Annotated in this window: 189 protein-coding genes, 1 tRNA gene, 3 pseudogenes and 1 riboswitch (2 of these 194 cut by a window edge); of the genes and pseudogenes, 104 read left to right on the top strand and 89 right to left on the bottom strand. The window is 59.7% G+C overall.

The annotated features are described in order from the left end of the window. On the bottom strand, window positions 1–1,075 hold the 5' portion of the coding sequence (locus tag CKW16_RS05675; RefSeq protein ID WP_095127569.1) for a YhcG family protein. Its footprint begins 5 nt before the window's first position; 1,075 of the gene's 1,080 nt are visible here — the first part of the coding sequence; its start codon is at window positions 1,073–1,075; its stop codon lies beyond the left edge, outside the window. Between the two features lie 261 nt (window positions 1,076–1,336). Between CKW16_RS05675 and CKW16_RS05670 the strand changes: the two genes are divergently transcribed. After that, window positions 1,337–1,789: a hypothetical protein gene (locus tag CKW16_RS05670; protein WP_095127568.1), complete on the top strand. Its 453-nt coding sequence runs from the start codon at window positions 1,337–1,339 to the stop codon at window positions 1,787–1,789. Window positions 1,790–1,867: 78 nt separating this feature from the next. On the opposite strand, the gene CKW16_RS05665 is transcribed toward CKW16_RS05670, so the two are convergent. The 5 genes from CKW16_RS05665 to CKW16_RS05645 form a co-directional block, all read right to left on the bottom strand. Beyond that, window positions 1,868–1,943, bottom strand: a tRNA-Phe gene (locus CKW16_RS05665). Between the two features lie 103 nt (window positions 1,944–2,046). Continuing rightward, on the bottom strand, window positions 2,047–2,319 hold the full coding sequence (locus tag CKW16_RS05660) for an oxidative damage protection protein (RefSeq protein WP_008149405.1): 273 nt from the start codon (window positions 2,317–2,319) through the stop codon (window positions 2,047–2,049). Further along, entirely contained in the window at window positions 2,316–3,383 is a 1,068-nt protein-coding gene (gene mutY, locus CKW16_RS05655; RefSeq protein WP_095127567.1) for an A/G-specific adenine glycosylase, read from the bottom strand. Before mutY ends, CKW16_RS05660 begins: the two co-directional genes overlap by 4 nt. After that, window positions 3,380–5,605, bottom strand: coding sequence for an AsmA family protein (locus CKW16_RS05650; protein WP_095127566.1), 2,226 nt, complete (start codon window positions 5,603–5,605; stop codon window positions 3,380–3,382). Before CKW16_RS05650 ends, mutY begins: the two co-directional genes overlap by 4 nt. A 78-nt stretch (window positions 5,606–5,683) precedes the next feature. After that, window positions 5,684–6,088: an acetyl-CoA sensor PanZ family protein gene (locus CKW16_RS05645; protein WP_095127565.1), complete on the bottom strand. Its 405-nt coding sequence runs from the start codon at window positions 6,086–6,088 to the stop codon at window positions 5,684–5,686. Between the two features lie 220 nt (window positions 6,089–6,308). Between CKW16_RS05645 and CKW16_RS05640 the strand changes: the two genes are divergently transcribed. From CKW16_RS05640 to CKW16_RS05610, 7 genes are all read left to right on the top strand, one after another. Then, complete coding sequence (locus CKW16_RS05640) at window positions 6,309–7,973, top strand: OFA family MFS transporter (protein ID WP_095127564.1); 1,665 nt, start codon at window positions 6,309–6,311, stop codon at window positions 7,971–7,973. Window positions 7,974–8,241: 268 nt separating this feature from the next. Continuing rightward, window positions 8,242–8,835 carry an imidazoleglycerol-phosphate dehydratase HisB gene (hisB, locus tag CKW16_RS05635; RefSeq protein WP_003218037.1) on the top strand — a complete coding sequence of 198 codons (594 nt, stop codon included), beginning with the start codon at window positions 8,242–8,244 and terminating at the stop codon, window positions 8,833–8,835. Continuing rightward, window positions 8,835–9,473, top strand: coding sequence for an imidazole glycerol phosphate synthase subunit HisH (gene hisH, locus CKW16_RS05630; RefSeq protein WP_095127563.1), 639 nt, complete (start codon window positions 8,835–8,837; stop codon window positions 9,471–9,473). The genes hisB and hisH overlap by 1 nt, the downstream gene beginning before the upstream one ends. Beyond that, the gene (locus CKW16_RS05625; RefSeq protein WP_008024930.1) at window positions 9,474–9,731 is read left to right on the top strand and encodes a DUF2164 domain-containing protein; all 258 of its coding nucleotides are present in this window, start codon (window positions 9,474–9,476) and stop codon (window positions 9,729–9,731) included. A gap of 42 nt (window positions 9,732–9,773) precedes the next feature. Continuing rightward, complete coding sequence (gene hisA / locus CKW16_RS05620) at window positions 9,774–10,511, top strand: 1-(5-phosphoribosyl)-5-[(5-phosphoribosylamino)methylideneamino]imidazole-4-carboxamide isomerase (RefSeq protein ID WP_033058290.1); 738 nt, start codon at window positions 9,774–9,776, stop codon at window positions 10,509–10,511. Between the two features lie 9 nt (window positions 10,512–10,520). Next, the gene (gene hisF / locus CKW16_RS05615) at window positions 10,521–11,291 is read left to right on the top strand and encodes an imidazole glycerol phosphate synthase subunit HisF (RefSeq protein WP_095127562.1); all 771 of its coding nucleotides are present in this window, start codon (window positions 10,521–10,523) and stop codon (window positions 11,289–11,291) included. Window positions 11,292–11,369: 78 nt separating this feature from the next. Further along, window positions 11,370–12,125: an ABC transporter substrate-binding protein gene (locus CKW16_RS05610; protein WP_095127561.1), complete on the top strand. Its 756-nt coding sequence runs from the start codon at window positions 11,370–11,372 to the stop codon at window positions 12,123–12,125. On the opposite strand, the gene CKW16_RS05605 is transcribed toward CKW16_RS05610, so the two are convergent. From CKW16_RS05605 to gpmI, 6 genes are all read right to left on the bottom strand, one after another. Further along, on the bottom strand, window positions 12,122–13,582 hold the full coding sequence (locus tag CKW16_RS05605; protein ID WP_095127560.1) for a serine protease: 1,461 nt from the start codon (window positions 13,580–13,582) through the stop codon (window positions 12,122–12,124). The two genes, CKW16_RS05610 and CKW16_RS05605, sit on opposite strands and share 4 nt — an antisense overlap. Window positions 13,583–13,743: 161 nt before the next feature. Continuing rightward, entirely contained in the window at window positions 13,744–15,255 is a 1,512-nt protein-coding gene (locus tag CKW16_RS05600; protein ID WP_095127559.1) for a serine protease, read from the bottom strand. Window positions 15,256–15,450: 195 nt separating this feature from the next. Beyond that, window positions 15,451–16,224 (bottom strand): divergent polysaccharide deacetylase family protein, encoded by a 774-nt coding sequence (locus CKW16_RS05595; protein ID WP_095127558.1) that lies wholly within the window; start codon window positions 16,222–16,224, stop codon window positions 15,451–15,453. A 1-nt stretch (window position 16,225) separates the two neighbouring features. Then, window positions 16,226–17,545 (bottom strand): S41 family peptidase, encoded by a 1,320-nt coding sequence (locus CKW16_RS05590; RefSeq protein ID WP_095127557.1) that lies wholly within the window; start codon window positions 17,543–17,545, stop codon window positions 16,226–16,228. 31 nt (window positions 17,546–17,576) lie between these two features. After that, window positions 17,577–18,875, bottom strand: a complete 1,299-nt coding sequence (locus CKW16_RS05585) for a murein hydrolase activator EnvC (RefSeq protein ID WP_095127556.1) — start codon at window positions 18,873–18,875, stop codon at window positions 17,577–17,579. A gap of 230 nt (window positions 18,876–19,105) precedes the next feature. Further along, window positions 19,106–20,635 (bottom strand): 2,3-bisphosphoglycerate-independent phosphoglycerate mutase, encoded by a 1,530-nt coding sequence (gpmI, locus tag CKW16_RS05575; RefSeq protein WP_095127555.1) that lies wholly within the window; start codon window positions 20,633–20,635, stop codon window positions 19,106–19,108. A 153-nt stretch (window positions 20,636–20,788) separates the two neighbouring features. On the opposite strand from gpmI, the gene CKW16_RS05570 reads away from it, so the two are divergent. The 3 genes from CKW16_RS05570 to secB are packed head-to-tail and all read left to right on the top strand — an operon-like array spanning window position 20,789 to window position 21,985. Next, window positions 20,789–21,202, top strand: coding sequence for a rhodanese-like domain-containing protein (locus tag CKW16_RS05570; RefSeq protein WP_008149429.1), 414 nt, complete (start codon window positions 20,789–20,791; stop codon window positions 21,200–21,202). A gap of 1 nt (window position 21,203) precedes the next feature. After that, on the top strand, window positions 21,204–21,458 hold the full coding sequence (gene grxC, locus CKW16_RS05565) for a glutaredoxin 3 (protein ID WP_008149430.1): 255 nt from the start codon (window positions 21,204–21,206) through the stop codon (window positions 21,456–21,458). A gap of 41 nt (window positions 21,459–21,499) precedes the next feature. Further along, window positions 21,500–21,985 carry a protein-export chaperone SecB gene (gene secB / locus CKW16_RS05560; protein ID WP_007897410.1) on the top strand — a complete coding sequence of 162 codons (486 nt, stop codon included), beginning with the start codon at window positions 21,500–21,502 and terminating at the stop codon, window positions 21,983–21,985. Between the two features lie 132 nt (window positions 21,986–22,117). Here secB and CKW16_RS05555 read toward each other — a convergent pair whose 3' ends face one another. Continuing rightward, window positions 22,118–22,573, bottom strand: coding sequence for a tRNA (cytidine(34)-2'-O)-methyltransferase (locus CKW16_RS05555; protein ID WP_007949025.1), 456 nt, complete (start codon window positions 22,571–22,573; stop codon window positions 22,118–22,120). Between CKW16_RS05555 and CKW16_RS05550 the strand changes: the two genes are divergently transcribed. Beyond that, window positions 22,572–23,012, top strand: coding sequence for a hypothetical protein (locus CKW16_RS05550; protein ID WP_095127554.1), 441 nt, complete (start codon window positions 22,572–22,574; stop codon window positions 23,010–23,012). The genes CKW16_RS05555 and CKW16_RS05550 overlap by 2 nt on opposite strands. Before the next feature lie 542 nt (window positions 23,013–23,554). On the opposite strand, the gene ntrC is transcribed toward CKW16_RS05550, so the two are convergent. From ntrC to glnA, 5 genes are all read right to left on the bottom strand, one after another. After that, a complete protein-coding gene (ntrC, locus tag CKW16_RS05545; RefSeq protein WP_046052178.1) occupies window positions 23,555–24,991 on the bottom strand; it encodes a nitrogen regulation protein NR(I) in 1,437 nt (478 codons plus the stop codon). Further along, window positions 24,988–26,073, bottom strand: a complete 1,086-nt coding sequence (glnL, locus tag CKW16_RS05540; protein WP_008149435.1) for a nitrogen regulation protein NR(II) — start codon at window positions 26,071–26,073, stop codon at window positions 24,988–24,990. The genes ntrC and glnL overlap by 4 nt, the downstream gene beginning before the upstream one ends. A 230-nt stretch (window positions 26,074–26,303) precedes the next feature. Continuing rightward, entirely contained in the window at window positions 26,304–26,924 is a 621-nt protein-coding gene (locus CKW16_RS05535) for a DUF4124 domain-containing protein (protein WP_095127553.1), read from the bottom strand. After that, on the bottom strand, window positions 26,921–27,430 hold the full coding sequence (locus CKW16_RS05530) for a DUF4124 domain-containing protein (protein ID WP_095127552.1): 510 nt from the start codon (window positions 27,428–27,430) through the stop codon (window positions 26,921–26,923). The genes CKW16_RS05535 and CKW16_RS05530 overlap by 4 nt, the downstream gene beginning before the upstream one ends. Window positions 27,431–27,727: 297 nt before the next feature. Then, window positions 27,728–29,134: a glutamate--ammonia ligase gene (glnA, locus tag CKW16_RS05525; RefSeq protein WP_046045568.1), complete on the bottom strand. Its 1,407-nt coding sequence runs from the start codon at window positions 29,132–29,134 to the stop codon at window positions 27,728–27,730. Between the two features lie 330 nt (window positions 29,135–29,464). On the opposite strand from glnA, the gene thiI reads away from it, so the two are divergent. Together thiI and typA are read left to right on the top strand one after the other, a co-directional pair. Beyond that, the gene (gene thiI, locus CKW16_RS05515; RefSeq protein WP_095127550.1) at window positions 29,465–30,919 is read left to right on the top strand and encodes a tRNA uracil 4-sulfurtransferase ThiI; all 1,455 of its coding nucleotides are present in this window, start codon (window positions 29,465–29,467) and stop codon (window positions 30,917–30,919) included. 139 nt (window positions 30,920–31,058) lie between these two features. After that, window positions 31,059–32,879 (top strand): translational GTPase TypA, encoded by a 1,821-nt coding sequence (typA, locus tag CKW16_RS05510; protein WP_095127549.1) that lies wholly within the window; start codon window positions 31,059–31,061, stop codon window positions 32,877–32,879. 235 nt (window positions 32,880–33,114) lie between these two features. Here typA and CKW16_RS05505 read toward each other — a convergent pair whose 3' ends face one another. Beyond that, on the bottom strand, window positions 33,115–33,558 hold the full coding sequence (locus CKW16_RS05505; RefSeq protein ID WP_008149447.1) for a YkgJ family cysteine cluster protein: 444 nt from the start codon (window positions 33,556–33,558) through the stop codon (window positions 33,115–33,117). A gap of 254 nt (window positions 33,559–33,812) precedes the next feature. Between CKW16_RS05505 and CKW16_RS05500 the strand changes: the two genes are divergently transcribed. From CKW16_RS05500 to CKW16_RS05480, 5 genes are all read left to right on the top strand, one after another. Then, window positions 33,813–36,263, top strand: a complete 2,451-nt coding sequence (locus CKW16_RS05500; RefSeq protein ID WP_095127548.1) for a glycogen/starch/alpha-glucan phosphorylase — start codon at window positions 33,813–33,815, stop codon at window positions 36,261–36,263. A gap of 214 nt (window positions 36,264–36,477) precedes the next feature. Beyond that, on the top strand, window positions 36,478–40,050 hold the full coding sequence (locus CKW16_RS05495; protein ID WP_095127547.1) for a DUF2339 domain-containing protein: 3,573 nt from the start codon (window positions 36,478–36,480) through the stop codon (window positions 40,048–40,050). Then, window positions 40,047–41,420 (top strand): DUF3999 domain-containing protein, encoded by a 1,374-nt coding sequence (locus CKW16_RS05490; RefSeq protein WP_095127546.1) that lies wholly within the window; start codon window positions 40,047–40,049, stop codon window positions 41,418–41,420. Before CKW16_RS05495 ends, CKW16_RS05490 begins: the two co-directional genes overlap by 4 nt. A gap of 300 nt (window positions 41,421–41,720) precedes the next feature. Further along, window positions 41,721–42,731: a class 1 fructose-bisphosphatase gene (locus tag CKW16_RS05485; RefSeq protein ID WP_056741101.1), complete on the top strand. Its 1,011-nt coding sequence runs from the start codon at window positions 41,721–41,723 to the stop codon at window positions 42,729–42,731. Between the two features lie 3 nt (window positions 42,732–42,734). Continuing rightward, entirely contained in the window at window positions 42,735–43,337 is a 603-nt protein-coding gene (locus CKW16_RS05480) for a DUF924 family protein (RefSeq protein WP_095127545.1), read from the top strand. Between the two features lie 13 nt (window positions 43,338–43,350). Here CKW16_RS05480 and CKW16_RS05475 read toward each other — a convergent pair whose 3' ends face one another. From CKW16_RS05475 to CKW16_RS32255, 4 genes are all read right to left on the bottom strand, one after another. Next, entirely contained in the window at window positions 43,351–43,683 is a 333-nt protein-coding gene (locus tag CKW16_RS05475; protein WP_095127544.1) for a type II toxin-antitoxin system RelE/ParE family toxin, read from the bottom strand. After that, a complete protein-coding gene (locus tag CKW16_RS05470; protein WP_095127543.1) occupies window positions 43,680–43,952 on the bottom strand; it encodes a type II toxin-antitoxin system Phd/YefM family antitoxin in 273 nt (90 codons plus the stop codon). The genes CKW16_RS05475 and CKW16_RS05470 overlap by 4 nt, the downstream gene beginning before the upstream one ends. Window positions 43,953–44,161: 209 nt before the next feature. After that, on the bottom strand, window positions 44,162–46,054 hold the full coding sequence (locus CKW16_RS05465; RefSeq protein ID WP_218244036.1) for a methyl-accepting chemotaxis protein: 1,893 nt from the start codon (window positions 46,052–46,054) through the stop codon (window positions 44,162–44,164). Window positions 46,055–46,154: 100 nt separating this feature from the next. Further along, window positions 46,155–46,307 carry a hypothetical protein gene (locus CKW16_RS32255; protein WP_176471518.1) on the bottom strand — a complete coding sequence of 51 codons (153 nt, stop codon included), beginning with the start codon at window positions 46,305–46,307 and terminating at the stop codon, window positions 46,155–46,157. 30 nt (window positions 46,308–46,337) lie between these two features. Here CKW16_RS32255 and CKW16_RS05460 point away from each other — a divergent pair, with 30 nt between their 5' ends. Both CKW16_RS05460 and CKW16_RS05455 read left to right on the top strand, forming a co-directional pair. After that, entirely contained in the window at window positions 46,338–46,592 is a 255-nt protein-coding gene (locus CKW16_RS05460) for a lipoprotein (protein ID WP_046052167.1), read from the top strand. Window positions 46,593–46,623: 31 nt separating this feature from the next. Next, window positions 46,624–47,193, top strand: coding sequence for a lipocalin family protein (locus CKW16_RS05455; RefSeq protein WP_095127541.1), 570 nt, complete (start codon window positions 46,624–46,626; stop codon window positions 47,191–47,193). A gap of 129 nt (window positions 47,194–47,322) precedes the next feature. Here CKW16_RS05455 and CKW16_RS05450 read toward each other — a convergent pair whose 3' ends face one another. Continuing rightward, window positions 47,323–48,687: a formimidoylglutamate deiminase gene (locus CKW16_RS05450; protein WP_095127540.1), complete on the bottom strand. Its 1,365-nt coding sequence runs from the start codon at window positions 48,685–48,687 to the stop codon at window positions 47,323–47,325. 200 nt (window positions 48,688–48,887) lie between these two features. On the opposite strand from CKW16_RS05450, the gene hutC reads away from it, so the two are divergent. The 21 genes from hutC to CKW16_RS05335 all read left to right on the top strand — a co-directional run bounded on the left by hutC (window position 48,888) and on the right by CKW16_RS05335 (window position 74,766). Beyond that, the gene (gene hutC, locus CKW16_RS05445) at window positions 48,888–49,556 is read left to right on the top strand and encodes a histidine utilization repressor (protein ID WP_236713266.1); all 669 of its coding nucleotides are present in this window, start codon (window positions 48,888–48,890) and stop codon (window positions 49,554–49,556) included. Window positions 49,557–49,565: 9 nt separating this feature from the next. Beyond that, window positions 49,566–50,135 (top strand): HutD family protein, encoded by a 570-nt coding sequence (locus CKW16_RS05440; RefSeq protein WP_095127539.1) that lies wholly within the window; start codon window positions 49,566–49,568, stop codon window positions 50,133–50,135. A 447-nt stretch (window positions 50,136–50,582) separates the two neighbouring features. After that, window positions 50,583–52,250 carry a urocanate hydratase gene (gene hutU / locus CKW16_RS05435; RefSeq protein ID WP_176471524.1) on the top strand — a complete coding sequence of 556 codons (1,668 nt, stop codon included), beginning with the start codon at window positions 50,583–50,585 and terminating at the stop codon, window positions 52,248–52,250. Window positions 52,251–52,382: 132 nt separating this feature from the next. Next, entirely contained in the window at window positions 52,383–53,855 is a 1,473-nt protein-coding gene (locus CKW16_RS05430) for a cytosine permease (protein WP_095127537.1), read from the top strand. 69 nt (window positions 53,856–53,924) lie between these two features. Further along, window positions 53,925–54,893 (top strand): ABC transporter substrate-binding protein, encoded by a 969-nt coding sequence (locus tag CKW16_RS05425; RefSeq protein WP_095127536.1) that lies wholly within the window; start codon window positions 53,925–53,927, stop codon window positions 54,891–54,893. Window positions 54,894–54,963: 70 nt separating this feature from the next. Then, a complete protein-coding gene (locus tag CKW16_RS05420) occupies window positions 54,964–55,815 on the top strand; it encodes a proline/glycine betaine ABC transporter permease (RefSeq protein WP_095127535.1) in 852 nt (283 codons plus the stop codon). Beyond that, on the top strand, window positions 55,812–56,642 hold the full coding sequence (locus CKW16_RS05415; protein WP_008149478.1) for a glycine betaine/L-proline ABC transporter ATP-binding protein: 831 nt from the start codon (window positions 55,812–55,814) through the stop codon (window positions 56,640–56,642). Before CKW16_RS05420 ends, CKW16_RS05415 begins: the two co-directional genes overlap by 4 nt. Before the next feature lie 142 nt (window positions 56,643–56,784). After that, a complete protein-coding gene (gene hutH / locus CKW16_RS05410) occupies window positions 56,785–58,308 on the top strand; it encodes a histidine ammonia-lyase (protein ID WP_095127534.1) in 1,524 nt (507 codons plus the stop codon). 115 nt (window positions 58,309–58,423) lie between these two features. Further along, the gene (gene hutH, locus CKW16_RS05405) at window positions 58,424–59,956 is read left to right on the top strand and encodes a histidine ammonia-lyase (RefSeq protein ID WP_095127533.1); all 1,533 of its coding nucleotides are present in this window, start codon (window positions 58,424–58,426) and stop codon (window positions 59,954–59,956) included. A 141-nt stretch (window positions 59,957–60,097) separates the two neighbouring features. Beyond that, window positions 60,098–61,507 (top strand): amino acid permease, encoded by a 1,410-nt coding sequence (locus tag CKW16_RS05400; RefSeq protein WP_095127532.1) that lies wholly within the window; start codon window positions 60,098–60,100, stop codon window positions 61,505–61,507. 17 nt (window positions 61,508–61,524) lie between these two features. Next, the gene (hutI, locus tag CKW16_RS05395) at window positions 61,525–62,730 is read left to right on the top strand and encodes an imidazolonepropionase (protein WP_095127531.1); all 1,206 of its coding nucleotides are present in this window, start codon (window positions 61,525–61,527) and stop codon (window positions 62,728–62,730) included. Between the two features lie 10 nt (window positions 62,731–62,740). Continuing rightward, window positions 62,741–63,544: an N-formylglutamate deformylase gene (gene hutG / locus CKW16_RS05390; RefSeq protein WP_095127530.1), complete on the top strand. Its 804-nt coding sequence runs from the start codon at window positions 62,741–62,743 to the stop codon at window positions 63,542–63,544. Window positions 63,545–63,811: 267 nt separating this feature from the next. Next, on the top strand, window positions 63,812–64,762 hold the full coding sequence (locus CKW16_RS05380) for a choline ABC transporter substrate-binding protein (protein ID WP_095127529.1): 951 nt from the start codon (window positions 63,812–63,814) through the stop codon (window positions 64,760–64,762). After that, the gene (locus tag CKW16_RS05375) at window positions 64,759–65,679 is read left to right on the top strand and encodes an alpha/beta hydrolase (RefSeq protein WP_095127528.1); all 921 of its coding nucleotides are present in this window, start codon (window positions 64,759–64,761) and stop codon (window positions 65,677–65,679) included. The genes CKW16_RS05380 and CKW16_RS05375 overlap by 4 nt, the downstream gene beginning before the upstream one ends. A gap of 113 nt (window positions 65,680–65,792) precedes the next feature. Beyond that, a complete protein-coding gene (gene pip / locus CKW16_RS05370; RefSeq protein ID WP_095127527.1) occupies window positions 65,793–66,764 on the top strand; it encodes a prolyl aminopeptidase in 972 nt (323 codons plus the stop codon). Next, window positions 66,761–67,198 (top strand): D-aminoacyl-tRNA deacylase, encoded by a 438-nt coding sequence (gene dtd, locus CKW16_RS05365; RefSeq protein WP_008149496.1) that lies wholly within the window; start codon window positions 66,761–66,763, stop codon window positions 67,196–67,198. Before pip ends, dtd begins: the two co-directional genes overlap by 4 nt. A gap of 321 nt (window positions 67,199–67,519) precedes the next feature. After that, a complete protein-coding gene (locus CKW16_RS05360; protein ID WP_095127526.1) occupies window positions 67,520–69,358 on the top strand; it encodes a glucan biosynthesis protein G in 1,839 nt (612 codons plus the stop codon). After that, window positions 69,351–71,921: a glucans biosynthesis glucosyltransferase MdoH gene (gene mdoH, locus CKW16_RS05355; protein WP_095127525.1), complete on the top strand. Its 2,571-nt coding sequence runs from the start codon at window positions 69,351–69,353 to the stop codon at window positions 71,919–71,921. Before CKW16_RS05360 ends, mdoH begins: the two co-directional genes overlap by 8 nt. Before the next feature lie 302 nt (window positions 71,922–72,223). After that, window positions 72,224–73,021, top strand: a complete 798-nt coding sequence (locus CKW16_RS05345) for a transporter substrate-binding domain-containing protein (RefSeq protein WP_095127523.1) — start codon at window positions 72,224–72,226, stop codon at window positions 73,019–73,021. 58 nt (window positions 73,022–73,079) lie between these two features. Beyond that, window positions 73,080–74,039 carry an amino acid ABC transporter permease gene (locus CKW16_RS05340; RefSeq protein ID WP_095127522.1) on the top strand — a complete coding sequence of 320 codons (960 nt, stop codon included), beginning with the start codon at window positions 73,080–73,082 and terminating at the stop codon, window positions 74,037–74,039. After that, window positions 74,032–74,766, top strand: coding sequence for an amino acid ABC transporter ATP-binding protein (locus CKW16_RS05335; RefSeq protein ID WP_095127521.1), 735 nt, complete (start codon window positions 74,032–74,034; stop codon window positions 74,764–74,766). Before CKW16_RS05340 ends, CKW16_RS05335 begins: the two co-directional genes overlap by 8 nt. A 153-nt stretch (window positions 74,767–74,919) precedes the next feature. Here CKW16_RS05335 and CKW16_RS32825 read toward each other — a convergent pair whose 3' ends face one another. The 11 genes and pseudogenes from CKW16_RS32825 to ubiE form a co-directional block, all read right to left on the bottom strand. After that, window positions 74,920–75,633, bottom strand: coding sequence for a methyl-accepting chemotaxis protein (locus CKW16_RS32825; RefSeq protein WP_371918013.1), 714 nt, complete (start codon window positions 75,631–75,633; stop codon window positions 74,920–74,922). A gap of 144 nt (window positions 75,634–75,777) precedes the next feature. Beyond that, window positions 75,778–76,836: pseudogene (locus tag CKW16_RS32820) on the bottom strand (methyl-accepting chemotaxis protein); the annotation flags it as partial. Window positions 76,837–76,908: 72 nt separating this feature from the next. Next, a complete protein-coding gene (locus CKW16_RS05325; protein WP_095127519.1) occupies window positions 76,909–77,616 on the bottom strand; it encodes a 16S rRNA (uracil(1498)-N(3))-methyltransferase in 708 nt (235 codons plus the stop codon). After that, window positions 77,613–78,407, bottom strand: a complete 795-nt coding sequence (tatC, locus tag CKW16_RS05320; RefSeq protein ID WP_095127518.1) for a twin-arginine translocase subunit TatC — start codon at window positions 78,405–78,407, stop codon at window positions 77,613–77,615. Before tatC ends, CKW16_RS05325 begins: the two co-directional genes overlap by 4 nt. Next, window positions 78,404–78,865, bottom strand: a complete 462-nt coding sequence (gene tatB, locus CKW16_RS05315) for a Sec-independent protein translocase protein TatB (RefSeq protein WP_095127517.1) — start codon at window positions 78,863–78,865, stop codon at window positions 78,404–78,406. Before tatB ends, tatC begins: the two co-directional genes overlap by 4 nt. A gap of 10 nt (window positions 78,866–78,875) precedes the next feature. Next, window positions 78,876–79,148, bottom strand: coding sequence for a twin-arginine translocase TatA/TatE family subunit (locus CKW16_RS05310; protein ID WP_008005062.1), 273 nt, complete (start codon window positions 79,146–79,148; stop codon window positions 78,876–78,878). Window positions 79,149–79,173: 25 nt separating this feature from the next. Then, complete coding sequence (locus CKW16_RS05305) at window positions 79,174–79,506, bottom strand: phosphoribosyl-ATP diphosphatase (RefSeq protein WP_095127516.1); 333 nt, start codon at window positions 79,504–79,506, stop codon at window positions 79,174–79,176. Then, window positions 79,499–79,900 carry a phosphoribosyl-AMP cyclohydrolase gene (gene hisI, locus CKW16_RS05300; RefSeq protein ID WP_008149521.1) on the bottom strand — a complete coding sequence of 134 codons (402 nt, stop codon included), beginning with the start codon at window positions 79,898–79,900 and terminating at the stop codon, window positions 79,499–79,501. Before hisI ends, CKW16_RS05305 begins: the two co-directional genes overlap by 8 nt. Before the next feature lie 81 nt (window positions 79,901–79,981). Next, on the bottom strand, window positions 79,982–81,586 hold the full coding sequence (ubiB, locus tag CKW16_RS05295) for a ubiquinone biosynthesis regulatory protein kinase UbiB (RefSeq protein WP_095127515.1): 1,605 nt from the start codon (window positions 81,584–81,586) through the stop codon (window positions 79,982–79,984). Continuing rightward, the gene (locus tag CKW16_RS05290) at window positions 81,583–82,206 is read right to left on the bottom strand and encodes an SCP2 domain-containing protein (protein ID WP_095127514.1); all 624 of its coding nucleotides are present in this window, start codon (window positions 82,204–82,206) and stop codon (window positions 81,583–81,585) included. Before CKW16_RS05290 ends, ubiB begins: the two co-directional genes overlap by 4 nt. Continuing rightward, entirely contained in the window at window positions 82,206–82,976 is a 771-nt protein-coding gene (gene ubiE, locus CKW16_RS05285; RefSeq protein ID WP_007948968.1) for a bifunctional demethylmenaquinone methyltransferase/2-methoxy-6-polyprenyl-1,4-benzoquinol methylase UbiE, read from the bottom strand. The genes CKW16_RS05290 and ubiE overlap by 1 nt, the downstream gene beginning before the upstream one ends. A gap of 155 nt (window positions 82,977–83,131) precedes the next feature. Between ubiE and CKW16_RS05280 the strand changes: the two genes are divergently transcribed. The 3 genes from CKW16_RS05280 (at window position 83,132) to CKW16_RS05270 (ending at window position 84,878) form a co-directional block, all read left to right on the top strand. Further along, entirely contained in the window at window positions 83,132–83,407 is a 276-nt protein-coding gene (locus CKW16_RS05280) for a polyhydroxyalkanoic acid system family protein (RefSeq protein ID WP_095127513.1), read from the top strand. A 231-nt stretch (window positions 83,408–83,638) separates the two neighbouring features. Further along, window positions 83,639–84,061, top strand: a complete 423-nt coding sequence (locus CKW16_RS05275) for a phasin family protein (RefSeq protein WP_095127512.1) — start codon at window positions 83,639–83,641, stop codon at window positions 84,059–84,061. A gap of 10 nt (window positions 84,062–84,071) precedes the next feature. Next, window positions 84,072–84,878 (top strand): phasin family protein, encoded by an 807-nt coding sequence (locus tag CKW16_RS05270; RefSeq protein ID WP_095127511.1) that lies wholly within the window; start codon window positions 84,072–84,074, stop codon window positions 84,876–84,878. Window positions 84,879–85,055: 177 nt separating this feature from the next. On the opposite strand, the gene CKW16_RS05265 is transcribed toward CKW16_RS05270, so the two are convergent. From CKW16_RS05265 to CKW16_RS05220, 10 genes are all read right to left on the bottom strand, one after another. After that, complete coding sequence (locus CKW16_RS05265; RefSeq protein ID WP_095127510.1) at window positions 85,056–85,676, bottom strand: TetR/AcrR family transcriptional regulator; 621 nt, start codon at window positions 85,674–85,676, stop codon at window positions 85,056–85,058. A gap of 59 nt (window positions 85,677–85,735) precedes the next feature. Next, on the bottom strand, window positions 85,736–87,418 hold the full coding sequence (gene phaC, locus CKW16_RS05260) for a class II poly(R)-hydroxyalkanoic acid synthase (RefSeq protein WP_095127509.1): 1,683 nt from the start codon (window positions 87,416–87,418) through the stop codon (window positions 85,736–85,738). A gap of 114 nt (window positions 87,419–87,532) precedes the next feature. Next, a complete protein-coding gene (phaZ, locus tag CKW16_RS05255) occupies window positions 87,533–88,387 on the bottom strand; it encodes a poly(3-hydroxyalkanoate) depolymerase (protein ID WP_095127508.1) in 855 nt (284 codons plus the stop codon). A 156-nt stretch (window positions 88,388–88,543) separates the two neighbouring features. Next, a complete protein-coding gene (gene phaC / locus CKW16_RS05250) occupies window positions 88,544–90,223 on the bottom strand; it encodes a class II poly(R)-hydroxyalkanoic acid synthase (protein ID WP_095127507.1) in 1,680 nt (559 codons plus the stop codon). 257 nt (window positions 90,224–90,480) lie between these two features. Beyond that, entirely contained in the window at window positions 90,481–90,858 is a 378-nt protein-coding gene (locus CKW16_RS05245) for a gamma-butyrobetaine hydroxylase-like domain-containing protein (RefSeq protein ID WP_008149540.1), read from the bottom strand. A 119-nt stretch (window positions 90,859–90,977) separates the two neighbouring features. Further along, entirely contained in the window at window positions 90,978–92,318 is a 1,341-nt protein-coding gene (gene hslU, locus CKW16_RS05240; protein ID WP_095127506.1) for an ATP-dependent protease ATPase subunit HslU, read from the bottom strand. 55 nt (window positions 92,319–92,373) lie between these two features. Continuing rightward, window positions 92,374–92,904 (bottom strand): ATP-dependent protease subunit HslV, encoded by a 531-nt coding sequence (gene hslV, locus CKW16_RS05235; protein ID WP_007899242.1) that lies wholly within the window; start codon window positions 92,902–92,904, stop codon window positions 92,374–92,376. A gap of 231 nt (window positions 92,905–93,135) precedes the next feature. After that, window positions 93,136–93,843, bottom strand: coding sequence for an SPOR domain-containing protein (locus tag CKW16_RS05230; protein WP_095127505.1), 708 nt, complete (start codon window positions 93,841–93,843; stop codon window positions 93,136–93,138). A 1-nt stretch (window position 93,844) separates the two neighbouring features. Further along, window positions 93,845–95,581, bottom strand: a complete 1,737-nt coding sequence (gene argS, locus CKW16_RS05225) for an arginine--tRNA ligase (RefSeq protein ID WP_095127504.1) — start codon at window positions 95,579–95,581, stop codon at window positions 93,845–93,847. Between the two features lie 226 nt (window positions 95,582–95,807). Next, window positions 95,808–98,027 (bottom strand): primosomal protein N', encoded by a 2,220-nt coding sequence (locus CKW16_RS05220; RefSeq protein WP_095127503.1) that lies wholly within the window; start codon window positions 98,025–98,027, stop codon window positions 95,808–95,810. A 290-nt stretch (window positions 98,028–98,317) separates the two neighbouring features. On the opposite strand from CKW16_RS05220, the gene rpmE reads away from it, so the two are divergent. The 3 genes from rpmE (at window position 98,318) to CKW16_RS05205 (ending at window position 100,815) form a co-directional block, all read left to right on the top strand. Beyond that, window positions 98,318–98,548: a 50S ribosomal protein L31 gene (rpmE, locus tag CKW16_RS05215; RefSeq protein WP_008080648.1), complete on the top strand. Its 231-nt coding sequence runs from the start codon at window positions 98,318–98,320 to the stop codon at window positions 98,546–98,548. Window positions 98,549–98,562: 14 nt separating this feature from the next. After that, window positions 98,563–99,363, top strand: coding sequence for a thermonuclease family protein (locus tag CKW16_RS05210; RefSeq protein ID WP_095127502.1), 801 nt, complete (start codon window positions 98,563–98,565; stop codon window positions 99,361–99,363). Window positions 99,364–99,546: 183 nt separating this feature from the next. Next, complete coding sequence (locus tag CKW16_RS05205) at window positions 99,547–100,815, top strand: malic enzyme-like NAD(P)-binding protein (RefSeq protein WP_046052135.1); 1,269 nt, start codon at window positions 99,547–99,549, stop codon at window positions 100,813–100,815. Window positions 100,816–101,051: 236 nt separating this feature from the next. Here the strand turns inward: CKW16_RS05205 and CKW16_RS05200 are convergent, their stop codons facing one another. Next, a complete protein-coding gene (locus CKW16_RS05200; protein ID WP_371918012.1) occupies window positions 101,052–103,499 on the bottom strand; it encodes a penicillin-binding protein 1A in 2,448 nt (815 codons plus the stop codon). A 218-nt stretch (window positions 103,500–103,717) separates the two neighbouring features. On the opposite strand from CKW16_RS05200, the gene CKW16_RS05195 reads away from it, so the two are divergent. The 10 genes from CKW16_RS05195 to CKW16_RS05145 all read left to right on the top strand — a co-directional run bounded on the left by CKW16_RS05195 (window position 103,718) and on the right by CKW16_RS05145 (window position 118,228). After that, window positions 103,718–104,782: a pilus assembly protein PilM gene (locus CKW16_RS05195; protein WP_095127500.1), complete on the top strand. Its 1,065-nt coding sequence runs from the start codon at window positions 103,718–103,720 to the stop codon at window positions 104,780–104,782. Further along, entirely contained in the window at window positions 104,782–105,348 is a 567-nt protein-coding gene (locus CKW16_RS05190) for a PilN domain-containing protein (RefSeq protein WP_095127499.1), read from the top strand. The genes CKW16_RS05195 and CKW16_RS05190 overlap by 1 nt, the downstream gene beginning before the upstream one ends. Beyond that, window positions 105,345–105,968 carry a type 4a pilus biogenesis protein PilO gene (gene pilO, locus CKW16_RS05185; protein ID WP_095127498.1) on the top strand — a complete coding sequence of 208 codons (624 nt, stop codon included), beginning with the start codon at window positions 105,345–105,347 and terminating at the stop codon, window positions 105,966–105,968. Before CKW16_RS05190 ends, pilO begins: the two co-directional genes overlap by 4 nt. Continuing rightward, complete coding sequence (locus CKW16_RS05180) at window positions 105,965–106,492, top strand: pilus assembly protein PilP (RefSeq protein ID WP_095127497.1); 528 nt, start codon at window positions 105,965–105,967, stop codon at window positions 106,490–106,492. The genes pilO and CKW16_RS05180 overlap by 4 nt, the downstream gene beginning before the upstream one ends. A gap of 13 nt (window positions 106,493–106,505) precedes the next feature. Continuing rightward, window positions 106,506–108,596 (top strand): type IV pilus secretin PilQ, encoded by a 2,091-nt coding sequence (pilQ, locus tag CKW16_RS05175; RefSeq protein ID WP_095127496.1) that lies wholly within the window; start codon window positions 106,506–106,508, stop codon window positions 108,594–108,596. A gap of 4 nt (window positions 108,597–108,600) precedes the next feature. Then, complete coding sequence (aroK, locus tag CKW16_RS05170) at window positions 108,601–109,119, top strand: shikimate kinase AroK (RefSeq protein ID WP_010464421.1); 519 nt, start codon at window positions 108,601–108,603, stop codon at window positions 109,117–109,119. Between the two features lie 151 nt (window positions 109,120–109,270). Beyond that, window positions 109,271–110,371, top strand: coding sequence for a 3-dehydroquinate synthase (aroB, locus tag CKW16_RS05165; protein WP_095127495.1), 1,101 nt, complete (start codon window positions 109,271–109,273; stop codon window positions 110,369–110,371). A 10-nt stretch (window positions 110,372–110,381) separates the two neighbouring features. After that, complete coding sequence (locus CKW16_RS05160) at window positions 110,382–111,980, top strand: SPOR domain-containing protein (protein ID WP_095127494.1); 1,599 nt, start codon at window positions 110,382–110,384, stop codon at window positions 111,978–111,980. 350 nt (window positions 111,981–112,330) lie between these two features. Continuing rightward, complete coding sequence (gltB, locus tag CKW16_RS05150) at window positions 112,331–116,776, top strand: glutamate synthase large subunit (protein ID WP_095127493.1); 4,446 nt, start codon at window positions 112,331–112,333, stop codon at window positions 116,774–116,776. Window positions 116,777–116,809: 33 nt separating this feature from the next. Further along, window positions 116,810–118,228, top strand: coding sequence for an FAD-dependent oxidoreductase (locus CKW16_RS05145; protein WP_008149580.1), 1,419 nt, complete (start codon window positions 116,810–116,812; stop codon window positions 118,226–118,228). Between the two features lie 82 nt (window positions 118,229–118,310). On the opposite strand, the gene CKW16_RS05140 is transcribed toward CKW16_RS05145, so the two are convergent. Further along, entirely contained in the window at window positions 118,311–121,400 is a 3,090-nt protein-coding gene (locus tag CKW16_RS05140; protein ID WP_095127492.1) for an efflux RND transporter permease subunit, read from the bottom strand. Between the two features lie 15 nt (window positions 121,401–121,415). Further along, window positions 121,416–122,570, bottom strand: a complete 1,155-nt coding sequence (locus CKW16_RS05135) for an efflux RND transporter periplasmic adaptor subunit (protein ID WP_095127491.1) — start codon at window positions 122,568–122,570, stop codon at window positions 121,416–121,418. Window positions 122,571–122,828: 258 nt separating this feature from the next. Here CKW16_RS05135 and hemE point away from each other — a divergent pair, with 258 nt between their 5' ends. Continuing rightward, window positions 122,829–123,896 carry a uroporphyrinogen decarboxylase gene (hemE, locus tag CKW16_RS05130; protein ID WP_056741195.1) on the top strand — a complete coding sequence of 356 codons (1,068 nt, stop codon included), beginning with the start codon at window positions 122,829–122,831 and terminating at the stop codon, window positions 123,894–123,896. 148 nt (window positions 123,897–124,044) lie between these two features. Here hemE and CKW16_RS05125 read toward each other — a convergent pair whose 3' ends face one another. Further along, a complete protein-coding gene (locus CKW16_RS05125) occupies window positions 124,045–125,319 on the bottom strand; it encodes an MFS transporter (RefSeq protein ID WP_095127490.1) in 1,275 nt (424 codons plus the stop codon). 118 nt (window positions 125,320–125,437) lie between these two features. Here CKW16_RS05125 and CKW16_RS05120 point away from each other — a divergent pair, with 118 nt between their 5' ends. Together CKW16_RS05120 and CKW16_RS05115 are read left to right on the top strand one after the other, a co-directional pair. After that, entirely contained in the window at window positions 125,438–126,334 is an 897-nt protein-coding gene (locus CKW16_RS05120) for a LysR family transcriptional regulator (RefSeq protein WP_095127489.1), read from the top strand. A gap of 97 nt (window positions 126,335–126,431) precedes the next feature. Then, window positions 126,432–126,815 (top strand): type II toxin-antitoxin system PemK/MazF family toxin, encoded by a 384-nt coding sequence (locus CKW16_RS05115; protein ID WP_095127488.1) that lies wholly within the window; start codon window positions 126,432–126,434, stop codon window positions 126,813–126,815. A 208-nt stretch (window positions 126,816–127,023) separates the two neighbouring features. Here CKW16_RS05115 and CKW16_RS05110 read toward each other — a convergent pair whose 3' ends face one another. The 20 genes from CKW16_RS05110 to CKW16_RS05015 form a co-directional block, all read right to left on the bottom strand. Further along, on the bottom strand, window positions 127,024–128,250 hold the full coding sequence (locus CKW16_RS05110) for a beta-ketoacyl-ACP synthase (RefSeq protein WP_095127487.1): 1,227 nt from the start codon (window positions 128,248–128,250) through the stop codon (window positions 127,024–127,026). After that, window positions 128,250–128,978 carry a 3-oxoacyl-ACP reductase FabG gene (gene fabG, locus CKW16_RS05105; protein WP_095127486.1) on the bottom strand — a complete coding sequence of 243 codons (729 nt, stop codon included), beginning with the start codon at window positions 128,976–128,978 and terminating at the stop codon, window positions 128,250–128,252. The genes CKW16_RS05110 and fabG overlap by 1 nt, the downstream gene beginning before the upstream one ends. Continuing rightward, the gene (locus CKW16_RS05100; protein ID WP_095127485.1) at window positions 128,975–129,436 is read right to left on the bottom strand and encodes a hotdog family protein; all 462 of its coding nucleotides are present in this window, start codon (window positions 129,434–129,436) and stop codon (window positions 128,975–128,977) included. The genes fabG and CKW16_RS05100 overlap by 4 nt, the downstream gene beginning before the upstream one ends. Next, entirely contained in the window at window positions 129,433–130,629 is a 1,197-nt protein-coding gene (locus tag CKW16_RS05095; RefSeq protein ID WP_095127484.1) for a beta-ketoacyl-[acyl-carrier-protein] synthase family protein, read from the bottom strand. Before CKW16_RS05095 ends, CKW16_RS05100 begins: the two co-directional genes overlap by 4 nt. Continuing rightward, a complete protein-coding gene (locus CKW16_RS05090; RefSeq protein ID WP_256580446.1) occupies window positions 130,626–131,246 on the bottom strand; it encodes a hypothetical protein in 621 nt (206 codons plus the stop codon). Before CKW16_RS05090 ends, CKW16_RS05095 begins: the two co-directional genes overlap by 4 nt. Further along, window positions 131,246–131,971: a class I SAM-dependent methyltransferase gene (locus tag CKW16_RS05085; RefSeq protein ID WP_095127483.1), complete on the bottom strand. Its 726-nt coding sequence runs from the start codon at window positions 131,969–131,971 to the stop codon at window positions 131,246–131,248. The genes CKW16_RS05090 and CKW16_RS05085 overlap by 1 nt, the downstream gene beginning before the upstream one ends. Next, window positions 131,968–133,215 (bottom strand): NAD(P)/FAD-dependent oxidoreductase, encoded by a 1,248-nt coding sequence (locus CKW16_RS05080; protein ID WP_095127482.1) that lies wholly within the window; start codon window positions 133,213–133,215, stop codon window positions 131,968–131,970. Before CKW16_RS05080 ends, CKW16_RS05085 begins: the two co-directional genes overlap by 4 nt. Beyond that, complete coding sequence (locus CKW16_RS05075) at window positions 133,202–134,362, bottom strand: sodium:proton antiporter (RefSeq protein ID WP_095127481.1); 1,161 nt, start codon at window positions 134,360–134,362, stop codon at window positions 133,202–133,204. Before CKW16_RS05075 ends, CKW16_RS05080 begins: the two co-directional genes overlap by 14 nt. After that, window positions 134,359–136,704: an MMPL family transporter gene (locus tag CKW16_RS05070; protein ID WP_095127480.1), complete on the bottom strand. Its 2,346-nt coding sequence runs from the start codon at window positions 136,702–136,704 to the stop codon at window positions 134,359–134,361. The genes CKW16_RS05075 and CKW16_RS05070 overlap by 4 nt, the downstream gene beginning before the upstream one ends. After that, on the bottom strand, window positions 136,688–137,440 hold the full coding sequence (locus CKW16_RS05065) for an outer membrane lipoprotein carrier protein LolA (RefSeq protein ID WP_256580445.1): 753 nt from the start codon (window positions 137,438–137,440) through the stop codon (window positions 136,688–136,690). The genes CKW16_RS05070 and CKW16_RS05065 overlap by 17 nt, the downstream gene beginning before the upstream one ends. Further along, a complete protein-coding gene (locus CKW16_RS05060; protein WP_033055401.1) occupies window positions 137,437–137,862 on the bottom strand; it encodes a thioesterase family protein in 426 nt (141 codons plus the stop codon). The genes CKW16_RS05065 and CKW16_RS05060 overlap by 4 nt, the downstream gene beginning before the upstream one ends. Beyond that, the gene (gene hutH / locus CKW16_RS05055) at window positions 137,855–139,399 is read right to left on the bottom strand and encodes a histidine ammonia-lyase (RefSeq protein WP_095127479.1); all 1,545 of its coding nucleotides are present in this window, start codon (window positions 139,397–139,399) and stop codon (window positions 137,855–137,857) included. The genes CKW16_RS05060 and hutH (CKW16_RS05055) overlap by 8 nt, the downstream gene beginning before the upstream one ends. Next, the gene (locus CKW16_RS05050; protein WP_095127478.1) at window positions 139,380–140,321 is read right to left on the bottom strand and encodes a glycosyl transferase; all 942 of its coding nucleotides are present in this window, start codon (window positions 140,319–140,321) and stop codon (window positions 139,380–139,382) included. The genes hutH (CKW16_RS05055) and CKW16_RS05050 overlap by 20 nt, the downstream gene beginning before the upstream one ends. Beyond that, on the bottom strand, window positions 140,318–141,052 hold the full coding sequence (locus CKW16_RS05045; RefSeq protein WP_095127477.1) for a glycosyltransferase family 2 protein: 735 nt from the start codon (window positions 141,050–141,052) through the stop codon (window positions 140,318–140,320). The genes CKW16_RS05050 and CKW16_RS05045 overlap by 4 nt, the downstream gene beginning before the upstream one ends. A 131-nt stretch (window positions 141,053–141,183) precedes the next feature. Further along, complete coding sequence (locus tag CKW16_RS05040) at window positions 141,184–142,866, bottom strand: acyl-CoA synthetase family protein (protein WP_095127476.1); 1,683 nt, start codon at window positions 142,864–142,866, stop codon at window positions 141,184–141,186. After that, entirely contained in the window at window positions 142,863–143,408 is a 546-nt protein-coding gene (locus tag CKW16_RS05035) for a hypothetical protein (RefSeq protein ID WP_095127475.1), read from the bottom strand. The genes CKW16_RS05040 and CKW16_RS05035 overlap by 4 nt, the downstream gene beginning before the upstream one ends. After that, the gene (locus CKW16_RS05030; RefSeq protein WP_007992314.1) at window positions 143,405–143,659 is read right to left on the bottom strand and encodes an acyl carrier protein; all 255 of its coding nucleotides are present in this window, start codon (window positions 143,657–143,659) and stop codon (window positions 143,405–143,407) included. The genes CKW16_RS05035 and CKW16_RS05030 overlap by 4 nt, the downstream gene beginning before the upstream one ends. Window positions 143,660–143,668: 9 nt before the next feature. After that, on the bottom strand, window positions 143,669–143,929 hold the full coding sequence (locus tag CKW16_RS05025) for a phosphopantetheine-binding protein (protein ID WP_008149626.1): 261 nt from the start codon (window positions 143,927–143,929) through the stop codon (window positions 143,669–143,671). Continuing rightward, entirely contained in the window at window positions 143,910–144,719 is an 810-nt protein-coding gene (locus CKW16_RS05020) for a 1-acyl-sn-glycerol-3-phosphate acyltransferase (protein ID WP_095127474.1), read from the bottom strand. The genes CKW16_RS05025 and CKW16_RS05020 overlap by 20 nt, the downstream gene beginning before the upstream one ends. Next, window positions 144,695–145,420 carry a beta-ketoacyl synthase chain length factor gene (locus tag CKW16_RS05015; protein WP_095127473.1) on the bottom strand — a complete coding sequence of 242 codons (726 nt, stop codon included), beginning with the start codon at window positions 145,418–145,420 and terminating at the stop codon, window positions 144,695–144,697. Before CKW16_RS05015 ends, CKW16_RS05020 begins: the two co-directional genes overlap by 25 nt. A 354-nt stretch (window positions 145,421–145,774) precedes the next feature. Between CKW16_RS05015 and CKW16_RS05010 the strand changes: the two genes are divergently transcribed. Next, window positions 145,775–146,545: a ParA family protein gene (locus tag CKW16_RS05010; protein ID WP_008149632.1), complete on the top strand. Its 771-nt coding sequence runs from the start codon at window positions 145,775–145,777 to the stop codon at window positions 146,543–146,545. A 10-nt stretch (window positions 146,546–146,555) separates the two neighbouring features. Here the strand turns inward: CKW16_RS05010 and trxC are convergent, their stop codons facing one another. After that, complete coding sequence (gene trxC / locus CKW16_RS05005; protein WP_095127472.1) at window positions 146,556–146,990, bottom strand: thioredoxin TrxC; 435 nt, start codon at window positions 146,988–146,990, stop codon at window positions 146,556–146,558. Between the two features lie 271 nt (window positions 146,991–147,261). Between trxC and CKW16_RS05000 the strand changes: the two genes are divergently transcribed. Further along, a complete protein-coding gene (locus CKW16_RS05000; protein WP_095127471.1) occupies window positions 147,262–147,531 on the top strand; it encodes an AbrB/MazE/SpoVT family DNA-binding domain-containing protein in 270 nt (89 codons plus the stop codon). Beyond that, complete coding sequence (locus CKW16_RS04995) at window positions 147,531–147,893, top strand: type II toxin-antitoxin system PemK/MazF family toxin (RefSeq protein ID WP_095127470.1); 363 nt, start codon at window positions 147,531–147,533, stop codon at window positions 147,891–147,893. Before CKW16_RS05000 ends, CKW16_RS04995 begins: the two co-directional genes overlap by 1 nt. A 6-nt stretch (window positions 147,894–147,899) precedes the next feature. On the opposite strand, the gene selO is transcribed toward CKW16_RS04995, so the two are convergent. The 5 genes and pseudogenes from selO to CKW16_RS32810 all read right to left on the bottom strand — a co-directional run. Beyond that, window positions 147,900–149,363: a protein adenylyltransferase SelO gene (gene selO, locus CKW16_RS04990; RefSeq protein WP_095127469.1), complete on the bottom strand. Its 1,464-nt coding sequence runs from the start codon at window positions 149,361–149,363 to the stop codon at window positions 147,900–147,902. A gap of 48 nt (window positions 149,364–149,411) precedes the next feature. Beyond that, entirely contained in the window at window positions 149,412–152,762 is a 3,351-nt protein-coding gene (mscK, locus tag CKW16_RS04985) for a mechanosensitive channel MscK (protein ID WP_095127468.1), read from the bottom strand. A gap of 298 nt (window positions 152,763–153,060) precedes the next feature. Further along, a complete protein-coding gene (locus CKW16_RS04980) occupies window positions 153,061–154,803 on the bottom strand; it encodes a potassium/proton antiporter (RefSeq protein WP_095127467.1) in 1,743 nt (580 codons plus the stop codon). Window positions 154,804–155,028: 225 nt separating this feature from the next. Next, complete coding sequence (locus CKW16_RS32815; protein WP_371918011.1) at window positions 155,029–155,892, bottom strand: methyl-accepting chemotaxis protein; 864 nt, start codon at window positions 155,890–155,892, stop codon at window positions 155,029–155,031. After that, a pseudogene (locus CKW16_RS32810) lies at window positions 155,884–156,639 on the bottom strand (MCP four helix bundle domain-containing protein); the annotation flags it as partial. The pseudogene CKW16_RS32810 and the gene CKW16_RS32815, both read right to left, overlap by 9 nt. Before the next feature lie 290 nt (window positions 156,640–156,929). On the opposite strand from CKW16_RS32810, the gene CKW16_RS04970 reads away from it, so the two are divergent. From CKW16_RS04970 to CKW16_RS32800, 4 genes and pseudogenes are all read left to right on the top strand, one after another. Next, window positions 156,930–157,160, top strand: a complete 231-nt coding sequence (locus tag CKW16_RS04970) for a hypothetical protein (RefSeq protein ID WP_095127466.1) — start codon at window positions 156,930–156,932, stop codon at window positions 157,158–157,160. Further along, window positions 157,157–157,459: a cell division protein ZapA gene (locus CKW16_RS04965; protein ID WP_008149648.1), complete on the top strand. Its 303-nt coding sequence runs from the start codon at window positions 157,157–157,159 to the stop codon at window positions 157,457–157,459. Before CKW16_RS04970 ends, CKW16_RS04965 begins: the two co-directional genes overlap by 4 nt. Before the next feature lie 100 nt (window positions 157,460–157,559). Continuing rightward, a pseudogene (locus tag CKW16_RS32805) lies at window positions 157,560–158,627 on the top strand (cache domain-containing protein); the annotation flags it as partial. A gap of 21 nt (window positions 158,628–158,648) precedes the next feature. Beyond that, window positions 158,649–159,494, top strand: coding sequence for a methyl-accepting chemotaxis protein (locus CKW16_RS32800; RefSeq protein WP_371918010.1), 846 nt, complete (start codon window positions 158,649–158,651; stop codon window positions 159,492–159,494). 118 nt (window positions 159,495–159,612) lie between these two features. Here the strand turns inward: CKW16_RS32800 and CKW16_RS04955 are convergent, their stop codons facing one another. Further along, window positions 159,613–161,415 (bottom strand): acyl-CoA dehydrogenase, encoded by a 1,803-nt coding sequence (locus CKW16_RS04955; protein ID WP_095127464.1) that lies wholly within the window; start codon window positions 161,413–161,415, stop codon window positions 159,613–159,615. A 261-nt stretch (window positions 161,416–161,676) separates the two neighbouring features. Further along, a complete protein-coding gene (gene putA / locus CKW16_RS04950; protein ID WP_095127463.1) occupies window positions 161,677–165,630 on the bottom strand; it encodes a trifunctional transcriptional regulator/proline dehydrogenase/L-glutamate gamma-semialdehyde dehydrogenase in 3,954 nt (1,317 codons plus the stop codon). Window positions 165,631–166,091: 461 nt separating this feature from the next. Here putA and putP point away from each other — a divergent pair, with 461 nt between their 5' ends. The 7 genes from putP to CKW16_RS04910 all read left to right on the top strand — a co-directional run bounded on the left by putP (window position 166,092) and on the right by CKW16_RS04910 (window position 177,823). Continuing rightward, window positions 166,092–167,576: a sodium/proline symporter PutP gene (gene putP / locus CKW16_RS04945; RefSeq protein ID WP_095127462.1), complete on the top strand. Its 1,485-nt coding sequence runs from the start codon at window positions 166,092–166,094 to the stop codon at window positions 167,574–167,576. 364 nt (window positions 167,577–167,940) lie between these two features. After that, entirely contained in the window at window positions 167,941–169,959 is a 2,019-nt protein-coding gene (locus CKW16_RS04940; protein WP_095127461.1) for a type VI secretion system tip protein VgrG, read from the top strand. Continuing rightward, window positions 169,949–170,686: a DUF4123 domain-containing protein gene (locus CKW16_RS04935; protein WP_095127460.1), complete on the top strand. Its 738-nt coding sequence runs from the start codon at window positions 169,949–169,951 to the stop codon at window positions 170,684–170,686. The genes CKW16_RS04940 and CKW16_RS04935 overlap by 11 nt, the downstream gene beginning before the upstream one ends. Continuing rightward, window positions 170,686–175,470, top strand: coding sequence for an RHS repeat-associated core domain-containing protein (locus CKW16_RS04930; RefSeq protein WP_095127459.1), 4,785 nt, complete (start codon window positions 170,686–170,688; stop codon window positions 175,468–175,470). The genes CKW16_RS04935 and CKW16_RS04930 overlap by 1 nt, the downstream gene beginning before the upstream one ends. A 10-nt stretch (window positions 175,471–175,480) precedes the next feature. Then, on the top strand, window positions 175,481–175,897 hold the full coding sequence (locus tag CKW16_RS04925; protein WP_095127458.1) for a hypothetical protein: 417 nt from the start codon (window positions 175,481–175,483) through the stop codon (window positions 175,895–175,897). A 453-nt stretch (window positions 175,898–176,350) separates the two neighbouring features. Further along, on the top strand, window positions 176,351–176,674 hold the full coding sequence (locus CKW16_RS04915; RefSeq protein WP_095127456.1) for a hypothetical protein: 324 nt from the start codon (window positions 176,351–176,353) through the stop codon (window positions 176,672–176,674). Between the two features lie 309 nt (window positions 176,675–176,983). Beyond that, window positions 176,984–177,823 carry a 23S rRNA (adenine(2030)-N(6))-methyltransferase RlmJ gene (locus tag CKW16_RS04910; RefSeq protein WP_095127455.1) on the top strand — a complete coding sequence of 280 codons (840 nt, stop codon included), beginning with the start codon at window positions 176,984–176,986 and terminating at the stop codon, window positions 177,821–177,823. Window positions 177,824–177,944: 121 nt separating this feature from the next. Here CKW16_RS04910 and msrA read toward each other — a convergent pair whose 3' ends face one another. From msrA to aceE, 5 genes are all read right to left on the bottom strand, one after another. Beyond that, the gene (gene msrA / locus CKW16_RS04905; protein WP_095127454.1) at window positions 177,945–178,592 is read right to left on the bottom strand and encodes a peptide-methionine (S)-S-oxide reductase MsrA; all 648 of its coding nucleotides are present in this window, start codon (window positions 178,590–178,592) and stop codon (window positions 177,945–177,947) included. A 210-nt stretch (window positions 178,593–178,802) separates the two neighbouring features. Continuing rightward, on the bottom strand, window positions 178,803–181,496 hold the full coding sequence (locus tag CKW16_RS04900) for a bifunctional diguanylate cyclase/phosphodiesterase (RefSeq protein WP_095127453.1): 2,694 nt from the start codon (window positions 181,494–181,496) through the stop codon (window positions 178,803–178,805). A 194-nt stretch (window positions 181,497–181,690) separates the two neighbouring features. Then, entirely contained in the window at window positions 181,691–183,085 is a 1,395-nt protein-coding gene (locus CKW16_RS04895; protein WP_095127452.1) for an alkaline phosphatase D family protein, read from the bottom strand. Between the two features lie 487 nt (window positions 183,086–183,572). Then, entirely contained in the window at window positions 183,573–185,537 is a 1,965-nt protein-coding gene (aceF, locus tag CKW16_RS04890) for a dihydrolipoyllysine-residue acetyltransferase (RefSeq protein ID WP_095127451.1), read from the bottom strand. A gap of 11 nt (window positions 185,538–185,548) precedes the next feature. Next, window positions 185,549–188,194 (bottom strand): pyruvate dehydrogenase (acetyl-transferring), homodimeric type, encoded by a 2,646-nt coding sequence (gene aceE, locus CKW16_RS04885; RefSeq protein WP_095127450.1) that lies wholly within the window; start codon window positions 188,192–188,194, stop codon window positions 185,549–185,551. 383 nt (window positions 188,195–188,577) lie between these two features. On the opposite strand from aceE, the gene glnE reads away from it, so the two are divergent. From glnE to CKW16_RS04800, 16 genes are all read left to right on the top strand, one after another. Continuing rightward, window positions 188,578–191,517 carry a bifunctional [glutamate--ammonia ligase]-adenylyl-L-tyrosine phosphorylase/[glutamate--ammonia-ligase] adenylyltransferase gene (gene glnE / locus CKW16_RS04875; protein ID WP_095127449.1) on the top strand — a complete coding sequence of 980 codons (2,940 nt, stop codon included), beginning with the start codon at window positions 188,578–188,580 and terminating at the stop codon, window positions 191,515–191,517. 296 nt (window positions 191,518–191,813) lie between these two features. Continuing rightward, the gene (gene waaF, locus CKW16_RS04870; protein WP_095127448.1) at window positions 191,814–192,848 is read left to right on the top strand and encodes a lipopolysaccharide heptosyltransferase II; all 1,035 of its coding nucleotides are present in this window, start codon (window positions 191,814–191,816) and stop codon (window positions 192,846–192,848) included. 1 nt (window position 192,849) lies between these two features. Further along, entirely contained in the window at window positions 192,850–193,911 is a 1,062-nt protein-coding gene (gene rfaC / locus CKW16_RS04865; protein WP_095127447.1) for a lipopolysaccharide heptosyltransferase RfaC, read from the top strand. Then, on the top strand, window positions 193,911–195,032 hold the full coding sequence (locus CKW16_RS04860; RefSeq protein WP_095127446.1) for a glycosyltransferase family 4 protein: 1,122 nt from the start codon (window positions 193,911–193,913) through the stop codon (window positions 195,030–195,032). Before rfaC ends, CKW16_RS04860 begins: the two co-directional genes overlap by 1 nt. Beyond that, the gene (gene rfaP / locus CKW16_RS04855; protein ID WP_095127445.1) at window positions 195,032–195,838 is read left to right on the top strand and encodes a lipopolysaccharide core heptose(I) kinase RfaP; all 807 of its coding nucleotides are present in this window, start codon (window positions 195,032–195,034) and stop codon (window positions 195,836–195,838) included. Before CKW16_RS04860 ends, rfaP begins: the two co-directional genes overlap by 1 nt. Then, the gene (locus CKW16_RS04850; protein WP_095127444.1) at window positions 195,838–196,572 is read left to right on the top strand and encodes a lipopolysaccharide kinase InaA family protein; all 735 of its coding nucleotides are present in this window, start codon (window positions 195,838–195,840) and stop codon (window positions 196,570–196,572) included. Before rfaP ends, CKW16_RS04850 begins: the two co-directional genes overlap by 1 nt. Then, entirely contained in the window at window positions 196,569–197,321 is a 753-nt protein-coding gene (locus tag CKW16_RS04845; RefSeq protein WP_095127443.1) for a lipopolysaccharide kinase InaA family protein, read from the top strand. The genes CKW16_RS04850 and CKW16_RS04845 overlap by 4 nt, the downstream gene beginning before the upstream one ends. Continuing rightward, window positions 197,321–198,772, top strand: a complete 1,452-nt coding sequence (locus tag CKW16_RS04840; protein ID WP_095127442.1) for a lipopolysaccharide kinase InaA family protein — start codon at window positions 197,321–197,323, stop codon at window positions 198,770–198,772. Before CKW16_RS04845 ends, CKW16_RS04840 begins: the two co-directional genes overlap by 1 nt. A 236-nt stretch (window positions 198,773–199,008) precedes the next feature. After that, window positions 199,009–199,344: a YceK/YidQ family lipoprotein gene (locus tag CKW16_RS04835; protein WP_095127720.1), complete on the top strand. Its 336-nt coding sequence runs from the start codon at window positions 199,009–199,011 to the stop codon at window positions 199,342–199,344. A gap of 71 nt (window positions 199,345–199,415) precedes the next feature. Further along, window positions 199,416–200,294 (top strand): DUF3800 domain-containing protein, encoded by an 879-nt coding sequence (locus CKW16_RS04830; protein ID WP_095127441.1) that lies wholly within the window; start codon window positions 199,416–199,418, stop codon window positions 200,292–200,294. 227 nt (window positions 200,295–200,521) lie between these two features. Further along, window positions 200,522–202,279 (top strand): carbamoyltransferase, encoded by a 1,758-nt coding sequence (locus tag CKW16_RS04825; protein ID WP_008146248.1) that lies wholly within the window; start codon window positions 200,522–200,524, stop codon window positions 202,277–202,279. After that, a complete protein-coding gene (locus tag CKW16_RS04820; protein WP_095127440.1) occupies window positions 202,263–203,393 on the top strand; it encodes a glycosyltransferase in 1,131 nt (376 codons plus the stop codon). The genes CKW16_RS04825 and CKW16_RS04820 overlap by 17 nt, the downstream gene beginning before the upstream one ends. Beyond that, window positions 203,393–204,289, top strand: coding sequence for an antimicrobial resistance protein Mig-14 (locus CKW16_RS04815; RefSeq protein ID WP_095127439.1), 897 nt, complete (start codon window positions 203,393–203,395; stop codon window positions 204,287–204,289). The genes CKW16_RS04820 and CKW16_RS04815 overlap by 1 nt, the downstream gene beginning before the upstream one ends. Before the next feature lie 8 nt (window positions 204,290–204,297). Further along, window positions 204,298–205,728 (top strand): PIG-L family deacetylase, encoded by a 1,431-nt coding sequence (locus CKW16_RS04810; protein WP_095127438.1) that lies wholly within the window; start codon window positions 204,298–204,300, stop codon window positions 205,726–205,728. Continuing rightward, window positions 205,725–206,681, top strand: a complete 957-nt coding sequence (locus CKW16_RS04805) for a glycosyltransferase (RefSeq protein WP_095127437.1) — start codon at window positions 205,725–205,727, stop codon at window positions 206,679–206,681. Before CKW16_RS04810 ends, CKW16_RS04805 begins: the two co-directional genes overlap by 4 nt. A 214-nt stretch (window positions 206,682–206,895) precedes the next feature. Next, on the top strand, window positions 206,896–207,990 hold the full coding sequence (locus CKW16_RS04800) for a glycosyltransferase (RefSeq protein WP_095127436.1): 1,095 nt from the start codon (window positions 206,896–206,898) through the stop codon (window positions 207,988–207,990). Here CKW16_RS04800 and CKW16_RS04795 read toward each other — a convergent pair. Then, window positions 207,985–208,551 carry a toluene tolerance protein gene (locus CKW16_RS04795; protein WP_256580444.1) on the bottom strand — a complete coding sequence of 189 codons (567 nt, stop codon included), beginning with the start codon at window positions 208,549–208,551 and terminating at the stop codon, window positions 207,985–207,987. The two genes, CKW16_RS04800 and CKW16_RS04795, sit on opposite strands and share 6 nt — an antisense overlap. Window positions 208,552–208,693: 142 nt before the next feature. Here CKW16_RS04795 and CKW16_RS04790 point away from each other — a divergent pair, with 142 nt between their 5' ends. The 3 genes from CKW16_RS04790 (at window position 208,694) to hldE (ending at window position 213,359) form a co-directional block, all read left to right on the top strand. Beyond that, on the top strand, window positions 208,694–209,866 hold the full coding sequence (locus CKW16_RS04790) for an O-antigen ligase (protein ID WP_095127434.1): 1,173 nt from the start codon (window positions 208,694–208,696) through the stop codon (window positions 209,864–209,866). 15 nt (window positions 209,867–209,881) lie between these two features. Then, the gene (msbA, locus tag CKW16_RS04785) at window positions 209,882–211,687 is read left to right on the top strand and encodes a lipid A export permease/ATP-binding protein MsbA (protein WP_095127433.1); all 1,806 of its coding nucleotides are present in this window, start codon (window positions 209,882–209,884) and stop codon (window positions 211,685–211,687) included. A gap of 247 nt (window positions 211,688–211,934) precedes the next feature. Beyond that, entirely contained in the window at window positions 211,935–213,359 is a 1,425-nt protein-coding gene (gene hldE / locus CKW16_RS04780; RefSeq protein ID WP_095127432.1) for a bifunctional D-glycero-beta-D-manno-heptose-7-phosphate kinase/D-glycero-beta-D-manno-heptose 1-phosphate adenylyltransferase HldE, read from the top strand. Between the two features lie 114 nt (window positions 213,360–213,473). Here hldE and CKW16_RS04775 read toward each other — a convergent pair whose 3' ends face one another. From CKW16_RS04775 to CKW16_RS04760, 4 genes are all read right to left on the bottom strand, one after another. Further along, complete coding sequence (locus CKW16_RS04775) at window positions 213,474–214,442, bottom strand: metal ABC transporter ATPase (protein ID WP_095127431.1); 969 nt, start codon at window positions 214,440–214,442, stop codon at window positions 213,474–213,476. 32 nt (window positions 214,443–214,474) lie between these two features. After that, on the bottom strand, window positions 214,475–215,287 hold the full coding sequence (locus tag CKW16_RS04770; RefSeq protein WP_046056445.1) for an aldo/keto reductase: 813 nt from the start codon (window positions 215,285–215,287) through the stop codon (window positions 214,475–214,477). Next, window positions 215,284–216,459, bottom strand: a complete 1,176-nt coding sequence (locus tag CKW16_RS04765) for an FAD-binding oxidoreductase (RefSeq protein WP_095127430.1) — start codon at window positions 216,457–216,459, stop codon at window positions 215,284–215,286. The genes CKW16_RS04770 and CKW16_RS04765 overlap by 4 nt, the downstream gene beginning before the upstream one ends. Before the next feature lie 200 nt (window positions 216,460–216,659). After that, window positions 216,660–216,992 carry a multidrug efflux SMR transporter gene (locus CKW16_RS04760; protein ID WP_008027887.1) on the bottom strand — a complete coding sequence of 111 codons (333 nt, stop codon included), beginning with the start codon at window positions 216,990–216,992 and terminating at the stop codon, window positions 216,660–216,662. A 103-nt stretch (window positions 216,993–217,095) separates the two neighbouring features. Between CKW16_RS04760 and CKW16_RS04755 the strand changes: the two genes are divergently transcribed. Together CKW16_RS04755 and waaA are read left to right on the top strand one after the other, a co-directional pair. Further along, a complete protein-coding gene (locus CKW16_RS04755) occupies window positions 217,096–217,998 on the top strand; it encodes a LysR family transcriptional regulator (RefSeq protein WP_095127429.1) in 903 nt (300 codons plus the stop codon). An 11-nt stretch (window positions 217,999–218,009) separates the two neighbouring features. Beyond that, window positions 218,010–219,287 (top strand): lipid IV(A) 3-deoxy-D-manno-octulosonic acid transferase, encoded by a 1,278-nt coding sequence (waaA, locus tag CKW16_RS04750; RefSeq protein WP_095127428.1) that lies wholly within the window; start codon window positions 218,010–218,012, stop codon window positions 219,285–219,287. A gap of 78 nt (window positions 219,288–219,365) precedes the next feature. Here waaA and CKW16_RS04745 read toward each other — a convergent pair whose 3' ends face one another. After that, the gene (locus CKW16_RS04745; RefSeq protein ID WP_095127427.1) at window positions 219,366–220,805 is read right to left on the bottom strand and encodes a TolC family outer membrane protein; all 1,440 of its coding nucleotides are present in this window, start codon (window positions 220,803–220,805) and stop codon (window positions 219,366–219,368) included. A gap of 192 nt (window positions 220,806–220,997) precedes the next feature. Continuing rightward, a riboswitch (TPP riboswitch) is annotated at window positions 220,998–221,103 on the top strand. A gap of 165 nt (window positions 221,104–221,268) precedes the next feature. On the opposite strand from CKW16_RS04745, the gene thiC reads away from it, so the two are divergent. Both thiC and cytX read left to right on the top strand, forming a co-directional pair. Next, a complete protein-coding gene (gene thiC, locus CKW16_RS04740) occupies window positions 221,269–223,158 on the top strand; it encodes a phosphomethylpyrimidine synthase ThiC (protein ID WP_046056450.1) in 1,890 nt (629 codons plus the stop codon). 157 nt (window positions 223,159–223,315) lie between these two features. Continuing rightward, the gene (cytX, locus tag CKW16_RS04735) at window positions 223,316–224,608 is read left to right on the top strand and encodes a putative hydroxymethylpyrimidine transporter CytX (protein ID WP_095127426.1); all 1,293 of its coding nucleotides are present in this window, start codon (window positions 223,316–223,318) and stop codon (window positions 224,606–224,608) included. On the opposite strand, the gene CKW16_RS04730 is transcribed toward cytX, so the two are convergent. Further along, the gene (locus CKW16_RS04730) at window positions 224,577–225,323 is read right to left on the bottom strand and encodes an RsiV family protein (RefSeq protein WP_095127425.1); all 747 of its coding nucleotides are present in this window, start codon (window positions 225,321–225,323) and stop codon (window positions 224,577–224,579) included. The two genes, cytX and CKW16_RS04730, sit on opposite strands and share 32 nt — an antisense overlap. A gap of 228 nt (window positions 225,324–225,551) precedes the next feature. On the opposite strand from CKW16_RS04730, the gene CKW16_RS04725 reads away from it, so the two are divergent. From CKW16_RS04725 to CKW16_RS04700, 6 genes are all read left to right on the top strand, one after another. Beyond that, window positions 225,552–226,169 carry an NUDIX domain-containing protein gene (locus tag CKW16_RS04725; RefSeq protein WP_095127424.1) on the top strand — a complete coding sequence of 206 codons (618 nt, stop codon included), beginning with the start codon at window positions 225,552–225,554 and terminating at the stop codon, window positions 226,167–226,169. After that, window positions 226,160–226,612, top strand: coding sequence for a DUF1249 domain-containing protein (locus CKW16_RS04720; protein WP_095127423.1), 453 nt, complete (start codon window positions 226,160–226,162; stop codon window positions 226,610–226,612). Before CKW16_RS04725 ends, CKW16_RS04720 begins: the two co-directional genes overlap by 10 nt. A gap of 98 nt (window positions 226,613–226,710) precedes the next feature. Then, entirely contained in the window at window positions 226,711–227,526 is an 816-nt protein-coding gene (gene cpdA, locus CKW16_RS04715; RefSeq protein WP_095127422.1) for a 3',5'-cyclic-AMP phosphodiesterase, read from the top strand. Between the two features lie 216 nt (window positions 227,527–227,742). Further along, window positions 227,743–228,351: a YqiA/YcfP family alpha/beta fold hydrolase gene (locus tag CKW16_RS04710; RefSeq protein ID WP_008153348.1), complete on the top strand. Its 609-nt coding sequence runs from the start codon at window positions 227,743–227,745 to the stop codon at window positions 228,349–228,351. Between the two features lie 54 nt (window positions 228,352–228,405). Beyond that, window positions 228,406–230,310: a DNA topoisomerase IV subunit B gene (gene parE / locus CKW16_RS04705; protein WP_046045699.1), complete on the top strand. Its 1,905-nt coding sequence runs from the start codon at window positions 228,406–228,408 to the stop codon at window positions 230,308–230,310. Beyond that, a protein-coding gene (locus CKW16_RS04700; protein ID WP_095127421.1) for an esterase-like activity of phytase family protein crosses the window boundary here: on the top strand, window positions 230,310–230,686 show its 5' portion. Its footprint extends 613 nt past the window's final position; only the first 377 of its 990 coding nucleotides appear in the window; the start codon lies at window positions 230,310–230,312; the stop codon falls past the right edge of the window. Before parE ends, CKW16_RS04700 begins: the two co-directional genes overlap by 1 nt.

The following is a 230,686-nucleotide window of genomic DNA, read 5'->3' as shown; positions in this document are numbered from 1 at the left end:
AACAATCCACCCGTGCTTGTCGGGGCCTTTGCTTGAGTAACCGCTCCTCAAGCACCGCCCATTCCCGATCCAGTTCTGTGCGAAGTTCCTCCTCGCTCGGCAGTACCAGTCTGTAGGTGCTGGCGAACAGTTGTTCGTTACCTTGCAGCACTGAATAGCGCACCACCGATTCATCTTTTTGCGCGCAGAGAATAAGGCCGACAGTGGGGCCATCCTCCGGTCCACGCTTGAGGTCGTCGTACATGCGCACGTACATGTCCATCTGGCCGACATCCTGGTGGGTCAGTACGCCGCGCTTGAGGTCGAAGATGACGAAGCACTTGAGCAGGTAGTTGTAGAACACCAGATCGATGTAGAAATCTTTGCTCTCGGTACTGATGCGTTGCTGGCGAGCGATGAAGGCGAAGCCTTTGCCCAATTCGAGCAGGAAGCCCTGGAGTTGATTGATCAATGCTTGTTCAAGTTCACTTTCCTGGATCAAGCCCGCATTGGGCAGGCCGAGAAACTCCAGTAGCACTGGGTCCCGGATGAAATCCCGAGGGCTGGCGTTCATTTGCTGGATGTTGGTGGCGGCTTCCTGTTTGACGGCAGCCCGGTCGCGGCTCGCCAGCAAGCGTTCGTAATAGAGGGTATTGATCTGGCGCTCGAGGGCGCGACTTGACCAGTTCTGCAGGGCTGATTCGTTCATGTACCAGTGGCGAGCGTTGTCGTTGTCGACTCGTAGCAGTCTGCGGTAGTGGGTCCAGCTCAATTCGTGACGCAGTGCGTCACACATTGGGAATGCTTGGTAAAACAGGCGCATATAGCGAAGGTTGGAAGCGTCGAAACCTTTCCCAAACTGCTCCGTCAGTACTTTCGCCAGCGTCAACAGCAACTGCTTGCCATAACCCGCCCGGCGAGCCCCCTCCTGCTCGAACTCCACTATATGCCGTCCGATCTGCCAGCAGGTTTGCACCTGGACGGTATCGACCGCACGTAGCACCTTCTGCCGCGCCTGACGGATCAATTCGCCAAGATTGCCAAGCAGTGAGGTGAGTTGCGGGTCTTGGGTGTTATCGGGTTTGAGTGCGCTCATGAAGTCTTCCGCGGCTGGATGAACAGGCAGAAGAGGATTGCAGGTGTGGGTCAGTCAGCGATGCCGGGCGCGGCTGGTAAACCGGAAGGAAAGTCCGACTGGTTTTGCGGGATCACGCCGACGGCAATCCATGCTTTAGGAATACAACGTGTAGTCCGATTCGCAGTGAGCCCAAGTACTAATCAATCTAAAACTTGAGCATTCAGCGAGAAATCTAAAAGGAGTAACGATTGGGTTCTATAGAACCCGGGAGTCGCCATCATGAGATGCATCCATTCACTCGTATTGCCACTTGCTGCCATCGGTGCGTTGATGTTCCCGGCCGTCCTGCCGCATGGCGCCAGCCTCGATCCTATCGACAGCACAGGTGTGCAAGTTCAGCCGCAGCAACAAAACGGGATTTCTTACCTGTCCGGTGGTATCGGCGAGGATGAGGCAAAAGCCATTCAGCAGGCCAAGGGCTACAACTTGCACATGACTTTCTCTATCGGGGTTGAAAACAAATACATTCCCGATGTGGATGTAGTCATTCAGAAGGCCGAAGGGCAGACGGTACTGACGCTGAGTCAGGCTGGCCCCTTGGTATATGTTCAGCTACCTCCCGGCAAGTACACCGTGGTGGCGACGCGTAATGGCGAGGCGAAGCATGACACTGCGGATGTGGGCAGCGGCACCGCTCGCAACCTGGTCTTCCACTGGGGTGGTGAGAACTAGCGACGACTGCGTAACGTCATCAACTAAATCGCAGGCATAAAAAAACCCTGAATCTTGCGATTCAGGGTTTTCGGTATTTGGTGCCCAGAGACGGAATCGAACCGCCGACACGGGGATTTTCAATCCCCTGCTCTACCGACTGAGCTATCTGGGCAACGGGGCGCATTAAACTGGTTTTTCAGGGGGTCGTCAAGAAAGTTTTCAAAAAAATTTTAATTATTACCGTCGCTTACGTTCCGACCCTCGAAAAAGCGGGATTATTCAGCCGGCGGAACGTAGCCGTCAGCCTTGGCGTATTCCTCGCCGGAAAAGAACTTGTCCATCTCGCCCTGAAGATATTTGCGGTCTTCGGCGTTCATCATGTTCAGGCGTTTTTCGTTGATCAGCAGGGTCTGGTGCTTTTGCCAGTCTGCCCAGGCTTTGGCCGAGACGTGGTCAAAAATGTCCTGACCTTTTGCGCCAGGGAATGGAGCGCGCTCCAGGGCGGGCAATTCTTCTTTGTACTTGCGGCACATGATGGTGCGGGTCATGACGACTCTCCTGCGTTCAATACGGCGGCCGCGCGTTCGAGCAAGGTTTTGACCGGGGCGGCAAGGCCCAGGCGCGGCGGGGTGGCGAGGTTATACCAGAGCCAGTCGGCCTCGGCCACGTGATGGCCGGCCTCCTGGACCTGAACCAGCCAGGGTTCGATGGACAACTGAAAATGACTGAAGGTGTGTACCAGGCTCGGCAGCGCCTGTTGGCTGCCCAGCTCCAGCGAATGCTGCGAAGCCAGATGTTGCAGGTCGTCGAGGTCGTCGAGTTCCGGCAGGCTCCATAAACCGCCCCACAAGCCCGTGGAAGGGCGACGGTAAAGCAGAATCGCGCCGTCACCGTTGGCGAGCATCGGCATCAGCGTACGCTTCTGCGGCACTGCTTTACGCGGTTTGGGGATCGGGTAGCGCGTCTCCAGGCCGAGCATGTGCGCTTCGCAGCCCTTTTCGAGCGGGCAGAGCAGGCAACTCGGCTTGCTACGGGTGCAAAGCGTGGCGCCCAGATCCATCATCGCCTGGGTGTAGGCGTTGACCCGATCATGCGGCGTGAAGCGCTCAGCGTTCGCCCACAGCTGTTTGGCGACCTTTGGCTCGCCCGGATAGCCCTCTTGCGCGGTAAAGCGCGCCAGCACCCGTTTGACGTTGCCGTCGAGGATCGGCGCCCGCAGGCCCATGCTCAGGCTGGCGATGGCGCCTGCCGTGGACAGGCCGATGCCCGGCAGATCAACCAGCTTTTCCACATCGCGGGGAAACTCGCCACCGTACTGCTCGACGACGATCTTCGCGGTCTTCTGCAGATTGCGTGCGCGGGTGTAATAACCGAGACCGGTCCACAGGTGCAGGACTTCGTCTTCCGGCGCGGCGGCCAGGGCCTCGACCGTCGGCAACGAGGCCATGAAGCGATCGAAGTAGTTCAGCACGGTGCTGACCTGGGTCTGCTGCAACATGATTTCCGAGACCCACACCCGATACGGGGTGATGCCTTGTTGCCAAGGCAAGTCGTGGCGGCCGTGGCGGTCGTACCAGTCCAGCACCGCCGTTGAAAACTGCTCGGCTCTCATCGCTTGAACAGCCCCTTCAACGCGTCTTTCAGTTCAGGGCTGACTTTGTCGCCAAGCTTCTCGTCGATTTTTTCGCCGATCCGTTCGCCGGCCAGTTTGCTCGCGACCTGGCCCATGCGTTCGTTATCGAGGCGGCAAGCCTTGGCGCCCAGTTCCAGCGGGCCACGGCAGCGCAGCGGCCACTCGATGCCGACGAACTTCTCGCCGACCTGGCACGCCGGGTCCGGCATGTCGCTCTTGTCGCCTTCGACGATAACGCCCACGCGGTAATCCATGCCCAGCACCCGCAGATCGACATCGCCGTCGCCGTTGACGGTCATGCCCGGGATGCGCACTTTCAGGTCCGGGTTGCTGGCCACGCCGTTACGGAAGGTCAGATTGCCCTTGAGCTCCTGGAACGGTGTGTCCTTGCCCCGTGGCTCGCCGTTGAGGGATTTACGGTTCAGGGTGGCGATGCCTTTGCACAGCTGTTGTTCGAGGTTGGCATTGAGCAGCACGCCGTTGTTGATGACGAAACTGGCGTTGCCGTTGAGGGTTTCGATCAGCGCTTTCTGGCTGTTGCCGCTGCCGGTCAGGTTGCTGTTGAGCGTCACCAGACCTTTGACCGGCGGATTTTTACCCTGGCTCTCGAGGATTTTTTCCACCGGTACTTTGCTGATGCTCGTCTGCATGTTCAGCGCTGGCACTTGTTGGCGCACGTCGAGCGTACCTTTGGCGTCGAAGTTGCCGTCGTACAGGTTGCCGCGAAGGCTTTCCAGAGTCAGCAGACCGCCCTGGCCTGTGGCCTTGAGCGCAGCGTTCTGGATCGGCAATTTATCGAGGGTCAACTGACCGAAGCTGAGGTCGGCGTCTACGTCGAGTTTAGCCAGGCGCTCCACCGGCAACAGGCGCTCGGTACTCCACGCGTCTTTGGTCGGTGCTTGCGGCAGCGGTGTGCTGCCCGCGCCAGCCATGGCCTCGGCCTCGGTGTTGGCCACTTCGGCCTTACGCACTTGCGTCGCGCTACTGGCTTCGGCGGATTTTGGTGGCAGATAACGGTCGACGTTGAAGGTGTCGGCCTTGAGGTTCGCCCGCAGCGATTGTTTGGCGAAGTCCTCGACGGCGATGCGGCCGCTGAAGGTGCTGTCGTCGACTTTCAGGTTGATGTTGTCGAGCACCACGCTGGTCGGCGTGCCGGCAAGGCGGCTGGCCAGTTCGACTTTGCTCAGGCTGCCTTCAGCCATCGCCGGAAGCTTCTGACCGATGCTGTCGACGAATTTCGCCAGATCGAACTGGGCGATCGACAGGCCGCCGCTGATTTGCGGGGTTTTGTCGAGGTCGTTGACCTTCAGTTCACCCAATGCGCGCAGTTGGTTGGCGGAAATCTTGATGCCAGTCCATTCGGCGACGTTCGCGGCTTTATCGAGCAGTAACTGGCCCTGGGCGGCGAAGGTCATGGTTTTGCCTTGCAGCGGATCGCCAGCCACTTCGCCAGAGAGTTTCATGTCTTCGAATTTGTAGCGCTGCAGTGCGCGCTCGAAACGCAGCTCGCCATTGAGCTCGGTACGGACACGCAAAACCGGTTGGTTGGTGCCCAGGAACGCGGTGAGTTTGACCGGGATGTTCGTGGAGTCATGCACCGGCCCGGTACTCAGCTGGATGCTTTCTGCGCTGAATTGCTTGCCGGTTTTTTCGTCGCTGTACTCAACGCGGGCGTTGTTGACGGTCAGGCTGTCGATGTCCAGGCGGATCGGCTGGGCCGGTTTTTCCGCTTGGGCGGTGGTCTCGGTCGCGGGTTCGCCAGTGGTCGCGGGCGGCGTGGTTGAGGTGGCCGGCGTCGGTGCCTTGCCGATGTCTTGCCAGTTGCCGTGGCCGTCCTTGTCGCGGGTCAGGCGCAGTTTCAGGCCTTCGACGCGTACATCGCTCATCTGCACTTCACGGCGCAGCAGCGGCAGCACGCGGACCGACAGGCCGAGCATCTGCAAATCTGCGAACGGCTCGGTGGGCTTGGCCAGGGTCGCGACGCTGGCTTCGTGAAATTCCAGGCCCAGCCACGGGAACAGGCTCCAACCGATATCGCCATTGAGCGTCAGCTCGATGTGGGCCTTGTCGCGGGCTATCTGGCGAATCTCGTCTTTATAGTCGTTGGGATCAAAGAGGTGGGTCAGGGCAAAGCCCAGCGCCACAATGATCAGCAACAGCCCGAGAAGTACCAGACCCAGGATTTTGCCGAACGCTTTCATGGGCGAGTCCTTGTAGTTAATCGAATTCGAAATTTAGCCGGGGAGTATAGCGCTCCGTAGCGGACGACCGGTCAGCGATCACGTCGGCAACTCATCCAGCGGTATTTTCAGTTTGGCCGCCAGCGCTTGTGCCTCCAGATGCCCGGCAGGCGCCAGCAAGCGCAATGTCGCGCCCGCTTGCGACGCCATTTTCTGCGCTTCGTTCACCAAGCGCTCGGCCACGCCACGACGACGGGTGATTTTTCGTACGCATAGTTGGGACAAATGCCAGACATCCGAGTGCCGTTGCAGACGTGCCGCGCCCAAAAGCCGATAGTTGAAGCGGCCAGCGATCAGCGAGCCGTCCAGCAGGCAGGCTTCGATCAGCTGCAAATCTCCGGCAAACGGGGCAAACAGCCAGTCCGGAGCATCGCGGTAGATCTTCTGCAGATCTTGCTGATCCTGATAAGTGGCTTCGTTCAGCGGCTCGACAATGATCGGCATGAGGGATCCTTCAGTGGTACGAGAACTGTTGACGTACAAAAGGTGATGTCACTTTGGTTTTTCTGTCACGTACAGATGGTAACCTCTGCCGGTTCGTCCGTCCTTCTGCGACGTGATGTCGCACCAAAATGGAGCTTCACCTCAAAAACAGTCATGCGTGCGCATAAAGGCTGGGGGTGAGGAGCGCTGACGAACCATTCTAATAATTGGGGGATACACAATGACCACGAGCATCACGGCGGACGGCCTCAAAGCCGACCAGCCCGCGTTCCTGTCCAAGGAACGCATCATCGCCAAGCCCGGTTTCAACCGTTGGCTGGTACCACCGGCCGCCCTGGCCATTCACCTCTGCATCGGCATGGCCTACGGCTTTTCGGTGTTCTGGTTGCCACTGTCCAAAGCCTTGGGCGTGGCCAAGGCAGCGGCCTGCGCGCCGGACATGAGCTTCATCTCGCAAGTCTTCTCGTCCCAATGTGACTGGCCGATCTCGATGCTCGGCTGGATCTACACCCTGTTCTTCATCTTCCTCGGTTGCTCGGCCGCCATTTGGGGCGGCTGGCTGGAACACGCCGGGCCACGCAAGGCTGGCGTTGTATCGGCGCTGTGCTGGTGTGGCGGTCTGCTGATTTCAGCACTGGGGGTCTATACCCACCAGATATGGCTGATGTGGATCGGCTCCGGGGTCATTGGCGGCATCGGCCTGGGCCTGGGTTACATCTCGCCGGTCTCGACCCTGATCAAGTGGTTCCCGGACAAGCGTGGCATGGCGACCGGCATGGCGATCATGGGTTTCGGTGGTGGCGCGATGGTTGGTGCTCCGCTGGCCGCAGCCTTGATGGGCCACTTCGCTTCGCCAACCAGCGTCGGCGTATGGCAGAGCTTCCTGGTGATGGCTGCGATCTACTTCGTGTTCATGATCGGTGGCGCACTGTCCTACCGCGTTCCGCCAACCGGCTGGAAGCCTGAAGGCTGGACCGCTCCGGCGAAAAAAGCTTCCAACGCGATGATCACCCATCGTCACGTCCACGTGAACGTGGCGTGGAAAACCCCGCAATTCCGTCTGGTGTGGCTGGTGCTGTGCCTGAACGTTTCGGCGGGTATCGGCATCCTCGGCATGGCTTCGCCGCTGTTGCAGGAAGTGTTCGCTGGTACGTTGTTGGGTAACGGCCTGACATTTGGTCAGCTGGACGCCTCGCAGTTGGCCTCGATTGCTGCGATTGCTGCCGGTTTCACCGGTTTGCTGAGCCTGTTCAACATTGGTGGCCGGTTCTTCTGGGCCTCGTTCTCGGATTACCTGGGTCGCAAAAACACTTATTTCGTGTTCTTCGCTCTTGGTTTTGCCCTGTACGCGTTGATCCCGAACCTCGGTCACCTGGGCAACGTTGCGCTGTTCGTGGCGGCCTTCTGCATCATCCTGTCGATGTACGGCGGTGGTTTTGCGACTGTCCCTGCGTATCTCGCGGACCTGTTCGGTACGCAAATGGTCGGCGCGATCCACGGTCGTCTGCTGACGGCGTGGGCGGCGGCGGGCGTGTTGGGTCCGGTGTTGGTGAACTACCTGCGTGAGTATCAGCTGAGCATCGGCGTTGAACGCGCCGCGGCTTATGACATCACCCTGTACATCCTCGCAGGCCTGCTGGTGCTGGGTTTCATCTGCAACCTGCTGGTGCGTCCGGTGGCTGACAAGTACTTCATGACCGACGCTGAACTGGCCGCCGAACAGGCGCTGGGCCACGACAAAGGTGCTGACAGCAGCACCGTATTGGAGTGGAAAGCGGATGCGGGCACCAAGCCTTTGGCAGTGGCTGCATGGCTGGTGGTGGGTATTCCGTTGGCATGGGGTGTTTGGGTGACCCTGCAGAAAACCGCGGTCCTCTTCCACTAAGTTCAGTAAACGCGTCATCCCTGTGGGAGCGGGCTTGCTCGCGAAGGCGGTGTGTCAGGCGGCGTTAATGTCGACTGACACTCCCTCTTCGCGAGCAAGCCCGCTCCCACATTTGTTTTGTGTTCCATCCGAATGGCTTGTATGGACATGTCTATCCCCGACAAGACGGAATTCACTCCGTCAGTCATATCACCTCTCGTGTTTCTGTTTCCGGCCCGCGCCCCTATAATGGTTGCCTTTTTCGCCCAATGATTTTGCGGAGCTGGTGATGGCCGAACGTAAGGCGTCAGTCGAGCGCGACACTCTGGAAACCCAGATCAAAGCCTCGATCAACCTGGATGGCACCGGAAAGGCCCGATTTGATATCGGTGTTCCTTTTCTTGAGCACATGCTGGACCAGATCGCCCGTCACGGGCTGATCGACCTGGATATTGTCAGCAAGGGCGACCTGCATATCGACGACCACCACACGGTGGAAGACGTCGGTATCACTTTGGGTCAGGCCTTCGCCAAAGCCATCGGCGACAAGAAAGGCATCCGTCGCTACGGCCACGCCTACGTGCCGCTCGATGAAGCGCTGTCGCGCGTGGTGATCGACTTCTCCGGCCGCCCTGGCCTGCAGATGCACGTTCCCTACACCCGTGCCACCGTTGGCGGCTTCGACGTTGACCTGTTCCAGGAATTCTTCCAGGGCTTCGTCAACCACGCGCTCGTCAGCCTGCACATCGACAACCTGCGCGGCACCAACACTCACCACCAGATCGAAACCGTGTTCAAGGCTTTCGGCCGCGCCCTGCGCATGGCGGTAGAGCTGGATGACCGCATGGCCGGTCAGATGCCATCGACCAAAGGCGTTCTGTAATGCAGACGGTCGCGGTTATCGATTACGGCATGGGCAACCTGCACTCGGTGGCCAAGGCCCTCGAGCACGTTGGTGCCGGCAAGGTCTTGATCACCAGCGATGCCGATGTGATTCGCGAAGCCGACCGGGTGGTTTTCCCCGGCGTCGGCGCGATTCGCGATTGCATGGCGGAGATCCGTCGCCTGGGCTTCGATTCGCTGGTGCGTGAAGTCAGCCAGGACCGCCCGTTCCTCGGGATTTGCGTCGGCATGCAAGCCTTGCTCGACACCAGTGAAGAGAACGACGGCGTTGACTGCATCGGCCTGTTCCCGGGCGCGGTGAAGTTCTTCGGCAAAGACCTGCACGAAGACGGCGAACACCTGAAAGTCCCGCACATGGGCTGGAACGAAGTGAAGCAGAAGGTGAGTCACCCGCTGTGGCACGACATTCCGGACCTGGCGCGTTTCTACTTCGTGCACAGCTACTACATCGCTGCCGGCAATGCGCGGCAAGTGGTGGGCGGCGGTCACTACGGTGTCGATTTCGCTGCGGCGCTGGCCGATGGCTCGCGTTTCGCCGTGCAGTTCCACCCGGAGAAGAGCCATACCCATGGCCTGCAATTGCTGCAGAACTTCGCCGCGTGGGATGGTCGCTGGTAAATGGCCGTCAAGAAGAAGCCGCCGATCCTGACCCTCACTCCCGAACAGGAGAACGAGGCCAATCACAAGATCAAGCGCTTTATGGAAGATCGCTTCGAACTGGACCTGGGTTCGTTCGAAGCGGCCGAAATCCTTGAGCTGTTTACCCGTGAAATTGCGCCGCACTATTACAACAGGGCGATTTTCGATGTGCAGACGCACCTCAAAGAGAGGTTCGAAAGCATCGAAAGCGACTTGTGGGCGCTCGAGAAAAACTGATTTTCGAGCGAAGCTGAACAATCGAATTTGAAGGTTTGCCAGATGCTGATTATTCCCGCTATCGATCTTAAAGACGGTGCCTGTGTTCGTCTGCGCCAGGGCCGCATGGAAGATTCCACGGTGTTCTCCGATGACCCGGTGAGCATGGCTGCCAAGTGGGTGGAGGGCGGTTGCCGTCGTCTGCATCTGGTCGACCTGAACGGCGCCTTCGAAGGCCAGCCGGTCAACGGCGAAGTGGTCACCGCCATCGCCAAGCGCTACCCGAACCTGCCGATCCAGATCGGCGGCGGTATCCGTTCCCTGGAAACCATCGAACACTACGTGAAAGCCGGCGTGAGCTACGTGATCATCGGCACCAAAGCCGTGAAAGATCCGGCCTTTGTCGCCGAAGCCTGCCGCGCGTTTCCGGGCAAGGTGATCGTGGGTCTGGATGCCAAAGACGGTTTTGTCGCCACTGACGGCTGGGCTGAAATCAGCACCATTCAGGTGATCGACCTGGCCAAGCAGTTCGAAGCCGACGGCGTGTCTGCGATCGTTTATACCGACATCGCCAAAGACGGCATGATGCAGGGCTGCAACGTACCGTTCACCGCTGCGCTGGCCGCTGCAACGAAGATCCCGGTCATCGCTTCCGGTGGCATCCACAACCTCGGTGACATCAAGTCGCTGCTCGACGCGAAAGCGCCAGGCATCATCGGCGCGATCACCGGTCGGGCGATCTACGAAGGCACTCTCGATGTCGCTGAAGCGCAAGCTTTCTGCGATTCGTACAAAGGCTGAGGACTGACCATGGCGCTGGCCAAACGCATCATCCCTTGCCTGGACGTGGATAACGGCCGGGTGGTCAAGGGCGTCAAGTTCGAGAACATCCGTGATGCCGGCGACCCGGTGGAAATCGCCCGTCGTTACGACGAGCAGGGTGCCGACGAGATTACCTTTCTCGACATCACCGCCAGCGTCGATGGTCGCGACACCACACTGCATACCGTTGAGCGCATGGCCAGCCAGGTGTTCATCCCGCTGACCGTGGGCGGCGGTGTGCGTACCGTGCAGGACATTCGCAATCTGCTGAATGCTGGCGCGGACAAGGTTTCGATCAACACTGCTGCGGTGTTCAACCCGGAATTCGTCGGTGAAGCGGCTCAGCATTTCGGTTCGCAGTGCATCGTCGTTGCCATCGACGCGAAGAAGGTCTCCGGCCCGGGCGAAGCCCCGCGCTGGGAAATCTTCACCCACGGCGGTCGCAAGCCTACCGGTCTTGACGCTGTTGAATGGGCGAAAAAAATGGAAGGCCTGGGCGCCGGCGAAATCCTGCTGACCAGCATGGACCAGGACGGCATGAAAAACGGCTTCGACCTGGGCGTTACCCGCGCCATAAGTGACGCGCTGGGTATCCCGGTGATCGCCTCCGGCGGCGTCGGTAACCTGCAGCATTTGGCCGACGGCATTATCGAAGGCCACGCCAGTGCAGTGTTGGCGGCGAGTATTTTCCACTTTGGCGAATACACCGTGCAGGAAGCCAAGGCCTACATGGCTCATCGCGGCATCGTGATGCGCTAAACAAACCGATACAGGCCAGTGGACAGCATGGCGGGCTCAAGGCACTCTTGGGTACGCCATGGATCTCGGTAGCCAGACATGCTTAAACGCCTTCTTCTTGTCCTCGCCAGCGCTTCTCTATTGCTCGTCAATGGAGCGCATGCCGCAGAAAATCCCGACACCGGTCTGGTGTTGCTGACTGAAAATTTCCCCCCCTACAACATGGCGAAGAACGGCAAGAACTTCGCTCAAGACGAGAACATCAATGGCATCGCCGTGGACATCGTCCGCGAGATGTTTAAACGCGCCGAAGTCACCTACAGCCTGACGTTGCGTTTTCCTTGGGAGCGAATCTACAAGCTCGCCCTGGAGAAGCCCGGTTACGGCGTATTTGTGATGGCGCGGTTGCCGGATCGCGAGAACCTGTTCAAGTGGGTAGGCCCGATCGGGCCGGATGACTGGATCATGCTGGCCAAGGCCGATAGCAAGATCAGCCTTGAGTCGCTGGAGCAGGCGCGCAAATACAAGATCGGCGCCTACAAGGGCGATGCGATTGCCGAGACGCTGGCCAAGCAAGGACTGAAACCGATCGTTGTGCTGCGGGATCAGGACAACGCGAAGAAACTGGTCAATGGCCAGATCGACCTTTGGGCGACGGGTGATCCTGCCGGCCGTTACCTAGCTCGGCAGGATGGTGTGACTGGTCTCAAGACCGTACTGCGTTTCAACAGTGCCCAACTTTATCTGGCGCTGAACAAAGACGTGTCCGACGAAATCGTCGCCAAGCTTCAGGCCGCGCTGGATCAGCTACGCAAGGAAGGCGTGGTGGACGACATCATGGCGCGGTATCTCTAGGGCTGTCCAATCAGGTCGGTGCGTATCGATGACGGTTGTCCGGAACGATTGCGAACGTAACTGCACAGCATGACCGGCAATTGTTCTTCGGCGAAGGTAATGCTCTCGGGAACAGGCTTGTAACGAGGGTCATCAATGTCGCCACAGTGCTGACCGTCAGCGGGGACTGAGTAGAAGAAATTGTGGATGAATTCCGCATGCAAGAGTTCCCAGGTGACACGGTAATCAGGGCTGATGCTGGGCATCAGCTCGGCGGAGGTCAAATACACCGCGTGGGTAAAAGCATTTTTCAACGATGACTGGGTGAGTGGTTGCTCTTGCGAGGCGGCACCGATGATGCATAGCGCATGTGTACCGGGTTGAGGGCCTATTTCGTTGTTGATGTAGGCATCTTCGGAGTGAATGGCGTCGCTGTAGTTGCGACGTGTTTGACAGTCTCTGGCGTTGCGCACGGCTTTATAGCGATAGAACGGATCGTCAAGCGAAAACCTGAAATTCCACGTTGGTAACGTAATTTGCCCAGCAGTGTTTTTTTGCGTGTGCACATAAGGCTTGATGTCCCAAGGCTGCGTAACCGTAAGATTCACAGGCTTGAGTGAACAGTCCGGCGCATTGACATCGAAAACACCCGCGATAAAGCACTGATGCAGGAAGTTGGCCGGGTAGCTGTAATTAAAGGTGGCCGCCTGGCAGGCTGCCGTTGTGCAATCAGGCGATGCCTCCTTTTTTAACCTGGCTGCAACTTTGCTGACGATGCCGGTGATTTCATTGGTCTGGCGATCAAGCATCGGGCTTCCAGAGCTACCACCACGCAAATCGCAGAGGTTTTTCATGGCCTGCGAAAATACGCCTGGATGATCAATGAAGGTTCCGGCCGTCTCTTCTGAGCAGGCGCTCAAGCGTACCCCTTTCTCTAGATAGCCCGCGGGTGCGCCAAGGTTGAGTACGTTATGGGCTTCGAAGCTTTGATGGCTGGCGAGATTGAGCGGGTTGATACCCTTCTTTATAAGGGTTGCCAGTGAAGTCCCAACCTCGAGTATCGCCAGGTCGGTGCCCACCATGCTGGTCCAGCGAGCAATTCGAACCGGGTAAGTAATGTGGTGCGTGGGCGTGTCATGGAAGTAGTTGAAGGTGATGTTCGCTTCGATGGGTTCGTCCGTGCGGGCGGTGCCATACGCAAAGACAACGCAATGGCCGGCGGTAATCAGGTAGGCCGGCCCCACCGCTTTGCCTTGCCTGTTTCTGGTATCAAGAAGAGCGGCGGTGCAGGACGCGCCGGAGCGGTGAGCAAGGCGTCCGATGCCGCTCCAGATTGCGTATTGGTTGTTAATGTTTTGAAGGGCTTTTGAACCTGAGTTGTTGACAGCGCCTTCTCCCAGGTCTCGTGCGTGTGCAGAGGGGCTCGCGGCCAAGAGACAGGCAAGTCCCCAGGCGGACAGATGACTAATGCATTTCATGGCCATTCCTTGGTGATGAAATTCAGAGTGAGTCCTATCCTGGCACGCATCATTGTGCCCAGAGATATAGATAGTTATTGCCTCGAGTGCGCAGCCTGAAGCTAGTCGCCAAGCTTCAGGCTGCGTGGATCAGTTGCGCAGGGAAGGCGTGGTAGACGACTTCATGGCGCGGTATCTGTGACCGTTGTCGGGGCTTGCACCAGGACGGTGTGTACCTCGGAAGTATTAAAATTCCTGTCCTCGATGTAACTGCAAAATGACACAGGAAGAAATTCCAGTGGAATAAGAAGACTATTATCTGTTTGTTCATACTCCCTGCGATCTATATCAGCGCAATTATGTTCGCCAAGGTTATTATCGTAGAATCGAGTCCAAATGGAACGAGAAGATTTTTCGAACCAGTCGACAGAAACATATTTCTCTGAGTAACTAAAGGTGACAGTTGGTTCAGGTAGTGTGGCGGCAGTCGGTTCGGTTAGTCGGGCAGACAGTATTTGGGTGTTTCTGCGTAATCCGACGCTAGGTCGTTGCTCGGCTGACTCGACACCCACCAGGCAAAGATAATACAAACCTTTCTCTCGACCGATCTCTGCATCAATTTTCGCATTGGCTGTGCTGATCGGGCGGCTATAGTGATCAGGCAAATAACAAGCGTGTGCGTCGCGTACTGTTTTAAAGCGATAGAAAGCGGTGCTCATCGAAAAGTCGACATCCCAGACAGGTGCTGGATCATTGTGGTCGACGGGTTTTCTATGAAGTGTGATGTCAGCGTTTCTTTTGGATTTGAAGTTGAAGTTCGGGTTTGTTGTGCAAGATTGGGCGTCCATATTAAAACGTCCATTGGTGAAGCAGTCAGAAAGATAGTCAACAGGAAAGCTATGGCTTGCCTGATCAGGCAAGATGGATTTTTTTTGATTATTTCCACAAAGTGCATGCCAGAAACATAACTCATCCGTTGAGATACCATAAGTCGTTCCGGACATTACACCGATCACTTCTCCTGTCGCCGCATCAAGAACGGGAGACCCTGAAGAGCCTGGTGCAATACCCTTGCAGTCGTGCTTCTGGTAATCGGTGTGGACGGCCAAGTGCTTGATCAATGTGGTGTTAGTTGGCTCCAGGGTACAGGTTGACAGCCTGAGGCCGGGGGCGATTCCAGGGGCGCCAGGGACTTGAATCGGGCGCGGTTCTACAGGCGCTGTAGACGCTAGCTTGAGTGGCGTAATTCCGTCCTTCAGCAATGTATCCAGCGAGTCGGTTAGTTCCAGGATAGCGACATCAGAACTGGCGAGGCTGGCCCAGTTTACCCTGTTGATGTCGTAACGCTTGGCGCCTTCCATCGTATCGTGGAAAAAGTTGAACTGTACCTGGCCGTTAAATGGAGTATCGGCTGCTGTGCCGGAGATGATTGAAGCACAGTGCCCATTGGTCAATAGGTAAGCAGGGCCTGTAGAGGTACCCATTGCGTCGCGAGTATCAAGCAAACTTGCCGTACAATTGCGGTTGCCACCTTTGAATGTACCTCCAATGCCGTTCCAGTGGGTGTATCGTCCGTCAGCATTACTGAGCAGTACGGGCTCCGCTGGCTCGGGAACAGTGTAGGCGCAAGAGGCCAGGGAGAAGGTGAGTGCTATTAGGGGGATAGTTGTACGTATAACAGATGTGTAATTCATAACCGATCCTTGGTTGTGAACGTGGATGTTAATAAAGTTGGATGTTGCTGTGGTGCGAAAGAAGTGTAATTGAAGTGGAGGGGTGTTAGTTGTTGATGTGTATCCGACTGTGAGGCGGTAGCGAGTGGATGTGGTGATTTATCGGCGCTGATAAAGTTTGAAATCAACTAACTAATTGCAGTGGAATTACTGGGTTTACGGCAGTCGGTAATTACCGTCCTTCCCATGCGCGGCAGTTGCACGATTGCCGCGCACGCTGATCATCTGTTTGATGTCGATCCAGTCAATGCCCTGAGCCTTGAGCTTGGGCAATTCACGTTCAAGCACCGCTAATGTCTGCGGATACGGATGCCCGATCATCACCGCAGAACCCTGCTTGCGCGCCAGGCTGATAGCCGTCTGTAGCTGAGTAAAAATCGCGGCTTCAGTGGGCTCGTCATCCAGGAATACATCCCGCGAAACGCTCGCCAGACCAATCTTCTGCGCCTCGGCGGCCGCCACGGTTTGCGCACTGGTGCGGCTGTCGACGAACAACTTGTGCCTACGCTGCAAGTCCGCCATCAGCCAAGCCATGGCCGGTCGCTGAGAGGTCATGCGACTGCCCATGTGGTTGTTGATCCCGGCGGTGTAGGGCACGACCTTAAACGCTGCGTTCAGGCGTTTCTCGAGTTCGTCGATGGGCAAGTCTGGGTGCCAGGCAAACGGACCGGTGGCCGGGTCCATGGGCATGTGCAGGATGACGATCTTGCCGGCGCGATGGGCTTCGCGGGCGAATTCGGTGGCGTGGGGCGTGTCGGGCATGATCGCTGTGGTGACCGGGCCGGGCAGGGCCAGCACGCGACGATCCCGGGGCAGGTTCTGCCCCAGGTCATCGATGATCAGAGTGATGTAGGCCTTTTGAGGGGCGGGCGCTGCGTGAGCAACACCCGCCAGACAACACAGTAGACCGAGGAATAACCGCAGGCGCATCTCAGCGGCCGGAGGTGATGCTCAACCCTTTGAGCAGGCTCAGGGCCTGGGCCAATTGGTAGTCATCATCCTGCGGCATGGCCTTGGCTTTGCCGCTGGAGCTGGTCGGTTTGTCGGCGCCGCCGTTGCCATTGCCCAGGTGACCTTGCAGATCGGCTTCCTTGAAGTACTCGCCGTCCTGCTCGTTGGTGATCTTGGCCCTGCGCACTTCGATGTCCGGGACGATGCCCTGAGCCTGAATCGAGCGGCCGTTCGGCGTGTAATACAGCGCCGTGGTGATCTTCAGTGCGCGTTCGTTGTTCAGCGGCAGGACGGTTTGTACCGAGCCTTTGCCGAAACTGGTGGTACCCATGACCACCGCGCGTTTCTGATCCTGCAAGGCACCGGCGACAATTTCCGAGGCCGAGGCGCTACCGCCGTTGATCAGTGCGACCATTGGCACGGCTTCGCTTTCGTCCTTGCCGGTGGCGGAGAAGCGCAGCTCGGAGTTGGCGATACGGCCCTTGGTGTAAACGATCAGGCCCTTGGTGATGAAGTGGTCGACCACTTCCACCGCCGCTTGCAGCACGCCGCCCGGGTTGTTACGCAGGTCGAGGATGATGCCTTTGAGCTTCTTGCCATTGTCCTTGCGCAGCTTGGCCAGGGCCTTGGAGACTTCGTCGCCGGTCTTGACCTGGAACTGGGTGATGCGGATGTAGCCGTAGCCGGACTCCAGCAGCTGGCTCTTCACACTCTTCACTTGAATGATGGCGCGGGTCAGGGTCACGTCGAACGGTGCACCGCCGTCGCGCACCAGGGTCAGGGTGATTTTCTGGCCGATCTTGCCGCGCATCTTGTCCACGGCTTCGGTCATGCTCTGGCCGCGGGTCGGCTGGCCGTTGATCTTGACGATGAAGTCGCCGGCCTGAATGCCAGCCTTGGAAGCCGGGGTGTCATCGATCGGCGAAACCACCTTGATGAAACCGTCTTCGGCGCCCACTTCGATGCCCAGGCCGCCGAATTCGCCGCTGGTGCTTTCCTGCAATTCAGCGAAGTCTTCCGGGCCCAGGTAGGCGGAGTGCGGGTCGAGGTTGCTGAGCATGCCCTTGATGGCGTTTTCCAGCAGGGTCTTGTCGTCCACCGGTTCGACATAGGCAGCCTTGATCCGATCCATGACCTCGGCAAAAGTGCGCAACTCTTCCAGAGGCAACGGCGCCTTGGTGGTCGCAGCAGTGCCCGCAGGCGCGACTGCCGGAGCCGGTTGAGCGGCGAACGCCAGAGGCGCGCCGATCACCAGGGCGATCGTCAGGGCCAGCGAGGTAAGGCGGGACAAATGCAGCATGTCGAACGAACTCCTGAATTAGGTCGCGTGCTTATCCTTGCGCGCGACACCATTGCGCTGGATCACTCGGGTGACCCTGCTGACGAATAGCGAAATACAGCGCTGGCGTGTCCTGCCCGCCACTGTTACCGACAGTGGAGATGGATTCACCGGCTTTTACCACGTCACCCGCAGACTTGAGCAGCGTCTGGTTGTGACCATAAAGACTCAAAAAACCGTTGCCGTGGTCGAGAATCACCAGCAGCCCGGCGCCTCGCAACCAGTCGGCAAACACCACGCGACCGCCATGCACGGCATGCACCTGGCTGCCGGCGGAAGCGCTGATCATCACGCCGTCCCACTTGGTGCGGGCGTCGTCGCCACGGGTTTCGCCAAAGCGTGCCAGCAGTCGACCATCGACTGGCCACGGAAGTTTTCCCCGGCTTGAAACAAAGGGGCCGCCAAAGGTCTCGCCTGAACTTGAAACCAATGCGCCGGGTGTCGATTTAACGGGTTTGCGTGGGGCGTCAGTGGCGTCTGCATCTGCTGCAGCCTGAGCCTCACGTAAACGCTTTTTTTCGGCTTCCTGCTGGGCGATCAGCGCTTTTTGCCGCGCTTCTTCTGCCTCTCGGGCCTGACGGGCCAGGGTTTCTTCAATGGTTTTAAGGACTTTAGACAGGTCTGCCTGATCCTGCTCGCGGGCTGCCAGCTTCTGATCGCGAGCCTTCACGTCGTCGCTAAGCTTGGCCAGGACTTGCTGGCGCTCCTTGCGGACTTTATCGAGTTCGTCACGCTGGCTGTCGAGGCTGCTTTTCTGCACCAGCAATTGCGCCTGTTGCATGGCGATGTCTTTTTCGACATTGGCCAGTTGGCGCAGGGTTTCGTTGAAATTCTTCAGCTGCTCCAGGCGGGCCTGGCTCAGGTAGTCGTAATAGGTGAGGGTGCGGGCGAATTTTTCTGGATTCTGCTGGTTGAGCAGCAGCTTCAAGTACTCCTGACGGCCGTTCTGATAGGCCGCGCGGGCCTGAATGGCGATCAGTCGCTGCTGTTCAATGCGCGCGCTCTGGAGTTTTTTTTTCTCGGCATCGAGTCGCTGCAGCTCGGATTCGCTTTTCTTCAGCTCTTTTTGCAGGGCATCGACCTGCTTCTCGAGCTTGCCCATCTCGGTCTCGGTGCCTTTGAGGTCTTTCTGCACACCGGATTTTTCTTCCTGGAGCTTGCCCAGCAGCTTTTTCAGCTCGGCAATGTCCTGACGCGTGGCGTCCAACTGTTGTTGGGTTTGCGCGCGCTCGTCAGCAAAGGCCGGTTGGAGCAGGCATGTCAGAGCAAGGGCTATCAGGACGCGAAGCATAGAGGCGGGTGACACCAGGGAAAGGGACAGCCTAGTATGCCCGCCAAGCGTGGCAAAAAAAATGCCCAATTGGGGCTGTGTGATGACTGGACCCCAAAACACCCACAAACCAGTGTGGGAGCGGGCTTGCTCGCGAATGCGGTGTGTCAGGCAACGTTGATGTCGACTGACCCACCGCATTCGCGAGCAAGCCCGCTCCCACAGGGTATGGCGGTGTTTGAAGGGGCGGGTTACACCAGAATCGAGGTCCCGGTCATTTCCGCCGGTTTTTCCAGGCCCATCAGCATCAGCATGGTCGGTGCCACATCCGCCAGCACGCCGCCGTCGCGAACCTTTAAGTCACGTTTGCCGACATAGATGAACGGCACCGGTTCGGTAGTGTGCGCGGTATGCGCTTGGCCAGTAGTCTCGTCGGACATCTGCTCGACATTGCCGTGATCGGCAGTGATCAGCGCTTCGCCGCCGACTTTTTCCAGCGCATCGACGATGCGGCCGACGCACAGGTCCAGGCATTCCACGGCTTTCACCGCTGCATCAAACACACCGCTGTGGCCGACCATGTCGCCGTTGGCGTAGTTGACCACGATCACGTCGTAACGCTGGTTTTCGATGGCATCGACGATGCGGTCGGTGACTTCCGGGGCGCTCATCTCTGGCTGCAAGTCATAAGTGGCGACTTTTGGCGACGGGATCAGGATGCGTTCTTCGCCCGGGAACGGTTCTTCACGGCCGCCGGAGAAGAAGAAGGTTACGTGGGCATACTTCTCGGTTTCGGCGATGCGCAGCTGGGTCTTGCCGTTTTTCGCCAGGTAGTCGCCCAGCACGTTGTCCAGGCTGCCCGCAGCGAAGGCCGATGGCGCAGGAATGCTGGCGGCGTACTGAGTCAGCATGACGAAGCCGGCCAGTTTTGGCTGGCGGGCACGTTCGAATTCCTTGAAATCGTCTTCGACGAACACGCGGGTCAGTTCGCGGGCGCGGTCAGCGCGGAAGTTCATGAACACCACGGCATCGCCGTCTTCGACTTTCACCGGCTCACCGATGGAGGTGGCTTTGACGAATTCGTCGCTTTCGCCACGTTCGTACGCCGCTTGCAGACCTTCCTGAGCGGTGGCGGCGTTGAATTCGCCGTTGCCGTCGACAATCAGGTTGTAAGCCTGGGACACGCGGTCCCAACGGTTGTCGCGGTCCATGGCGAAGTAGCGGCCGACAATGCTGGCGATCCGGCCTTTGCCGAGGGCCTGGAAGGCCGCATCCAGCAGTTCGATGGACGACTGAGCGCTTTTCGGCGGCGTGTCGCGGCCGTCGAGGAAGGCGTGCAGATAGATTTTTTCAGCGCCACGTTTGTAGGCCAGTTCAGCCATGGCAACCAGGTGATCCTGGTGGCTGTGAACGCCGCCATCGGACAGCAGGCCCATGAAGTGCACGGCTTTGCCGGCAGCAACGGCTTTATCGACAGCGGCGCAGATGGTCGGGTTCTCGAAGAACTCGCCGTCGCGGATCGATTTGGTCACGCGGGTGAAGTCCTGATACACCACGCGGCCGGCGCCGAGGTTCATGTGGCCGACTTCGGAGTTGCCCATCTGGCCATCCGGCAGGCCAACGTCCATGCCGCTGCCCGAGATCAGGCCGTTTGGCACGGTGGCCCACAGACGGTCCAGCACGGGCTTCTTCGCCGCAAAGATGGCGTTGGATTCAGGGCTCTCACTGTGACCGAAGCCGTCGAGAATAATCAGGACCAAAGGTTTAGGCGTGGTAGTCATGGATTCCACTCGTGGCTGAGTTAAAAGAGGGCGATGGAAAAGGGAGTGGCAGTTTAAAGCTAAGTTCCGACGGCGTCACCGCCGGACGGGGTTTGGCCCACCATAGTGGCTGTGTATACTGGCCGACATTTTAACGCCCTGGAACCTCCTTCGATGGTTGCTCACCTGATTGAATTTGCCACTAACCACTATCTGCTCGTCGGTATCTTCGTCGTACTGCTGGCGTTGCTGATCGCTTATCAGATGCAAGGCGGCGGCCGCAGCCTGAGCACCGGTGAACTGACCGGGCTGGTCAACAAGGACGCGGGCGTTGTGATCGACATTCGTTCGACCAAGGACTTCGCCGCCGGTCACATTGTTGGCGCGGTGAACATTCCTCACGACAAACTGACCGCTCGCGTCGGCGAACTGGAAAAGCACAAGGCCAAGACCATCATTCTGGTCGACGCCATGGGCCAGACTGCTGGCACTCATGCCCGCGAACTGATGAAGTCCGGCTTCACCGCCGCCAAGCTCTCCGGCGGTATTTCCAGCTGGAAAGGCGACAACCTGCCGCTGGTGAAGTGATATGAGCAACGTCGTCGTCTATTCCAGCGATTACTGCCCTTACTGTTCGCGAGCCAAGTACCTGCTCGAGAACAAAGGCGTGGCCTTCGAAGAGATCAAGGTCGATGGCAAGCCGCAGGTGCGTGCCGCCATGGCTCAGAAGGCCGGACGTACGTCCGTGCCGCAGATCTGGATCGGCAGCACCCACGTGGGTGGTTGTGATGATTTGTTTGCCCTTGAGCGCGCCGGCAAGCTCGACGCCATGCTCAAGGCCTGAATGCCTTCCCTACAAGACCCCAAGATCAGAAAGGATCTGAGATGACTGACCAACAGAACACTGCAGCTAGCGAAGAAGAAACCGCACCGCAATTCTCCTTGCAGCGCATCTACGTACGTGACTTGTCCTTCGAAGCCCCGAAAAGCCCGGCCATCTTCCGCCAGCAGTGGGAACCAAGCGTCGGTCTGGATCTGAACACCCGTCAAAAGGCCCTGGAAGGTGACTTCCACGAAGTCGTGCTGACCTTGTCCGTTACCGTGAAAAACGGTGAAGAAGTGGCGTTCATTGCTGAAGTGCAACAGGCCGGGATCTTCCTGATCAAGAACCTCGACGACGCTTCGATGAGCCACACCCTCGGCGCGTTCTGCCCGAACATCCTGTTCCCGTACGCTCGCGAAACCCTGGACAGCCTGGTCACCCGCGGTTCGTTCCCGGCGCTGATGCTGGCCCCGGTGAACTTCGACGCGCTGTACGCACAAGAGCTGCAACGCATGCAGGCCGCGGGCGAAACCCCGACTGTTCAGTAAGCGGTTTTAAGCACCAAAGCAATTTCAATGTGGGAGCGGGCTTGCTCGCGAAAGCGGTGTAACAGACAACGATGATGTTGAATGTTATGACCCCTTCGCGAGCAAGCCCGCTCCCACATTTGTTATGTGCTGTTACTTGAAACCGAGCTGGCGCCAGCCTTCGTACACGGCGACCGCTACGGTGTTCGACAGGTTCAGGCTGCGGCAACCTTCACGCATCGGCAGGCGCAGGCGCTGTTCGCCGGGCAGGGCATCGAGTACTTCCGCCGGCAAGCCACGGCTTTCCGGGCCGAACAGGAACGCATCTCCCTCGGCGAAGCTGGCATCGTGGAACGGTCGCGAGCCCTTGGTGGTGAAGGCGAACAGCCGAGGATGACCGAGGCTTTCCAGACAGCTGGCGAGGTCTGCGTGGCGCTGTAGGGTGGCATACTCGTGGTAATCGAGGCCGGCCCGGCGCAGACGCTTGTCGTCCATCTCGAAGCCCAGCGGTTCGATCAAATGCAGGTGGCAGCCACTGTTGGCGCACAGCCTGATAACGTTGCCGGTATTCGGCGGAATTTCTGGTTGGAAAAGGATGACGTGAAACATGCACGGCTCCGAAGGTAAAGATGAGCGGCATTCTACGCCGCCCGTGGACAACCGTTCGAAACTATTCCCGCGAGTGATGGCTTCGCTGGCGATTGTAGGGGTGATGGTGGGGTTGATGATCGGTCGCCTGACCACCCCCGACCCCAGCGAATTGCAGCAGGTCGAGGTCACGAACGATGGGTTGGTGGTGTGGTTCAACAACGAACCCAAGGCTCACGGCGAGTTCGTCGACGGTAGCCTCGCGCTGCTGTTCGAGGCTGAAGGCAAGGCACAGAAAGGTCAGCTCAAGCTCAACGACAAGAACGTGAACTGGCGCGTGCGTTTGAGTGATGGGGGGTTGTTGCTGACGGTGGTGGCGGCCCGGCCACTGCAGGGCGAGTGGGCCGGTAGCGAGGTCGATGACCGCTGGCGGCTGGAGATCCATCTCCGAGAGCAATAAAAGAGGGAATCCCCGGCCTGCCTGTACCAAGGTTCCCAAAACGGCAGGGCTCACGCATTACGTCGTGAGCCCGGTGTAAAGAAGGAACCCCTGACCTGCCTGTATCAAGGGCCCCAAAACTGCTTGGGCTCGTCGCTTGTGCGGTGTGAGCCCGATGTAAAGAGGGGAATCCCCGGCCTGCCTGTACCAAGGTCCCCGAAACCGGGTAGTGAACTGAATCACTGAATGGACTATTGCAGGGGGCGTGCCAGGTTTTAACAAGTTGAAACAGAATGTCGCGCTGAAACGTCGAAAGCCCCGTATTCCGGGGCTTTGGTGTTTTTTTGATAGGGGGTCGATTGCGGACGGAAGCGGGATTTCGGATCTGTTGCCGTGCGCGATTGCGGTTCACGGTGCATTGCGGCGGTGCACAGAGGGTCGATGATCGTTCCCACGCTCTGCGTGGGAATGCCTCAATGGACGCTCTGCGTCCGCTTCGGCAGGGACGCGGAGCGTCCCGGGCTGCATTCCCACGCAGAGCGTGGGAACGATCGGCTTAAGGATTAACCCTCTTCCCCTTCATCATCATCCCCACCATCAACCTTCATCCCCAATTCCTTGATCTTGCGCGTCAGGGTATTACGCCCCCAACCCAACAAAACCGCGGCATCGCGGCGGCGGCCGGCGGTGTGTTTGAGGGCGGTTTCGATCATGATCCGCTCGAAGGCCGGCACGGCGCTGTCGAGCAGGCTCGACTGGCCGCGAGCCAGCGCCTGATCAGCCCACTGGCGCAGCGCTTGCTCCCAGTTGGTCACTGGCGCCGAATCCTGCGGCAGGTTCAGCAGCTCCGGCGGCAGGTCGCTGATGTGCACTTCGCGACCCGAAGCCATCACTGTGATCCAGCGGCAGGTGTTCTCCAGCTGACGCACGTTGCCGCCCCACGGCAGGTTCTTCAGGTATTCCTCGGTTTCGCTTTTCAGCAGCTTCGGCTCCACCGCCAGTTCTTGCGCGGCGCGGCTGAGGAAGTGCTTGGCCAGGGTCGGGATGTCTTCGCGACGGTCCGACAGCCGTGGAATGTGGATGCGGATCACGTTGAGGCGGTGGAACAAGTCCTCACGGAATTTCCCGGCGTGCACCAGGGTTTCCAGATTCTGGTGAGTCGCGGCGATGATTCGCACATCGACCTTCACCGGCACATGGCCGCCGACGCGATAGAACTCGCCGTCCGCCAACACCCGCAGCAAACGAGTCTGGGTGTCTGCCGGCATGTCGCCGATTTCATCGAGGAACAGCGTGCCGCCGTCAGCCTGTTCAAAGCGACCACGACGCAGGTTGGCCGCGCCGGTGAACGCGCCTTTCTCATGGCCGAACAGCTCGGATTCCATCAGGTCTTTCGGGATCGCCGCCATGTTCAGCGCAATGAACGGCGAAGCCGCCCGTGGGCTGTGACGGTGCAGGGCGTGGGCCACCAGCTCTTTACCGGTACCGGATTCACCGTTGATCAGCACAGTGATGTTGGAGTGGCTCAAGCGCCCGATGGCGCGAAACACTTCCTGCATCGCCGGCGCTTCACCGATGATTTCCGGGGTGCGGGTCAAGGCGACCGGGACTTCCAGGCCTTGCTGTTCCTGGGCGTGCTGGTTCGCGCGTTTGACCAGCGACACCGCTTCGTCAACGTCGAACGGCTTGGGCAGGTATTCAAATGCGCCGCCCTGATAGGACGCGACAGCGCTGTCCAGATCGGAGTGAGCGGTCATGATGATGACCGGCAGCCGTGGGTGTTGTTCGCGAATCCGCGCCAGAAGGTCCAGACCACTGGCACCCGGCATGCGAATGTCGGAGATGATCACGTCGGGCTGCTGGCGCGCCAGGCGGCTCATCACGCCATCGGCGCTGTCGAAGCTTTGCGTGGTCATGCCTTCTTGCTGCAAGGCTTTTTCCAGGACCCAACGGATAGAACGGTCGTCATCGACGATCCACACGGTTTCACTACGGCTCATGTCGATGTGGCTCCTTGTTCCAGTGGCAGAAAGATCGAGAAGGTGGTGTGGCCTGGATGGCTGTCACATTCGATCAGGCCCTGGTGCTGGCTGATGATGTTCTGGGTTATGGCCAGGCCCAGCCCGGTACCGTCCGGACGGCCGCTGACCATGGGGAAGAAGATGGTTTCCTGCAACTCCGCGGGAATGCCCGGGCCGTTGTCGATGATTTCGATCTTGGTCACCAGGCGATGGCGCACGTGGCCGATGGTGAACTGGCGCATGGCGCGGGTGCGCAGGCTGATGCGGCCCAGGCGCAGCTCGTTCTGGCTGCTGATGGCCTGCATCGCATTGCGCACGATGTTCAGCACGGCCTGAATCATCTGTTCGCGGTCGATCAACACGTCGGGAATGCTTGGGTCGTAGTCGCGCACCAAAGTGATGCAGCCCTGGCTTTCGGCCTCCACCAGATGACAAACGCGTTCCAGAACTTCGTGGACGTTGCACATCGCCAGTGACGGCAGCTTATTGGAACCGAGCATGCGATCGACCAGATTGCGCAGGCGGTCGGCTTCTTCAATGATCACGTTGGTGTAGTCGCGCAGGCTTTCTTCCGGCAGTTCGCGGGCCAGCAATTGCGCCGCGCCGCGTATCCCGCCGAGAGGATTCTTGATTTCGTGAGCGAGGCCGCGCACCAGCATCTTGCTGGTTTCCTGCTTCGACAGCTGCGCCTCTTCCTTGGTGATCCGCAGCAAGCGGTCACGGGGGTGGACTTCCAGCAGCAGCATCGTGGCGCCGTTGGCCAGGATCGGCGTTACCGCGTAGTCGACGGTCAGCGTCTGGCCGGTGAGGGCGGTAAGCATCGCTTCGCGCTTGGTGAACGGGTGCGCCTGCTGGACCGCTTGGCGCAGGGAGTTCAGCGCCTCGGTGGATTCGGTGAACAACTCGCTGATGAACTGCCCATGGCTACGCTGACCGCTGATGGCCAGGAGCATCTCCGCTGCCGGGTTCATGTACTCGAGGCGCAGTTCGGCGTCGAGCAGAATGGTGGCGGTGGTCAGGTTGTCGAGTAGCAATCGATGCAGTGCGTCGCTAATGGTCATCAGGACCTCTTTTGGAGCAGGGCATGCGCGTGAATAACGCGCCGATACAAGGAAAATGCAAAAACCAAACCAAGGCTCCGAAAAGAAGCGTTAAAGGCCTGAAACGGGCGTTTGACGCTCGTTTGCGTGGCGTTCTGCCAGCTTTGACGGGTACTTTCGAACCAAAATGGGTTGGGATGTGAGTACGGTGCAACCAATTGCACCAATATAGTGCGCAAACCTGAACGGCGTTAGAAGAAGCGCAGGAAGGGATTTTTTTCTTCTACGGGTTTGTCTTTGAGCGGACATTCCGGCCGTTGGCCGTAGTCGGCGAGGGCGCAGGGTTTGACCTGGCGCTTCTGCGCGAGAGAGATGCGCAGCATATGGAACGGCTGGTTGGCGGTGCGCTCGACCGTGCGGCCCTGCTCGTCGAGGATTTCCACGGAGAGGTTATGGCTGCCGCGATCAATGTTGCTCAGGGCGAATACTGGGCTCAGGCCGGGCGCTGCGGTGGGTTGGCCGTCGAGTAGCAATCGGTAGTGGTGGCCGCGTTGCAGGCCGGGTTCGCTGGTGACGCTGACGATAATCTCGCCGGCACTGCTGCGCACCGTGGCGTCTGGCTCCGGCACCAATACTCTCAGCATGTCGTAGTGGAACAGTGGTTTTGTTTCGGTCTTCTTTCCAGCATTCACCGGTGCTGCGCCGCCAGGGTTGGCGGACATGCGGTTACTCGTCGCCAGCGGCACGCGCTTGGCGTTGCCGGAACCTGGCTGGTCGGTGTAGACCCGATTGCCCTGGGCGTCGACGTAGGTGAACACCTCGGCGGCCACCGGCAGGGCGATCAAGCAGGTGATCAGCAGCCACAGCCTCACGGCTTATGCACCCGTTGCACGGTGAATGTCACGGTGGGGCTTTGCTGGACGATGTTTTCTCCATCGATCACCTGTACTGCGAGGCTGTGTGTGCCGCGATCAATATTGACCAGTTGCAGGATCGGCACGTTGCTCGGCTGGCCGTAAGGTTGATCGTCCAGCAACAGCCTGAACAGATGAGGGCCTTGCAGGCGGGGTTTGATCAGCACGTTGACGGTGAAGGTGCCGTTGTTGGCACGCAGAGCTTCGGTGGTTGGTAAGTTTGTCAGCTCCAGCACCTCGTAAGCGCTGCGCGGCTGTTCACGGCTGGTGGCTTCGACAGGTGGCGCAGAAGGGGCTTGAGGCTCAACCCTGTTAAGCGGTGGCAACTCGACCGGCTGAGCCTTCACGCCATCGGGCGGTTGATTGCTATAGGCGGTGTTGCCGTCGGCGTCGGTGTATTTATAGATCTGCGCTGCGGCAGGCAGGGCGATCAGCAGCAGGATGAATAGAAAACCACGACCCATAAAATCGACCGGAAGCGAAGGCGTTGAGGTGCAGCATAGGTCAGGGGTGACGATTGACCCAGCTCGTTAACATTTGGGCATGATTTCCGAGATTCCCCAAGCACCACAGATGCGATCGTTCCCATGCTCCGCGTGGGAATGCCTCTAGGGACGCTCCGCGTCCAGTGACGCGGAGCGTCACGGGCTGCATTCCCACGCAGAGCGTGGGAACGATCAGGGCATAAAACGTAGCCCACAAAAAAGGCCTCCCGAAGGAGGCCTCTTTTTTGTCACGCCGCTTGCGCAGGCGCTACTGGATTAGCAGCTGTAGTACAGCTCGTATTCCAGTGGGTGTACGAAGGTACGTACTTTGATTTCTTCTTCGCTTTTCAGAGCGATGTAAGCGTCGATGAAGTCGTCGCTGAAAACGCCGCCTTTGGTCAGGAACGCACGACCTTTGTCCAGCTCTTCCAGGGCTTCTTTCAGGCTGCCGCAAACTTGTGGGATCTCTTTCGCCTCTTCAGGCGGCAGGTCATACAGGTTTTTGTCAGCGGCGTCGCCAGGGTGGATCTTGTTCTGGATACCGTCCAGGCCGGCCATTACCAGGGCAGCAAAGGCCAGGTACGGGTTAGCTGCCGGATCCGGGAAGCGAGCTTCGATACGGCGAGCGCGAGGGCTGGACACGTAAGGAATACGGATCGAAGCGGAACGGTTGCGAGCCGAGTAGGCCAGCATTACTGGAGCTTCGAAACCTGGGACCAGACGCTTGTAGGAGTTGGTCGACGGGTTGGTGAAGCCGTTCAGTGCTTTACCGTGCTTGATGATGCCGCCGATGAAGTACAGAGCGGTGTCGGACAGGCCGGCATAGCCTTCGCCAGCGAAGGTGTTCTTGCCATCTTTGGCGATGGACAGGTGAACGTGCATACCCGAACCGTTGTCGCCGTACAGAGGCTTAGGCATGAAGGTCGCGGTGCGGCCGTATGCATCAGCAACGTTGTGTACGCAGTACTTCAGGGTTTGAACTTCGTCAGCCTTGGCAACCAGGGTGTTGAACTTCACGCCGATTTCGTTTTGGCCAGCAGTTGCCACTTCGTGGTGGTGAACTTCGATGACCAGGCCCATTTCTTCCATGGCGTTGCACATGGAGGTACGGATTTCGTGGTCGTGGTCGAACGGCGGAACCGGGAAGTAGCCGCCTTTGACGCCTGGACGGTGGCCTTTGTTGCCGCCTTCCACGTCCTGGTCGGACATCCACGAACCTTGTTCGGAGTAGATCTTGAACATGGAGCCGGAGATGTCAGACTTGAACTTCACTTCGTCGAAGATGAAGAATTCAGGCTCTGGACCAACAAATACGGTGTCGCCGATACCGGTCGACTTCAGGTATTCCTCGGCACGCTTGGCGATCGCACGTGGGTCACGGTCGTAGCCTTGCATGGTCGAAGGCTCGATCACGTCGCAAACCAGGATCAGGGTTGGCTCTTCGGTGAACGGGTCGAGAACGGCAGTGCTGTCGTCCGGCATCAGGATCATGTCGGAGGCTTCGATGCCTTTCCAGCCAGCGATGGAGGAACCGTCGAACATTTTGCCTTCTTCGAAGAAAGCTTCATCCAGCGCGTCGCGAGCCGGCATGGTCACGTGGTGCTGAGTGCCTTTGGTGTCAGTGAAGCGCAGATCAATCCACTTGACGTCATGATCTTTGATGAGTTGAACCGACTTCGACATAGTGTCCTCCGGGTGGCTTCGGGCTTAGTAGTGGATGCCCTTAGAATGTGGGTGATGCCGGCGCGAATACTCTGCCAAGGCAACCTGCCTCACAAGGGAGCAAATTGCATGCCAGTGCCCCACCATGGGTTTTTTGCCCCAATTTCACGCTTATAAAGGTGCAAAGCGGAGCAAAGCAGGAAATAGCGCCCTGTAATGTGGCGTCAAATTCAACAAATGACCTGTTTTGGTGCGTGCAAAACCTTCTGCACATTAACTGGTTAAACCTTGAGCAATTTCCGCTATAATCCGCGCCCCCCTTTTTCGGCTGGCCCAGCGCGCGCTGTTTTCATGAAACTAATCGTAAAAGTCTTTCCCGAGATCACCATCAAGAGCCGCCCGGTACGGATGCGTTTCATCCGCCAGTTGGCCAAAAATATCCGTACCGTGCTCCGCGACCTGGACCCGGCTGTGGTGGTGAACGGTGTGTGGGACAATCTCGAGCTGGAAACCCGCGTCAGCGAGCCCAAAGCCCTCAAGGAGATGACCGAGCGCCTGAGCTGCATGCCGGGCATCGCGCATTTCCTGCAGGTCGATGAATACCCGTTGGGCGACTTCGACGACATCGTCGCCAAGTGCAAGCAGCACTTCGGTGATGCGTTGGCCGGGAAGATCTTTTCGGTGCGCTGCAAGCGTGCCGGCAAGCATGAATTCAGTTCGATGGACGTCGAGAAATACGTCGGCAGCCAACTGCGTCGTCAGTGCGGCGCCGCCGGAATCTCGCTGAAAGAGCCGGAAATCGAAGTTCGCCTCGAAATTCGCGACAAACGGTTGTTCGTGATCCACAACCAGCACAACAGCATCGGCGGTTATCCGCTGGGTGCCCTGGAACAGACGCTTGTGCTGATGTCCGGCGGCTTCGATTCCACCGTCGCTGCCTACCAGATCATGCGCCGCGGGCTGATGAGCCATTTCTGCTTCTTCAATCTGGGCGGACGAGCCCATGAACTGGGCGTCATGGAAGTCGCGCACTTCATCTGGAAGAAGTACGGCAGCTCCCAACGCGTGTTATTTGTGAGTGTGCCTTTCGAGGAAGTACTGGGAGAAATTCTCGGGAAAGTCGATAACAGTCATATGGGCGTAGTTTTGAAGCGTATGATGTTGCGCGCTGCTTCCCGTATTGCCGATCGGCTGGAGATCGAAGCGCTGGTCACCGGCGAAGCGATTTCCCAGGTGTCGAGCCAGACGCTGCCGAACCTGTCCGTGATCGACTGCGTGACCGACAAGCTGGTCTTGCGTCCGCTGATCGCCAGTCACAAGCAGGACATCATCGACCTGGCTAACGAAATCGGTACTGCCGACTTCGCCAAGCACATGCCGGAATACTGCGGGGTCATCTCGGTGAACCCCAAGACCCACGCCAAGCGTCCACGCGTGGAGTACGAAGAACAACAGTTCGACATGGCAGTACTTGAGCGTGCGCTCGAGAACGCCAAACTGGTGCCGATCGATCGCGTGATCGACGAATTGGGCCAGGACTTGCAGATCGAAGAAGTCAGCGAAGCGCTGGCTGGTCAGATCGTCATCGATATCCGTCATCCGGATGCCGCTGAAGATGACCCGCTGGGCCTCGTTGGCATTGAGGTACAAACGATGCCGTTTTATGCATTGAACGCTCGTTTCAAGGAACTGGACCCTACTCGCCAGTACCTGCTGTATTGCGACAAAGGCGTGATGAGTCGCCTGCATGCCCACCATTTGCTCAGTGAGGGGCATGCCAATGTGCGCGTTTATCGACCGAGCTAAGAGCCCGGGGCTGTATGCCTGTGGCCTGCGTCACCGGCCCCCCGACTCTGCCGTCAAGCTGTAACGGCAAGGCCTGACTCTACTGTAAATCGCTGCCAAGACTTGTCAGCACACCGAATCCTCTGATCGAGATACACAAGTGATCGAAAATCTACGCAACATCGCCATCATTGCTCACGTTGACCATGGTAAGACCACCCTGGTAGACAAACTCTTGCGTCAATCCGGCACCCTGGAGCGCAACGAGCTCAACGACGAGCGCGTGATGGACTCCAACGACCAGGAGAAAGAACGCGGTATTACCATTCTGGCGAAAAACACCGCCATCAACTGGAACGGCCACCACATCAACATCGTGGACACCCCGGGCCACGCCGACTTCGGCGGCGAAGTTGAACGCGTAATGTCGATGGTTGACTCCGTTCTGCTGCTGGTTGACGCTCAAGACGGCCCTATGCCGCAAACCCGTTTCGTGACCAAGAAGGCTTTCGAAGCCGGCCTGCGTCCAATCGTGGTCATCAACAAGGTTGACCGTCCAGGCGCGCGTCCGGACTGGGTTCTGGATCAGATCTTCGACCTGTTCGACAACCTGGGTGCTACCGAAGAACAGCTGGACTTCAAAGTCGTCTACGCCTCGGCCCTGAACGGCATTGCCGGTCTGGAACACACCGATATGGCTGAAGACATGACCCCGCTGTACCAGGCGATCATTGACCACGTACCGGCTCCAAAAGTTGACCGTGACGGTCCGTTCCAGATGCAAATCTCGGCACTGGACTACAACAGCTTCCTGGGTGTTATCGGCGTTGGCCGTATCGCCCGTGGTCGCGTCAAGCCGAACACTCAAGTTGTGGCTATCGACGCTGACGGCAAGCGCCGTAACGGTCGTATCCTGAAGCTGATGGGTCACCACGGTCTGCACCGTATCGACGTTGACGAAGCAGCTGCCGGCGACATCGTCTGCATCAGCGGCTTCGACCAGCTGTTCATCTCCGACACTCTGTGCGACCCACTGAACGTCGAAGCGATGAAGCCGCTGACCGTTGACGAGCCAACCGTTTCCATGACCTTCCAGGTTAACGACTCGCCGTTCTGCGGTCGTGAAGGCAAGTTCGTCACCAGCCGTAACATCAAAGAGCGTCTGGACAAAGAACTGCTCTACAACGTTGCTCTGCGCGTTGAAGAAGGCGACTCCGCCGACAAGTTCAAAGTCTCCGGCCGTGGTGAGCTGCACCTCTCGGTACTGATCGAAACCATGCGTCGCGAAGGCTTCGAAATGGGTGTTGGTCGTCCGGAAGTGATTATCCGCCTGGTTGACGGCGTCAAGCACGAACCGTACGAAAACGTGACCATCGACCTGCCAGAAGAATCGCAAGGTTCGATCATGGAACAGATCGGTATCCGTAAAGGCGACCTGACCAACATGGTTCCGGATGGCAAGGGCCGTGTGCGCCTTGAGTACAACATCCCGGCTCGTGGCTTGATCGGTTTCCGTAACGAGTTCCTGACCCTGACCTCCGGTGCAGGCATCCTGACCTCGATCTTCGACCGTTACGACGTGATGAAGTCCGGCGACATGTCCGGCCGTCAGAACGGCGTGCTGGTTTCGGTTGCTACCGGTAAGGCTCTGACTTACTCGCTGGAAACCCTGCAAGCTCGCGGCAAACTGTTCCTGGGTCACGGTGAAGACGTGTACGAAGGTCAAATCGTCGGCATCAACAGCCGCGACAACGACCTGGGCGTTAACCCAACCAAAGGCAAGAAGCTCGACAACATGCGTGCTTCGGGTAAAGACGAAACCATCGCTCTGGTTCCGCCTATCCGTTTCACCCTGGAACAAGCTCTGGAATTCGTTCAAGAAGACGAATTGTGCGAAGTTACTCCTAAGTCCATCCGTCTTCGTAAGAAGATCCTGGGCGAAAGCGAGCGTACCCGCGCTGCCAAGAAAGCCGGTAACTGAGTTTCGACTTAGTTAGCTGCTAAAAAAAACGCCCCCGACCGCAAGGTCGGGGGCGTTTTTGTTTGTCTGGCTGTAGCAGCTGTCGAGCCTGCGAGGCTGCGTTCGGCTGCGCAGCAGTCGTGAAATCAAACGCTGCGGTGCATCATATAAATCGTATTTTCCGGCCTGCGACTGCTCCGCAGCCGAACGCAGCCTCGCTGGGGCTCGACAGCTGCTACGGGGAATCGAGGCGGCTTTAAAACTTCTCGAGGGTCCGACGGCTCTCGCTGGTCTCGCGCGCCACTTCTTTCGGCTTATACGCGCAATACCCCGGCCGCGGCCCGATTTTCGGGTGGTTGCGGCAAGTATCCGGGCGCTTTTCATAAATAGTGCACAGACGGCTCTTACGATCCAGGTACAGGCAATCGTTGTTGCTCATGCGCTGAAGGGTGAAGATCTCGGACTTCTGGTTGTAACGCTCGACGATCCCTTCCTTTTGCAAACGCTTGGCGATGTTCTTCGGCGGCTCGCCGCGCTCGAATTCATCGACGATGCCGATACGGATCAGATCCTTGATCTTGACCTCGACCGGCAGGGTGCAGCAGCTGGAAACGCACGAACCACACATCGGGGCGGAGTACTTGGCCCAGGTATCGAGGCGATCGATCTCCGCGGCGGCGATCAGGTTGGACTTCATCATCGGTTGTTACCAGCGTGCATCAGGGCGCGCGATCATACCGGGACTGGTGGATTTTTGAACAACCTTTCGCCAGAATTTTTCGTATTCCGCCCAATAACACCTGTAACCCGGCACGGCCCCTGCATTCTTTCCGGTGCGCGGCAAGGTAATGTCGATCTAACTCACACTAACGGGAAAAACTGCCGAACCAGAGTTCCAACGGCCTGTCAGACCGTCTAGGCTCAACTACTCCACGCTCGCTCGAGGTCCTATCAATGACTCAAGAACCACTTGTTCGCGAAGCAGAGGTGGCCGCATTCCGCGACGCCGTCTTGACCAAACTCACCTACGCGGTGGGCAAAGACCCGGATCACGCCTTCGACCACGACTGGTTCGAAGCCATTGCCCTGGCGGCGCGCGATCACATGGTCGAGCACTGGATGGATCACACCCGGCAGATCTACCGCAAAGGTCAGAAGCGGGTTTATTACCTCTCCCTCGAATTCCTGATCGGCCGTCTGCTCTACGACAGCCTGAGCAACCTAGGCCTGCTCGACGTCGCCCGCGAAGCCATGACAGAACTCGGCGTCGATATTGAACGCATCCGCCTGCTGGAGCCCGATGCGGCCCTGGGCAACGGCGGCCTCGGTCGTCTGGCCGCGTGCTTCATGGAAAGCATGTCGACCCTCGGCATTGCCGGGCACGGTTACGGCATTCGTTATGAACACGGCTTGTTCCGCCAGGCCATCGTCGACGGCTGGCAGCAGGAACAGACCGAACACTGGCTGGATTTCGGTAACCCTTGGGAGTTCGAACGACCAGAGGTCGTTTACCCGATCGGCTTCGGCGGCAGCGTCGAAACCGTCACCGACGAAACCGGCAAGTCCAAGCAAGTCTGGACGCCAGCGGAAACTGTTCGCGCAATTGCGTATGACACACCGGTCGTCGGCTGGCGCGGGGCGAGCGTCAATACACTGCGCCTGTGGCGCGCCCGGGCCATGGAAGATTTGCACCTGGAACGCTTCAACGCCGGCGACCACTTGGGCGCCGTAGCGGAAGTCGCCCGGGCCGAAAGTATTTCCCGGGTGCTTTACCCGGCGGACAGCACCGAAGCCGGCCAGGAACTGCGCCTGCGACAGGAGTATTTCTTCGTCGCCGCGTCCTTGCAGGACTTGCTGCGTCGTCATCGCAACATGCACACCTCGGTCCTGACCCTGGGCGATCATGCCGCGATCCAGCTCAACGACACCCACCCTTCGATTGCCGTGGCCGAATTGATGCGGCAACTGGTCGATGTCTATGACGTCGCGTGGGATGCGGCATGGCAAGTCACCGTCGACACGCTGTCCTACACCAACCACACGTTGCTGCCGGAAGCGCTGGAAACCTGGCCGGTCGGTTTGATGGAGCGGATGTTGCCGCGGCACATGCAGATCATTTATTTGATCAACGCCCAGCACATCGATTCGCTGCGGGCCAAGGGTATCCATGACTTCGAGGTGCTGCGCGCGGTATCGCTGATCGAGGAAGACAACGGTCGCCGCGTGCGCATGGGCAATCTCGCGTTCCTTGGCTCCCACAGCGTCAACGGCGTGTCCGGCCTGCACACGCAACTGATGCGCAAAACGGTGTTCTCCGAACTGCACAAACTCTATCCGGACCGGATCAACAACAAGACCAACGGCATCACGTTCCGCCGCTGGCTCTACCAGGCCAACCCGGAGCTGACCTCGATGATGGTCGACGCCCTCGGCCCGGATCTGCTGGACAACCCCGAAGAGCGTTTGCTCGGCCTGGAACCGTTCGCCGAGAAAGCCGCGTTCCGCAAGGCGTTTGCCGAGCAGCGGCTGCACAGCAAGAAAGCCCTGGCGTACATCATTCACGAGCGACTTGGCGTTGCGGTCAACCCGGCGGCGATGTTCGACGTGCAGGTCAAGCGGATCCACGAATACAAACGTCAGTTGCTTAACCTGTTGCACACCGTTGCGCTGTATCAGGCGATTCGCGCCGAGCCGGAAATCGATTGGGTGCCGCGGGTGAAGATCTTCGCCGGCAAGGCGGCGGCCAGTTATCACCAGGCCAAGCTGATCATCAAACTGACCAACGACATCGCCCGGGTGGTGAACAACGACCCGACGGTGCGCGGTTTGCTGAAAGTGGTGTTCTTGCCCAACTACAACGTCAGTCTGGCGGAAAGCATCATCCCGGCAGCGGATTTGTCGGAGCAGATCTCCACCGCAGGCTTCGAAGCCTCGGGCACCAGCAACATGAAGTTCGGCCTCAACGGTGCGCTGACCATCGGCACCCTCGATGGCGCCAACGTCGAAATGTGCGAACGCATCGGCGTCGAACACATGTTCATCTTCGGCCTCAGCGCTCAGCAGGTTGAAGCGCGCAAACAGAACCATGAGTTCAATGCGACGCCGGATATTGCGGCATCCCACCGGCTGAATGACGTGCTGCAAGCGATTCGCGGCGGGGTGTTCTCGCCGGATGATCCTTCCCGTTACACAGGGTTGATTGATTCGCTGATCGACTACGATCGCTTCCTGGTCTGCGCCGATTTCGACTCTTACTGGGACGCGCAGATGCGCGTTGAAGCCCATTGGCACGATTCGAAGGAATGGTGGCGTTCGGCGGTGTTGAGCACCTCCCGGATGGGTTGGTTCTCGTCCGACCGGACCATTCGCGAGTACGCCACGGATATCTGGAAAGCTTTGGAGTAACTTTTAGCAATAATTGCGAGCAAGGCCCGACGGTTGTTGGGCCTGGCCGATATACTGAGCGTCAGTTTGCCGAATATTTCAGTGACCGCTGCGCGGTCAATCGCGGGCAAGCCTCGCTCCTACTGGGATCGCGTTCTTCTGTAGGAGCGAGGCTTGCCCGCGAAAGCGTCAGCGCAGACGCCACAAGGCAATGGGCCGCTTAGGGATATCGACCATGCAATGGATGTTCATGCTGATTGGGCTGGTGCTGGGCTGGGTACTCGACGAGTCGTTCAGCGATGCGCTGTTGGGCGCGCTGCTCGGGTTGGGTATTGGTCAGGCTATTCGCATTGGCCGATTGGGATCACAGGCCGCCGAGCAACGTAAGTTACTTGATCAGGCTCAGATCGCGCTGAATGCGGTGCAGCAACGGCTGTCATTGCTGGAAGTGTCAGGCGTCAAGACGCCGGAAACCCACGAACCCGCGCCGTCTCCTGAATTCACGCTCGACGAAATCCCTGCCGAGTCCCCGGAGCTGATCTGGGAACTCCCTCCCGAACTGGAACCGATCACCGCGGCCGCCGCCGAAGCGAGCCGTCCAGTGCCCGTCGATGCCTGGAAACCCGAACCGGTCGCCCGCGAACCGCAACAACCCGCCATCCCGCGAGGCCCGAACTTCATCGACCGCGCCATCAGCGGCGCCCGCAATTGGCTGTTCGGCGGCAACACCGTGCTGCGGGTCGGTGTGGTGCTGTTGTTTCTCGGCTTGGCCTTCCTGCTGCGTTACGCCACCGAAGGCATGGTGGTGCCGATCGAGTTGCGTTACGCCGGTGTTGCGGCGGCGGCATTGGGGCTTCTGGGGCTGGGTTGGTGGCTTAGAACACGCAACAGCCATTACGCGTTGATGCTGCAAGGCACCGGGATCGCGGTGTTGTACCTGACTGTGTTTGCTGCGATGCGCCTGCATCCGCTGCTCGATCCTACGGCGGCGTTAGGTCTGCTGGTCGCGGTGACGGTGTTCTCGGCGATCCTCGCCATCACCCAGGATGCCTTGGGCCTGGCTGCCGCTGCGGCACTCGGTGGTTTTGCCGCGCCGATCCTGACCTCCACCGGTGCCGGCAACCATGTCGCGCTGTTCAGTTACTTCGCCTTGCTTAACGCCGGCATCCTCGCCATCGCCTGGTTCAAGGCCTGGCGGCTGCTTAACCTGATCGGTTTCGTCGGCACTTTCGGCATCGGTTTCGCCTGGGGCCTGCGTTCCTATACCCCGGAACTGCTGTGGAGCACCGAGCCGTTCCTGATTGTGTTTTTCCTGATGTACCTGGCAATCGGTCTGCTGTTCGCCCGGCGCAAGTTGCTGGAAATGAGCGACGCACCCGAGGACGACAGTCGTGAAGCGCTGCTGCACTGGTCGGCGCGCAAGGGCGATTACGTCGACGGCACAATGCTGTTCGGTCCTCCGTTGGTGGGCTTCGGCTTGCAGTTCGCATTGGTCCAGCACCTGGAATTCGCCGCAGCCTTCAGCGCGTTGGCGTTGGGCATGATTTACATGGGCCTGGCGCGGTTGTTGATGGGCGGACGAGCGTTGCTGCTGGCGGAAACCTGTCTGGCGTTGGGTGTGATCTTCGCCAGCCTGGCGATTCCGTTGGGGCTCGATGCGCGCTGGACCGCCGCCGCTTGGGCCGTCGAAGGCGCCGGCATCTTCTGGCTTGGCCTGCGTCAGCAACGACCGCTGGCCCGAGCCTTTGCCTTGCTGCTGCAACTGGGCTCGGCGTTGGCCTTCCTCAGTGAACTGCGAATCGGCGAAAGCAGCCTGCTGGAAGGGGCACCGTTGGGCGCGCTGATGCTTGGCGTGGCATTGCTGTTCAGTTTCTACCAATTGCGCAAAGCCTTGCCCGAGCAGACGTCGGAATGGGAGCGCAAAGGACTGCCGGTGTTGGCCTGCCTCGGTCTGACCTTCCTCTATCTGCTGGCGCCGTTGTTCTTCTTCACTCACGGCACGGCGATCAGTTGGGCGCTGGCGGGGTTGGCGACCTTGTTTGTTGGCTTGCGTCTGCAATCGCGCACGTTCCTGTTCACCGCGTTCGCCGTGCAGTTGCTCGGCGGTGCGTTGTTCCTGCTGCGGCTGCAAGGTTCGAGCGGTGAGTCTGGCGCCGTGTTCAGTGCGGGTTGGAGCGGCCTGCTGAGCGCGTCGCTGATCGGTCTGGCGCTGATCGCTGGCATGTTGCTGGCGGCGCGCGATGAGATGGTCCGAAGCGACGTGCGATTGCTGCGCGGCTTGTCGGTGGTACTGCTGGCCGGTCTGGTGTTGATCAATCTGGCGGTGCTGTTCGTCCTGCCTTGGCAAACGGCGAGTGCGGTATGGGCGGCCAGCGGTTTGTTCATTATCTGGCTGAGTCTGTACCTGAAGCAGCGCGTGAGTTTTGTCTTCGGTCTGCTGTTGCAGGTGATTGGCGGCGCGGCGTTCCTGATGGCCGGGCCTGATTTGCTCGGACCGCTTGCGAGCGAAGGATTGAGGCCTCTGGCTCATAGCGGTTTCTGGACGCCGCTGGTGTTGGGTTTGGCCGCGATGGTTGGCGCCTGGCGTTTGCAGCTCGGCAATCATGCCTCGGCCTTCGATGTGCTGAGCTTGCAGCGTTTGTCCGAAGTTTTGCTGGTGTGGGGCGCGGCTTGGTGGGCGCTGGCGTGGGTTAGCGAAGTCCTGCGTTTTGCACCCTCGAATCTGCAAGCGACGTTGTTGCTGGCGGTCGCGGCTGTGAGCGTGGCGCTGTGGACAGTCTTGGCGCTGCGCCTGAAATGGTCCTCGCTGGGCTTGCTCTGCACCTTGCTGATGCCTGCGGCCGGTTTGGTGTTGCTGGCTGCGTGGCACTCGCGTTATCACCCGGCGGCCAATTTTGGTTGGCTGGTATGGGCGGCGGTGTTCGTTGTGCATTTCCTCTCTCTGCGGCGTCTGGCGCCGATGTTGCCGGCGCGCGCCCTCAGTACCGCGCACGTGCTCGGCTGCTGGCTATTGATCGGTGTGTTGGCCCTGGAGCTGCGTTACGGCCTGTTGCTGTTGTCCGAGCAGTACAACGCCTGGCGCTGGTTGGGTTGGGCGATTCTGCCGAGCCTGTATCTGGTGCTGATGGCGGCACCCCGTGTCTGGCCATGGCCGGTGTCGGCTTATTCGCGCGAATACCGCCTGTACGCGGCGGCACCGCTGGCGTTGCTGATGCTCGGCTGGTTCTGGCTGGCGAACGTCGTCAGCGACGGCACCGCCGAGCCGTTGCCTTACGTGCCGCTGATCAACCCGCTGGAGTTGGGTCTGCTGTTTGCGCTGTTCGGCGTCTACGTGTGGTCCCGCAGCGCCGTGACGCAACTGTCGATCCGCAAGGACTACCTGGATCACGCCACGCAACTAATCGCTGGCGCCTCGCTGTTTGTGTTCTTCACGGCCCTGGTGATGCGCGCTGCCCATCATTGGGGCGGTGTGCCGTTCGAACTGGATGCGTTGCTTGAATCCATGCTGGTGCAGGCCGGTCTGTCCATCGTCTGGACCTTGATGGCCCTGAGTCTGATGATCGGCGGCCATCTGCGTCATCGCCGCGAAGTCTGGCTGATCGGTGCGGCGCTGATCGGTGTGGTGGTGGCCAAACTGTTCTTTGTCGAATTGAGCAACCGCGGCGGACTCGCCCGGATCGTCTCGTTTATCGGCGTTGGTGTGTTGCTGTTGGTGGTGGGCTATTTCGCCCCGTTGCCGCCCAAGCGCGCCGAGGCTGTGCCGGAGGCTGAAAAACCGGCCCCGCAAACCGAAGGAGTGTCGTCTTGAGTCAGAAGCTGAACCTTGTCTGGTTGGGCGCTGTTGCGCTGGGTGTGGCGCTGTCGGCCAGTGCTCAGGAAAAATTGGCGGACTTCGCCACGCAGGTGCCGTTGTCGGTCAGCGGCGAAGGTCCGTGGTATCGCCTCGAATTGCCGTTGAGCGTGCAATTGAATGCGCGGCAAACCGATCTCAGCGATGTGCGCGTGTTCAACGCCGCCGGTGAGGCTCAGGCGTATTCCTTGGCGCGCGCGCCGGCGCAGACCAGCGACAACCGCACCCTGACCGACGTGAAGTGGTTCCCGCTGTACAACTCGGCGGAGTCCACCGAGCACGCACCGAGCGTGCGGGTGCAATCGAGCGCCAACGGCACGCTGGTCGAAGTGCAGCCGTCCAGTCAGCTGGAGGTGGGCGAAGAAATGCTGCGCGGCTGGTTGCTTGATGCCAGCAGCATCAAAGCACCCTTGCAGCAGTTGATCCTCGACTGGACCAGTGAGCGCGACGGTTTCCAGCGTTTCACCATCGAAGCCAGCGACGACTTGCAGCATTGGCAGTCGTGGGGCGAAGGGCAGGTGGCGCGCCTGACGTTTGCCGACGAGCGGGTCGAACAACATGAAGTCGCCTTGCCGGGTCAGTCGGCCCGTTATCTGCGCTTGCTGTGGAACACGCCGCAATCGGCACCGACATTGACCTCGGCGCAACTGCAAAGCGCCAAGACCCGCAGCCTGCCGCTACCGCTTGTCTGGTCGCAACCGCTGGCCGGCAGCAGCGTAAAGGCCGGTGAATACACCTGGCAATTACCCATGGGGCTGAATGTCGAGCGCTTGCAGGTCGAGTTGAGTCAGCCCAACAGTTTGGCGCCCGTGACCTTGTCCGGTCGTCGGGAAAGTAGTCTGCCGTGGCAGCCGCTGGGCAGCGGTTTGCTCTACCGCCTGACCCAGAGTGGCCAGGATGTGGTGCAGAACGAATTGCAGCTGTCGGGGCAAACCGTTCAGCAGTTGAAGCTGACGGTGGACGAGCGCGGCGGCGGTCTGGGGGCCGAGGCCCCGACTGTGCGGTTCGCCGTGCGCTCCATTCAATTGGTGTTCCTGGCGCGCGGAGCGGGGCCTTATACGCTCGCGCTGGGAAGTGCCACGGTGAAGGCGGCGAACCTGCCGCTGTCGACGTTGATTCCGGATTACAACGCTGCAAAGTTGGCGGCATTGGGCAAGGCAACGGTGGAGGGCGGTGCGGTGGCCACGCCAGCGTCGGCCGTGACAACGGCTGCACCGATGGACACCAACTGGAAGAAGTTCGGGTTGTGGGCGGTGTTGCTGCTCAGTGTTTTGTTTCTGGCCGCGATGGCGTTCAGTCTGTTGCGCAAGCCTGCTGCCAAATCCTGAAATGGCTGGCGCTGCGCGCCATTCGCGAGCAAGTCGGATCGCCGCACCGCCGCTCCCACACTTGATCTGTGTCGTTCAGAGATCAAATGTGGGAGCGGGCTTGCTCGCGAAGACGGAATATCAGGCAAGGAAAGTCTCGAAACTGCCACTCATCCTCCGCTCACATCTCCTGCGTTTCGAACTACGCTCAACCGGGCGCATGAACTCTATTGGGTGTAACACGTCTGATAGGAGGAAATGCGCCCCGACTCGCGTTAAACTGCGCGGGTTTTTAGCCCCCCCATTCCACCGGAGCCTTCCATGTCCCGCGTTACCCTGAGTCGCTATTTGATTGAGCAGACCCGTAGCAATAACACCCCTGCCGATCTGCGTTTCCTGATCGAAGTGGTGGCGCGTGCTTGCAAAGAGATCAACCACGCCGTGTCCAAAGGCGCCCTCGGTGGTGTTCTGGGCAGCATGGGCACTGAAAACGTCCAAGGTGAAGTGCAGAAGAAACTCGACGTGATCTCCAACGAGATCCTGCTCGAAGCCAACGAATGGGGCGGTCACCTGGCCGGCATGGCGTCCGAAGAAATGGACAACGCCTACCAGATCCCGGGCAAATACCCGAAAGGCGCGTACCTGCTGGTTTTCGACCCACTGGACGGCTCGTCGAACATCGATATCAACGCGCCGGTCGGTACTATCTTCTCGGTGCTGCGTTGCCCGAACGAATACCTGAGCCAAAACGAGCCCTTGAACGAAAAGGCTTTCCTGCAGCCAGGCACCGAGCAAGTGGCTGCCGGTTACGCGATCTACGGTCCACAGACCATGTTGATCCTGACCTTGGGCGACGGCGTAAAAGGCTTCACCCTGGACCGCGAAATGGGCAGCTTCGTCCTGACCCATGAAGACATCAAGATTCCGGAGTCCACTCAGGAATTCGCGATCAATGCGTCCAACCAGCGTCACTGGGAAGCTCCGGTACAACGCTACGTCGGCGAATTGCTGGCTGGCGAAGAAGGCCCGCTGAAAAAGAACTACAACATGCGCTGGGTCGCCGCGATGGTCGCGGACGTGCACCGCATCCTGACCCGTGGTGGTCTGTTCATGTACCCACGCGACAGCCGCGAGCCGTCCAAGCCGGGCAAACTGCGCCTGATGTACGAAGCCAACCCGATGTCGTTCCTGGTTGAACAGGCCGGCGGCGCTTCCACCGATGGCCATCAGCGCATCCTCGACATCAAGCCTGACGGCTTGCACCAGCGTGTCGCGGTGTTCCTCGGTTCGAAAGAAGAAGTTGAACGCGTCACGGCTTACCACAAGGAATAAACCATGACCTCGCCCTGGCAGCCGTTGCTCGAATGGTGGTTCGGAACGCTCGAATCCCCCAACGAAATAGCGGCTGACAAGGGCAAGTTATGGTTCGGCAAGCGCGACAGCCAGGACCTCGAAGCGCGCACGCGTTTCGGGGACTGGGTCGAGCAGGCACTGGCCGGCGGATTGACCGAGTGGGCGCAACGCCCCGAAGGTTGGCTTGCTCTGGTGCTGCTGCTCGACCAACTCCCGCGAATGATCTATCGCGACACTCCCAAATCCTTTTCAGGCGATCTCAGGGCTCAGGCACTGGTGGCGCAAGGCATTGCTGCGGATTTCGATCGGCAGTTGCGGCCGATCCAGCGAGTGTTCATCTACCTGGTGTTCGAGCACTGCGAGAATCTGGCGGTGCAGAACGAAGCGGTTTCGCGATTTATCGATCTGGTGGCGCAGCAACCTGAGGCTGATCGGGCGGTGTTTGCCGATAACCTGGATTATGCCGAGCGGCATCAGAAAGTGATTGCGCGGTTTGGACGGTTTCCGCATCGCAATGCGGTGTTGGGAAGGGAATCTACGGCTGAAGAGCTGGAGTTTCTGAACGGGCCAGGGTCGCGCTTCTAAGCACGCCCTGAACTTAGGGATTGCCTTGCAACAGTCGCTTCATCAGCAGTGTTGGCAAATTTTTCCGCGTATCGGCAACGATGTGGATGTAGACCGTTTGCTCTCGCACTTCATAAATGACGCGGTTCATTCCTGAGAGAATTTGTCGATACTGGCTGAGATTGAGCTTCTCGATTTCTTCCGGGATTGCCCCTGCATAGGGCAAGGACTCCAAATGGCGAATGGCAACCTTCAGGCTGGCATAGGTGCTTTGCCAGGTCTGGGCAGAGAAATGCTTGGTGAGATAGGTACGGAGTTCTTTTAGATCTGTTTCAGCTGACTGAAGAATGACGACCTTAAAACTCATTGATGGTCGACCCTGTCCAGCTCTGCAAAGACATCTTCGGCATCCCGAAATTTACCTTCTTCAATCTCACGATTACCCATCGCCAAGAGCTTTAACAGGGCCATGGTGTCTTCTTGTTCTTCAAAACTTTTCACATCCATGACCACGAGCTTGGCTTCACCATTTTGGGTGATGACCAAAGGCTCTCTGCTTTCTGTGATCGTTTTGACGATTTCGGCCGCGTGGCTTTTCAGGTAGCTGATCGGCTTGATTTGAGATGAAAGCTTCATGGAATGAGCCCCGCCAGATTAAGTAGGACCGAGTTTAGTCTTAATTCAGTCTTGCGTCAGGTTGTGCCGACCGGCGTTTGATCGTTCCCACGCGCAGCAAAGGAATGCAGCCCGGGACGCTCCGCGTCCCTTCCAGAGCCGAACGCGGAGCGTCCGTTGAGGCATTCCCACGCAGAGCGTGGGAACGATCAGTGATCAGCGCTCGGTAGTTAAATCCGGAAGCTTCCCACCAACTGCTTCAACCGCGCCGCCTGCTGCTCAAGGTCTGAACACGCACGCAACGTCGCCTGCAAGTTCTCCACACCTTCCTGATTCAGCGTGTTGATCTCGGTAATGTCGACGTTGATCGACTCCACCACAGCCGTCTGCTCTTCAGTCGCCGTGGCCACCGACTGGTTCATCCCGTCGATCTCACCAATACGCTGAGTCACGCTGCCCAGACGTTCGCCAGCCTGGTTGGCGATGCCGACGCTGCTTTCGCTCTGGCGCTGGCTGTCGGTCATGGTGATCACGGCTTCCCGGGCGCCGACTTGCAGTTCCTCGATCATCTTCTGCACTTGCTGCGCCGAATCCTGAGTACGGTGCGCGAGGTTGCGCACTTCGTCCGCTACCACGGCAAAACCACGACCGGCTTCACCGGCACGGGCCGCTTCGATGGCTGCGTTGAGTGCCAGCAGGTTGGTCTGCTGGGAGATGCTGGTGATCACTTCCAGAATCTGCCCGATGTTCACGGTGTTGCTGTTGAGCGTTTCGATATTGCCGCACGAATCGCTGATCTTCGCCGAGAGCTGCTGCATCGCCGCGATGGTTTTGTCCACGACTTGCTGGCCGTCTTCGGCCAATGCGCGAGCATCGCTCGAATGCTGAGAGGCGAGGGCGGCGTTCTGGGCGATTTCCTGGGCGGCGGCGCCCAGCTCGTTGATGGCGGCGGCGACGCTGCTGGTGCGCGAGGCTTGCTGGTCGGAGTTGAACATCGACGAGTTCGACGCGGCAACCACACGCAAGGCGACTTCGTTGACCTGGCCGGTGGCCGAGGACACTTCGCGAATCGAGGTGTGAATACGCTCCACAAAACGATTGAATGAGGTGCCCAGGGCACCGAATTCGTCCTGGCCGTGAATGGTCAGGCGTTTGGTCAGGTCACCTTCGCCTTCGGCGATGTCATGCATCGCGCGGCCCATGGTCAACAGCGGCTGCATCAGGAAGCTGATCAACATGCCCAGAAACGCGATGATGATCACCACGGCAATGACCATGGCGATGATCGCCGAGGTGCGGAACTCGCTGAGCATCGAGAACGCGGTGTCCTGATCCAGCACCAGCGCCACGTACCAGTCTGCCGAGGGCACACCGTTGACGTGGGTAAAGGAGATGAATTGAGTCTTGCCGCCGATCTCGACTTCTTTCATGCCCGGGCTGACTTTCGGCGCGCCGTTCGGGTAGGCGTCGGTCAGGCTCTTGAGTACCAGTTTGCTGTCCGGGTGAATCAGGATCTTGCCGTCGGCGCTGACGATAAACGCATGGCCGTGGCCGCCGAAGTTCAGCGAGTTGATGATCGCGCTGACGCTGGACAGGTCAATGTCTGCCCCGGCGACGCCGATCATTTGATTCTGATGTTTCACCGGCGTGGCGACAGTGATCACCAGTTTGCCGGATGAGGCGGCAATGTACGGTTCGGTGACGATGGTCTGCTGCGCGCCGTTGGCCGCCTTGTACCAGCCACGGGCGCGGGGGTCGTAATCCGCCGCACGATTGCCGGCCGGGACCGAGAACATCACGCCATCGGTGCCACCGAAGTAGCTCAGCTGAAAATTACTGGTGTAGGCGGGCAGGTCGATGGCGCGCTTGAGGTTGGCCTGGGCGCTGCCGTCCACCGCGATCTGCTGGGACAGCGATTGCAGCAACTGGATGCGGCTTTCCAGCCAGGTCTGAATGTTGCTGGTGGTCAGGCTGCCGAGTTCCTGCATCGAGGATTCGGTACTGCTGCGCAGGGTTTGCCGCTGGCGATAGTCGTTGAAGAGGATGAAACAAGCGAATGCAACGGCCACCACGAGGGCGGCAGCCAACAAGATCTTGTGGCTGAACTTCATGTTTCTGGTCATTAAATGAGCTACCGCGGAGAGGCTGGTCAACAAGGGGGCGTCAATTTGCCACAGTCGTGGGCATTGCGCTGCTTTTATGTCGACTGGCCGGCGTCAAAGATTAGGCGGATTTTGCGAAAACCGACGAAATACTCAATAGCGAAAGAAAGTTGCTGATTTTTCGCAACAAGGCAGACGAGCGGCCTGATAAATAGCCGGCCAGCCAGGGAACCAGACAGGGGTTTTCTCTTCTAAGCTTCAGCTTGGCAGCCATGCCATTCCCCTTCGTCCCAGGAGCTACACCATGTCGCTGCGTTCTATTGCCCTGCTTTCGTTCTGCGTGTTGTTGGCCGCGTGCAGCAAGGTTAATCAGGAAAACTACTCGAAGCTGTCGTCAGGCATGCCCAAGGCCGAAGTAGAAACCTTGTTGGGCAAACCCGCCGATTGCTCGGGCGCACTCGGCATGTCCAGTTGCACCTGGGGCGATAAGAACAGCTTTATCAGCGTGCAGTACGCCGGTGACAAAGTGCTGATGTTTTCCGGCCAAGGCCTGAAGTAATCCGGGGCTATGCGCCCACGGGAGAAAAACAATGAAACGGTTACTGATAGTCCTTTTAGCCGGCCTGGTATTGGCCGGCTGCGCCACGTCTGGCGTAGATCCGTTGGCACCGAAAACCGCCAATAGCGTCAATCTCAAGAAGTACCAAGGGACCTGGTACGAGTTGGCTCGTCTGCCGATGTATTTCCAGCGCAACTGCGCGCAATCCGAAGCCCATTACACGCTCAAGCCTGACGGCAAGGTGTTGGTGCTCAATCGCTGCTTGACGGCAGACTGGCAATGGGAAGAGGCCAAAGGCGTGGCCTGGCCACAGGATCCGGGCAAAACCGACAAGCTGTGGGTCGAGTTCGATACCTGGTTTTCGCGGCTGATTCCGGGTGTGGCGAAGGGAGAGTACTGGGTGTTGTACGTCAGCGATGACTACAAGACCGCCATTGTTGGCGATCCGAGCCGCAAGTATCTATGGCTGCTGTCACGGACCCCGACGGTCAATGGCGTAGTGCGTGAAGAACTGCTGAGCAAGGCACGTCAGCAGGGTTACGACACTACGCGGCTGATCTGGCGCGCGACCGATACGCAGATGGCCAAGACTTCGAACTGATTACTCCGCTAGTGATCGTTCCCACGCTCTGCGTGGGAATGCAGCCCGGGACGCTCCGCGTCCCAAAGCGGACGCAGAGCGTCCATTGAGGCATTCCCACGCAGAGCGTGGGAACGATCAGTGGGGGAGTTAGCCCAACAGATCGCGCAGGACTTGGGTGAAGGCGCGGTTACTTTCTTCTTCGCCCGCATGACGCCCGTCGCGCACAACCCACTGGCCATTGACCAGCACATCCCGCACCTGACGATCGCCACCGGCAAACAACCAACGATTGAGAATCCCGTCGCCACTGGCTGTCGCCAGGTACGGATCGTTGCCATCCAGCACCAGCCAATCCGCACGTTTGCCAACTTCCAGCGCACCAATTGGCTGACCCAGCGCTTGAGCCCCGCCATCCAGCGCCGCGTCGTACAGCGTGCGGCCAACCATCGGCTGATCCGCGCCATACAAACGATTACGCCGTTGGTCGCGCAGACGCTGGCCATATTCCAGCCAACGCAATTCTTCCACCACGCTCAAAGACACATGGCTGTCGGAACCGATGCCCATGCGCCCGCCCTGAGCGAGGAAATCCACCGCCGGGAAGATCCCGTCGCCGAGGTTGGCTTCGGTCGTCAGGCACAAGCCGGCGATGGCGCGACTCTTGGCCATCAGCGTGACTTCTTCCGGGTTGGCATGGGTCGCGTGAACCAGGCACCAGCGCTGATCGACCTCGGTGTTCTCGTACAGCCATTGCAGCGGACGGCGGCCGCTCCAGCTCAGGCAGTCGTCGACTTCCTTCTGCTGTTCAGCGATGTGAATGTGCACCGGGCACTGCTTGTCGCTGGCCGCCAGCACTTCGCTGATTTGCTGCGGTGTTACCGCGCGCAACGAGTGGAAACACAAACCCAGCGACTGCGCCGGTTGCTGCGCCAGGATCGGCTGCAAGCGCGATTGAAGCTTGAGGTAGTTTTCGGTGCTGTTGATAAAGCGGCGCTGGCCTTCGTTCGGGGCCTGGCCGCCGAAACCGGAATGGCTGTAGAGCACCGGCAGCAGGGTCAGGCCGATACCGGCGGAGCTGGCGGCCTGACTGATGCGTAGCGCCAGTTCGGCCGGGTCCGCGTAAGGCTGGCCGTTGGTGTCGTGGTGTACGTAATGAAATTCCGCGACCGAGGTGTAACCGGCCTTGAGCATTTCGATGTACAGCTGACGGGCGATGACGCCGAGTTGGTCCGGGCTGATTTTTCCGACGAGGCGATACATCAAATCGCGCCAGGTCCAGAAACTGTCATTCGGATTACCCGCCACTTCCGCCAGCCCGGCCATGGCCCGCTGGAAGGCGTGGGAGTGTAAATTCGGCATACCCGGCAGCAGCGGACCGCTTAGCCGTTCGGCGCCATCTGCGTTGGAATCGGCCTGGATATGGGTCAACACGCCATCGGCGCTGACCTCAAGACGTACATTGTTGGCCCATCCACTAGGCAGCAGTGCGCGTTCGGCAAAGAAGGCGGACATGGTTCAGCACCCCATCGTGTGTTATTTGTATATACATATACAGACGTTTGCCTGCTCGGTAAACTCCGGCAAGCTAGTAGCCCTCAACAAATGAACAAGGATTAACCGTGCCAACTCCGTCTGCCACATTGCCGCCGAATGCCAATCTGAGCGCCAATCTGGGCGACAGTCCGGCGCCCTTGTACGCCCGCGTCAAACAGATGATCACCCAGCAAATCGACAGTGGAAACTGGCCGCCGCACTACCGCGTTCCGTCGGAAAGCGAGCTGGTCAACCAGTTGGGTTTCAGCCGTATGACCATCAACCGAGCCCTGCGCGAGATGACCGCCGACGGTCTGCTGGTGCGCATGCAGGGTGTCGGCACTTTTGTCGCCGAGCCGAAAAGTCAGTCCGCGCTGTTTGAAGTGCACAACATCGCCGACGAAATCGCCTCCCGTGGCCATCGCCATACCTGCAAGGTCATCACCCTCGAAGAAGAGGCCGCCGGTTCCGAGCGCGCACTTGCCCTGGACATGCGCGAAGGCCAGAAAGTCTTTCACTCGCTGATCGTGCATTTCGAAAACGATATCCCGGTGCAAATCGAAGACCGGTTCGTCAACGCACTGGTGGCGCCGGACTACCTCAAGCAGGACTTCACCTTGCAAACGCCATACGCCTATCTGAACCAGGTCGCTCCGCTGACCGAAGGCGAGCACGTGGTCGAGGCAATTCTGGCCGAGGCCAGCGAATGCAAGTTGCTGCAGATTGAAAAGGGCGAGCCGTGCCTGCTGATTCGTCGCCGCACCTGGTCCGGTCGTCAGCCAGTGACTGCCGCCCGTTTGATCCACCCCGGTTCCCGTCATCGTCTGGAAGGTCGGTTCCATAAATAGAGAGCATAAATGAGTCAGTTCAAGGTTCTACGTGCAATAGATTACCCACGCATGCCATGGAAAAACGGCGGCGGCAGCACTGAAGAAATCACCCGTGATGGCGGTGCCGGTCTTGAGGGTTTCGGCTGGCGTCTGTCGATTGCCGATATCGGCGAGTCGGGTGGTTTCTCGACATTCGCCGGCTATGAGCGAGTGATCACTGTGCTGCAAGGTGACGGCATGACCTTGCGGGTAGATGGCCAGGACACGCAGCCACTGTTACCGCTGGACCCATTTGCCTTCAGCGGCGAGAGCCAGGTTTCCTGCACATTGCTCGGTGGGCCGATTCGCGACTTCAACCTGATTTATGCGCCGCAGCGTTATAGCGCGCGATTGCAGTGGCTGGACGGCGAGCAGCGGTTTTTCAGCTCGGCGGGTACCGTGCTTGTGTTCAGTGTCACCGACGAGCTTGAAGTGAAGGTCGGTAACAGCGCCTCACAACTTGGTCGCCATGATTGCCTGCAACTCGACGGTAATGCCGGCCTGCTGGAAGTCTCCAGCAATGGCGCCTGCTGTGTGATCGAATTGACTGCACGCTGATCCAACACCTCCACTGATCGTTCCCACGCTCCAGCGTGGGAATGCATCCTGTGACGCTCCGCGTCACCGTCGCAACAGCGGACGCGGAGCGTCCCCGGCGGCGTTACCACGCAGAGCGTGGGAACGATCATCTGATTCGAAACTGCGCACCAACTTGTTACCGAACGCCCCAGCGTGGCGCAAAACCACGCTCAAGTAACAGCTGTAACCCTCCTCGCAAAATCCCCTCGAAAAATTTCATCTTTGCCAGAACCCTTGATCCAGGCGCTTTCCAGCCCATTCAAAATTTTTCTTGAACACTCATCCAGCAAGTTGGCCGCTTGATTGCATATGCTTGTATGTACAAGTAAAGACGTATGCGTATGAGTCGATCGAGACTCCTCGCAACGTCCACTGATTCAGGTTTGGATTGATCGCTGAGGAGTCTCTTTCGTGACTGACAATAAAATGACCAAGTTTCGTGACGTTGAAATCCGCGCTGCTCGCGGTAACAAGCTGACCGCCAAGAGCTGGCTGACCGAAGCGCCGCTGCGCATGTTGATGAACAACCTCGACCCGGAAGTCGCCGAGAACCCTAAAGAATTGGTGGTTTACGGTGGTATCGGTCGTGCGGCACGTAACTGGGAATGCTACGACAAGATCGTCGAAAGCCTGACCAACCTGAACGACGACGAGACCCTGCTGGTGCAATCCGGCAAGCCGGTCGGCGTGTTCAAGACCCACAGCAACGCTCCGCGCGTACTTATCGCCAACTCCAACCTGGTGCCACACTGGGCGAGCTGGGAACACTTCAACGAACTGGACGCCAAAGGCCTGGCCATGTACGGCCAGATGACCGCCGGCAGCTGGATCTACATCGGCAGCCAGGGCATCGTTCAAGGCACCTACGAAACCTTCGTCGAAGCCGGTCGCCAACATTACAACGATAACCTGAAGGGTCGTTGGGTCCTGACCGCAGGCCTCGGCGGCATGGGCGGCGCTCAACCTCTGGCCGCGACCCTAGCCGGCGCTTGCTCGCTGAACATCGAATGCCAACAAGTCAGTATCGACTTCCGTTTGAACAGCCGTTACGTCGATGAGCAAGCCACCGACCTCGACGACGCTCTGGCGCGTATCGCCAAATACACCAAAGAAGGCAAAGCGATTTCCATCGCCCTGCTGGGCAACGCGGCTGAAATCCTGCCGGAACTGGTCAAGCGCGGCGTGCGCCCGGACATGGTCACGGACCAGACCAGCGCCCACGACCCGCTCAACGGTTACCTGCCAGCCGGCTGGACCTGGGACGAATACCGCGCTCGCGCCAAGACCGAGCCTGCCGCCGTGGTCAAAGCCGCCAAGCAATCCATGGCCGTGCACGTTAAAGCGATGCTCGAATTCCAGAAGATGGGCATTCCGACCTTCGACTACGGCAACAACATCCGTCAGATGGCCCAAGAAGAAGGCGTCGAGAACGCATTCGACTTCCCAGGCTTCGTACCCGCTTACATCCGTCCGCTGTTCTGCCGTGGTATCGGCCCGTTCCGTTGGGCTGCACTGTCGGGCAACGCCGAAGACATCTACAAAACCGACGCCAAGGTCAAAGAACTGATCCCGGACGACGCGCATCTGCACAACTGGCTGGACATGGCGCGCGAGCGCATCAGCTTCCAGGGTCTGCCGGCACGTATCTGCTGGGTTGGCCTGGGCCTGCGCGCCAAGCTCGGTCTGGCATTCAACGAAATGGTTCGCAGCGGTGAATTGTCCGCGCCAATCGTGATCGGTCGCGACCACCTGGACTCCGGTTCGGTAGCCAGCCCGAACCGCGAAACCGAATCGATGCAGGATGGTTCCGATGCCGTGTCCGACTGGCCACTGCTCAACGCTCTGCTCAACACCGCGAGCGGCGCGACCTGGGTTTCCCTGCACCACGGTGGCGGCGTCGGCATGGGTTTCTCCCAGCACTCGGGCATGGTGATTGTCTGCGACGGTACTGACGAAGCGGCCGAGCGTATCGCTCGCGTCCTGCACAACGACCCGGCTACCGGTGTCATGCGTCACGCCGATGCGGGTTATCAGATCGCGATCGACTGCGCCAAGGAACAGGGTCTGAACCTGCCGATGATTACCGGCAAGTAATGCTTGCCCGTAGGAGCAAAGCTTGCTCGCGATGAACGATAACGCTGTGCATCAGATACACCGCTATCGCGAGCAAGCTCAGCTCCTACAGGGACCGAGTGAATTCCAATAACAATCCACAGAGGTTGAATCATGGCTGTTAACAGCGATCGTGCAGGCAGTAAACCGTTGATCGAGAAACGTTCGATCGACTACATCCCGGAAGCGGAGAGACACGGTCGTCTGTTGAGCCAGTTCACCCTGTGGATGGGTGCCAACCTGCAAATCACTGCGATTGTCACCGGGGCCCTGGCCGTGGTGCTGGGCGGTGACGTGTTCTGGTCGTTGATCGGTCTGTTGATCGGCCAACTGCTTGGCGGTGGCGTAATGGCGCTGCATGCGGCACAAGGGCCCAAGCTTGGCCTGCCGCAGATGATCTCCAGCCGGGTACAGTTCGGCGTGTATGGCGCGGCCATCCCGATCGTGCTGGTCTGTCTGATGTACCTCGGTTTCACCGCGACGGGCACCGTGCTTTCCGGCCAGGCGCTGGGCCAGTTGTTTGGCGTCAGCGACACCGTCGGTATCTTCCTTTTCGCCAGTGTCATCGTGCTGGTTACGGTGCTCGGTTATCGGGTGATCCATTGGATCGGCCGTGTTGCCAGTGTCATTGGCGTGATTGCCTTTGTTTATCTGTTCAGCCGCCTGATGAGCCAGGTTGACGTTGGCGCCCTGTTGCAAATCCGCCACTTCAGCTGGAGCAGTTTCCTGCTCGCGGTGTCGCTCGCGGCGTCCTGGCAGATCGCCTTCGGCCCGTATGTGGCTGACTATTCCCGTTACCTGCCGAGCAAGATTTCCTCGGTGAAAACCTTTTTTGCCGCCGGCGCAGGTTCGGTCATTGGTGCACAGGTGGCGATGGTCTTGGGCGTGTTTGCTGCAGCTTCTGCCAATGGGCAATTCGCCGGGCACGAAGTGGCCTACATCGTTGGTTTGGGCGGTACCGGTGCGACCGCAGCATTGCTGTACTTCAGCATCGCGTTCGGCAAGGTCACCATCTCCACGCTGAACTCGTACGGCAGCTTCATGTGCATTGCGACCATCATCAGTGGTTTCCGAGGCAACCTGCAGGTAACGCGCTTGCAGCGTCTGGTCTTCGTGCTGTTCATCGTCGGTGCTGCGACCCTGATCGCGCTGCTCGGTCAGCACTCGTTCCTCGGTGCGTTCAAGTCTTTCATCCTGTTCTTGCTGGCGTTCTTCACGCCATGGAGCGCGATCAACCTGGTGGACTACTACTGCATCACTCGCGAGCGCTATGACGTGCCGGCGCTGGCCGATCCGAACGGTCGCTACGGCCGCTGGAACCCCCTCGGTATCAGCGTCTATGTCTTCGGTGTGCTGGTGCAACTGCCGTTCATCTCCACCAAGTTCTATACCGGTCCGCTGGTGGATGCTCTGGGTGGCGTGGATATTTCCTGGATCATCGGTCTGGTGCTTCCCGCAGGCCTGTATTACGTGTGCGCGAAAAAATGGCACAGCGCAGTACCCGATCACCTGATTCTGCCAGTCGAGCAGGACAGCGATGCAGCACCTATAACAAGCGGGGCCGGTCGCGCTTCGGCGCAGGCCTGATTGGACGTGGACAGGGCTGGATGCCTCTTGACTGCCGTAAGCCAACTCATGATTAGGAGCGTCACTACAATGAAATCGAACAAGACCCTGCTGACCACATTGCTTTCCATGGGCCTGCTGGCCAGCGCCGGCGCCACTCAGGCGGCGGGTTGGTGCGAGTCGGGCAAACCGGTGAAATTCGCCGGCCTGAACTGGGAAAGCGCCATGCTGCTGACCGACGTGATGCAAGTCGTGTTGGAGAAAGGCTACGACTGCAAGACCGACAGCCTGCCGGGCAACTCCATCACCATGGAAAACGCCCTGAGCAGCAACGATATTCAAGTGTTTGCCGAAGAGTGGGTTGGTCGTAGCGAAGTCTGGAACAAGGCCGAGAAGGCCGGCAAAGTTGTCGGTGTCGGCGCGCCTGTCGTGGGTGCTGTCGAAGGTTGGTACGTGCCGCGTTACGTGATCGAAGGCGACGCCAAGCGCAAGCTGGAGCCTAAAGCTCCGGACCTGAAAGCGATCGCCGATCTGGGTAAATACGCTGCAGTGTTCAAGGATCAGGAAGAGCCATCCAAGGGCCGTTTCTATAACTGCCCGGCCGGCTGGACCTGTGAGCTGGACAACAGCGAAATGCTGAAAAGCTACGGCCTGGAAAGCACCTACACCAACTTCCGTCCGGGCACCGGCCCGGCGCTGGATGCCGCGGTGCTGTCGAGCTACAAGCGTGGCGAGCCGATCCTGTTCTACTACTGGTCGCCAACCCCGCTGATGGGCCAGGTTGACCTGGTGAAACTCGATGAGAAACCAGGTGTGAACAAGCAAGTGACCATCAAGGTCGGCCTGTCCAAGACTTTCCACGAACAAGCCCCGGAACTGGTGGCTGTGCTGGAGAAGGTCAACCTGCCAATCGACCTGCTCAACCAGAACCTCGGGCGCATGGCCAAAGAGCGGATCGAGTCACCAAAACTGGCGAAAATCTTCCTCAAGGAACATCCTGAAGTCTGGCACGCATGGGTGAGCGAAGACGCAGCCAAAAAGATCGACGCGGCCTTGTAGGTTGAGCCTCTCCGACTGCCCTGAGCGGCAGTCGGATGCTTGATCGCAACCCCTTGATTGAGAGTCTCTTATGTTTCCCGAAAGCTTTACCTTTTCCATCGCCGACTGGGTCAACAGTTGGGTCGATACGCTGGTCACCAACTACGGCGACGTGTTCCGGCAAATCTCGGACACGCTGCTGTGGGCCATCGTCAATCTTGAAGGGCTGCTGCGCGCGGCGCCTTGGTGGCTGATGCTGGCCATCGTCGCGGGCGTTGCCTGGCACGCGACCCGCAAAGTCGTGACCACCGCCGTGATCGTTGGCTTGTTGTTCCTGGTGGGTGCGGTCGGCCTCTGGGACAAGCTGATGCAGACCCTGGCGCTGATGATGGTGGCGACGATCATTTCGGTACTGATCGGCATTCCGCTGGGCATTCTTTCGGCGCGCAGCAATCGCTTGCGTTCGATCTTGATGCCGTTGCTGGACATCATGCAGACCATGCCGAGTTTCGTGTACCTGATCCCGGTGCTGATGCTGTTCGGCCTGGGCAAGGTCCCGGCGATTTTCGCCACCGTGATCTACGCGGCACCACCGCTGATCCGCCTGACTGATCTGGGTATTCGCCAGGTCGACGGCGAAGTGATGGAAGCGATCAACGCCTTCGGTGCCAACCGCTGGCAGCAACTGTTTGGCGTGCAACTTCCGCTGGCCCTGCCGAGCATCATGGCCGGGATTAACCAGACCACCATGATGGCCCTGTCGATGGTAGTGATTGCCTCGATGATCGGTGCCCGTGGTTTGGGCGAAGACGTGTTGGTGGGGATTCAGACCCTCAACGTCGGACGTGGTCTTGAGGCCGGTCTGGCGATCGTGATTCTGGCAGTGGTTATCGACCGTATTACGCAGGCGTACGGTCGGGCACGGCATGAGGTGAGCAAATGAACAACGAAGCCATCAGCAAGATCGAAGTCAAAAACGTCTTCAAGATTTTCGGCAACCGTTCCAAGGATGCGCTGGCCATGATCGGCCAGGGCAAAACCAAGGATCAGGTGCTGTCCGAAACCGGCTGTGTGGTCGGCGTGAACGACTTGTCCCTGAGCATCGGCACCGGTGAGATCTTCGTGATCATGGGCCTGTCGGGTTCCGGCAAATCGACCCTGGTGCGCCACTTCAATCGCCTGATCGACCCGACCAGCGGCGCGATCCTGGTGGACGGCGTGGACATCCTGCAATACGACATGGAAGCCCTGCGCGAATTTCGCCGGCACAAGATCAGCATGGTGTTCCAGAGCTTCGGCCTGCTGCCGCACAAGACCGTGGTGGATAACGTCGCCTACGGCTTGAAAGTGCGTGGCGAGACCAAGCAAATGTGCTCCGAGCGTGCGCTGCACTGGATCAACACCGTGGGCCTCAAGGGCTACGAAAACAAATACCCGCATCAGCTCTCGGGCGGTATGCGTCAGCGTGTTGGCCTGGCCCGCGCGTTGGCGGCGGACACCGACATCATCCTGATGGACGAAGCCTTCAGTGCCCTCGACCCGCTGATTCGCGCCGAGATGCAGGACCAGTTGCTGGAACTGCAAAAGACCCTGCACAAGACCATCGTCTTCATCACCCACGACCTCGACGAGGCCGTGCGTATCGGCAACCGCATTGCGATTCTCAAGGATGGCCGCCTGATTCAGGTCGGCACGCCAAGAGAGATCCTGCATTCGCCAGCGGATGAGTATGTCGACCGGTTCGTTCAGCGTCGGGCTGCGGTGGTTTAAAGGTTTGCGGTGTTTGTGCTGGCCTCATCGCGGGCAAGCCTTGCTCCTACAGGTCCGTGGTGAAACCCGTAGGAGCAAAGCTCGCTCGCGATAGCGTCGGCAAAGCTGCATCAATATTCAAGTTGTACGCACGAGGTTGAAGATGTCCCAGGCTGAAAAAATCGTTATCGCCGACGCCCCGTTGCGTTGGCAGGATGTGGTCGCCGTCGCCCGTCATGGCGCACAGCTTGAGCTGTCACCACAGGTCTGGGCGCGGATCGAGAATGCCCAGGCGATCGTCCAGCGCATCGTCGTCAGCGGTGAGCGCGCCTATGGCGTCAACACCGGCCTCGGCGCGCTGTGCAATGTCTCGCTCAAAGACGAGCAACTCAGCCAACTGTCGCGCAACACCCTGCTCAGTCACGCCTGTGGCGTTGGCGCACCATTGGCCGACGAACAGACTCGCGCAATCATCTGCGCCGCTGTTCGCAACTACAGCCACGGCAAATCCGGCATTCATCGCCGGGTGGTCGAAGCGCTGTTGGCGCTGCTCAATCGCGGTATCACCCCGCAAGTGCCGTCCCAGGGATCGGTGGGTTATCTGACCCACATGGCCCACATCAGCATTGCGCTGCTGGGTGTCGGCAATGTCAGCTATCGCGGGCAGATCGTTTCCGCGCAGCAAGCCCTGGCCGAAGAAGGTCTGCAACCGGTTCAACTGGGCGCCAAAGATGGCCTGTGCCTGGTCAACGGCACGCCGTGCATGTCCGGTCTTAGCTGCCTGGCAATCGCGGACGCCACGCGTCTGGTGCAATGGGCCGACGTGATCGGCGCCATGAGCTTCGAAGCCCAGCGCGGTCAGATTGCTGCGTTCGATGCCGAGATCATCGCGCTCAAGCCTCACCCGGGTATGCAGCAAGTCGGCATCAACCTGCGTGCGTTGCTCGATGGCAGTGAAGTGATTGCCGGCAGTAAAGGCATTCGTACGCAGGATGCGTTGAGCATCCGCTCGATTCCACAAGTTCACGGCGCTGCTCGCGATCAGCTTGAACACGCGAAAAAGCAGATTGAAACCGAACTCAACTCGGTCACCGACAACCCGATGCTGCTGGGCACGCCGGACGACTTCCGGGTGGTGTCCCAGGCTAACCCACACGGTCAATCCGTGGCATTGGCGGCGGATTTGCTGGCCATCGCCATGGCGGAAATCGGCTCCATCGCCGAACGTCGCCTGGATCGCTTGATCAACCCGCATGTCAGCGGTTTGCCGGCATTCCTGGTGGCCAATCCGGGGGTGAACTCCGGGATGATGATCGTCCAGTACGTCGCCGCATCCCTGTGTGCGGAAAACCGCCAGTTGGCGCAACCGGCGGTACTCGACAACTACGTCACCTCGGGCCTGCAGGAAGACCATTTGAGCATGGGCACCAACGCCGCGCTGAAGCTGCATCGCGCTCTGGAAAACTGCACGCAGATCCTTGCCATCGAGTACTTGCTGGCGGCTCAGGCGTTTGAATTCTTGAAAGAGCAACGCTTCGGCGCCGGTACCGATGCCGCCTGGCGTCTGCTGCGCGAGCGAGTTCCGGCCTACGACCAGGACCGCTGGCTGGCACCGGACATCGCCAGTGCCGCCGCCGTTTTGAAAGACCCGATTTTGCTGCACAAAGTGTTACCGAACCTGAACTGATTTCCACCACACCAGCGTGCCAAGGCGCGGCTCCCCAGAAGGCGAGACGCGACGGACAACGGACATCTCCGGAGCGTCTGGTGAGTTAATAAAATCTCTCAAAAGGAGCATAGAAATGACTGCGTTAAACCTGATCCCCGGCCAACTGAGCCTTGCCCAACTGCGTGATGTCTATCAGCAGCCGGTCAAAATCACCCTCGATGAAAGCGCTGCGCCCCAGATTGAAGCCAGCGTTGCCTGCGTGGAACAGATCCTCGCCGAGAACCGCACCGCCTATGGCATCAACACCGGTTTCGGCCTGCTGGCTTCGACCCGTATCGCCAGCGAAGACCTGGAAAACCTGCAGCGCTCGCTCGTGCTGTCCCACGCCGCCGGTGTTGGCGAGCCGATCAGCGACGCACTGGTTCGCTTGGTCATGGTGCTCAAGGTCAACAGCCTGAGCCGTGGTTTCTCCGGCATTCGTCGTAAGGTCATCGACGCGCTGATCGCCCTGATCAACGCCGAGGTATACCCGCACATTCCATTGAAAGGTTCGGTCGGTGCATCCGGCGACCTGGCGCCTTTGGCCCACATGTCGCTGGTGCTGCTGGGCGAAGGCAAGGCGCGCTACAAAGGCGAATGGCTGGAAGCGACCAAAGCACTGAAAGTGGCCGGTCTGACCCCGCTGACCCTGGCTGCGAAAGAAGGTCTGGCGCTGCTCAACGGTACTCAAGTTTCCACCGCTTACGCGCTGCGTGGTCTGTTCGAAGGTGAAGACCTGTTCGCTGGCGCTGTGGCGCTGGGCGCACTGACCGTTGAAGCCGTGCTGGGCTCGCGCTCGCCGTTCGACGCACGGATTCACGCCGCTCGTGGCCAGAAAGGCCAGATCGATGCCGCTGCCGCTTACCGCGATCTGCTGGGCGAGCGCAGTGAAGTGTCCGACTCGCACCAGAACTGCGAAAAGGTCCAGGACCCGTACTCCCTGCGCTGCCAGCCGCAAGTCATGGGCGCCTGCCTGACCCAGTTCCGTCAGGCCGCCGAAGTGCTCGCCATCGAAGCCAACGCCGTTTCGGACAACCCGCTGGTATTCGCCGCTGAAGGTGACGTGATCTCCGGCGGTAACTTCCACGCCGAACCGGTTGCCATGGCCGCCGACAACATGGCCTTGGCCATCGCTGAAATCGGTTCCCTGAGCGAGCGTCGTATTTCGCTGATGATGGACAAGCACATGTCGCAACTGCCGCCGTTCCTGGTGGCCAATGGCGGCGTGAACTCCGGCTTCATGATTGCCCAGGTGACCGCTGCGGCTCTGGCCAGCGAGAACAAGGCGTTGTCCCATCCGCACTCGGTGGACAGCCTGCCGACGTCGGCGAACCAGGAAGACCACGTTTCCATGGCCCCTGCTGCCGGCAAGCGTCTATGGGAAATGGCCGAAAACACTCGTGGCGTTCTCGCGGTGGAATGGTTGGCTGCGGTCCAGGGTCTGGATCTGCGCGATGGTCTGAAGACTTCTTCGAAGCTGGAAGAGGCCCGCGGGATTCTGCGTGCGAAAGTGCCTTTCTACGAGAAGGATCGCTTCTTTGCGCCGGACATCAACGCGGCGAGCGAGTTGTTGGCGTCCCGTTGCCTGAACGCGCTGGTACCGGCGAAGTTGCTGCCTAGCCTGTAAGTCTGATGATCGTTCCCACGCTCCGCGTGGGAATGCAGCCCGTGACGCTCCGCGTCACTGGACGCGGAGCGTCCCCAGAGGCATTCCCACGCAGAGCGTGGGAACGATCATGTCGCCAATAAGAATAATTAAGGACGAGCAATGCAACAGTCAGAAAAGGGTTTGAAACGCGGGCTCTCTGCCCGACATATTCGCTTCATGGCGCTGGGGTCGGCAATCGGCACCGGGCTGTTTTACGGTTCTGCCTCGGCCATTCAAATGGCCGGGCCCGCGGTCCTGCTCGCTTACCTGATCGGTGGCGCGGCGGTGTTCATGGTCATGCGCGCCCTCGGTGAGATGGCGGTGCACAACCCGGTGGCCGGTTCTTTCGGTCACTACGCCAGCACTTACCTGGGGCCGATGGCGGGCTTCATCCTCGGTTGGACCTACGCGTTTGAAATGGTCATCGTCGGCATGGCCGACGTCACCGCGTTCGGTATTTACATGGGCTTCTGGTTTCCGGAAGTCGACCGCTGGATCTGGGTACTGGGCATCGTTTCGGTGGTCGGCGGCTTGAACCTGTGCAACGTCAAAGTCTTCGGCGAAATGGAGTTCTGGCTGTCGCTGCTCAAGGTCGCGGCCATCGTCGCGATGATCCTCGGTGGCTTCGGCATCATGTTGTTCGGCATCAGCACCGCGCCCGGTGCCCAGGCGACCGACATCAGCAATCTCTGGAGCCATGGCGGCTTCATGCCCAATGGCGTGGGCGGCCTGATCGCTTCGTTTGCGGTGGTGATGTTTGCGTTCGGCGGCATTGAAATCATCGGCGTAACCGCCGGCGAAGCCAAAGATCCGCAGCGCGTGCTGCCCAGGGCGATCAATGCCGTACCGTTGCGTATCCTGCTGTTCTACGTGCTGACGATGTTCGTACTGATGTCGATCTTTCCATGGCAGCAGATCGGCAGCCAAGGCAGTCCATTCGTGCAGATTTTCGACAACCTGGGGATCAGCTCGGCGGCGACCATTCTCAATATCGTGGTGATCTCGGCGGCGGTGTCGGCCATTAACAGTGACATCTTCGGCGCTGGCCGCATGATGTACGGTCTGGCCCAGCAAGGGCATGCGCCCAAGGGCTTCGCCCGCTTGTCGCGCAATGGCGTGCCATGGATGACCGTGGTGGTAATGAGTGCCGCGCTGCTGCTGGGCGTGCTGCTGAACTACCTGATTCCGGAAAACGTATTTCTGTTGATCGCGTCTATCGCAACCTTTGCGACGGTGTGGGTCTGGTTGATGATTCTGTTCACCCAAGTGGCCATGCGTCGCTCCATGAGTGCCGAGCAGGTCGCCCAACTGAAATTCCCGGTGCCGTTCTGGCCCTATGCGCCAATGGCGGCGATTGCCTTCATGCTGTTCATCTTTGGCGTGCTGGGCTATTTCCCGGACACCCAGGCGGCTCTGATCGTCGGCGTGGTCTGGATTGTATTGCTGGTGCTGGCTTACCTGACGTGGGTGAAACCGGCGGCAGGCAAGGCAGTACCGGTGGAGCGGGAACCTTCTTTTTCTCATCGATAACCTAACGGAGGCCACGGATGAAAACTCTCTGGCAACACTGCCACGTCGCAACCATGGCGCAAGGCGCCTACTCGATCATCGAGGATGCGGCCATCGTGACGTCAGGAGCGCACATTGAGTGGATCGGCCCACGCGCTGAACTGCCGTCGGGTGAGTACCCGGCAGTCAATGATCTTAAAGGGGCCTGGGTGACGCCAGGCCTGATCGACTGCCACACCCACACGGTGTTCGGCGGTAACCGCAGCGGTGAATTCGAACAGCGTCTGCAAGGCGTCAGCTATGCAGAAATTGCAGCGGCCGGTGGTGGCATCGCCAGCACCGTGCGCGCCACTCGCGCGGCCTCTGAAGACGAGCTGTTCGCCAGCGCCGCCAAACGTCTGAAAAGCCTGATGCGCGACGGCGTGACCACGGTCGAAATGAAATCCGGCTACGGCCTGGACCTGGCCAGCGAACGCAAGATCCTGCGGGTCATCCGCCGTCTCGGCGCCGAGCTCCCGGTCAGCGTGCGCAGCACCTGCCTGGCCGCTCACGCGTTGCCGCCGGAATACGCGGATCGTGCCGACGACTACATCGATCACATCTGCGCCGAGATGCTCCCTGCTCTGGCCGCCGAAGGGCTGGTGGATGCGGTTGACGCGTTCTGTGAGTACCTGGCGTTTTCGCCGGCGCAAGTCGAGCGGGTGTTCATCACCGCGCAGAAACTCGGCTTGCCGGTGAAGCTGCACGCCGAACAGTTGTCGTCGTTGCACGGTTCGAGTCTGGCGGCGCGTTACCACGCACTGTCGGCCGATCACCTGGAATTCATGACCGAAGACGACGCCATCGCCATGGCCAAGTCCGGTACCGTCGCGGTGTTGCTGCCCGGCGCCTTTTATTTCCTGCGGGAAACCCAGTTGCCGCCGATGGAGGCCCTGCGCAAACACGGCGTGAAAATCGCCATCGCCAGCGACCTCAACCCAGGCACCTCACCGGCGCTGTCGTTGCGTTTGATGCTGAACATGGCGTGCACCTGTTTCCGCATGACCCCGGAAGAAGCCTTGGCGGGTGCAACGATTCATGCTGCCACCGCGCTGGGCATGGCTGAAACTCACGGTTCTCTGGAAGTCGGCAAGTGTGCAGACTTCGTCGCCTGGCAAATCGATCGTCCGGCTGACCTGTCGTACTGGCTGGGCGGTGACCTGGAAAAACGCGTCGTGCGTCACGGCGTTGAAGTGAGCATTTAGGAGAACAGTTGTGGATAAGGTTCTGAACTTCAAACAAGGCCGCGTGCCGCTGCTGATCAGCATGCCCCACGCCGGCCTGCGCCTGACCCCGACGGTCGAAGCCGGGTTGATCCCCGACGCGAAAAGCCTGCCCGACACTGACTGGCACATTCCGCAGCTTTACGAATTTGCTGCCGAGCTGGGCGCCAGCACCTTGGCCGCCGAGTACTCGCGTTTTGTCATCGACCTGAATCGACCGTCTGACGACAAGCCTTTGTATGCCGGTGCGACCACCGGTCTGTACCCGGCGACGCTGTTCGACGGCATTCCGTTGTTCCGTGAAGGGCATGAGCCATCGGCCGCAGAACGCGCGACCTATCTGGAGCAGATCTGGACGCCGTACCACAGCACGTTGCAGAACGAGCTGGCGCGACTGAAAGCCGAGTTCGGCTACGCATTGCTGTTCGATGCGCACTCGATCCGCTCGATCATCCCGCACCTGTTCGACGGCAAGCTGCCGGACTTCAACCTCGGCACCTTCAACGGCGCTAGTTGCGATCCACAGTTGGCCACTCAGCTGGAAGCCATCTGCGCGCGCCACGGCGATTACAGCCATGTGCTGAACGGTCGCTTCAAGGGCGGCCACATCACCCGGCACTACGGCAATCCGGCCGAGAACATCCATGCCGTGCAACTGGAGTTGGGCCAGTGCACGTACATGGAAGAGTTCGAGCCGTTCCGTTATCGCCCGGACCTGGCAGCGCCGACGCAGGTGGTGCTCAAGGAATTGCTGCAAGGGCTGCTGGCTTGGGGCGAGAAGCACTACAAGCGCTAAACCCTGACGCATAACCCTGTGGGAGCGGGCTTGCTCGCGAAAGCGGTGGGTCAGTCAACATTGTTGTTGCCTGACACGCCCTCTTCGCGAGCAAGCCCGCTCCCACAGGGTATGGGTTCGACTTGATAACGGATGACGACAGTCGCCACCGTGCAAAACACGGTCGCCACAGTTCGCTTTTACCCTCTCGGCGCTGCGTAATGTTCTGGGCACGGTGCATGAAGACACCGGCCCACAATAATCCGCTGCCGCACGAGAACCTTCCCAATGAAAAGACCGTTTATCCGCTGTCTCTCAATCCTCTGCGGCACTGCTCTCCTGAGCACCAGCGTCCTGGCCAGCGACGACGCTTCCTGCAAGGCCGTGCGCATGGGCGTGGTCAACTGGACCGATGTGATCGCCACCAGTGGCATGGCCGATGTGCTGCTCAACGGCCTCGGTTACGAAAGCAAGCAAACCAGCGCCGTGCAGCAAATCATCTTCGCCGGCATCCGCGACAAGCGCCTCGACATCTTCCTCGGTTACTGGAAACCGGCGATGGACAAAAACATCGCGCCGTTCCTGGCTGCCAATCAAGTGAAGGTCATGGACAAACCGAGCCTGGCCGATGCTCAGGCAACGCTCGCCGTACCTGAGTACGTCGCCGAAGCGGGGCTGAAAACTTTCGCCGATATCGCCAAATTCAAGGATCAACTCGGCGGCAAGATCTACGGCATCGAGCCGGGCAGCGGCGCCAACACCACCATCAAAACCATGATCGAGACCAATCAATTTGGCTTGAAGGATTTCAAACTGATCGAGTCGGGTGAGGCCGGCATGCTTGCCGCCGTTCAGCGGGCGGTGAATCGCAAGGAATTCGTGGTGTTCGTCGGCTGGACCCCGCACCCGATGAACATCAACATGAAAATCGCCTACCTGACCGGCAGCGAAGACGTTTACGGCCCGAACGAGGGCGCCGCCACCGTCTCCACCGTGACCGCCCCGGACTACGCCCAGCGCTGCCCGAATGTGAATCGCCTGCTGGAAAACCTGACCTTCACCGCGGCCCAGGAAAGCCAGTTGATGGTGCCGATCATGGAGCGCAAGACACCGCAGGATGTTGCCAAACAATGGCTGCGTGATCATCCAGAGGATCTGCAGCGCTGGCTCGCCGGTGTCACCAGTTTTGATGGAAAGGATGGCGTGGCGACCGTTCAGGCCAGTTTGAAGCCTTTATGAGTTCCTATCTGTTATCCGAGCAGATGACGGCTTTCGTCGAGAAAACCGTCAGCTTCAACAACACCGACAGCAGTCTCGGTGGTTTGCGTCAGGCCTATAGCGACATGTGTCTGGCGTTCACTCCGACACGTCCCGCCGGGCTTTATGTGGTGGATTTCGAATTGGCCGGCGTACCGCTGCGGTCTTATCAACCGCCGGTTTCGCCGCTGACCAGCGGTTGCCCGTGCATCGTGTATCTGCACGGCGGCGGGTGGGTAGTGGGGGATCTGGATTCCCACGACTTCATCTGCACCGAACTGGCGTCGACGCTCGGCGTGCTGGTGATCGCCGTCGATTATCGGTTGGCGCCGGAGCATCCGTTTCCGGCGGCGTTCGAGGACTGCCTGGGTGTCTGGCGCGCGCTACGGACCGGGCCATTCCGGCTCGATCCTGAACGAACGCTGGTGGCCGGGGACAGCGCCGGTGGCAATCTTGCGGCTGCGTTGTGTCTGGCCTTGCGCGATGCGGGCGAGCCATTGCCGGCGGCGCAGGTGCTGATTTATCCGGGGCTGGGCGGTGACCACCGATTACCGTCGCGCAGTGAATGCGTCGACGCCCCCTTGCTCAGCAGCAGCGACCTGGATTGTTATCACGCCCTGTACTTGCGCGGTACCGGACAGCCATGTGCCTACGCGATGCCGTTGCTCGCCGAGGATTTCAGTGGGTTGCCGCCGGCCTTGATCGCCGTGGCGCAATTCGACCCGCTGCGCGATGACGGCGTGCTGTACGCCGAGCGACTGAGCGCAGCAGGCGTGGCTGCGACGCTTTATTACGGGGAGGGGTTGGTTCACGGCTGTTTGCGGGCTCGGGGGCAGGTCGCCGAGGTCGACGCACTCTATGAAACGCTGCTCGGCTATTTGTCTGAAAAAACCGGCTGAAAAACTCTGACTCTGCAAGGCATGCTCATTGGCGTAATTCGGGTTTATGATGCCGGACGGCAGAATAATAGAAGTCCCCCCAGGGATGACCTCGACCCCTTACGGAGCGCGCAATGCAGACTTTGTACCCGCAGATCAAACCCCACGCCCGGCACGATCTGGCCGTCGACGAAACCCACACGCTGTATGTCGACGAAAGCGGTTCACCGGAAGGTTTGCCGGTTGTATTCATCCACGGCGGCCCCGGCGCCGGGTGTGATGCCCAGAGCCGTCGGTATTTCGATCCGAACCTGTATCGCATTGTGACCTTCGACCAGCGCGGTTGCGGTCGTTCCACGCCTCACGCCAGCCTGGAAAACAACACCACCTGGGATCTGGTCGCCGACCTTGAGCGGATTCGCCAGCACCTTGGCATCGATAAGTGGGTGTTGTTCGGCGGTTCGTGGGGTTCGACCCTGGCGCTGGCCTACGCGCAAACCCACCCGGAGCGTGTGCACGGCCTGATTCTGCGTGGGATTTTTCTCTGCCGTCCGCAGGAAATCGAGTGGTTCTACCAGTGTGGCGCCAGTCGTCTGTTCCCCGATTACTGGCAGGACTACATCGCGCCGATCCCACTGGACGAGCGCGAAGACTTGCTCTCGGCTTTCCACAAGCGCCTGATCGGCAACGATCAGATTGCCCAGATGCACGCGGCCAAGGCCTGGTCCACCTGGGAAGGCCGGACTGCCACTCTGCGCCCGAACCCGGTGGTGGTCGATCGTTTCTCCGAGCCACAGCGCGCGTTGTCGATTGCCCGAATCGAATGTCACTACTTCACCAATAATGCGTTCCTTGAGCCCAACCAGCTGATCCGCGACATGGGCAAGATCGCCCATTTGCCTGGCGTGATCGTCCACGGTCGCTACGACGTGATCTGCCCGCTGGATAACGCCTGGGAACTGCATCAGAACTGGCCGAACAGTGAATTGCAGGTAATCCGTGACGCCGGCCATGCCGCCTCCGAACCTGGCATTACTGACGCACTGGTTCGCGCCGCCAATCAGATGGCCCATCGTCTGCTCGACCTGGCCCCTGAAGAAGCATGAAGGGCCTGCTGCAACGCGTGCGTGGTGCGCGAGTCGAGGTAGCGGGGGAGGTGGTTGGCGCCGTTGATCAGGGTTTGCTGGTGCTGGTGGCGGTCGAGCCCGAGGATACTCGGGCCAGCGCCGACAAACTTCTGCAGAAACTGCTTAACTATCGTGTGTTCAGTGACGCCGAGGGCAAGATGAATCTGTCCCTGGCGGATGTAGGCGGTGGGTTGCTGCTGGTCTCACAGTTCACCCTGGCCGCCGACACCAAGAGCGGGTTGCGCCCGAGTTTTTCGACCGCGGCCCCTCCGGCCCTGGGCGAGGAACTTTTCGACTATCTATTAGGCAAAGCGAAACAGGTGCATGGCACTGTGGCATCAGGTAGATTCGGCGCGGATATGCAGGTGCACCTGGTCAACGACGGCCCGGTAACCTTCCTGTTACAGACCTGAAAGCGCTTGAAACATGTTTTTAAGGGCTTTTCGACTGAAAACAGGCGTTTTTCGCGATAAATACTTTGCTACCCCTGATGCGTTGTAACGCGGCCTACTAGATAATCGCGCGCTACGGGGATCAGCGTTCGTTGGTCCATTTTGACTTAGGTAGAGACTTGTCCTGGACCTCTTGGGGAATCATTTAGCCCCACAGGAGTCGGAACAATGCTCGCCAACTTGGCAAGAGTGGTCTGTAGGGTCGGTTTTTTCATGCCGCACACCTCATAGGCACTTTAACTGGCCGTTGGTTTTTTGATCTGTTTTCGGCGAGGGTTGCTCGTGATTGTTAGTCCCTGTAATGCACCAAAATTGTCTGCCAAACGGTTACGAAGCGCTCTGGTAGCGGGCTCTGCACTGCTCTGCCTGCTCAGCGCCGGTCAGCTTTGGGCATTCAATCTGGATGATGTATCGGTCAAGGCAAAAGAGCTGGCCGGGCAGAAGTACGAGGCTCCGCGCAGTAACCTGCCGAACGAGTTCCGCGAAATGAAATTCGCGGACTATCAAAAAATTCGTTTCCTGACCGAAAAAGCCGAGTGGGCCGATCAGAAAACCCCGTTCAAGCTGTCGTTCTATCACCAGGGTATGCATTTCGATACACCGGTGAAAATCAACGAAATCACAGCTAACACCGTCGAAGAGATCAAATACGACCCAAGTCGTTTCGATTTCGGCGACGTGAAGTTCGATCCTAAAGCCACTGAACAACTGGGTTATGCCGGTTTCCGTGTGCTGTACCCGATCAACAAGGCTGACAAGCAAGACGAAATCATGACCATGCTCGGCGCGAGTTACTTCCGCGTTGTCGGCAAGGGTCACACCTATGGCTTGTCCGCTCGCGGCATGGCCATCGATACCGCATTGCCGTCCGGCGAAGAATTCCCGCGTTTCACCGAGTTCTGGATTCAACAGCCGAAACCGGGTGACAAGCACCTGGTGATCTTTGCGCTGCTGGATTCGCCACGTGCCACCGGTGCCTATCGCCTGACCGTGCGTCCGGGCAGCGACACCGTTGTCGACGTCAAGGCCAGGATGTTCCTGCGTGACAAGGTCACCAAGCTTGGCGTTGCGCCGCTGACCAGCATGTTCCTGTTCGGCGCCAATCAGCCGTCGAAAGTGCTGAACTACCGTCGCGAACTGCATGACTCCAGCGGTCTGTCGATCCATGCCGGTAACGGCGAGTGGATCTGGCGCCCACTGAACAATCCGAAACACTTGTCGGTGAGCAACTTCTCGATCGAGAACCCGCGCGGTTTCGGCCTGCTGCAACGTGGCCGGGACTTCAGCCACTACGAAGATCTCGACGACCGCTATGACAAGCGCCCAAGTGCCTGGATCGAACCAAAAGGCGATTGGGGCAAGGGCTCCGTCGATCTGGTAGAGATTCCGACTGCCGACGAAACCAACGACAATATCGTTGCGTTCTGGAGTCCGGAAAAACTGCCTGAGCCTGGCCAACCGCTGGACGTCGCTTATCGCATGCACTGGACCATCGACGAAGCCGCGCTTCACGCACCGGACAGCGCCTGGGTTCAACAGACCCTGCGCTCCACGGGTGACGTGAAACAGTCCAACCTGATTCGTCAGCCGGACGGTAGCGTTGCTTATCTGGTGGACTTCGAAGGCCCGTCCCTTGCGGCATTGCCGGAAGCTACGGAGGTTCGTAGCCAGGTCAGCGTTGGCGAGAATGCCGAGCTGGTCGAGAACAGCGTACGTTACAACCCTGAAACCAAGGGCTGGCGCCTGACGCTGCGGATGAAAATCAAGGATCCGGGCAAGCCTACCGAGATGCGTGCTGCGCTGGTCAAGAACATCGTGACTGCCGACCTGGCCAAAACATCGTTGCCGGCATCCAATTCTTCCGTCGCCAAGGCTGACAAGATTGCCGCTCGGCAGCAGGAGAAGCTGGACAAGGAAGCCAAGGAAACCAAGCCAGCTGAGGCCAAGCAGGTTGAAACCAAGCAGGTCGAAGCCAAGCCAGCCGCAGTTTCCAAGGACAAGGACAACAAAGACGCCAAGCAGCCAGTCGCTGCCGAAGCGGCCCCAGCCACACCGGAATCGGTACCGACTGAAGAAGTCCTGACCGAGACCTGGAGCTACCAGTTGCCTGCCGATGAGTAATTCTCAAGTACAGCCAGAGACTCTTGCCGAGTATCTGGCGCATCTGCCGATGACCGACCAGCAGCGCGCGGAACTCGCGGGCTGCAAGTCTTTCAGCGAATTGCATGAGCGCCTTTCGTCCTCGACGTTCGACGCGCCGACCGAGGCTGCTCAAGCTTCAGTCGGTCGTCGCCTGACCCTGAACACCGCCGAAGAACTGGCCGACGCTGAAATGCTGGTGCTCGACGCCAGCGGCCGGGTTTGCCTGCGGGCAACCCCGCCGATTCGTCGGACCAAAGTCGTGCCGGAGCCGTGGCGCACCAACATTCTGGTGCGTGGCTGGCGTCGTCTGACCGGTCGCACCAATCCGCCGGCCCCGCCGAAGGATGAGCGTGTGCTGCCAGCCGCTCGCTGGCGCACCGTCGGTTCGATCCGCCGCTACATTCTGCTGGTGCTGATGCTGGGCCAGACCATCGTTGCCGGCTGGTACATGAAAGGCATCATGCCGTACCAGGGCTGGTCGTTCGTCGACCTGAACGAAGTGCTGCATCAACCGCTGTCGCAGACCGCCACGCAAGTGCTGCCGTATGCACTGCAAACCAGCATCCTGATCTTGTTCGGGATTCTGTTCTGCTGGGTGTCGGCCGGTTTCTGGACCGCGTTGATGGGCTTCCTCGAGTTGCTCACCGGTCACGACAAATACCGCATTTCCGGTAAAAGCGCCGGTAACGAGCCGATTCCTACGGACGCGCGCACCGCACTGGTGATGCCGATCTGCAACGAAGACGTGCCACGGGTGTTTGCCGGTTTGCGGGCGACCTTCGAGTCGGTTGCGGCCACGGGCAACCTGGATCGCTTCGACTTCTTTGTCCTCAGCGACAGTAACGACGCCGATATCTGCGTCGCCGAGCAACAAGCCTGGCTGGACGTCTGCCGTGAAGCCAAGGGCTTCGGCAAGATCTTCTATCGCCGCCGTCGCCGTCGCGTTAAGCGTAAAAGCGGTAACCTCGACGACTTCTGCCGTCGTTGGGGCGGTGATTACAAGTACATGGTCGTGCTCGACGCGGACTCCGTGATGAGCGGCGATTGCCTGACCAGTCTGGTGCGCTTGATGGAAGCCACCCCGGACGCCGGGATCATCCAGACCGCACCGCGCGCGTCTGGTATGGACACGCTGTATGCACGCATGCAGCAGTTCGCCACCCGCGTGTACGGTCCACTGTTTACCGCCGGTCTGCACTTCTGGCAGTTGGGCGAATCCCACTACTGGGGCCACAACGCGATCATCCGCATGAAGCCGTTCATCGAGCACTGCGCCCTGGCGCCGTTGCCCGGTAAAGGCGCGTTTGCCGGTGCAATTCTGTCCCACGACTTCGTTGAAGCGGCGCTGATGCGCCGTGCCGGCTGGGGTGTGTGGATTGCCTACGACTTGCCGGGCAGCTACGAAGAATTGCCGCCGAACCTGCTGGACGAACTCAAGCGTGACCGTCGCTGGTGTCACGGCAACCTGATGAACTTCCGGCTGTTCCTGGTAAAAGGCATGCACCCGGTGCACCGTGCGGTGTTCCTGACGGGCGTGATGTCTTACTTGTCGGCGCCGTTGTGGTTCTTCTTCCTCGTGCTGTCCACGGCGCTGCTGGCGGTCAACACGCTGATGGAACCGCAGTACTTCCTTGAGCCACGTCAGCTGTATCCGTTGTGGCCACAATGGCACCCGGACAAGGCGATTGCGCTGTTCTCGACCACCGTCGTGCTGCTGTTCCTGCCGAAGTTGTTGAGCATCATCCTGATCTGGGCCAAGGGCGCGAAAGAGTTCGGTGGCAAGTTCAAGGTGACGATGTCGATGCTGCTGGAGATGCTGTTCTCCATGCTGCTGGCGCCGGTACGGATGATTTTCCACACCCGCTTCGTGCTCGCCGCGTTCCTCGGCTGGGCCGCGACCTGGAACTCGCCGCAACGTGACGACGACTCCACGCCATGGAGCGAAGCGGTAAAACGCCACGGTCCGCAAACCTTGCTGGGCTTCTTCTGGGCCCTGTTGGTGATCTGGCTGAACCCGAGCTTCCTCTGGTGGCTGGTGCCGATCGTCGGTTCGTTGATGCTGTCGATTCCGGTGTCGGTGATCTCCAGTCGAGTCGGTCTGGGCCTCAAGTCCCGTGACGAAAGCCTGTTCCTGATCCCTGAGGAATACAATCCGCCACAGGCGTTGGTGGCAACCGACCAGTACACCCACGAAAACCGTTGGCATGCGCTGAACGACGGCTTCATCCGGGCAGTGGTCGATCCACAGCAGAACGCCTTGGCGTGCTCGCTGGCGACGTCCCGCCACCGTGAGGCCGAGCCGATCGAATGGCTGCGGATCGAACGGGTGCGTCATGCGCTGAAAGCCGGGCCTGAGGGGCTGAACAACGATGAGCGCGTGCAACTGCTCAGTGACCCGGTAGCACTGGGTCGTCTGCATGAGCAGATCTGGAACGAAGCTCACCCCGAGTGGCTTGAGGCGTGGCGTAAATCGGTGAAAGCCGATCCCCATGCGCCGCTGTTGCCGCTCAAGCCGTTGAGTGTGCAGCCTCAGTTGGCCTGACAAAAAACCCCGCGAAAGCGGGGTTTTTTTTGCGCTGCTGATCGTTCCCACGCTCTGCGTGGGAATGCCTCAACGGACGCTCTGCGTCCGCTCTTGGGACGCGGAGCGTCCCGGGCTGCATTCCCACGCGGAGCGTGGGAACGATCAAAATCCCAACCAAACCCTTGTGCAAACGAACGAGTGCGTTAGCATCCGTCCCCGAATTGGTGCGCCCGGACAATTTTCTGTTCGTATCTGCCGGTTTTCCAAGGGAAACCCGCAGTTTGCGCGCCTCACAACGCGATGGTTTTGGGGACTTGATGATGAAGAAGTATCTCTCGATGCTGCTGGTCGGCGTCACGGCATTGGTTGCAGTCAACGCGGCGCAGGCCGGTGCCATCGATGACGCGGTCAAGCGCGGCACGCTGAAAGTCGGTATGGACCCGACCTACATGCCGTTCGAAATGACCAATAAGCGCGGCGAGATCATCGGCTTCGAAGTCGACCTCCTCAAAGCCATGACCAAGGCCATGGGCGTCAAGCTGGAGATGGTTTCCACCGGCTACGACGGCATCATCCCGGCCCTGCTCACCGACAAGTTCGACATGATCGGCAGCGGCATGACCCTGACCCAGGAACGCAACCTGCGCCTGAACTTCAGCGAACCGTTCATCGTGGTGGGCCAGACCCTGCTGATCCGCAAGGAACTGGAAGGCACCATCAAGTCCTATAAAGACCTGAACACCGCCGACTACCGCATCACTTCCAAGCTCGGCACCACCGGCGAAATGGTGGCCAAAAAACTCATCTCCAAAGCCAACTACCACGGCTACGACAACGAGCAGGAAGCCGTGCTCGACGTGGTCAACGGCAAGGCCGACGCCTTCATCTACGACGCGCCTTACAACGTCGTGGCCGTGAACAAGGTCGGTGCCGGCAAACTGGTATTCCTCGACAAGCCGTTCACCTACGAGCCGCTGGCCTTCGGTCTGAAGAAGGGTGACTACGACAGCATCAACTTCATCAACAACTTCCTGCGCCAGATCCACGAAGACGGCACCTACGATCGCATCCATGACAAGTGGTTCAAAGACACCGCTTGGCTCAAGGACATGGAATAAGCCCCACCGCTGATCGTTCCCACGCAGAGCGTGGGAACGATCATCTGAGAGTCCCGTAATGAAACAGAAAAAAGCCCAATGGCCGTGGCACGTTTTAACCGTGCTGCTGCTGATCGGCCTGGCCGGCGCGTTGTACTACGCCACCTCGCTGATGTCCTACGAATGGCGCTGGAACCGTGTGCCGCAATACTTCGCCTACCACGCCGAAGAATCCCAGCGTGCCGCCGATATCTCCACCGTCAGCGAACTGGTGCGCAAGGGCGACAAGGCTGAAGTCACCCTGCGCAATGATGCCGGCGTCGAGCAGCACCTGACCGTCGACGACAACAGCCTGCAGGTCGCCCAAGGTGATGACGTGGCCGAAGGCGACGTGATCGGCGTGACCCGTCATTGGGCCGCAGGTCCGCTGATGTGGGGGCTCTGGACCACCTTATGGTTGTCCTTTGTTTCAGGTGTGCTCGGCCTGTTGATCGGCCTGGTCACGGGCCTGTGCCGACTGTCGAACAACCCGACCCTGCGCGATCTCTCGACGATCTACGTCGAACTGGTCCGCGGTACGCCGCTGCTGGTGCAAATCTTCATTTTCTACTTCTTCATCGGCACCGTGATGAACCTCTCCCGGGAGTTCGCCGGGATCGCCGCGCTGTCGCTGTTCACCGGCGCTTATGTGGCGGAAATCATCCGTTCCGGCGTGCAATCCATCGCCCGTGGCCAGAGCGAAGCCGCGCGCTCCCTGGGCCTGAGCGCTGGTCAGTCGATGCGCCACGTGGTGCTGCCGCAAGCGCTCAAACGGGTGCTGCCACCGTTGGCTGGCCAGTTCATCAGTCTGGTCAAGGACACCTCGCTGGTGTCGGTGATTGCGATTACCGAGCTGCTCAAAAGCGGTCGCGAAGTTATCACCACCTCGTTCTCGCCGTTCGAAATCCTGTTCTGCGTGGCCGGTTTGTACCTGTTGATCAACCTGCCGCTGTCGAAAATCGCCAGCCGGCTTGAGCGGAGGCTCGCGCAAAGTGATTGAAGTCCGCGATCTGGTAAAAGTTTTCGACACCCGCGGCCAGGTGGTTCGCGCGGTGGATAATGTTTCGACGCGCGTGGCCAAGGGCGAAGTGCTGGTGGTGATCGGTCCGTCCGGTTCCGGCAAGTCGACTTTCCTGCGCTGCCTCAACGGCCTGGAAGAGTTTGATTCGGGTTCGGTGAGCATCGACGGCTTGCAACTGGCCGACCCGAAAACCGATGTGAATGCCTATCGCCGCGAAGTCGGCATGGTGTTCCAGCATTTCAACCTGTTCCCGCACATGACCGTGCTGGAAAACCTCTGCCTGGCCCAGAAAGTCGTGCGCAAGCGCGGCAAGAAGGAGCGTGAGGCCAAGGCCTTGGCGTTGCTGGAGAAGGTTGGCATTGCGCAGAAGGCCAACGAGTTTCCGTCGCGCCTGTCCGGCGGCCAGCAGCAGCGCGTAGCCATCGCCCGGGCATTAGCCATGGAGCCGAAGGTCATGCTGTTCGATGAGCCGACCTCGGCGCTCGACCCGGAAATGGTCGGCGAAGTGCTGGACGTGATGAAAACCCTGGCGGTGGAAGGCATGACCATGGTGTGCGTCACCCACGAAATGGGCTTCGCCCGGGAAGTGGCGGATCGGGTGCTGTTCTTCGATCACGGCAAATTGCTGGAAGACGCCTCACCGGCCGAATTCTTCGATGCGCCGAAGGATCCACGGGCACAGGCCTTCTTGCGGCAGGTCCTCTAACCTCAGCGCCTGCCTAAAAGCATCGCGGGCAAGCCTTGCTCCTATAGTTTGATGTTGTGCTCGATTCTTGCGGCAAACACCAAACTGTAGGAGCAAGGCTTGCCCGCGATGGCATCACCTCGGTCCCAAGCGAACCGAGGTCATTGAATCGCCTTAAACCTTGAACCTGCCCACCAGCATCTGCAGATGCGTCCCCAACCGTGCCAGCTCAACGCTGGACGCCGCGGTTTCTTCACTGGCCGCCGAGGTCTGCTCGGACACGTCGCGCACGTTCAGCACGCTACGGTTGATCTCTTCAGCCACCGCGCTCTGCTGCTCGGCCGCTGCAGCAATCTGCTGGTTCATCGACTGAATCGCCGAGACGGTGCGGGTAATGCTTTCCAGCGAGCCACCGGCGCGGCGGGTCAGTTCGACGCTGCTGTCGGTCAGGCTGCGGCTGTTGTCCATGATGGTCGCCACTTGCTGGGTGCCGGCTTGCAGGCCGACGATCAGCTCTTCGATTTCTTCGGTGGACTTCTGGGTACGCTGGGCCAGGCTGCGGACTTCGTCGGCGACCACCGCAAAACCACGTCCGGCCTCACCGGCACGCGCGGCCTCAATCGCCGCGTTGAGCGCCAACAGGTTGGTTTGCTGGGCGACGGATTTGATCACGTCGAGCACGCTGCCGATCTTGTCGCTTTCGCGTTTGAGATGACCCATGGCCTCGGTGGAGTTGCCGACTTCTTTGGCCAGGCGCTCGATCTGGGCGATGGCTTCGCCGACCACTTTGTCACCTTCGCGGGCCTGCTGGTCGGCGGCGACGGCGGCTTCGGACGCTTCTTCGGCGTTACGCGCGACTTCCTGCACGGTGGCGGTCATTTCGTTCATGGCGGTGGCCACCTGGTCGGTCTCGACCTTCTGGCTGTTGACCCCGGCGCTGGTCTGCTCGGTGACTGCCGACAGCTCTTCGGCGGCGCTGGCGATTTGCGTGACGCCGTCACTGATGCCGCCGATCAACTCGCGCAGGCCCAGGGTCATGCTCTGCATGGCGCGCTGTAGTTGGCCGAGTTCGTCCTGACGTTCAGAGATAAGGTTTTGGGTCAGGTCGCCGGCAGCAACGCGTTCCGCCACTTTGAGGGTCTGGCTCAGGGGAATCACGATCTGGCGAGTGATGGCCCACGCGGCAAGCATGCCGAAGGCGAGCGCCAGGACGGTGGCCAGTAGCAGCATGTTTTTGGCATGCGCGGCGTCAGTGTCACGGACGATGGTTTGCGACACGGTGAGTTTTTTGCTGACGTCGAGCAGGATGTCGCCTTGTACGGCCATGCGTTTGAGCGCGGCAGCGCTGGCAACCTGAGAGTCACGGAACTGGCTGACGGCGGCGCGGTAGGCCTTGAGCGAGTCAGTGGCCTGTTGCAGGTTGGCGATGTGCTGTTCCGGCAGTTTGGAGGGCAGGCTCTCGAGGTTTTTCAACGCGTTGTCGATGGCGTCCAGCGCCGGTTGCTGGGCTTCGGTTTTGCCGCTGTAGGTATAACCGCGAACCTGGAAGCGCGCTTGCTGGATCAGTTTGCTCAGGTCGATCACGCTGTTGAAATCGGCGACGCTGTCACCTTGCAGCATGGATTTTTCGACTTCGGCGACACGGGCCACGGCGTTGTCGGCGGTGGCGCCGAGTTTGCCGCGGGCGTCTTCGCGGTGGGCGCCGGCCTGGGTCATGGCGGTGAAGGCTTGTTTGTACTCACTGACGGCGGCCAGTTGCTGGTCGATCATGGCCACGTCGGCCGGTTGTTCGATCAACGTGCGCGCGGTTTTCAGGCCGGTATCGAGTTGGCCAAGCAGGTCGTTGACCGCACCGGGGCCTTGTTCGCCGCGACGCATTTCGTAATCCAGACGGGCCAGTCGCAGGTCTTTGGTCAGGTCATTGAGGCTGGCAATAAACCCCAGCTTATCGCCGCGACTCATCACGCCGCTCAGGCCGGTCCAGCCGGTGAAAGTGATCAACAAGGTAAGCAGCAGCACCAGACCGAAGCCGACACCCAGTTTGCGATTGACGCTGACGTTCCCCAGTTTCTCGGCTAGCCATCGGTACATGCTGCAACTCCCTGGAACCATTGGTTGGTTTTATGGGGACTGTATCGGCAGGCAGCCGGGAATCTGTAGGTTTTAGAAGAGGCGGGCGAGCAGTGCAGTGACGGCAGTTTCGACCCGCAGGATGCGGTCGCCGAGCTGCACCGGTTGCAGGCCGGCCTTGCCGAGCAGGTCGATTTCGTAAGGAATCCAGCCACCTTCGGGGCCGATGGCCAGGGTCACCGGTTCGTCCAGGCCACGAGGGCAGGGCGGGTAATGGCCGGGGTGGCCGACCAGGCCGAGGGTGCCCTCGGTGATCGCCGGCAGACGGTCCTCGACGAACGGCTTGAAGCGCTTCTCGATGACGATTTCCGGCAGCACGCTGTCCCGGGCCTGTTCGAGGCCGAGGATCAGCTGCTCGCGAATCGCCTCGGGCTCCAGGAACGGGGTTTGCCAGAAGCTCTTCTCGACGCGATAGCTGTTCACCAGAATGATTCGTGGCACACCCATGGCCGCCACGGTCTGAAACACCCTGCGGAGCATTTTCGGCCGCGGCAGGGCCAACACTAGGGTCAGCGGCAGCTTGGCAGGGGGTGGCTGGTCGAGGGTGACGCGCAATTCAGCTTCATCGGCGTCCAGGCGCAGCAGTTCGGCCGAGCCCATCAGCCCGCCGATGCGACCGACCCGCAGGCTATCGCCGACAACGGAGCGATGGACTTCCTGCATGTGCGTCAACCGGCGATCGCGCAGGATCGCCCGGTCGGCCGCAATGAAATCGGCCTCTTCGAGAAGCAGCAGGTTCAAGGTTGAGTCGCTGGCGGCTGGTCGTTGTGATCGTCGGCCGGCTGGTCGTCCGGGTGCTCGCCGCGCTTGCTGATCAGGCCACCGAACAGGATGCCGATTTCAAACAGCAGCCACATAGGTACGGCCAGCAGCGTCTGCGAAAAAATGTCCGGAGGCGTCAGGATCATGCCGACCACGAAGCAGCCGATGATCACGTACGGGCGGATTTTCCTCAGGTAAGCGACGTTGACCACGCCGATCCATACCAGCAGCACCACGGCCACCGGAATCTCGAACGCTACGCCGAAGGCGAAGAACAGCGTCATGACGAAATCGAGGTAGCTGCTGATGTCGGTCATCATCTCCACGCCGGCTGGGGTGGCGGCGGCGAAGAACTTGAAGATCAGCGGGAACACCAGGTAATAGGCGAACGCCATGCCGGTGTAGAACAGCATGATGCTCGATACCAGCAAGGGCACGGCGATGCGTTTTTCATGCTTGTACAGGCCTGGCGCAATGAAGCCCCAGATCTGATGCAGGATCACCGGGATCGCCAGGAACAGCGAGACCATCATGGTCAGCTTCAGCGGCGTCAGGAACGGCGACGACACGTCGGTGGCGATCATCGTCGCGCCCACTGGCAGGTATTGGCGCAACGGTGTGGAGACGAAGGTGTAGATCTGCTGGGTGAAGGCAAACAACCCGGCGAAGATGATGAAGATCGCCGCTACACAACGCAGCAGGCGGGTACGCAACTCGGTGAGGTGCGAAACCAGCGGCATGTGCTGGTCATTTTCGGGGAGATCGCTCATGAGACTCGCGGCGGCAAAGTGGTGTCGTGAGGGGCCGGCGTTGTCGGCGCGGCGGCAGGAGCAACAGGTTCTACGGACGCGACAACCGGCGCCGGTTCAACAGCTTTCACCGTTTCCGTCGGTGCAGCGGCAGGTGCAGTTTCTGCCATCGGAGCATGAATCGTCTGCTCCGCCACAGGTTCAACCGGCTGAACCGGCGTAGCCTCCTGCTGAGTCGGCGTGAAAATCTTCCGCGCCTCCTGCTCCAGCGACAGAATGTGCTCGTTGTGCAGCTGCCGACGAATCTCGTCGGCACCGATTTCACGTTCAACTTCTTGTTTGATCGCGTTGAAGCTGCGCTTCAGGCGGCCGACCCACAGGCCAGCGGTGCGCGCAGCACCCGGCAGACGCTCGGGGCCCAGCACCAGCAGGGCCACGAGGCCGACGAGCAGCAGTTCAGAGAAGCTGATACCAAACATTAGTCAGTGCTCACACGTCTTTGCGGATCGGCTCTTCGACTTTTTGCGCCTGCACGTCGATGGTGTGCGGCTGGTTCACCGAGGCCTGCGGCTGAACCGGTGGTACCGGTTGGGACGGCGTCGCGGTCGGATCGGCCGGTTTTTCGTCGTCGTTCATGGCTTTTTTGAAGCCCTTGATCGACTCGCCGACATCAGTGCCGAGGTTTTTCAGTTTCTTGGTGCCGAACACCAGCACGACAACAACCAGGATGACGATCCAGTGTTTCCAGTCAAAAATGCCCATGTCGCTGCTCCTCTCTAATAGTTGTTCAGACGGACGGACGCGAGGCTTTCTCGGCGTGTCCGGACAGACCGAAACGACGGTCCAGTTCATCGAGTACAGCCTGTGGATGCTGCCCCAGTTGGGCGAGCATGACCATGCTGTGGAACCACAAATCGGCGGTTTCGTAGATCACATCGCTGCAGTCACCGCTGATGGCGGCATCCTTGGCGGCGATGATGGTTTCGACCGACTCTTCGCCGACTTTTTCCAGAATCTTGTTCAAGCCCTTGTGGTACAGGCTGGCGACATACGAGCTGTCGGCGGCGGCGCCTTTGCGCTCTTCCAGCACTTGGGCCAGACGGGTCAGAGTGTCACTCATGGCTGTGTCCTGCGGAATAGATGGCGTGCGGGTCTTTCAGAACCGGGTCGACGGTTTTCCAGTCGCCGTTCTCGAAGACGCGGTAGAAGCAGCTCTGACGGCCGGTATGGCAAGCGATGTCGCCGATCTGCTCGACCATCAGGATGATCACGTCGGCGTCACAGTCCAGGCGCATCTCATGCAGGGTTTGCACGTGGCCGGACTCTTCGCCCTTGCGCCACAGCTTGCCACGGGAACGTGACCAGTAAATGGCGCGGTTCTCGGCAGCAGTCAGTTCCAGCGCTTCACGGTTCATCCAGGCCATCATCAGGACACGCCCGGTCTTATGATCCTGGGCAATCGCCGGCACCAGGCCATCAGCGTCCCACTTGATCTCGTCCAGCCAGTTTTTCATCTTCGACTCCGACAGCGGGTTCCACACCTCATGAGTAGAACCCAAGCGTTCAAACAGTGTGCCAGCGTGCGGGGGCGCTGGCTATCGGCGAACGACCAGATACAAACCGACCGCCACCATGATGCCGGCCGGCCAATGACCCAGTTCGTTCAGCGGCCCACCGGCAGCGAGTATGGTGCCGCCGGCCAGGTGCGCACAGCCGAGCAGCCGCAGCAGCCAATCGTCCTTGCGGCGGTGCCACGGTGGCGGCGGGTCGTAGGCGTGGGGCAGGGACATGCGCTCGAGCAGGTCGCGGGCCATGTTGGCCAGGTGCGGCAGCTGTTCGAACTGGCTCTGCACGTTGCCGATCAAGGCTTTGGGGCTGACGCGCTCACGCATCCAGCGTTCGAGGAACGGCTGGGCGGTGTTCCACAAATCGAGGTCCGGGTACAACTGACGGCCCAGGCCTTCGATGTTCAGCAGGGTCTTTTGCAGCAAAACGAGCTGCGGCTGCACTTCCATGTTGAAGCGTCGGGCGGTCTGGAACAGGCGCATCAGCACCTGACCGAAAGAAATATCTTTTAACGGTTTTTCGAAGATCGGCTCGCACACGGTGCGGATCGCCGCCTCGAATTCGTTGAGTTTGGTTTCCGCTGGCACCCAGCCCGAATCGATGTGCAACTGCGCGACACGCCGGTAATCACGCTTGAAGAACGCGAACAGGTTGCGCGCCAGGTAGTCCTGGTCTTCCGGGGTCAGGCTGCCGACGATGCCGCAGTCGATCGCAATGTACTGCGGACTCCACGGGTTAACGGTGCTGACGAAGATGTTGCCGGGGTGCATGTCGGCGTGGAAGAAGCTGTCGCGGAACACCTGGGTGAAGAAGATCTCGACGCCGCGTTCAGCGAGCATTTTCATGTCGGTGCGCTGGTCGGCCAGGGTCGCCAGGTCGGTCACCTGAATGCCGTAGATGCGCTCCATCACCAGTACTTTCGGCCGGCACCAATCCCAATAGACTTGAGGTACGTAGAGCAGCGGCGAGTCGTCGAAGTTACGCCGCAACTGGCTGGCGTTGGCCGCCTCACGCAGCAGGTCGAGTTCGTCGTAGATGGTTTTTTCGTAGTCCTGGACCACGTCCACCGGGTGCAGCAGGCGCGCGTCGGCCGAGAGCCTTTCGGCGGCGCGGGCGAGGATGAACAGCCACGCCAGATCCTGCGCGATGATCGGCTTGAGGCCTGGGCGGATCACTTTGACGACGACTTCTTCGCCGGTTTTCAGCTGCGCGGCATGCACCTGCGCCACCGAGGCCGAGGCCAGCGGTTCGACGTCAAAACGGCTGAAGACTTCACTGATCTTTTTGCCGAGCTGTTCTTCGATCAGATTGACCGACACTTGCGAGTCGAACGGCGGCACGCGGTCCTGCAGCTTCATCAGCTCATCGGCGATGTCTTCCGGCAGCAAGTCGCGGCGGGTGGACAGGATTTGCCCGAACTTGATGAAAATCGGTCCCAGGTCCTGCAACGCCAGACGCAATCGCGCGCCGCGGCTCAGGTCCAGCGTCTTGCGCGGGAACCAGCGCCACGGCAAGGCGTAGCGCAGCGCCAGCAGAAACCACGGCAGTGGCAGGGCGAACAGCAGGTCATCGAGGCGGTAGCGAATCACAACGCGCTGGATGCGCAACAAACGGCGGACGGCAAGCAGCTTCATGCGTTATCGCTTGGGTCGAGGGATCGGGAAAGGCGCTCGAATCGCGCCTCGAGACGTTCCAGATCGAGTTTGATCTGGTCCAGTTCACTGAAACGGGCTTCGGCTTCGCGTTGACCGACAAGGGTGCGCGATTCTTCGGCCAGGTATTCGCCAAGGTTCTGATTGAGGCTGGCGAACCCTTGCTGATACCAGCGTGCGCGACTGCGCAGGTGACCGCCGACCAGTTGCGTGGCGACAGGTCCCAGCCAGCGCGAGAGTTCGTACTCCCAGTCCAGCTCAAGGTCCTGAAGGATCGCCGCCAGTTCCAGCAGCACGCCGCTGTCGCCGTCGAGTTCGACTTCAGGAGCATGCAGGACCGAAGTCTTGTCCTTGCTCATGGCCAGTTTCAGCAGGCTGGAGGCCGGTGCGCGCAAGGTACAGTCGGCGCCGGTTTCCCAGTGGGAAGCCAGCATCAAGCCTTCGTCGCTGGGCAGGATGAACACTTGCAGCGCCGGGCTGCGGCAGTCGACGGCAATCACCTTGCCACTCAAATGCGCCAGCCGCGGCAACGCCGTGCTGTCGAGACGCAGCACCCGGTTCAGACCGAGTTCAACGCTGGCGAGCAGGCCGGCCAGCAACATCAGGGTTTGATGCCGCGGTGCAGGGCGACGATGCCTGCGGTCATGTTGTGGTAGGTCACGCGGTCGAAACCGGCCTCGACCATCATCGACTTCAGGGTTTCCTGATTCGGGTGCATGCGGATCGATTCGGCCAGGTAGCGATAGCTTTCCGAGTCGTTGGTGATCAGCTTGCCCATCAGCGGCATGAAGGCGAACGAGTAGGCGTCGTAGGCTTTGGACATCAGCGCGTTGGTTGGCTTGGAGAACTCCAGCACCAGCAAACGGCCGCCCGGTTTCAGCACGCGCAGCATCGAGCGCAGGGCGTCTTCTTTATGGGTAACGTTGCGCAGGCCGAAAGCGATGGTCACGCAGTCGAAATGGTTGTCCGGGAACGGCAGCTTTTCAGCGTCCGCCTGAACGAATTCGACGTTGCCGGCCACACCCAGATCCAGCAAGCGGTCACGACCGACCTTGAGCATGGATTCGTTGATGTCGGCCAACACCACCTGGCCGGTCGGGCCAACGAGGTGCGAGAACTTCTTGGTCAAGTCGCCGGTACCGCCGGCGATGTCCAGCACGCGGTTACCGGTGCGAACGCCCGACAGCTCGATCGCGAAACGCTTCCACAGACGGTGCATGCCGCCCGACAGGAGGTCGTTCATCAAGTCGTACTTGGCGGCTACCGAGTGGAAAACTTCAGCGACTTTTTCCGCTTTCTGGCTTTCCGGAACGTTTTTGAAGCCGAAGTGAGTGGTGGGTTCGGCATCGCTGCCTTTGCGCTGATCAGTCATATCGCTGTCACCAAAAGAGAATGCGGGACATTCTAATCCCGGTGGCCTGCTTTGTCTTGGCAAGGCTGCAGGTAAGATAGGTAACAGCCGGGACGTTTTGCCGCAGTAGCGGTCAAGATGCTTCAGGAAAGTATTCATAAAGCAGGAGTCATTCGATGGCCCGTATTAGTGTTGAGCGTGCCCACGGCCTGGGTAAGGAAGCGGCCCGCGAGAAGGCCGACCAGTTGGCGCAGAAACTGTCCGAACAATATGGCCTGGAGCCGCAATGGTCTGGCGACACCCTGAACCTCAAGCGTTCCGGTGTGAAAGGCGCGGTGTATGTGGGCGAGGATTCGATCAAGGTCGATGTCGAACTTGGCCTGTTGATGTCGGCCATGAGCGGCACGATCAAATCGGAAATCGAAAAGGCCCTCGATAAAGCACTCACATAACTCACGCTTTTCCGTAGGAGCAAAGCTTGCTCGCGATGGCATCACCACGGACTAACTGAAGTACCGCGGTGTCTGCATCGCGAGCAAGCTTTGCTCCTACAGGTGAGCGGTGGGGCATCACCGATTTGTGTCAGTTGTTAGGGTGCCGTTTCTAATTTTTCTCCCTACTTTGTGCCTGAGCCCGACTCTTTCGCGGGCAGTTCCTCAAACCTTCTGCGCGTGAGGTGCACCATGGCCAAAGTTATTTTGAAGAAAAAAATCGACGCTTCGACGACTGCTCTGGGCGACGTTAAATCTTATGCCCGCAAGATCTGGCTGGCAGGCCTGGGTGCCTACACCAAGGTCGGTCAAGAGGGCAGCGAGTACTTTCAAGAGTTGATCAAGGCTGGTCAAACTGTTGAAAAACAAGGCAAAAAAGTAGTTGCCGAGAAACTTGAAGCGGCCAATGCCGAGATCGATGAAGCCAAGAGTGAAGTGAGCACTTTCAAAGGCAAGGTCGAACTTCAACTCGACAAGGTCGAGAAGGCTTTTGACTCGCGTGTTGCAAGTACCTTGAATCGTATCGGCATTCCGTCTAAACATGACGTTGAGACACTCTCTGCCAAGCTCGATGAGCTGACGGCATTGCTCGAACGCGTCGCGCGTAAATCTTAAGGAGAACGGGATGGCTGGTAAAAAGAACACCGAAAAAGAAGGCAGCTCGTGGATTGGGAAAGTCGAAGACTACTCCCGCAAAATCTGGCTGGCTGGTTTAGGCGTGTACTCGAAGATCGACACTGACGGCAGCAAACTCTTCGATACATTGGTTAAAGACGGCGAGAAAGCCGAGAAGCTCACCAAGAGCGCTGTCGGCAAGAAAGTCGATGCTGCCAAGGACTCTGCTTCGTCGGCCAAGTCGCGCATCAGCGGCGTGAAAGATCGCGCACTGGGCAAGTGGGATGAGCTGGAAGGGGCTTTCGACAAGCGTCTGAACAGCGCCATTTCGCGCCTGGGTGTACCGAGCCGCAATGAAGTCAAAGCACTGCACAGCAAGGTCGATACCCTGACCAAGCAAATCGAAAAACTCACCGGTGCCAAGGTCGCGCCTGTTGCGGCGAAAACCGCGGCGGCCAAACCTGCGGCGAAGTCCGCTGCCAAACCACTGGCTAAAGCTGCCGCTAAACCGGCTGCCAAACCAGCGGCCAAAACTGCCGCAGCGAAATCTGCAGCAGCCAAGCCAGCGGTCAAGGCAGCAGCAAAACCAGCCGCTAAACCGGCTGCCAAAACTGCAGCGGCAAAACCTGCCGCAGCGAAGAAGCCAGCGGTGAAAAAGCCGGCAGCTCCGAAAGCGGCTGCACCAAAACCAGCAGTGGCTGCCGCCAAACCGGCAACCCCGGCCCCGGTCAGCGCATCGAACTCCGCTGCTGCACCGACCCCTGCTGTAACCCCGACTGTCGCGCCAGCTCCTTCGACGCCAACCAGTCAGTCCTGATTTTCAGGGCTCAAGAAAACGCCCGGCCTGCAAAGGTCGGGCGTTTTTGTTTGTGCGCGGTTCTGAAAACGCCGCAGATCCAATGTGGGAGCGGGCTTGCTCGCGAATGGGGTGTTTCAGTCGACATCTATGCTGAATGACACTCCGCATTCGCGAGCAAGCCCGCTCCCACAAGGGTTATTCGTGTTGTTCGAGGTATTGAAGCGCCAACTGCTCCGTCGCGACCTTGATCGGCGGCAGCAGATGCGGCGCCACCAGCATCATGATCTGGTAAACCACCAATCTCACCTCGCCCTCCCGATCAAGAATCCGCTGATAATCCAGCGAGAACAGCAGCGTCATGGTGATCTGTTCCACCAGTTGCCCCAACGCCTGGGTATCGCTGACCAATTGCCCCTGAGCCTTCAATCGTGCGAGCAACGAAGCCAGCGTGCGCTTCAACGCGTTGAGCAGGTTGCGTATGCCCTTGGCCAGTTTCGGCAGGCGCCCGGCGAGGTTCGACAGGTCCTGGAACAGAAACCGGTAATGGGCCAGGCGTTCGATGATCAGGTGCAGGAACAGCCAGTAATCTTCCGGTGCAAGTTCCACATCGGCCGGTGGATCGAGCAGGGGCGCCAGTTCGGCCTGGAAGCGCTCGAACAGTCCGAGAATCAACGGTTCCTTGCCGTGGAAGTGGTAGTAGAGGTTGCCCGGGCTGATGCCCATTTCGTTGGCCACTTCCATGGTGGAGACGTTCGGCTCGCCCTTCTGATTGAACAACTGCAAAGCACATTCGAGAATCCGGTCGCGGGTTTTCATCCAGTCTTCTTAATGGTCAAGTCATGCCACGGCCGGCGCCGGCCGTGGTTCGTTGTCAGTCAGCGCACGCGCACATAAGTGCCGGGTGCCGCTTCCATCGGTGGATAGTTCTGGTTGCCGAGCGCCATGTGGGTTTCTTTTTGCGCGCCTGAACGTTCTTGAATCCAGCTCAACCATTGTGTCCACCAACTGCCGTTGACTTGCTTGGCGTCGTAATACCAGGCCCGTGGGTCACCGCTCAGCTTCGTGCTCTCGACGAAGTTGGCTTTCGGGTTTGATGGTGGGTTGAGAATGCTCTGTATATGGCCGCTGTTGGACAACACGAAGCGTCGCTCGCCACCCAGCAGCAGGGTCGAGCGATACACCGCATCCCATGGGGTGATGTGGTCATTGATGCCCGCGACGCTGAAGCTGTCGACGTTGACTTTCTGCAAGTCGATCGGCGTACCGCACACTTCCAGACCACCCGGATGACTCATCGGGTTGTGTTTGAAGAAGTCCAGCAAGTCGCCATGCAAGGCTGCCGGCAAACGTGTGTTGTCGTTGTTCCAGTAAAGGATGTCGAACGCCGGCGGCTCCTTGCCCAACAGGTAGTTGTTAACGAAATAGCTCCAGATCAAATCGTTGGGGCGCATCCAGGCGAAGACCTTGGCCATGTCGCGACCGTCCAGCACACCTTTCTGATAGGAACGACGCTTGGCCGCCTCAAGCGTCTGTTCGTCGGCGAAGAGGGTCGCAGGCGAGTCCATCTGACTGTCGAGCAGGCTCACGAGATAGGTCGCGCTGGACACCCGCCGAAGTTGTCGCTTGGCCTGCAAATGGCCTTGCAGTGCGGCAATGGTCAGCCCGCCCGCGCAGGCGCCCATCAGGTTGACCTCACGAGCACCGGTGATCGCCCGGCACACATTCATCGCTTCTTCCACGGCTTCGACGTACGTCGACAGCCCCCATTCGCGATGACGTACATCCGGATTGCGCCAACTGATCATGAAGGTCTGTAAACCGTTCTTCAGGGCGAACTGGACGAAGCTGTTGTGCGGGCTCAGGTCGAAAATGTAGTACTTGTTGATCTGTGGCGGCACCACCAGCAGCGGTTTGGAATACTGCTTTTCGCTCATGGGCTTGTACTGGATCAACTCCAGCAGCTCATTGCGAAACACCACGGAGCCCGTAGTGGTGGCGACCGTTTTGCCGACCTCGAAAGCTTGTTTGGTGACTTGTCTGGGCAGACCGTCGTTGTGCAGGAAGTCGTCGACCAGGTGGCCGATACCTCGCACCAGGCTGTTGCCGCCGGAGTTGAAAATCTCCTTGATCGCCAGCGGATTAAGCAGGCTGTTGGAAGGAGCCATGGCGTCGTTGAGCAGGGCGAACGCAAAGTGGGCGCGGGCGCGATCGTCCGGGGTCATGTTGCTGTCGTCGATCCAGTGTTTGACCTCTTTCTGCCAGCTCAGGTAGGCCTGCAAACTGCGGCGATAAAAAGGGTTGAGGCTCCACGCCGGGTCGGCAAAGCGATTGTCATGCGGATTGGTCGGGTGCAGGGTTTCGCCCAGCAGTACGCGGCCCAGTTGACCGCCCAGCTTCAAGGCGTGTCGGGCGGTGTGCACCGGGTTGCGCAAACCATGGGCGGCAACGCTGCGCAGGGTGGAAAACAGATCCCGACCACGCAGGCCGGTAATCGCACTCTGTGCGTTGATGAACGCGGCGGGAGTGGGCAAAAATTCCCTCGCTGGTTTTTCGCGCATGAATGAACACTCCTTCGTCTTCAGGCCAAATACAGATACACCGAACCAGAACACCATAGACGCTGTTGCGGATTGTTGCGCGGCGCTGCGTCTTCCCGACCGACAATGGGCCGATTAGCCGCCAAATGGCGCCGGATGCGGATGCATCACGGCACGCTGACGTTCTTCCTCGAGAAACTTCATGATGATCGGTGCCACCGCTTCGGCCCGGGTGATCAAAAACAGATGCCCGTCATCGATGATGTGCAACTGGGCGTTGGGAATCCGCCAGGCCAGTAACCGCATGTTGACCAACGGGATCAGTGGATCGTCGTCACCGGCCAGCACCAGGGTTGGCTGGTGGATCTTGTGCAACCAATGAATGCTGGTCCAGCCGAGGCCGGCGAACAGCTGCCAGTAGTAACCGAGTTTGCCTGCCGAGCGGACCTTGGCGGCATGGCTGGCGGCGAGGGTCGGATCGCGACGGAACGCACCGCCATAGATCATCGGCGCAATGCGAATCACGTGAGACGGCTGGATATAGCGTCGTGGGCTGGCCATCATCCACAGGACTCTCGGCTTGCCCGGCACCATCACCGTGCCAGCCGCCGTGGCCGCCAGAACGAGTTTCTTGCAGCGCTCGGGATAGTCGTAAGCGAACTGCTGGGCCAGGGCACCACCCCACGACACGCCGATTACGTTGACTTGCCCGTAGTCGAGATAGTCGAGCATCCGTGCCGTGAGTTTCGCCAGGCCCGGAAAGCGATACGGTCGCCTTGGCGTCGACGAACCGCCGACACCAGGGACGTCGAAGGCGATGACTTCCAGGTCCGGGTCCAGCGCCGCGACAAACGGAAACACCAGCTCCAGGTTGGCGCCGATGCCGTTGAAAATCAGCAAGGGCGTCAAGTGAGGCTTGCCGGGGCGTACCGCCGTGCGGAGGGTCTGGCCATCCAGGTCGACGGTACGAAATATGAACGGTTGCGGCATGCTTCAGGCCCTGTGGGTCACTGTCTCAATTTCACCCCCCGATCCCCTGTAGGAGCGGGCTTGCTCGCGAATGCGTCAGGTCAGTCGACATCACTGTTGAATGATCAATCGCTTTCGCGAGCAAGCCCGCTCCCACAGGAGGGCGAGGTGTGTCAGTTATCGCTCATGCACATAAGTGCCTGGTGCAGCTTCACCTGCTGGATGAGCCTTGTTGCCCAGACTGCCCGGAGACTTCTTCAGCTTGCCCGAACGCTCGGCTTGCCATGCCTGCCAGTGCAGCCACCAGGAATCGGTGTGCTTGGTGGAGTTCTCTTGCCATTCCTCGGCCTTGAGCGGCATCTCGGTGCTGGTCATGTAGCGCGATTTCGGATTGCCCGGCGGGTTCAGAATGCTCTGGATATGCCCGCTACTGGACAGCACGAATTCAACCTTGCCACCGAACAGTTGCGCCGACTTGTAGCAGGACTTCCACGGGGTGATGTGGTCGTTGGTTCCAGCCAGGGAGAAGATGTCGGCAGTGACCTGCTTCAGATTGATCGGTGTGCCGCACACTTCCAGTGCGTCAGGACGGATCAGTGGGTTGGTTTTGAACATCTCGATCAGGTCGCCGTGGAACGCTGCGGGCAACCGTGTGGTGTCGTTGTTCCAGAACAGGATGTCGAACACCGGCGGCTCGTTGCCCAGCAGGTAGTTGTTGACCCAGTAGTTCCAGATCAGGTCGTTGGGGCGCATCCAGGCGAAAACTTTCGCCATGTCGCGGCCTTCCAGTACGCCGGCCTGATAGGAGTGGCGCTTGGCGGATTCGAGGGTCTGCTCGTCGACGAACAGTGCCACGTCGCTGTCCAGGGTAGTGTCCAGCACGCTGACCAGCAGCGTCAGGGCGTTGACCTTGTTCTCGCCGATCGCGGCGTAGTGGCCCAGCAGGGCGGTGCAGGTGATGCCGCCGGAGCAGGCGCCGAGCATGTTGATGTCTTTGCTGCCGGTGATCGCGGTGACCACGTCGACCGCTTCCTTGAGCGCTTCGATGTAGGTCGACAGACCCCACTCGCGCTGCTCCTTGGTCGGGTTGCGCCAGCTGACGATGAACGTCTGCATGTTGTTGCGCAGGCAGAAGCGCGCCAGGCTCTTGTCCGGGCTCAGGTCGAAAACATAGAACTTGTTGATCTGCGGTGGCACCACCAGCAGCGGGCGCTCGTGCACCTGCTCGGTGGTCGGCCGGTACTGGATCAGCTCCAGCACATCATTGCGAAACACCACCGCGCCTTCGGTGACGCCCAGGCTCTTGCCGACCTCGAACGCACCCATGTTGACCTGGCTCGGCATGCCGCCGTTGTGCACCAGATCCTTGGCCAGATGGGAGAGGCCGTCGAGCAGGCTTTTGCCACCGGTTTCGAAGAAGCGTTTGACCGCCGCCGGGTTGGCCGCACTGTTGGTCGGAGCCATGGCTTCGGTCATGAGGTTGATCACGAAATGCCCGCGTGCGACGTCCTTGGGCGAGAGGTTGCTTTCGCCGATCCAGTCGTGGAGCTCCTTGCGCCACGCCAGGTAAGTTTGCAAATAACGTTTGTAGAGCGGGTTCTGGCTCCAGGCCGGATCGGCGAAACGACGGTCATCGCTTGTCGGTTGCAGCTCGGATTTGCCGAACAGCACGTTCTTCAGTTCGATACCGAAATGAGCGACATGCTTTGCACTGTGAATCGGTTGTTTGATGGCCTGGGTCAGCACCATTCGGGCAGAGCCCAACAGATCTTTTCTACGCAGTCCAACGACCGGATTCAGCCCCAAGGTATTTTCCGAGGCCTGAATTTTCAGGTCATCGTTATTCTTGTTACTCATCTACGACGCTCCATTGTCCTGAGACGAGTACCTGGGTCCAGCTGTGCAGTCCACAGCCAATGCCAGGTACTACTACTCGGGTGACCGTTAATTCTGCATCGCTGCTTTTTAGTTCAGAGAGCACTGCAGGGACCTTGCCAGCTCCATTGGTTACCCGAGTTTAATTTTTTTCGCAAGCAGGCCAATCGTCGGCCCGGAAGCGGAGCATTCAAACAGATGGAATTAGAAAATGCCTTCTAATGAGCGAAAGGCCTGAGCTAGAGCATCAGCTTGACGATGGATTCGTTCGGATCGCGGGTCTTTCCGGCGGCTTTGAGTTCGGCAAGATAATCGTTCCAGAGATCCTCTTGGCGCACGCCCAGCTGGTACAGATATTCCCAGGTGAACAGGCCGCTGTCGTGGCCGTCGTCGAAGGTCAATTTCAGTGCGTACTGACCGGCCGGTTCGACCTTGGTCAGGCCTACGCCGATCTTGCCAAATTGCAGGATAGGTTTGCCGTGGCCCTGGACCTCGGCGGAAGGAGAGTGCACGCGCAGGAACTCGGCGGGCAGGTGATGCTCCTCGCCGGACGCGTATTTCAGCGACAGGGTTTTCGAGGCTTTGTGCAGTTTGATGTCGGTGGGGAGTTGGGTCATGACCTGGAGTCCGTCTGTAAGCGCATGGTCTGACTCCTGTAGGAGCACGGCTTGCCGGCGATGGCGATCTCAAGTGCGCCATCGCCAGCAAGCTGTGCTCCTACAGAGGGTCGCTTGGCTTACAGGATATAACGGGACAGGTCTTCGTTCTGCGCCAATTCGCCCAAGTGGCTGTTGACGTAATCGGCGTCGATCAGGATCGCCTTTTCGTCGTGGGCGCTGGCCAGATCACCGGCGCTGAACGACACCTCTTCAAGCAGGCGCTCAAGCAGCGTGTGCAGGCGACGGGCACCGATGTTCTCGGTCTTCTCGTTGACCTGCCAGGCGATCTCGGCAATGCGCTTGATGCCGTCCGGCTGGAACTCGATCACCAGGCCTTCGGTTTTCAGCAGGGCACAATACTGCTCGGTGAGCGACGCGTGCGGCTCGCTGAGAATGCGTTCGAAATCTTCAGGCGTCAGCGCCTTCAGTTCGACACGAATCGGCAGGCGACCTTGCAGCTCGGGCACCAGATCGCTCGGCTTGCTCAGGTGGAACGCACCGGACGCGATGAACAGGATGTGGTCGGTCTTGACCATGCCCAGTTTGGTGTTGACGGTGCAGCCTTCGATCAGCGGCAGCAGGTCGCGCTGTACGCCCTCACGGGAGACGTCGATGCCACCGGAGTTGCCGCGCTTGGCGACCTTGTCGATTTCGTCGATGAACACGATGCCGTGCTGCTCGACGGCTTCCAGCGCCTTGGCCTTCAACTCTTCTTCGTTGACCAGGCGACCCGCTTCTTCGTCACGCACCAGTTTCAGCGCTTCCTTGACCTTGATCTTGCGGCTCTTGCGTTTGCCCTTGCCCATGTTGGCGAACAGGCTCTGCAACTGGTTGGTCATCTCTTCCATGCCCGGTGGCGCGGAGATATCGACACCGGCCATTTCGGCGACTTCGATTTCGATCTCTTTGTCATCCAGCTGACCTTCGCGCAGGCGCTTGCGGAACAGCTGACGGGTGTTGGAGTCGGCCGATGGTGCGGCGTCGTCGTTGCTGAAGCCCATGCGTGCCGGTGGCAGCAGGGCGTCGAGGATGCGTTCTTCGGCGGCGTCTTCGGCGCGGTGGCGAACCTTGGTCATTTCCTGTTCGCGCAGCAGCTTGATTGCCGCGTCGGCCAGGTCACGAATGATCGATTCAACGTCGCGGCCGACATAGCCGACTTCGGTGAACTTGGTTGCTTCGACTTTGATGAACGGTGCGTTGGCCAGTTTCGCCAGGCGACGAGCAATCTCGGTTTTACCGACACCGGTCGGACCGATCATCAGGATGTTTTTCGGTGTGACTTCAACGCGCAGCTCTTCTGGCAACTGCATCCGGCGCCAGCGGTTACGCAGCGCGATGGCGACGGCGCGCTTGGCATCGTCCTGGCCGATGATATGGCGATTGAGTTCGTGGACGATTTCACGGGGAGTCATGGACATAGTAATTGGCGGTCCTCAGGTAAAAGTGAGCCGTGGCGTGGTGGCCAAAACAGGCTTACTCAGCGAGGTCCTGCTCCTCAATGGTGAAGGTGTGGTTGGTGAATACGCAGATGTCGCCGGCGATGCCGAGGGCGGTTTCGACGATTTCCCGGGCCGACAGATCGGTTTTCTTCAGCAGCGCGCTGGCGGCGGCCTGGGCGTAACCGCCACCGGAGCCCATGGCGATCAGACCTTCTTCAGGTTCGACCACGTCGCCGTTGCCGGTGATGATCAGAGAGGCGTCTTTGTTCGCGACCGCGAGCATGGCCTCGAGGCGGCTGAGGGAGCGGTCAGTGCGCCATTCTTTGGCGAGTTCGACAGCGGCGCGAACCAGGTGGCCTTGATGTTTCTCAAGCTGACCTTCGAAACGCTCGAATAGGGTGAAGGCGTCAGCGGTGGCCCCGGCAAAGCCGGCGATCACCTGGCCGTGGTACAGGCGGCGAACTTTCTTCGCGTTGCCTTTCATCACGGTATTGCCGAGAGAAACCTGGCCGTCGCCGCCCATGACGACTTTGCCGTGGCGGCGAACTGAAACGATGGTGGTCAAGGGAGAGTCTCCACGCAGCGGGGCGAAAATGCCTTATGCCAACTCATATGGGGGTGGTGGAGCGTATTTCAACTGCGGAGAGGGAGAGGGGACGAGCGGTGCGCGTATTGATCGTTCCCACGCTCTGCGTGGGAATGCAGCCCGGGACGCTCCGCGTCCCTTTCTAAAGCTGGAACGCGGAGCGTCCCTTGAGGCATTCCCACGCAGAGCGTGGGAACGATCAGTGGTGGGTCAGCGGCTTTGGCGTTGTTGTAACAACAGGTTGCTGAACCCGCTGCCGGCCAATTGTTTCTGGGCGGTAGTCAGTTGTTCGCGGTTGCTGAACGGTCCGACCAACACCCGATACCAGGTTTCGTCCTTCACTGTGCCGGATTCAACCGCCACAGCCTGACCGAGCAAGATGATCTGCGCCCGAACCTTGTCTGCGTCAGCCTCCTTGCGGAACGAACCGGCCTGCAGGAAGAACTTGGTCACTGGCGCCGCTTTGGTTACAGGCGGTGCTGGCGGCGGAGTAATCCCCGCCAGTGCCGCTTGAGCGCGCGCGGTATCGATCTTCGCTGCTTGCTCTGGTGTGACCGGTGTCGTCGGAATGGCCGGCACTTGTGGCGTCGGCAGGGTTTTCTCCGGCACGGCATCCGGCGGCACGATGACTTCCGATTCCGGCAGCAAGGTGTAGAAGTCGTACTTCGGCTTCACCGGTTGCGTCGGGCTCGGCGGGGTCTTGTTGGCCTCGGCGATCTTCGTGGCTTTCTGCTGCTCGATCTTCTCGCGCTTGACGCTCTCGCTGCCCTTGCCCGGTTCCAGCTTCATCAGGAACACAAGAAACGCGCCGACCGTCAGGCCGATGGCCATCCACAGCCAACCCGGGATCGGTTGCTTTGCAGGAGCTTGGTAACGGCTGGCGCCACGCTTGGGTGCAGGTTTTTTCTTGGCAGCCAACTTACATACGCTCCAGAGTTTCCAGACCCAACAGTTCCAGGCCTTGCTTGAGAGTGCGGCCGGTCAGCGCAGCGAGGCGCAGACGGCTCTGCATTTGCGCTGGGGTGTCGGCGCTGAGGATCGGGCAGTTCTCGTAGAAGCTGGAGAACAGGCCGGCAACATCGTACAGGTAGGTGCACAGGATGTGCGGCGTGCCTTTGTCGGAAACGTTGTTCAGCACTTCGCCGAACTGCGCGAGCTTCGCCGCCAATTCGTGTTCGTGCGCCGCTTCGAGGACGATCTGGCCTTCGACTTCGCTGAAGTCCTTGCCGAGTTTGCGGAACACGCCGGCCACGCGTGTGTAGGCGTACAGCAGATACGGCGCGGTGTTGCCTTCGAAGTTCAGCATCAGGTCGAAGTTGAAGCTGTAGTCGCTGGTGCGATGCTTGGACAGGTCGGCGTATTTCACCGCGCCAATGCCCACGACCTTGGCGATGTTGCGCAGTTCGTCTTCGGCAAGTGTAGGGTTCTTTTCCTTCACCAGGTTGTAGGCACGTTCCTGGGCTTCGGTCAGCAGGTCGATCAACTTCACGGTGCCGCCGTCACGGGTCTTGAATGGACGGCCATCGGCGCCGTTCATGGTGCCGAAGCCCATGTGTTCCATGTCCATCGGGTGCGTCACGAAGCCGGCCAGGCGCGCGACCTGGAACACCTGCTGGAAGTGCAAGGCCTGACGCTGGTCGACGAAGTACAGTGCGCGATCAGCCTTCAACTTGCCGCTGCGGTAACGCACGGCCGCCAGGTCGGTGGTGGCGTAGAGGTAACCGCCGTCAGCCTTGACGATGATCACTGGCAGCGGGTCGCCATCGGCGTTTTTGAATTCGTCGAGGAACACGCACTGGGCGCCGTTGCTCTCGACCAGCAGGCCTGCGGCCTTGAGGTCGTTGACTACGTTGATCAGGTCGTCGTTGTAGGCGCTTTCGCCCATCACGTCGGCCATGGTCAGTTTGACGTTCAGCAGTTCGTAGATTTTCTGGCAGTGCGACAGCGAGATGTCTTTGAACTTGGTCCACAGCGCCAGGCAGTCCGGGTCGCCGGCTTGCAGCTTGACCACCAGGCCACGGGCGCGGTCAGCGAACTCTTCGGATTCGTCGAAGCGTTGCTTGGCCGCACGGTAAAAGTTTTCCAGGTCCGCCAGCTCGTCGCTGGTGATCGGGTTTTCCTGAAGGTAGGCCATCAGCATGCCGAACTGGGTGCCCCAGTCGCCGACGTGGTTCTGACGGATCACTTCGTCGCCGAGGAATTCCAGCACCCGGGCCACGCCGTCGCCGATGATGGTCGAGCGCAAGTGGCCGACGTGCATCTCTTTGGCCAGGTTCGGTGCCGACAGATCAACCACGGTGCGCTGCATCGGGCCGGCCTTGCGTACGCCGATATGGGCGTCGGCCAGGGCGGCGTCCAGGCGAGAGGCCAGGGCCTGGGTGTTCTGGAAGAAGTTCAGGAAACCAGGGCCGGCGATTTCGGTCTTGGTGACGTTTTCGTCAGCCGGCAGCGCGGCGATGATTTTCTCTGCCAGGTCACGCGGCTTCATACCGGCCGGTTTGGCCAGCATCATCGCGATGTTGCTGGCGAAATCGCCGTGAGTCTTGTCACGGGAATTTTCCACCTGGATCGCCGGCGACAGGCCTTCAGGCAACACACCTTCGTTGACGAGTTGGGTGATGGCTTGTTGGATCAGCTGGCGAATGGTGTCTTTCATGGTGTTCTCTTTCGACCGCAAGCGCGGCGGCGCCTGGATGCGCTAGTGGAAAAACTGGGCATTATCCGTTGCGAAGACGGGCTTGCCAACTATAGCGGGCAGGTTATGGATATGTGGTGACAAATCCGCCGCCATCGCGTGTAGGAGCATGGCTTGCCCGCGATGGCGATCTTAAGGGCGCTATCGCGGGCAAGCCATGCTCCTACAGATGATAGCGATCTACCCATCAATACAAATCCACGGGATCGACATCCAGCGACCAGCGTACCGCCCGCCCACTCGGCATCTGCTCCAACACCAGCAACCAACTGCTCAACAACCGATGCAGCGGCGCGCGAGCCGTCGCTTGCAGCAACAACTGTGCACGATAACGCCCGGCTCGGCGTTCCATCGGCGCAGGCACCGGCCCTAGCAGTTCAATCCCGGTCAGGTTCTGTTCGGCCAGCAAACGCTCGGCCTCGCTGCACGCCTCATCAAGAAAACCTTCAGCTTGTCCCGGTTTGTGCGCTTCGGCCCGCAGCAGCGCCAAGTGCGCAAACGGCGGTAGGCCTGCCGAGCGACGTTCGCTCAACGCCTGTTCGGCAAAGGCGAAATAGCCCTGTTCAGTCAATTGCACCAGCAGCGGATGGTCGGCCAAATGTGTCTGGATGATCACTTTGCCCGGCTCTTCAGCCCGGCCCGCGCGCCCGGCAACCTGGACGATCAACTGCGCCATGCGCTCGCTGGCGCGGAAGTCGCCGGAAAACAGCCCGCCGTCGGCATCGAGAATCGACACCAGCGTCACCCGTGGGAAATGGTGCCCTTTGGCAAGCATTTGCGTGCCAACCAGAATGCACGGTTGGCCCTTCTGGATGGTCGCGAACAGCTGATTCATCGCGTCTTTTCGCGAAGTGCTATCGCGGTCGACCCGCAGCACCGGGACGTCCGGGAAAAGAATCCCCAGTCGTTCCTCGGCGCGCTCGGTGCCGGCGCCGACAGGTCGCAAATCGACTTTGCCGCATTTCGGGCAATGCCGAGGGACGCGTTCGACGTAGCCGCAATGGTGACAACGCAGTTCGCCGGAGCGCTGGTGCACGGTCATGCGCGCATCGCAGCGCTGGCACTCGGACATCCAGCCGCAGTCGTGACACAGCAAGGTCGGCGCAAAACCGCGGCGATTGAGGAACACCAAAACTTGTTGGCCAGCGGCCAGCGTCTGACCGATGGCCTGCTGCATCGGCCCGGAAATGCCGCTGTCCAGCGGACGACTTTTCACGTCCAGGCGCAGGAAGCGCGGCTGTTTGGCACCGCCGGCGCGCTCATTCAGGCGTAAGAGCCCGTATCGGCCTGTGTAGGCGTTGTGCAGGCTTTCCAGCGAAGGCGTGGCGGAGCCGAGGACTATCGGGATGTTTTCCTGGCGTGCGCGAACCAACGCCAGATCTCGGGCGTGATAGCGCAAGCCTTCCTGCTGTTTATAGGAACCGTCGTGCTCTTCATCGATGATGATCAGGCCGGGGTTCTTCATCGGCGTGAACAGCGCCGAGCGGGTGCCGATAATAATGTCGGCGTCACCGTCGCGGGCGGCGAGCCAGGCTTCGAGGCGCTCGCGATCGTTGACCGCCGAGTGGATCAGCGCGATGCGTGCATTGAAGCGCTGCTCGAAACGCGCCAGGGTCTGCGGGCCGAGGTTGATCTCCGGGATCAGTACCAGCGCCTGCTTGCCGGCCTCAAGGGTTTCGCGGATCAGTTGCAAATAGACTTCGGTCTTGCCGCTGCCGGTGACGCCGGCTAGCAGAAACGCGTGATAACTGTCGAACCCGGCGCGAATCGCTTCATAAGCGGCGCGTTGCTCAGGGTTGAGTGGCAATTCCGGCTGCGCCAGCCAGTGTTCGTGGCGGGCGTCGGGGGCGTGCTTGCGGATTTCGACTTGCACCAGATCTTTGGCCAGCAGCAAATCCAGGCTGTCCTTGCTCAGCATCAGTTTGCTCAACAACTGATGGGCGACGCCGTGGGGGTGCTGGGCCAGGGTCGCCAGGGCCTCCCGTTGACGCGGGGCGCGAGCGATGCGCGGGTCATCAAGGCTGGCGCCGGGCACGGCGGACCAGAAGCGTTCCTGCCGTGCTTCGGCCAGTTCGCCTTGTCGCAACAGTACCGGCAGCGCCCAGCTCAACGTGTCGCCGAGGCTGTGCTGGTAATACTGGGAGGTCCACAGGCACAGTTTGAACAGCGCGGGTGGCAGCGGTGGCGAGGCATCGAGCAGGGCCAAGGCCGGCTTGAGCTTTTCTACTGGCACTTCGCTGGTGTCGGTGACCTCCACCAGAATCCCGATCATCTCCCGTCGGCCGAACGGCACCCGCAGGCGCATGCCCGGCTGCAACTGGGCACGCAGGACCCCGGCCGGGGCACGGTAATCGAATAGACGGCGCAGGGGCGAAGGCAGGGCGAGGCGCAAAATGGCGTCGGGCACGCGGGGGGATCTCGATAAACGGGCAGTAAAAGAAGTCAGACGCATATTAAATGTGGGAGCGGGCTTGCTCGCGAATGCTGTTGGTCAGACACATCATCGTTGCCTGACACACCGTATTCGCGAGCAAGCCCGCTCCCACAAAGGGCGCGTATTCGGCCGGGAGCCTAGCAGACGGTCGGTGTAAGGGACAGCTTGCGTGATCGCAAAGGTCTGGTAGAATCCGCGGCCTAATTATGTGCGGTATTCAACAATAGTGTTGAGTGGCGGCACACTAGCCTGAGGAATACACCATGAAAGCCGATATCCATCCAGCGTACGAAACCATCGAAGTAACTTGCAGCTGCGGCAACAAGTTCGAAACTCGTTCGAACCTGTGCAAGCCACTGGGTACTGACGTATGCAACGAGTGCCACCCGTTCTACACCGGTAAGCAGAAGACTCTGGATACTGGCGGCCGTGTACAGCGCTTCGCAGACCGCTTCGGTGCTTTCGGCAAGAAAGCTCCTGCTGCTGCAGAGTAAGGTTGCAAAGCCCCATGGGCTTTACCTTGCTGATGAAAAAGGCGTCCCTTGCGGGCGCCTTTTTTGTGTCTGCGATTTGGCTTTCCGGTGCCCAGGCCTTCTGCCCGGCGCCGAGCGGGCTGACATCCGTTGTGGTGCAACGGGTGGTGGATGGTGACACGCTGCGCCTGAGCGATGGCCGCAGTGTGCGCATGATCGGTTTGAATACGCCGGAGCTGGGCAAGAAAGGTCGCTCCGACGAGCCATTCGCGGTGGCGGCACGCCAGCGCCTGGAAGCACTGGTGAACGCCAGCGACGGACGGGTCGGTTTATTGCCCGGTAAAGAAAGCCAAGACCATTACGGCCGCACCTTGGCCCATGTCTACAGCGCCGACGGCGCCAACCTTGAAGCGCAGATGCTCGCTGAAGGACTCGGTTTCCAGGTAGCGGTCGCGCCGAATGTCGATCTGGTCGACTGCCAGCAAGCGGCGGAACACAGCGCCCGTCAGGCCGGGCTCGGCTTGTGGCGCCAATCCCCTGTGCTGAAAGCGGAGCAGATCAACACTTCCGGTTTCGCTGTGCTCAGCGGTCGTGTGAGCAAGGTTCAGCGCAATCGCGGCGGGGTTTGGATCGAGTTGCAGGATTCGGTTGTATTGCGCGTTGCACCCAATTTGCTGGGGCAGTTCGATGTGGCGAATCTCGAGCGGCTGAAGGGCAGGCAGATCGAGGCTCGTGGCTGGGTGCTGGACCGTTCGCGGCGCGGCGGACTGAAAGAAGGGCAGGCGCGCTGGCTTCTGCCATTGACCGACCCGGCGATGCTGCAGATGGCGCAGTGATAAAAAATTGTAGACATTTTTTATTGTAATTGTGAACAGTCTATCCCTTGTGTTCCGTGGCTCTTGGCCCAAAGTCGTAGGGCCGGGCGCTTGACAGGGGTGACCGGTCAGTCTTGTAGGGACTTTGCGACACGAGTATCCTCGGCGGTCCGTCTGTCCCACAGTAAAAAGCGGAATGCCCATATGTCTGATTTGAAAACTGCCGCTCTCGAATATCATGCCCATCCTCGTCCAGGGAAGCTGAGCGTCGAGCTCACCAAAGCCACCGCTACCGCCCGCGACCTGTCGCTGGCTTACAGCCCCGGTGTAGCCGAACCAGTCCGCGAAATCGCCCGCGACCCTGAACTCGCCTACAAGTACACCGGCAAGGGCAATCTGGTTGCAGTCATTTCCGATGGCACCGCAATTCTCGGCCTGGGTAACCTCGGCCCATTGGCTTCCAAGCCAGTAATGGAAGGTAAAGGCGTACTGTTCAAGCGCTTCGCCGGCATCGACGTTTTCGACATCGAAGTCGACTCCGAAAGCCCGCAAGCCTTCATCGACACCGTCAAGCGTATCTCCATCACCTTCGGTGGCATCAACCTGGAAGACATCAAGGCGCCTGAGTGCTTTGAGATCGAACGTGCTCTGATCGAGCAGTGCGACATTCCGGTATTCCACGATGACCAGCACGGCACCGCGATCGTTACCGCGGCCGGCATGATCAACGCCCTGGAAATCGCTGGCAAAACCCTCGCTGACGCCAAGATCGTCTGCCTGGGCGCCGGTGCTGCTGCCATCTCCTGCATGAAATTGCTGGTGAGCATGGGTGCCAACATCGAAAACATCTTCATGGTTGACCGTACCGGCGTGATTCACTCCGGCCGTGACGACCTGAACCAGTACAAGGCTGTTTTCGCTCACGCGACTGAAAAACGCACGCTGGCCGACGCCCTGAAAGGCGCGGACGTGTTCGTTGGCCTGTCCGGTCCGAACCTGCTGAGCGCTGAAGGCCTGAAATCCATGGCGGCCAACCCGATCGTGTTCGCGTGCTCCAACCCGGACCCGGAAATCTCCCCGGAACTGGCTCACGCCACCCGTGACGACGTGATCATGGCGACCGGCCGTTCGGACTACCCGAACCAGGTCAACAACGTGCTGGGCTTCCCGTTCATCTTCCGCGGTGCCCTGGACGTTCGCGCCAAGCGCATCAACGAAGAAATGAAAGTGGCTGCGGCCAACGCCCTGCGTGAACTGGCCAAACTGCCGGTTCCTCAGGAAGTGTGCGACGCCTACGGCGGCATCAAACTGGAATTCGGCCGTGAGTACATCATTCCGAAACCAATGGATGCCCGTCTGATCACCGTGATCTCCGATGCCGTGGCCAAGGCTGCGATCGAGACCGGCGTAGCGACCCTGCCGTATCCGAAGAACTATCCGCTGAAAAGCGTGGATGACGTGTTCAACGGCTAAGTCGTTGTAGCGCTTCAACACAAAGCCCCGGCTCTAACGAGTCGGGGCTTTTTTTTGCCTGTGATCGTTCCCACGCTCCGCGTGGGAATGCAGCCCGGGACGCTCCGCGTCCCTTTCCAGAGCTGGAACGCGGAGCGTCCCTTGAGGCATTCCTTTGCTGCGCGTGGGAACGATCGATTGGCCAAAAAAAGCCCCGCTCTTCTTTCGAAGGCGGGGCTTTTTGCCGCTTCAGGCGATCAGAACAAATCGATCGGTGCCGCTTCATCCGCAGGCAGTGGGCTGCCCGGCGCAGTGCCGTTGCCCAGCTCGTTCCCCGACGGTGGCGTGTCTTCGGCCTTGAACAGCTCGAAGTAGGCGCCTGGCGTGCCTGGGGTGGCTGCACGGCCGCTGATCGGGTCGACTCGCAGACTGAGGATGCCTTCCGGCTCTGCCTGCGTATGAGGCGGCAGGCCTTTGAGTGCGGCGCCCATGTAGTTCATCCAGATCGGCAGGGCGACGGTGCCGCCGAATTCCTTGCGGCCCAGGCTTTCAGGCTGGTCGAAACCGGTCCAGACAGTGGTCACATAATCGGCGTTGTACCCAGAGAACCAGGCGTCCTTGGACTCGTTGGTAGTACCGGTCTTGCCCGCAATGTCGCTTCGGCCCAAGGCCAGGGCGCGGCGGCCGGTGCCGAGTTTGATCACGTCCTCGAGCATGCTGTTGAGGATGAACGTGGTGCGACCATCGACGATGCGCTCGGCCACGGCCGGCGTTTGTGGCGCTGGCTGGGCGGTCAAGGCTTCGCCCGGGGTTGCGTTGACGGTGAAGGCGTTAGCCGCGACAGGGGCGGCGATGCCGTCGGTGACGACGTTGCCTTTCGGGACACTCGGCGGGTTGGCGACGAACAGCGTGTCGCCATTGCGGCTTTCGATCTTGTCGATGATGTAGGGGGTGATCTTGTAGCCGCCGTTGGCGAAAGTGCTCCAGCCGGTAGCGATTTCCATTGGCGTCAGCGTCGCGGTGCCCAGGGCCAGGGACAAGTTGGGCGGCAGGTCCTGCTTGTTGAAGCCAAAGCGCGTGATGTAATCGATGGTCCTGCCAACGCCCATGGCTTGCACCAACCGGATCGAAACCAGGTTACGCGACTTGTACAGGCCTTCACGCAAGCGGATCGGGCCAAGGAAGGTGTTGGTGTCGTTCTTCGGGCGCCAGACCTTGTCCAGGTATTCGTCGACAAACACGATCGGTGCGTCGTTCACCAGGCTGGAGGCGGTGTAGCCGTTATCCAGCGCCGCACTGTAGACGAACGGCTTGAAGCTCGAACCCGGCTGGCGCTTGGCCTGCATGGCGCGGTTGTAGTTGCTCTGTTCAAAGGCGAAGCCGCCGACGAGGGAGCGAATGGCACCGTTCTGCGGATCGAGGGAAACCAGCGCGCCCTGAGCCTGCGGGATCTGGCTGAATTTCAGCGAGTTGTCCGGTTGGCGCTGCACACGAATCAGGTCGCCGACCTGGGCGACGTCCGAAGGCTGTTTCGGATTGGGGCCCATGCTGTTGGTGTTCAGGAACGGACGAGCCCACTTCATGGTGTCCCAGGTGACGTGCTCTTCGCCGGTACCAGTGCGGGTCAACACCTGCACGCCGTTCTTGTCGACCAGGGTCACGATCGCCGGTTCCAGGCCGCTGATGATTCGCTGTTTGGTCAACTCCTGAGTCCAGGCCTCTCGGGTTTTACCCGGCAGGCGCGACTCCGGGCCGCGATAACCATGACGCTGGTCGTAGGTCATCAAACCTTCGTGAACTGCGGTGTTGGCCATTTCCTGCAGGTTGCTCGGCACCGTGGTGGTGACGCGGAAACCCTCGGTATAGGCGTCGCTGCCATAACGGCCGACCATTTCGGCGCGGGCCATTTCAGCGATGTACGGTGCGTTCACTTCCGGGGTCGGCACGTGATAACTGGCGTTCAGCGGCTCGTTGATCGCGGTGGTGTAGTCGGCTTCGGTGATTTTGCCGAGCTTGTACATGCGCCCAAGGATCCAGTCGCGACGTTCCTTGCTGCGCGCCGGGTTGGCCAGCGGGTTAAAGCGCGAGGGGGCTTTTGGCAGGCCGGCGATCATCGCCATCTGCGCGAGGCTGACGTCACGAATCGACTTGCCGTAGTAAACCTGTGCAGCGGCTTCGATGCCGTAGGCGCGGTTGCCCAGATAGATCTTGTTGACGTACAGCTCAAGAATCTCGTCCTTGGTCAGCTGCCGTTCAATCTGCAGGGCCAGGAGAATTTCGGTGGTTTTGCGCGAGAAGCTGCGTTCGCTGGTCAGGAAGAAGTTCTTCGCCACCTGCATGGTGATGGTGCTGCCGCCGGACTGAATGTGTCCGCTTTTTATCAACTGGGTGGCCGCGCGCATCAGGCTGCTGGGGTCGACACCGTAGTGATTGGCGAAGTTGTCGTCTTCAGCACTTAGTAACGCATTAATGAAATTGGGGGGAATGTCGGCGAACCGGATCGGTGTGCGGCGCATTTCGCCAAATTCTGCGATCAGTTTGTTGTCGCTGCTGTAGACCCGCAAAGGAATCTGCAACTGGATGCTTCTCAGCGCCTCCACGGATGGTAAACCCGGACTAAGGTAGAGAAAGGCGCCGCTAAGACCGAGGAGCAGTCCGCAGAAAACGGCGACGATGGACCAACCGAAAAATTTCAGCAGACGAATCAAGGCTTTTGGACATCCAGGGCAAAGAATGAATTTGGCATCAGGGTTCAGATAAACAGGGAACGACCCGCGCTTGAAGTAAAAACCGGAAAAAAACGCTGGGCATTATAAGCATTTTTCCGTCGAGGGCGTCATTTGCGCTGCTGTCAAGACGGGTGGTTTGAACGCAACGGATATTACAGAGTCCGTAAGACACGGATAGTCATAGGGAATTGGTAGTGCTAGGACTCTTCAATAAAAAAGCCAATGCGCTTCTGGGGATCGACATCAGCTCAACGTCGGTCAAGCTTCTGGAGCTAAGCCGCCAAGGCGACCGTTATCGGGTCGAGGCCTATGCGGTGGAACCTTTGCCCACCAACGCGGTGGTCGAGAAAAATATCGCCGAGCTCGAAGGCGTAGGGCAGGCACTTGCGCGCGTACTGCTCAAGGCCAGAACCAACCTCAAGAACGTCGCAGTGGCCGTGGCCGGTTCGGCGGTGATCACCAAGACCATCGAGATGGACGCCGGTCTTTCCGACGACGAAATGGAAAACCAGCTGAAGATCGAGGCCGATCAATACATCCCTTATCCATTGGACGAAGTGGCCATCGACTTTGAGGTCCAGGGCGTTTCTGCGCGCAACCCCGAGCGAGTCAATGTGCTGCTGGCGGCCTGTCGCAAGGAAAACGTCGAGGTTCGGGAAGCGGCCCTTGCCCTGGCCGGCCTGACAGCCCGCGTGGTCGACGTCGAGGCCTATGCGCTGGAGCGTTCCTACGGATTGCTGGCGAGCCAGCTGGCGGCTTCTCAGGAGCGTCTGACGGTGGCGGTGGTCGATATCGGCGCCACCATGACCACCCTGAGCGTGCTGCACCAGGGGCGGATCATCTACACCCGCGAGCAATTGTTCGGCGGTCGTCAACTGACGGAGGAAATCCAGCGACGTTATGGCCTGACCCTTGAGCAGGCGGGGCTGGCGAAGAAGCAGGGTGGTTTGCCGGACGATTACGTCAGTGAGGTGTTGCAGCCGTTTCGCGATGCGCTGGTGCAGCAGGTGTCGCGTTCGTTGCAGTTTTTCTTCGCCTCCGGTCAGTACAACTCGGTTGATCACATCCTGCTGGCCGGCGGTACCGCATCGGTCCCGGGGCTGGACCGGTTGATCGAACAACGATTGGGTACGCCGACGCAAGTGGCCAACCCCTTCTCCGACATGGCCCTGAGCAGCAAGGTCAACGCCGGTGCCCTGGCCAGCGATGCGCCGGCACTGATGATCGCCTGCGGGCTGGCCCTCAGGAGTTTCGACTGATGGCACGGATCAATCTTTTACCCTGGCGCGAAGAGCAGCGTGAAGCACGCCGCAAACGCTTTTTGCTGGCGCTGGTCGGTGTGATGGTGGGGGCCGTGGGCGCGGTGCTGATCGCGGACCAGGCCATCAGTGGCGCTATTGATCGGCAAGTGGCTCGTAACGATTACATCGGCAAACAGATTGCCGTGGTCGACGAGCGGATTAAACAGATCAGCGATTTGAAGGCCCGTCGCCAGCAACTGGTCGAGCGCATGCGCATCATCCAGGACCTGCAAGGCAACCGTCCGATCAGCGGGCGGATCTTCGATCAGTTAGCGCGCACCTTGCCGGACGGGGTGTACTTCACCGAGGTGAAAATGGCCGGCAAAACCCTGTCCATTACGGGCGCGGCAGAATCCAACAATCGTGTTTCGGACCTGATGCGTAATCTGGATGCGTCGGACTGGTTCAATGCGCCGACCCTGACGGAGGTCAAAGCGACGACCGCCGGTCAGCTGGATCAGGCCAACGTCTTCCAGCTGACCGTTCGTCAGACTCAGCCCGCCGCTGCGGAGGGCGGCAAATGAGGCTGTCTGACTGGTTCGAAGGCCTGCGCAAGATCGACATCAATGACCTGGACACCAATAACATGGGTTCCTGGCCGCCAGCCATCAAGGCACTGGCGGGTATCCTGCTCATGATCCTGGTGCTTTCGCTGGGCTACAGTTTTTCCATCAGCGACCTTCAGAGTCATCTCGAACTCAAGCGCGAGGAAGAGTCGACCCTCAAGGAGCAATTCGCCAACAAAGCCCATATGGCGGCGAATCTGGAGCTGTATACGCAGCAGATGAAGGAAATGGAGAACTCCTTTGGCGTGCTGCTGCGGCAATTGCCCAGTGACACCGAAGTGCCCGGCCTGCTGGAGGACATCACTCGCACCGGCCTGGGCAGTGGCCTGGAGTTCGAAGAGATCAAACTGCTGCCGGAGAACACGCAGCAGTTCTACATCGAGCTGCCGATCCAGATCACCGTCACCGGTGCCTATCATGACCTGGCCACTTTCGTCAGCGGCGTCGCCGGGCTGCCACGGATTGTCACCCTGCATGACTTCGATCTTGCGCCGGCCAACCCGGAAGGTGGCCCGAAGTTGCGCATGAGCATCCTCGCCAAGACCTACCGCTACAACGACAAGGGGCCGCAAAAATGAGCCCGATTCGTTGCTTTTCGCTGGTGGTGTTGGTCGCCGGCCTGGTCGGTTGCGGCAGCGACAATGACTTCAGCGACCTGGATGCGTACATGAACGAAATGCGTTTACGTGCCCCCGGCAAGATTGAACCAACGCCGACATTTCGGTCTTACCCAACATTCACCTACAGCGCCGCCAACCTGCGAAGCCCGTTTTCCCGACAGATCAGAGTCGATCTGGCCGGCCAGAAACACGGTTCGCGCAACGTCAAACCCGACCCGAATCGGGTCAAGCAGTACCTCGAAGGTTTCAACATCGAGCAGTTTGAAATGGTCGGAACGATCGCCAATGCGACCGGCTCCTTTGCGCTGCTGCGCGGGGCGGGCGGGGTGCATCGGTTGAAAGTCGGCGATTACCTGGGGCGTAACGATGGGCGGATCGTCGCCATCAGTGGCTCGCAGGTCGATGTGGTCGAAATCGTTCCCGACGGCGAAGGCGCCTGGCTGGAGCGGCCGCGGACCATCCCTTTGAAAGAGCACTCATAGTGGAACTCGAATAATGAACAGGATTTTCTCAACCTTCGGTATTTCGCTATGGATAGCGCTGCTGTCGCCGATGGTACTAGCGGCCAACCTCAAAGCGCTGGATGTCGCCGCGCTGCCGGGGGACCGCGTCGAGTTGAAGTTGTCGTTCGATGGGCCGCCACCGTCGCCTCACGGTTACACCACGGAATCGCCTGCGCGGATTGCGCTGGATCTGCCTGGCGTCGTCAGCCAGCTAAAAAGCAAAAATCGTGACCTGGGCGGCGGAAATGCCCGCAGCGCCACGGTGGTGCAAGCCAAGGACCGTGCGCGACTGATCATCAATCTGACCCAATTGACGCCGTATAACGCACGGGTCGAAGGCAACACGCTGTTCGTGGTGGTCGGTCAGGGAGCCAACAAAACGGCCTCCAGCCCGGCGCCCAAAACGCCGCGCGCCGCGACCGCAACACCAGCCCCGGCGAAAGCCTATGCGCCAGTGGGCAAGGCCATCCGGGGCGTGGATTTCCAGCGCGGCACCCAGGGCGAAGGCAATGTTGTCATCGATCTGTCGGATCCTTCCATCGCCCCGGACATTCAGGAGCGCGACGGCAAGATCATCCTCGGTTTCGCCAAGACCCAATTGCCTGAGCCGTTGCGTGTACGTCTGGACGTCAAGGATTTCGCCACGCCGGTGCAGTTCGTCAACGCCAGCGCCACGGGTGATCGGGCCACGATCAGTATTGAGCCCGGCGGCGCCTTCGATTATTCGACTTACCAGACCGACAACAAACTGACCGTCAGCATCCGGCCGATGACCGTCGATGACTTGCAGAAACGCAACACCGAACGCTTCGCCTACACCGGTGAAAAGCTCTCGCTGAATTTCCAGGACATCGATGTGCGTTCGGTACTGCAACTGATCGCCGATTTCACCAACCTCAACCTGGTGGCCAGCGACACAGTGCAGGGCGGCATCACGCTGCGTTTGCAGAACGTGCCGTGGGATCAGGCGCTGGATCTGGTGTTGAAAACCAAGGGCCTGGATAAACGCAAGATCGGTAATGTTTTGCTGGTGGCGCCGGCCGATGAAATTTCCGCCCGCGAGCGTCAGGAACTGGAGTCGCAGAAGCAAATCGCCGACCTGGCCCCCCTGCGTCGCGAGCTGTTGCAGGTCAACTACGCCAAAGCCGCCGATATTGCCAAGCTGTTCCAGTCGGTGACCAGTGCCGAGGCAAAAGCCGACGAGCGGGGCTCGATCACGGTGGATGAGCGAACCAACAACATCATCGCCTACCAGACCCAGGACCGTCTCGACGAACTGCGCCGCATCGTCACGCAACTGGATATCCCGGTGCGTCAGGTGATGATCGAGGCGCGCATTGTCGAAGCCAACGTCGACTATGACAAAAGCCTCGGCGTGCGCTGGGGTGGGTCGTTGCAGAACAAGGGCAACTGGAACACCTCGGGTGTCAGCAATAATGGGGCTAATGCTTCATCGACCATCGGTACGCCTGGCAGCACCAGCACCAACTCGCCGTTCGTCGACCTGGGCACCGCCGCCAACACGTCGGGGCTCGGCATCGCCTTCATCACCGACAATGTGTTGCTGGATCTCGAGCTGACGGCCATGGAGAAAACCGGCAACGGCGAAATTGTCTCGCAGCCCAAGGTGGTCACCTCGGACAAGGAAACCGCGAAAATCCTCAAGGGCACGGAAATTCCCTATCAGGAAGCCAGCTCCAGCGGCGCTACCTCGGTGTCGTTCAAGGAGGCCTCGCTGTCTCTGGAGGTGACGCCGCAGATCACCCCGGACAACCGGATCATCATGGAGGTCAAGGTCACCAAGGACGAACCGGATTACCTCAACAAGGTGCAGGATGTACCGCCGATCAAGAAAAACGAGGTCAATGCCAAGGTCCTGGTCAACGACGGCGAGACCATCGTGATTGGTGGGGTTTTCTCAAATACTCAAAGCAAGGTTGTAGATAAGGTGCCATTTCTCGGTGATGTGCCGTATCTTGGCCGCCTTTTCCGGCGTGACGTGGTTTCGGAGAAAAAATCCGAGCTGCTGGTATTTCTCACTCCGCGTATCATGAATAACCAGGCGATTGCTGTGAGTCATTGATTCTGTGCGAAATTTGATTCTTGTTGGACCGATGGGGGCTGGAAAAAGCACCATCGGCCGGTTGCTGGCCAAAGAGCTGCGCCTGCCGTTCAAAGATTCCGATAAGGAAATTGAATTGCGCACGGGCGCCAATATCCCGTGGATTTTCGATAAGGAAGGCGAACCGGGCTTTCGTGACCGCGAGCAGGCGATGATTGCCGAGCTGTGTGGCTGCGATGGCGTGGTGCTGGCGACCGGTGGCGGCGCGGTGATGCGCGAGGCCAATCGGCGGGCGCTGCACGCCGGCGGGCGGGTGGTCTATCTGCATGCGTCTGTCGAGCAGCAGGTCGGCCGCACTTCCCGCGATCGCAATCGACCCCTGTTGCGTACTGCCGATCCGGCCAAGACCCTTCGGGATCTGCTGGCGATCCGCGATCCGCTATATCGTGAAATCGCCGATCTGGTGGTGGAAACCGATGAGCGGCCGCCGCGAATGGTGGTGCTCGATATTCTCGAACGCTTGCAGCAGCTACCTCCCCGTTAAAGCGCAGCGCGAAATGCGCTATCCTCGGCGTCCTGTCATGGCCGCTCAAGGTTGTGGCGGATGGCTACCGAACGGCGTCACACCAGCAGACGCCGTGGACATTCGTTAACTCAAGGCAGGACGCCTGATTCCATCTTCACTGTGGGGACACATGCAGACACTCAAGGTCGATCTAGGCGAGCGCAGCTACCCGATTCATATTGGCGAAGGTTTGTTGGATCAGCCTGAGTTGCTGGCCCCGCATATCCGCGGACGGCAAGTGGCGATCATTTCCAACGAGACCGTTGCGCCGCTCTATCTCGAGCGTCTGACCCGCAGCCTCGCACAGTTTTCGGTGGTTTCCGTGGTGCTGCCCGACGGCGAAGCGTTCAAGACCTGGGAAACCCTGCAACTGATTTTCGACGGTCTGCTGACCGCGCGGCACGACCGCCGTACCACGGTCATCGCCCTCGGTGGCGGTGTGATTGGTGACATGGCCGGTTTTGCGGCCGCCTGCTACCAGCGGGGTGTCGATTTCATCCAGATCCCGACCACGCTGCTGTCGCAAGTCGACTCTTCGGTGGGCGGCAAGACCGGGATCAACCATCCGCTGGGCAAGAACATGGTCGGCGCTTTCTATCAGCCGAACGTGGTGCTGATTGATACCGCTACCCTCAATACCCTGCCGGCCCGCGAACTGTCCGCCGGGCTTGCAGAAGTCATCAAATACGGGCTGATCTGCGACGAGCCGTTCCTGACCTGGCTTGAAGACAACGTCGATCGCCTGCGTGCCCTGGACCAGGTCGCCCTGACTTACGCCATCGAGCGCTCTTGCGCGGCCAAGGCTGCGGTGGTCGGTGCCGACGAACGGGAGACCGGTGTTCGCGCCACGCTCAACCTGGGCCACACCTTCGGCCACGCCATCGAAACCCACATGGGCTATGGTGTCTGGCTACATGGTGAGGCGGTCGCTGCTGGCACCGTAATGGCCTTGGAAATGTCCGAACGCCTGGGCTGGATCAGCAAGCAAGAGCGCGATCGCGGCATTCGTCTGTTCCAGCGTGCCGGCCTGCCGGTCATCCCGCCTGAAGAGATGACTGAAGCCGATTTTCTCGAACACATGGCAATTGACAAGAAAGTGATCGACGGTCGTTTGCGCCTGGTGCTGCTGCGCCACATGGGCGAAGCGGTGGTGACCGACGATTATCCGAAAGAGGTTTTACAGGCCACGCTGGGAGCGGATTACCGCGCTCTGGCTCAGCTTAAAGGTTAATAAGATCCCGATGACTAGTTTGCACGCCGACGAGGCTTTCCTCGGCCATTACCAGTTGAGTCATGACCCTTTTTCTCCACGGGTGCCTGGCTTCAAATTCTTCCCGGCCCAGCGCAAACCGGTGCTGGGGCAACTGCATCACCTGGCACGCTACAGTCAGTTGCTGCTGGTCGTCACCGGCCCGCAAGGCAGTGGCAAGACGCTGTTGCGTCAGGCCCTGGTGGCCAGCACCAACAAGCAATCGGTGCAGAGCGTGGTGGTTTCCGCCCGTGGCGCTGGTGATGCGGCCGGCGTTCTGCGCCAGGTGGCTCAGGCGCTGAACGTCGCCCAGCCCGAGATCGGCGCGATTCTGGCTCAAGTGGTGCAGCTTGCACTGACGGGGCAGGAAGTCTATTTGCTGGTGGATGACGCCGAGCAACTCGACGAGTCCGCGCTGGAAGCCTTGCTGGCCCTGGCCGCCGGTGCACCGGAAGGTCGCCCGCACGTGTTTCTGTTCGGTGAGTCCTCGCTGATAGCTCAACTGGACGCGCTGAGCCTCGAGGAAGAGCGTTTCCACGTCATCGAGCTGCAGCCTTACACCGAAGAAGAAACCCGCGAGTATCTGGACCAGCGGCTCGAAGGCGCCGGCCGGGGTATCGAACTTTTCACCGCAGATCAGATCTCTGATATTCACGAAAGCTCCGACGGTTGGCCTGGCACCATCAACCAGGTTGCCCGCGATGCAATGATCGAAGCCATGATTGCCAGCCGCTCAGCGGTGAAGCGTCCAAGTATGGGGTTCAACATGCCGAAGAAACACGTATTGGCGATTTCCGCCGTGGTCGTGGTCGCGGTAGCCGCCGCCTGGTTGATGCCGGGTCGCAGCAAAGCACCGACCACTGGCGCACCTGCCAACGAACAGGCGCAACTGCCGCTCGGCCAGGGCACGCCACAACCTGACAGCGGCGGCGCGCCTGCCGTCGAATTCGCCGGTAACTCGCAACCGATGCCATTGCCGCTGGTCGGCAACTCGCAGCCGGTCATGCGCGGTCCGTTGGCCGAAGCCGCCGGTGGCATCACCGAAGGCGACGACGGCGTGCCGGTCGAAGGTTCGAGCGCTACACCGCCGACCGTGACCACCATCGCGCCGCCTGCGGGCATCCAGCCTGGCCCGGCACCGACACCTGCCGCCAAGCCTGTGCCTGCGCCGACTCAGGTCGCGACTGCCAAGCCAGTCCCGGTTGCGCCTGCCGTGAAGCCAGCTCCAGTGCCAGCCAAACCAGCCGCCGCCACCGCTGCCGCCAAACCTGCCGAGAAACCAGCCACCGTGGCCAAGGCCGCCGGTGGCACCTGGTACGCAGGGCAAGCGCCGGGTAACTACGTGGTGCAGATCCTCGGCACCAGCTCTGAAACGGCCGCGCAATCCTTCGTCAAGGAACAGGGCGGCGAGTACCGTTATTTCAAGAAAGTCCTCAACGGCAAGCCGCTTTACGTCATCACTTACGGTAACTTCGCCAACCGCGATGCAGCCGTTACCGCTATCAAGGCCTTGCCAGCGAAGGTTCAGGCTGGTAAACCTTGGCCTCGCACTGTCGCTAGCGTCCAACAGGAACTGGCAACAACTCGCTGAAGATTCGGCGGCCTTACCCAGGCCGCCTCTCCCGGCACCTCAAAATTTCTACAAGCGCATGCCGTCTCTACAGACCGCGTGCCTTGTGGTGTCTGCGTCACAGTAGTCTTTGAGTCGTTGCGGTCAAAATTAAAAAAGTTTTGACTAGCACAGCATATCGCTTTAAACCTTTCACAAATGCGACATAGATTTGCGACATTTCGTCGTCAAATTTGTGAGCCTCTGTGTCGGTGTGTACAATGACCTCCCTTTTGCCCCCGCAAAGCTGGCGTACGTTCGGCGCGGATGGTAAGTGGTTGAATTGAAAAGAAATTTGCCTCGATAAGAGGCAGCCTGGTGAGAAAGTGTCTATGAAAGCAGGTCTGTACCAACCAGATGAATTCAAGGATAACTGCGGTTTCGGCCTGATAGCCCATATGCAGGGCGAGCCCAGTCATACCCTTTTGCAAACGGCCATCGAGGCCCTGACCTGCATGACCCACCGCGGTGGGATCAACGCCGACGGCAAGACCGGTGACGGTTGCGGTCTGCTGATTCAAAAGCCGGATGTGTTCCTGCGAGCCATCGCCCAGGAAACCTTCGGCGTCGAACTGCCCAAGCAATATGCGGTGGGCATGGTCTTCTTCAACCAGGACCCGGTCAAAGCCGAAGCCGCTCGCGAGAACATGAACCGCGAGATCCTCGCTGCTGGCCTGACCCTCGTCGGCTGGCGCAAAGTGCCGATCGACACCAGCGTTCTTGGCCGCCTGGCCCTTGAGCGCCTGCCGCAGATCGAGCAAGTGTTCATCGCCGGTGATGGCCTGAGCGATCAGGACATGGCCGTCAAGCTGTTCACCTCCCGTCGTCGCTCGTCCGTGGCCAACGCCGCCGACGCCGATCACTACGTCTGCAGCTTTTCGCACAAGACCATCATTTATAAAGGCCTGATGATGCCGGCGGATTTGACCGCCTTCTATCCAGACCTCAGCGACCAGCGCCTGCAGACCTCGATTTGCGTGTTCCACCAGCGCTTCTCGACCAACACCCTGCCGAAATGGCCGCTGGCTCAGCCGTTCCGCTTCCTCGCCCACAACGGCGAGATCAACACCATCACCGGTAACCGCAACTGGGCCGTGGCCCGTCGCACCAAGTTCACCAACGATCTGATGGACCTGGAAGAACTCGGCCCGCTGGTCAACCGTGTCGGTTCCGACTCCTCCAGCATGGACAACATGCTTGAGCTGATGGTTACCGGTGGTATCGACCTGTTCCGTGGCGTGCGGATGATCATTCCGCCTGCGTGGCAGAACGTCGAAACCATGGACCCGGATCTGCGTGCGTTCTACGAATACAACTCGATGCACATGGAACCGTGGGACGGCCCGGCCGGCGTGGTAATGACCGACGGTCGCTACGCGGTGTGCCTGCTCGACCGTAACGGTCTGCGTCCGGCGCGTTGGGTCACCACCAAAAACGGCTTTATTACCCTGGCCTCGGAAATCGGTGTCTGGAACTACCAACCTGAAGACGTGATCGCCAAGGGCCGCGTTGGCCCGGGTCAGATCTTCGCCGTGGACACCGAAACCGGCCAGATCCTCGACACCGACGCCATCGACAACCGCTTGAAGTCCCGTCATCCGTACAAGCAATGGCTGCGCAAGAATGCCCTGCGCATTCAGGCGACCATGGAAGACAACGACCACGGTTCGGCGTTCTACGACGTCGACCAGCTCAAGCAGTACATGAAGATGTACCAAGTCACTTTCGAAGAACGTGATCAGGTGCTGCGTCCGCTCGGCGAGCAAGGCTACGAAGCGGTGGGTTCGATGGGCGACGATACGCCGATGGCCGTGCTGTCCCAGCGCGTGCGCACGCCGTACGACTATTTCCGCCAGCAGTTCGCGCAGGTCACCAACCCGCCGATCGACCCGCTGCGTGAAGCCATCGTCATGTCGCTGGAGATCTGCCTCGGTGCCGAGCGCAACATCTTCCAGGAGTCGCCGGAACACGCCTCGCGTGTGATCCTCAGCTCGCCGGTCATTTCCCCGGCCAAGTGGCGCTCGCTGATGAACCTCGATCGTCCGGGCTTCGAGCGCGCGATCATCGACCTGAACTACGACGAAAGCGTCGGCCTCGAAGCGGCGATCCGCAACGTCGCCGATCAGGCTGAAGAAGCTGTGCGCTCCGGCCGTACCCAGGTCGTGCTGAGTGACCGTCACATTGCTCCGGGCAAGTTGCCGATCCACGCTTCCCTGGCCACCGGCGCGGTGCACCACCGCTTGACCGAAAAAGGCCTGCGTTGCGACTCCAACATCCTCGTGGAAACTGCCACCGCTCGCGATCCGCATCACTTTGCGGTGTTGATCGGTTTTGGCGCCTCGGCGGTCTATCCGTTCCTGGCCTACGAAGTGCTGGGCGACCTGATCCGCACCGGTGAAGTACTGGGCGACCTCTATGAGGTGTTCAAGAACTACCGCAAAGGCATCACCAAAGGCCTGCTGAAGATCCTGTCGAAGATGGGCATCTCGACCATCACGTCGTACCGCGGTGCGCAGTTGTTCGAAGCCATCGGCCTGTCTGAAGAAGTCTGCGACCTGAGCTTCCGTGGCGTACCGAGCCGCATCAAAGGTGCGCGTTTCGTCGACATCGAAGCCGAGCAGAAAGCCCTGGCCGCCGAAGCCTGGAGCCCGCGCAAGCCAATCCAGCAGGGCGGTTTGCTGAAGTTCGTCCACGGTGGCGAATATCACGCGTACAACCCGGACGTGGTCAACACCCTGCAAGCCGCTGTGCAGCAGGGCGACTACAGCAAGTTCAAGGAATACACGGCGCTGGTGGACAACCGTCCGGTCTCGATGATCCGCGACATGTTCAAGGTCAAGACCCTGGACACGCCGCTGGACATCAGCGAGATCGAGCCGCTGGAATCGGTGCTCAAGCGCTTTGACTCCGCGGGCATCTCCCTCGGCGCCTTGTCGCCGGAAGCTCACGAAGCCCTGGCCGAAGCCATGAACCGCCTCGGTGCGCGTTCCAACTCCGGCGAAGGCGGCGAAGACCCGGCGCGTTACGGCACCATCAAGAGCTCGAAAATCAAGCAAGTGGCGACTGGCCGTTTCGGTGTGACCCCGGAATACCTGGTCAACGCTGAAGTGCTGCAGATCAAAGTCGCTCAGGGCGCCAAGCCCGGCGAAGGTGGTCAGCTGCCAGGTGGCAAGGTCAACGGTCTGATCGCCAAGCTGCGTTACGCAGTGCCGGGCGTGACCCTGATTTCGCCGCCGCCGCACCACGACATCTATTCGATCGAAGACTTGTCGCAGCTGATTTTCGACCTGAAACAAGTCAACCCGAAGGCACTGGTCTCGGTGAAACTCGTAGCAGAAGCAGGCGTCGGCACCATCGCCGCCGGTGTGGCCAAGGCCTATGCGGACTTGATCACCATCTCCGGCTACGACGGCGGCACCGGTGCATCGCCGCTGACCTCGATCAAATACGCGGGCGCTCCGTGGGAACTCGGCTTGGCCGAAACTCACCAGACCCTGCGTGGCAACGACCTGCGCGGCAAAGTGCGGGTACAAACCGACGGCGGCCTGAAAACCGGCCTCGACGTGATCAAGGCGGCCATTCTCGGCGCTGAAAGCTTCGGCTTCGGCACCGCGCCAATGATCGCCCTGGGCTGCAAGTACCTGCGTATTTGCCACCTGAACAACTGCGCCACTGGCGTCGCGACTCAGAACGAGAAGCTGCGCAAGGATCACTACATCGGGACCGTCGACATGGTGGTGAATTTCTTCACCTACGTCGCCGAAGAGACCCGTGAGTGGCTGGCCAAGCTGGGCGTGCGCTCCCTCGAAGAGCTGATCGGTCGTACCGATCTGCTGGACATCCTCGAAGGCCAGACCGCCAAGCAGCAACACCTGGACCTGACGCCATTGCTGGGCAGCGATCACATCCCGGCAGACAAGCCTCAGTTCTGCCAGGTGGAGCGCAACCCGCCGTTCGACAAAGGCCTGCTGGCCGAGAAAATGGTCGACCTGGCCACTTCGGCGATCAACGACATGAGCGGCGCCGATTTCGCGCTGGATATCTGCAACTGCGACCGTTCGATCGGCGCACGGATCTCCGGTGAAATCGCTCGCAAACACGGCAACCAAGGCATGGCGAACGCGCCGATCACCTTCCGCTTCAAAGGGACGGCCGGTCAGAGCTTCGGTGTGTGGAACGCTGGCGGCCTGAACATGTACCTGGAAGGCGACGCCAACGACTACGTCGGCAAGGGCATGACCGGCGGCAAGCTGGTCATCGTTCCGCCGAAGGGCAGCGTCTACAAGACTCAGGACAGTGCCATTATCGGCAACACCTGCTTGTACGGCGCCACTGGCGGCAAGTTGTTCGCCGCCGGTACCGCGGGCGAGCGTTTTGCGGTGCGTAACTCCGGTGCTCACACGGTTGTGGAAGGCACGGGCGATCACTGCTGCGAGTACATGACCGGTGGTTTCGTCTGCGTATTGGGCAAGACCGGTTACAACTTCGGCTCAGGCATGACCGGCGGTTTCGCCTACGTGCTCGACCAGGACAACACCTTCGTTGACCGGGTCAACCACGAACTGGTGGAAATCCAGCGGATCAGCGGTGAGGCGATGGAAGCCTATCGCAGCCACCTGCAACGCGTGCTGAACGAATACGTCGAGGAAACCGACAGCGAGTGGGGTCGTAACCTCGCTGAAAACCTCGATGACTATCTGCGTCGTTTCTGGCTGGTCAAGCCCAAGGCTGCCAACCTGAAATCGTTGCTTTCCAGCACCCGTGCCAACCCGCAGTGATATGCGCCTGAAGAGTTTGATGAGGTTTTAACAATGGCTGAACGTCTGAATAACGACTTCCAGTTCATCGATGTCGGGCGCAAAGATCCGAAGAAGAAACTGTTGCGTCAACGCAAGAAAGAGTTCGTGGAGATCTACGAGCCCTTCAAACCCCAGCACTCGGCCGATCAGGCCCATCGCTGCCTGGGTTGCGGCAACCCGTATTGCGAATGGAAGTGCCCGGTGCACAACTTCATTCCGAACTGGCTGAAGCTGGTGGCCGAGGGCAATATCCTCCAGGCTGCCGAGCTGTCGCACCAGACCAACACCCTGCCGGAAGTGTGCGGCCGGGTGTGCCCGCAGGATCGTCTGTGCGAGGGTGCCTGCACCCTCAACGACGGCTTCGGCGCGGTGACCATCGGTTCGGTCGAGAAGTACATCACCGATACCGCGTTCGCCATGGGCTGGCGCCCGGACATGTCCAAGGTCATACCGACCGGCAAGCGTGTTGCGGTGATCGGCGCAGGCCCTGCGGGCCTGGGCTGTGCCGACGTGCTGGTACGCGGCGGCGTGACCCCGGTGGTGTTCGACAAGAACCCGGAAATCGGTGGTCTGCTGACCTTCGGCATCCCTGAGTTCAAGCTGGAAAAGACCGTGCTGAGCAATCGCCGCGAAGTCTTCACCGGCATGGGCATCGAGTTCCGTCTGAACACCGAAGTGGGCAAGGACGTGACCGTCGAGCAACTGCTCGAAGAGTACGATGCCGTGTTCATGGGCATGGGCACCTACACCTACATGAAGGGCGGCTTTGCCGGTGAGGATTTGCCGGGCGTGCATGACGCGCTGGACTTCCTGATCGCCAACGTCAACCGCAACCTGGGCTTTGAAAAGTCGCCGGAAGATTTCGTCGACATGAAAGGCAAGAAGGTAGTGGTACTGGGTGGCGGCGACACGGCGATGGACTGCAACCGTACTTCGATTCGCCAGGGCGCCAAGTCGGTGACCTGTGCTTATCGTCGTGACGAAGCGAACATGCCGGGCTCGCGCAAAGAGGTGAAGAACGCCAAGGAAGAAGGCGTGAAATTCCTCTACAACCGCCAGCCAATCGCGATCGTCGGTGAAGACCGCGTCGAAGGCGTGAAGGTGGTCGAGACCCGTCTCGGCGAACCGGACGCCCGTGGCCGTCGTAGCCCCGAGCCAATTCCGGGTTCCGAAGAGATCATCCCGGCTGATGCCGTGGTCATCGCGTTCGGTTTCCGTCCAAGCCCGGCGTCGTGGTTCGAACAGCACAGCATCCAGACCGACAGCCAGGGCCGCGTTGTGGCACCGGAGCAAGGTCAGTACAAGCACCAGACCAGCAACCCGAAAATCTTCGCCGGTGGCGACATGGTTCGTGGTTCTGACCTAGTGGTGACGGCGATCTTCGAAGGCCGCAATGCCGCCGAAGGGATCCTGGATTACCTGGGCGTTTAACGCCCGGCACTGATCTGCGGTAGGGTCAATGTGTGGCAGCGGGTTTGTTCTTTGCGAACATACCCGCTGCTGCAATTGCCCATCAGCGCCGCCGGGTTTTCACCCGTTGCATTACCACTACAAAAAACACCGGTACAAACACCACCGCCAGCGTCGCGGTGATCATCCCGCCGATCACGCCTGTGCCGATCGCCTGCTGGCTCGCCGAACTGGCGCCCGTGGCAATCGCCAGCGGCACCACACCCAGAATGAATGCCAGCGATGTCATCACAATCGGCCGCAATCGCAAACGCGCGGCTTGCAGGGTGGCGTCGATCAAATCGTGACCTTCGTCATAAAGGCTTTTGGCAAATTCGATGATCAGGATCGCGTTCTTCGCCGACAGGCCAATGATGGTGATCAATCCGACCTTGAAGAAGACGTCGTTGGGCATCTCGCGCAGTGTCACCGCCAGCACCGCGCCGAGCACGCCGAGCGGCACCACCAGCAACACTGACGTCGGAATCGACCAACTCTCGTACAACGCCGCCAGACACAAAAACACCACCAGCAGCGACAAGCCGAGCAGGATCGGCGCCTGATTGCCGGACAAGCGTTCCTGCAACGACAGCCCAGTCCATTCCTGGCCCAGCCCGGCCGGTCCTTGCGCCACCAGACGTTCGATTTCCGCCATGGCTTCACCGGTGCTGTAGCCAGGAGCCGGCTCACCGGAAATGCTGATCGACGGGTAACCGTTGTAACGGTTCAATTGCGCCGGTCCTTGAATCCACTTGGCCTGGACGAAGGCTGACAGCGGCACCATTTTTCCCTCGTTGTTGCGCACGTGCATCTTCAGCAGATCATCGACCTGATTGCGCTGCTCGCCCTCAGCCTGGACCACCACCCGTTGCATACGCCCCTGGTTGGGGAAGTCATTGATATAGGCCGAACCGATGCCCGTGGACACCACGTTGCCAATTTCGGCGAAAGACACGCCCAGCGCATTGGCGTGCCGGCGGTCGATATCGAGTTTTACCTGTGGCGCCTCGGCAAGGGCGCTTTCGCGGACGTTGATCAGGATCGGGCTGGCTTGCGCGGCTTCCAGCAAATCGCTGCGCGCCTTCATCAGCGTGGCATAGCCGAGGCCGCCACGGTCCTGCAAGCGGAATTCGAAACCGCTGGACGTGCCGAGACCGTCAATCGGCGGCGGCAAAACAACGAACACTTCTGCCCCTTTGATCTGGCTCACCACCGCGTTCGCGCGATCGGCGATGGCCGCCGCCGTGTCATTGCTGCCCCGCTGCGACCAATCCCTGAGCACGGTGTAACCCAGCCCGGCGTTCTGTCCGCTGCCGGAAAAACTGAAGCCGAGCACGAAGGTGCTGTTGTCCACACCCGGCTCGGTGGCGTTATGCGCTTCGATCTGCTTGATCACCTCGACCGTGCGATTCTGGCTCGCGCCGGGGGGCAATTGAATGTCGGTGATCGTGTAGCCCATGTCTTCGACCGGAAGAAACGAGGACGGCAGGCGACTGAACGTTACCACCAGCACAATCAGCAGCCCGCCATAGATGAACAGATAACTCCCGCTGCGTTTCAATGCATACGCGACCCCATCCTGATAGCGGTCGGTCAGTTGTTCGAAGCGACGGTTGAACCAACCGAAGAACCCGCGAGCAGCGTGGTCACCCGGTTCAACAGGCTTCAGCAACGTCGCACACAGCGCCGGGGTCAGGGTCAGGGCGAGGAATGCCGAGAACAGAATGGACGTGGCCATGGTCAGGGAGAACTGCTGATAAATCACCCCGACCGAGCCTTGCATGAACGCCATCGGGATAAACACGGCAACCAGTACCACGGTAATACCGACGATGGCGCCGCTGATTTGCTTCATTGCCTTGCGCGTTGCTTCCTTGGGCGAGAGCCGCTCCTGAAGCATGATTCGTTCAACGTTCTCCACCACCACGATGGCGTCGTCCACCAGGATGCCGATCGACAGCACCATGCCGAACATGGTCAGCACATTGATGGAGAATCCCAGCACCTGCATGATCGCAAAAGTGCCCATCAACGCCACCGGCACCACCAGCGTCGGAATCAACGTATAGCGGATGTTTTGCAGGAACAGGTACATCACCGCAAACACCAGCACCATCGCTTCGAGCAATGTGTAGACCACTTTGGTGATCGAGACTTTGACGAAGGGCGAGGTGTCATACGCGATCTGGTACTTCATGTCCGCCGGGAAATAACGGGTCAACTCATCCATCTTCGCGCGCACCAGCGTCGCCGTGCTCAACGCGTTGCCACCGGGCGTCAGTTGCACGCCCAGTTCGCTGGAAGGCTGGCCATTCAGGCGCGTGCCGAACTGGTATTCCTGGCTGCCGATTTCGACCCGGGCGACATCGCCCAAACGTACGACGGCGCCATTGGTCTCGGCGCGCAGCACGATGTCGGCGAACGCTTCGGGGCTCGACAATTGTCCTTCAACGAGGACCGTCGCGGTGATTTCCTGACTGCCGCTGACCGGTAATTCGCCGAGGCTGCCGGCCGCTATCAGCGCGTTCTGAGCGAGTATCGCAGCGTTGACGTCCGCCGGCGTCAGGTTGAAAGCGATCAGTTTTTGCGGGTCGACCCAAATGCGCATGGCCCGCTCGGAGCCGAACATCTGGACCTTGCCGACGCCGTCCAGGCGCTTGATTTCGTTGACCACATTGCGCGCCAGATAATCGCTGAGGGCAACGTTGTCGACATCCGCGCTGGTGCCGATCAGCGAGATGAACAACAGGAAACCTGTTGAGACTTTCTCCACGCGCAACCCTTGTTCTATCACCGCTTGGGGAAGGCGCGACTCGATGACTTTCAAGCGATTGAGTACGTCGACCTGCGCAAGCTCGGGATTGGTGCCGGGTTTGAAGGTCGAGGTGATCGTGGCGGAACCCTGGCTGCTGCGCGATTCAAAATACAGAAGATGATCAGCGCCGCTGAGCTCTTCCTCGATCAGGCTGACGACGCTTTGATCCATTGCCTGCGCCGAAGCTCCAGGATAGGTGGCGACAACTTCGATTTTCGGCGGGGCAATGTTGGGGTACTGCGCCACTGGCAACTGCGGTATCGCCAGTGCGCCGGCGAGCAGGATGAACAGCGCAATCACCCAGGCGAACACTGGGCGATCGATAAAGAACTGCGGCATAAAAAAGCGTCCTGCTTACTGACCAGTCGCCTGGGCAAGGGGAAGAGGGGAGTTATCGATCTCGACTTTTTCGCCGGGACGAGCATGTTGCAGACCTTCGACGACGATGCGATCACCCGATTTGAGGCCATCAGTGACCACCCATCGATGCTGATTTACCGCGCCCAGTTGCACCGTTTTCAGGCTCACGCGCTGTTCGTCATCGACCAGCAGTACTTGGGGCAATCCCGCGCTGTTGCGCACGATGGCGCGCTGCGGGACGCTGATGCCGCGTTGATCGATGGCCTGCTCCAGCCGGACCCGCACGAAGCTGCCGGGCAGCAAGTCGAGATCCGGATTGGGAAACTCGCTGCGCAGGATGATCTGGCCTGTGCCGGGGTCGACGGTGATGTCGCTGAAAAGCAGCTTGCCGGGCAACGAATAGAGGCTGCCGTCGTCCTGAATCAGCGTGGCTTTGGCCTGGTCCTGACCAAGCTGTTGCAACTGGCCGGAGCGCAAAGAGCGGCGTAGTTCGTTGAGCTCACGGGTCGATTGAGTCAGGTCGACGTGAATCGGGTCCAGTTGCTGAATTAGCGCCAGCGGTGTTGATTCGTTCTGTCCGACCAGAGCGCCTTCGGTCACCAATGCGCGACCGATGCGCCCGGAGATGGGAGCGGTAACAGTGGAATAACTCAAATTCAGACGCGCGCGTTGCACCATCGCCTGGTTGGCCGCGACGTCAGCTTCGGCCTGCTGAGCCGCCGCGCGCGTGTTGTCATATTCCTGGGCGCTGATCGCATTGCCCGAGATCAATCGGCGGTAGCGCTGTTCTTGCAGGCGCGCGCGCGTCGCATCGGCCTGCGCTCTTTTCAGTCCAGCCACGGCACTGTCCAGATCGGCTTGAAGGGGCGCAGGGTCGATGTAAAACAGAACGTCACCCTGTTTCACTTCACTGACTTGCTCGAACACGCTTTTGTGCACCACCCCAGCCACTCGGGCGCGTACCTGGGCAATGCGTGGTGCCGCAACCCGGCCACTCAATTCGCTGGTGACGGAAAGGGGCCTGGCTTCCAGGGTTTCGATGCTGACCTTTACAGGGGCGGATTCCGGCGTGTCGGATGCCTGTGTACAGCCGCTGACAATAATGGCCAGTACCAATGAACCTGACGCGAAATGCAGTTTTCTATACATCGACACCCCTCCATAAGAGGCGCGGATGCTAGGAAGGGACGGTTAATTCGTTGTTAAGCGGGTCTTGGAAGAGTGCGAGTAGATGTGACGTCGCCCTCACGAGCACGCCTGTTTGCGCCTCCGGCAAAGGTTCAGGAGGCGTGGCGCCGCGTTTGACTGGCGCGACAAATTGACCCGATAGACAAAAGGCTGACCTGCAACCGTGCCTTTTGCGTCGCGCTCTGAGAAAATGCCCGCACTTTTTTTCCGGATGCCGACATGACTGCCCTGAAGAACGACCGTTTCCTTCGCGCCCTGCTCAAGCAACCCGTAGACGTCACGCCTGTCTGGATGATGCGTCAGGCCGGTCGCTACCTGCCGGAATACCGCGCCAGCCGTGCCAAGGCCGGTGACTTCATGAGCCTGTGCATGAACCCGGAGTTCGCTTGCGAAGTCACGATGCAGCCGCTCGACCGCTACCCACAACTGGACGCGGCGATCCTGTTCTCCGACATCCTGACCATCCCCGATGCCATGGGCCAAGGCCTGTACTTCGAAACCGGTGAAGGTCCGCGCTTCAAGAAAGTCGTCAGCACCCTGGCTGACATCGAAGCCCTGCCAATCCCTGATCCGCACAAAGACCTCGGCTACGTCATGGACGCGGTCAGCACCATCCGCCGCGAACTGAACGGCCGCGTGCCGCTGATCGGCTTCGCCGGCAGCCCATGGACCCTGGCCACCTACATGGTCGAAGGCGGCTCGTCGAAAGACTACCGCAAGACCAAAACCATGCTCTACGACAACCCGCAAGCCTTGCACCTGCTGCTGGACAAGCTCGCGCAGACGGTCACCAGCTACCTCAACGGCCAGATCATGGCCGGGGCGCAAGCGGTGCAGATCTTCGATAGTTGGGGCGGCAGCCTCTCGGCGGCGGCGTACCAGGAGTTCTCCCTGGCCTACATGCGCAAAATCGTCAGCGGCCTGATCCGCGAACACGAAGGTCGCAAAGTGCCGGTGATTCTGTTCACCAAGAACGGCGGCCTGTGGCTCGAAAGCATTGCCGATGCTGGCGCTGATGCGCTCGGCCTGGACTGGACCTGCGACATTGGCAGCGCCCGTGATCGCGTCGGCAGCAAAGTCGCCCTGCAAGGCAACATGGACCCGACCGTGTTGTACGCCAAGCCAGAAGCCATCCGCACCGAAGTCGGCCGCATCCTCGCCAGCTACGGCAAGGGCAGCGGCCACGTGTTCAACCTCGGCCATGGCATCACGCCTGAAGTCGATCCGGAACACGCTGGCGCCTTCCTGCGCGCGGTGCATGAACTGTCGGCGCAGTATCACGAGTGATCGTGAACTGATAAAGCGCTAGGCTTTTCTGTGGGAGCGAGCTTGCTCGCGATGAGGCCATAACATTCAGCATCTAAGTTGGCTGTTATGCCGCCATCGCGAGCAAGCTCGCTCCCACAGTTGTTTATGGATGACTGGATATTTGTGTTTAAGCCTTTACACCGCCGAGCGGTGGCAACTTCGCCAGTTTCAGCGCCACCAGCAGCGCAATCACCAGCAACCCGCCAATGAACAACCCGATCCCGTTCCACCCGCCCATGTGCCAGAACACCCCGCCCGCCGTCCCGGCGATGCTCGACCCGGCGTAATAGCTGAACAGATAAAGCGACGATGCTTGCCCTTTGGCCTTGATAGCTCTGCGGCCAATCCAGCTACTCGCCACCGAATGGGCGCCGAAGAAGCCGAAGGTGAAGATCAACATGCCAATGATCACCACCGGCAGCGGCGTAAGCATGGTCAGGGCGAGGCCGGCGATCATCAGCACGATGGTCGCCCACAGCACTTTGCGCCGGCCCAGTTTGTCGGCCAACGAGCCGATTTTCGCTGAACTGTAGATGCCCGACAGATACACCACCGAGAGCAGCCCGACGAAGGCCTGATCCATGTGGTATGGCTCGGCCAGCAGGCGATAGCCGATGTAGTTGAAGAGGGTGACGAACGCGCCCATCAGCACAAAGGCTTCGAGGAACAGCAGCGGCAGGCCAGCGTCACGAAAGTGCATGGTGAAACCGTCAATCAAGCTGCGCGGGTGCAATGAGCGGGCGCGGAAGTTGCGCGACTCGGGAAGGATTTTCCAGAACACCGCCGCTGCAATCAGGGCCAGGCCGCCGATCACCAACATCGCCGTGTGCCAGCTGACGAAATCGATCAACACACCAGTGATCAAGCGTCCGCACATCCCGCCAATCGCGTTACCGCCGATGTACAAACCCATGGCCAGACCGATGTGCTGCGGGTGAATTTCTTCGCTCAGGTAAGTCATGGCGACTGCTGCCAGACCGCTCAACGACAACCCTATCAGCGCCCGCATCACCAGCACGCCGTGCCAGCTCGGCATCATTGAACTGGCGATTGTGCAGAGCGCGGCGGCGAACAGCGCGGCGACCATCACCGGTTTACGCCCGATGCGATCAGAGATCGGGCCGGTGATCAGCAGGCCGATGGCGAGCATGCCGGTGGCGACCGACAGGATCAGGCTGCTCTGAGCCGCATTGATGGAGTACTCATGGGACAGCAGCGGCATCATCGGCTGCACGCAATAAAGCAGAGCGAAGGTCGCGAAGCCGCCGGAGAATAGTGCCAGCACCGTGCGCATGAACATCGGTGTGCCTTTTTCGATGTAGATCTCCTTTAGTTCGGCGACAACATCGTCCACCGCTGCGGGCGGAACTTCATGGGCAAGTGGAGCGACAGCAGTTTTCACTTCGGACCTCGGTGGGCGCAGCCGGTCAGGCAATGAAAAAAGCATATAGCTGCCTAATGATTCAATCCAATATATTGTTCGACCTGTTTGATAGGTTTAACGACCTAATGGAGTTTTCATGGAATTGCGTCACCTGCGCTACTTCATTGCTGTTGCCGAAGAACTGCACTTCGGCCGCGCCGCCCAGGTGCTGGGCATCTCGCAACCGCCGTTGAGCCAGCAGATTCAGGTGCTGGAGCAGGAGGTGGGCGCGCGATTGTTCGAGCGCACCAATCGTCGGGTCGAGCTCAGTGAAGCCGGCCGGCTGTTTCTGGAAGAAGCGCGGCTGGTGTTGGCGCAGGTCGACAAGGCGGCGGATGTTGCACGGCGGGCGCAGTTGGGTGAGCTGGGTGAACTGAAGATTGGCTTCACCTCGTCAGCGCCGTTCAACTCGACCATCCCTCAGGCGATTTTTTCGTTTCGCCAGCGATTCCCGGCGGTGCACCTGAACCTACGGGAGATGAGCAGCACCCAGGTGGCCGATGCGTTGGTGGATGAGTCGATTGAAGTCGGGATCATGCGGCCACTTGGGTTGCCTGACTCGCTCAGCGTGGTGGAGCTGATGCGTGAGCCACTGGTGGCGGTGCTCAGCTCCAAGCATCCATTAGTGACCGATAGTGAAGAAGGCTTATTTCTGTCGGCCCTGGCCCTCGAGCCCTTCGTTTTCTTCCCACGCAGTTATGGCAGTGGTCTGTACGCACAGTTGCTCAGCCTGGCGCGGGATGCCGGTTTCAGTCCGCACTTTGCTCAGGAGGCGGGCGAGGCGATGACGATTATCGGGTTAGTGGCGGCGGGGTTAGGTGTATCCGTGCTGCCGGCGTCTTATCAGCGGATGCGCATCGAAGGGGTGGTCTATCGACCGTTGCTTGATCCAGAGGCGGTGTCGGCGGTGTGGCTGGTGCAGCGCAAGGATCAGAAGTCGCCGATGGCCAAGGCGTTTGTGGAGTTGTTGACGCGTAAGGTTGAAGGAATCTGAGCAAGTTACCGCACTTGGGACATCCTAAGTTACGGATCCGCCTTAGGGATTTATCCGATTCTTGCGCAAAATCGATTTTTTTCGATGAGTGCCATGGATGCCACTTCTATATCAGCCCAAGGAAGGCAGCGTGCTGATTTGCGATTTCAGGGGCTATGAAGTCCCTGAGATGATCAAGGTCAGGCCCGTTGTCGTGATACGTAAGCATAGAACGAACAGCTTGCTGGTAACGGTTGTGCCGTTGAGTACTACCGCTCCGGATCGCGTACTTGAGCATCATCTGGAACTTCAAAGTCATCTCCATGGTGCGAGTCCAATTTGTTGGGCAAAGTGCGATATGGTTGCGACAGTAAGTCTCTCCCGACTTGACCGGATCAAAAGCCGAGACCGTCAGGGGAAGCGTATTTATGTCATTTCACAACTTGAAACAGATGAGTTCTACGCAATAAAAATCGCAGTGCGCAGCGCTCTTGGGCTGTAATGGCATAAGGTATGGAGTGGTCGGGCAAACTGCCATCCGTTGCCCCAGGTTCAATTTCAAGCAATACTGCCCGCGTTCCCGAAAGGGGCTTGTGAGACTCTGAGGATCCTGGGTAACCAGCCATCGCAGAGCCAGACAGGTACAGGGCGATGACAAGCCGACCTGTTTGTGAAGGGGCGCCGAAAGGCGCCCTTTGTCGTTTCAGGCGTTACGACCAGCGACGGAAGATCAGCGACGTATTAACCCCACCAAACGCAAAGTTATTGTTCATCACGTACTGGTTGCTCATCTGCCGGAATTCGCCGCGCAGGTAATCGAGCTTGCCGCAGTTTGGGTCGACGTCGTCGAGGTTGAGGGTGTGGACGTACAGGTCGCGGTTCATCATTTCGATGCTGAACCAGGATTCCAGCGCACCGCAGGCTCCAAGGGTGTGACCGAGGAAACTCTTCTGTGAGCTGATCGGCATGTGCTCGCCAAACAACGCGCTCGTTGCCAGTGTTTCGGCAATGTCGCCCTGTTCAGTCGCGGTGCCGTGACCATTCACGTAGCCAATGTCAGAAGGCTGTAACCCGGCGTCTTCCAGGGCCAGTTCCATGGCCCGGCGCATGGTGACCTGCTCTGGGCGGGTGGCGTGCTGGCCGTCGGCGTTGCTGCCGAAACCGACGAGTTCGGCGTGGATGTGCGCACCGCGAGCCAATGCGTGTTCGAGTTCTTCGAGCACCAGCATGCCGCTGCCTTCACCGATCACCAGGCCATCGCGGCCGCTGTCGTACGGGCGTGGGGAAGTCTGCGGCGCATCGTTTTTCAGGCTGGTGGCGTAGAGCGCGTCGAAGACCATCGCTTCGGTCGGGCATAGCTCTTCAGCGCCGCCGGCGAGCATCAGTGGCAGGCGACCAAACTTGACCGACTCGTAGGCATAACCGATGCCCTGACTGCCGCTGGTGCAAGCGCTGGAGGTCGGGATCAGCCGACCGGTGAGGCCGAAGAAGATGCTGATATTCGCCGCCGTGGTGTGCGGCATCATGCGCACATAGGAGTTGGCGTTCAGGCCCTCGGCCACCGAGTTGAGCAGCATGTTGCCGAACGCCTTGATCTCGTCGGTGCTGCCGGTGGATGAGCCGCAGGAAACGCCCATGCGCCCGTCCTTGATCGATTCGTCACCCAGCAGACCGGCATCGGCCAATGCCTGTTCCGCTGCGCCGACCGCCAGGCGCGAAACCCGGCCCATGCTGCGCAGTTGCTTGCGGGTCCAGTGGCTCGGCACTTTGAAGTCGTCGATCGGCCCCGCCAGTCGCGTGTTGAGTTCGGTGAAGCGATCCCACTCGTCCATCCGGCGGATACCGCTGCGGTTGGCCGCGAAGTTAGCGGCGATGGTGTCCCAATCGCTGCCCAGTGAGGTGATGCCGGCCATGCCGGTGACGACGACGCGCTTCATCAGCACAGGCCTCCGTTAACGGCCAGAACCTGCCGGGTGATGTACGACGCTTCCGCCGACATCAGGAAATTCACCGCGCTGGCCACCTCTTCCGGGGTGCCCATGCGTTGTGCGGGGATCATTTTCATCATTTCTTCCACCGGCACGTTTTCATCGAGCATCGCGGTGTCGATCAAGCCGGGTGCGACACAGTTAACGGTAATTTTGCGCTTGCCCAACTCGATCGCCAACGCCTTCGCCGCGCCGATCAAACCGGCCTTGGAGGCGCTGTAGTTGACCTGGCCACGGTTGCCGATCAACCCGGAAACCGAGGTGATGCAAACAATCCGCCCGGCCGCGCGACGACGAATCATCGGCATCATCACCGGGTGCAGCACGTTGTAGAAACCGTCGAGGTTGGTGCGCATCACCACATCCCAATCATCCTCGCTCAGGGCTGGAAAAGCACCGTCGCGGGTCAGGCCGGCGTTCAGTACCACGCCGTAATAGGCGCCGTGGGTTTCCACGTCGGCTTCGAGAATGGCTTTACAGCTGGCGCGATCGGAAATGTCGAATTGCAGAATGCGCACGTTGCGCCCCAAGGCTTCGATTTCGGCCTTCACGGCTTCAGCGTCCGCAAGTCCGCTGCGGCAATGCAGCACGATGTCATGCCCGGCCTGGGCCAGACGCAAAGCGATAGCACGGCCGATGCCACGGCTGGAACCGGTGATCAGTACGGATTCAGTCATGGCTGGGTTCCTTGGGTTTCATGAAGGTATTGAGCGGCCTGAGGCGGACGGAACACGTTCAGACGAGCGGTGGCGTGAATGCCGGGGGCGGTGATGTGGCATTCGAACACGCCCATGCCGTTGTCGTCTTCCAGGGAGCGGATGCCGTGGATGGTCAGCTCGGTGCCGGCGGGGAAGTGCTCGACGTTGCATTCGAATTTGCGGGTGCCGAGCAGAAACCCCAGTTCCACCGCATCGCCACGCTGGCGCGCATGGCAACCGGCGTAGGCGGCGACGCTCTGGGCCATCAGTTCGATGCCGACCCAGGCCGGCAGGCTGCCGTCCGGGCGGTTGAACAGGCCATCGGGTCTGACCGTGAGGCGGGTGTAAATCTGCTCGTCATCGAACGACAGGATCTGCTCGATGAAGATCATGTCGCCAGCGTGCGGCAGCAGTTCGGCGATCGGCCAGTCAATCATGGGGCGTCTCCGATAATCAGGCTGACGTTGTTACCACCGAAGGCAAAGGAATTGCTCATCAGATAGCGAGGTGCAATGGACGTCAGGCGATCGGCCGGGGTCACCCATTTCAGGGCTGGCAAATCGGGGTCCGGTTGGCTGTCCCAGACGTGGGGCGGCAGGGCGTGCTCGCGGTTGCCTGCACTCAGGCTCAACCAGCAGAACGCCGCTTCCAGGGCGCCGGCCGCCCCGAGGGTGTGGCCGGTCATGGGTTTGGTCGACGAACACGGCACACCCGCCGGGAACAACGTCGCCACCGCCAGGCTTTCCATGGCGTCGTTGTGTTGGGTGGCGGTGCCGTGCAGGTTCAGGTAATCGATCTGCTGCGGTTGCAGTTGTGCTCGGCTCAAGGCTTTGCGCATCGCTTGCAGGGCGCCACGGCCGGTCGGTTCCGGCGCAGAAATGTGATGTGCATCGGAGCAGGCGCCACTGCCAAGCAGTGCAATTGGCTGGCTGTCGCCGACACTTTTGCTCATCAAAAACAGCACCGCCGCTTCGCCAATGTTGATGCCGTTACGGTTCACCGAAAACGGGTTGCAGCGTTGTTCAGACACCGCTTCCAGCGCCGAGAACCCATTGAGGGTCAACTTGCACAGGCTGTCGACACCGCCGCACAGCACCGCGTCGCATACGCCCAGGTCCAGCAGTCGCTGAGCACTCATCAACGCCCGGGCGCTGGAGGTGCAGGCCGTGGAAATCACATAGGCCGGGCCGCTCAGTTGCAGCCAGTCGGCGAGGAAGTTCGCCGGAGCGCCGAGTTCCTGTTGCTGGTAGTCGTAATCGGCCGGGAACTGGTGCTCGCGGATGTAATGGGCCAGGCCGCGACTGGCTTCGTCGATGCCCGAGGTGCTGGTGCCCAGAACGATACCGATGCGGTCGCGGCCGTAGGTCTGGATCGCCTGGTCGATGTCTTCGCGAATTTGCAGCGCGGCTTCCAGCAGCAATTGATTATTACGGGTGTCTTGCGGCGCAAGCTCCGCCGGGATCGGCGCCAGTTCGCCGCGAACCGCGGCCACGGGCAACGACCGTTCCGCCACCCAGCCGGCCTCATCGCGCATGCCCGAACAGTCACCGGCAAACAGGTTGCGGGTGACTTCGGACTTGTCACGGCCCAGGGCGCAGATCACCCCGAGGGCATTCAGGTAGGCCGTCATGGCGCGTCCCCGCTGAGTGGAGTGACTTGATATTTCGGGCCTTTGGGCAGGTTCAATTCAAAGCTCATGGGTTGTGAGTAGCGGACTTCCCAGTGCGCTGGCAAGGACCGTTGCGAGCCATGCTGCCACGCGGCGGGATAGTTGCCCGACAGTTCATCTTTGGGGGTCAGCGCAAACAGCAGCGCGGCGAACAGCTCTCGCGCTTCCGGATTGGGCGGCAGCAGACCGTCAGCCTGCCACTCGCCATCGACCAGTTTCTGGCGTGCCTGGGGAATGCCCAGCAAGTCCATCATCGACCAGCGAATGCCGGGACCTTCACGCTGGATCACCAGCACCCAATCCTGACGTTGGTCGGCCACCAGGCGCTGGATGTGCAATTGCAGCGGCAACGACAGGTTCGGGGTTTGCTCGGGCAGCGGCGCCCGGCTGGCGCAGGCGCTCAGCAACAGGATCGCGCCGAGGAGCAAAAATCTCAGGATGCCCGCTATCCCTGTGGGAGCGGGCTTGCTCGCGAATGCGGTGTTACATTCACCAATGATGTCGACTGACACTGCGCATTCGCGAGCAAGTCGGATCGCCGCACCGCCGCTCCCACAGGTTTGAGTTGCACTAAACATCACACAGCACCTTCAAGGGGTTTGCGCGCGACCACATTGACCAGGGTTTCTTCCCGTTGGCCGAAGGGCTTTGGCCGGCGCAGACCCAAGCGTTCAAACAGGCCGAAATCCTTGGCGCGGCTCCACCACAAGTATGGATAAGACACGTTTTGCGGGCCGAGTTCGAAACCCTGCTGGCGAATCATGTCCAGGTACCCGGCGGCGCTCTTTTGCACGTGCATCGGGTGGCGGAACAACCAGCGGATCACCCACGTATCAATGTAAGCCTCGGTGGATTCGGCGAACAGCAGATAGCCACCGGGTTTGAGCACGCGGTAGAACTCGGCCAGTGCCTGTTCCTGCTGCACCAGATGGTGGAAGGTTTGGTGACAGAACAGCAGATCGACGCTGGCGTCCGGGACGTTGATGCTCGCGCAGTCGCTGCCGGTCAACTCAACCTTCATGCCCTGACGGACGGCTTCTTCGCCGGCCAGGTCCAGGCTGTGTGGGTCGGCGTCCAGACCGATCAGGCGCTGTGGGGCAAAGGTCTGACGCAGGTACTGGAACGACTTGCCCTGACCGCAACCGGCATCCAGCAGCACTGGGTTGCTTGGCGGTGTTTCGCTGAACAGGCTACGCAAATCGCTGATTGCCACTCGCAGCACATGGTGCTGCCAAGTGTGGCTGCGCAGGAACCAGAAACCAAAGCGGGTTTCTTCGACGTAGGTGTCGCTCAAGTAGCTCATGTGGCGTCCTTTGCACAGAGCTCCGAGAGCATCCGCAGCCGGCGCTTGGGTTCGGTGACGAACGGATTGCGCTCGTCCCAGGCATACCCGGCCAGAATCGAACTGATCATGCGGCGAATATCGGGCGAGCCGCCCTCATGATAAATCACATCCTGGAACGTCCCGGCGTACCAGCCTTCGACGTAGCAACGGAATGTGTCGACGCCGCGCTTGAGCGGGATGGCGAACTCAGTCTGCCAATCGACATTTTCGCCTTGCAGTTGGCGATGCAGAACTGCGGCGGCCATGCTCGCCGAGCGCATGGCGATGGTCACGCCGGAGGAGAACACCGGGTCGAGGAATTCTGCTGCGTTGCCGAGCAGGGCAAAGCCTGGCCCGTGGAGGGTTTTGACGTTGGCCGAGTAGCCGCCGATGGTTCGAGCGGGCGTATCCCACACAGCGTTGTTCAGCACACCGGCCAGGCTTGGGGTTTCAGCGATAAACCCTCGCAGGCACTCGTCCAGGTTCTCCATGCGGCCTTCGAAGTGTTCGGCTGCCGCGACCACGCCCACCGAGCAACGGCCGTTGCTGAACGGGATGGTCCAGAACCAGATATCGCGGTGGATCGGATGGGTGGTGATGAGGATTTTTTCCCGCTCGAAGGTCGGGCTGTCGATGTGGTCCTCGACGTGGGTGAACACGGCCTGGCGCACCGGGAAATCCGACGGCGCTTCAAGGTCGAGCAAGCGCGGCAACACGCGGCCGTAGCCGCTGGCATCCAGCACGAAATCGGCTTCGACGCGGTACTGGCTGCCGTCTTCGCGAAGCACGTCGAGCTGCGGTTTCGGCAGGCTGAAATCGACGCTGACGATGGCTTCGCCGTAACGAACGTCGACGCCTTGCAGCGCGGCCTGATCGGCCAGCAGCTTGTCGAAGTCGGCACGCTGGACCTGGAAGGTAGTCGGCTTGCCGTTGCTGAACGTCTCGCCGAAATCAAAGGCGCTGTATTGCTCGCCCCAAGCGAATGCCGCACCGTTTTTCAACTGGAATCCGGCGGCGTTCACCGCCTCGAGCATGCCGGCTTCTTCGACGAAATCCAGGCAGTGGGACAGCAGGCTTTCACCGATGGAAAACCGTGGGAAATGCTGGCGTTCGATCATCAATACGTCATGACCTTTACGCTTGAGCAGCGCGGCGGCGATGGCGCCCGACGGACCTGCACCGATAACCACGACCTGGCGATGTTCCATTTCAACTGTTGGCACGGGGGCTCCTTGCCGGGACGGCGATGTTCAGAGGGGTTTGGTGCATACCGGCGAGTGCCGGCAGCAGTGTCGCGATCAGGCCCATCACCATCAGCGCGAAGTACAGCGCCGGGCTGATGAGTTGTTGTTGCAGCAGCAGGTTGAGAAAGACGATCTCACTCAAGCCACGAATATTCAGCAAGACACTTTCCCGCCAGCGACTGGCGCCTTCAAACGATGCGCCGGCCCAGCCGAGGCCCAGCCAGTTGCCCAGCAGTTTACTGGCAATCGGGAACAGCAGCAGTGCCGCCAGTTGCACCCAGCCGAGGCTGGCCAAGGCCGCATGGACGTTGATTTGCACGATGCCGAACGTGAGGATCAGCGGGATCGCGATATACGTCTGCAAGTGACTCATCCAGATCACCGGCAACGGCAGCACCAGCGGCACTTTGAGCGCGGCCATCCACAGCAGGTAACCGATGCCGAAAATCAGCGCATTGAGCTTGAAGTGTTCCGCCACGACCAGCAGTGCGAAGAAGCAACCGCTGTGCAGCAACGGCTGGCGCAATCGGAGCAGGCGCAGCAGCAACGGCAGGCAGGCGCCGGCCAGCGGCAGCAAGAGGCTGCTCAGGTGCAGGCTGCCTTGGGCGATGGCGAACAGGGTCCAGCAGGTGAGGTCGATAAGGATCGCGGTCTGCACCAGTCGCCGGGTGGCGGCAGGCGGGTATTTGATGTGTCGCAGGTACAGATACAACACCGGAATCGCCGTGATGGCGAACAGCAGGCCGACCGCCAGCGAACTGATCCAGGGTTGCGGCGGTAACAGCCACACTGCAGTCGCGAGGCCGCAGGCAAACGGAATACAGAAGCTGGGCAGGGCGATCTTCAGGCTCTGACGGTCGAGTCGCAGGTCAATCACGTCACTGAGAATGTGCCCCAGCAACAAGGCAAAGCCCAGGCTGTAGACGTTTTTCAGCCAGGCCGGCGCGACCAGCGCGGCGCCGCTCAATTGCCACTGGGGTTCGATCCAGAAGTACATCAGCAGCGGCAGGCCGAAAGTGGCCAGCAGCAACTGGCTGACAATCGGGATCACGCCGAAGTGACGACCGACACGGGTGGCCACGGCGAATAGCGCCAGGGCCATGACCCAGAACACGGCGATCATCATGTGGCTGACTCCGTGACCGGGGCGGCGTGAACCTGGCGTCCGGCCCACGGCGCAAGGATGAAACTGAACGCCAGGCCGAGGCTCACCGACAGACCGAAATTGCTCACCGCCGGCGTGCTGGACACCGCCAGCAAACCGAACGACAGCCACGTGGTCAGCGCCGCCAGCAAGGTGCCCAGCAGGCTCACCGCAGCGCCGCCGACCTGTTCGCGCATGAGGATCGCGTAATCGACGCTGATGGCCGTCACCAGCAGCAGGCCGAACAGGCTGAACAGCGTCAGCGGTTGCCCCAGCCAGCCGAGACTGGCCAGACTGCAAAGCGCGGCCAGCAGCGGCAGGGCGACGATCCGCAGCGCGCCGCCGAAACCGAACGGCAGGATCAGCACCAGAACGATCAGCACGCAGGACGCGAGTTTCAGCTCTGCGGCACTGATCTGGGTGTCGGCGAATACCGTGTTCAACTCACCGAGGCGATCCACCAGTTCCACGCCCGGCAAATCCAGCGCCTGGACTCGCAGCAGGGCAGGATTGTTCAGCCCTTGCAGACTGACCATCGCCGCTACGCCGTCATCGGTCGGTCCCAGCCACAGTGTGCGATAGGGTTCCGCCAACGGACCGACCAGCGCTGCGTCGATGTCTTCGGTGGGCAGTGCCTGCAATTTCGTGAGCTCTGCTTGCAGCGCCTCGGCGGGCACGCCGACATCGAGCAGCGGTTGCCAGAACTGCGGCAACTTGTTCAGCGCCTCACGGACTTTCTGCTGTTCGGTGGGTTGGCTGACCAGTTGATTGAGCGACAGATAACCCTGGAGTTTTTCCAGGTTGACCAACTGATCCAGCCGCTCGCTCAACGCAGTTTGGCGTTCCAGCAGTTGCTGCTGATTGGCCGCGCGTACCAGGAAGAACTGGCTGGTGGGTTGATAGCCGGTGATGCGTGCAATGGTTTGTGCTTCGTCAGTCAGTTGCTGCGGTGCACCGACCCACTGGCGAATGTCGTTTTTGGTGTCGAGCTGCAACAGACCGCCCACACAAAAGGCAATCAGCAGCGCCAGCAGCACCGGCGTGCTCGCGAGTTTGAGCAACGCTTCACGGCGCCCCAGCAAATACTCGGCCACCCGCAGCGGCCACTGCGCCGGACGCAAATCTGTGCCCTTGAGCAGTGCCGGCAGCAGGCACACCGCGGACAAATAGGCGCCGAGCAGACCGGCGGCAGAGAACACGGCAATCTGGGTCAGCGCCGGGAACGGTGTCCAGGCCAGGGCCAGGTAACCGATGCAACTGGTGATCAGGCTCAGCGTCAGGCCCGGCAACGTCAGGCGCAGGGCCGGCCAACTGTGCCAGGGCTTCAGGCTCCAGCTCTTGGACAGGTAGTGCAGCGGGTAATCGACCGCTACGCCGATCAGGCTCGAACCGAGCACCAGCGTCATCACATGCATATGGCCGAACAGCGCCACGCAGGCCACCGCACCGAAGAGCATGCCGACCAGCACCGGGACGAAGGCCAGCAACACCCGCCAGCGCCGGAAGGCCAGCAGCAACAGCAACAGAATGCCCACCGTGGCGCCACCACCGACCCAGGTCATTTCCCGGGTGGCTTGCTTTTGCCCACTGGCCGCATAGAGCAAGCCGCTGGCGGCAAGCAATTGAACGTTGGCCTGGGCGGCTTGTTCACGGCTGTGCTGGAGCAGGTCGGCCACTTGCAGCGGCAAGTTCATGTCGAAGGCGTTGCCAGTGGTGCGCGAGCGCAGCAGCACCCAACTCTTGCCGTCGGCGTCGGCATCGGCGACCAGCGCACCGCTGCCGATGTCCAGTTGCACCGAACCGTGTTGCGGCTGGCTGTTCTGGATGCGCCCGGTCAGGCCCAGCCAGTCATCCTGACTCGGCACCAGACTGAAACCGGTGAAAGGGTCGAACAGCGCTTGTACTCGCTGCTGGATAAAGGCGTCGGGATGCTCGATCAGTTGCTGCCGGTCAGCCGCTGACAACATCGCGAGTCGACCATTGAGCAATTGCGTGCGCAGCGCTGGCAAGTCGGCTTGCAGGTTCCACTGGACCTTTTCGAACAAGCCGCTGGCCTGCCACTGCTCGCCCAGTTTCTGCGCCATCGCGACGGCTTGCTGGCGATCGGTGTGGCCGACCAGTACCAGCATTTCGCGGTTCAGCGGTTCTTGCATGCGTTGTTCGGCGCGCAGTTCCAGCGCGTCCGGCGCCGTGCCCGGCACCAGTTCCATCAGGTTGGCCGACAGCGGGGCGCCGTCACGCCATTGCCAACCGGCAAGCGCGAGCACCGCCAGCAGCAGGATCAGAAACAGCCGTGGAAGACTCCGTTCACTCGGCAAAGTCATGTTGCTCCGCATCGCTCAACGGTTGTGCACTGGTGCTGTCCTGCATGCGCAAAAGCGTGCTGTCGCCTTGGGTTTCGAGCAGCTCGATGCTGTGCACCAGTTCGCCGCCGGCAATGTTGATCTGAGTGAACACCTGCTTGAGCAGCATGGAACGCGGGGTCAGCGTCAGCTTCCAGTGCTGTGCGTCGCCGCTCAGTGAAAGTTCGAAATCCCGTTGCAACCCGCTGCTGTCGCCTTGCAGTACGGCGAGGAACAAACGGTTCTGCTCGGCACCGGCACTCTTGCTCGGGAGCATTTGCCACCCGTTGGCGTCTCGCCGGGCGATGCCTTTGTCGCTGATGCGGTAATCCTGTTGCAGCGGGGTTTTCAGCAGCCAGAGCAAGCCGTGGTTTTTAGCGAGGACGAAAGTGCCCTTGCTGGTCAGCGGCTGGGGCAGGGCGCGCAGGTGTTTTTCCTGGATGAAGTTGCCGTGGATCACGTCAGGCTTGGCCAGTTGATCACTCAACTGCTGCAAATCAAAAGCCTGCGCCAATGAAGTAAATCCCAGCGCTAACACCAGCGCCACCACGAACCTGTAGCAGCTGCCGAGCCCGCGAGGCTGCGTTCGGCGGCGAAGCCGTCGTAAAACCTGAACATGCGGTGCATCAGGAGGAATGCAGGGCGATTGCTGCGCCCGAGCGCGGACCGATCGACGCAGGCTTCGCCAGCTGCTACAGAGGGTTTTCAGCAGGGTCATGCGAGCATCCTTTCAACAGCGTCGGTGAAGACCTTGGGTGAGGCCAACTGCATTTCGCGGCTGCTCATGTCGACGGCGACCTGCACGGAACTGGCGCGGGTCAAGCGTTCGCCGGTTTCCAGATCGCTGATCAGGTAGCTGATCTTCAGACGGTTCTCCCATTCCACCAGATTGGCGCGCACGTTGAGCTTTTGGCCGAACACGGCGCCGCGCACATAACGCAGTTGCAGATCGATCACCGGCCATGCGTAGCCCGACTCGACCATGGCCGTGTAGTTGTGGCCGATCTTGTCCAGCAGCGCGCAGCGGGCGACTTCCAGGTATTTGATGTAATGGCCGTGCCAGACGACGTTCATGGTGTCGACATCAAAGAACGGCACGAGGATTTCCGTATCGGTGTGAAGCACTCCCTTGCTACGCATGCAGCCTCCAGTGTTGCTCGGCAATACGCTTCAGGCACAGGCGCAGTTCGCCTTCCAGCGCGCGGTCTTCGATGACCGGCGGGAAGTCCTTGGCCAGTTCTTCGTGCATGGCGGCCAGTGCTGGCGGTAATGGACGTGCATCCTCGGCCTTGCTGCGCAGCCAGACGCCTTGGTTGGCGGCCAGCAGAGTGGCAGCGGCAACCTGTTCGGTCAGTTCCAGCACGCGGATCGCATCACGGGCAGCAATGGTGCCCATGCTCACTTTGTCCTGGTTGTGGCACTCGGTGGAGCGCGAGAAGACGCTGGCCGGCATGGTGTTTTTCAGCGCTTCGGCGGTCCAGGCACTGGTGCCGATCTGCACGGCTTTGAAGCCGTGATTGAGCATCGCTCGGTCAGCGGTGGCGCCGGACAGGTTGCTTGGCAAGCCATGGTTGTAACGCTCGTCCACCAGCAAGGCGAGTTGACGATCAAGCAGGTCGGCGACGTTGGCCACCAGGTTCTTCAGGCTGTCCATGGCGAACGCAATGTGGCCGCCATAGAAGTGCCCGCCGTGCAGCACGCGTTCGGCTTCGGCGTCGATAATCGGGTTGTCGTTGGCGCTGTTGAGCTCTATCTCGATGAACGAACGCAGCCAGTTCAGGCTGTCGGCCAGCACGCCGAGGACATGGGGCGCGCAACGCAGGGAATAACGGTCTTGCAGGCGATGCAGCGGCGCGGTCGGCGCGTCGATCGCCAGATCCTTGCGCAGCCACGCGGCGACTTGCATCTGCCCCGGATGCGGTTTGGTGGCGAACAGGCGCTCGTCGAAGTGCTCGGGGTTGCCTTGCAGGGCGACCACGTTCAACGCGGTGATGCGCGTGGCCAGTTGCAGCAGGTAATCGGCGCGGGCATAGGCCAGGCACGCGAGACCGGTCATGACGGCGGTGCCGTTCATCAGCGCCAGCGCTTCTTTCGGGCGTAGAACCAGCGGCTCCCAACCCAGTTCGCGGTGCACATCGGAGGCTTGTCGGCGTTCGCCACGGAACATCACTTCGCGTTCACCGGACAGGGTTGCGGCGACATAGGACAACGGCGTCAAATCACCGCTGGCGCCCACTGAGCCTTCTTCCGGAATCAGCGGCAGAATGTCGTGTTCGAGGAAGGCTTGCAGGCGTTCCAGCAGCTCCACGCGCACCCCGGACACGCCGTGGCACAACGACTGCAAACGCGCCGCCAGCACCGCGCGAGTGGCCTGAGCGTCGAGCAGTTTGCCCAAGCCACAGCCGTGGAACGTGTACAGATGACGGGGCAACGCCTCGACGTGATGCAGCGGCACCGCGACCACGCAAGAATCGCCGTAGCCGGTGGTCACGCCGTAGATCACGCCTTCCTTGTCCAGCAAGGAGTCCAGGAATCGCGCACCCTTGGCGATACGCTCGCGGTACGCAGGGTCGCTTTGCAACTGCGTCGGCACCTGACGGTTGGCCAGGGCCAGCACGTCTTCGATGCGCAAAGGGAGTTCGCCGAAGGTTACCGGCTCAAGCGTTGGCGTCGTCATCAGTCTTCCAGAAAGGGTAAAAGTTGAACCATTGTTGGGGCGCTTCAAGGCAATAGTGACCCAAGCGTTCGGCATAGCGGGAGGCCCACTGATGAATGACCTGCTCGCGGTCGCTGCGCTTCCACACCACGGCCTCGGCGAACGGTTCGAGGGTCAGTCGATAGTCGCCCGCTGGCTTCTTCAGGCACAGCATCAGGTTGATCGGGCATTTCAGCAGGCCGGCTAGCAACCATGGGCCCTGAGGGAACGCGGCTTGATGGCCGAGGAAATCCACGGTCACGCTGCGCCCGCCGTGCAGCGGCACGCGGTCGCCGGCAATCGCCAGCCATTCGCCGCGCTCCAGGCGTTCATGGAGTTGCAGCATGATCAGCGGGTCCAGCTCGCTGACCTGAATCAGTCGCAGATTGGTCGCGCCGGCTTCACCCAGCAAGCGGTTGAATTGTTCGGCGTGCTTGGTGTGCACCAGCACGTTCATCGTAACTTTCTCGCCGATCTCGGCCAGCGCACGGCAGACCTCGAGATTGCCCAAATGCGCGCCTACCAGCATCTGCCCACGGGTGCCGCGCAGTTGATTGCGCAGCAATGCCGGGTCGATGATTTCGATCTGCTCGATGCTCAACTTGCCGTTCCATACGTCGAGCTTGTCGAGCATGGAATCGGCGAAGGCCATGAACTGACCGAACACTCGCCAATGGGTCGGACGCAATTCGTTGCGACCACTCCAGTCGGCGAGCCGCTGCTGGTATTGCCAGGCGCTGCGACGGGCGCTGCGACCGAACAGGAAAAAGTACAGAACGATGCCGTACAGCAACGGGCTCAACAACCGACGGCCCAAGACTTTTGCGCAGAACGCGGTGAACTTCATCAGCCAGAAACTGCCGCGCTCCTGGCGGTCAGCCCAGTGTTCCTTGTCTGTGCTCATGCTCGCCACCGTCGCCAGAGAATCACTGGCGCCCGCAGCAACATGCCGAAGAACAACCGGGTGTGCATGCTCGTAATCAGCACGTTGTCGTGGAACAGGCGGAAATGCGAGACGCCATCCAGCGGGTAACGGACTTTGGTTTGCAGCCATTGCATGGGCAGATTGCGCCAGGCCAGTCGTACGAGAACGTCCGAGTCGAAGTCCATGCGCTTGCCGATCTTCGCCGAATCGATCAGCGCCAGGGTCGGTGGCAGCGGATAGACGCGGAAGCCGCACATGGAATCGCGAATCTGCAACGACAGGGTGTTGATCCAGACCATGACGTGAGTCAGGTAACGGGCGTACAAACGACCTTTCGGCACGCTGGCGTCGTAACGCGGGTAGCCGCAGATCACCGCCTCGGGATGGGCGCGTGACAGGTCGATGAAAGTCTGGACGTCTTGCAGATCATGCTGACCGTCAGCGTCCACCTGCAACGCATGGCTGAAGCCCAGGCGCGAGGCTTCGCGCATGCCAGTCATGACCGCGCCACCCTTGCCCTGGTTGGCGCCGAGCCGGATCAGGAACACCTTGTCGCGCAGGGCCAGTTGATCGAGCACCTTTGCGCAGGCCGGGCTGCTGGCATCGTCCACCAAAATGCATGGCAGGCTGCTGGCGAGCAGCGCATCAACCACCGTGGTGATGGCGGTTTCGTGGTTGTAGACCGGGACGATTGCGCAGGGGTTATGCATGTTGGCTCACACCTGAAAGACCGAGGTGCCTGCTTCGCGAGCAAGCCCGCTCCCACATTGGATCTCTGTTAAACACGAATCCCCTGTGGGAGCGGGCTTGCTCGCGAATGAGTGCGCAGCACTCACTAAGGTTATGCATCGCCTGCCACCTCCAGCAAGATCCGCCCACTGGAGCAGGTTGCGGTCTCGTTGCGATAGGTGAAATACAACTTGCTGCGCGTCGGATCGAAGCGCAGGTGCAGCTGGATTTCATCGCCAGGGCGCACCAGTTGTTGGAATTTCAGCACTTCCATGCCGGCGAATTTTGCCGGCAGGTCCATCAATTGCTGTCCTAGCATCAACGCCCACTCCACTTGCACCACGCCGGGCAATACGGGCGTCTGAGGAAAGTGGCCGCTGAAGTAGGCGAGGTCGGGTGGTACCGCCAGTTGCAGGCTCCATTCGCCATCGGCTTCGACTTGATCCAGCACTTCCGGCGCCTTTGGGCGCGGCGCCAGCAGCAGGGCTTCAACGGTGGCCTGGGGCAGTTTGCCCTGAGTGTTCAGTGGCAGTTGCCGCAGCAGGCGCCAGCGTCGTGGCAACGCCAGGGCTTCGCAATGCTGGCTCAGATGCTGACGCAGTTCTTGTGTGAGAGTGCGTCGACCCTGATTGCGCAAGGCATGCAGGCCTGACTCTGTCAGCACCAGCAGCGCACCCAACGAAGCGCGGTTTTCCTGAACCACGCCAAGACGCGCTTCGGCGACCCAGTCGTGGGCCATTAATGCCTGTTCCAGCATTGGTAGAGAGATACGTTTTTCTTCCAGTTTGACGATCCGGTCCAGCCGGCCGAGCAGTTCGAATCGGCCGTCGGCAGCGATTCGCGCGGCGTCCGCGGTGTGTTCGATATGCCCGGGAGGCAAGTACGGCGAAGCAATGAGCAGGGCGCCGTCGCTGTCCTGGCTCAACTCGATATCAGCAAAGGGCTGCCAGAGAATGTGGCCCTGACGCCAGGCGATGCCGCCGGTTTCCGAGCTGCCGAGGATTTCTGTCGGCCATTGCTGCAGGCGTTGCTGAAGGCTTTGTGCGGCCTCGACCGGCAAGGCGCCGCCGGAAGAAAATACTCGGCGAACCGCACTTAAAGCGGGCCAGTCGAGGTTGTCGCCCATGCGCTTGAGCAGCGCCGGGCTGGCGACCCAGGCGAACACCGGGTGTTCGCGGCTGGCGCGCTGCAGGTCTTCAGGGAATGCCAGCTGCTTGCGCACAAACGAGCGCCCGGCGCACAGCGGCCACAGCACTCGAAACAACAATCCGTAAATATGCTGAGTGGCGACGCTGCCGATGATGCAAGCCGCGCCAAGATCGGCGCCCCATAGCAGTTCCAGCGCTTCGACCTCATTGGCCAGTTGGCGCAGGGTTTTGTCGATGCGCTTGGGCTCGCCACTGGAGCCGGACGTGCACAGGCTCAGCGAACAGCGATCCAGGTCCAGTGCGGCGGCCATCAACGGCGGATGCCGGTAATCGCTCAGGTGTGCGTCATCGGCCTGATCGGTCAGCCACAGATCGACTTCGGTGGACCAGCGCTGGCGAGTCTGGGGTTGCAGGTCTGCGGGCAGCAGCACGCTGACCCCGGCACGCCAGGCACCGAGCAGGGCAATCGCCAGGTCGGCGGCATCCTCAAGGTGCACGGCAATGCGCCGCACACCCTGGGCTTGCAGGCCCGCGGCGAGGCTTAAAGCCTGTTCGCAAAGCTGTGCGTGATTCAGTGCCGGTTCGGCCGTCACGGCACGTTCCGGTTGCGCCTTGAGCAACAGGTGCTCAAGTTTTATCCAATTCATGGGTGGCCTCGTACCCGTTGTCGTATCAGCCATTCAATGGCAAACAGCAGGCCCATCAATCCGTAGGAAATCAGGCCGGTGTACAACATCCACCAACTCAGCGGCGCCCAGAGGGTCAGGACGGCGGCGAGCAAACCGTTAAAGAAGAAAAACACGCACCAGACGATCGTCACCTGGCGGGTATAAACAATCGCCTTGGCCGGCAGTTGCGGTTCACGCAATCGCGCCAGGCGTTCGATGATCGGCGGGCCAACGATCAAGCTCAGGCCAAACAGCCCGAGCATGAACGCACTGATCAGCACCGGGTACCAGCGCAGCAACAGCGGGCTGTCGAACAGCGCCAGCAACAAGCAAAAAGTGATCGCAGTGATCGCCATCCACAGACTGCCGGGCTTGCGCGTACCGAGTAGTGCCCGGGCCAGCCACAGGCTGCCCAGCAGCAGACCAAACTGCCACGGCGCGAAATGTTCCAGGCCGAAATACACCGCGAAGGGGTACAGCAGGCCCGCCAGCAGCAGGCCGAGGCCGATCAGTCGGCTCATGCGGCTGGCTGAACCAGACGGTAGACCGCCTCGACCACGTCGCTGACGGTACGCACCGATTTGAACTCTTCGGCAGCGATTTTCTTGCCGGTCTGGCGTTTGATGTGATCGATCAGGTCGACCGCGTCAATGCTGTCGATTTCCAGGTCCTGATACAGGTTGGATTCGAGGCTTACGCGCTCGGGGTCCAGCTCGAAGAGTTCGACCAGAGCATCGCGCAGGGTGTTGAAGATGTCGTCACGAGTTTGCATGGTCCGGTCTCAAGCTGCCTGTTTTGCAGTGACGAACGCCGCAAGGCTCGCCACGTTGCTGAAGTGATTGCGGGTGTCCTTGGCGTCGGCGTCGATTTTGATGCCGTACTTTTTCTGGATGGCCAGGCCGAGTTCCAGGGCGTCTACCGAATCCAGGCCCAGGCCTTCGCCGAACAGCGTCTGGTCGTCGCCGATGTCTTGTGCGCTGATGTCTTCAAGGCCCAGGGCGTCGATGATCAGTTCTTTGATTTCACGGTGTAGATCGCTCATCTTCGGCGAGCTCCTTAATATAGTAATGATGCAAATAGTCATTGAGCTTGCGCGAGGCCTGAGGAGCAGGGCCCAGCGAGGCGAAGGCTTGTGGATCTATATCGGCCCCGACACGGAAACTGAAGTGCACACGGCGTTTGGGGATCCGATACCAGGGCTCGGCCTTGGTCAACGTGGTCGGGCTGACCTTGATGATCACCGGGGTGAGGATTTTCGCACCCCGCAGAGCAATTGCCGCAGCACCCCGATGGAAGGCTGGCGCCTGACCGGGCTGAGTGCGGGTGCCTTCGGGAAAGATGATCAGGGTCTGGCCGCTTTTCAGCGCGTCGGCAGCTGCATCGAGCATGTCCATGCTGCCGTCGTTGCTGATGTATTCGATGCAGCGCAGCGGGCCGCGGGTAAAAGGGTTCTCCCAGAGACTTTTCTTGACCACGCAGTTGGCGTGGCGCACCAGGCCGATCAGGAACACCACATCGATCAGCGACGGATGATTGGCAATGATCATTTGCCCCGGTCGACCGAGCTTTTCGGCGCCCTGGATGTCGTAAGTCAGCACGCCAGTGCGAGCCATGAATCGCACAAAAAACCAGAACAGGCGGGCGACGGTGTGCCGCGCTCGCCGCCGGTGTGTCCGGGCATCGCCGGGCAGGCAGTTCAGCAGCGGGAAAACCACAAGCCGCAGGCACAGCCCGCCCAACCCGAACAGGGTGAAGCTTGCGGCGGTAGCCAGCAGGCGCCAGTAATAGGCGTCGCGGTTTTTTTCGGTTACAGGTTGCGTTGCCAGGTCCATACACGATTTTTCCAGGCATGTTGGCAGGTGGTCTGCTGGCCGAGCAGGGTACGCAATAGGTTCAGAGCATGGGGCCATTGGGCTTTGGACAACTCATCCGAGGCGCTGTTCAGGGACAACTGCCAGTCGTTTCCGGGGGTGATCAGCAGGCCGACCGCGTAAGGGAACGGCACGTCGTCGATCCAGGTCGAGTAGGCTTCGGGCGGTTGCTCTTCGGTGACGATCAGCAGTACCGCGGGAGCACCCTCGGAAAGCAAAGCCGCGGCCTCTAGCATGCCGTGTTCAAGGCCGTCGCCGGCTGCAGCGAGGGCCGTCATTTCACTGGTTTCGCCGCGCATGATCGACCACAGGCCGATGATCGCGTTGTGCACGGACAGGCTGAATTGAGTCGGCGACAGCGGTTGATCGGCAGCCAGATCGCTGAGGATATCGAAAGTGCGCGGGGTTTCGCCGTGGCGAGAAATAAAGACCAACGGTAGGTCCTGGCGGCCATCGGCCAAGGGCCAGCCGACACTGAACGCCATCCGCGCCAGACGACTGAGTCGCCGGCGCTGCATGGCCGGCAGAAACGAGACGTCGGGTGCGGCATCGCTGCTCGCAAGCACGACCGGTTGTCGGCTCCAGGCCTGCCAATCGTCCACGCTTTCGAGCCCAGGGGCCCACGCGCGCCATTGGGCGATGTTGAAATTGATCACAGACATTCATCCCGCCCTTGCGGGCTTCTTTGACGCGGTGAGTCGCAAAAAACGCGAACTACCTTACGTAGCGCTTAGCGCCGAGTGGCGCGCATTATCCCGTTGCGGCGGGCGTGTAGCAAATGATGGTTACATTTTGCTCAATGAAATGTACCGGTTAGTTCCTACATGGCCATCGTTTGGCCATTATCCACACTTCGGCCGGCTAATCTGCCGGCTCTGTCGGCAAGCAGTGCACGAGTCCACGGCTTTTTCCGCGCGAGATTGCACCTGACTGTGTAGTCCCGATGCTGGCGAGGTAGCTAAGCAGCGCCGTGGACTACTACACTCGGTCATTCTTTGATACACGGAGGTTTTGACATGCGGCGCGTGGTGTTCAATCAGAAAGGTGGCGTAGGCAAATCCAGCATTGCCTGCAATCTGGCGGCGGTCAGCGCCAGCGAGGGTTATCGCACGCTGTTGGTGGATCTCGATGCCCAGGCTAACTCCACTCAGTACCTGACGGGGCTCACCGGTAATGACATTCCTATGGGCATTGCCGACTTTTTCAAACAGACCCTGTCTTCCGGCCCGTTCGCGAAGAAAAACCAGGTCGATATCTACGAAACCCCGTTCGACAACCTCCACGTCATCACTGCCACTGCCGAGCTGGCTGACTTGCAGCCCAAGCTTGAGGCCAAACACAAGATCAACAAGCTGCGCAAATTGCTCGAGGAACTGGACGGCGATTACGACCGGATCTACCTCGATACCCCGCCAGCGCTGAATTTCTACGCGGTATCTGCGTTGATTGCCGCTGATCGTGTACTGATTCCCTTCGATTGCGACAGCTTCTCGCGTCAGGCGCTGTACGGCCTGTTGGCGGAAATCGAAGAATTGAAGGATGACCATAACGAGGGGCTGGAAGTCGAAGGGATTGTCGTTAACCAGTTCCAGGCCCGCGCCAGTCTGCCCCAGCAAATCCTCGACGAACTGATCGCCGAAGGCCTGCCGGTATTACCGGTGTACCTGGGCAGCTCGGTGCGCATGCGTGAATCCCACCAGGCTAACACCCCGCTGATCCACCTCGACCCGCGTCATAAGCTGACGCAGCAATTCGTCGATCTGCACAACTTGCTGGAAAACGCCTGACTGCTCAGGGTCAGATGCCCTGACTGCGCAACCAACTCATCAACTGCGGTAACGGGAAGGCGCCGCTCTGTCGTGCCACTTCCCGGCCGTTCTTGAACAGAATCAGACTCGGGATCGAACGGATCCCCAACTGCGCCGACAGCTGCTGGTTTGCCTCGCTGTCCAGCTTGGCCAGTCGACACTTGCCCGTCAATTGCACCGCCGCCTGCTCGAACACCGGCGCAAACGACTTGCACGGCCCACACCAATCCGCCCAAACGTCCACCAGCAGCGGCAGATCGCCTTTGATCTGGCTGGCGTAATCGCTTTGCTTCAGTTCGAAGGGTTTATTCAGCAGGACTTCGGCTTTGCAGCGGCCGCATTTTGGATGGTCGTTGAGGCGTTCGGCGGGAATGCGGTTGAGGCCGTTGCAGTGGGGGCAGGGGATGAGGAGTGGGTCGGACATAGTCGTGCTCTGAATGAGTGGGCAATCTAGAACTGATCTGGTGTCGCAAACTGCTTTTATCAAGCCGTGAAAGGCCAACAGGCGCGACGCGCTTGTCGCAAATCCTCACATTTTCCAAGCGTTCCGTTTGGGATCGGTGGCTACTCTGGAAGCAGCGCCACCATCTTCAAATTACCTTAGCGAGGAGTTCGCTTTGCCTTCAGTCGCGTGCTACTTTTGTTGCACTTATCGAGAAATCGATGCCTTTCAATTATCGGATAGGAGTTATCCCATGTCCGTGACTTCCAAAATTCGCCGTCAAGGTGGGGCTGCGGTGATTACCCTCCCGCCAACTTTACTGAAGCTCCTGCACCTTGAAGTAGGGGCACAGTTGGAACTGAATGTGGTCGATGGCGAGTTGATTGCCCGTCCAGTTGTACAGCCTCCTCGCAAGCGGTACAGCCTTGCCGAGTTGCTTGAAGGGTCCGAAGAAGTCGCTGAGCTGAATGCTCAGACAGCGTTTGCACGTGAAGGCGATTCAGTTGGCCGGGAGCTAGGTTGATGGTTAGGCGGCAAGCGCCTCAACGAGGCGATGTCTACTGGATTGACCCGAACCCGGTTGCGGGACGAGAGATGATGAACCGGCATCGGTTCATAGTGATTACGCCAAGGGAAATCAACTCACTGGGTGTCAGCATGACTGTGCCCGTGACCAGTGGCGGGAGCTTCAGTCGAAACTCCGGTTTGGCAGTCATCGTCTCCGGCCACGAAACAAACGGTGTCGCGGTTTGTAATCAGGTACGCAGTTTTGATATTGAGCAGCGTGTCCGGGACGGTTCAGCCAAATTCATTGAGCGACTTGATGACATCACGATGGCAGACATCATTGCTCGAGTCGTCAGTGCCATCGATCCCATGGATTGATCCGTCTCACGACGAACAACTGATCTCCAAATGCTTGCCCCACTCCGGCGGCCGCTCGGCATAGCTCTCCATCCCCGGTTGCTCCTCGAACGGATTACTCAGCACCGCGTGCAACCGACGAACCTCTGAATAGTCGCCACTCTCTGCCGCATCGATGGCTTTCTGCGCCAGGTAGTTACGCAGGATGTACAGCGGATTGACCGCATGCATGCGTTTGCGGCGTTGTTCCTGATCAAGCTCGCCTTCACGCGTTACCCGGGCGATGTAGAGCTCACCCCAGGCATCGAAGCCTTTGATGTCGACGAAGTCATCGCGCAAGCGGGCGATGGCCAGTTCAGGTGATTCCTCCCCCAAACGGCGGAAGAACAGACTGTAGTCGACGCCACTGTTCTGCATCAGTTGCAGCAGGTGCTCCAGCAGTTTCTGGTCATCGTCTTCGGCCTTGGTGAAACCGAGGCGGCGGCGCATCAGGTCCAGGTAATGGGCCTGGTACAGCGGGAAGTACAGGCCGAGGGTTTCACGCAGGGCTTCGACGCTGATGAGCGGCGTCAGGGCCTGGGCGAGGGCGCTGAGGTTCCACTGGCCGATCGGCACCTGGTTGCTGTAGGAGTAACGGCCTTGGTCATCGGAGTGGTTGCAGATGAAGTGGGCGTCGAAGTCGTCGAGGAAGGCGAACGGGCCGTAGTCGAAGGTAATGCCGAGGATCGACATGTTGTCGGTGTTCATCACGCCGTGGCAGAAGCCATAGGCCTGCCATTTGGCGATCAGTTCGGCATTGCGCTCGACGATTTCGCGAAACATCGCCAGGTACGGCTCCGGCTGTTCCAGGCATTCCGGGAAATGCATGGCCAGCACGTGTTCGCCGAGTTCTTTCTGCTTCTCGGGGCGTTTGGTGTAGTAGAAATATTCGAAATGCCCGAAACGCACATGGCTCGGCGCCATGCGCAGGACCATGGCCGCGCGTTCCTGCTTCTCGCGCCACACCGGCGTGTCGGAGCCGATTACGCATAGGGCGCGGGTGGTCGGGATGTTCAGGGCATACAGCGCTTCGGAGGCGAGAAATTCGCGGATCGAGGACCGCAGGACCGCCCGCCCATCACCCATGCGCGAAAAGGGCGTCTGGCCGGCACCCTTGAGGTGCAGGTCCCAATGCTCGCCGGCCTCGTTGTAGACCTCGCCCAGCAACAGACCGCGACCATCGCCCAGTTGTGGGTTGTAGGAACCGAACTGATGACCGGAATAGACCATCGCCCTTGGGATAGCGTCAGCCCAGAGCTTATGGCCGCTGAACAGTTCGGCGAACTCCGGGGTTTCGGCCACGACAGGGTCGAGATCGAGCAATGCCATGGCGGCGGGGCTGGCCACCACCAGGCGCGGGTTGTCGATCGGCTCGGGTAGCACGTGGGCGGAAAACGTATCGCCCAGGCGGGCGAAACGGTTATCGAAAGTCAGTTCGTCGAGGGCTTTCAACGGCCATCTCCAGCAGAATGTCCGAGCATTCTGCTAGGGATAAGCCGGTTAGTCGAGCTTGGCCGGTGGTGGCTCTAGCGGTGATTTGCCGTCAACCAGCGGTACGATGGTTTTGGCTTCAGGCTCGATGGGTACCATTTTGTATTCCTGGCCATGAAGGTTCTTGAGATAAACCTCCATCTGCCGGAACGAGATGTTGATGTGCTGCTTCTTGAACTCGCGATTGATGAAGCGGTTGACCTCATCGAGCACCGGGTTACGGTCGCCGAGGTCACGCACATGCATGCGCAGCTCGTGGTCGAGGGTGCTTTCGCCGAAGTTCAGGAAGTACACGTGGGGTTCCGGGTCTTTCAACACTCGCGGGTTATCGCGCGCGGCCTTGAGCAGCAATTCCTTGACCAGGTCCAGGTCCGAGCCGTAATCGACACCGAGCTTGAGGGTCACTCGGGTGATGGTGTCGGTCAGGGACCAGTTGATCAGTTGTCCTGTAATGAACGTTTTGTTCGGGACGATGATGTCCTTGCGGTCGAAGTCGGTGATGGTCGTGGCGCGGATACGGATCTTGCTCACCGTACCGGACAGGTTACCGATGGTGATGGTGTCGCCAATCCGTACCGGACGTTCGAACAGAATCATGATCCCGGAGATGAAGTTGGCGAAGATTTCCTGCATCCCGAAACCGAGGCCCACCGACAGCGCCGCCACCAGCCATTGCAACTTGTCCCAACTCACGCCGAGAGTCGACAGGGTCGAGACGAAACCGATGCCAGCGATCACGTAGGACAGCAAGGTGGTGGTGGCGTACGCACTGCCCTGAGCCAGGTTCAGCTTCGACAGCACCAACACTTCCAGCAACCCCGGCAAGTTACGCGCGAGGGCGAAGGTGATGCCGATGATGATCAGCGCGCCGAGCATGTCGCCAATGCTGATCGGCACCATGCTCATGTTGGCGCCGGTGCCGCTGGTGTATTCGTAGAGGGTGATGTTGTCCAGGTACGAGAATACCGAGATCAGGTCCGACCAGACCCAGTACAGCGCCGCCATGAAACCGCCGAGCAGTGCCAGGCGGATCAGGCGCAGGGACTGTTCATTGACCTTCTCGATGTCCAGGGTTGGCTCTTCGATGACCGCTTCGCCGTCGCCGGCCTCCTTCGCGGCCTGGCGTTTGGCCAGGGCGCGCTGGTAGGCCAGGCGGCGTGCCGCAACGCTGAGGCCGCGCACGAAGGTGGCTTCGATCACCAGCCAGAACATCAGCAGGTAAAGGGTGTTGATCAATCGGTCACTGAGCTTCAGCGCGGTGTAGTAGTAGCCGAAGCACACCGCCACGAACAGCGCGACAGGCAGGACGGTGAACATGACCCCCACGGCCTTGCGGAACAGCGAAGCGTTCTGGTGAGTCGGGCTGCTGATCAGCAGGCGGCTGAGCAGCCAGGCCATCAACGCGTAGCAGGTCAGCACCACCGGCATGCCGAGTACGTCTTCGGCCAGGGTCGCGGGTTGCAGCTCGGCGACTGCCACCACCGCGACCAACGCCATGACCACCAGCCCGAGTCGACGGACCCAGCCCTGGAGGAATTCGACCTGAGGTTTTTCCCAACGGAAATGCAGTTCGGCCACGCCGCCCGGCGCAAGGATCCGGTAAGCGGTGTAGAACACTAGCCAGGCCTGGGCCATTTGCAGCAGCGCTGCGCCCATGTTCGCGTTCTGTCCGCGGGCGTCGATTTGCAAGGCCAGGCCACACAAGGCCAGGCCCAGGGAGACCGGCATCGCCAGCAGAATGTTGATCAGGATTGCCTGCGGCGTGTGCCACTGGCTGTCGCGTTTGAAGTGGCCGATGTCCTGGTGAACCTTGCTCAGTCGGGCGTACAGGCTTTTGCGTCGCCACAGCAGGGCACCGATCAACAGCGCCAGGGGCAGGAACAGCAGCGGCCGTTGGGTCAGGCCGTCGCTTAATTCGCTCAGGCTGGACGCCCACGGCAGCGTGGTGACCTGACGTTCCAGGCGCTCTGGCACGGCACGTATCCACTCTGGGTCCAGCGGTTTGTTGCTGGGAATCCAGAACATCTGCTCATCGAGGGTCGCCCGCAGGCTTTGCGCGGTGCTGAGCAGTTGCTTCTGATTGAGTTGCAACGTGATGGATTCGTTGAGCACCGCGCTGAGTTCGCGGTTCAGCCGCTCCAGCAGGTCGGCGCGGGTCGTGGCCAGTTCAAGCAGGCTCTTGCGCAGCTGCGGCGTGACTTGCTCGGGAGGCTGAGTCGACAGCAGGTTGTCGACGTAGGTCGCCGGGTTGCTGAGCAGTTCCCGTTGCTGGCTGACTTCGAATTGATAGAGGCGAATGTCGGCGATCTGGTCGGCCAGGTCACGGTCGAGCTTGAGACGTGGCAGGGCCTGTTTCTGTTTGTAGAGGATCTTGGAGAGCAGCAGGCTGCCCTTGAGCACGTTGATTTGCTCATCCAGCGCCGAGTCACTCTGGGTCACGTTATCCAGCTGCTGCTTGGTCTGCAGGTTCTGCTGGGTGACTTCGTTGAGGCGGTCAGTACTTTTGAGCAGGTAGTCTGAAAGCTTCAGGTTGGCCGCGCTCTCGGTAGCCAGCAGGGTGCTGCTGCCGGACTTCTGCGCTTCGATGGACTGCTGCGTCACCGTCTCCTGGGACTGGGCCAGGCGCTTCTGGTTGATCAGGGTTTGCAGCTCCTGGATTTCCTGATCCAGACGATCGGATTTTTCCGAGAGCAAATCATGTTGGCTGTTGCCCAAGTCCTGCAACTGGCTGTTGCCGGCCAGTTCCTGGCGACGCAACGGGATCAGGGCGTTCAGTGCAGCGAGTTCGGCGTTGAGCAAGTCGCGTTGCTCAGGGGTCAAGGTCTTGCCGGCGTCTTTGCCTGCCTTGAGGATGTTGTTGATCTGCTGGATGCGTGTCTGGCTGGTGGAAATTTCGGCCTGTGCGCGCTCGGGGCGGGTCTGGGCAGTAATCACCAGACTGTTGGCCTCAGCCAGGGCTTTCTGCAGATCGCTTTGCTGGGTGGAGCGCTCGGTGAGCATTTGCTCCAGTTGCTGAATAGGCTCTTTGGCATAACGCTGCGGTACTGGCAGCACTTTGGAGGCTTTGAGCTTGGTCAGTTCTCGCTGGTTCTCGATGTTCTGCTTTGGGGCGTTGGCCAGTTGCTGCTTGAGATCGGCCAGTTTCTGCTCGTAATCACGCCGGTTGTTGAGCTGTGTCAGCGTGCTTTGCAGGATGCTCTGCAGGGCTTTCTGATCGGCTTCCGGCAGTTTGCGGTCGGCGATCTTGTTCAGGTTCGCCTGCACGGCTTCGCTGGACGGCGGTTCGGCCGCTTGCAATGTACCGACAGAAAGACTCAAGCCCAGCAGGGCCGTGATGATAAACGTGCGCAGGGTTGACATAGAGACCGATCGAAAACGAGACGAAGTGGGGGGCGTGTTGACGTTTAATCACGGATCGCGTTGGAGCTGTGAGCGATCTGCGCAAGGCGCGGGACGAAGGTAAGGGTTGTTTCCTTACCAAGTCCCGCAACGCAGTGCGGCTCGCTCACAGCTCCAACCCGCAGGGCCCAGCCCCGCAAAGCGCAATCCGTCGTTATTCGTCGTTCATTTGGAGCAACCAAACTTCTCTCCTCATGCCTAGTCTTGCGCTTTGCGGGGATGGGCGCGACCGTGATTAAACGTCAACACGCCCCCTAGTTTAGAGGAACAAGCCCGGACCGGGGCGACTTCCTTCGGGGAATCTGACGCCTACTTTACCGATCTTGTTCCCTTCCATGACCGCGACGGTCCAGATGGTGTTGTTCCACTCCACCTGGTCACCGACGACTGGCGCACCACCCACTTTCTGGGCAATGAAGTGGCCGAGCGACATGTCCGGATCGATGCCTTCCACTTTCAACCCGTACAGCGCCGCAACCGCGGCCAGTTGGGCGTCTCCTTCGAGTACGAAGTCGCCGAAGAAGCGCAAATCGAGGCCCCGTTGCGGCGCCTGACTGAAGAGTTTTCCGAGGGCTGGAAGGTTGTGTTCATGGCCGATTACGCACAGCAAATCGTCGACTTCGAGCACCGTACTACCCGACGGATGGAGCAGTTGCTGGCGACGAAACAGGGCTGCGATGCGGGTGCCTTCGGGCATTTTCAGCTCGCGAAGGGGTGAGCCGATGCACCATTTCTCGGCACCGAGGCGATAAACGAACAGCTCCCACTCACTGGTGACGTGCACTTCCAGGGCTGAGCGGGAGATTGGTGCCGGTTCCGGCGGAACGGTCACTTTCAAAAGCTTCGCCACCCACGGCAGGCTCGTACCCTGCACCAGCAGCGACACCAGCACGATAAAGAAGGCGAGGTTGAAATAGAGCTGGGCGTTAGGCAGGCCGGCCATCAGTGGGAACACCGCCAGAATGATCGGGACCGCGCCGCGTAATCCGACCCAGGAAATGAACGCCTTCTCGCGCCCGTGGAACGCCTTGAACGGCAGCAGGCCGACGATCACCGACAACGGCCGGGCAAACAGAATCATCCACAGCGCCAGACCCAGTGCGGGCAGGGCAATCGGCAACAAGTCGTGGGGTGTTACCAGCAGCCCCAGCACCAGGAACATGCCGATTTGCGCCAGCCAGGCCATGCCATCGAGCATGTGCAAAATGCCGTGGCGGCTGCGCACCGGGCGGTTGCCGATGACCAGGCCGCACAGGTAAACCGCCAAAAAGCCGCTGCCATGCAAGGCGTTGGTCAGGGCAAACACGACCAGTCCGCCAGCAATGACCAGGATCGGATACAGGCCGGTGGCCAAGTGGATACGGTTGACCAGTTGCAGCATGACCCAGCCGCCGCCCAGGCCGATGACAGCACCGATACCGAACTCACGCATAAAGTGCCCGAGCAGGCTCCAGTGCAGACCGGTCTGGCCGCTGGCGAGCATGTCGATCAGGGTCACGGTGAGGAACACCGCCATCGGATCGTTGCTGCCGGACTCGATCTCGAGGCTGGCGGTGACCCGTTCGTTCAGGCCTTTGCCACCGAGCAGCGAGAACACCGCCGCGGCATCGGTAGAGCCGACGATAGCGCCGATCAGCAGGCCCTGAATCAGGTTCAGGTTGAATAGCCACGCGGCGGCCATGCCGGTCAGTCCGGTGGTGATCAACACCCCGACCGTCGCCAGCGACAGCGCCGGCCATAATGCCACGCGGAAGCTGGAAACCCGGGTGCGCAAGCCGCCGTCGAGCAGGATGACTGCCAGCGCGAGGTTGCCGACCAGATAAGCCGTTGGGTAGTTATCGAAAATAATGCCGGCGCCATCGACGCCGGCCGACATGCCCACCGCGAGGATGATCACCAGAATCGGGATACCGAGGCGCGATGAAAGTGAGCTCACCAGAATGCTCGCACCTACCAGCAACGCGCCGATCAAGAACAGGCTGTTGATGGTCGTCGCATTCAAAGGCAGTACTCCAGAAAGCTGAAAGGCGGGCGCAAACTGACCATGCAGTCTGCGTGCCAGCGATTCTAACCTGTTGAAATGTGATGCTGTCAAAAAGCTTTTGACGGTGATCGTTCCCTCGCTCTGCGTGGGAATGCAGCCCAGGACGCTCCGCGTCCCTAGAGCGGACGCAGAGCGTCCGTTGAGGCATTCCCACGCAGAGTGTGGGAACGATCATGGGTGAGGTTAAAGGCTAAACCGCCCAACCATGTTGTTCAGGTCCAGCGCCAGGCGCGACAGCTCATTGCTGGCAGCGCTCGTCTGGTTAGCACCGGTCGCCGATTGCACCGACAGGTCACGAATATTCACCAGATTGCGATCCACTTCGCGTGCAACCTGTGCCTGCTCTTCGGCAGCGCTGGCGATGACCAGGTTGCGCTCGTTGATTTCGACGATCGCACTATTAATAGTGTCCAGCGACATGCCCGCACCACGAGCGATGTTCAACGTCGACTCGGCGCGCTCGGTGCTGTTGCGCATCGAATTCACCGCGTGCTCGGTACCGGTCTGGATGCTGCCGATCATGCGTTCGATTTCGCTGGTCGACTGCTGGGTGCGATGCGCCAGGGCACGGACCTCGTCCGCCACAACGGCGAAACCACGACCGGCCTCACCGGCACGGGCGGCTTCGATCGCCGCGTTCAATGCCAGCAGGTTGGTCTGGTCAGCCAGGCCGCGAATCACGTCCAGCACTTTACCGATGTCACGGGACTCGTTGGCCAGGTCGCCGATCAGGGTCGCGGTGCTTTGCACATCGGCGCTCATGCGTTCGATGGCGCTGACGGTTTCCTGCACCAGGTCACGGCCATCACCGGCGGAGGTGGTGGCATTTTTCGAGGCTTCGGACGTGCTGACGGCATTGCGCGCGACTTCTTCCACGGCGCTGGTCATTTCGTTGACCGCGGTGGCGGCTTGTTCGATTTCGTTGTTCTGCTGGGTCAGGCCACGAGCGCTTTCGTCAGTGACACTGTTGAGCTCTTCAGCGGCGGACGCCAGTTGCGTGGCGGAACCGGAAATCCGTTGCAGGGTGTCGCGCAGCTTGTCCTGCATTTTTGACATGGCCAGCAGCAAACGGCCGGCTTCGTCCTCACCGTCTACTGTGATCGGGCGGGTCAGATTGCCTTCGGCAATTTCTTCGGCAGCGCTCAAGGCATTGGCGATTGGCTTGGTGATGCTGTTGGTCAGCAACCAGGCAAAGAGCAGGGTCAGGCCGGTCGCGATCACTAGCAGGGTGATCACCAGGTTGAAGGCCGAGGCGTACTGGTCGGCAGCTTGCTGATTGGTGTCGAGGGTCTGCTGAGTGTTGATCTCCAGCAAACGGTTCAACACGGTGTTCACCGCTTCGGAGTTGGTCAGCAGATCGGTATTGAGCAGGGTGCGCAACTCATCCACCTGATTGTTGCGCGACAGGGTCTTCATCCGGTCTTCGATCTGACGGTACTGGCCGAGCAGCTGCACGTACTGGTCGTAGGCCGAACGTTCCTGCGGGCTGGTGATCAGTTTTTCGTAAGTCACCTGAGCGGCACGAATCTGCTGATTGCGGGTTTCCAGCAGTTCCATGGTCTTTTGTTGGACGTCCGGCTCGCGGTTCACCAGCAAACGGTAGGACAACACCCGCAGGCGCAGGGTGAGTTGCGTGAACTCGTCGAGGCTTTTGATGCTCGGCACGCTGCTTGAGGTGATGTCCTCGGCGGCACCGCGAATCTTGCTCATCTGGTTCAAGGCAAACACACCCAGAATCAGCATCAGGCCGCCAATCAGGGCAAAACCGAGGAACGCCCGTGGCGCGATATTCATATTACGAAGGGACATGGTGTTTACCGAAATGAGCGCATCCGTGCGGCGCTGAGACTGACGTATGGATGACTTATCGGTCATACGACTAAAGTCTTGAGGCCCTGCGCGTTTTTGTCGCACAAAGACTCCGGCGACGAAGTGCAGGAACCAGATCCGTCAATCACAGTCTTTAAAGTTCGCGAGGAAGGTCGCCCGCCAGGAAAATCAAGGCCTTGCGCCCCAATAACCCTGGCATCCGTGGTGACTTTTCTTTATCGTACGCGCCCTTTGAAAATGCTTGGAAAATCAAAATGTTGGAAGCATCCCTAAGCCAATTGGAACAGCTGGTCAGCGACCTGGTGCAACAGAACCAGACCCTGCTTGGCACCAACCAAACCCTGAGCGCAGAACTGGCCCAGGCCAAGGATGAAAACGAGAGCCTGCAACTGAGCCTGATGGAACAGGAAGAGAAACAAGGTGCTACCACTGCACGCATTCAGGCCCTGGTTGAGCGCGTCAGCGCCGGCCCAGTCAGCGCATGAATCACGGCGCCGCAGGGGTAAAAGTCGTCTCGATCCTGGGGGAGGACTATTCGATCAAGGCGCCGGCCGGGGAAGAGCAAACCCTGCTGGACGCCGCGTTAATGCTGAAGGCTGCCCTGGCCGACACCAAACGGAAGTACCCGACGCTGATCGGTGACCGCTTGCTGGTGCTGGCCGCGATGAATCTGTGCTCCCAGCAGATCGAAATGCAGAAACAGCACAAGCAGGAACTCGACCGTTACCAAGAGCAAGTCAGCGCCACGGTTGAAGTGATCTCCAAGACGATCAATCAGGCCTGATCGGCTTTGCGCACAACCAAAGAATAAATTGTCGTTTGAGTTGTATACAATCGGCACGGCTGTTGCAGCGTTTCAGCCTCTTATTCTTTGGGGGTGCTCCATGCAGTTCTGGCGACGCAGTATTCAATGGCAGTTGATCCTGAGCATGGGCACCGCCCTGCTGGTCAGTATTCTGATCGTGGTTGGCATTTATACCCTCGTGGTCAACCGTCTCGCCGAGCGCTATCTGGTCGAACAAGCGCTGCCGTCGAGCATCGAAGCGATGCGCAACGACATCGAGCGAATCCTCGTTCAACCCCTTACCGCCGCCAAGGACATCGCCAGCAATAGCATGGTGCGCGACTGGCTGGCCGGGGGCGAAAATAGCGCCCAGACCAACGCCTTCGTCACCTATCTGGAAGGCATCCGCTCCGAGCACAAAGCCTTTACCGCGATTATTGTCGGCACCGCGTCCAACCATTACTTCACTGAAAAAGGCCTGGACCGGACCCTCAGTCGCTCCAATCCAAAGGACGCCTGGTTCTATACTTTCCTCGACAGCAACCAGCCGCGCACCCTCAATATCGACAATGACACCGCCACCGGCGAATTGGCCCTGTTCATCGACTTCAAGGTCGAGCAGGCCGGTAAAGTTGTGGGCGTTGCCGGGCTTGGCCTGAGCATGAAAGAGTTGTCGGAGCTGATCCACAACTTCAACTTTGGTGAGCGGGGCAAGGTCTATCTCGTGCGTTCCGACGGTTTGATCCAGGTTCACCCCGAAGCGCAGTTCAGCGGCAAACGCACGTTGGCCGAACAGATTGGCGTTTCGGCGGCGCAAGCGGTCATGGGGCAAAAAGGTGCCACCAGCAGTTTTATGCGCGATGACGAAGATTTTCTGGCATTGAGCCTGCCGTTGCGGGATTTGGGCTGGACCTTGGTGGCCGAAGTGCCACAGTCGCAGATCTACGCCGAAGCCCGCCGCGCGATGTGGATGAGCAGCGGTATCGGCCTGGCGGTGGCGCTGGTTTGCCTGATGCTGGTGGTGTGGTTGGCCCGTGGATTGGTGCGGCCGATCCGTCAGGTAACAGCAGCACTGGTAGCCATCGGTAGCGGTGGTGGAGATTTGACCCACAGGTTAGATTCCAGTCGCGCCGATGAGCTGGGTGACCTGGCTCGCGGCTTCAATCGGTTCCTGGAAAGTCAGCGCGACATGATCGGCGAAGTGCTGACCACCAGCGAGCGTTTACGCACGGCAGTCGGCCAGGTGGCGCGGGTGGTGGACAACACCGCCGAACGCTCCGGCCGTCAGCAGGAAATGACCGACATGGTCGCCACCGCCGTCCACGAAATGGGCCTGACCGTGCAGGAAATCGCCCAGAACGCCGGCAACGCAGCGGTGGCTTCGCAAACTGCCCGCGATGAAGCGATGCAGGCGCGGGAAGTGGTGGGCGGGTCGATCCGGCATATTGAAAGCATGTCCGATGAAATCGGCCTCGCTGCCAGTGCGGTGGGCGAGTTGGCCCATCAGGTGGCGTCCATCGATCAGGTGCTGGCAGTGATTCGCGGCATTTCCGAGCAGACCAATTTGCTGGCGCTCAACGCGGCCATCGAAGCGGCGCGGGCCGGGGACATGGGGCGTGGGTTTGCGGTCGTCGCGGATGAAGTGCGGACGTTGGCGCGGCGGACGCAGTCGTCGACTGATGAGATTCAGCAGATGATCGGTAGCCTCAAGCAAGGCGCGGAGAACGCGGTGTCGTCGATGCACACTGGGCAAGCTGCGACGGGCACAGGTGTCGAGTCGAGCCAGCGGACCGGGGCGTCATTGACGGCGATTACCGGCCAGGTAGAGCGCATCAGCGACATGAACCATCAGGTGGCGGCGGCGACGGAAGAGCAGTCGGCGGTGACGGAAGAGATTAACCGGAACGTGCAGGGGATTTCTGATCTGGCCCGTGCCACCGCTGGGGAGGTCAGGGCTTGCCGTGAGGATTGTCAGACGTTACAGCGGTTGGCCGATGATTTGGCGCGGCAGATGGGCAGTTTCAAACTCACCTGACTGATCGTTCCCACGCTCCGCGTGGGAATGTAGCCCGGGACGCTCCGCGTCCCATTGGAACGCGGAGCGTCCCCTGAGGCATTCCCACGCGGAGCGTGGGAACGATCGGTGACGGGTGTCAGAACCACTCATCCTGCATCGTCAGACACACATCATCCCGAGCCTCAAGAATCGCCAATTCATGGTGACAACCCGGCACTTCCCACGTCAGAAAATACCGCGCCGCCTGCAACTTGCCTCTATAGAAGCTCACATCCGCCACATTCCCTTTGGCCAGCCCTTCCTCAGCGCGAATCGCCTGTTCCAGCCAGCGCCAGCCAATCACCGTGTGCCCAAACACTTTCAGGTACAGCGCCGAGTTCGCCAGGCTGCTATTAACCTTGCCTTGCCCCAAATCCGTCAGCAAACCAATGGTCACGGTTTGCAGGCGCGCCACCAATTTCTCCAACGGCTCACGCAGCGCGGTCAACGATTCATACGCTTGAGCGCGCTCGGCGGTATCGGCAATCAGACGGATTAATTGCTTGAGCCCCGCACCACCGTTCTGCGCCAGTTTGCGGCCCAGCAAATCCAGCGATTGAATACCGTGAGTCCCTTCATGAATCGGGTTCAAACGGTTGTCGCGGTAATACTGCTCCACCGGGTATTCGCGGGTGTAGCCATGGCCGCCGAGAATCTGGATCGCCAGTTCGTTGGCCTTCAGGCAAAACTCCGACGGCCAGGATTTGACAATCGGCGTGAGCAAATCCAGCAGTTCGTGGGCCTGTTTGCGCTCGGCTTCAGTCTCAAGCGTCGTGGTGTCGTCAAACAACCGTGCCGCGTACAACCCAAGGTCGAACGAGCCTTCGACGTACGCTTTCTGGGTCAGCAACATGCGTTTGACGTCGGCGTGCTGAATGATCGCCACCGGTGCAGTGTTCGGATCCTTGCTGTCCGGCACGCGACCTTGCGGACGCTCGCGGGCGTACTCCAGGGAATACAGGTAACCGGCGTAACCGAGCATCACCGCGCCCATGCCGACGCCGATCCGCGCCTCGTTCATCATCTGGAACATGTAGCTCAAGCCATGATGAGGCTTGCCCACCAGGTAGCCGACACACTTGCCGTTGTCGCCGAAGTTCAGCGCGGTGGAGGTGGTGCCGCGCCAGCCCATCTTGTGGAACAAGCCAGCCAGCAGCACGTCGTTGCGCTTGCCCAGACTGCCGTCATCGTTGACCAGAAACTTGGGCGCGATGAACAGCGAAATACCCTTCACCCCTGCCGGTGCGTCCGGCAATTTCGCCAGCACCATGTGCACGATGTTTTCCGACAGCGGGTGATCACCGCCGGAGATGAAGATCTTGTTGCCCTTGAGTCGATACGTGCCGTCAGACGCAGGCTCTGCTCGGGTACGAATATCCGATAGCGACGAGCCGGCATGTGGCTCGGTCAGCGCCATGGTGCCGAAGAAGCGTCCGTCGATCATCGGTTGCAGGAAGCGCTGTTTCTGCTCCTCGGTGCCGAAACTTTCGATCAGGTTCGCCGCGCCCATGGTCAGGAACGGATAAGAGGTCGACGCCGCGTTGGCCGACTGAAAATGCGCGAAGCAGGCCTGGGACAACAGCGTAGGAAGTTGCATCCCGCCCGCGTCGAAACTGCGTGCGGCGTTGAGGAAACCGGCTTCGAGGAAGGCGTCCACCGCTGGTTTCACTTCCGGAATCAGAATCGCCTGACCGTCCTCATAGCGCGGTTCGTTCTCGTCGCCCTTGCGGTTATGCGGAGCGAAGAACTTCTCGGCGATGTTGCGGGCGGTGCCGATGGCGGCGTCGAAGGTCTCGCGGTTGTGCTCGGCGAAACGCTCACGCTGGGTCAGGCCCTCGGCATCAAGGACTTCATACAGCTCGAAAGCCAGATTGCGGGAACTGAGCAACGTCTCGGACATGGCGGCCTACCTTTTTTTGGAATGGACCGAGTCTAGGCGTGGGAAGGGCGGGGTGAACAGGATGATTGATGAGCGTGATGGTAGATCAGAGCAGCGACTTACCAGACACCCCAAAACAAATGTGGGAGCGGGCTTGCTCGCGAAGGCGGAGTGTCAGTCGACATCAACATTGACTGTTACACCGCCTTCGCGAGCAAGCCCGCTCCCACAGGGGATTTTGCAAACCAGGCACCTGTTGCAGGCGCCCGGTCTTGTTGCGGTTTAGCCGATAGTCATCAGGCTGGCATTACCACCCGCAGCAGCAGTGTTAACGCTCAACGCCCGCTCGATCACCAGGCGCTCCAACGCAATGTTGGTTTCGCCTTGCGACAAGCCATGAACCCCAACAATCGCACCGGCACGCTTGGCCACTTGCTGGCAGACCGCACGCAGCTGATCGGAATGGCCGTGATGCAGAACCGCATCAAACAGCACTTCGTCCTTGCTCCAGTCGGAAACCAGCTTGATCTTCGCCTGAACTTCCTTCGACAGACGTGCGAACAACGCCTTGGTCAATTCAGCTTCCGGCCATACCGCCGAACCGCCGACGGCCAATACCGCCGCCAGTTGCGTCAGCAGATCACCTTCGACTTCCGCCAGGCACAGCACGTGTTCGCGCGGCAGGATGGCGTAGCTGTTGCGCTCGCCGGTCGGGCCCGCCAGAACACGGGTGATCCCGCTTTGCGATTGCGCCGCGAACTGCACGCACAGGGTGTTCAGGTCGGCAAACTTGTTGCTGTCAGCCCAGGCTTGCAGAGCCTTCAGCGGTTTGCTCATGGCATCACGCAGACGAACGTCCGGTGCTGCGATGGCGTCACCGCGAGCGAAGGATTGTTCGATCGCATCGGTAGGACGCGTCGACAGCAGACGGTACAGGTACAACGGACCACCGGCCTTCGGACCGGTGCCCGACAGGCCTTCGCCACCGAACGGCTGCACGCCGACAACAGCACCCACGATGTTGCGGTTCACGTAGACGTTACCGGCGTTGACGTTGTCGATCACCTTGGCGATGGTCTCGTCGATGCGGGTGTGCACGCCCAACGTCAGGCCGTAGCCGGAAGCATTGATCTGACCGATCAACTGATCGATGTCTTTGCGCTTGTAGCGAACCACGTGCAGCACCGGGCCGAAGATCTCACGTTGCAGCTCGTCGAAGCTTTCCAGTTCGATCAACGTCGGCATCACGAAGGTGCCGCGTTTGACTTCTTCGGTATTGGCGATTGCCACCTGGTACACGCTGCGACCTTTGTCACGCATGGCCTGGATGTGCTTCTCGATGCCGGCCTTGGCTTCGGCGTCGATCACCGGGCCGATGTCTACGGACAGGCGCTCTGGATTGCCGAGACGGCATTCAGCCATGGCACCTTTAAGCATTTCGATGACGCGGTCAGCGGAATCTTCCTGCAGGCACAGCACTCGCAGTGCCGAGCAACGTTGACCAGCACTGTCGAAAGCCGACGACACCACGTCGATCACAACTTGTTCGGTTAGTGCCGAAGAGTCGACGATCATCGCGTTCTGGCCACCGGTTTCGGCGATCAGTGGGATCGGACGGCCTTGAGCATCCAGACGACCCGCGACGTTGCGTTGAAGCAAACGAGCGACTTCGGTGGAACCGGTGAACATCACGCCTTTGACCCGATCGTCACCGACCAGACGCGCGCCAACGGTTTCGCCACGGCCCGGCAGCAATTGCAGCACGCCTTCCGGAATCCCGGCTTCGAGCAGCAAGCGCACGGCTTGAGCCGCCACCAGCGGGGTTTGTTCTGCAGGCTTGGCCAGTACCGGGTTACCGGCGGCCAGTGCCGCAGCGACTTGGCCGCTGAAGATTGCCAGCGGGAAGTTCCACGGGCTGATGCAGACCACCGGGCCCAATGGGCGGTGGGCGTCGTTGGTGAAATCGTTGCGCGCCTGCACTGCGTAATAACGCAGGAAGTCCACAGCTTCACGCACTTCGGCGATGGCGTTGGCGAAGGTCTTGCCGGCTTCGCGAGCCAGCAGGCCCATCAGCGGCTGGATCTCGCCTTCCATCAAATCGGCGGCACGTTCCAGAATCGCGGCGCGTTCGGCGGGCGGGGTGGCCTGCCAGATCGGCGCAGCGTTCAGGGCGCACTGGATCGCGTTGTCGACGTCTTCGACGGTCGCTTCCTGTACGTGGCCGACCACGTCACGCAGATCGGACGGGTTCAGAACCGGTGCAGGGGTTTCGGTGCTGGAGGCGCAACCGAGCATTGGCGCGGCTTTCCAGTGGTTGTGAGCAGTGGCCAGCAGGGCGCAGGACAGGGAAGCCAGACGATGTTCGTTGGCCATGTCGATGCCGCTGGAGTTGGCGCGCTCGGCGCCATAAAGATCACGCGGCAGCGGAATACGCGGGTGCGGCAGGCCGAAGCCGCCTTCCAGCGTCGCCATCTGCTCGATGCTGGCCACTGGATCGGCCACCAGCTCCTGAATCGAAATAGATTGGTCGGCGATGCGGTTGACGAACGAGGTGTTCGCACCGTTTTCCAGCAGACGACGTACCAGGTACGCCAACAGCGTTTCGTGAGTGCCGACCGGTGCGTACACGCGGCACGGACGGTTCAGCTTGCCTTCGGAAACTTTACCTACAACCTGTTCGTACAGCGGTTCGCCCATGCCGTGCAGGCATTGGAACTCGTACTGGCCGGGGTAATAGTTCTGACCAGCGATGTGGTAGATGGCCGACAGGGTGTGGGCGTTGTGCGTGGCGAACTGCGGGTAGATGACTTCTGGTACCGACAGCAGTTTGCGGGCGCAGGCGATGTAGGAAACGTCGGTGTACACCTTGCGGGTGTAGACCGGATAGCCTTCCAGGCCTTCGACTTGGGCGCGCTTGATTTCGCTGTCCCAGTACGCGCCTTTTACCAGGCGGATCATCAGGCGATGACGGCTGCGGCGAGCCAGGTCGATCACGTAGTCGATCACATACGGGCAACGCTTTTGATAAGCCTGGATCACGAAACCGATGCCGTTCCAGCCAGTCAGTTGCGGCTCGAAGCACAGGCGCTCCAGCAGATCCAGCGACAACTCGAGGCGGTCAGCTTCTTCGGCGTCGATGTTCAGGCCGATGTCGTATTGCTTGGCCAGCAGGGTCAGCGACAGCAGGCGCGGGTACAACTCGTCCATCACACGCTCGTACTGCGCACGGCTATAACGCGGGTGCAGTGCCGAGAGCTTGATCGAAATGCCCGGGCCTTCATAAATCCCACGACCGTGGGACGCTTTGCCGATCGAGTGGATGGCTTGTTCGTACGAGGCCAGGTACTTCTGGGCGTCGTGCTCGGTGAGTGCGGCTTCACCCAGCATGTCGTAGGAATAGCGGAAACCTTTGGCTTCGAACTTGCTGGCGTTGGCCAGGGCTTCGGCGATGGTTTCGCCGGTCACGAACTGCTCGCCCATCAGGCGCATGGCCATGTCGACGCCCTTGCGGATCATCGGCTCGCCACTCTTGCCGATGATGCGGCTCAAGGACGAAGTCAGGCCGGCTTCGTTGTGGGTGGCGACCAGTTTGCCGGTCAGCAGCAAGCCCCAGGTGGCGGCGTTGACGAACAGCGACGGGCTGTTGCCCAGGTGCGGGTGCCAGTTGCCGGTGCTGATTTTGTCGCGAATCAGTGCGTCACGCGTGCCTTTGTCCGGGATGCGCAGCAGCGCTTCGGCCAGGCACATCAGTGCCACGCCTTCCTGGGAGGACAGGGAAAATTCCTGCAACAGGCCCTGAACAATCCCGGCGCGGCCGCCGGCGCTCTTCTGATTGCGCAGTTTTTCGGCAATCGAGGCGGCGAGCTTGTTGGTGGCTTCAGCCATGGCGAGCGGCAGGCGAGCTTGCTCGATCAGCATCGGCACCACTTCCGGCTCAGGGCGACGGTAAGCAGCGGTGATCGAAGCGCGCAGAACCGATTGCGGCAGGATGCTTTCGGCGAATTCCAGGAAGCACTGATGCGCGTGATCGACGTGGATCTCGCCCGTTTCGTCAACTTCCTTGCCGTTCAAACCGCTCAGCTCGGTCAGGGTTGCACCACCCTCGAGTTTTTCCAGGTAATTGAAAATTGCCTGCTTGATCAGCCAGTGCGGCGTGCGATCAATCGAAGTCGCGGCAGCCTTGAGGCGCTCGCGGGTCGGGTCGTCAAGTTTGACCCCAAGGGTGGTGGTAGCCATATTTTTATCCTCATGTTTGCCACGACCGCGTGGCATCAGCTGGCGGCAAGATTAGCTGTGCAACCGTCGAGGTGCAACCGGGTGCAACCCTTTTTTTGTCGGAATAATACGCAGCTCGTCAGGAATTAAATTCCGGTACGAACGTACCGCTCCTGCTTGGTGCTTTTACTTCTAGCAAACCGATGGAACTGCCCTAAAAGGGAGCAAAAACAGGTGTTTTTCAGATAAATCCGACTAGGTGCAACTTATTCTCACGAAACTGGTTGCACCTTATTTGCTTTGTTGAATAGCATTCGCGCCCAAGGTGCAACCGGTCAAAAAGACAGGTGCGCCGGCTGATGGCTTTCCTGGGGAAACATCAGTCATAAATGCGCGGGATCCCGAATCGTCTGTCAAACGTAATCGTTTGCGAGCGGTTCACCAGCCGCCGCTACATAAAAACAATGCCAGGGCGACACTTAATGAGCGTAAGCAATCCAACCTTGATCACATTCGTGATCTACATCGCAGCAATGGTGTTGATCGGCTTCATGGCCTATCGCTCCACCAACAACCTTTCTGATTACATTCTGGGCGGTCGCAGCCTGGGCAGCGTCGTGACTGCATTGTCCGCCGGCGCCTCCGACATGAGCGGCTGGTTGTTGATGGGCCTGCCGGGCGCTATCTACATGTCCGGTCTGTCCGAAAGCTGGATCGCCATCGGCCTGATCGTCGGTGCTTACCTGAACTGGCTGTTCGTCGCCGGCCGTCTGCGCGTGCAGACCGAGCACAACGGCGATGCGCTGACCCTGCCGGATTACTTCTCCAGCCGTTTCGAAGACAAAAGCGGCCTTCTGCGGATCATCTCCGCGGTCGTGATCCTGGTGTTCTTCACCATCTACTGCGCATCCGGCATCGTGGCCGGCGCCCGTCTGTTTGAAAGCACCTTCGGCATGTCCTACGAGACGGCGCTGTGGGCCGGTGCTGCGGCGACGATTGCCTACACCTTCGTCGGTGGTTTCCTGGCAGTGAGCTGGACTGACACCGTACAAGCTACGTTGATGATCTTCGCCCTGTTGCTGACGCCGATCATCGTGCTGCTGGCCACTGGCGGCATCGACACCACGTTCCTGGCCATCGAAGCGCAAGACCCAAGCAACTTCGACATGCTGAAAAACACCACCTTCATCGGCATCATCTCGTTGTTGGGCTGGGGCCTGGGCTACTTCGGCCAGCCGCACATCCTGGCGCGTTTCATGGCGGCGGATTCGGTCAAGTCGATCGCTAACGCTCGCCGCATCTCCATGACCTGGATGATCCTGTGCCTGGGCGGCACCGTGGCTGTAGGCTTCTTCGGTATTGCCTACTTCTCGGCAAACCCTGCCGTGGCAATGCCGGTTTCTGATAACCACGAACGTGTGTTCATCGAACTGGCCAAAATCCTGTTCAACCCATGGGTTGCTGGCATACTGCTGTCGGCCATTCTGGCTGCCGTCATGAGTACCCTGAGCTGCCAATTGCTGGTGTGCTCGAGCGCCCTGACCGAAGACTTCTACAAAACCTTCCTGCGTAAAACCGCCTCCCAGGTAGAACTGGTCTGGGTCGGTCGTGCCATGGTTTTGCTGGTTGCCCTGATTGCTATCGCATTGGCCGCTAACCCGGAAAACCGCGTATTGGGTCTGGTCAGCTACGCTTGGGCCGGTTTCGGCGCTGCGTTCGGTCCGGTTGTCCTGATCTCCGTGATCTGGAAAGACATGACCCGCGACGGCGCACTGGCCGGCATCCTGGTCGGCGCAATCACCGTGATCGTCTGGAAACACTTCGAACTGCTGGGCCTGTACGAAATCATCCCTGGTTTCATCTTCGCCAGCCTGGCGATCTACATCGTCAGCAAACTGGGCGAGCCTACTAAAGGCATGCTTCAGCGCTTCGCCGCTGCCGAGGCAGATTTCCGCCTGAACAAGTGATGGGAATGAGCTGATGCTCTGACCTTTCGCCGAACATGAAAACGGCCTGCTTCCATTTGGAGGCGGGCCGTTTTTTTATGGCGCAGATCTTGTGGTATCGAAGTTCTAATGTGGGAGCGGGCTTGCTCGCGAATGCGGTGGGTCATTCGGCATTAATGTTGACTGACACACCGCATTCGCGAGCAAGCCCGCTCCCACATTTGTCCGGGGGTGCTTCTGACAGGAATGTCTGTAGCCAAACACACTGATTGTTGAAGGAGAAATCCCTAAAAAAGCAGGACAAATCTGATTTCCCTGTCCCTCCATCAATGCCCCATGTCGCTCATGCAGAATCGCCCGCCTTCATTCTGCAGAGACACATCGGATGTTCGCTCCTGCCAATCAACCGCGTTTCACGTTGACGATCGACGGCGTCCAGAATGAACTCAAGGTACTTGAGTTCACGGGCAAGGAAGCCATCAGCCAGCCCTACCGTTTTGACCTGGAACTGGTCAGCGAACGGCCCGACATAGAGCTTGAAAACCTGCTGCATCGTCAGGCGTTTCTGAGTTTTGATGCACAGGGTTCCGGCATTCATGGTCAGATATTTCGCGTCGGCCAAAGCGATTCCGGACAACGCCTGACGGGTTACCAAATCAGTCTCGTGCCGCGTCTGGCCTACCTCGGTCAGCGCATCAATCAGCGGATCTTCCAGCACAAAAGCGTGCCGACGATCGTCGCGCAAATCCTCAAGGACCACGGCATCCAGCGCGATGCTTTCGAGTTTCGGCTCGGCAGCGACTACTCCCCTCGTGAGTACTGCGTGCAATACGCCGAAAGCGATCTGGCGTTCATTCAGCGGCTGTGTGCCGAGATCGGTATTCACTACCACTTTCAGCACAGCCTCGATGGACACCTGTTGGTGTTTGGTGATGACCAGACGGTTTTCCCTCGTCTGCCCGAGCCGACGCTATACCTGCCGGGCAGCGGAATGGCGGCGGATGCACCGGCCATCAAACGTTTCAACGTGCGACTGGAAACCCGGACGACAGCCGTAACCCGTCGCGACTACGACTTCCAGAAGCCTCGCCTGCAACTTGAAAGCAGCCTCGACAGTGAACTGCGACCGGTGCTCGAGGATTACCACTTTCCTGGTCAATTCACCGACCGCGAACACGGCAAGCATCTGGCCCAGCGGGCACTCGAACGCCACAACGCCGACTTCCGTCAGGCCGAAGGTCGTGGCGACGAATCGGCGTTGGTCAGCGGGCATTTCCTGCACCTGGCCGAGCATCCGCGTCAGGCATGGAATGACCTGTGGTTGATCACCGAAATCGAACACCGTGGCCGCCAGCCGCAAGTGCTGGAAGAGTCGGTTACCAGCGACGGCCCGGATGATTTCCAGGGCTATCGCAATACCTTTCTGGCAACACCGTGGGACGTTTCGTTTCGCCCACCGCTGGGACCGGAAAAACCACGCATGCTCGGCTATCAACCCGCCGTGGTCACCGGCCCCACCGACAGTGAAATCCATTGTGACGAGTTCGGTCGGGTCAAGGTTCAGCTCGCCTGGGATCGTGACGGTCAGCTCGATGAACACTCCAGTTGCTGGCTGCGCGTCGCCACCGGCTGGGCGCACGACCGTTATGGCAGCGTGATGATCCCGCGAGTCGGCATGGAAGTGCTGGTGGGATTCGTCGACGCCGATGCCGACAAACCGCTGGTGATGGGTTGCCTGCCAAACGCCGCAACCCCGGTGCCGCTCGATCTACCCGCCGACAAAACCCGCAGCATTTTCCGCAGCCAGAGCAGTCCCGGTGGCGGCGGTTACAACGAATTGCGCATCGAGGATCGCAAAGGCGCCGAGGAAATCTACCTGCGCGCCCAGCGAAACTGGACTCAGCACGTGCTGAATGATCAACAGGTGCAGGTCGATAACGCCCGCAGCATCGTCGTCAGCGGCACCGCTCGCCATGAGGTGAAGGCTGACGAGCAACGCATCACCCACGGCCAGCGCCAGACCGAAGTGAAGCTGGACGATCACTTGGTGGTCGTGGGTGACCGACACATTCGCGTGACCAGCCAGGCGCTGAATGCCAGTCAGCAATTCCATGTCAGCGCCGGTCAGCAAGTGGTGATCGACGGCGGGGGCAGCGCGACGATTCAGGCGGGCGGGCAGTGGATCAACATTGGGCCGGGCGGGATTTTCAGCAGCGTGCCGATTCAGGTCGGTGGTGCGTTGATGCCGGCCATGGCGGCTGCGCCCGTGTCGCCGGATACGCCGTTGCAACTCGTCGCCGCCCCGGCAGCATTGCTGAGTGCCGCACAGATTCTGAGCCTGAAAAGCGACGCGCCGTTCTGTGAGGAATGTGAGCGCTGCAAGGACGGTGTCTGTGCAGCCTGATCGCATGTCACCTCATGACTGGCTGGAGCACCAACCGCTCAAGCCTTCCGAGCAGTTGTTCGCGGTTTTCAGCAACGCGAGCGCCGCTGAACCGTTTAAAACCTGGCAGCGTTCGATCTCCGCTCAAGCACCCAGTCCGATCTGGGCCGACACCGCTTACGCCGAGTGGGAACCGGTAATGCCCTATGTCGGAATCGTCGCTGCTGGCAGTGAGTTTCTGGAGTGGGTTGCCAACACCGAGTCTCGCGACTGGGGTTGGCTGGCCGTGTCTGGCGCGACTCAAGAAGTGCTGGTCGAACATCTACGCAGCCTCACTCAAGTTCTTTTGCCCAACGGCAACGCAGTGTTTTTTCGCTTTTGGGATGGGCGTTATTTGCTGTCGATCCTTCAGTCTGCCGAGGTTAACGCTACGCAGTTAATGCCTGTGATCGGGCGGTGTTTGATCAATGGCCAATCACTCGAAATTGGTGGCCAAGCGCTGAACAGTTCCCGGGTTTTTCCGTGGTGGGAAGTTTCCGAACCACTGTTAAAACACCTCGATACCGAGTTCGCAACAACCCGAATAAGCAACTTGCTGAAGTGGTTGAGCGAGGAACGCCCTGACCTTTACGAGGCGTTTTCCGAAAGCGTTTTGCGCCACAAGGTTGCGATTTTTCTGCAGACACCGGACCTGCCTCAAGCACCCAAAACAGCCTTGGTGGACTACCTGATGGCGGAGCTGAACTGATGGATCAGATCGTACGCATCGAGCAGGAGCTCGACGGTTTTAAAGACACCCTAAGTTTGTATCGCCAACAACTCGGCGGCTTCCTAAGCAGGAATGCGGACAAGGTCAGCCGAGCCACGGACATGCCGTCGCTGATGGACATGGAGCGGTTGATAAAGCTCGGCAATACGACGATTGCGGTGAGCAGTGGCGACGATGATTTTCTCTCGGGTGTTGCGCAGTGTCCGGAAGGCGGGATTCTGGAGATCGAGAGCAAGTTCGAGTCGGTCTACGACATTCCGTTGGGGAATATTCAGGTCGATGTGATTGCCATTGATGGTGGTAAGAGCACACCGGTCAAGCTCGATGAAAACGGTAAGGGACAGTTCACAGGCACGCCCGGAAAGTTCTATCGCGTGCATGTTCAGAGTGAAGTCACCCCGGATCAAATCAATGATCTTTTTTCCTCTTACGACGGCCTTACCGAAGAGTTGGAAGGCTGGCTGCGCAAAGAGTGGGAAGGTTTCAAACCGCAGTGGTCGCAGCAGTCGGCGTCAGCATCGTTGGCGGCGGTGGGTAATGGAATGCTCGCAGGAAGTTGGGATGCGATTCAGGCTGTTTGGGATGGCATCGGCGAACTCACTGACATTCTGAAAGACCCTAACGCCTTTGCCGAGAAACTGGGTGAAAGCGCAGGAGAACTCGCAAGTCTGGCAGTAAGCGCTCCAGACATGATGGAAAAAGCCATGTTGCTGGCCAGCGACGAAGCGGCGCTGTGTCTGCTGATGCGCACCGCAGTGCTGTGGCTCGAAGCATTGCCACCTTCGCAACTGGCCGGGTCCTCGGCCGAAGCTATTTCCAAAGTCGTGGTTGGTTTGGTCATCGACTTGTTAATTGGCTTGGTGTTGAGCGTGGTCGGGGTTGGCATTGCCTGGCTGATAGTGCGCCTGGCCAAGTACAGCGCGCAGATTTTTCAGGCAGCAATGGGCTTCGTGAAGTCGATGGTCACGATCATCAATAACTTTATGGAGTATGTAGATCGCTACAAGAAAGTCGCCGCGCGCGGTGTTGCTGCGGGACTAAAAAAAGGTCGGATGCAACTTCGCTGGAATGGCCGCAAGAACACCACACTGAAAAAAGACGAACACCACGACAACGTCCCGGATCAGGCGAAAAACCCCAACGGCGACAGCGCCGATTCCGTTGATAAAACCGCCACCAACAAATGCCCGGTATCGATGGTCACCGGCGAAGAACTGCTGACCCTCACCGACGGTTCGCTGGATGGAATCCTGACTTTCGATTTCACCCGGCTCTATCGCACCAGCGCCGCCGAGATCGACATCGGCCTCGGATTCGGCTGGAGTCACAGTCTCGCGCATCGTCTGGAAATCGACGGCGAGACCGTCATCTGGATCGACCACGAAAACCGGCGCACCACGTTCCCGCTGCCAAACAGTGAACGCCCGGCGATCCACAACAGCCTCTCGCGGGCAGCGATTTATCTCGGCGATAAACCCGAAGAACTGATCCTCGCCCAGTCGGGTGACGACACGCGTTTCTATCACTTCCACAACGGTCGACTGGCGGCCATCAGCGACGGTTACGACAACCGTCTGCGCATCACCCGCGACCGACAAGACCGCATCAAACGCCTCGACAATGGCGCCGGCCGTGCCTTGCGATTGCGCTATGACCGCAGCCATTTGGTCGCCGTCGACTATCAGGTTTTTGTCCCGGCCCAGACCCTCGACGAGGCCTGGCACACCGAGCAGACACTGGTCAATTACAGCTACGACGAACGCGATCAACTGATCGAAGCCACCAACGCCGCCGGCGAAAGCGAACGCTACGACTACGACGATCAGCACGTCATCCTGCAGCGGCAATTGACCGGTGGGGCGAGTTTCTTCTGGGAGTGGGAAAGGTACGGTAAGGCGGCCCGATGCATCCGCCACTGGGCATCGTTTGCGCAGATGGACGCGCGTTATGTCTGGGACGACGAGGGTAGTGTCACCGTCCAGAACATCGATGGCAGTGAAGAAGTTTACGTCCATGACGACCGGGCGCGGCTGGTGCGCAAGGTCGAGTTGGACGGCGGCGAGCACCTCAAGGCTTACGACGACAACGGTCGGCTGATTGCCGAACAGGATCCGTTAGGCGCTGTCACCGAATACCGTTATGACGAAGTCGGACGACTTATCGCGCTGATTCCGCCAGAAGACGAACCGGCGACCTACGAGTATCGCAACGGTTTCCTGCACGCACGGTTTCGCGGCAAAGCCGTTTGGAAATATCAGCGCAACGCCCAGGGTGACATCACCGAAGCGACCGATCCTGACGGTCATGTCAGCCACTATCACTACGACGAAAAAGGTCAGCTGCTGTCGATCCGTTACCCGGACAACAGTCGGCATGTGTTCGTCTGGAATGGCTTGGGGCAGTTGGTTGAGGAAACGCTGCCGGAGGGTGGTGTGCGGCGGTTTTCCTACGACGCGCTGGGGCGGCAGATTACTCGTCAGGACGAACACGGTGCCGTTACCCAGTACCAATGGGATGCCGTCGGCCGACTGATCCAGACGACGCTGCCTACCGGCGCCAGCCGCGCGTTCAGCTACAACGCCTACGGAAAAATCACCGCCGAACGCGATGAACTGAATCGCATCACCCGCTACGAATACTTCGACGACCTGCATCTGGTCAGCCGCCGCATCAATGCCGACGGCACCCAACTGAAGTACCGCTACGACAACGCCCAGCTGTTACTCACGGAAATCGAAAACGAATCCGGCGAAACATATCAGCTGGACTACACGCCGAACGGCCTGATCCGACAGGAAACCGGCTTCGACGGCCAACGCACGGCGTACGCCTACGACCTCAACGGCCAGCTGCTGGAGAAAACCGAGTTCGGCGATGACGGCTCGCAGCTGATCACGGCGTATGAGCGGGACTCTACGGGAAGGTTGCTGGTCAAAACCCTGCCCGACGGCATCAAGGTTCAATACCGCTACGACAGCCTAGGCCGGTTGGTCAGCGTCGACGACGGCCACGACCATCCGCTGGAGTTCGAATACGACCAGCAAGACCGCCTGATCAGCGAACACCAAGGCTGGGGCACGCTGCGTTATGGCTACGACGCCTGCGGCCAACTCCATCGCCTGCGCCTGCCGGACGGCAGCAAACTCGACTACCACCACGCCAAGGGCGGCGCGCTGACGGCCATCGACCTCAACGGCGCGCGACTCACGACCCACCAATTCGCCTTCGGTCGCGAGCAGCAACGCCAGCAGGGGCAGTTGCTCAGCGAATATGCCTACGACGATCAGGGCCGATTGAAGGCCCACGCTGTCAGTCAACAGCACCAAACGCTGTATCGCCGCGACTATGCCTACAGCGCCAACGGCAATCTCGACAGCATCGCCGACACCCGCCACGGCCAACGCAATTACCAATACGACCCGCTCAACCGCCTGACCCGCGTCCGCCACACCCGCGACGACCCACCGGAAAGCTTCGCCCACGACCCCGCCGGCAACCTGCTGATGCAGGACCGTCCCGGCGCCGCGACCGTCAAAGGCAACCGCCTGCTCATGCAAGGCGACCGCCATTACGACTACGACGCCTTCGGCAACCTCATCCGCGAACGCCGCGGCACCGGGCAAAAACTCGTCACCGAATACCGCTACGACTGCCAACACCGCTTGGTCGGCGTCACAACCCCTGACGGCTGCAGCGCCAGCTACCGCTACGACGCCTTCAGCCGCCGCATCAGCAAAACCGTCGACGGCAACACCACCGAGTTCTTCTGGCAGGGCGACCACCTCGTCGCCGAAAGCAGCCGCGAGCACTACCGCAGCTACGTCTACGAACCGGGCAGCTTCCGCCCACTGGCCATGCTCGACGGCAAAGGCCCGCGAAAGGCATGCCCGTTCTACTACCAACTCGATCACCTGGGTACGCCCCAGGAACTGACCGATTTCGGTGGTGAGATTGTCTGGTCGGCGAAGTACAACGCCTACGGCAAAGTCACTCGCCTTGCGTTCGGTGGGGGAGAGCAGCTCGATCAGCCGTTGCGGTTTCAGGGGCAGTACTTTGATGCCGAGAGCGGCCTGCATTACAACCGCCATCGGTACTATGATCCGGAGGTTGGACGGTATCTGACGCCGGATCCGATCAAGTTGGCGGGTGGGCTGAACCAGTACCAGTACACGCCGAATCCGACGGGGTGGGTTGATCCGTTGGGGTTGAACTCGACGAACTGTCCACCGCCGAAAAAAAAGAAAAAGGTAGGCTGTCCGTCCCCAGCAGATCCTGATAAGCCAGCCGTAAATCAGGGTGCTCCAACGCTCCCTAAGGCGACTTACCCAGAACCTAAAACAGAGGAAGAAGCCAAGCGTCAGGTATTAAAGTGGGAGAGAGAATATAAAATGCACTCTGTTGAAAAACATGGTCCAGAAATTGACGATAAAGCGTTGAAGCAGCGGTCAATTGATGGTTCTCATCCGACGAAGAAAGGTGTGAGAGGACCGATCAGGCCAAGCTCTCAGTTCAGTAGCTGGATGATGCAATTTCGTGCAATAAGTTACGCCTTGTCCAAAATGCACCGTGATGTACCCGAGCCGACTGGTCATGACGCCGACCGGAACCCTATTGTTAGAATGGAATTGCCCGGCGCAGGGCGTGGATACAAGCCTAATGAAAAAGATCGGGATAATCCTCGTTATATAGAAAATATGGATGGTGCGGAAATTAAATTTGATAAGCGGAATGTGAAAATTCCGTTCACGGCTTTTCCTCGATAGGTGGATTTAAATGTTGACGCATCCATTTGTAAATTTTCCATTTGAGCCTCAGCTTTCTTACATTCTGGCCGGAATCTCAATTTACGATAGAGAAGAAACGCTTGGGGAGGCTTTGTGGGTTTATAATCCTAATAAGCAAGATGAAAGAGAGGAATTAATAAAAAAATTTATAATTCCAGATTTTGACTATTTAACCTACAGACATAGATTTTTAGTTTTTAAGATGCTAGAGGAAGTTTTGCAGCAATCAGATTTTGATTTTTCTAAGCAGTTTGAAAGTGATCACGATGATCCCCGGATACTCGCCTGGGATGAAACCGAAATAGAAAATCCACGTGGCTTTTTTGAAGACATATATAGATTGGCAAGAGACGAGTGGAAAGACGACCTTCATAAGGCCAGTCTTGAAGACCAATCAACCTGGTAAGGCTTGTTATCCCTGAGGTGGATAGATTTTATGACCGCTTCGCGCTCAATCGCGGGCAAGCCACGCTCCCACAGGACGGTGGCGATCTGTAGGAGCGAGGCTTGCCCGCGAAGGCGGTCTTACAGGCAGCGAAATTTCTGGGCAAGGTCGTCGGAAGTTTCCTTCAAGTTGTAGCGGTTTTCATGAACTGGTGCGCAACGGACCTCATCGATAGTCTTTTAGCTGTCTCTGCAAATTCAGTGACAGGGCGTGGAAGCCCTTCTATCGTTAGGCGCGTCAAGCGCCACCAGTTCGGCGTGTTTTATCGTCTGTGTTTTATGGTGGCTGTGCGCGGGGCGCTTTCGAGTGCGCCGGGTGCCTAACGTCTCGGTCTTCCACACCTGCGTACAGCCGCCACCCATTGCGTGGAAGCGATTTCTGGCGGCGTCAATCCATACGTTAGGACTAAAATCGATGAAAACACTTCACCCCGATCCACCCTATGAGAAACCAACCCCCCATCCCCAAAGCCGCTTCATGGCGCTCACCAGCAATTGCGACGACATGCCAACCCTGTTCGTCGACACCCAAGCGCCGCTGGATGTTTTGTATGACGCTGCCAACTACCGAATTCGCGCCGTCACCCAAGTGATGGAAAACTTGTCCATGCGTGGTTCGATCGAGTGTCAGTCCTTCATTCTTAGTGATTTTGCTTTGCTCTGTGCCATTCCGTTGCGGGATGGGTGTGATGTGCTGGATGTTCTTGGGCGGCGGTTGCGGGCGCGGTCTTCGGAGTAGGGCCGGGGGCTTTCGCTGATGCTGTTCAGTTAAGTTGATACGCACGTTTTTGTAGCAGCTGGCGAAGCCTGCGTCCGGCTGCGCAGCAGTCGTAAACCCTGCTTGCACGGTGTGTCTGAAAAATCGCGAGTGCTGATTTTACGACTGCTGCGCAGCCGAACGCAGGCTTCGCCAGCTGCTACAGATCGTGTTGCGGCCTAGCTGAGGTGTGTTTTTCCCTTTATGAGTGCTGCAACTGCCCGCTCGGCTGTGAGGTCCTGACGTTCGCCGCCGTACAAGGTAAACTTCCCGCCCTTCGCAGGAGCAGCCATGAATTATCGTCACGCCTTCCATGCCGGCAATCACGCCGATGTGTTCAAACACCTGACTTTGACCCGCATCATCGCCTTGATGTCGCGCAAGGAGCAGCCGTTTGCCTATCTCGACACTCACGCCGGCATTGGTCTGTATGACCTGCAGGGTGATCAGGCGAGCCGTACCGGTGAGTACCTGGAAGGTATTGCGCGTTTGTGGGATCAGCCGGATCTGCCGGCGTTGACCGCGGATTACATGAAGGTGCTGCACGACATGAACCCGGATGGCCAGTTGCGCTATTACCCGGGGTCGCCGGAGTTGGCGCGACGCCTGACGCGGCCGCAGGATCGGGTGATGCTTAACGAGAAGCACCCGGAAGACGGTGTGTTGCTCAAGGACAACATGGCGGGCGACCGTCGGGTGAAGGTTCACTTGGGCGAAGGTTGGCATGTGCCGCGTGCGATGTTGCCGGTGCAGGAGAAGCGGGCGGTGATGTTGATTGATCCGCCGTTCGAGCAGCTGGATGAGATGCAGCGTTGTGCGGCGTCGCTGAAAGAGGCGATTGGCCGGATGCGGCAAACCGTGGCGGCGATCTGGTACCCGGTGAAGGACCAGCGCATGTTGCGTCGTTTTTATCAGGATCTGGCGGGCACGGGCGCGCCGAAGTTGTTGCGGGTCGAGTTGCTGGTGCATCCGCTGGATACGCCGAACAGTCTGAATGGCTCGGGGCTGGCGATTGCGAATCCGCCGTGGGGTCTGGAAGAGGAATTGCGTGAGTTGCTGCCGTGGTTGTCCAAGAAGTTGGGGCAGACTCAGGGTGGGTGGCAGATGGATTGGTTGATCGCCGAGAGTTGATCGATCGTTCCCACGCTCTGCGTGGGAATGCAGCCCGGGACGCTCCGCGTCCCTGCCGAAGCGGACGCAGAGCGTCCATTGAGGCATTCCCACGCAGAGCGTGGGAACGATCAGTGCGGTGTCAGATCGGGCAAGTCACGCCTGTACCGCCAATCCCGCAATACCCTTCAGGGTTTTTCGCCAGGTACTGCTGGTGATAAGCCTCGGCAAAGTAGACCGTCGGGGCTTCGTCGATTTCAGTGGTGATGGTGCCTTTGCCGGCCTTGGTCAACTCGGCCTGGAACACTTGCTCGCTGTGCTTGGCGGCTGCCAACTGAGTTGGATTGGTGGCGTAGATTACCGAGCGGTACTGCGTGCCGATGTCATTGCCCTGGCGCATGCCCTGAGTAGGGTTGTGCAATTCCCAGAACATTTTCAGCAGCTCTTCGTAGCTGACTTTTGCCGGCTCGTAGACCACCAGTACCACTTCGCTGTGGCCGGTCAGGCCCGAGCAGACTTCTTCATATGTCGGGTTCGGCGTAAAGCCGCCGGCGTAACCCACCGCCGTACTGACCACGCCATCGCGCTGCCAGAACTTGCGCTCTGCGCCCCAGAAGCAACCGAGGCCGAAGATCGCGAAATCCACGTCCATCGCGAACGGGCCCAGCAGCGGGGCGTCGTGGACGAAGTGTTTTTCCGGCACGGTCATTGGGGTTTCACGGCCAGGCAGAGCTTGTTCTTTAGTCGGGAGCACGTTTTTGTTCACCAGAATTTCCGAGCGCAAGACCATGATCAGTCCCCTCAGTCAGGTTGAGATGTAAATAAACAGACTGCCAGTGTGCCCAATGATGCCAAGTTAATCACTACCCCTGTGGGAGCGGGCTTGCTCGCGAAGGCGGTGTGTCAGGCAACAATGATGTCGACGGTCACGCCGCTTTCGTCGGAACGCCGCCCGGACCAAGCCCGCTCCCACAGGGTTTTGTGCAATGACTGAAGAATGTCAGGCGATCGGGCCACGCGGATAGCGCTTGAGCTTTTCGATCAGCTCGGTGCCCGGAATCGGCCGGTCGAACAGGTAGCCCTGGCCGACGTCGCAGCGGTGACGGCGCAGGAACGCCAACTGCTCGGCGGTTTCGATGCCTTCAGCCACGACCTTGAGTTTCAGGTTGTGGGCCATGGCGATCACCGCGGAGGTGATTTCCATGTCGTCCTGGTTGTCGGGGATTTCGTGGATGAAGCTTCGATCAATCTTAATGATGTCGATCGGGAATTTTTTCAAGTAACTGAGCGACGAGTAACCGGTGCCGAAGTCATCCATGGCCAGGGTCAGGCCCAGGCGCTTGAGCTGATCGAGCTGCAAGTGGGTGTCTTCGGTGGCTTCCAGCAGCAGGCCTTCAGTGAGTTCAAGTTCCAGCAGGTTTGCCGGCAGCGCTTCTTCTTTGAGGATGTTGGCGATGGACGACACCAGGTCCGGATCGGAGAACTGCTTGGGCGACAGGTTGATTGCCACCTGAAGATTGCCCAGGCCAGCGGCGGTCAGGTCTTTGCTCATGCGGCAGGCCTGGCGGGCGATCCATTTACCAATCGGAATGATCAGGCCGGTTTCTTCGGCGACGCTGATGAACTGGTCCGGGCGGATCATGCCTTTTTCCGGGTGGTTCCAGCGCAGCAGCGCTTCCATCCCCAACAGGCGACCGCTGCGCAGGCAGAGCTTGGGCTGGTAGAACACGTCCAGCTCGTTCTGGGTCAGGGCGCGGCGCAGGTTGTTTTCGACGAACAGTTTGTAGCTGGCCTCGGCGTTCAGCGCTTCGGTGAACACCTGGACCTGATGTTTGCCGTTGGCCTTGGCCTTGTGCAGCGCGAGGCCGGCGTTGCGCATCAGGGTTTGCGGGTCGCGACCGTGCAACGGCGCGCAGGCCAGGCCCACGGAGCCGGTGACGCTGATCAGCTGGTTGTCGACGAACATCGGCTTGTCGAGGGTCGCCAGCAATTGATTGGCGATCTGTTGCCCCGCACGCAGGTCGGTGTCGTCCAGCAGCACGGCGAATTCGTTACTGGCGAACCGCGCCAGGCTACCGCTCGGGCTCAGGCTGTTGCGCAGGCGTCGGGCCAGGCTGATCAGCAGTTTGTCGCCGGTCTGGTGGCCGAGGCTGTCGTTGATCCGCTTGAAGTTGTCGATGTCCACCAGCAACAAGCTGATCGGGGTATCGCTGTCTCGGGCGAAACGTTCATCGAGGTTGCGGATGAATGCCGGGCGGTTGCCGAGGTTGGTCAGGTTATCGGTATACGCCAGACGCTCGATACGCTGCTGAGCGAGCTTGGTCTGGGTGATGTCTTCGTAAATGCCGATGTAATGCGTCAGCTCGCGGTTGTCGCCGTAGACCTTGGAAATCGACAACTGGCCCCAGTAGGGTTCGAGGTTTTTGCGGCGGCTTTTGAACTCACCCTGCCAGCTGTTGCTCTTGGCCAGCGCCGAGTGCGCGTCGAACAGCAGCTCGCTGAGGTTTTCCAGTGCCGGCAGTTCCGACAGCCGCTGGCCGTGGACTTCTTCGGTGGTGTACTGGGTGATCGCCGTGAAGCTCGGGTTGACGTATTCCACCACGCCATCGCAATTGACCAGCAAAAAGGCGTTGGCGCTTTGCTCTACCGCACGCTGGAACAGGTGCAGGGCGCTGGTGGCGGTGCGGCGGTTGTGGTTGTTGATGACTTGGGCAAACTGATCCGCCAACTCGCCGGCGAAAGCAATTTCGTCCGATTGCCAGGCGCGGGTCATACCGGTCTGTTCCAGGCAGAGTACGCCGACCACTTGGCCATCGACGCGGATGCTGGCGTCGAGCATCGCATTCACATCGCGTGGGCGCAGGTGTTCGGCCATTTCCCGGGTGCGCGGGTCGCGTATGGCGTTGTGGGCATCGATGGCGCGGCCGGTGTGCAAGGCTTCCACGTAGTCGGGGAAGCTACTGACGTCGATCGGCTCCGGCAGCAGGTATTCCTGGCTGGCGCGGTGATAGGCCGAAATCGGCACGAGCAGTGAACCTTCGAGGTTCCACAGGCTGGCACAGTCGATTTCGTAAATGTCACAGGCGCTGCGAGTGATCAGTTCGGCGGCTTCTTTCAGGGAGTTGTTGCTGCGATAGCGCTGGCGGGTCAGCAGCAGAATCAAGTCTTGCTGGGCGCGCACCCGATCCAGGTGCAGAAGCTGTTCCTGTTGGGCGCGCTGATTGAGTTCCAGGGCGATTTGCAGGCGAGAGTTCTGGGTTTCTAGGTCCAGGGCCGGCAGCAGTTGCTCGCCCTCGAACAGACCGTCGACCACTAGCAGATAGCCGCGCAGCAGGTGTCGATTGTGTTGTTTGTAGGCTTCGCCCAGTTCCAGCAGGTTCAAGGAGCCGGCGGCGGTGTGCAGGGTGTAGCGGATCAGGTAATGCGGGCTTTCGGTGAGTTGTTGCTGAACCGCGTCATGCAGCTGATAACGGGCTTCGGGCTCCATCAGGCTGGCGTAGGGCGAGCCGACCAGAGCACAGAGCTCCACCGCCGGCAGGCCGAACTGTCGTTCGCAATTGGGATCGAGAAACAGCAGCGCCCAACTCGCTTCATTCAGCCGTTCGAAACGAAGCATGCCGAGCCGCGAGGGCACAGGCAACTGCGTCACTACCTCGGCCACCATACGGCTGGCGGCATCGGGTTGGCTCTTCATATGGAAGGAAACTCACTTCGAATAGGCTGATCGCGCCGGGCTCTCGCCCTCTTTACTGTTACCTGCGGCAAGGTTGCATCATTGCGACACTGACTGACAAGAGACATGAAGGCCAAGTGCTATAAGAATATGTCGGCCGGCGCGAAGATTTCTCCAGCGCCGGGCCGAAAGTAATGCATTTGGCCCTCAAGGGCTCAACGTAGCGGGATGCTGGTCGACTGCAAAGGCTTGCCATCCCGGTCGTGATAACTGACACGAACCTGTTCAGTATCGACGATCAAATGGGCAAAGTTGTCCTGGCTGACCACCTGGCTGGTCAGTTCATGCTGATAGTCGCCTGCGGCTGTTCGCGCCAATGGTTGATCGAGGATGAAGGTGGAGGCCTTGGCGTACGGCAGCAGTTTGCTGTTGTACAAGGGGGAGGAGACGATGGTGTGTACCTCGAAATCCGGGTCTTCGCTGTGGGTCAGACGACTCGTCAAAGAGCCGTGGACATCACCGGAAACGAAGAAGACGTTCTTGATGCGGTGTGTACGAATTGTCTCCAGTAGCCGCAGACGTTGTTCGGGAAAGGCCTTCCACGCGTCATCGCCATGGGCTTTGCGGTCGGGGTAGAACATCACGCTGGTGACCACGAACTTCACCCTGGCCGGGCTGTGAATCAGCCATTTGCACAAAGCCTGTTCCTGCTCTTCGTCGAGGATGCGTCGATCATTGGCCGACAGGTTGCGTCGGGTTCGACTGTCAGTGACAAACCATTCGATATCGCCTTCGGCGAATTGATACCAATACTGTTCCAGTTTTCTATCTATTTGCCCGTTGGAAAGAAGTTTGTGTGCCGGGCTGTGACTGGCTTGATACAACTCATACGCCGCGATGGCGTTTTTGTATAAATAGGCGTCGGCCTTACTTTCGTTGGCGGGCCAGTTGTCTTCAATTTCATGATCGTCGAGGATCATGTAAGTCGGCACGCTGGACATTAACTTGGCAATATTGGGTTGGGAAAAAGCCGCTCGGTACTTACTGAGTATTTCCTTGTATTCCCGGTCGGGAGCAATCACGTTCAGGTCATCGACATAGATTTGATCGCCGGTCATCAACATGGCGCTGATGGGCGGTTCGGCCTGCTGCGCCAGATTCGTGATCGAGGCGAAAATTCGATCCCCCAGATGCGGTGCAGACGGGACGCCAGCGGTCATGCGCAGGTAACGACATGAACCGACGATATAGGCCCGTGGAATCGTGGCTTTGCTGGACTGCGTGCGAAACCGGTAGGTATCCCGCGGCCATTGCAGCGGCAGTTCCTGAACCGTTTCCACGGTGTGCACCGGGCTCATGGGGCTGAACCAGCCTGCCTGGTATTCGTACTCGGTATCGGTGGCAAGGTCGTTGAGTGCAATCACATCGGACATATCACGCCAGATCGTCAACTTTGCAAATACACCGTGGGACCAGCGCTCTTCACCGGGCCGGCGATAACGAACGCCTGCAAATACCGGTGCATTGTTTTGATGTTCGCCACGCAAAAAGATGCGTGCGTGGTTAGTTGTTGCGTGGCCAATAATAGGGCCGACAGTCGGTTTGAACATGTTCGAATCCATTCGAATTGATGCTAACTAAGCAAGATTGGCTGATGAAGGTTTAGCGATAATTAGTTGGACTAAGCTTAGTTATTAGCTCGCAAGAAATATCGAGTAGAAGTGGACTTGAGTTGTGGGCGACGTAAGCCATGAATGTAGGAATAACACTCGGAGGAGGGCGTAATGCCAGTCACTTCAGCCGTAATGCGATCTGTAGCAGCTGCCGAGCCAGCGAGGCTGCGTTCGGCTGCGCAGCAGTCGTCAAGCCAGACTTGAGTTGCATCAGGTAAACCGTGTCAGCCGGATTCACGACTGCTGCGCAGCCGAACGCAGCCTCGCAAGCTCGACAGCTGCTACAGGCGAACGGAACCTTCGGGCATTAGGTGGAGGGTTTTCAAAAAAAAGCCCCGCCAAACTGGCGGGGTTGAGGTACGAGCGTGGCGCTCGGAAAACGTGGAACGCGACGGGCCCTCCGGTGAAGGAGGGCCGGTCGGTATTACAGCAGGATGGTGCGGATGTCCGCCAGCAGCTCGCTTAGACGCTTGGTGAAGCGTGCAGCAGCGGCGCCGTTGATCACACGGTGATCGTAGGACAGCGACAGTGGCAGCATCAGTTTCGGCTGGAAGGCTTTGCCGTCCCAGACTGGCTGGATGGTTGCCTTGGATACACCGAGGATCGCCACTTCCGGCGCGTTGACGATCGGCGTGAAGCCGGTGCCGCCAATGTGGCCGAGGCTGGAAATGGTGAAACAGGCGCCTTGCATGTCGTCAGCGGTGAGCTTTTTGTCGCGGGCTTTGGCGGCCAGCACGGCGGCTTCGGCTGCCAGTTGCAACAGGCTCTTCTGGTCGACGTTCTTGATGACCGGTACCAGCAGGCCTTCAGGGGTGTCGACGGCGAAGCCGATGTTCACGTACTTCTTGCGGATGATCGCCTTGCCGCTTGGTGCCAGCGAACTGTTGAAGTCCGGCAGTTCCTTGAGCAGGTGCGCGCAGGACTTGAGCAGCAGCGGCAGGATGGTCAGCTTGACGCCGGCCTTCTCTGCAACGGCTTTCTGAGCGATACGGAACGCTTCCAGGTCGGTGATATCAGCCGAATCGAACTGAGTCACGTGCGGAATGTTCAGCCAGCTGCGATGCAGGCTCGACGCGCCGATTTGCATCAGGCGGGTCATCGGCACTTCTTCGGTTTCACCGAAGCGACTGAAGTCCACGACCGGAATCGACGGGATGCCCGCGCCGCCGGTTGCGCCAGCAGCAGCGGCCGGTGCTTCCTTGGCCTTCTGCATCATGGCTTTGACGTAAACCTGCACGTCTTCTTTCAGGATGCGACCGTGCGGACCGCTGGCGCCGACGGCGTTCAGCTCGACGCCGAACTCGCGAGCCAGTTGACGCACGGCTGGGCCGGCGTGAACCTTGGCGCCAGGCTTGGCTGGAGCCGCAACCGGGGCAGCAGCAGGTGCGGCTGCGGCAGGTGCAGCAGCGGCTGGCGCTGGAGCACTCGGTGCAGCAGCGGCCGGAGCCGGGGCAGCAGCAGGCGCAACGCCTTTGACTTTCAGCTTAAGGATCAGGTCGCCGGTACCGACTTCGTCATCCAGCTTGATGGAAACGCTTTCCACCACGCCAGCGGCAGGCGATGGAATTTCCATGCTCGCCTTGTCGGATTCCAGGGTGATCAGCGACTGATCGGCTTCAACGGTGTCGCCGGCCTTGACCAGGACTTCGATGATCTTGGCCTTGCCCGAAGAGCCGATGTCCGGGACATGAATGTCCTGAACGCTGTCGGCAACCGGTGCAGCCGGGGCCGCAGCGGCTGGCGCTGGAGCAGCGGCAGCAGGTGCCGCCGCCTGAGCTGGCGCGGCCGCAGCCGGTGCCGCGGCACCTGCCACTTTCAGGGCCAGAATCAGGTCGCCAGTGCCGACTTCGTCATTGAGCTTGACGCTGATGCTTTCAACCACGCCAGCGGCGGGCGAAGGGATTTCCATGCTGGCCTTGTCGGATTCCAGGGTGATCAGCGACTGATCAGCCTCGACGGTGTCGCCGACCTTGACCTGGATCTCGATGATCTGGGCCTTGCCCGACGAGCCGATGTCCGGCACGTGCACTTGCAGGGTGGTTGCAGCAGCGGGAGCAGCGGCCGGTGCAGCTGCTGCCGGAGCAGGAGCAGCAGCCGGTTTCGCTTCAGCTTTGGCAGCTGGCGCAGCGGCAGCCGCAGGGGCCGCAGCAGCGGCACCTTCGACTTCCAGCTCCAGCAGTTCGTCGCCTTCTTTCAGGCGATCGCCCAGCTTCACTTTGATGCTTTTGACGATGCCGGCCTTGGGAGCAGGGATTTCCATGCTCGCCTTGTCCGACTCAAGCGTCAGGATGCTCTGGTCGGCTTCCACACGGTCGCCGACTTTCACAAATAGTTCGATTACTTCACCTTCACCGCTGCCGATGTCAGGTACGCGAATGAGTTCGCTCACAGAGTGTCTCCTCAGCAGTCCAGTGGGTTGCGTTTTTCCGGGTTGATCCCGAACTTGGCGATGGCTTCAGCCACCACTTTAGGTTCGATATCACCACGGTCAGCCAAGGCTTCCAGGGCTGCCAACACCACGAAATGACGGTCGACTTCGAAGAAGTGACGCAGCTTCTTACGGCTGTCACTGCGGCCGAAACCGTCGGTGCCCAGGACTTTGAATTCCTTGGACGGGACCCACTGACGAATTTGCTCAGCGAACAGCTTCATGTAGTCGGTAGACGCGATGACCGGACCTTGACGGCCGTTCAGGCACTCTTCGACATAGCTCAGTTTAGGCTTCTGACCCGGGTGCAGACGGTTGCTGCGCTCTACGGCCAGGCCGTCGCGACGCAGTTCGTTGAAGCTGGTAACGCTCCACACGTCAGCGCCGACGTTGAACTGTTCACGCAGGATTTTCGCCGCTTCACGGACTTCACGCAGGATGGTGCCGGAGCCCATCAGCTGAACGTGGTGCGCCGCTTCGCGGGTGTCTTCCTCGAGCAGGTACATGCCCTTGATGATGCCTTCCTCGACACCGGCCGGCATGGCTGGCTGCTGATAGGACTCGTTCATCACGGTGATGTAGTAGAAAACGTCCTGCTGCTGTTCGGTCATCTTCTTCATGCCGTCCTGAATGATCACCGCCAGCTCGTAGCCGTAGGTTGGATCAAAGGTGCGGCAGTTCGGGATGGTGGCAGCCAGGATGTGGCTGTGACCGTCTTCGTGTTGCAGGCCTTCGCCGTTCAGCGTGGTCCGGCCGGCGGTGCCGCCGATCAGGAAACCACGGGTGCGGCTGTCGCCAGCGGCCCAGGCCAGGTCGCCGATACGCTGGAAACCGAACATCGAGTAGAAGATGTAGAACGGCAGCATTGGCTGGTTGTGGCTGGAGTACGAAGTACCGGCAGCGATGAAGGAGCTCATGGCGCCCGCTTCGTTGATGCCTTCTTCGAGGATCTGGCCCTTCTTGTCTTCTTTGTAGAACATCACCTGGTCTTTATCGACTGGCTCGTAGAGCTGGCCGACGGACGAGTAGATGCCCAACTGACGGAACATGCCTTCCATACCAAAGGTACGGGCTTCGTCCGGGATGATCGGAACGATGCGCGAACCGATTTCCTTGTCCTTGACCAGCTGCGCGAGGATCCGCACGAAGGCCATGGTGGTAGAGATTTCACGGTCGCCCGAGCCGTCCAGGATTGCCTTGAGGGTATCCAGCGGTGGCGTCGGGATGTCGAAGCTTTTGGCACGGCGCTGTGGCACGAAACCGCCCAGTGCAGTGCGGCGCTCGCTCAGGTAACGGGCTTCAGCGCTGTTTGGTTCCGGTTTGAAGAACGGCAGGTTTTCCAGTTCTTCGTCTTTGACCGGAATGTCGAAGCGATCACGGAACAACTTCAGGCTGTCGACATCGACTTTCTTGGTGTTGTGCGCAGTGTTCTTCGCTTCGCCGGCACCGGTGCCATAACCTTTGATGGTCTTGGCCAGGATGACGGTCGGCTGTTCTTTGTGGTTGACCGCTTCGTGGTACGCCGCGTAGACCTTGTACGGGTCGTGACCGCCACGGTTGAGTTTCCAGATCTCGTCGTCGGACAAGTCTTCAACCATCGCCTTGAGTTCTGGCGAGTTGAAGAAGTGTTCACGAACGAACGCGCCGTCTTTGGCTTTGTAGTTCTGGTACTCGCCGTCGATGACTTCGTCCATGCGACGTTGCAGGATGCCGTCGACGTCTTTGGCCAACAGTGGGTCCCAGAAACGGCCCCAGATGACTTTGGTCACGTTCCACTGAGCACCGCGGAACACGCCTTCGAGTTCCTGGATGATCTTGCCGTTGCCGCGAACCGGGCCATCAAGGCGCTGCAGGTTGCAGTTGATAACGAAGATCAGGTTGTCGAGCTTCTCGCGGCCAGCCAGCGAGATCGCGCCCAGGGATTCCGGCTCGTCACACTCGCCGTCGCCCAGGAAGCACCAGACTTTTTGCTTGCCTTCTGGGATGAAACCACGGGCTTCCAGGTACTTCATGAAACGTGCCTGGTAGATCGCCTGGATCGGGCCCAGACCCATGGATACAGTCGGGAACTGCCAGAAATCAGGCATCAGCCATGGGTGCGGGTAGGACGACAGGCCCTGACCGTCCACTTCCTGGCGGAAGTTGTTCATCTGGTCTTCGGTGATGCGGCCTTCCATGAACGCACGGGCGTAAACGCCTGGCGAGGTGTGGCCCTGGAAATAGATCAGGTCGCCGCCGTGTTCGTCGGTCGGGGCCTGGAAGAAATAGTTGAAGCCGATGTCGTACAGGGTTGCGCTGGAGGCGAAGCTGGAGATGTGACCGCCCAGGTCAGAATCTTTCAGGTTCGTACGCATCACCATGGCCATCGCGTTCCAGCGTACCAACGAGCGAATGCGGCGTTCCATGAACAGGTCGCCAGGCATGCGTGCTTCGTGGGTAACGGGGATCGTGTTGCGGTATGGCGTGGTGATGGCGTAAGGCAATTGCGAACCGCTACGGGTTGCGAGTTCGCCCATACGGGTCATCAGATAGTGAGCGCGGTCTTCGCCTTCTTTGTCGAGAACCGATTCCAGGGCGTCCAACCATTCCTGGGTTTCGACGGGATCGAGGTCTTGCATGGCTTGCTCCAGGGCGGAAAGGCTTCCAGAATCGGTTGCCTGAGTTTGCGACTGGCCTTGTGGGCAGACGATATAAATTCTTGGATTGCCGAGAGGTTGTTCCGGCGGCGTGTAGTTTTACTACAAATCATCGGGCATTTCAGCCTTTCGAATGTATATACGAGTAGTAAAACTACAGATGAGCGGCTTGTGGCCTCCAGCTGCGTTGTGAGAATAATCGTTAAGGTTGGTCTTTTGCCAACCAGAAAAGGTGAAAGCTTGATGCTGTCTGCCAAAAATAAAGAAATTTCAGCTATTTCTAACCTTTGTTCGACAGTCGATCAGGTAGTGCATTCTCGCGAATCACTACATGCAGCCCTCTACACGCCGATCAAGGATAGACCATGAGCCTCCCTTCGCTTGCCGAACTGCCTGGCATCCTCCTGCCGTTTGTCACCCGCGCCGAGCAGTCGTTCCGTACGGCCGTCGCGGGGCTTCCCGACGATCATGGCCTGGCCGGCTGGACGCCTGAACGCTGGGCGCAATTCGCCCGCGTCACCGCTGCCAGCGACTTCGTGATTGAACAAAGTGTCCGTGACCCACTGATGTTGCTGGAGCTGGTGCAGTCCGGTGAGCTGGACCGAAGTTTTGCGCCCGGCGAGCTGTGCGCACAGATTGCGGCCGCGGTGAATGCAGCGGAAACCGACGATGGGCTCGGTCGCGCCCTGCGTCGTCAACGTACCCGTCATCAAGTGCGGATCATCTGGCGCGACCTGACGCGTCAGTGCGATCTGATCCAGACCTGCCGCGACCTCTCGGACATGGCCGATGCCAGCATCGATCAGGCCTATCAGTGGTTGTACTCACGGCATTGTCAGCAGTTCGGCGTGCCGACCGGCCGGCGCAGCGGCGAGCCGCAGCAGATGGTCATTCTCGGCATGGGCAAACTCGGCGCGGTGGAGCTCAACCTGTCGTCGGACATCGACCTGATCTTCGCCTATCCCGAGGGCGGCGAAACCGTCGGGGTCAAACGCTCGCTGGATAACCAGGAATTTTTCATTCGTCTCGGCCAGCGTCTGATCAAGGCGTTGGACCCGATGACCGTCGATGGTTTTGTATTCCGCGTCGACATGCGCCTGCGGCCTTACGGTTCGGCCGGCGCATTGGTGCTGAGCTTCAACGCGCTGGAGCAGTATTACCAGGATCAGGGCCGCGACTGGGAACGCTACGCGATGATCAAGTCGCGGGTGGTGGCCGGCGATCAGGTGGCCGGTGCGCAATTGCAAGACATGCTGCGGCCGTTCGTTTACCGGCGTTACCTCGACTTCTCTGCGATCGAAGCGCTGCGCACCATGAAGCAGCTGATTCAGCAGGAAGTCCGGCGCAAGGGCATGGCCGACAACATCAAACTCGGCTCCGGTGGCATTCGTGAAGTCGAATTTATCGCCCAGGCGTTCCAGCTGATCCACGGCGGCCGCGACCTGAGCTTGCAGCAACGTCCTCTATTGAAAGTACTGAGCACGCTGGAAGGTCAGGGTTACCTGCCGCCGGCGGTGATCAGTGAACTGCGTGAAGGCTACGAATTCCTGCGTTACACCGAGCACGCGATCCAGGCGATTGCCGACCGCCAGACCCAGATGCTGCCGGACGGTGCGCAGGATCAGGCGCGCATTGCCTTTATGTTGGGCTTTGCCGACTGGGAGGCTTTCCATGAGCAACTTATGTATTGGCGCGGTCGCGTGGCCTGGCACTTTGGCCAGGTAATCGCCGACCCCGACGAAGAGGAAGGCACCGAAAGCGAAGTGGTGGTCGGCGGTGAATGGCTGCCGTTGTGGGAGGAGGCTCAGGACGAAGAGGCCGCTTGCCGTCAGTTGGAAGAGGGCGGCTTCGTCGATGCCACCAAAGCCCTGAAAGCGTTGGCCGGTTTGCGCAGCAGTCCGCAATTGCGCGCGATGCAACGCTTGGGTCGCGAGCGACTCGATGCCTTTATTCCGCGGCTGCTGGCTCAGGCCGTGGAGCACGCCAACCCGGATCTGGTGCTGGAAAGAGTATTGCCGCTGGTGGAAGCGGTGGCCCGTCGTTCCGCGTATCTGGTGTTGCTGACCGAAAACCCCGGCGCTCTGCGACGTTTGTTGACCTTGTGCGCCGCGAGTCCGTGGATCGCCGAACAGATCACCCGCTTCCCGCTGCTGCTCGATGAATTGCTCAACGAAGGTCGGCTGTTCAAACCGCCGCTGGCGCCGGAACTGGCCGCCGAGTTGCGCGAGCGTTTGACGCGGATTCCCGAAGACGACCTCGAACAACAGATGGAAGCCCTGCGACATTTCAAACTGGCGCACCGTTTGCGCGTCGCCGCTTCGGAAATCGCCGGCAGCCTGCCGTTGATGAAGGTCAGTGATTACCTGACCTGGCTCGCCGAAGCGATCCTCGAACAAGTGCTGGCCCTGGCCTGGCGCCAGACCGTGGCCAAATACGGCACGCCGCAGCGCACCGACGGCACCTTGTGCGATCCCGGTTTCATCATTGTCGGTTACGGGAAAGTCGGCGGTCTGGAACTGGGGCATGGTTCGGACCTGGACCTGGTGTTCATCCACGATGGCGACCCGCAGGCGGAAACCGACGGGCCGAAACCTATCGACGGCGCGCAATTTTTCACCCGGCTGGGGCAGCGGATCATTCACTTGCTCACGGCCCAGACCAACTCCGGTCAGCTGTATGAAGTGGACATGCGTCTGCGGCCGTCCGGCGCGTCGGGGTTGCTGGTGAGTTCGCTCGGTGCGTTTGCCCGGTATCAGGAAAATGAAGCCTGGACCTGGGAGCATCAGGCGCTGGTGCGGGCGCGCGTGCTGGTGGGCAGCCCGGACGTCGGCCAGGCGTTCGAGAAAGTCCGCGCGGCGGTATTGGGCAAGCCGCGGGACCTTGCAACCTTGCGCCAGGAGGTCAGTGAGATGCGCGCAAAAATGCGCGATAACCTAGGCAGCAAGAGCACCGCGGCCGGCACCGGGGCAAATGCCTTCGAGGCCACGGCGCCGTTCGATCTCAAGCAGGACGCCGGAGGTATCGTCGATATTGAATTTATGGTGCAATACGCGGCCCTGGCGTGGTCCGAATCGCACCCGCCATTGCTGCGCTGGACTGACAATATCCGCATTCTGGAAGGGCTGGAGGAGGAAGGGCTGATACCCGCCGAAGACGCCAGCCTGTTGCGCGAGGCCTATAAAGCCTACCGTTCAGCCGCTCACCGGCAGGCCTTGCAGAAGGACGCCGGGGTGATACCGGGCGACCAGTTCGTGGACGAACGTCGGCAGGTAGTGCGGATCTGGCGCGAGCTGGGGCTAAGCTGAAACCGTATTGTTGCAACACCCGATACCCAATGTGGGAGCGGGCTTGCTCGCGAAGGGGCCATTAAATTCAACATTGATGGCGACTGACACTCCGCCTTCGCGAGCAAGCCCGCTCCCACAGTTAATCTGCGGTGTTTGGTAGATTGAAGGCGCTAAGCTGTATCGCATGGATGTGCACAAAATTGATCCGACGAGCCCCAACCGGCTCGTCCAAATGACCTGACAGCCAAGGCTGCAGGTGCTGGATTCTCGAGGAGGGGAGGCGTATGCCTCCCCGGCTCGTTTATGGAAACCACATGAAAATTCTGATCGTTGGGCCCAGTTGGGTCGGTGACATGGTGATGGCGCAGACACTGTTTCAGTGTCTCAAGCAGCGCCATCCGCAATGCGAAATCGACGTGCTGGCCCCCGAGTGGAGCCGGCCGATTCTTGAGCGCATGCCCGAAGTACGCCAGGCCTTGAGCTTTCCGCTCGGTCACGGTGCTTTGGAGCTTGCGACGCGTCGGCGCATCGGCAAATCCCTGGCCGGCGAGTATGACCAGGCGATCCTGCTGCCCAATTCCCTGAAGTCGGCATTGGTGCCGTTCTTCGCCGGCATCCCGAAGCGCACCGGCTGGCGTGGCGAATTCCGCTACGGCCTGCTCAATGACGTGCGCACGCTGGATAAAGAACGTTACCCGCTGATGATCGAACGCTTCATGGCCCTGGCTTACGAGCCCGGTGCCGAGCTGCCGACACCTTATCCGCGGCCGAGCCTGCAGATCGACCCGGACACTCGCGAGGCGGCAATGGCCAAGTTCGGCCTGGCCCTCGACCGTCCGGTGTTGGCGCTGTGCCCCGGTGCCGAGTTTGGCGAGTCCAAGCGCTGGCCGTCCGAGCACTATGCCAAGGTTGCCGAAGCGAAGATCCGCGAAGGCTGGCAAGTCTGGCTGTTCGGTTCGAAAAACGATCACGCCGTCGGCGAAGACATCCGTTCACGGCTGATTCCCGGTCTGCGTGAAGAGTCGGTGAACCTCAGCGGCGGCACCTCCCTGGCCGAAGCCATCGACCTGATGTCCTGCGCCGACGCGGTGGTGTCCAACGACTCCGGCCTGATGCACGTCGCCGCCGCGCTGAATCGCCCGTTGGTGGCGGTCTACGGCTCAACGTCACCGGGTTTCACGCCGCCACTGGCCGAACACGTACAGATCGTGCGCCTGGGCATCGAATGCAGTCCCTGCTTCGATCGCACGTGTCGCTTCGGTCATTACAACTGCCTGCGCCAGCTCATGCCGCAAGCGGTGAACGAAGCCTTGCAGCGTTTGCAGGGCACTGTGGTCGAGGTCAAATAGTTTGCGGGTACTGCTGATCAAGACTTCTTCGCTGGGCGACGTGATTCATGCGTTGCCGGCGTTGACCGACGCGGCACGGGCGATCCCCGGCATCCAGTTCGATTGGGTGGTGGAAGAAGGCTTCGCCGAAATCCCGAGCTGGCACCCGGCCGTGGGCAAGGTGATTCCGGTGGCGATCCGTCGCTGGCGCAAAAACATCTGGCAGACCATCAAGAGTGGCGAGTGGAAGCGCTTCAAGCAAAGCGTTCGCGCTAACAAATATGATTTGGTGATCGATGCCCAGGGCCTGCTGAAAAGTGCCTTGCTGACCCGATACGCCAAAGCTCCGGTGGCCGGTCTGGATAAAAACTCGGCCCGCGAGCCGATTGCCGCACGCTTCTATTCCCGGCGTCTGGCCGTGGCCCGTGGGCAACACGCGGTGGAGCGAGTGCGTCAGCTGTTTGCCGTGGCCCTGGGTTACGACCTGCCAAAAGGCTTGGGCGATTACGGCCTGAACGTCGAGCGACTGGTGGAATTGCCGCGCAAGAATCCTTACGTGGTGTTCCTGCACGGCACCACGTGGGACACCAAGCACTGGCCTGAAGCCTACTGGCGCGAGTTGGCCGAGCGCGTCGGCTATCTCGGTGTCGCGGTGAAGCTGCCGTGGGGCAATCCGATCGAGAAAGCCCGGGCCGAGCGCATCGCCAAAGACATGAGGCATGTCGAAGTGCTGCCCAAGCTGAATCTGGCGGGTGTCGGCAAAGTACTGGCCGGCGCGCAAGCCTGCGTGGCGGTGGACACCGGTCTCGGTCACCTCGCCGCTGCACTGGACGTGCCGACGATATCGCTGTTCGGCCCGACCAACCCGGGCCTGACCGGTGCCTACGGTAAAGCGCAGATTCACATCGCCAGCGATTTCCCCTGTGCACCGTGTATGCAAAAGAGATGTACGTATCAACCGACGGCCGAAGATGCCCGTCAGTTTGACCTTAAACGCGAGTGGCCCCTGTGCTTCACGCGTCTGAATCCCGAGCGTGTCGCGACCCGACTGAGCACGTTGTTACTGGCTGAGGAGCTGCGCTGATGCAATTGGCATTCGTCTTGTACAAGTACTTTCCATTCGGGGGCTTGCAGCGCGATTTCATGCGCATCGCCCTGGAATGTCAGCAGCGCGGCCATCAGATTCGGGTCTACACGCTGATCTGGGAAGGCGACATTCCACCGGGCTTCGAAGTGTTGGTGGCGCCGGTCAAGGCGTTCTTCAATCATCGACGCAACGAGAAGCTCAGCGAATGGATGGAAGCGGATCTGGCCAAGCGTCCGGTGGACCGTTTGATCGGCTTCAACAAAATGCCGGGCCTGGACGTCTACTACGCCGCCGACGGCTGCTTCGAAGACAAGGCGCAGAACCTGCGCAACTCGCTGTACCGTCGCTGGGGCCGCTACCGGCACTTCGCCGAGTATGAGCGCGCCGTGTTCGCCAAGGATGCCAAGACCGAAGTGCTGATGATTTCCGAAGTCCAGCAGCCGCTGTTCATCAAGCATTACGACACGCCGCTTGAACGCTTCCATCTGCTGCCGCCGGGTATCTCTCAGGACCGTCGTGCGCCGGCCAATGCCGCCGAGATCCGAGCCGAATTCCGTCGCGAATTCAACCTGAAAGACGATGATCTGCTGCTGGTGCAAATCGGCTCCGGGTTCAAGACCAAGGGCGTGGATCGCAGCCTCAAGGCGCTGGCCGCATTGCCCGCCGATCTGAAGAAACGCACCCGGCTGTTTGTAATTGGCCAGGATGACCCCAAATTATTCCAGATGCAGAGCGCCACACTGGGGCTCGGCGATAACGTGACGTTCCTCAAGGGCCGCAGCGACATCCCGCGTTTTTTGCTCGGCGCCGATCTGTTGATTCACCCGGCGTACAACGAAAACACCGGGACCGTGTTGCTCGAAGCCCTGGTGGCCGGGTTGCCGGTGCTGGTGAGCGCGGTGTGTGGTTACGCCCATTACATCGCCGAGGCTGACGCCGGTCTGGTGCTGGATGAACCTTTCGATCAGGCGCAGTTGACTCAGTACCTGACCGGTATGTTGAACGACGCTCAAGCACGGGCGGCCTGGAGCCGCAATGGTCTGGCCTTCGCCGAGATGGCCGACCTCTACAGCATGCCGCAGCACGCGGCCGATGTGATTCTGGCGGAGCACGCTTAATGAAGTTGATGCTGGCTGAACCGTTCAAGAGCCTCTGGGCCGGACGCGACCCGTTCGCTGAAGTCGAGGGCCTCCAGGGCGAGGTATACCGCGAACTTGAAGCGCGCCGGACCCTGCGTACCGAAGTCAATGGCAGTGGCTTTTTCGTGAAGATCCACCGTGGCATTGGCTGGGGCGAGATCTTCAAGAACCTGCTCACGGCCAAGTTGCCGGTGCTCGGTGCTGGCCAGGAATGGAAGGCCATTCAGCGCCTGCAAGAAGTCGGGGTGCCGACCATGACCGCAGTGGCTTATGGCGAGAAGGGCAGCAACCCGGCGGACCGGCATTCGTTCATCGTCACCGAAGAGCTGGCGCCCACTGTCAGCCTTGAAGACTTCAGCATCGACTGGGTCAAGCACCCGCCCGAGCCAAGACTCAAGCGCGCGCTGATCGCCGAAGTCGCGCGCATGACCGGCATGATGCACCGCGCCGGGGTCAACCATCGCGACTGCTACATCTGCCACTTTCTGCTGCACACCGACAAACCGGTGACGGCCGACGATTTCAAGCTCTCGGTGATCGACCTGCACCGTGCCCAGACTCGTCCGACGATTACCCAACGCTGGCGCAACAAGGACCTGGCGGCGCTGTATTTTTCAGCGCTGGACATTGGCCTGACCCGTCGCGACAAATTGCGTTTCCTCAAGGGCTATTTCCAGCGACCGCTGCGCCAGATCCTGGGCGAGGAAGCCGGGTTGCTCACCTGGCTCGAAGGCAAGGCCAACAAACTCTACGACCGTAAACAGCGATACGGGGATGCGCTCTGATGGCGGGTTGGAAACTGGAGCCTGCGTACAACGATCTGGCAGAAGATTTCGGCAGTCTTGAGGCTGTGTTTGCGCTTCAGGGCGAACGCCTGACGCGCGACCTGTTGTCCGAGGTCATTCGCGTCCAGCGCAATGGTGTCAACTATTACGTCAAACGCTACGTGGGTGCCGGCAAAGGTCTGCGCCGCTACCTGGGTAAACCCCGGGTGAAGGCCGAGTGGCAGAACCTCAAGCGCTTTGCCAAGTGGGGCATTCCCACCGCTGAAGTGGTGGCCTGGGGCCTGGAGCGTCGCGGCGCGGCTTATGATCGCGGGGCGATGATCACCCGTGAGCTGCCGCATACCGAAGACTTGTCGGCCCTGGCCGAGCGGCATGATCCAAAGTTGGCGGACCGCGCCTGGGTCGACAACGTCAGCCGGCAGCTGGCGGGTTATACCCGGACCATGCACGACCATCGTTTTACCCATAACGATTTGAAGTGGCGCAACCTGCTGATCGACGATGAGCCCCGGCTGTTTTTGATCGACTGCCCCAATGGCGATTTCTGGCGCGGCTTCTGGCTCAAGTACCGGATCACCAAGGACCTGGCGTGTCTGGACAAGGTCGCCAAGTATCACTTGTCGGCTACCCAGCGCCTGCGCTTTTACCTGCAATACCGTCAGTGTGATCGGCTGAATGCTGCCGATAAAAAACGGATCCGGCACGTGGTGAGATTTTTCGAGGGACGCGAATGACTGATTTTCTGGCCGCTGAAGACCGTGCGCTGCTTGAGCGTCACGGCCTCGGCACCTTCGACGCACTCTGGGCCAGGCAGCTCGATGCTGTGGATGAGCCCAACACCGCTCGCGGTGGCTGGAGCAGCGTGTTTCGGCTGGATCTGGAAGGTCATGGCTACTACCTCAAACGCCAGAGCAACTACCAGATGCGCACCTTGCATGCGCCCTTTGGCGAGCCGAGCTTTGCCCGTGAGTTTCGAAATATCAGTCGCTATGAAAGGTTCGGTATTCCAGCGCTGAAGGCGGCGTTTTTCGGTGAGCGCAAGGTCAACGGCGAAGTCCGGGCGATTCTGCTGACCCGTGCCCTGGACGGTTGGGATGACCTGGATTCGCTGTTGCAGCGCTGGTCGGACCTGAGTTCGGCGCAGCATTCGGCCATTCTGCAGGCCTGTGGGCAATTGGCTCGGCGCCTGCACGGCGCGCGTCAGGTTCATGGTTGCTTCTACCCCAAACACATTTTTCTCCAGGCCAGCGGCGACGGTTACCTGGCCCAGTTGATCGACCTGGAAAAGACCCGGCCGTTGCTGTTTGGTCTGCGCGACCGGGCCAAAGACCTGGAGCCGTTGCTGCGTCGGGCGCCTGAGTGGAGCGAAGCGCAGTTGCGCGAGCTGCTGGCTGCCTATCTGGATCAATCGCAAGACAGTTCGCTGATCGACAGCTGGCTTGCGCGACTGACCGCGCGGCGCACTCATAAGGAGGCGCGCTGATGCGTTTGTCCGAGCTGAAAAACGCTGGCCGCAGCCCGAGCCTGCCGCTGAATATTCCACTCGCCGATGCCGCCGGCCCTGCCGAGTTGCAGTTGCTGAGTCTGTTGCGGGTGTTGCCGGGGCAGCGTTATGTCGGTGCCGGCGTTTGGCGTGGGCGGCCGGTGCTGGCCAAATTGTTGGTCGGCAGCAAAGCGGCGCGGCATTTTCAGCGTGAGCTGGACGGCGTGCGGTTGCTGGCGGCTCAGGGGTTGACCACGCCGTTGTTGCTGGCTGATGGCCTGAAGGACGGCGAGGGTGGTTGGCTGCTGTTTGATTTCCTTGAAGGCGCCGAAAGCCTTGGGGATGCCTGGAAACAGGTCGAACATTTGCCGATGCTGGCGGATGAGCAATCGGCGGTATTGGCTGATGCGCTGGGTGCGATTGGTCAATTGCACCGCAAGGGCCTGTGGCAGGAAGATCTGCACCTGGACAACCTGCTGCGCCAGGGCGGTCGGCTGTATTTGATCGACGGTGCCGGAATCCGCACGGAAACGCCGGGCCAACCGCTCTCGCGGCAGAAAGTCCTGGAAAACCTCGGGGTGTTTTTTGCCCAGTTGCCCAAGACGCTGGAGCCCTTCACCGAAGAATTGCTGGTGTATTACCTGCTGAGCAATGGCGAGCATGCCTTGCCGATGGAAGCGTTGCAGAAGCAGATCAGCAAGGTTCGCACCTGGCGTCTGAAGGACTTCCTGATCAAGGTCGGCCGCGAATGCACGCTGTTCAGTGTCCAGCGCGGAGCGTTTGGCTTGCGGGCGATTCGCCGCGAGGAAGAGGCAGCGATGCTGCCGGTGCTGGAGCAGGCCGATGCGTTGCTCGATCAGGGCCATCTGTACAAGACCGGCGGCGCGGCGAGCGTCGGCAAGGTCGAGGTGGCTGGTCGTACGTTGGTGATCAAGCGCTACAACATCAAAGGTTTTGCCCACTGGCTCAAACGCTTCTGGCGCCCGAGCCGTGCCTGGCACTCCTGGCGCGAAGGCAATCGCCTGGCGTTTCTCGGCATCGCCACGCCCAAGCCGTTGGCGTTGCTGGAGACGCGTTGTCTCTGGTTGCGCAGTCGGGCTTATCTGGTGACCGAGTACTTGCCGGGGCCGGACATCATCGAGCGGTTTGCACCTTACGTTGAAAGCGGTGAGGCACCAGAAGCCGAGTTGCAGGCGCTGGATCATTTGTTTGCCGAGCTGATTGGCGAGCGGATCAGTCACGGGGATTTCAAGGGGCATAACCTGTTCTGGCAGCACGATCGCTGGGCGCTGATTGATCTGGATTCGATGTGTCAGCACGCCTCGCTCAACAGCTTCGCCCCGGCCTATGCGCGGGATCGGGCGAGGTTCATGCGTAACTGGCCTGAGAGCAGTGCGCTGTATCGGGTCATTGATCAGCGTCTTCCCAAAGATATCTCCAGCGCTGCCTGAATCGGACCTTCGGTCCTTTCGCGAGCAAGCCCGCTCCCACAGGGATCTTCGTTACAACACAGATCCCCTGTGGGAGCGGGCTTGCTCGCGAAGAGGCCGACACATCCAGCGAAGAAGTCGTGAGTGTCACAAGGGGACAAGTTTTTATGAATCGTCCTACATGATCTACAGAGCCCATGAACTGTGCCCTGAATAGCCGCGATGCTAGTTTGCCTGACGTTCACGGAGGGCAGATTTTGACGATAAAAATGACGGTGTTACTGAGCACTTTTGCACTGGTTTTATCAGGCTGCGGGACCGCTATTACGGTACTGCAGGATGAAGAGGACGCGGCTCGTAGCCTTAGAAAGCAAAAGACCTACTGTCAGTCCATCCCACGTATCTACAGTGGTCTGGCGTTCGATTTTTGCGTATTAAATGCAGCGCCTGATCCCACGGGTATTCTTTTGCCGTTCGTATTGGTGGATCTCACCCTGTCGGGTGTTTTCGATACCGTCCTTCTGCCCTATACGGTTTACCGGCAGGCTACCGACGGCAATATCAGTATTTACTGGAGGTCAGGCCGCGGGTAACTCTTTTGTATTCCGGCGTGTCAGTGCTACACCTGACGCACTTGGCTCGAAGAACAACAGGTGAATAGCTCGTGTCGCCCCCGGTTTTGCCCTCTCAACAGTTTTTTCTTTTTGAAAACGAAAGCGAAGCTGAAATTAATGTTGAGGCGGAAAAGCTTTTACCTCCGTCCGGGAGGTACAGCGATTTCATAATCTATGTGGATGAGAGCGGCGATCATGGGATGCAAACATTAGATCCAAACTACCCAATGTTTGTGCTGGCATTTTGTGCGTTTCATAAAAGGCATTATTGCGAAAAGGTTATTCCTGCCCTTCAGAAGTTCAAATTTAATCATATGGGTCATGACCTGATCGGTCTGCATGAATTGGAAATCCTAAAAGAAAAGGGAGCGTTCTCTAGTCTTTTCACATCAAGGCAACACAAACATGCCTTTCTCGATGAGTTGACGGGAATCATTGATGCCAGCAATTTCGTCCTGATCAGCTGCGTTATCGACAAAGCCGCTCTTCGCGAAAAGCAAGGTCCTGTCCACAATCCTTATCACGTCGCGCTCGGATTCTGCCTTGAAACGCTTTATGAGTATTTGCAGGAAAAGAATCAACAGAGCGTTTTAACTCATGTGATTTTCGAGCGTCGAGGGAAGCGGGAGGATAATGAGCTTGAACTGGAGTTTCGTCGCATGTGCGATGGCGCGAACAGATTGGGCATACAACTGCCGTTCGACATCGTCTTTGCAACCAAACAAGTGAATTCCACGGGGTTACAGCTAGCGGATCTTGTTGCAAGACCCATTGGTATGAGCGTTTTGCGGTCGGGGCAAGAAAATCGTGCCTTTGACGTGCTCAAGCGCAAGTTCTACTGCAGTGGTGGGCGTAACAATGTGGGAGAGGGTTTCGAGAATTGGGGGTTAAAAATTTTCCCTCTCTCAGAAAGCGAAAAGCCCCGGTGAAACTCACCGAGGCCACAACGCCGACCGGGATCCCCCAGTCCATTTGCGCAGGAGTCTATGTCGAGGTCCGTCATCTGTCAACGCGCCAGCTTGCCACTTCCCGCTAGAGGCTTGCCGTCGCTTTTAAGCTATAATCCCGCCCTTTAGCTGCCTCTCGCCCTTTGCGAGGGCACATTAATCTTTGAGGCGCCTTGCGCCTGCATGCAGACTAAAGAGGCTAGACCCCTGTGGCATTGACGATTCTTGGCCTGTCCGGCGCCCTTAGCCATGATCCTTCCGCAGCGTTGTACATCGACGGCAAGCTGGTCGCGGCGGCTGAGGAAGAGCGCTTTGTGCGCGATAAACATGCAAAGAACCGCATGCCTTACGAGTCGGCGAAGTTCTGCCTCGAGCAGGCTGGCATCAAGCCGTCCGACGTTGATGTGGTAGCGATTCCGTTCGCTCCGATCAGCCTGTTCGGCAAGGCTCGCTGGCATTACGCCAAGCGTTACTGGTACGCCCCGGACCGCGCGCTCGACGCGATCCTGATGGGTAACCGTCGCTACAAGCGCTATCGCAACAAGATTGTCTGGTGCCTCGAGCAATTGGGTTTCGATCCGAAGAAAATCAAGATCGAGCCGGTCGAGCATCACCTGGCCCACGCCTCCAGCGCTTACCACTGCTCCGGTTTCAAAGAGAAAACCGCGATCCTCGGGATCGACGGCAAGGGTGAGTACGCCACGACCTTTTTCGGTTACGGCGAAAACGGCAAAATCCACAAGATCAAGGAATTCTTCGATCCGGACTCCCTCGGCGGCCTGTACGGCGCGATCACCGAGTTCCTCGGTTTCGAGATGCTCGACGGTGAGTTCAAGGTCATGGGCATGGCGCCGTATGGCGATGCCAGCAAATACGATTTCTCGCGCCTGGCTTCGTTCGAGAACGGCGAGCTGGTGATCAACACCGACTACGCCAACGTCATCGGCCTGCGTCGTTATAAAGAGAAGGGCAAGGGTTTCTACTTCTCTCCGAAGCTGATCGAGTGGCTGGGTCCGAAGCGCGAAGGCGACATCGCCGACGAGCCGTACATCCATTACGCCGCGAGCATGCAAGCGCTGTTCGAAAAGATCTCGCTGCAGATGATCGACCATTACCTGGGCGACGTGCTCAAGGAAACCGGCAAGCTGGCCTTCGCCGGTGGCTGTGCGTTGAACGTCAAGCTGAACCAGAAAATCATCGCCCGCGATGACGTTAAAGAACTGTTTGTGCAGCCAGCGTCCGGCGATGCCGGCACCGCGGTTGGCGCGGCGGCCTATGTGTCCCACGCCCGTGGTGTGCCGGTCGAGAAGATGGAACACGTCTACCTCGGCCCGTCGTACACCAACGAAGATGTGCTCGCCGCGTGTGCCCGTCACCCGAGCAAGCCGGTATGGCGCAAGCTTGAGAACATGCCGGAAAACATCGCCAAAATCATGGTCGATGGCAACCCGGTGGCCTGGTTCCAGGGCCGCATGGAATTCGGTCCGCGCGCCTTGGGCGGACGTTCGATCATTGGTTGCCCGAGTGCGACTGGCGTGGCTGACCGCATCAACCACCAGATCAAGTTCCGCGAGCGCTGGAGGCCTTTCTGCCCGTCTATGCTCGACACCGTTGCACCGCAGATGATCAAGATCGATCACCCGGCGCCGTTCATGACCTTCACCTTTGAAGTGGCGGAAGAGTGGAAGACCCGCGTGCCGGAAGTCGTCCATGAAGACGGTACGTCCCGGGCCCAGGTGCTCAAGCGCGAATACAACCCGCGCTACTACGACATGATGAAGGCGCTGGAAGTGCTGACCGGTAACGGCGTGTCGCTGAACACCTCGCTCAACCGTCGTGGCGAACCGATGATCTGCTCGCCGACGGACGCCCTGAACATGTTCTTCGGTTCCGATCTACAGTATTTGATCATGGAAGATATCCTGGTGGTCAAAGAGGGCGCGGACGCATATGACACGCTCGGCTGAACGCCATGTGCTGCAGTTCTGTCACGGCTATGACGGGCCGTTTCTGGACTGCGCCCGGCAGTACGCCAGCCTGTTCGCGGGGACCGGTTATCGAGTGACCACGGTGTTTCTGACCGGGGCTGCCGATGCTGAGGTCGCCGCGGGCTGCGCCTCTGATGAAGTGCTGTTCATGGAATACAGCTCCAAGGCCATTCGTGGCCTGAAGCTGGGCGCCATCGGCGATCTGCGCAAGATCGCCGCCTCGCGCAATTTCAGTTTTTGCATCGCTCACCGTTTCAAGCCTATTTATATCGCCTTGCTCGGCACATCGTTGCCGGTGATTGGCGTGCATCACGCGTTTGACGATTACAAGCGCGGCACGCGCAAACTCTTCGCGAGTATTTTCCGCAAGCGCCTGAGTCTGCTCGGGGTTTCCGATGCCGTGCGCGACGACATGCGTCATTGCCTGCCGAAGTGGCCGGCGGCGCGGATTCAGACGCTCTATAACCGTATTGATGTGCAGACCTTGCAGGACAGCCAGGTGTCGGTTCGCGAGGCCAGGGAAACCCTCGGCCTGGCGCCGGATGCCTGGGTTGTCGGCAATGTCGGACGGCTGCATCCGGACAAGGATCAGACCACGCTGCTGCACGGTTTTGCTGCGGCGTTGCCGGGTTTGCCAGCCAGCAGTCAATTGGTGATTCTCGGTGCCGGTCGACTGGAACAGGACCTCAAGGCCCTGGCCCGTGAGTTGGGTATCGGCGACCGCGTGCTGTTCCTCGGTCAGGTGCCTGAGGCTCGACGTTATTTCCGTGCCTTCGATGTGTTTGCCCTGAGTTCCGATCACGAACCGTTCGGCATGGTGCTGCTGGAGGCCATGGCCGCCGGTGTGCCCTTGCTCGCCACGGCGTGTGGCGGGGCGAAGGAAGTGGTCGAGGGCGTCGGTATTCTGTTCCCGCTGGGCGATGCCGAACACTTGGCTCAAGGGCTGCAACATCTGGCCGCGATGGACGAGCAGCAACATCACCAGTGCGCCGAGCTGATGCTCGATCGCTTGCGTGAACGCTTCTCCGACCGCGCGGTGCGCGATGCTTTCTGGCGTTTGCCGCACGTTACCGAACTGGCACCGAGGGGCTGATGCTCAACCGATTTCAAGGCTGGCGCGAACGTGGCTGGGCGGTAGTCGACGCCTCGACATATGCTGAAGCCTGGCAACGATATGGCGGCAGCGTCGCCACTCATCCCATGGTGGTCGAGCGACTGGCGCAGTTGGCCGACATTCCTGTGCGCTACCTGGCCTGGGAGCAAAACGGTGAAGTCAAAGCCGCGATCCCGACCTGGGGCCGCGACCTCGCCTTGTCCAAGGATGTGCTCAAGCGCTGCGGTAAAAAAGGTCTGTTCGACCTCGGTAATGCCGAGTTCATCCTGCCGGCCGCTGCCGATGCACAAGCGCCGCTGCGTCATCGTGGGCGCTACCTGTCGGCACTGAATGAAGGCCGCTTCACCGGTATCAAGTTGCAGGCCGAACAGCTGGCGATGGCCCGGACTCCCGAAGAACTGTCGAAGAAGTTTCGCTACAACCAGCGCCGTGAATTGCGATTGCTGGAAGAAGCGGGCGGAGTGGTCCGGCCGGTCGCGGAGTTTTCCAGCAGTGAACTGGCGGCGATCTATTGCGACCTGTTCCAGCGTCGCTGGGGCTTCCCGGCGACGGGGGCCGAGCGCATGGCTGAGGTCATCGAGTTACTGCGTGATTTGCTGATCGGCTCGGTGATTTTCCTCAACGATGCGCCGATAGCGATTCAACTGGTCTACCGTGTCGAGACACCGCAGTGGATCAGCGTCGAGTACATCAATGGCGGCGTCGATCCCGAAACCCGCGAATTCAGTCCGGGCAGCGTGCTGAGTTTTCTCAATACGCAAAGCGCCTGGGAGCATGCCCGGTCGTTGGACAAACCGTTGCGCTTTTCTTTCGGTCGTGCCGACCGTGAATACAAGGATCGCTGGTGCAATCCTGTGCCGGTGTTCACCGTATGAGCCAGCCCATGAACCGCAAACAACAATTGCTCAAGCGCCATCGGCGCAACAAACGCATCGGTCTGTTCATCGCGCTGGTGCTATTGATTGCCATCGGTGTGTTGGTGACCTGGTGGTTGCCGCTGGTGCTCGCGGTTCTGGGCTGGATTGCCCACGAGGCCTGGTTTGCCGACCATTTGTTTTATTCGCCCAAAGACGATTATCAGTACAGCTTTCCACCGTACACCCAGCAGCCCAAGGTTCACCTCGACGGTGAGCGTTTGCGCCTGGACGACGGCGTCATGCTGGTCGACGACGCCACCCTGGTTTTGGCGCTGCGGATAAAAAGCACCTGGCTGGGACGCTTCATCGATCCCGTGGTCGAGTTGTCGGGGGGGGATAACCCGGACCGACAAACCTTCGAGCGTGGTGTGAACGGCCTGCGTTACCTCAACCTCAGTGGTCAGGCGCAGGTTCTGTCGCAAGGTGAGTTACGCCTGCATGGGCGTTTCTGCCGACTGCTGGGTGAACCGGTGCTCAGGGCGTTCGAGCATCCGGATTACAGCCGTCAACGGGTGATGGTGATCGCGCCCCACGCCGACGATGCCGAGTTGGCCGCCTTCGGGTTGTACAGCAGCGCCAGTCAAAGCTGGATCGTGACTTTGACTGCCGGCGAAATCGAGGCCGGGCACTATCAGCAGATGGGGCTCAACGGCGTCGAAGCGTCCCGGTTGAAAGGCTCGCTTCGCGCCTGGGATAGCATCAGCGTGCCGTTGTGGGGCGGCGTACCTCAGGAGCGCTGTATTCAGTTGGGGTATTTCTGCCTGCAATTGTCCGCCATGCAAAGCGCACCGGCCGAGGCCGTGGTGTCCCGTGAGGCACAGCTTGGCGATACCCGATATTTTCGACGGTTCAATCCGTTTGCCCTGGGCAGTGACGTCGATGGCATACCGTCCTGGAACAATCTGCTGGCCGATCTGAGTGAGTTGATCGAGCGTATCCAGCCGCAGGTCATTGTTTTGCCACATCCGCGTTTCGACCCGCACCCAGACCATCTATGCTCACAGCAAGCGGTGATGCAGGCACTGAACGGTACAGCCTGGCAGCCCGAAACCTTATTGCATTACGCCAATCATCTACACGACAACGATCGCTGGCCAATGGGTGACGCCGGTACCGGTGTGACACTGCCGCCACAGATCAATAATCACGAACCGTTGCGTCCTTGGGCACTTTGTCTGTCGGCCGAAAAACAGTGGCACAAGGCTATGTCGTTGGGCATGATGCACGACCTTCAGCCCCGACTTCCCCTCAAGCGTTTGCTTCGCCGGGCGATACAACGTTGTCTGGCGGCCCGACGCTGGCCGGTTTTCGGCGAAAACGAGTTCTTCCGTAAAGCAGTCCGCCGCCACGAATTATTCTGGGTCCAAGAGCTGTCTGGAAAGAGAGAGACCAATTGAAAGTTCTGTTTCTGGTGCAGAAAGAGCAGCGAGCGATCCTCGATCGACTGTATGACGGTATCGCCGAGCACTGCGACTGCGACAAGCGTGAGCTGACCAGCGCAGAGCAGGACGACTTGCGTGGATACTTTCGCAAGCATGTCGATGTGACCCGCTACGACCGGATTGTTTTTTTCCTGCGATTCAAAAAAGAAATCAGACAGGTGAGGTTCATCCAGACCCTGCCCAATCTGGTTATTCTGGAACACGATGCGTACCAGAATTACATCCCGTGCAAGTACACCGGAAAGTTCAGCGCGTATTACCGCAAGCTACCCTGGGCACGGGTGATCAGCTCGGGTTTCATGGTCGCCGACCGCCTGCGCGAGGAAGGTTTCGATGCGGTGTTTGTTCCCAAGGGATACGACCAGTCGCTGCTGCAAGATCAAGGTCGTGAGCGAGATATCGAACTGGCATTTGTAGGCAGTACCAACAGCGTCGCCTATAGCGGCCGCAAAGCACTGCTCGATGAGTTGGCGCGCGTCGAACCTCTGGTGGTGACGCGTACCAAGTCGGGTGAGGAATACTGCGATACGCTTAACCGCATTCGCTACTTCGTCAGCGCCGACGTCGGTATGGGCGAATTCATGATCAAGAATTTCGAGGCCATGGCGTGTGGTTGTGTGCTGCTGGCTTATGATCAGGGCACGGCTGAAAGCAGCGCGCTGGGTTTGCACGATATGCACAACGTTGTTTTCTATCAAAGTATCCCGCAGCTTCAGGAAAAACTCGCGAGGCTACGGGCTGACCCGGAGCTGGCGCAGCGTATCGCTCGCAATGGTCGTGAACTGGTGGTTGGCCAGTTCAGCTTTGCGCATATCGGGAAGCGTATCGTCGAGGAGCTCGAACCAGCATTGCGTCCTCACGCACCGTTGAGTCTGCTGGAAAAAGTGCGCCTGAAGCTGGGCGTTTGACAGGGTTTCTGTGGCGCTGGAAGGAGATGTCGTTCGGCGTGCCGGTTTTGGCCTCCACGTACAGCTGTCGATTGAGCATCAGCGCAAGGCGCGCGTTCGTCGCGAACACATCAAGTTTGCATTGTCTCTAATGCCGGGAGTCTGCATTGGCTGTTTTCTCAATTAAGTGCGCCGCAGCGTACCTGCATAGTTCCATGCGTTGGCTTGTTGCCTTATGAGTATCCTTAACGTTATGTGGTCCGGCGGTGCGCCGTTCGCATCAATTCACAAGGTTCATCAGCAAATACTGTCGCAGGCCGGCCCTACCGCATCGGTCAAGACCTGGTTACTTCAGGGCTGCGCGTCAGGGTCTGGAGTGAATGTTGGCGAAACCCGGGAATGGAAACTGTCCTCCGCCCGTTTGAAAGGGCGGCATTTCTGGCGGCTGATGAAGCCCTGGATGCAGGCCTCTTTCAAGAGAGCCCTCAAGCAGAGTGGGGCACACCTTTTGCTGCTCGATGGCTTGGGGGTAGCTCACACACTTTTACCCCTTATCAAAACATTGCCAAACATCCACGCGGTGGTGATTGTTCATGGTTCCACGCGAGTTCGTGCCGGAGATCGAGCCCTCTTCCACCAGCTCTCGACGTCCCGGCTGACATTGGTCGCAGTGTCGAACACCTTGGCGGCCTCGCTGGGCCGAGACCTTCAAATGCCGGTCATGACACTGCGTAGTGCGTTTGACCCTGCCGTGTTTCGCTCCTCGGTACTCCCTCGCGAGGAGGCTCGCGCCCGATTGGGGTTGCCCCTGGATGGCACGCCTGTGCTCGGTGCGGTGGGGCGATTGGTGGAAAACAAGGGGTTTGCCTGTCTGATCGAGGCCTTCGCCTCTGCATTGAAGCAGCGGCCCGATCTGCGATTGGTGATTATCGGTGAAGGGCCTGCCAGAGAAGCGTTGCAAGCACGCATTGATCACCTGGGGTTGCGCGCGAGTGTTTCCTTGCCCGGCCATCTGAATGATGCCGCGCGGCTTTACAGGGCCTTCGACTGGGTCGCTATCCCTTCACTGGACGAGGGCCTGGGACTGATTATGCAAGAGGCGGTGATGGCGGGTGTCCCCGTAATTTCCAGCGAATTGCCAGTGTTTCGCGAGCAGTTGGCCGACACGGGTTGGTATGCCCCCGTAAAGGACGTCAGTGCCTGGAGCGATATTATTGTGCGAGCGTCCAGCGCTTCTGCGAAAGATATCGCGGCAGGCCAGTATCAGGAGCTGGCCCCTGACCAGGCCTGGCTGAACTTCAGTCAGACGGCCCGTGCATTGCTTTCATGATGCCAGAACAGCTTGCTCGAGTGCCTGCATTGGAAAGCTGTCGTTCAGGTTTTCGCGCGCAATATAGCGAGCGAAATGCTGCAGGTTGCGCTTGATCAGATGCTTGGGCAGTGGCGCCCGCAAGAAACGCATATCCGCTATATCGATCAGGCCCATTCGGTTGTCCGGCGTGACCACGATGTTGCCCAGGTGCAGTGACCGAAAGTAGATCCCTGACATATGAAGGCTACGTATCAGCCCCGTCAGAGCCGGCAGTGTCTGCTGCCAGTTGAACCCTTCCTTACTGGCGATCTGGCGCAGGGTTTCTCCCGGCAGGGGCTGGTAAAGCACCGCCGTCATGCCTGGGGTTTGCAGTCGATAGAACTGCAGGACCTGAAGGGTAGGTACGCCAAGCTTGTGCAGTTCGGCGGCATTGTCGATGAAGCGTTTCGAGTACGGACGAAACAACGCGGAAGATAAAATACGCTTGCGACGAAACAGTTTCAGGATATTCCCATCCTGCAACAGGTAAACTTTCGGGCCGTAGCTGTCGGCCTCCAGTACTCTGGCGGCTTCAATCATTTGATTTAAAGCGTCTTGCGGAAGCCGGGAGCATTGCATCATAGAAAGCCTTGTTGGAATTACGCGGGCACTGTGGCGGCCAATGATGCCGAAAAGTTTCAGTTTTAACCATGCCGGGTTAGGTTGTCTAAGGAGCAATTTGATGCAAGAAACACGTTGGGCGCAAGTATGGATGACGTCAGGTCTGTTGTGGTTTCTGCTGGCTATCGCCGTTGCGCCTACCAACAAACTTTATCAGCAAGGGTTGGTCGCACTGCTATGGCTGCCGGCCATGGTGTTCAGCTGGTCAGCGCGGGCTCGGATCAGAGAACTCCTATATGAGCAGCGCTGGGTCTACCTGCCGATGCTCGGTCTGCTGGTCTGGTCATTGATTAGCCTCTCTTGGACGAGCGACGAGATGCCGAGTCGCGAAGTCAAGCGGTTGTTGTACATCGGCGTATTCCTGCTTTTTTTTCCGGTTTTTGCCAATGCCCGGTCCGAGCGAATCATTCGTATCATGCAATGGGGCGGTATTGGGCTGGCGTTGACTGCGTTGGTTGCCACCGTCAAATTTTATGGGGTCGATGGCAACGTCTGGTACGCGCGCGTTGAAGGTTTGGGCGAGTTGTCTCACCCGATTCTGGGTGGCTACGTTATTGGATTGGCGGCCGTGTGGCTTGTTCATTGGGTACCGCGCGCGCGCTGGATACAAGCGGTCTGGGTCGTAGCGCTGGGTTTCCTTGGCATGTTTGTCGTGCTTAGCCAGAGTCGTGGTGCTGCCTTGGCGTTGTTCCTGACGTTGCTCGTCATGCCGATCTGGTGCCGCGATCGACGCAGTCGCGTCGTTGCGTTATCTGCGTTGACAGTGGCGATGTTGGCTTTCTGGTTCTTCGAGCCTTTGGTTATGGCTCGCGGTGTTTCCTATCGTCCGCAAATTCTGATGGCAAGCTTGCAAATGATTGCCGAGCACCCATGGCGCGGTCTGGGCCTTGGCGGCAACTATAAAGTGCTCGCCGACGGCTTGTCCTTTGACCATGCCCATAACCTCTTCACTCATGTCGCCATCGAGCTGGGTCTGCCGGGGCTGTTGTTGTGGTGCGCGGTATGGCTTGCAGTTTTACGGGAGGCCTGGAAAGCCCGGGAAACGCTATATGGTCAAGGCGTCATCGGCATATGGGTATTTTCATCCCTGGCCATGCAATTCGATGCGGCCAGCCTGACTGGAACGCCAAGGGCCGAGTGGTTCATCAGTTGGTTGCCCGTTGGCCTGGCCAGTGTGTTGGTATGGTCGCGGGTCAATTCCGACGTTTGTGATAAAATTTCGCGTTCTTCCTAACGAGTGAGCTCTACGATGAGTGACGCACCGCCCAAAGCGGGACAGGATTCCAGCCTGAAAATCTATTTTCGGCTGTTGGGTTATGTAAAACCCTATATCGGCCTATTCCTGGTGAGTATCGTCGGCTTCGTGATCTTTGCCTCGACGCAGCCCATGCTCGCGGGGATTCTCAAGTATTTCGTCGATGGCTTGAGCAACCCCGAAGCGGTGCTCTTCCCGACTGTTCCCTATCTGCAAGACTTGCAGTTGCTGATGGCCGTGCCGCTGCTGATCATCCTGATCGCCGCCTGGCAAGGCCTGGGGTCTTTCCTGGGTAACTACTACCTGGCCAAAGTCTCCCTTGGGCTGGTCCACGACTTGCGTGTCGAGCTGTTCAACAAATTGCTGGTATTGCCCAACCGTTATTTCGACACCCATAACTCCGGGCACCTGATTTCGCGCATCACCTTCAACGTGACCATGGTCACCGGTGCGGCCACGGACGCTATCAAAGTGGTCATTCGTGAAGGCCTGACCGTGGTGTTCCTGTTTGCTTACCTGTTGTGGATGAACTGGAAATTGACCCTGGTGATGCTGGCGATCCTGCCCATCATCGCGATCATGGTGAGCAGCACCAGCAAAAAATTCCGCAAGCAGAGCAAGAAGATCCAGGTGGCGATGGGCGACGTGACTCACGTGGCCTCCGAGACCATCCAGGGTTATCGCGTGGTGCGCAGCTTCGGCGGCGAGAGCTACGAAGAGCGTCGTTTCGCCGAAGCCAGTCAGAGCAACACTAACAAGCAACTGCGCATGACCAAGACCGGCGCGGTCTACACGCCGATGCTGCAACTGGTGATCTATACCGCCATGGCGGTGCTGATGTTCCTGGTGCTGTTCCTGCGCGGCGATGCCACCGCCGGTGATCTGGTGGCCTACATCACTGCGGCGGGACTGTTGCCCAAGCCGATTCGGCAGCTGTCGGAAGTCAGCTCGACAATCCAGAAAGGCGTTGCCGGTGCCGAGAGCATTTTCGAGCAACTGGACGTCGAACCCGAGATTGACCTGGGTACCGTCGAGCGCGATCGCGTCAGCGGCCACCTGGAAGTGCGCAACCTGAGCTTCACCTATCCAGGGACCGAGCGTGAAGTGCTGACGAACATCAGCTTCGCGGCGGCACCGGGGCAAATGATCGCCCTGGTAGGACGCTCGGGTAGCGGCAAGTCGACCCTGGCCAGCCTGATTCCGCGCTTCTATCACCACGAAACCGGCGAAATCATGCTCGATGACGTGGAAATCGAAGACTATCGTCTGCGCAATCTGCGTCGACACGTGGCGCAGGTGACACAGCATGTGACCCTGTTCAATGACACCATCGCCAACAACATCGCTTACGGTGACCTGGCCGGCGCCCCACGTGCCGACATTGAAAAGGCCGCCACGGATGCTTACGCGATGGACTTCATCTCGGAGATGCCGCAAGGCCTGGACACCCAGGTCGGGGAAAACGGCGTGTTGCTGTCCGGTGGCCAGCGTCAGCGCCTGGCGATTGCCCGGGCCTTGTTGAAGAACGCACCGTTGCTGATTCTCGACGAGGCAACGTCGGCGCTCGATACCGAGTCCGAGCGGCACATTCAGGCGGCACTGGATCAGGTCATGAAAGGTCGCACCACGCTGGTGATTGCTCACCGGTTGTCGACCATCGAGAAAGCCGACCTGATCCTGGTCATGGATCATGGCGAAATCGTCGAGCGCGGCACCCACGCTCAACTGCTGGCGCAAAACGGATACTACTCGCGCCTGCATGCGATGGGCCTCGACGCCCCGGTTGGCGACATCGCCTGACCCCACAAAAGGGGTGAGCCTGGCTCACCCCTTTTGCACACCTGGCGTGCAATGCGCCCGGTGATTTGTACCCAGACCTTTACCCTTCTTGACCAAGCCTGAGTAAATCTGCGCACCGCGGACGGATTTCCTGATCAATAAATGAGCAGAAAGCCCCGCCGAATCATCCCATTGCAGCCGTCACACAAGCCCACGCCAACCCTGTGTTAATATCGCGCCCCTGTTCATTTTGTATGTGGGTTGCTCCATGAAGTTGTCCATGCCGCGATTCGATCAAGCCCCTGTCTTGGTGGTCGGCGATGTCATGCTCGACCGTTACTGGCATGGTGGTACCTCACGGATTTCCCCTGAGGCGCCGGTACCGGTAGTCAAGGTCGAGCAAATCGAGGACCGCCCGGGCGGTGCCGCCAACGTTGCGTTGAACATTGCCGCCCTCGGCGCCCCAGCCTCGCTGGTCGGTGTGACCGGCGACGATGAAGCCGCCGACAGCCTGGCCAATAGCCTCAAGGGCGCTGGCGTGCGGGCGTTGTTCCAGCGCATCGCGCACCAGCCGACCATCGTCAAGCTGCGGGTCATGAGCCGTCACCAGCAACTGCTGCGTATCGACTTCGAAGAACCATTCGCCACCGACGCGTTGGCGTTGGGCGAGCAGGTCGACGAGTTGCTCGAAGGCATCAAAGTGCTGGTGCTGTCCGACTACGGTAAAGGCGCGCTGAAAAACCATCAGGTGCTGATCCAGGCGGCACGTGCCCGTGGCATTCCGGTGCTGGCCGATCCCAAGGGCAAGGATTTCTCTATCTACCGTGGTGCGAGCCTGATCACCCCGAACCTCAGCGAATTCGAAACCATCGTCGGCGGTTGCGCCGATGAGCACGAGCTGGTGAGCAAGGGCGCGCAGCTGATGCACGACCTCGACCTCGGCGCATTGCTGGTGACTCGCGGCGAACACGGCATGACCCTGCTGCGTCCGGATCATCCGGCGCTGCACTTGCCGGCCCGTGCCCGTGAAGTGTTCGATGTGACCGGTGCGGGCGACACGGTCATTTCCACCCTGGCGGCCGCGATTGCCGCTGGCGAAGAACTGCCTCACGCGGTGGCGTTGGCCAACCTGGCGGCGGGTATCGTAGTCGGCAAACTGGGTACGGCGGCCATCAGCGCACCGGAACTGCGTCGCGCCATCCAGCGTGAAGAAGGTTCCGAGCGTGGCGTGCTGGGCCTCGAGCAGCTGTTGCTGGCGGTCGATGATGCGCGTGCGCATAAAGAGAAGATCGTCTTCACCAACGGCTGCTTCGACATTTTGCACGCCGGCCACGTGACCTACCTCGAGCAGGCGCGGGCCCAGGGTGATCGCTTGATCGTCGCGGTCAACGACGATGCGTCGGTCAGCCGCCTGAAAGGCCCAGGTCGTCCGATCAACAGCGTCGACCGTCGCATGGCCGTACTGGCAGGTCTGGGCGCCGTGGATTGGGTGATCAGCTTCGCTGAAGGCACTCCGGAAAACCTGCTGCGCGAGGTCAAGCCGGATGTGCTGGTCAAGGGCGGGGACTACGGAATCGAGCAGGTCGTGGGCGCGGACATCGTGACCGCTTACGGCGGAACGGTGAAAGTGCTGGGGCTGGTGGAAAACAGCTCGACTACCGCGATTGTCGAGAAAATCCGTCAATCCGAGTGAAACTGATCGTTCCCACGCTCTGCGTGGGAATGCCTCAATGGACGCTCTGCGTCCGCTTTGGGACGCAGAGCGTCCCGGGCTGCATTCCCACGCAGAGCGTGGGAACGATCAAGCTCAGGAGCTGACTTTTTTACGCGGTACGATTCTCTTCAGCAATTGCTTCGCCTTCCCGCGCAACCGCGCCAAACCTGAATCCTTCCCCGGCGGGCTCAAGCCCTGTTGCCGCACCCAATCCTTCCAGCGAATCCGCTCTTCCCTCACCAGCCAGCCTTCCTGCTGGGCAAAACTCTCTGCCAGGTACAACCCGCGAGTACTCGCCGGGTACAGCTGATCCTTTTTCAAGGTATAGAGCTCGGCCATCGGTTGGCCGTCCTGCAGCGGCATCAAGTACAAGTCGGGACGTTTTCGATCGAGCCGGGCCACCAGTTGATCGCCTTCCAGTCGTTCATCGACATGAAACAGGCTCAGGGATTTGGCTTCCTTGGGCACGTCCAGGCGCAAGTCATAGATCAATTGCAGCGAAGCCGTCGGCAAATGCACGTAAGCCCGCGGGCGTTCGATCAACTGCATCTTGGCGCAACGCACCGGCCGCGCCGAACCGGACAACGGTGTCAGACGAAACGGCAGGGCTTCGCGATAATGCAGCGCGGACGAGTAGGGCGCCGGCAGCCAGGTGTCGTTGAAGCGTCCGCCGAGCCAGCCTTCCGGGGTTTCCAGCAGACACTCTTCGGCAATTTCCTGAATCGCGGTGTGCAGCGGCAGGTTCAGCTCATGGGCGGGCACGTAACCGGAGATCAGTTTGAGCACCACGTCGCCGCGGTCTTGCCGACGCTGACGGACCAACACCCAGTAATCGCGATTCTGCCAATGCAGGGTCAGGCGCACCGAGACCCCGAGGTTGGCCAGTTCAAGCGAAAACCGCTGAGTGTCGGCGACCGTCACCGGGCGGCGACGTTGCAGCGTCTGGGAGAAATTGAGCGGCATCCCGACGCTTTGATAACTCAGGCCTTCGGGAGTCGCTTCGACGAATAACGGCAGGGTCTTGAAGTTGCTCGGGTTCTTTCTTATGAGCGTACGCGGCATGTCGGCTCCTGCTTAAGGCCGCGTGGGCGGCATCAGTTTCTACGTAGGACCTGGGCAACGGTCGCGACGTTATGGGCGAGGTGCAGCGGATTAATGGTCCCGACAATAGCACTGGCAACACCCGGATGTTCAAACAACAACTCGAAGCTGGCGCGAACAGGGTCCACGCCCGGGCTCAGGCAAACATGACCGCTGGCGAGGGCTTTTTTGACCAGAATGGCTTTGCCGTGAGCAGCAGCATAGTCAATGACCGGCTTCTCGTTCTGCTCGTTCAGATTGTAGGTGACCATCGCGCAATCACCTTGTTCCAGAGCCTTCAAACCGCCTTCGACGGTTTTTCCGGAAAAACCGAAGCCGCGAATTTTGCCTTCGCTCTTCAGCGCCGCGAGGGTCGCATAGACCTCGCTGTCATTGAGGATCGCCAGGTCGTTGCCGTCGGAGTGCACCAGCACCAGATCGATGAAGTCCGTTTCCAGCCGTTGCAGACTGCGCTCGACCGAGAGCCGGGTATGAGCGGCGCTGAAGTCGTGATGGGACTGACCGTCGGCAAACTCTTCGCCGACCTTGCTGACGATCACCCAGTCCTGACGCTGACCCCGCAGCAATGGACCGAGGCGTTCTTCGCTGCGGCCATAGGCCGGGGCAGTGTCGATCAGGTTGATGCCCAGGTCGCGCGCGAGTTTGAGCAGCATGCGCGCTTCGTCATCATCGGGAATCTGGAAACCGTTGGGGTATTTCACGCCTTGGTCGCGGCCGAGTTTTACGGTGCCCAGGCCCAATGGCGAAACCAGCAGGCCGGTGCTGCCCAACGGGCGATGCAGATCGTGCAGGGTCGGTTGGCTCATGGCAGCAGTTGCTCCCAGGCAGGCACGCCCATCGGCGGTTTTGGCAGGTCGGGCAGCGGGGCAGAATGGCTTGGCTGGATGCCGTCGCGCTGCAGGGAGGCGATGACGCGATCAGCAAAGTCCGGAGCCAGCGCCAGTTTGGTTGGCCAGCCGACCAGCAGCCGGCCTTCTTCGGCAAGGAATGCATTGTCAGGACGGGTCAGTCCCGATTGCAGTGGCTCGGCGCGATCCACTCGAAGGGTGGCCCATTGCGCGGTGCTCAGATCGATCCATGGCAGCAACTGGCCGAGTTCTTTCTGCGCCGTGGCGATTTGCTCGGCGGGATCGCGTGCAACACCTTCGGCTTCAGCGATATCACCGCCCAGATACCAGACCCATTGGCCATCGGCGGCCGGATGGGTGGTCACGGTAATGCGCGGCTTGGTGCCGCCGCCCAGGCAGTGGGCGTACAGCGGTTTGAGGCCGGGACCTTTGGCGATGATCATGTGCAACGGCCGGCGTTGCATGGCGGGTTGGCTCAGCCCCAGCGCTTCGAGTAGCGCTGCCGTACCGGCACCGGCGCTCAAGACGATGCGCTGGGCGCGAATCTCGCGCTCGTCAACCTTCAGGCCGACCAGTTTTCCACCTTCCAGCAGCGGTTCGATGTTCTGACCGGCGAGCAGGCCATCACCCGCCAGATCGGCCAGGCGCTGGATCAGGCTTGGCACGTCGATCACCAGTTCCGCCAGACGATAGACCTTACCCTTGAAACGCTTGTCTTGCAGGGCGGGCGGCAGTTGCTCGCCCTTGACCTGATCGACACGACCGCGCACGGCCTTGCTGGCGAAGAAGCTGGTGAGGTTGCCAGCGATCGTGCCGGGGGACCAGAGGTAATGAGCTTCGGACAGCAGGCGCACGCCGGTCAGGTCCAGCTCGCCGTCACCGGCCAAGGCTTCACGCCAGCGCCGAGGCATGTCGGCGATGGCTTCCGAGGCGCCGGTCAGGGCGCCATGCAGTGCGTACTTGGCGCCGCCATGGATGATGCCTTGGGATTTCACGCTCTGCCCGCCACCGAGGCTGGCGCTTTCCACCAGCACGGTCGAAAAACCCTGGCGGCGCAGGCGCGCATTCAGCCAGAGGCCGGCGACACCAGCGCCGACAATCAGAACGTCGGTGGAAATCATGGATGGCATGCAGCGACCTCAGTGTTCAAGACGAGGGCGCAGTATACAGACTCGAAGATTGGAGGTTTTGCTGGCGATCAACACGGCGAATGCAAAATCCTGTGGGAGCGGGCTTGCTCGCGAAAGCGGTGTGCCAGTCGACACAAATGTTGACTGACATACCGCTTTCGCGAGCAAGCCCGCTCCCACAATGGATCGTGATTCAGGTCTTAGTGCCCGGCGGTTTTGGAGAAGAGTTGGATGACGACGACGCCCAGTACGATGAGCGCCATCCCCAGCATCGCCGGCACATCCAGCTTCTGCCCGTAGATAAACAGCGCCGCGACGCTGACCATCACGATCCCCATGCCGGCCCACACCGCGTAAGCCACGCCCACCGGAACGCTGCGCACCACCAGCGTGAGCATCCAGAAGGCAATGCCGTAACCGACAATAACCAGAATCAGCGGCAGCGGGGTGCTGAAGCCTTTGACCGCTTTCATCGAAACGGTGGCGATCACTTCGGCGCAGATGGCAATGGCCAGGTAGTAGTAAGCGGTCATAGGTGCATCCTCGTGTGAAGTGTTGCTTTCTGAGGTCGGCATTTTAGAGATTCTCCAGATGCGGTAAAGTCATTACCTATCTGTTCTGAAGATGGGTTGAGCCATGAACACGCAATGGAATCTGGAGCAGCTGCGGCTGTTTGTCAGCGTAGCGGAGCAGCGTTCGTTTTCTGCGGTAGCGCGGGATCATCGCAAGGCGCAGTCGGCGGTCAGCAGTTCGATTGCGCTGCTGGAAGAGGACTTGGGCGTCAGCCTGTTCGACCGTAGCAGCGGCCGCCAGCCGAAACTCACCGAGGCCGGAAACGCATTGCTGGATGAGGCGCGGGAAGTGCTGCGCCAATGCGAACGCCTTAACGGTCGGGCGTTGGCCATGATGCGCGGCCAGGAGGCGCGTTTGCGTGTGGCTCAGGATGAGGCGATGCCCTATCAGCCGATCATCGAAAGCTTCGAAGCCCTGGCTCAACAATTTCCCAGCCTTGAAGTGCAGCTGACCAGCGCCGCCCAGGGCGATGTGGCGCGCAAACTGGTGGAGCGTCGGGCCGATCTGGGGTTGCTGTTTTATCACGACCAGATTCCCGAAGCGCTCGAGCGGCGGGTGTTGGGCAGCGTCGAAATGGTCACGGTGTGCGGCGTCGGCCATCCACTGGCGAAACAGGCTCAGGTGGATTGTCAGCAACTGGCGCAGCATCGTCAGTTGCTGATGTCCACACAGTCGAGTGTCTATCCCGGCAGCGAACCTGCCAGCCCGCAAGTCTGGCGGGCCGACAGTTTCTACGTGATGGCTGAATGGCTGGTGCGCGGACTCGGTTGGGCCTGGCTGCCGCGCCACGTGGTGCAGTACCCGGCGTATCAGGATCTGATGGTCGAACTGGTCAGCGAATGGACCCCGCCAGCGCTGGTGGTGGAGTTGGTCTGGCGCCGCGATGAACCTCTGGGGCCGGCGGCTCGTTGGTTGGCGGAACGTTTTGCCGTGCACTTGCAGACGATCGGTGAAAAAAGCCGATAAACTCCGCCGCCATGAATAGAACTCTCTACACCGCGCTGTTTTACCTGGGGCTGCCACTGGTAGCGATTCGGCTTTGGCTGCGGGCGCGCAAGGCGCCGGCGTATGCCAAACGCATTGGCGAACGTTTCTCCGTCGGGTTACCGACGATGAAAACGGGCGGCATCTGGGTGCACGCGGTGTCGGTGGGCGAAAGCATTGCCGCGGCGCCGATGATTCGCGCCTTGCTGCAACGTTATCCACAGTTGCCCATTACCGTGACCTGCATGACCCCGACCGGTTCGGAGCGCATCCACGCGCTGTTCGCCAATGAGCCGCGCATTCAGCACTGCTATTTGCCTTACGACTTGCCTTGCGCAGCGAAGCGATTCCTTGATCGGGTTCAGCCGAAACTGGCGGTGATCATGGAGACCGAGCTCTGGCCGAACCATATCCATCAGTGCGCCAGGCGCGGGATTCCCGTGGCCCTGGCCAACGCTCGACTGTCTGAGCGTTCGGCCAAGGGTTATGGCCGCTTCGGCAAGCTGACTCAGCCGATGCTCGCCGAGATGAGCCTGTTCGCGGTGCAGACCGAGGCCGAGGCGCAGCGCTTCCGCGATTTGGGTGCACGTTCGCAAACCGTGGAAGTGACCGGTTCGATCAAGTTTGACCTGACCATCGACCCGGCACTGCTTCAGCGTGCTGCCGAGTTGCGATCGCAATGGCAGGCGCAGGAGCGCCCGGTGTGGATCGCCGCGAGTACTCACGAAGGTGAGGACGAAGTGGTGCTGGCGGCTCATCGTCAGTTGCTGGCCAATCATCCCGATGCGTTGCTGATTCTGGTGCCGCGCCATCCAGAGCGATTCAATTCAGTGTTCGAGTTGTGTCGGCAGCAGGGTTTCGCCACGGTTCGTCGTTCCGCTGGCGATCCCGTCACCGCCGATACGTCGGTGCTGCTGGGCGACACCATGGGCGAGTTGCTGTTTCTGTATGCCTTGGCTGACAGCGCTTTTGTTGGCGGCAGTCTGGTGCCGAACGGCGGGCATAACTTGCTGGAACCGGCGGCTCTGGCGAAACCGGTGTTGAGCGGACCGCACCTGTTCAATTTCCTTGAAATCGCCACGCAGTTGCGCAGTGCCGGGGCGTTGCAGGAAGTGGAAGATGCCGAAGGTCTGGCGCTGGCGGTGCAGCGGCTGTTCGAGTTGCCGCGCGATGCGCAGCGGATGGCGGAGGCGGGGTTGAAAGTGATGCGCACCAATCAGGGCGCGTTGCAGCGGTTGCTGGATGGGTTGGATAAGTTGATTCAGCGCTAACCTGTAGGAGCACAGCTTGCTGGCGATGGCGATATTGAGAACGCCATCGCGGGCAAACGGAACGCCGCCCGGCCGCTCCTACAATGAAGGACGGGCTTTGAGTTGCTCTGCCGCAGCCTTCGCCAGGTCCGGCGGCAGGAAGTCTTTGTCCGGGTTGTAATCAGCCTTGAGGTAACGCGCCAGGTCCTGCAAATCCCCCGGGTTCAAGGTGCCCGCGGCCTGCTTCAAACGCAGGTTGTCGAGTATGTAGTCATAACGCGTGTTGTTGTAGTCGCGCACCGAGGTGTACAGCTGACGCTGGGCATCCAGCACGTCGACGATGTTTCGTGTGCCCACCTGATAACCGATTTCGGTCGCTTCCACCGCGCTCTGGTTGGAGATGATCGACTGCTTGCGCGCCTGCACCTGCTCGACGTCGGTGTTCACTGCGCGGTGCAGGTTGCGGGTGCTTTCGACGATTTGCCGGCGCAGGGCTTCACGTTGCTGCTCGGACTGATCCAGCTGTGCATACGATTGACGCACCTGGGAGTTGATCAGGCCGCCGCTGTAGATCGGGATATTCAGTTGCAGACCCACGGTGGTCTGGTCAACGTCGCCCTTGTAAGGCGAGCCGAAGACATTCGGGTTGCTGAAGCCCAAGGCATCGTTATCGCCTTTTTCATACTTCGCGACTGCATCCAGGGTCGGCGCATGGCCTGCCTTGCGCTGCTTGAGGGTTTCTTCAGCGGCGCTGACGGCGTAGTTGCTGGCCAACAAGTTGAGGTTCTGCTTGGCCGCCGTATCGACCCAGGCTTTGGCGTCGTTCGGTGATGGCGGCAGGATCGGCAGGGTGTGGACAATGCCCCAGATCGAGTTGTACTGACGGTTGGTCAGGGTGATCAGGGCTTCGAACGCATCATCCACCTGACGCTGTGCGAGGATCCGGTTGGCTCGCGCGGTGTCGTAGCTGGCTTGTGATTGCAGCACGTCGGTCTTGTCCGACAGGCCGACATCAAAGCGCTCGTTGGATTGATCGAGCTGGCGTTTAAATGCGGCTTCTTCAGCCTTGGTCGAGGCCAGGTTGTCCTGGGTGCGCAATACGTTGAAGTAGCTTTCGGCGGTCTGCAGGATCAGGTTTTGCTGGGTCGCCGAGAGTTGCAACGCGGCCTGTTCATTAACGTCCTTGGCGGCCTGAAACTGGAACCAGCGATCGGCTCGGAACAGCGGTTGCGCCAGAGTTGCCTGATACGAATGAGCATTGCGGCTGAAGGTGGACGAAGGCTGATCGATCGAAGTACGTACGTTGGCCACTTCGGCGCCGCCAGAGAGGTTCGGCAGCAGCCCGGCGCGGGCCTGGGGCACGACTTCTTTCTGAGCGCCATATTGAGCGATGGCTGCAGCAAGGTCGGCGTTGTTGTCCACCGCTTCCTGATAGACGCTGACCAGATCGTTCTTGGTCGATAAGGGCGCTTCTGCTGCCCAGGCCATTCCATTGGACGCACAAGACACGGCAAGGGCCAGTGAGAGTTTGCGCAGCATGAGGCCATCCCTAAAAAATTACGCTGATAATTTGAGCGCCAAGGCTACGGCGCGGCTCATACAGCGTCAAGGCGCGGTATGGCGTAGCGAGTGTAGTTGTGCGCAACGACCGCAACAATCCTGTAATTGCGCCATTCATCATGGTGTTTACCGCGGTGTTGGCGTTCTTTGCCAGTTGTGTCTAGACTGGCCGGGTTCTTGTCGGGGTGCCTTGCTATGAGGCTGAGATCGAATAATTTCGGATCCCGTTGAACCTGATCAGGTTAGCGCCTGCGTAGGGAACAAGATTTCTCGTCACCCGGCGAGTCCTCTTGTGCTTCGTCCGGGATGTTGTTCGACAATCGAACACCCCTCGAGCACTGAGCACAGCACAGCTGGTTTTCCCAGCGCACGTGCGTCCATTCGTTTACAGGTTCGCTCCGACAAAAATCCACTGCCTGGATGTGTGTCTGGAGAGCCCGTGATGACGATAAAACTAAAAAACACTACGAACCTGAGTGATTCGGCCCAAGTCGATCAGCAATCGGTTCAGCCGTTTACCCGCTCGCAAAAAATCTATGTTCAGGGCTCTCGCCCGGACATCCTCGTGCCGATGCGCGAAATCAGCCTTGATGTGACCCCGACCGACTTCGGCGGCGAGATCAATGCGCCTGTCGTTGTGTACGACACTTCGGGCCCTTACACCGACCCCAACGTCATCATCGACGTGCGCAAAGGCCTGGCCGATGTGCGTTCGCCGTGGATCGAATCCCGTGGCGACACCGAGCGTTTGCCGGGTCTGAGTTCCAACTTCGGCCAGGAACGCCTCGCCGATGCGGAGCTGACCAAGCTGCGTTTCGCCCACGTGAACAACCCGCGCCGCGCCAAGGCCGGGGCCAACGTCAGCCAGATGCACTACGCCCGCAAAGGCATCATCACCGCCGAGATGGAATACGTCGCCATCCGCGAAAACATGAAGCTCGAAGTGGCCCGTGCCGCCGGCCTGCTTGACCAGCAACACGCCGGTCACAGCTTCGGCGCCAGCGTGCCGAAAATCATCACCCCCGAATTCGTCCGTGAAGAAATCGCCCGCGGTCGCGCGATCATTCCGGCCAACATCAACCACACCGAACTGGAACCGATGATCATCGGCCGTAACTTCCTGGTGAAGATCAACGGCAATATCGGCAACAGTGCTTTGGGTTCGTCCATCGAAGAAGAAGTGGCGAAACTGACCTGGGGCATTCGCTGGGGTTCGGACACGGTCATGGACCTGTCCACCGGCAAGCACATTCACGAAACCCGCGAGTGGATCATCCGTAACTCGCCGGTGCCGATCGGTACCGTTCCGATTTATCAGGCCCTGGAAAAAGTCGGCGGCGCTGCCGAAGACCTGACTTGGGAGTTGTTCCGCGACACGCTGATCGAACAGGCCGAGCAGGGCGTCGACTACTTCACCATCCACGCCGGCGTACTGCTGCGCTACGTGCCGCTGACCGCCAAACGCGTGACCGGTATCGTTTCCCGTGGCGGTTCGATCATGGCCAAGTGGTGCCTGGCGCACCACAAAGAGAACTTCCTCTACACCCATTTCGAAGACATCTGCGAAATCATGAAGGCCTACGACGTCAGCTTCTCGCTGGGCGATGGCCTGCGTCCGGGCTCGATTGCCGACGCCAACGACGCGGCACAATTCGGTGAGCTGGAAACCCTCGGCGAGCTGACCAAAATCGCGTGGAAGCACGACGTGCAGTGCATGATCGAAGGCCCGGGCCACGTGCCGATGCAGTTGATCAAAGAGAACATGGACAAGCAGCTTGAGTGCTGCGACGAGGCGCCGTTCTACACCCTCGGCCCGCTGACCACTGACATCGCGCCAGGCTACGACCACATTACCTCGGGTATTGGTGCGGCGATGATCGGCTGGTTCGGTTGCGCCATGCTCTGCTACGTGACGCCGAAGGAACACTTGGGGCTGCCGAACAAGGATGACGTGAAGACCGGGATCATCACCTACAAGATCGCCGCGCATGCCGCCGATCTGGCAAAAGGGCATCCGGGCGCGCAGATCCGCGACAATGCCTTGAGCAAGGCGCGTTTCGAGTTCCGTTGGGAAGACCAGTTCAACCTGGGCCTTGATCCGGACACTGCTCGTTCGTATCACGATGAGACCCTGCCGAAGGATTCGGCCAAGGTCGCGCACTTCTGCTCCATGTGCGGGCCGAAATTCTGCTCGATGAAGATCACCCAGGAAGTCCGCGAATACGCGGCCAACCAGCGCATCGAAACCGTCGACGCCGAAGTCGCCCAGGGATTGGCGGACCAGGCCGAGCGGTTCAAACAGGAAGGCAGTCAGCTGTACAAGAAGGTTTGATCTGATCCGCAGCGCCGGCCTATCAAGGCTGGCGCTGCTTTTTGTAGGAGCAAGGCTTGCCCGCGATGGCGTCCTCGAGATCGCCATCGCGGGCAAGCCTTGCTCCTACAGGTTCGGCGATCAAAAGAACAACAAGTGTCCCTCTGAGATAACACCCTTGAGCATTCAACCCAGCACTTACTCCCCGGATTCTGCGGTTCCGATCGACAAACGTGTCTTTGGCGGTCGCGATCTGTTTTCCCTGTGGTTCTCCCTCGGCATCGGCCTGATGGTCCTGCAGACCGGCGCTCTGCTCGCGCCAGGTCTGGGCCTGTCCGGCTCGTTGCTGGCCATCTTCCTCGGCACCCTGGTCGGCGTTTTGCTGCTGGCCGCCGTCGGCGTGATCGGCAGCGACACCGGCCTGTCGTCGATGACCGCGCTCAAGCTCAGCCTCGGTGCAAAAGGCGCGAGCCTGCCGGCCGTGCTGAATCTGCTGCAACTGATCGGTTGGGGCTCGTTCGAAATCATCGTCATGCGCGACGCTGCCAGCCTGCTCGGCGCGCGGGCGTTCAGCGAAGGCGGTCTGTTGTCGAATCCGCTGTTGTGGACCGTGTTCTTTGGTGGTTTGGCGACCTTGCTGGCCGTCAGTGGTCCGCTGACATTCGTCCGTCAGATCCTGCGCAAGTGGGGCATCTGGTTGCTGCTGGCCGCGTGCATCTGGCTGACCTGGAACCTGTTCGCCAAGGCTGATCTGGCGGCGTTGTGGGCGCAGGCCGGAGACGGTTCGATGTCGTTCGCCGTGGGCTTCGACATTGCCATCGCCATGCCGTTGTCCTGGCTGCCACTGATTGCCGACTACTCGCGTTTCGGCAAGCGTGCGAAAAACGTGTTCGGCGGCACGGCACTGGGCTTCTTTATCGGTAACTTCTGGCTGATGAGCCTCGGTGTGGCCTACACCCTGGCGTTTGCGCCGAGCGGTGAAGTGAATGCCTTGCTGTTGGCATTGGCTGGTGCTGGCCTCGGGATTCCGCTGCTGCTGATCCTGTTGGACGAGTCGGAAAATGCTTTTGCCGATATTCACTCGGCGGCCGTTTCGAGCGGAATTTTGTTGCGCTTGAAAGTCGAGCACCTGGCCTTGGCCATCGGCGTGATCTGCACACTGATCGCGTGCCTGGCGCCATTGGCCCAGTACCAGAACTTCCTGCTGTTGATCGGTTCGGTGTTTGCGCCGCTGTTCGGCGTGGTGCTGGTGGATCACTTCATCCTGCGCAAACGCAGTACTCGCGTGGCGTCAGCCGCATTGCGCTGGCCGGCGTTGCTCGCCTGGTTGGGCGGGGTGAGCACCTATCATTTGCTGGCTAATCTGTATCCGGACATCGGCGCAACCCTGCCGTCACTGATTCTGGCAGGGCTGCTGCAACTCGTGCTGGGTCGGGCCTTCAGTTACGGCCAGGAAACAGCTCGGGCTTGATAATGCCGTTCAGGCGTGGGTAAGGGATCTTCAGTTCGACGTGACCCAGCGCGTAAGGCGCGATGGTGCTCACTTCGTACTTGAGGATCACCCCGCCGTACGTCAGCGCCACGTTCTGGGTTTTCTGGAACGGCCACTGCTTCACGAACTCCGGTTCCTGATCGAGCTTGGTGCTGATCAGCCAGCTGTTGTGCGCGACTTGCGCGGCTTTCCAGAATGCCTCTTCCTGCCCCGGCACCAACATGTCCGACAGCGTCAGCACTTTGTGCTGCTGGCGTGAATAGTTGATGAAGCTGCGGCCCGGCGTGCCATGGGCACCGCCGGTGTCCAGGTAGCTGGAAAATTCAACGATCACCAAGCCGTCATGCTGCTCACGTACCTTGGCTTGCAGGTAGCTGCTGTAGCGCGGGCCGGCACTGCTCAAAAATTGCTCGCGATACGCTGCCAGCGTCGGCGCCACCGGGGCGTCGGGCGAGGTGCGGGTCATTTGCAGCAGGCGTTTTTCGATGATGCCGTCCAGTTGCGGTTCGGCGGGGAAGCGCAGCGTATCGATGTTCACCAGCGGGCAGTCAGGTGTTGTGCAACCCGGTTTCAGCTGTTCGGAAGCGTCGCGGGTAGTTTCCAGCGGCGTCCGGTAGTTGGGTTGGAACAAACTCTGGCACGCGCCCAGGGTCAGGGCGATTACAGCCACGGAGGCGATTTTAAAAAGCGACATGGGCGTCCTTCATAAAACAGGGAAAGGCGAAAAGTTATCCGCTTCGACTATCAACGAAGCAGTCAGTTCGCCACTAAGCTAATTAGAGTTGGTTTCACCCTCACCGTCTATCCCGCTGACTGTAAAGGGGCTGCATCAAAGGTCACGGGCGCGTTAGGATGGCGCGAAGTCGAGGTTGCAAGTAACAAAAAGGAGCCTCGTAACGGATTTGCAGTAAAGAGGATAGTCATGACTGATTTCGCCAACGCCATTCCGACCGCCGTTGATATCGTTCGGCGCGAAAAGTGCTATGAGGGCTTCTACAAGCTGGATCGTGTGCACTTGCGTCACGAATTGTTTGCCGGTGGCATGAGTCGCGAGATCAATCGTGAAGTGTTCGTTCGCCATGATGCGGTGTGCGTGCTGCCCTACGATCCGCAGCGCGATGAAGTGGTGTTGATCGAGCAGTTTCGCGTCGGCGCCATGGGCAAGATCGACAATCCATGGTTGATCGAACTGGTCGCCGGTCTGATCGACAAGGATGAAGTGCCGGAAGAAGTTGCTCACCGCGAAGCGCAGGAGGAAGCTGGGCTTGTGTTCGGGGCGCTCTGGCCGATGACCAAATATTTTCCATCGCCGGGCGGCAGCAATGAATTTGTGCACTTGTACCTGGGGCGCTGCGACAGCGCCGGCGTCGGCGGCCTGCATGGGCTGGAGGAAGAAGCAGAAGATATCCGCGTCACGGTCTGGGCGTTCGAAGATGCCCTGCAGGCCGTACGCGACGGACGAATTGCCAACGCGGCCAGCATCATTGCCTTGCAATGGCTAGCTTTGAACCGCGCTGAAGTGAGGGGGTTATGGTCGTAAACAAACTGCGCGATCGCTATCGGGTTGACCTTGTGGGGCTGCAAGCCTCCTGCGAGGCCAACTACGCGCGCCTGATGCGACTGTTGCCGGACATGCGCAACGAGCCGGAGGCGCGGCGCATTGCCGTGACCCACGGCGACCAGATGCTCGGCGTGCTGGCCCTCGAAGTGCTGCAGGTCTGCCCGTACACCACAACCCTGCTAGTGCGCCAGGAACACAGCCTGCCGTGGCTGCCTGTGCCGCAACTGGAAGTTCAGGTCTATCACGACGCATGCATGGCCGAAGTCGTCAGCGCCGAACATGCGCGACGCTTTCGCGGCATCTATCCTTACCCGAATGCCTCAATGCATCAGCCGGACGAAAAGGCCCAGCTGAATATGTTTCTGGGCGAATGGCTGAGCCATTGCCTGGCCTGCGGACACGAGTACGCGGTTGTGCGGTAGATGTGAACTGCGTCAGGTTCACAAGTTTCCCCTTTTGATCATCCCCCAGCATAATTGCGGCACTCATCCATCCCGTGATTCAGCCCTGGGAGAACGCCTTGCCGAGCGTATCCACATTGACCACCGCCGATTCGGCGTTGCTGGTGCAACTTTCCGACAGTCATCTGTTTGCCGAAACGGACGGGACGTTGTTGGGCATGAATACCCGGGACAGCCTGCAAAATGTCATCGAGCTGGTGCGGCTGCAGCAGCCGCAGATCGACCTGATTATTGCCAGTGGAGATCTTTCTCAGGACGGGACGCTGGAGTCCTATCAGCAATTTCGTGACCTGACGCGGCAGCTCGATGCGCCGGCGCGCTGGATTCCCGGTAATCATGATGAGCCGCGGATCATGGCGGAGGCTGCCGTGCAGAGTGCGTTGCTTGAGCCGGTGGTGGATGTCGGTAACTGGCGCGTCACGTTGCTCGATTCGGCCGTACCGGGTTCGGTGCCGGGGTATTTGCAGGATGAGCAGCTACAGTTGCTGGCCCGTTCGTTGAGTGAGGCGCCAGAACGGCATCATCTGGTGTGCTTCCATCATCATCCTGTGTCGATCGGGTGTGCGTGGATGGAGCCCATTGGATTGCGCAATCCAGACGCGTTGTTTGCCGTGCTGGATCGGTTTCCGCAGGTGCGCGCTGTTTTATGGGGGCATGTGCATCAAGAGATCGACCAGGATCGCAAGGGTGTGCGGCTGATTGCCTCGCCTTCGACGTGTATTCAGTTCGAACCGGGCAGTGATGATTTCAAGGTCAGTGACCAGGCGCCGGGGTATCGCTGGTTGCGGCTGTTGCCGGATGGCCGGCTCGAAACAGGTGTTGAACGCGTCACGGGTTTTGACTTTCAGATCGATTACGGCTCTAACGGTTACTAGAAACATCCCGGGAGACCGAGGTGCGGCCTTCGCGAGCAAGCCCGCTCCCACATTGAACCTCGGGTGTTCACAAATCGTATGTACGCTGCAGATCTCCTGTGGGAGCGGGCTTGCTCGCGAAGGCATCCGCACAGACGCCCATGAACTCCGTGCATATCCCGATTCCCCCGACACCCTGTAAACTGCGCCTCTTTACCCGACGCACAGGGAGCTCAAATGTCTGGTTCGATCCTTTATATCCACGGTTTCAACAGCGCGCCTTCGTCTAAAAAGGCCACGCAGTTGGTACAAGTAATGGAACGTCTGGGCTTGAGCGATCAGTTGCGCGTCCCGGCCTTGCATCACCATCCCCGTGAGGCCATCGGTCAGCTAAACAAGGCGATTGAGGAGCTAGGGCGGCCACTGCTGGTCGGCAGCTCACTCGGCGGCTACTATGCGACTCACTTGGCCGAGCGCCATGGCCTCAAGGCCCTGTTGATCAACCCTGCCGTCAGTCCGCACCGGATGTTCGACGGGTATCTGGGGACGCAGAAAAACCTGTATACCGATGAGGCCTGGGAATTGACCCACGACCACGTGACGGCCCTGGCCGAGCTGGAAGTGCCGGCGCCCCAGGACCCGCAGCGGTATCAGGTGTGGTTGCAGACCGGCGATGAAACGCTGGACTACCGCCTCGCCCAGCAGTACTACCGGGCTTGTGCGTTACGTATCCAGGCCGGCGGCGACCATAGTTTCCAGGGTTTTGCCGAACAATTGCCGGCAATGCTGAGTTTTGCCGGCATCGGCGCAGATTTGTATCAGGCGATCGATTTCACAGCACTGTGAGCCATCGCCTCTATTTCACAGAACACTCTTTTTACAGGCGGACGACGAGACCCCATGGCCACTCCCAGCGCTAGCTCTTATAACGCAGACGCCATCGAAGTCCTCTCGGGCCTCGACCCGGTGCGCAAACGCCCCGGCATGTACACCGACACCAGTCGGCCGAACCACCTTGCCCAGGAAGTCATCGACAACAGCGTCGACGAAGCCTTGGCCGGGCACGCGACCTCGGTGCAGGTCATCCTGCACGCCGATCACTCCCTGGAAGTCAGCGATGACGGCCGTGGCATGCCAGTGGACATCCACGCCGAAGAAGGCGTGTCGGGCGTCGAGCTGATCCTCACCAAGCTCCACGCGGGCGGCAAGTTTTCCAACAAGAACTACCAGTTCTCCGGCGGTCTGCACGGGGTGGGTATTTCCGTGGTCAACGCGTTGTCGAACGAAGTCCGGGTGCGCGTAAAGCGTGACGGCAACGAATACCAGATGACCTTCGCCGACGGTTACAAGAAAACCGAGCTGGAAATCATTGGTACTGTCGGCAAGCGCAACACGGGTACCAGCGTATTCTTCGCGCCGGACCCGAAATACTTCGATTCGCCGAAATTCTCCATCAGCCGCCTCAAGCACGTACTCAAGGCCAAGGCCGTTCTGTGCCCGGGGCTGCTGGTCAGTTTTGAAGACAAGGCCACCGGCGAGAAAGTCGAATGGCATTACGAAGACGGCCTGCGCTCCTACCTGGTCGACGCGGTCAATGGATTCGAACGCCTGCCGGACGAGCCGTTCTGCGGCAGCCTGGCCGGTAACAAAGAAGCGGTCGATTGGGCGCTGCTGTGGTTGCCGGAAGGTGGCGACAGCGTGCAGGAAAGCTATGTCAACCTGATCCCGACGGCGCAGGGCGGTACCCACGTCAACGGTTTGCGTCAGGGCTTGCTCGATGCGATGCGCGAATTCTGCGAATTCCGCAGCCTGCTGCCACGCGGCGTGAAGCTGGCGCCGGAAGACGTCTGGGAGCGTATCGCTTTCGTGCTGTCGATGAAGATGCAAGAGCCGCAATTCTCCGGCCAGACCAAAGAGCGCCTGTCTTCCCGTGAAGCGGCCGCGTTCGTTTCCGGTGTGGTCAAGGACGCCTTCAGCCTGTGGCTCAACGCCAACCCGGAAACGGGCATGTTGCTGGCGGAACTGGCGATCAACAATGCCGGCCGCCGTCTGAAGGCCAGCAAGAAGGTCGAGCGCAAGCGCATCACAGCGGGTCCGGCACTGCCGGGCAAACTCGCTGACTGTGCCGGGCAGGACCCGATGCGTTCCGAGCTGTTTCTAGTGGAAGGTGATTCTGCCGGCGGCTCGGCCAAGCAGGCACGAGACAAAGAATTTCAAGCGATCCTGCCGTTGCGCGGCAAGATTCTGAACACCTGGGAAGTCGACGGCAGCGAAGTGCTGGCCAGCCAGGAAGTGCACAACATCGCCGTGGCCATCGGTGTCGATCCGGGCTCGGCGGACATCGCCCAGCTGCGTTACGGCAAGATCTGCATCCTCGCCGACGCCGACTCCGACGGTCTGCACATCGCCACCTTGCTGTGCGCGTTGTTCGTCCAGCATTTCCGTCCGTTGGTGGATGCCGGTCACGTCTACGTCGCGATGCCGCCGCTGTACCGTATCGACCTGGGCAAAGAGATTTACTACGCCCTGGACGAAGCCGAACGCGATGGCATCCTCGATCGTCTGGTGGCCGAGAAGAAACGCGGCAAGCCGCAGGTCACACGATTCAAAGGTCTGGGTGAAATGAACCCGCCGCAGCTGCGCGAAACCACCATGGACCCGAACACTCGGCGTCTGGTGCAGCTGACGCTGGACGATTTCGAAGCGACCTCGGAAATGATGGACATGCTGCTGGCGAAGAAACGCGCTGGTGACCGCAAATCCTGGCTGGAATCCAAAGGCAACCTGGCCGAGGTTCTTGGCTGATGCGGGTTGGCTTTGCCCTGGCGTGTGCGTTACTTCTGACCTCGATTTCGGTGTTTGCCGAACCGGTGCCGGAACTGCGCCTGTTGTCCGAGCATCCCGTTGACGGTATGCGCGGCGGCAACCTGTCAGGGCTGGCCCAGTGCGGCAAGGATATGTGGACGGTGTCCGATCGCGACGACGATCAGATTTACCGGCTCGATACCCGCGACAGGGTATGGCAAGCGGAAACCGTGGGCATCGGCGTGCCACCGGTGCCAGACAGCGGTTTGCCCTGGGGCTTGCGTTCGCGGACCTGGGTGGCGTCGTTTGTCCGTGGCGGGGATCTGGATTTTGAAGGTATCACCTGCGACAGCGCCGGTAATCGCTACATCGTCAG

It is taken from the genome of Pseudomonas sp. Irchel s3h14, assembly GCF_900187425.1.
In the GTDB taxonomy this organism is placed as follows: domain Bacteria; phylum Pseudomonadota; class Gammaproteobacteria; order Pseudomonadales; family Pseudomonadaceae; genus Aquipseudomonas.
The sequence above is the reverse complement of the archived record's forward strand: the minus strand, read 5'-3'. Positions and strand labels throughout refer to the sequence as shown.

What these genes read in the sequence shown, in the direction of transcription:
- CKW16_RS05670 (WP_095127568.1), top strand. Translation starts at nt 1,337, where the DNA reads ATGAGATGCATCCATTCACTCGTATTGCCACTTGCTGCCATCGGTGCG.
- CKW16_RS05660 (WP_008149405.1), bottom strand. Translation starts at nt 2,319, where the DNA reads ATGACCCGCACCATCATGTGCCGCAAGTACAAAGAAGAATTGCCCGCC.
- mutY (WP_095127567.1), bottom strand. Translation starts at nt 3,383, where the DNA reads ATGAGAGCCGAGCAGTTTTCAACGGCGGTGCTGGACTGGTACGACCGC.
- CKW16_RS05650 (WP_095127566.1), bottom strand. Translation starts at nt 5,605, where the DNA reads ATGAAAGCGTTCGGCAAAATCCTGGGTCTGGTACTTCTCGGGCTGTTG.
- CKW16_RS05645 (WP_095127565.1), bottom strand. Translation starts at nt 6,088, where the DNA reads ATGCCGATCATTGTCGAGCCGCTGAACGAAGCCACTTATCAGGATCAG.
- CKW16_RS05640 (WP_095127564.1), top strand. Translation starts at nt 6,309, where the DNA reads ATGACCACGAGCATCACGGCGGACGGCCTCAAAGCCGACCAGCCCGCG.
- hisB (WP_003218037.1), top strand. Translation starts at nt 8,242, where the DNA reads ATGGCCGAACGTAAGGCGTCAGTCGAGCGCGACACTCTGGAAACCCAG.
- hisH (WP_095127563.1), top strand. Translation starts at nt 8,835, where the DNA reads ATGCAGACGGTCGCGGTTATCGATTACGGCATGGGCAACCTGCACTCG.
- CKW16_RS05625 (WP_008024930.1), top strand. Translation starts at nt 9,474, where the DNA reads ATGGCCGTCAAGAAGAAGCCGCCGATCCTGACCCTCACTCCCGAACAG.
- hisA (WP_033058290.1), top strand. Translation starts at nt 9,774, where the DNA reads ATGCTGATTATTCCCGCTATCGATCTTAAAGACGGTGCCTGTGTTCGT.
- hisF (WP_095127562.1), top strand. Translation starts at nt 10,521, where the DNA reads ATGGCGCTGGCCAAACGCATCATCCCTTGCCTGGACGTGGATAACGGC.
- CKW16_RS05610 (WP_095127561.1), top strand. Translation starts at nt 11,370, where the DNA reads ATGCTTAAACGCCTTCTTCTTGTCCTCGCCAGCGCTTCTCTATTGCTC.
- CKW16_RS05605 (WP_095127560.1), bottom strand. Translation starts at nt 13,582, where the DNA reads ATGAAATGCATTAGTCATCTGTCCGCCTGGGGACTTGCCTGTCTCTTG.
- CKW16_RS05600 (WP_095127559.1), bottom strand. Translation starts at nt 15,255, where the DNA reads ATGAATTACACATCTGTTATACGTACAACTATCCCCCTAATAGCACTC.
- CKW16_RS05595 (WP_095127558.1), bottom strand. Translation starts at nt 16,224, where the DNA reads ATGCGCCTGCGGTTATTCCTCGGTCTACTGTGTTGTCTGGCGGGTGTT.
- CKW16_RS05590 (WP_095127557.1), bottom strand. Translation starts at nt 17,545, where the DNA reads ATGCTGCATTTGTCCCGCCTTACCTCGCTGGCCCTGACGATCGCCCTG.
- CKW16_RS05585 (WP_095127556.1), bottom strand. Translation starts at nt 18,875, where the DNA reads ATGCTTCGCGTCCTGATAGCCCTTGCTCTGACATGCCTGCTCCAACCG.
- gpmI (WP_095127555.1), bottom strand. Translation starts at nt 20,635, where the DNA reads ATGACTACCACGCCTAAACCTTTGGTCCTGATTATTCTCGACGGCTTC.
- CKW16_RS05570 (WP_008149429.1), top strand. Translation starts at nt 20,789, where the DNA reads ATGGTTGCTCACCTGATTGAATTTGCCACTAACCACTATCTGCTCGTC.
- grxC (WP_008149430.1), top strand. Translation starts at nt 21,204, where the DNA reads ATGAGCAACGTCGTCGTCTATTCCAGCGATTACTGCCCTTACTGTTCG.
- secB (WP_007897410.1), top strand. Translation starts at nt 21,500, where the DNA reads ATGACTGACCAACAGAACACTGCAGCTAGCGAAGAAGAAACCGCACCG.
- CKW16_RS05550 (WP_095127554.1), top strand. Translation starts at nt 22,572, where the DNA reads ATGCACGGCTCCGAAGGTAAAGATGAGCGGCATTCTACGCCGCCCGTG.
- CKW16_RS05555 (WP_007949025.1), bottom strand. Translation starts at nt 22,573, where the DNA reads ATGTTTCACGTCATCCTTTTCCAACCAGAAATTCCGCCGAATACCGGC.
- ntrC (WP_046052178.1), bottom strand. Translation starts at nt 24,991, where the DNA reads ATGAGCCGTAGTGAAACCGTGTGGATCGTCGATGACGACCGTTCTATC.
- glnL (WP_008149435.1), bottom strand. Translation starts at nt 26,073, where the DNA reads ATGACCATTAGCGACGCACTGCATCGATTGCTACTCGACAACCTGACC.
- CKW16_RS05530 (WP_095127552.1), bottom strand. Translation starts at nt 27,430, where the DNA reads ATGGGTCGTGGTTTTCTATTCATCCTGCTGCTGATCGCCCTGCCTGCC.
- glnA (WP_046045568.1), bottom strand. Translation starts at nt 29,134, where the DNA reads ATGTCGAAGTCGGTTCAACTCATCAAAGATCATGACGTCAAGTGGATT.
- thiI (WP_095127550.1), top strand. Translation starts at nt 29,465, where the DNA reads ATGAAACTAATCGTAAAAGTCTTTCCCGAGATCACCATCAAGAGCCGC.
- CKW16_RS05505 (WP_008149447.1), bottom strand. Translation starts at nt 33,558, where the DNA reads ATGATGAAGTCCAACCTGATCGCCGCCGCGGAGATCGATCGCCTCGAT.
- CKW16_RS05500 (WP_095127548.1), top strand. Translation starts at nt 33,813, where the DNA reads ATGACTCAAGAACCACTTGTTCGCGAAGCAGAGGTGGCCGCATTCCGC.
- CKW16_RS05495 (WP_095127547.1), top strand. Translation starts at nt 36,478, where the DNA reads ATGCAATGGATGTTCATGCTGATTGGGCTGGTGCTGGGCTGGGTACTC.
- CKW16_RS05485 (WP_056741101.1), top strand. Translation starts at nt 41,721, where the DNA reads ATGTCCCGCGTTACCCTGAGTCGCTATTTGATTGAGCAGACCCGTAGC.
- CKW16_RS05480 (WP_095127545.1), top strand. Translation starts at nt 42,735, where the DNA reads ATGACCTCGCCCTGGCAGCCGTTGCTCGAATGGTGGTTCGGAACGCTC.
- CKW16_RS05475 (WP_095127544.1), bottom strand. Translation starts at nt 43,683, where the DNA reads ATGAGTTTTAAGGTCGTCATTCTTCAGTCAGCTGAAACAGATCTAAAA.
- CKW16_RS05470 (WP_095127543.1), bottom strand. Translation starts at nt 43,952, where the DNA reads ATGAAGCTTTCATCTCAAATCAAGCCGATCAGCTACCTGAAAAGCCAC.
- CKW16_RS05465 (WP_218244036.1), bottom strand. Translation starts at nt 46,054, where the DNA reads ATGACCAGAAACATGAAGTTCAGCCACAAGATCTTGTTGGCTGCCGCC.
- CKW16_RS32255 (WP_176471518.1), bottom strand. Translation starts at nt 46,307, where the DNA reads ATGGCTGCCAAGCTGAAGCTTAGAAGAGAAAACCCCTGTCTGGTTCCC.
- CKW16_RS05460 (WP_046052167.1), top strand. Translation starts at nt 46,338, where the DNA reads ATGTCGCTGCGTTCTATTGCCCTGCTTTCGTTCTGCGTGTTGTTGGCC.
- CKW16_RS05455 (WP_095127541.1), top strand. Translation starts at nt 46,624, where the DNA reads ATGAAACGGTTACTGATAGTCCTTTTAGCCGGCCTGGTATTGGCCGGC.
- CKW16_RS05450 (WP_095127540.1), bottom strand. Translation starts at nt 48,687, where the DNA reads ATGTCCGCCTTCTTTGCCGAACGCGCACTGCTGCCTAGTGGATGGGCC.
- hutC (WP_236713266.1), top strand. Translation starts at nt 48,888, where the DNA reads ATGATCACCCAGCAAATCGACAGTGGAAACTGGCCGCCGCACTACCGC.
- CKW16_RS05440 (WP_095127539.1), top strand. Translation starts at nt 49,566, where the DNA reads ATGAGTCAGTTCAAGGTTCTACGTGCAATAGATTACCCACGCATGCCA.
- hutU (WP_176471524.1), top strand. Translation starts at nt 50,583, where the DNA reads ATGACCAAGTTTCGTGACGTTGAAATCCGCGCTGCTCGCGGTAACAAG.
- CKW16_RS05430 (WP_095127537.1), top strand. Translation starts at nt 52,383, where the DNA reads ATGGCTGTTAACAGCGATCGTGCAGGCAGTAAACCGTTGATCGAGAAA.
- CKW16_RS05425 (WP_095127536.1), top strand. Translation starts at nt 53,925, where the DNA reads ATGAAATCGAACAAGACCCTGCTGACCACATTGCTTTCCATGGGCCTG.
- CKW16_RS05420 (WP_095127535.1), top strand. Translation starts at nt 54,964, where the DNA reads ATGTTTCCCGAAAGCTTTACCTTTTCCATCGCCGACTGGGTCAACAGT.
- CKW16_RS05415 (WP_008149478.1), top strand. Translation starts at nt 55,812, where the DNA reads ATGAACAACGAAGCCATCAGCAAGATCGAAGTCAAAAACGTCTTCAAG.
- hutH (WP_095127534.1), top strand. Translation starts at nt 56,785, where the DNA reads ATGTCCCAGGCTGAAAAAATCGTTATCGCCGACGCCCCGTTGCGTTGG.
- hutH (WP_095127533.1), top strand. Translation starts at nt 58,424, where the DNA reads ATGACTGCGTTAAACCTGATCCCCGGCCAACTGAGCCTTGCCCAACTG.
- CKW16_RS05400 (WP_095127532.1), top strand. Translation starts at nt 60,098, where the DNA reads ATGCAACAGTCAGAAAAGGGTTTGAAACGCGGGCTCTCTGCCCGACAT.
- hutI (WP_095127531.1), top strand. Translation starts at nt 61,525, where the DNA reads ATGAAAACTCTCTGGCAACACTGCCACGTCGCAACCATGGCGCAAGGC.
- CKW16_RS05380 (WP_095127529.1), top strand. Translation starts at nt 63,812, where the DNA reads ATGAAAAGACCGTTTATCCGCTGTCTCTCAATCCTCTGCGGCACTGCT.
- CKW16_RS05375 (WP_095127528.1), top strand. Translation starts at nt 64,759, where the DNA reads ATGAGTTCCTATCTGTTATCCGAGCAGATGACGGCTTTCGTCGAGAAA.
- pip (WP_095127527.1), top strand. Translation starts at nt 65,793, where the DNA reads ATGCAGACTTTGTACCCGCAGATCAAACCCCACGCCCGGCACGATCTG.
- dtd (WP_008149496.1), top strand. Translation starts at nt 66,761, where the DNA reads ATGAAGGGCCTGCTGCAACGCGTGCGTGGTGCGCGAGTCGAGGTAGCG.
- mdoH (WP_095127525.1), top strand. Translation starts at nt 69,351, where the DNA reads ATGAGTAATTCTCAAGTACAGCCAGAGACTCTTGCCGAGTATCTGGCG.
- CKW16_RS05345 (WP_095127523.1), top strand. Translation starts at nt 72,224, where the DNA reads ATGAAGAAGTATCTCTCGATGCTGCTGGTCGGCGTCACGGCATTGGTT.
- CKW16_RS05340 (WP_095127522.1), top strand. Translation starts at nt 73,080, where the DNA reads ATGAAACAGAAAAAAGCCCAATGGCCGTGGCACGTTTTAACCGTGCTG.
- CKW16_RS32825 (WP_371918013.1), bottom strand. Translation starts at nt 75,633, where the DNA reads ATGAACGAAATGACCGCCACCGTGCAGGAAGTCGCGCGTAACGCCGAA.
- tatC (WP_095127518.1), bottom strand. Translation starts at nt 78,407, where the DNA reads ATGAGCGATCTCCCCGAAAATGACCAGCACATGCCGCTGGTTTCGCAC.
- tatB (WP_095127517.1), bottom strand. Translation starts at nt 78,865, where the DNA reads ATGTTTGGTATCAGCTTCTCTGAACTGCTGCTCGTCGGCCTCGTGGCC.
- CKW16_RS05310 (WP_008005062.1), bottom strand. Translation starts at nt 79,148, where the DNA reads ATGGGCATTTTTGACTGGAAACACTGGATCGTCATCCTGGTTGTTGTC.
- CKW16_RS05305 (WP_095127516.1), bottom strand. Translation starts at nt 79,506, where the DNA reads ATGAGTGACACTCTGACCCGTCTGGCCCAAGTGCTGGAAGAGCGCAAA.
- hisI (WP_008149521.1), bottom strand. Translation starts at nt 79,900, where the DNA reads ATGAAAAACTGGCTGGACGAGATCAAGTGGGACGCTGATGGCCTGGTG.
- ubiB (WP_095127515.1), bottom strand. Translation starts at nt 81,586, where the DNA reads ATGAAGCTGCTTGCCGTCCGCCGTTTGTTGCGCATCCAGCGCGTTGTG.
- CKW16_RS05290 (WP_095127514.1), bottom strand. Translation starts at nt 82,206, where the DNA reads ATGTTGCTGGCCGGCCTGCTCGCCAGCGTTGAACTCGGTCTGAACCGG.
- ubiE (WP_007948968.1), bottom strand. Translation starts at nt 82,976, where the DNA reads ATGACTGATCAGCGCAAAGGCAGCGATGCCGAACCCACCACTCACTTC.
- CKW16_RS05280 (WP_095127513.1), top strand. Translation starts at nt 83,132, where the DNA reads ATGGCCCGTATTAGTGTTGAGCGTGCCCACGGCCTGGGTAAGGAAGCG.
- CKW16_RS05275 (WP_095127512.1), top strand. Translation starts at nt 83,639, where the DNA reads ATGGCCAAAGTTATTTTGAAGAAAAAAATCGACGCTTCGACGACTGCT.
- CKW16_RS05270 (WP_095127511.1), top strand. Translation starts at nt 84,072, where the DNA reads ATGGCTGGTAAAAAGAACACCGAAAAAGAAGGCAGCTCGTGGATTGGG.
- CKW16_RS05265 (WP_095127510.1), bottom strand. Translation starts at nt 85,676, where the DNA reads ATGAAAACCCGCGACCGGATTCTCGAATGTGCTTTGCAGTTGTTCAAT.
- phaC (WP_095127509.1), bottom strand. Translation starts at nt 87,418, where the DNA reads ATGCGCGAAAAACCAGCGAGGGAATTTTTGCCCACTCCCGCCGCGTTC.
- phaZ (WP_095127508.1), bottom strand. Translation starts at nt 88,387, where the DNA reads ATGCCGCAACCGTTCATATTTCGTACCGTCGACCTGGATGGCCAGACC.
- phaC (WP_095127507.1), bottom strand. Translation starts at nt 90,223, where the DNA reads ATGAGTAACAAGAATAACGATGACCTGAAAATTCAGGCCTCGGAAAAT.
- CKW16_RS05245 (WP_008149540.1), bottom strand. Translation starts at nt 90,858, where the DNA reads ATGACCCAACTCCCCACCGACATCAAACTGCACAAAGCCTCGAAAACC.
- hslU (WP_095127506.1), bottom strand. Translation starts at nt 92,318, where the DNA reads ATGTCCATGACTCCCCGTGAAATCGTCCACGAACTCAATCGCCATATC.
- argS (WP_095127504.1), bottom strand. Translation starts at nt 95,581, where the DNA reads ATGAAAGACACCATTCGCCAGCTGATCCAACAAGCCATCACCCAACTC.
- rpmE (WP_008080648.1), top strand. Translation starts at nt 98,318, where the DNA reads ATGAAAGCCGATATCCATCCAGCGTACGAAACCATCGAAGTAACTTGC.
- CKW16_RS05210 (WP_095127502.1), top strand. Translation starts at nt 98,563, where the DNA reads ATGGGCTTTACCTTGCTGATGAAAAAGGCGTCCCTTGCGGGCGCCTTT.
- CKW16_RS05205 (WP_046052135.1), top strand. Translation starts at nt 99,547, where the DNA reads ATGTCTGATTTGAAAACTGCCGCTCTCGAATATCATGCCCATCCTCGT.
- CKW16_RS05190 (WP_095127499.1), top strand. Translation starts at nt 104,782, where the DNA reads ATGGCACGGATCAATCTTTTACCCTGGCGCGAAGAGCAGCGTGAAGCA.
- pilO (WP_095127498.1), top strand. Translation starts at nt 105,345, where the DNA reads ATGAGGCTGTCTGACTGGTTCGAAGGCCTGCGCAAGATCGACATCAAT.
- CKW16_RS05180 (WP_095127497.1), top strand. Translation starts at nt 105,965, where the DNA reads ATGAGCCCGATTCGTTGCTTTTCGCTGGTGGTGTTGGTCGCCGGCCTG.
- pilQ (WP_095127496.1), top strand. Translation starts at nt 106,506, where the DNA reads ATGAACAGGATTTTCTCAACCTTCGGTATTTCGCTATGGATAGCGCTG.
- aroB (WP_095127495.1), top strand. Translation starts at nt 109,271, where the DNA reads ATGCAGACACTCAAGGTCGATCTAGGCGAGCGCAGCTACCCGATTCAT.
- CKW16_RS05160 (WP_095127494.1), top strand. Translation starts at nt 110,382, where the DNA reads ATGACTAGTTTGCACGCCGACGAGGCTTTCCTCGGCCATTACCAGTTG.
- gltB (WP_095127493.1), top strand. Translation starts at nt 112,331, where the DNA reads ATGAAAGCAGGTCTGTACCAACCAGATGAATTCAAGGATAACTGCGGT.
- CKW16_RS05145 (WP_008149580.1), top strand. Translation starts at nt 116,810, where the DNA reads ATGGCTGAACGTCTGAATAACGACTTCCAGTTCATCGATGTCGGGCGC.
- CKW16_RS05140 (WP_095127492.1), bottom strand. Translation starts at nt 121,400, where the DNA reads ATGCCGCAGTTCTTTATCGATCGCCCAGTGTTCGCCTGGGTGATTGCG.
- CKW16_RS05135 (WP_095127491.1), bottom strand. Translation starts at nt 122,570, where the DNA reads ATGTATAGAAAACTGCATTTCGCGTCAGGTTCATTGGTACTGGCCATT.
- hemE (WP_056741195.1), top strand. Translation starts at nt 122,829, where the DNA reads ATGACTGCCCTGAAGAACGACCGTTTCCTTCGCGCCCTGCTCAAGCAA.
- CKW16_RS05120 (WP_095127489.1), top strand. Translation starts at nt 125,438, where the DNA reads ATGGAATTGCGTCACCTGCGCTACTTCATTGCTGTTGCCGAAGAACTG.
- CKW16_RS05115 (WP_095127488.1), top strand. Translation starts at nt 126,432, where the DNA reads ATGCCACTTCTATATCAGCCCAAGGAAGGCAGCGTGCTGATTTGCGAT.
- CKW16_RS05110 (WP_095127487.1), bottom strand. Translation starts at nt 128,250, where the DNA reads ATGAAGCGCGTCGTCGTCACCGGCATGGCCGGCATCACCTCACTGGGC.
- fabG (WP_095127486.1), bottom strand. Translation starts at nt 128,978, where the DNA reads ATGACTGAATCCGTACTGATCACCGGTTCCAGCCGTGGCATCGGCCGT.
- CKW16_RS05100 (WP_095127485.1), bottom strand. Translation starts at nt 129,436, where the DNA reads ATGATTGACTGGCCGATCGCCGAACTGCTGCCGCACGCTGGCGACATG.
- CKW16_RS05095 (WP_095127484.1), bottom strand. Translation starts at nt 130,629, where the DNA reads ATGACGGCCTACCTGAATGCCCTCGGGGTGATCTGCGCCCTGGGCCGT.
- CKW16_RS05090 (WP_256580446.1), bottom strand. Translation starts at nt 131,246, where the DNA reads ATGTTTAGTGCAACTCAAACCTGTGGGAGCGGCGGTGCGGCGATCCGA.
- CKW16_RS05085 (WP_095127483.1), bottom strand. Translation starts at nt 131,971, where the DNA reads ATGAGCTACTTGAGCGACACCTACGTCGAAGAAACCCGCTTTGGTTTC.
- CKW16_RS05075 (WP_095127481.1), bottom strand. Translation starts at nt 134,362, where the DNA reads ATGATGATCGCCGTGTTCTGGGTCATGGCCCTGGCGCTATTCGCCGTG.
- CKW16_RS05070 (WP_095127480.1), bottom strand. Translation starts at nt 136,704, where the DNA reads ATGACTTTGCCGAGTGAACGGAGTCTTCCACGGCTGTTTCTGATCCTG.
- CKW16_RS05065 (WP_256580445.1), bottom strand. Translation starts at nt 137,440, where the DNA reads ATGACCCTGCTGAAAACCCTCTGTAGCAGCTGGCGAAGCCTGCGTCGA.
- CKW16_RS05060 (WP_033055401.1), bottom strand. Translation starts at nt 137,862, where the DNA reads ATGCGTAGCAAGGGAGTGCTTCACACCGATACGGAAATCCTCGTGCCG.
- hutH (WP_095127479.1), bottom strand. Translation starts at nt 139,399, where the DNA reads ATGACGACGCCAACGCTTGAGCCGGTAACCTTCGGCGAACTCCCTTTG.
- CKW16_RS05050 (WP_095127478.1), bottom strand. Translation starts at nt 140,321, where the DNA reads ATGAGCACAGACAAGGAACACTGGGCTGACCGCCAGGAGCGCGGCAGT.
- CKW16_RS05045 (WP_095127477.1), bottom strand. Translation starts at nt 141,052, where the DNA reads ATGCATAACCCCTGCGCAATCGTCCCGGTCTACAACCACGAAACCGCC.
- CKW16_RS05040 (WP_095127476.1), bottom strand. Translation starts at nt 142,866, where the DNA reads ATGAATTGGATAAAACTTGAGCACCTGTTGCTCAAGGCGCAACCGGAA.
- CKW16_RS05035 (WP_095127475.1), bottom strand. Translation starts at nt 143,408, where the DNA reads ATGAGCCGACTGATCGGCCTCGGCCTGCTGCTGGCGGGCCTGCTGTAC.
- CKW16_RS05030 (WP_007992314.1), bottom strand. Translation starts at nt 143,659, where the DNA reads ATGCAAACTCGTGACGACATCTTCAACACCCTGCGCGATGCTCTGGTC.
- CKW16_RS05025 (WP_008149626.1), bottom strand. Translation starts at nt 143,929, where the DNA reads ATGAGCGATCTACACCGTGAAATCAAAGAACTGATCATCGACGCCCTG.
- CKW16_RS05020 (WP_095127474.1), bottom strand. Translation starts at nt 144,719, where the DNA reads ATGGACCTGGCAACGCAACCTGTAACCGAAAAAAACCGCGACGCCTAT.
- CKW16_RS05015 (WP_095127473.1), bottom strand. Translation starts at nt 145,420, where the DNA reads ATGTCTGTGATCAATTTCAACATCGCCCAATGGCGCGCGTGGGCCCCT.
- CKW16_RS05010 (WP_008149632.1), top strand. Translation starts at nt 145,775, where the DNA reads ATGCGGCGCGTGGTGTTCAATCAGAAAGGTGGCGTAGGCAAATCCAGC.
- trxC (WP_095127472.1), bottom strand. Translation starts at nt 146,990, where the DNA reads ATGTCCGACCCACTCCTCATCCCCTGCCCCCACTGCAACGGCCTCAAC.
- CKW16_RS05000 (WP_095127471.1), top strand. Translation starts at nt 147,262, where the DNA reads ATGTCCGTGACTTCCAAAATTCGCCGTCAAGGTGGGGCTGCGGTGATT.
- CKW16_RS04995 (WP_095127470.1), top strand. Translation starts at nt 147,531, where the DNA reads ATGGTTAGGCGGCAAGCGCCTCAACGAGGCGATGTCTACTGGATTGAC.
- mscK (WP_095127468.1), bottom strand. Translation starts at nt 152,762, where the DNA reads ATGTCAACCCTGCGCACGTTTATCATCACGGCCCTGCTGGGCTTGAGT.
- CKW16_RS32815 (WP_371918011.1), bottom strand. Translation starts at nt 155,892, where the DNA reads ATGCAGGACAAGCTGCGCGACACCCTGCAACGGATTTCCGGTTCCGCC.
- CKW16_RS04970 (WP_095127466.1), top strand. Translation starts at nt 156,930, where the DNA reads ATGTTGGAAGCATCCCTAAGCCAATTGGAACAGCTGGTCAGCGACCTG.
- CKW16_RS04965 (WP_008149648.1), top strand. Translation starts at nt 157,157, where the DNA reads ATGAATCACGGCGCCGCAGGGGTAAAAGTCGTCTCGATCCTGGGGGAG.
- CKW16_RS32800 (WP_371918010.1), top strand. Translation starts at nt 158,649, where the DNA reads ATGATCGGCGAAGTGCTGACCACCAGCGAGCGTTTACGCACGGCAGTC.
- CKW16_RS04955 (WP_095127464.1), bottom strand. Translation starts at nt 161,415, where the DNA reads ATGTCCGAGACGTTGCTCAGTTCCCGCAATCTGGCTTTCGAGCTGTAT.
- putA (WP_095127463.1), bottom strand. Translation starts at nt 165,630, where the DNA reads ATGGCTACCACCACCCTTGGGGTCAAACTTGACGACCCGACCCGCGAG.
- putP (WP_095127462.1), top strand. Translation starts at nt 166,092, where the DNA reads ATGAGCGTAAGCAATCCAACCTTGATCACATTCGTGATCTACATCGCA.
- CKW16_RS04940 (WP_095127461.1), top strand. Translation starts at nt 167,941, where the DNA reads ATGTTCGCTCCTGCCAATCAACCGCGTTTCACGTTGACGATCGACGGC.
- CKW16_RS04930 (WP_095127459.1), top strand. Translation starts at nt 170,686, where the DNA reads ATGGATCAGATCGTACGCATCGAGCAGGAGCTCGACGGTTTTAAAGAC.
- CKW16_RS04925 (WP_095127458.1), top strand. Translation starts at nt 175,481, where the DNA reads ATGTTGACGCATCCATTTGTAAATTTTCCATTTGAGCCTCAGCTTTCT.
- CKW16_RS04915 (WP_095127456.1), top strand. Translation starts at nt 176,351, where the DNA reads ATGAAAACACTTCACCCCGATCCACCCTATGAGAAACCAACCCCCCAT.
- CKW16_RS04910 (WP_095127455.1), top strand. Translation starts at nt 176,984, where the DNA reads ATGAATTATCGTCACGCCTTCCATGCCGGCAATCACGCCGATGTGTTC.
- msrA (WP_095127454.1), bottom strand. Translation starts at nt 178,592, where the DNA reads ATGGTCTTGCGCTCGGAAATTCTGGTGAACAAAAACGTGCTCCCGACT.
- CKW16_RS04900 (WP_095127453.1), bottom strand. Translation starts at nt 181,496, where the DNA reads ATGAAGAGCCAACCCGATGCCGCCAGCCGTATGGTGGCCGAGGTAGTG.
- CKW16_RS04895 (WP_095127452.1), bottom strand. Translation starts at nt 183,085, where the DNA reads ATGTTCAAACCGACTGTCGGCCCTATTATTGGCCACGCAACAACTAAC.
- aceE (WP_095127450.1), bottom strand. Translation starts at nt 188,194, where the DNA reads ATGCAAGACCTCGATCCCGTCGAAACCCAGGAATGGTTGGACGCCCTG.
- glnE (WP_095127449.1), top strand. Translation starts at nt 188,578, where the DNA reads ATGAGCCTCCCTTCGCTTGCCGAACTGCCTGGCATCCTCCTGCCGTTT.
- waaF (WP_095127448.1), top strand. Translation starts at nt 191,814, where the DNA reads ATGAAAATTCTGATCGTTGGGCCCAGTTGGGTCGGTGACATGGTGATG.
- CKW16_RS04860 (WP_095127446.1), top strand. Translation starts at nt 193,911, where the DNA reads ATGCAATTGGCATTCGTCTTGTACAAGTACTTTCCATTCGGGGGCTTG.
- rfaP (WP_095127445.1), top strand. Translation starts at nt 195,032, where the DNA reads ATGAAGTTGATGCTGGCTGAACCGTTCAAGAGCCTCTGGGCCGGACGC.
- CKW16_RS04850 (WP_095127444.1), top strand. Translation starts at nt 195,838, where the DNA reads ATGGCGGGTTGGAAACTGGAGCCTGCGTACAACGATCTGGCAGAAGAT.
- CKW16_RS04845 (WP_095127443.1), top strand. Translation starts at nt 196,569, where the DNA reads ATGACTGATTTTCTGGCCGCTGAAGACCGTGCGCTGCTTGAGCGTCAC.
- CKW16_RS04840 (WP_095127442.1), top strand. Translation starts at nt 197,321, where the DNA reads ATGCGTTTGTCCGAGCTGAAAAACGCTGGCCGCAGCCCGAGCCTGCCG.
- CKW16_RS04820 (WP_095127440.1), top strand. Translation starts at nt 202,263, where the DNA reads ATGACACGCTCGGCTGAACGCCATGTGCTGCAGTTCTGTCACGGCTAT.
- CKW16_RS04815 (WP_095127439.1), top strand. Translation starts at nt 203,393, where the DNA reads ATGCTCAACCGATTTCAAGGCTGGCGCGAACGTGGCTGGGCGGTAGTC.
- CKW16_RS04810 (WP_095127438.1), top strand. Translation starts at nt 204,298, where the DNA reads ATGAACCGCAAACAACAATTGCTCAAGCGCCATCGGCGCAACAAACGC.
- CKW16_RS04800 (WP_095127436.1), top strand. Translation starts at nt 206,896, where the DNA reads ATGAGTATCCTTAACGTTATGTGGTCCGGCGGTGCGCCGTTCGCATCA.
- CKW16_RS04795 (WP_256580444.1), bottom strand. Translation starts at nt 208,551, where the DNA reads ATGATTGAAGCCGCCAGAGTACTGGAGGCCGACAGCTACGGCCCGAAA.
- CKW16_RS04790 (WP_095127434.1), top strand. Translation starts at nt 208,694, where the DNA reads ATGCAAGAAACACGTTGGGCGCAAGTATGGATGACGTCAGGTCTGTTG.
- msbA (WP_095127433.1), top strand. Translation starts at nt 209,882, where the DNA reads ATGAGTGACGCACCGCCCAAAGCGGGACAGGATTCCAGCCTGAAAATC.
- hldE (WP_095127432.1), top strand. Translation starts at nt 211,935, where the DNA reads ATGAAGTTGTCCATGCCGCGATTCGATCAAGCCCCTGTCTTGGTGGTC.
- CKW16_RS04775 (WP_095127431.1), bottom strand. Translation starts at nt 214,442, where the DNA reads ATGCCGCGTACGCTCATAAGAAAGAACCCGAGCAACTTCAAGACCCTG.
- CKW16_RS04770 (WP_046056445.1), bottom strand. Translation starts at nt 215,287, where the DNA reads ATGAGCCAACCGACCCTGCACGATCTGCATCGCCCGTTGGGCAGCACC.
- CKW16_RS04765 (WP_095127430.1), bottom strand. Translation starts at nt 216,459, where the DNA reads ATGCCATCCATGATTTCCACCGACGTTCTGATTGTCGGCGCTGGTGTC.
- CKW16_RS04760 (WP_008027887.1), bottom strand. Translation starts at nt 216,992, where the DNA reads ATGACCGCTTACTACTACCTGGCCATTGCCATCTGCGCCGAAGTGATC.
- CKW16_RS04755 (WP_095127429.1), top strand. Translation starts at nt 217,096, where the DNA reads ATGAACACGCAATGGAATCTGGAGCAGCTGCGGCTGTTTGTCAGCGTA.
- waaA (WP_095127428.1), top strand. Translation starts at nt 218,010, where the DNA reads ATGAATAGAACTCTCTACACCGCGCTGTTTTACCTGGGGCTGCCACTG.
- CKW16_RS04745 (WP_095127427.1), bottom strand. Translation starts at nt 220,805, where the DNA reads ATGCTGCGCAAACTCTCACTGGCCCTTGCCGTGTCTTGTGCGTCCAAT.
- thiC (WP_046056450.1), top strand. Translation starts at nt 221,269, where the DNA reads ATGACGATAAAACTAAAAAACACTACGAACCTGAGTGATTCGGCCCAA.
- CKW16_RS04730 (WP_095127425.1), bottom strand. Translation starts at nt 225,323, where the DNA reads ATGTCGCTTTTTAAAATCGCCTCCGTGGCTGTAATCGCCCTGACCCTG.
- CKW16_RS04725 (WP_095127424.1), top strand. Translation starts at nt 225,552, where the DNA reads ATGACTGATTTCGCCAACGCCATTCCGACCGCCGTTGATATCGTTCGG.
- CKW16_RS04720 (WP_095127423.1), top strand. Translation starts at nt 226,160, where the DNA reads ATGGTCGTAAACAAACTGCGCGATCGCTATCGGGTTGACCTTGTGGGG.
- CKW16_RS04710 (WP_008153348.1), top strand. Translation starts at nt 227,743, where the DNA reads ATGTCTGGTTCGATCCTTTATATCCACGGTTTCAACAGCGCGCCTTCG.
- parE (WP_046045699.1), top strand. Translation starts at nt 228,406, where the DNA reads ATGGCCACTCCCAGCGCTAGCTCTTATAACGCAGACGCCATCGAAGTC.